Here is a 230,686-nt window from a genome sequence, read left to right as displayed (position 1 = left end):
TCACTTTGATATTTGTGCAAAAGAAATTACTACTGTTGGTTCCTGGGTATATACCTTAAGAGACTATGCCACTACCTTTGATTTCTTAAAGAGAGCAAAGGGAATCGGACTTCCAATGGAAAAATTAATTACCCACAAATATCCTTTAAGTCAGATTAATGAAGGTTTTGCCACTAATCTTAAGATGGAAGGCTTAAAAATAGCCATTGTAAATGAATAAGAAAGGCACGGTTTAATGTATGGCTAATGCTGTTGGAATGATAGAAGTGTTTGGACTTGTAGCGGCTTTCGTTGCAGGAGATGCCGGCTGTAAAGCCGCCAATGTCACGATTGAAACCTTCGATCGTAATAAGCCTGCTAATGCGGATAGTCTTCCCGTTCCTTTAATCGTCATGGTAAAGTTTCGCGGAGGCGTAGAAGATGTAAAAGCGGCAGTTGAGGCAGCAGAAGCTGCAGCAAACAAAGTATCCGGAGTTATAACAAAACATATTATTGCAAATCCGGAAGCAGATACGGAAAAATTACTTGCATTAAATGGACTGGATAAGAATTAACTTGAACAATGCAAGGTAATGTAAATAAATACTATATTTATGTAATATAAATGCTATATTAATTTATTATTTAGAAGCTATTACAAAAAGATATAACAATTAGGAGGATATTAAAATGGCACAAGAAGCTTTAGGTATGGTAGAAACCAGAGGATTAACAGCAGCAATTGAAGCAGCGGATGCAATGGTAAAAGCAGCAGAGGTTGTATTGGTGGGAACAGAAAAAATCGGTTCAGGACTTGTAACTGTGTTAGTACGCGGTGACGTAGGCGCAGTAAAAGCAGCTACTGAAGTAGGTGCGGCAGCAGCAACAAGACTTGGTGAATTAGTAGCGGTACATGTAATCCCTAGACCACATACAGATGTAGAAAAAATTCTTCCAAAAATCTGATCTGAAATGATTTAAATGCGTGCCATGCACGCAGACGGGAGCAACAAATGAAATCTTATGGATTTATTGAAATACCCAGTGTAACAGCAGCGATTGAAGCACTTGATACCATGTGCAAGACAGCAGATGTGGAATTTGTAACCTGGGAACGTAAATTAGGCGGACGACTTGTTACTATTATCGTTCAAGGGGATGTGTCTGCGGTAACACAGGCGATTGAAAGTGCAGCTAGTAAAGCTATGAAACCCTGTGTCCATGCGGTAATTCCTAACCCTCATGAAGAAACCATCAGGATGGTTAATATAAGCGCAAGCAGAATAAGTACACAGTAACCGAAGCCAAAGGGCAGAAGGAGCTAATATGGCAGAAGCAAAGAAGCCTGATGTGACATCAATCAAAAAAGAAGCAGCTAATAATGAAAAAACGGCTATGAATGCAAAAGATTCCGCGACTGTAAAAACAGTACCTGAAAAGGAAACTGTGCCCGCAAAGAAACAGGAATCTGCAGACATAACAGTACCGGCAGAAGAGACAACAGCGGTCAAAGCAGAAGCAGCAGTAAAAACAGAAAAAACCGGAGCAAAGGCTGCTAAAAAAGAAAAAGTGAAAGAACAAGTAAAAGAATTAGTAAAAGAAACTATAAAACCAATTCAAAAAGAAACAGTACAAACAACTGTTAAGGAGGAAAAAAGAATGGCACAGGAAGCATTAGGAATGGTAGAAACAAGAGGGTTAGTAGCAGCAATTGAAGCAGCAGATGCAATGTTAAAAGCAGCAAACGTAACTTTAGTAGGCACAGAAAAAATCGGTTCCGGACTTGTAAGTGTTATGGTAAGAGGTGATGTAGGAGCTGTTAAGGCAGCAGTTGAATCAGGAGCAAGCTCAGCTTCCAAACTTGGTGAATTAGTTGCTACCCACGTAATTCCCAGACCTCATACAGATGTTGAAAAGATTCTTCCATCTTTAAAATAATTGCTACACTCCCAAGGTTTACAGCTCTTTGTAATGGAAAAGTTCCAGGGGGCTGTAAACCTAAATCAAAATTAAATAATTCCGGGGATGATTACGTTGCCCCCGAAAGTAGTATAACAGTCTAAACGAATAGTTTTATCAGCAAGAACATATCAGTTAATTATTTTAGTGAAATATCTAACTACGAATTTTTATAAGAAAAGAGCAGGTGAATTTCTTGGAAGAAAAAACAATTGAAATGATTACGAAACTGGTAATGGAAGCAATGAATCAAAATAATGCGGAACAAGGATTTGTTGTTCCTATAGGCGTATCAGCAAGACATGTCCATTTAACTCAGGCAGATGTGGAAACTCTGTTTGGAAGCGGATATGAATTAACCAAGAAAAAAGAATTAATGGGTGGTCAGTTTGCCTCAAACGAAGTAGTTACCATAGTAGGTTTAAAATTAAGAGCAATGGAAAATGTTAGAATCTTAGGACCGGTAAGAAAAGCCTCCCAGGTTGAAATATCTGCAACCGATGCAATAAAACTGGGAATCAAGACACCAATCAGAGAGTCCGGCGATATTAAAGGTTCCGCCCCCATAGCTATTGTTGGTCCCAAAGGCGTTGTTTATTTACAGGAAGGCTGCATTATTGCCAAAAGACATATCCATATGTCACCGGAGGATGCCCTGACCGCAGGTGTAAATAATGGCGACACGGTATCCATTAAGGTAGAAAATGAAAGAGGTACCACCTTTAATCACGTACAAATCCGTGTAGATAAGACCTACACACTGGAAATGCATATCGATACCGATGAAGCTAATGCAGCCAAAATCAGTACAGGAGATACGGCAATCATAATAAAATAGAATACAAGGACATATTAAGTCTTTATTAAAGCTTAAAGTCTAAGAAATATATCAATTTCATATCAAGAATGATTTGGATAATTAATAAGATTTAATGAAAATTAGTACTTAAAGGCAGTTATGACTGGCTTATCAGAAACCAAGAATACAGTGATCTGATGCATAGGCAGCAATTCATATGTAAAACAATATAAACAAGGTTTAATCACATAAAAATAAGCAGGTGAGATTATGATCGTAGGAAAAGTTGTAGGAAGCGTTGTAGCAACAAGAAAAAATGATAATCTGGTAGGCAGTAAATTCTTAATCGTTGAACCCTTTGAAACCATGGAACAGGGAAAAGGAAGAATTGTTGCAATAGACAATGTCGGCGCTGGTATCGGTGAAATTGTTCTGGTGGCAAAAGGCAGTGCCGCACGAATTGGCTGTAATTTAAAGGATGCACCTATTGACGCTGCGATTGTTGGAATCGTTGATGACGGAATCGGACTGGAGTAGATTTAATATATGGATATAAAGGAACTGATAAGTACCGTTAAGGAATATGGAGTTGCCGGTGCCGGCGGCGCCGGATTTCCTACTTATGCAAAACTAGATAAAAGAGCGGAAACAATTATCTTAAATTGTGCAGAATGCGAGCCTTTATTAAAAGTCCACAGACAAGTATTACAAAAGTATGCTTATGAGATTATGAGCACTCTTGGGCTGATGGCGGAAGCTTTGGAAGCAAAACAAGTAATCCTTGCAGTAAAAGCAGCTTACCAAAAAACCGTAGAGGCGGTAAAGGCAAACCTTTATTCCTTTCCAAAGCTAGAGATAAAGCTTTTAAAGGAAGTTTATCCCATGGGGGATGAAGTGGTGCTGATTTATGAAACTACCGGAAAAAAAGTGGCTCCGGGCAGTATCCCTATTGAAACAGGTGTTGCTGTATTTAATGTAGAAACCGTATTTAATATATATAAAGCCATAAGTAATAAGGAAGCTGTTTATACGAAGTACCTTACCATAGCAGGAGAAGTTAAAAATCCTGTCACTATTAAAGCACCTATTGGTATGTCTGTGGAAGAAGCGGTTGGTATAGCCGGTGGACCAAAAATCAAGGATTTTGTATATTTTATGGGAGGTCCCATGACCGGAAGCATTATAAATGGTTATGACACCATATCAAAAACCACCAATGCAATTCTGGTATTACCTGCTGACCATACTGTGATTCATAAAAAATCAGGTAATTCCTCCATTGATATGAAACGGGCTATGGCTACTTGCTGTCAATGTGAGATGTGTACGGATTTATGCCCCAGGCATTTACTGGGACAGCCCATTACCCCCCATATGTTTATGAGGGCGGCAACCAGTGGAGTAACACAGGATTTATCTCCATTTTTAGATACCATGTTCTGCTGTTCCTGCGGAATCTGCGAAATGTATGCCTGTCCCCAGGATTTAGCCCCAAGAAAATTAATTACAGAATATAAAACCAGATTAAGAAGTAAAGGAATACCAATACCAAAAGGAATAGCGTCAAAAGAAACCGACGCTATGAGAGAGTACCGTATGGTGCCTATGGACCGGTTAACCAAGAGGCTGGGTTTAAAACAGTATGATGTTAATGCACCTCTTGACGATAAAGACTTAATGGTAAATCAAGTAAAAATCAATTTAAATCAGCATATCGGTGCGAAAGCAGTACCATTGGTTCATAAAAATGATTTTGTAAGTAAAGGGGATGTCATCGCCCAGGCTGAAAAAGATAAGCTTTCCCTGCCGGTACATGCTTCTATAACCGGTGAAATCATAGAAGTTAACGACAAATTTGTAATCATTAAAGCCAGATAAATGTTAATGCAGAGAGGATGTACACTTTATGAGTAAGGCAATTGGAATGGTTGAATATAAAACAGTTTCGGCCGGATTATTAGCGGCTGATACGATGCTAAAAACTGCCCAGGTAGAAATAATTGAAGCACAGACAGTATGTCCCGGCAAGTATATTGTATTACTAAGAGGGGATTTAAGTGCCATAAACGCCTGCATCGAAGCAGCCAGGACAAGATACAGTGAACATCTAATAGACAGTTTTATCCTTGGTAATCCCCATGAATCCATATTTGCTGCGATTTACGGTACAACACAGATAGAAAAAATCAATGCCCTTGGAATTTTAGAAACTTTCTCTGCCGCCTCCATTATCGTTGCAGCAGATGAAGCTGCCAAAACTGCCCAAGTGGAACTGATTGAACTAAGAATTGCAAGAGGAATGTGTGGTAAATCTTACTTACTTTTAACAGGAGAAGTAGCTGCGGTTGAAGCAGCTATCACAAAAGCAAAAGCAGCGGTAGGTGAAAATGCTATGCTATTAGATTCTGCCGTAATTGCAAATCCGGATAGTAAACTTTGCAAGAGCATCTTATAGATAGAGTAGGTATCATCTAATAAACTGTGAATCAAACAAAAGGTTATTAACCGAAAAAGCATGTTCTGTAATCAGAAATTGGTTTCCATTTTCTGAATAGATATATTATAATATTATTCAGGTTACATAAAATTAAGTGGGTTACCATGTAGGAAAGTAGGATGGATCTATGCTTGCAATTGAAAGAAGAAACAAAATACTGGCTATGTTACAAAGAGACAGCAGGGTTGTTGTTAGTGATTTAAGTGCCAGTTTTAATGTGACAGAAGAGACAATCAGACGTGATTTAGATAAGCTTGAAAAAGAAGGTTTTGCTAAAAAAACTTATGGTGGTGCCATTATTAATGAAAGTCTGAATGTGGATCTGCCTTATACGGTAAGAAAAAAAGCCAATGTGACGAATAAGCAGTATATAGCTGAAATAATCAGTTCCGTGATTGAAGACGGCGATCATATTATGATGGATGCCAGTTCTACGGCAGTTTATGTGGCAAAACATTTAAAGAATAAAAAAAATATTACCATTATTACCAATTCCATCGAAATACTTTTGGAATTATCTGAAGTAGCTGGCTGGAAGGTATTATCTACCGGCGGAACCTTAAGAGAAGGCTCACTGTCCTTAGTAGGTTACCAGGCGGAAAAGATGATTACCAACTATCATGTGGATAAAGCAATTATTTCCTGTAAAGGCATTGATTTGGAAAAAGGTATAACGGATTCCAATGAGATGGATGCACATATTAAGAAATTAATGTTTGAGTCCGCTAATACTAAGATATTGGCTGCAGACAATTCTAAATTTAACAAAATATCCTTTACTAAAATAGGAGATTTGTCTGATATTGATATTATGATTACGGATTCTGAACCTGAGGAAAACTGGAAACAGGTTTTTAATACAATGAAAGTGGAAACCCGCTATTGATTTCCTAGATAAAACAGATAAAGTTTTTCACTGATTAAAACGTGCAGAGCACAGACGGGAGCACAGTATGAAGAAATATTATGATATGGAAATTACGAAAAGTCCTAGAATCGGAAAATTAGTGGAGGATTTATATGCAGCTATGCCTGAAATTGAAGCAGACCGCGCATATTTGCTTACGGAGAGCTATAAACAGACGGAGCAGGACCCAATTATTACCCGCCGTGCCAAGGCTTTTGAACATATACTGAAATATATTCCAATTACGATCAGAGAAAATGAGTTGATTGTAGGCAGTGCGACTAAAGCCCCCAGGGGCTGTCAGGTGTTCCCGGAATTCTCCTATGCCTGGCTGGAAGCAGAATTTGACACCATCAGTACCCGCACCGCAGACCCTTTCTTTATATCAGAAGAAACCAAGAACATACTTCATAAAGTGTATCAATACTGGAAGGGTAAAACCACCAGTGAACTGGCATTGTCTTATATGGCACCAGAGACAAAGCTTGCCATTGACCACAATATCTTTACGCCTGGTAATTATTTTTTTAATGGGGTAGGGCATGTGACCGTTTCCTATGACGAAATTCTTTCTATCGGTTATGAAGGGATTATTGCAAAAGCAAAAGCGGCCCTGAATCAGTTACAGGTTTCAGATATGGACTATGTAAAACGCCGCTGCTTTTTAGAAGCTGTAATCACAAGCTGTCAGGGAGCGATTGACTATGCTCACCGTTATGCAGCCCTTGCTTTGGAAGAAGCAGAGTGCTGCCAGGATATGACCCGTAAGTCAGAACTATTACGTATTGCTGAGAATTGCGCTAAAGTACCGGGAAAAGGAGCAGAATCTTTTTATGAAGCCTGCCAGTCCTTCTGGTTCATCCAGATGCTTTTACAGGTAGAATCCAGCGGACACTCTATATCACCGGGACGTTTTGACCAGTATATGTATCCTTATTATGAAGCAGATTTAAAAGCTGGTAAAATTACAAGAGAATTTGCCCAGGAATTAATGGATTGTATCTGGGTAAAATTAAATGACTTAAATAAAGCCCGTGATGCGGCTTCTGCAGAAGGATTTGCAGGATACAGCTTATTCCAGAACCTTATTGCAGGGGGACAAAATAAAGAAGGGGTTGACGTTACTAATGATTTATCCTTCATGTGTATTGAAGCTTCCATGCACGTAGCCCTTCCCCAGCCCTCCCTTTCCGTTCGTGTCTGGAATGGGACACCTCAGGAATTCCTGATGAAAGCTGCCAAGCTTACTCGTACCGGAATCGGTCTTCCGGCTTATTATAACGATGAAGTTGTCATTCCTGCGCTGCTAAACCGTGGTCTGACCCTGGCCGATGCCAGGGATTATAATATTATTGGATGTGTGGAACCCCAAAAAGCCGGAAAAACCGATGGCTGGCATGATGCGGCTTTCTTTAATATGTGCAGACCTCTGGAACTGGTATTTAGTAATGGCAGGGATAAGGGAGAACAAATTAGTATTCAGACCGGTGAAGTAGAAAGGTTTACAACCTTTGAAGAATTCTTTAACGCTTACCAAAAGCAGATGAAGTATATGATTGGTCTTATGGTCAATGCTGATAATGCAATTGATGTAGCCCATGCCGAAAGATGCCCGCTGCCCTTTTTATCTGGTATGATTGAGGACTGCATCGGACGGGGTAAGAGTGTGCAGGAAGGCGGAGCAGTGTATAACTTTACCGGACCCCAGGGTTTTGGTATCGCCAACATGACAGATTCCCTATATGCAATTAAGAAATTAGTATTTGAAGATAAGAAAATAACACTTTCTGAATATAAAAAGGCTCTTGAAGTAAATTATGGCAAGGGACTTGATAAAGCTACAGCGGAGCAGGCTACGATAGAAATCGTCCAGAAATTAATTTCTGAAGGACAGAAAATCACTGAAAAAGAAATTGCTGAAATTTTAACCCTTGCCTTAAACGGAGGTGTATCAAAGGAAGAGCAGCTATATTATAATAATTTACTGGAAATGATAGCAGAGATTCCAAAGTACGGCAATGATATTTCCGAAGTAGATGAATTTGCCCGTGAAGTTGCCTACACCTATACAAAACCCTTGGAAACTTATAAAAATCCCAGAGGGGGACAGTACCAGGCTGGCTTATATCCGGTATCGGCTAATGTACCTTTAGGTGCTCAGACTGGAGCAACACCAGATGGAAGACTTGCATTTACACCTGTTGCAGATGGTGTTTCACCTTCCTCCGGTAAAGATACCCACGGACCTACAGCAGCAGCTAACTCTGTCGCAAAACTGGATCATTTTATTGCTTCCAACGGAACTTTATTCAATCAAAAATTCCATCCCTCAGCTCTTAGTGGTGTTCGAGGACTTGAGAATTTCATATCATTAATCCGTGCATATTTTGACCAGAAGGGAAGCCATATGCAGTTTAATGTAGTAAGCAGGGATACTTTAGTGGAGGCACAGAATCATCCCGAGAACTACAAAAATCTGGTGGTTCGTGTTGCAGGGTACAGCGCATTATTTACCTCTCTGTCAAGATCCTTACAGGATGACATTATTGCAAGGACGGAACAAGGTTTTTAATTTTATTACCGGTATCTATGAAAATACGACAACAGTAAAAAACATACAGACGAATGGAGGAAACAGATGTTATGGATATAATGCAGGTAAAAGGACGGGTTTTTGATATCCAGAGATTCTCCATTCATGACGGACCGGGTATCCGTACCATTATCTTCTTAAAGGGCTGTGTGCTCCGGTGTCTATGGTGCTGTAATCCCGAATCCCAGGAATATGACGTACAGACCATGGTGGTACAGGGAAAACCCAAAATAATTGGAAAAGATGTAACCGTTGAAGAAGTTATGGATGAAATTAAAAAAGATATGCCTTATTACAGACGTTCCGGTGGTGGGGTAACTTTATCCGGCGGAGAAGCTTTGTGCCAGCCGGAATTCGCCGTAAGTTTATTAAAAGCCTGTAAGGAATTCGGGATACATACAGCAATGGAAAGTACGGGTTACGCAGATTTTGAAGTAATTAAGGAATATCTGCCTTACCTGGATGTCTATTTAATGGATATTAAACATAGGAATAATGCAAAACATAAAGAATTCACCACCAGATCCAATGAACTTATATTAGAAAATGCTATAAAGATCGCACAAGCCGGTACCAATCTGGTAATCCGAGTGCCGGTGATTCCGACCTTTAATGACACAGAAGAAGAAATAAGAGAAATTGCTGCCTTTGCAAAGAATCTCCCCGGAGTAAAAGAACTTCATTTACTTCCCTATCACCGGTTAGGACAGGATAAATATGAAGGTCTTGGCAGGGAATATAACCTGGCACATTTAGAGCCTTTAAGCAAGGAGCGTATGGAAGAATTACTGGAGGCAGCTAAAAGTTCCGGATTAATCTGCCAGATTGGCGGCTGAACGTTTTGGATAGGAGTAAAAGGAGGCAGCGTTGAATATTCAGGATATATTGACCAATGATAATAAAATGAGAATCATACAGGAGATAGTACCGGGTAAACAAATTACAATTGCCCATGTCATTGCAAACCCGGATACGGTTCTTTACAAAAAACTGGGACTAAATCCAGAAGTGGATTATTCTAAATCCGCTATCGGTATCGTCACCATGACCCCCAGTGAAACTGCAATAATAGCCAGTGACATAGCAATCAAAACTTCCGGAGTGGAACTGGGTTTTGTTGACCGCTTCAGCGGAACGTTAATTGTTACTGGTTCAGTTTCGGAAGTTGAGACCTCCTTGAATGCCATTGTTGTATACGCACAGGAAAAGCTGCATTTTACCGTGTGTGAAATTACAAGAACATGAAAAAAATAATGTTAGTGGGCAGAAGTGAATGCGGTAAAACGACCCTGACACAGGCGTTACGTGGGGAACAGCTTAATTACCAGAAAACCCAATCCATGAATTATTATGATTTAATAATCGATACGCCAGGGGAATACGCTGAGAATAAGATACTGGCAGGCGCCTTGGCGTTATATGCTTATGAGGCAGATGTAGTGGGACTGCTCCTTAGTGCTACGGAGCAATACTCCCTTTATAGCCCCAATATAACCAGTCTGGTTAACCGGGAAGTCATTGGAATAGTGACCCAGATAGATAAAGAGGATGCGAGGCCGATAAGGGCTGGTGGGTGGCTTAATTTAACGGGCTGCGAAAAACTCTTTTTTGTCAGTGCGGTTACCGGTGAGGGGATTGACACTTTATTGGATTACTTAACTCAAGCTTAGAAATGCTTTATTAAATTAGCTATTCATATAAAAGAAAAACACTAATACAGGTGGTGGTGAACGCATGAATGCAGACTTGCTGCATAGGTTGGAAAAAATAACAAAAGAAGAAGAGCTTATTCTATCGGGGAGAAATTCTGTTGTTAAAAATCTTTATACCACCACGAAAGACTTTGTTGTGGATAGTAAAAAGATGCTTGAGAAAGGTAAATTAATTGATGTCAGAACCCATACCCGGTTTACCCATTTTCCCAAGCATAAGCACAATTATGTTGAAATCATCTATATGTGTCAGGGCAGGACAACTCACATTATTAATGATTTGAGCCAGGTTGTTTTAGAAGAAGGGGATTTGCTATTCTTAAATCAAAATGCCTATCAGGAGATACTGCCTGCCGGTGAAAAGGATATCGCTATAAATTTTATTGTACTTCCTGAATTTTTTGATGTTGCTTTTGGTATGCTGCAAGGGGAAAACATGCTAAAGGATTTTATTGTGGATTCCTTAAGGCAGGATACTGGAAAGGCCAGTTATTTATATTTTAAAGTGGCGGATATTTTACCAATACAAAATCTGATAGAAAATATGATCTGGTCCCTGGTTAATAAGCAGCCAAATAATCATAAAATTAACCAAACCACCATGGGGCTCTTATTTTTACAGCTTCTTAATTATACGGATAAAATAGAACAGGCAGATAATGATACTTATGATAATTACATTACCTTGTCTGTACTTCGTTATATAGAGGAAAATTACCGGGAGGCAAGCCTTACGAAACTTGCTGAGGATTTAAACCAGTCGGTTTATTCCCTAAGTAAATTAATCAAACGCAACACCGGGCATACTTATAAGGAACTGCTGCAGATGAAACGGTTTAATAAAGCTGTGGAATTATTAAGTAATACCAAATTAACAGTAGCAGATATCATTGCGGTGGTAGGTTATGATAATACAAGTTATTTTCACCGGGTTTTTAAAGAAAAGTATCATATGACACCAAAACAATACAGAAATTAAGAAACAAAATCTCACATAATTAGGAAATAAAATTTAAATCCCTCATTGTCCTTTCTGGAAGTATTTGTTATAATAAAAAAGGTTTATTATATGGCACTTTAAGAAGGATTTATAGACAGAAGAGCGTTACTTTACGCAGATTGGAGTTTCTTATGAAGGAATTATTTAAAAAAGGACAGGTTGTGCTGTTTCAGGGAGACAGTATAACAGATTGCGGCAGAGACAGAGATGATATTACCTCCTTATCAGAAGGATATCCCGGTGTGGTCGCCAAATTGTATAATACTTTATTTCCCGAGAATGGGGTTACTTTTATTAATAAAGGGATTTCAGGCAACCGGGTTATTGATTTACTAGACCGCTATGAAACAGATTTTAAGGCGGTTAAACCGGATTTTTTATCAATCTTAATCGGTATTAATGATACCTGGCGCAGGTATGATTCCAACGAACCAACGACCACCGAGGAATATGAAGAGAATTACAGAACCCTGTTAACCAGAATTAAAAAGGATTTTCCTGATTGTAAAATCATGATAATAGAACCCTTTGTACTTTATTCCCTGCCGGACAGAAAAGCCTGGAGAGAAGACCTTGACCCCAAAATCCATGTGGCAAGGGCCTTAGCAAAGGAATTTGCAGACTATTATCTGCCCCTTGATGGTATCTTTGCAAAGGCAGAAGTGGAACAATATACTTGTACCCAGATTGCAGAAGATGGAGTTCATCCTACAGCTATCGGTCACAGCATTATTGCTGAGGAGTACTTAAAGGCACTGTCAAAAGGCTGAACTCAAAAAATATAAATTCAAAAGATATGGCTTAAAAGGCATACACTCAAAAAGGAATGGAATTAAAAAGTAACAGATTTAGAATGGAAAAGGCTTAAAAAGTTATAGACTTAGAAAAGCTCTGAGTTGAAATAAACAAATTATAAATAACCTATAAGACTGTCTATCAGGAAAGTTTTATGGGTTATGTCTATTAAAGCTCTGTTAGATAAACTAAAATTGTAATAACAACTTCAATACTGATAATTGCATTACGTAAAAAAGGAGGAATGATAGTTGAAAATAAGCAATAAATGGCATCTATGGGTTATTGCATTATTTATGATGTTTATTTATATTATGGGGATTTATGATTTTGTTATGATGTTATCCCATAATAAATCTTATTATGCTTCTCATGGATATGGGGAAGCAGTAATTAAATACTTCACTAATTATCCATTTTATTTTATGATATTTTGGATTGTTAATTTGTTAACAGGATTTTTATCTCCAATATTATTAATACTCAGAAATTTGCACTCTAAAAATTTAGCATTTATATCTGTTATAGCAGATTTAATACTGTTAATATTGACATTCACTCTCAGAGACAGATGGCATGTATTAGGAAGTGGCGTGGCAATGTTTGACTTTTTTATTCTGGCATTTACTTTTGGATTATATTTATATTGTAGATATTTTTTTAAGAAAACTAGCTAAAATTCAAGTTTGTCGATGGTATGATAAATAAAAATAAGAACCGTTTAAAATTCTGTATTTTGGAACTTTTGAGCCTTAATTATTTAATAAAATCCATGAACCACAGTAAAGGCTGAACCCCTTGCCTTGACAGCGTTTCATGGATTTTGTGTATTATTATTAAAATCAAAATAGAATATTTTGTAAAATGAAAAGTTCTGTCATTCAATCAGATCAGGAAGAGCTGAAACTTAATTTACGATTGAGTAAAAAAATCTGCCCAGTCAGATATCAATTATTGAGTAATGAATTTATCGATATTCTATCTGTGATTGGTATTGCACACAGTTTACCCCGCGATTTCAGCCAACCTTTCAATAATAGGCAGATGCTGAGTACATAAAGTCTCACACTTACCGCAGCTGATACATTCTGCTGCCATAGAAGCCGGGATCTGCCAGTGATATTTAAGGCGGTCATGTAGATTGTTACCCAATAATTTTTCGTTATACGCATCCATGAATTTTGGAATATCAATATCTTTTGGACAGTGCTTGCAGTAGGCGCAGCCGGTACAAAGGTTATTAAGAGCAACTCCTTTATTTTCATATTCCTTATAAATCTCACTGGCTGGACGTTCCGCCAGATTTTCCACTGCTTTACAGGCATCATCGATGTGCGCTTTTGTAGTACAGCCGGCTAAGGTAATAGTAATCTCCTTATGGGAAGCTACGAAATTAAGGGCAGCCTGGGGAACAGTTAAGTCAGTTCCTTCTGCTAAATAACGGAAAGTATCCGGATTACTTGGGATAAGACCGCCGCCTAAAGGATTCATAACTACTACGCCCATACCTTTTTTGTATGCTGCTTCAATGCCGGTCTGGCGGAAACGGTAATTAAGAGCATTATAACCGATGAGCATACCTTTGAATAAATCAGAGTTTACCGCATCTTCCAGCTCATTTCCCTGCATATGGGAGGAGAATACAATGTTGCGGATCAGACCGTCAGCCTTTGCTTTTTCAAAGAAACCATATAAGGCATCACACTGTTTTGAAAAGGAATCCAGACTTAATACACACCATAAGTGATAAAAATCAAGATAATCAACCTTTAATCTGGTCAAAGTAGTTTCCAGTCTTTTGCGGTAATCGCCTTCCGTAGCCTTGCCGCCTACGGTTCCCATATTGGTTTTAGAAGACACATAGTAACTGTCTCTTGGTAATTGGGATAAGGCAATACCAGTTATAATTTCACTTTTATCATCACAATAAAAAGGAGCAGTATCAAAATAATTAATACCTTTTTCATGAGCATATAAAGTTACTTCTGCACATTTTTCAAAATTTCCTGCTTTCACGTCAGCATCATCATAGCGCATACAGCCCATGCCGATTGCGGATACCTTCATATCGGTATCTCCATATTGTTTGTAATACATAGTAAACCTCCAAGATTCGCCGGATTATTCTTACGATAAGATAGACAAGAAGCTTCAATAAATTGAAAAGAACCTGATCTATGCAATTTTCATTCGTACCCAGAATATTCCCTGTTGTTATTTGGTTATGATATCCAACTTGGATATAACTATTAGTATACCACATTAATAGAGACCCGTACATCTAAAATTTTGGTTGGTAAAACATAAGTAAGGTATAAAGTCCCAGTACTATACCTTACTTCATACTTTTCCAGGTATTCTTAAGCCGGAGTATTTCACTTTTGGCAGGAATATAGTATAATAAAGTGGTTAGTATAAAACATGGATGGAAATTTTATGTAAGTTTGATGTCCCCTTGGTTCTTGGGCTAGGGGCGGGCATACTGTTATGAAAAAAGCTAACTGAGAAGTACACTAAGGTCACGGAGGGATAATTAGTTGGAAAAGCATAATAAATTTCAAAATAAACATAATACACAAAATAAGCAAAACACGCAAAATAAACAAACGAAAAAAGTCGGGTTAAATACTAATACTACAAAGGAAAAAAAATCAGAAAAGCCTATTACGGACTGGTTTTTCATGACTGCCGATAGCGTGGATGCCAGAATGATTTCTGAACTCCTTAAATCAAAAGGATTTGGACAAATCGAATTGTGGGAAGCTATGAATATATTGCAGATTGAATTAGCGGGTAAAACCATAGATTTCGAGTTGGTGGAGTATGAGTTTAAATCTCCTTCGGACGCAGCATTTATAAAGAACCGCAATATTAAAACAATATTTGCAGTTACAGTAGAAGAAGGAGCCTTTGATGCTTTTAAACCTGCACTTAAGACTATCCTGGAGATATGGAGTGGTTTTCTTTGTGCTGACAGCGAGGATTTCAAACCGATTTTTGAGCTTAAAGATTTGCCTGAGTGATTAGATGCCTGGTCAGGTTATGAAGGAATACTAGGAAATTATTGCTATTTGGGCTAAAATAAGGTATGATAAATATATAATTAATAAGGGGAGAATATAGGGTACAGATTACAACCTTTTTGTTAAAGGTTTAACACTATATAAGAGCCTAATTAATTCATTTTTGGAAGGAAATTAAATTATGAAATCAGAACCGGATATTTTAAAAGCAAAAAGAAATCTTAGATTATCCTTATATGTTATATATATATTGTTTTGTGAAATTTTGTCCGTAATAGCAATCAGCCAGCTTTGGGACAGGCTTACAGCATGGATGATAAAGAAAAACAAAAGGAGCACCATATGACGGAAGAAAAACGGTTTGCTGTTTTAATCGATGCCGATAATGTATCTGCCAAGTATATCAAAAATATTCTAGATGAAATATCAAATTACGGTATCGCTACCTATAAAAGAATCTATGGTGACTGGACAAAACCTTCCGCTGGCTCCTGGAAAGATGTCCTCCTTGAGAATTCGGTAACGCCGGTTCAGCAATATGGTTATACGGTTGGAAAGAATGCTACAGATTCAGCCATGATTATAGACGCTATGGATATTTTATATTCGGGAAATGTAGAAGGTTTTTGTATTGTTTCCAGTGACAGTGATTTTACTAAACTGTCTTCAAGACTCAGAGAATCGGGTATGTTAGTAGTGGGTATGGGAGAGAAGAAGACACCGAAACCCTTTATTGCTGCCTGTAACCAGTTTAAATATTTAGATGTACTTGCTGAGACCGAGAAAAAGGGTATTGAAATAGAAGAGCACCAGATGGCACCTCTGATTAAGAATGGGGAAAAAGTTACAGATAGTAAAAAACCAGAAGATCAAAACCCAAATAATAAGGATTCGAAAACAGCACCAGGTCAGGACAATGCCGATTCGGTTAAAAACATGACGGATATCAGTGTTATCAAGTCTGCCATTATCAAGATGATGAACGAAGTGGATTCCGAGGAGCAAAACATGAATATGGGCGAACTTGGAAGCCGTCTGGTTAAGCGTTATCCTGATTTTGATGTAAGAAATTATGGAGATACCAAGCTGTCTAAATTCTTAAGGAAATTCGACTTTCTGGAGATTAAAGCAATGGGTAAAGAAGGTTCCTCCATGTGGGTTTCCTTAAAATCAGAAAATAATGAAATAGTTAATGAAAAACCGGCTGAAAATAAGAAGACAGCCAGTAATGCTCCTAAAAGAAGAAAAAGAATATATAAAAAGAAATAAAATAAATAAAGAAATAAAATAATACAGAAAAAATAGAATTCCATATACACAAAGATTAAAATACATCTATCTGTCTATACAAAAACATTAAAAAAAGTCTATTGACAAATAGCTTCATTAAAGCTATACTTAATTCAATTTAATGACGAAACCGATGAGCAAGAGAAGTAGCTAAAGGAAATCTTTCAGAGAGTCGCCGAAGGGTGTGAAGGCGGTAAGAATAGAATTTAGTGAATGGACTTGTGAGGGTGGCTTGAAACCGAAAGGAAGTAGATGTCAACGGGGACCCTGACCGTTATCAGCGGGGTGTATATGATAGTATACAAACAGAGTGGATGTCAATTGACATCAATATGGGTGGTATCGCAGAAGTTATAAAGCTTTTGTCCCTTAGATTAGGGGATGAAGGCTTTTTTTTATTTCATCGAAGGTGTCTGCACTCTGGAAGGATAATTTTAAGTAACCGGTGGAAGCTCTAAAAGCATAAAGTTATGAATGGGAACAGCACCTTGCATAATCAAGTTAAAAAAAGGAGGATATGAGATGTCAGTAAGCTATGAGGCTATGAAGGAATACGAGAGGGATTATAATTTAATCCCGGTGTGTAAAGAGATATTTTCGGATGTAATCACACCGATTCTGCTGCTAAGAAAGTTAGCTCAGGTAGATAAAAATTATTACCTGTTAGAGAGTGTAGAAGGCGGAGAGCGATGGGGCAGATATTCATTCCTTGGATTTAACCCGTTACTTCATGTGACCTGTAAAGATGGTGAAGTAACCATAAAAAGCGGTGAAATCGTAACTAAAATGTCCGGTGCACCGATGGATGCCCTAAGGGAACTGTTAAATAAATATAAAACTCCCCGTATGGATGGCTTGCCGCCTTTTACCGGAGGATTTGTCGGGTATTTTTCTTATGAGATGATTGGATATGCAGAACCGAAGTTAAAAATTAAGAAAAATGATTTTAAAGATTATGATTTAATGTTGTTTGACAAAGTCATCGCCTTTGATCATTTAAGACAGAAAATCAGTATTGTAGCCAACTATAAGGCGCAAGACAAGGAGCAGGGATTTCACGCAGCATTACTTGAAATTGATAAAATCATACATCTTATTAATGACAGAGCGCCCTTACAGGTACTACAAGCTGATGAAAACCCTGAATTTACCTGTAATACTACAAAAGAACGATATTGTGAGATGGTAGAACAAACCAAGAAATATATTCGGGAAGGTGATATCTTCCAGGCAGTTATTTCCAGAAGATTTGAAGCGGAATATCAAAACAGCCTTTTAAATACGTATAGAGTACTTCGGACTACCAATCCTTCTCCCTATATGTATTTTATCCAAAGTGAAGATGTACAGATTGCCGGAGCTTCGCCGGAGACTATGATAAAACTCATGGACGGAAAGCTTACTACGTTTCCGGTAGCCGGAACCAGACCAAGGGGGAAGACAACCAAAGAGGATACAGCACTGGAAATAGAACTTTTAGCAGATGAAAAGGAATTATCAGAGCATAATATGCTGGTGGACTTAGCAAGGAATGATGTGGGACGCATTGCAAAATACGGAAGTGTAAAGGTAGAAGATTATATGAAAATCCACCGTTTTTCCAAAGTAATGCATATTGCTTCGGTAGTAACCGGAGAGCTAGATCAGAGTAAGGATGGATGTGATACCGTAGCAGCTTTATTACCGGCTGGAACCTTATCAGGTGCCCCAAAATTCAGAGCCTGTGAGATTATTGATGAATTGGAACCCGTTGCAAGAGGCGTATACGGCGGAGCCATAGGTTATCTGGATTTCTCCGGTAATCTGGATGTATGTATAGCAATCAGGACAGCGGTAAAGAAAGATAATAAAGTGTATGTCCAGGCAGGTGCCGGTATAGTAGCTGACAGCGTACCGGAACGGGAATATGAGGAATGTGCCAATAAAGCAGGAGCAATTATGGAAGCAATTAAGAAAGCCAGCGAGGTAGATTTATGATACTGTTAATCGATAATTATGACAGCTTTTCTTATAATTTAGTACAATTAATCGGAAGTATTTGTGAAGAGAAGAAAGATTTAACAGGTAAGGGTTCAGAAATTAGAGTGATACGCAATGATGAGCTTTCGGTAAAGGAAATCAAAGCCTTACAACCCTCCCATATTATACTTTCACCGGGTCCCGGGCGTCCAATAGATGCCGGTATATGTGAAGAAGTAGTAAAAGAGATGAAAGAAACAACGCCGATTTTAGGAGTGTGTTTAGGGCATCAGGGAATTTGTGAGGTATTCGGGGCTGTCATAACTTATGCAAGTACGTTAATGCACGGTAAGCAAAGCATCGTAAAATTGGATACCCAAAGTCCCATATTTAAGGGGCTGCCAGAGGAGGTTCCAGTTGGAAGATACCATTCCCTGGCTGCAAAGCCGGATACTATTCCAGCCGAATTAGAAGTTATCGGTGTTGCTGATGACGGTGATATTATGGCTGTTAAGCATAAGGAATATGAGGTCTTCGGTCTGCAATTCCATCCAGAATCCGTTCTTACCCCAAGCGGCAGAACAATGATGGAGAATTTTCTGAATAATTACTAGATTGGTGATTCTTATAGAAAAAGCATATAGATAAAAAATATATAGATAACAAGGATATTAGTATTAAGATAGAAACCCAAATAATAACTGAGGTAGAACCCCAAATTATAGCTGAGGTAGAAACCAAAATTATAGTTGATAATGAAATCATACTACAATATAAGCGGTATATTTTAAAAATGAAATGGAATTAATCTGATACTAAAAATTATGTATAGTTTGATGGAGCATAGTCTTTTAAAAATATATAAGGAGGATATTTCAATGATTAAAGAAGCAATCTATAAGATAACGAATAAGGAAAATCTGTCGTATGAAATGGCAGAAAGTGTTATGGATGAAATCATGAGCGGGGAAGCGTCCGGTATACACATGGGGGCCTATCTGACCGGACTTCGCATGAAAGGTGAAACTATTGAAGAGATAACCGCCAGTGCGGCAGGTATGCGCAAGCACTGTACCAGACTGCTCCATAACATGGATGTGCTTGAAATTGTTGGAACCGGCGGCGATGAAGCCTATACCTTTAATATTTCCACTACTGCCTCTTTGGTGGTGTCTGCTGCCGGAATACCGGTAGCAAAACACGGTAACCGCAGTGTTTCCAGTAAATGCGGTGCGGCAGATGTATTAGAGGCGTTAGGTGTTAACATTATGATTAGTCCTGCCGAAAGTGCAGAAGTATTAAAGGAAATCGGCTTATGCTTTATGTTTGCCCAAAGCTATCATACAGCTATGAAATACGTTGCTCCTGTAAGACGGGAACTTGGAATCCGTACCATATTTAATATCTTAGGACCGCTTGCTAATCCGGCAGGAGCAAATATGCAGCTTCTTGGTGTTTATGATGAAGCCTTGGTTGAGCCTTTGGCTAAAGTTCTGGCTAATTTGGGAGTTAAGCGTGCCATCGTTGCTTATGGAAATGATGGAATAGATGAAATATCTTTAAGTGCCCCAACTACCTGCTGTGAAATCAGGGACGGTATTGTTACCTCTTATAAGCTGGAACCGGAACAATTCGGTCTGACAAAGTGCAGAAAAGAAGATTTAACAGGTGGCGGACCTAAAGAAAATGCAGACTTTACACTAGCTATCTTAAATGGAGAAAAAGGTCCTAAACGGGATGCGGTCTTAATGAATGCGGCTGCCTGTATTTATATGGTAAAAGACAATATAACCTTAAAAGAGGCAGTTATAGAGGCAGCAGAGGTCATTGACAGCGGCAAAGCTGTAAAACAGCTTAATCGGTTTATTACACTTACAAATAAGTAAGTAGTATCTGGGATGACAGATGGATAATACCAGAGTTTGGTGAGTCAGATACTTTCCTATGGTATAAATTGCATACTGTTATATTAGAATACACCGCCAGGATGCCTTTCATGGAGAGAAAGTTACAAACTTAGGAAGTTTCTTGCAGAGTGAACGTGTCGGTAATCTGACACCTTCCTCTTGAATGGAAAATTCGTTTAAATCGATAAAAGGCTAGTAAAAAGCAGATAAGGCTAGTACAAAGCAGGAAAAGGCTAGTACAAAGCAGGAAAAGGAAAGGTCATAATAATTATGATATTAGATAAAATTGCAGCAGCTGCAAAAGTAAGGATTGAACAGGATAAGAATAATATTACCTTCGATACTATGAAACATCTAGCCCAGGCGATTAATCAAAATACCGGCTTTCCATTTGAAAAAGCTATAACAGAAAAGGGTATCCATTTTATCTGCGAAGTAAAAAAAGCATCACCCTCGAAAGGAATTATTGCAGAGGATTTCCCTTATACAGAAATCGCAAGGGATTATGAAGAAGCAGGTGCAAGCTGTATATCTGTATTGACGGAGCCCGACTTTTTTAAAGGCAGCGATGTTTATCTGACGGAGATTAAACAGCTGGTAAGTATTCCGGTACTTCGTAAGGATTTTATATTAGATCCTTATCAAATCTATCAGGCCAAGGTTATCGGAGCCGACTGTATTTTGCTTATCGCTTCCCTTTTACCAGAGGATACGATAAGGGAATATATTAAACTTTGTGATAGTTTAGGACTTTCTGCCTTAGTTGAAGCACATGATGAAAGGGAAATTGCTTCGGCAGTCCTTGCAGGGGCAAGGATGATAGGGGTTAATAACAGGAATCTTAAAACCTTTGAGGTGGATATCAGCAACAGTGAACGACTCAGGAAACTGGTTCCGGAGCATATTTTATTTGTAGCAGAAAGCGGGATAAAGTCCTGCAGCGATATTGAGCAGTTAAGAAATGCAAAAGTGAATGCTGTTCTAATCGGTGAAACCTTAATGAAAAGCCCGGATAAAAAGAAAATGTTACAGGAATTAAGAGGCGGTTATGACAAAAATTAAGCTATGCGGATTAAAAAGGATAGAGGATATTGAATATGTCAATCAATATCAGCCGGATTATATCGGGTTTGTCTTTGCCAGGAGCAGCCGTTTTATTGACGATACGGTAGCTTTACAGCTTAAGCACAAGCTGGATGAACGAATCCAGGCAGTGGGTGTATTTGTAAATGAACCGATGGGGCATATTGTTTCATTGTGCAGGAATAAGGTAATCGACGTGGTACAGTTACATGGTGATGAAGATGAAGCTTATATTAGCAAGTTAAAAGAGTTCATTTCCAACCCAATAATAAAAGCAATCCGGGTTCAAAGCAGAGAACAGATTAAAGCAGCCCAAAGTCTTCCTGTTGATTACCTTCTTCTCGATACGTATCAGAAAGCACAGTATGGCGGCAGTGGTATAGCATTTGACCATCGTATTATACCAAAATGCAGTAAGCCCTTTTTTCTGGCAGGGGGACTTAATAAAGAGAATATCGTAACGGCTATAAAAGACAGCAATCCCTATTGTATAGATGTCAGCAGCGGAGTTGAAACGGATGGGGTTAAGGATGAGGAAAAGATAAAAGAAATAATTGGAATGGTAAGGTATATGAAATAGTAAAGAATATGAAATGGTAAGAAATATGAAATGGTAAGGAATAAGAAATAGTAAGGAATATGAAATAGTAAAGAATATGAAATAGTAAAGAATATGAAATGGTAAGGAATATGAAATAGTAAGGAATATGAATTGTAAAGAATATGGAATGGTAAGCGATATAGATATAGTAATATTAATATTTGGTAGTAGTACCAGAAAAGAGGTATGAAATGAAAAAAGGAAGATTTGGTGAATATGGAGGTCAGTATATTCCGGAAACCTTGATGAATGCTGTCCAGGAAGTAGAAAAGGCATATGAATTCTATAAAAATGATCCGCAGTTCGTTAAGGAACTGGATGATCTTTATAAAAATTATGCAGGACGCCCTTCCCTCTTATATTATGCGGAAAAAATGACCAAGGATTTAGGCGGTGCTAGAATATATCTGAAAAGGGAAGATTTAAACCACACCGGTTCCCATAAAATCAATAATGTATTAGGTCAGGTATTACTGGCAAAGAAAATGGGTAAAACCAGAGTTATCGCAGAAACCGGAGCAGGTCAGCATGGAGTGGCAACAGCAACAGCAGCAGCCCTTATGGGTATGGAATGTGATGTATTTATGGGTAAGGAAGATACGGACCGTCAGGCTTTAAATGTATTCCGTATGGAGCTTCTAGGCGCGAAAGTACATCCCGTAACCAGCGGCACTATGACCTTAAAGGATGCCGTTAATGAAACGATGAGAGAGTGGACAAAGCGGGTGGAGGATACATTATATGTCCTTGGCTCTGTTATGGGTCCCCATCCCTTTCCGACTATAGTAAGGGATTTTCAGAAAATAATCGGTAAGGAAATCAAAGAGCAGTTAAAAGAAAAGGAAGGAAAACTCCCGGATGCAGTAATCGCCTGTGTTGGGGGCGGCAGTAATGCTATGGGTGCCTTCTATGAATTTATAGAGGATAAATCGGTAGAATTAATTGGCTGTGAAGCAGCCGGACTTGGGGTGGATAATCCTAAAAATGCTGCAACCATTGCAAACGGCAGCGAAGGAATTTTTCATGGTATGAAGTCTATTTTCTGTCAGGATGAATATGGACAGATTGCGCCGGTTTATTCTATTTCCGCTGGACTTGATTACCCGGGAATCGGACCGGAACACGCTATGCTTCATGATATAGGCAGGGCTAAGTATGTGCCTATTACCGATGAAGAAGCAGTAAAAGCCTTTGAATATCTAGCTCGTACCGAAGGCATTATACCTGCGGTGGAAAGCGCTCATGCGGTTGCATATGCTTTAAAAGCCGCACCTGCTTATGATAAGGATAAGATTATTGTAATTAATATATCCGGCCGGGGAGATAAGGATGTGGCTGCAATTGCAAGATACAGGGGGGTAACTATTTATGAGTAGAATAAAACAGGCATTTGAAAACGGCAAGGCATTTATTGCTTTTGTAACTGGTGGTGACCCTGATCTTGAAACTACGGAAAAACTTATTTACACGATGGAAGCTGCCGGTGCGGATTTAATTGAAATCGGAATACCCTTTTCAGATCCCATAGCGGAGGGAATCGTGATTCAGGAAGCCAATGAAAGGGCTTTGGCAGCGGGCTGTACTACAGACAAACTCTTTGACCTGGTGGCAAACGTACGCAAAAAGGTACAGGTACCATTGGTGTTCCTAACTTATATCAATCCCATTTATACCTATGGGAAAGACAGATTTATGTCCAAATGCAAGGAAACCGGCGTTGATGGGATTATCGTACCGGATCTGCCTTTTGAAGAAAAGGAAGAACTGGAACCGGATTGCAATAAATATGGTATTGATTTAATATCCCTCATTGCACCTACATCAAAGGAACGTATTAAAATGATAGCCGAGAATGCAAAAGGATTTATATACTGTGTATCCTCCCTGGGTGTTACCGGTGTACGTACCGAGATTAAGACCGATATCAATGCTATGATTAAACTGGTGAGAGAAGCAAGCAAGGTTCCCTGTGCAGTTGGATTTGGTATATCCACCACAGAACAGGCAGCCAGATATGCAGATCTTGCAGATGGAGCTATCGTTGGAAGTGCCATTGTAAAGCTGGTAGCCCAGTATGGCAGAGAGAGCGAAGCGTCGGTATACGAGTATGTAAAAGCTATGAAAGAAGCTGTTAGTAAGGTCAGGGGAGAAGAGTCGCCTCATTAAAAATATTCAGAAAGGAAATACCATTATCATATGTTGTCAATTCTTAAAACTATTTATTGTAAAACTAATTGTAATAAAACCATGGATATTGTATAATCAGAAACGAGTCATAATTATACATAATGGTCAAATCGAATTAAGAAAGGTTACTGCGATGAAATTATTACAAGAAAGAATAGTAAAAGACGGAAACGTAAAAAATGGTAATGTCCTTAAGGTTGATAACTTTTTAAACCATCAGATGGACATCGGATTATTCAATGAAATTGGACAAGAGTTTAAAAGAATATTCAGTGATTTAAAAATTAATAAGATATTAACCATCGAAGCCTCGGGAATCGGAATTGCCTGTATTACAGCCCAGTATTTCAATGTACCGGTGGTATTTGCAAAAAAGGCTCAAAGTATAAATATAGACGGTGATGTATATTCTACAAAGATAGAATCCTTTACTCATAAAAAGACTTATGATGTTATTGTTTCCAGAAAGTTTTTAAGCAAAGAGGACAGGGTTTTAATTATTGATGATTTTTTAGCCAACGGATGTGCCCTGGCAGGACTGATTGATTTAGTAAGGAGTGCAGGAGCTAAAGTGGAAGGAATCGGTATTGTAATTGAGAAAGGCTTCCAAAGCGGCGGGGATATGATTCGTTCCATGGGTGTACGTTTAGAATCGTTAGCAATTATTGATAGTATGAATGCAGAAGATGGAAGCGTAGTATTCCGTAATTAAGCCGATACTTTGTTCTATAGAAATCCGGTCAGACAGTTTATCATCTTGTCAGACCGGATTTTAATTTAGGAAAGTTCTTAGAACTTACCTACATATTAAAAAGTCTTCCAGGCAGGATGGACATGACGCGCTCCAATTCTTTATTTCAATGTGTTTACTTTTCTTCCAAGGAAGATGTCACTGTAGTGACAGCGCGTCAGAGCTAAAGTCTGGCAAGCCAGACTCTTTCTTTATATTCATTATTAGATGAAATATTAGCTGTAATTGGGGCAAAATGAGAAAGAAATCAGAAAGAATTTTTATTTTTCTCTTGCTTATTTTGCTATTTCTTAGTAAAATAGATGTGCTGCCTGAAAAGTATAAGTTTAAAAGCTTGAACAGTCACAGATGGGAGTAAGAATGAAGAATATTAAGGAGCATATCAAACAGAATCAGTTTAAACCGGTGTATTTATTATATGGCACGGAAAGTTATCTTAAGAAGTTATATAGGGATAAGTTAAAGACTGCAATTCTTTCTGATAGCGACGATATGAATTATTCCTATTTTGAAGGCAAAGGGACAGACGTATCAAAGGTCATTGCAGCAGCGGATACATTACCATTTTTCAGTGAACGAAGACTGATTATCATAGAGAACAGCGGGTTATTTAAAAGTCAGAATAATCTGGCGGATTATATAAAATCCATACCCGAAACGACTCATATCATTTTTGTTGAAAATGAAATAGATAAAAGAAACCGGTTATATAAGGCAGTTAAGGACTTTGGAACCATATCCGAGATGAATGGTATGGACGAAGCAAACTTAAAACTCTGGATTGCCTCCCTGCTTGACAAGGATAAGAAAAAAATTACTGGGGACACCATATTATATTTGATTAGTAAGACCGGTACGGATATGGAGAATATCCTGAATGAAGTGGAAAAGTTGACCTGTTATGCCATGGACAGAGAGGTTATTTCCATAGAAGATATTGAAGCAGTCTGTACAGTCCAAATCAGTGGCAAAATTTTTGCCATGATTGACGCCATTGGCAGCAGACGGCAGCAGCAGGCTTTGGATTTGTATTATGATTTATTAGCCTTAAAAGAAAAACCGATGTCCATATTATTTTTGATTGCCAGGCAGTTTAATATTCTTATACAGGTTAAGGATTTAGCCGCCTTAGGATATAATAATACGGTTATCAGCCAAAAAACCGGACTTATGCCCTTTACCATCGGTAAATATATAAGTCAGGGCAGGAATTTTACTACAGCTACTTTAAAGGAAGCACTGCAAAACTGTGCAGAAATTGAGGAATTAATTAAAACCGGCAGACTGATTGATATAATTGGAGTAGAGCTTCTGATTGTAAAATATAGTGCCGCATAACTCATGGTGTTTAGGATTATAGGAAGTTGTATTCTGATATTATTTATGAAAGAATATGGCCTTTCCTTAATTATATAGTTGGAGAAGTACCCAAGTGGTTGAAGGGTCCGCACTCGAAATGCGGTAGGTCGGCAAAACCGGCGCATGGGTTCAAATCCCATCTTCTCCGTTGCAAGACTGTCAATTTATACATTGATGGTCTTTTTTATTTTCAGAAAAATTCTCTGTAACTATCCTCTTTATATAAATTAATTTTCTTATTATCCACTTGCTTGTAGGAGTGTCTCATTTATATTCTAGCTTAGATCCAGTCACAATTTACACTTATTTTAAGGAGTGAGAAGGGTACTACTTACATTGTGTCATATTATGGCACATTAAATCGTAATGTGTATATTATAATAATGTAATTATTATCGGAAGGACTGTGTGGATCTATTACTGTTGGTAAAACCAAACTTATAGGGATAAATGATATTGATTATTAAGTAATCTTGGTTTAGTCGACTATCCAGGAGTCAGAGCAATAATTATGCTTTATTAAACGGGTGTTTGCAATAAGTCTGATCTTAGTTTGGCACTGAAAGACCCTCTATCCCAAAAGCAAGCGGAGTATACCTGTTTGAATAAACAGTTTACCGGTCAAAGGATGCCAGATATGCATACCTAAAAGCCAAGTTCCCTAATTAAACAGATATCGGATTTTGTTTAAGAATTTAATTACCAGTAATGAATCCAGTTTATTAATAGTTAAGGAGGAATTTTTCATGCCGGTATCCATTATATTGCCAAGTGATGATACTTTTATAGCATCGGGTTATCCGACTACAGTCTTTGGCAGTTATCCCTTTTTATATATTGGTGTATTCATAGCACCGGGAGATAATTACAGAACGTTGTTAAAATTTGACCTGTCTGCTATTCCTCAAGGAAACACCATCACACAAGCGGAATTAAATCTTTATATTTATAGAAAAGACGTCCCTGGTCCAGAATTGTTAAGTATATATTTAAATCAGAGTGACTTTAATGAGAATACAGTGACGTATTTAAATGCACCAGCAATTACACCGACCGGTATTACTGCAACCGTAACCGACGCAGATGTCAATACCTTTTTTGGTATTGACATAACTCCGCTGGTCCAGCAATGGTATCAAAATCCCGCCACCAATAACGGTATAACCATAATCGGTCCGGAAAATACTTATTCATTAATCGGCAGTTACAGTACGAATGTTTCTGACAGCAGTTTTTATCCCTTCCTTCAGGTAACCTATGAATCCAGCTGTAATTGTACCAGTGATTTTATAAGTGATGTAACCCAGTCCGGTGATTATACCATCTATGAGTCAAATACTCTTTTGTTAAACCAAAGAGTACTTGGTACCTTCAGTGTTGTAAACAATGGATTTACCGATGGACTTGCCGTACTTCAGATTTTAAACGGCAGCAGTATCTGGGTAGATGAAAAGTCCGCACAGGTAAGGCCCGGTCAGACAAAAGTGTTAACCACCACCGCCTCAAGGCTGGATGAAAGAATATCAATTGTAAGTATTATTTCTCCTATTATTTCAGGAACCCCGGGTGGTACCCTGAATGCAAATGATAATCTTTTCAATCCGAATAATGTAGCCCTAACCTTTAGCTCAGACAATCCGGATTTTATAGTAGACCCGAATACGGGTATTATTACAATTAATAATTCCGGTTCTGCCACAATAACAGTTACCACTAAAAATATTGACGGTCCCAGCATATCCTTTACGGTTATTGCGGTAGGAAATAATTCAGTATACAATCAAACCCAGGGTATTTTCTATGCTACCATCCAACAGGCTATTAATGCTGCCAATCCGGGAGATGTTATTCAGGTTGGACCTGGTAATTATCCTGAAAATGTGACAATTGACAAGCGGATTACCTTAAATGGATCCGGAAGCGGTGTTGGCGGCACCATAATTAATCCTGCTTCCGGAGTCGGTATTGCAGTTTCCATGGGAGGTTTAAACTCAGCCCAAAGGCTGGTAATATCCAATCTGCAGGTAACCGGTGCTTCACAGGGGATTTCAACCATTGGCAGTAACCAGCCAAGTCATATTACGATTTCCAATGTAGCACTGCTTAATAATTCAAATAACGGATTTAATATTAACGTAGAGCCCGCATTCCCGGTTATGACCGATTTGATTGTAACAGATAGCAATTTTTCCAATAACGTAATTGCAGGCTTCAGAGTTCCGACCTATGCGCAGGTGTCGGAGGTAACAATCCAAAACAGCATGTTTAACGGAAATGCCAATGGAATTTTAGTATTTTCAGGAACAGCAACCTTTAACAATATTAACATTACCAATTCCCAGTTTAATAATAACACCTCAAAAGGAATGTATTATGAAGCCCTGAATAATGCGTTCCTGACAAATAATACAATTAATAACAGCGGCACTGCAGGGAGTTTTGCCGCCGGTATCGACATTAACCTGAAAAACGGCAACTATCAGAACGTCAACCTGATTAATAATACAGTAACCAACAGCGGTAACGGTGACCCTGTCAATGGTGCGGCTGCAGTAATTAAGGGCAGGAATGACGGGACTAACAACGGTACCCTTACCGATGTGACCGTATCCGGCGGCACATATTCGAATGCCCCGGTGGGAATACGGTTTGGTGAGACCGGACAGAACAACAGTTATCCAACGAATACGGTTGTAACTGGTGCAACCATTGCAAATAATGGAATTGGTCTGCAAAATGTTACAACAGTCACAATTACCCAAAATAATAATACCTTCATTAATAATGGTATTAATCTGGTTGGCAGTTTCAATTAGCGAAATCATAATAGTAGAACATCTAGATGGATGTGCCGCGGAATAGACTTTTCTACGATGCGGCATATCTTTTGTTAATGCGCTGTTCGGTGTGGTATTTTCAAAATGAAAGAGAATTTGAGATATTGATGGCATGAATGAATCGTTTATGATATAGTAAATACAAAGATTTAATTATCTATGCAGCTGGAAAAGGATTTAAAAAGAAAATATGGATAAAAGAATAGAAAAAACAATTACGAATTTAAAGCAGAATAATATGGAAGGATATTTCGTAAAAGATAAAGAAGAATTACTTTTATTGTTAAAATCATTGATGAAACAGGGAGATACAATTGGCTGCGGGGATTCTGGTACCTTAGAGGAAACAGGGGTATTTGCTTATATACGAAACAGCGGTCATACTTTTTATGATAAGCATCAGGAAGGTTTGACAGCAGAAGAGAAGCGTAAAATATATTTGCATAATTTTGATGCAGACATCTTTTTGACTGGAACGAATGCGATAACAGTAGATGGAAAATTGTTTAATATCGATGGAAATGGAAGCCGTGTGGCACCCATGCTTTATGGTCCCAGGCAGGTTATCGTGGTTGCAGGTATTAATAAGCTGACTGATACGGTAGAAGAAGCAATCAACCGAACCAGACAAATCGCTGCACCAATGGATGCCATGAGGCTTAAGAAAAATACGCCCTGTACCAAACTGGGGAAATGTATTGATTGCGGACATGAGCAGAGAATCTGCAACGATTTTGTCTTAATTGCAAGACAGTTCATTAAGGATAGGATAAAAGTGATACTGATTAATCAGAAGTATGGTTTTTAGCAGATTATATTTGAAACGCTAAATCCGTATGAAAAATGTATTGAATTGAAGGTATATACGCCCATATTCATAAAATACAAGTTAAAAACCTTTTGACACTTGAATCAAGCATTTGACTTAATCCCAACTTTTATAGTAAAATGCGATTACCTAACATGAGTTAATATTTAAAGGAGGTTTTGCATATGGATTATACCTTTGGCTTTTCAATAAAAGGACTTATTATTTTTCTGCTGCCTATGATACCAAATCTCTTTTTCTTCCTGTTTCCTAAAAATGGGAATGCCTTTGGGAATGCAGATAATAAACATGTCATATTGGATATACTAGAACATGGCAGTCAAGCGGTTTTTGTTTTCCTGCTGATTTTTCTGATTAACAGACAAACCTCGCTGGTTTTGGGTCCATATACATTTAGTTTTGGGATTGCCTTAATTATGTATTTTATTTTATGGGGCTTTTATTTTTCAGGGAATAATACTCTTTTCATACTCCTTGGATTAGCCATAATACCGGTGGTTTATTTTATCCTGTCGGAAATATGGCTTCATAACTTACCAGCTATAATACCAACAATGATTTTTGGAATAGTACATACTATTATAACTTATATAGATTGGAAAAAGATTCAATGACATACAAAGGATTGGTAGTATTACAAGAAAATTTTTGATAGATAAAGGATACAGGAGAAGTCTGAAATAAATTCTGTGAATCCAAAGATTTAAACGATATTGTGAATCATCATGAATAACCATCAGGAGGAGATAGTATGATTACGAACCCAATTGTAGAGAATATACTTGCTAGAAGAAGTACGAGACTCTTTCAGGAACAGCAAATTGAAGAAGAGCAGTTAGAAACACTGTTAGAAGTGGCCAGATGGGCACCCAGCGGAGGCAATAATCAGACTTGGCTTTTTACGGCTGTTCAGAATAAAGATATCCTATTAAAAATCAATGAATTGGTGCGGGAAGGCTTTCGTCATTGGATTCCGGACGACGATTATCCGGGTAAACTTGGGGCCAAAGCCAGTTCAGCAAAGGAAAACTATAATTTTTACTATCATGCCCCAACCGTTATTATAGCATCTAACCGCCCAAACTATGAAAATGCCATGGCAGACTGTTCCCTTGCCCTTGAAAACATCTTCCTGACAGCTCATTCTATGGGGCTTGGAAGTTGTTATCTAAACCAGCTGCATTGGCTGCGAAATGATGAAAAGTTACGTGAGTATCTTTTTGAATTGGGCATCCCAAGAGAAAATACAATCTGTTCCACCGCTGCAATCGGGTATGCAGTAAGGGAATCAAAACCTCCGGTGCGCAAAGAGGGTACAATCCAAATAATAAAATAAAGTGCAAGGATGCAGGTATGGAAAAGAAGCCAAAATGTTAAGAATAGTTGGCTTCTTTTTTTCGTTACTGATATAATAGAGGTAATTTATACCAGGGAGGAATAGGCATGATAAATTATAGGAAAGCATCAGCTGAAGATATTGAGGTTTTGGTCAGTCTTCGTATTTTAATGTTGAAGGAAGGTACGGAATTATCCGCAGAATTTGAAAAGAAACTTGCAGAAAATACCAGACAATATATATTAGAGGGATTTAACAACCAGACCTATCAAGTACTGGTCGCTGAATTAAATGGTGAGATTGTTGCCATGAGTGGATTAACCTATTATACCTTGCCTCCGAATGATCATTGTCCAAATGGAAAAACTGCGTATATCGGCAGTGTCTATACTAAGCCAAACTACCGCAGACAAGGTATTGTTTCAAAACTGCTGGACATTACGGTGGAGGAAGCGAAAAAATCCGGATGTGAAAGGCTTCAATTACATACGACAGATATGGGAAAAACGATTTATGAAAGTTATGGTTTTGAGTATTCTGCCATTTCCATGGCATATTATCCTTTTAGATAACATGAGAAATCCGTTAGTTTCTGTATGGGAACTAACGGGCAGAAACAGAAGTAACGCATTATAATTAAAGTCAGGAGGTGAACAGATGGAGTGGGTCGATAGAATGAATCAGGCTATTGATTATGTTGAAAATAATCTAAATACAGAGATAGATTATGAAGAAATCAGTAAGATAATGGGATGTCCCTTTAGTGTATTTCAGCGGTCATTTACCCTGATCTGCGGGATACCCTTATCGGAATATATCCGTAACCGGAAATTAACCGGTGCGGCCTATGAGCTGCAGAATACGGATTCGAAAATAATTGATATTGCCTTAAAGTATGGATATGAATCTTCGGATGCATTCAGCGTGGCCTTTAAGCGGATGCACGGTGTCATGCCGGCTATGGCAAGAAAAACCGGTGTAAAGTTAGCCTTTTACTGCCGGCTGAGCTTTGCACTTACCATTAAGGGGGTCTATAAGATGGATTATAAAAAAGTGGAACGGGAATCGTTTAAAGTAATTGGGAAGAGAAGGACTACTCCATATGGAGGAGGTACCTGGGCTATAGTCAAAAGCGATGGAAGCGGAAAAACCATTGAGGATCTATGCGGACATTTTTATGATTTAGGTCTTTGTTTTGGATTTTTTGAAGATGGAAGCAATGACTATATGTGTGGTGTTGAATGGGAGAAGGAGGAGGTTGACGGGTTTGAAAGCTATACGTATCCAGCAGCAACCTGGCTGATATTTGAAGCCAGAGGCGGTATCACGGAAAATGTACTTTTCAATACCTGGCAGCGGATTAACCAGGATTTTCTCCCCCAAAGCAAATACAGAAAATCTGAGCTGCCTACCATAGAAAAATATGTGGAATGGGATGAGGCATCAGATATCTGCAAGGTTGAGATTTTAATACCGGTTGTAGTAAAAGATACTTTAAATTAAACGGATTGTAATAAGGTAAGGTACTTTAGATTTTATTTCTGGTTTCTTAGCCAAGACTTGAGTAGTAATGATAAAAAAGACATAGTGTTTAGTTGGTATAAATAACCGACAGCTATGTCTTTTTAATGCAATAGAAAATACTTCCTATTACATAAAAAAGCCCTCCTTTATGGATGCGCACCTCGCCAAGAGGAAGTGGTTTGCGCATGACGCGCTATTGGAAGTTGTCACTAAAGAGACAGCGCGTCAGCGCTATTATCATTCTAGGAATTAGGTTCCAATCTGTTTCAGCCATTGAAGTATTTCGTCAATTGCTAATTTGTGATTTCCTGTCTGGCAATGCTGTTCACCTCCCTCTGCTTCCGTAAACATTCTTTTAGTAAGACTTTTTGCATGTTTAATTTTACCACTCAGATGGTAAAACTGATTTCTTGGTATATAATGATCTTTTTCTCCGGCAAGCAGTAACACATGGCAGGTAAGCCGGTCACACACATTTTGAGGTAGATGGTGTTTTAATAATTCCCGGTAAAAATCATACGGGGTTTTTGTTCCGGTTATATACATTCCCTGCATCATAGCCCAGTCAGCGATTAAACTTTTTTTTCTGAGAAATTCAAGAATTGTATTTGCCGACTTTTTTCTCTGGTGCAGAACTAAGAATCGTACCATATATTTTAAAAGCGGAGGAAACATATCAGTCATACAAAAAAATCCATTTTCAAGAACATCATAGGCTGCTGCCGCTTTGATTCTTGGTTCAAATGCAGCAGCTCTGAGTGCAAGATAACCGCCCCAGGAGATTCCAATCATAGTACAGGATTCTACCTTATAATAATCCAGTACACAAGAAGTTGGTTTTTCCCAGTCAGCCATAAAGGTGAGTCCATTTTTTAAGGTTTTCCCTTGTCCCCCGCCTTCAAACAGGATTATGGTATACCCATAATTCGTAAATTGGATTAATGCAGGTACAAATTCTTCAATAAAAGAATCGTAACCCCCGCAAATTAACAGAATACCTTTTTCGTTTTCACTTTTTAAATAGAGACTATGCATTTTTAAACCCATAAAAGGTATTTCATTTATTACATAGTTTAGCCCCATTTGATTAAAAGCCGAATGAAAGCATTGATAAGATTCTTCATACATATGGTTTTTCTCCGGATGGTCTTCCTTTAGAAAAAATTCAGCCATTCTGTAGGCATAAGCCCCACGCATATACTCGGATGCCATCTTATACTGATTGCCAAGAGAAGACCATACTTCAAACCAGGTTGACAAGTCCTTTATTCCCTGTGTTTTTTCAAGAATTATTTTCTTATCCCCCGCTTTTTCTCCATAAGTTAATACTCTGTTGATCTGAAAATCAAGCTGTTGTATTCCGGTTATATTTTTTATATAAGCCATTATGAATTTCCTCCTGATTTAATGTGTTACAATTGACGCATTTTTCGAAATTCATTATAATGATATCGTATGAAATTTACAATAGAAGGCTTTATTGTGCTGCATTTTGATATGACATGTGACACTTTAGCAGGAGTATTGTTTAATTGCGGCAGTACCTTTAGTTATACTTGCCATATGCAAGGGGGGTAAATATGAATAAGATGAATTACAGGATTGCACTGCAATCCCAAAAAATGCTGACAGAGGGATTAATTAAGCTGATGGAAACCAATGATTACTCCATGATTACAGTGACTCAAATTTGTCAGGAGGCTCAGTTGTCACGCCGGACGTTCTATCGTTTGTATGAAACAAAAGAAGAGGTATTACAAGAATATATGAATTTTCTTGCAAAGGAATTTATTGATATGGTATCAAAAGAAGCTCCAGGACATTACACCGAGGTTGCAATGATTTATTTTGAATTTTGGAAACAGCATGTGGATTTTCTAAATCTGCTTAAGAAAAGCAAAATGCTTGATCTAATTCATAGCACGGCCGGAGAAATTGCTCCTGTAATTTTTCAAATAGTTAAACCAGATGTCCAGGTTGATGCAGTAGTTCTCACTTTTTCATTATCCTATAGTCTTGGAGGATTGAATGGAATACTAATCAAATGGATAGAGGAAGGAATGATGGTGTCACCCGAACAAATCAAAACTATTCTGGAAGGCGCACTTCGTATTGCTAAGATATAAATGTGGCAGAACAATAAATAGTAAAGTATATAAAAACTTGATTGACAAATAATAACATTATAAATATAATGATATTATACTCCACATGGATGGTAAGGAGATTCTGATCGGATGATTCATCGATCTGACATGGATGGTATACAGCAGTAAACTAATCATGAATAGTAAATAACGAACGGAGTATCTGAAGAATTTTAAATAACAAAAAAGGGGTAGAAAAATGGAAACAGAAAAAATTACAATTAATGTAGGCGCTATAGACTTAGGTCAGATAGATCTTTTGGTAGAACAGGGGTTTTACTCCAACAGAACTGATTTTATCCGTACTGCTATTCGTAATCAGGCTAATGTACACGCTATAGAAATCAGCAGAATAAAAGAATCCAATTCCTTTGGTATTGATCTGCTTGATAGAGAATTAAAAAAAATAGATGTAATAGCAGATGCAGCATTAAAAAATATATGCAGCAATGAAGCAAGATTTGCTGGAACTGGTGTATTTGTATTTAGTAAAAAGAACCTGGAGGAAATTAAAACAACTGGTAATAAAATTGAAATCAAGATGATTGGAATGTTAATTATCGAAAAAGAAGTTACACCAGAACTGGCTGCGGAGACATTTCAGAGTGTTAAAGTTTTTGGTATCATTAAGGCTTCGGATGCAGTTAAGCAAGTATTACTGAATCTTAAATAAGTTTTTCAAAGGGCAGGCAGATCACAGTTTTTTTAGGAAAAGACTTGATCAGGCCTGCTTTCGATTATTTATTAACTCTATATAAAAATCATAAAATTTTCATTAGATATAGATTGACCCATTGACAAATTTAAAAAGATTGCTTAAAATTAAATTGAGAACAATATAAAGATAAAAGAATTCTTTTTTACAATAAATCAAAAGGAGCGTGATACTATGAGTTTATATGAATTAACAGTAAAGGATAGAAAAGGCAGTGAAGTTTCCCTGGGTGATTACAAAGGACAGGTATTGCTTATTATGAACAGTGCTACTATGTGTGGATTTACACCTCAGTATGAAAGCTTGGAAAAATTATACGAAACGTATAAAGAACAAGGTTTTGCAATATTAGATTTCCCTTGTGACCAGTTCGGACATCAGGCTCCAGGCTCCAATGATGAAATTGCAGAGTTTTGTGAAAGCAAATACGGGGTATCTTTCCCCATTTTTTCAAAAATTGAAGTAAACGGAGAAAATGCAGACCCACTATATAAGTTTTTAGTGAATGAAAAAGGATTCACAGGATTTAATCCCGAACATGAACTCTCTGCCCGTCTGGACGCCAAATTATCAAAGGAAGACCCGGATTATAAAGATAAACCAAGCATCAAATGGAATTTTACGAAGTTTTTAATCGATAGACAAGGTAATGTAATAAAGCGTTTTGAACCAACTGAGGATTTAGCTAAGATTGAAAATAAAATAAAGGAGTTACTATAATGGCAGCCACTAAAAAAGTAGAAGTCAGATATTATTCAAAAACCGGCAATACCGCAAAGCTTGCCGAGGCTATCGGAGATGAACTTTTAGTAAAGGCGAAATCCGTTGAAGTGCCCATCGAAGGGGATGTGGATATTCTATTCCTTGGCAGCAGTGTATATGGAGCAGGGGTTGATAATAAAGTCAAAACGTTCATTAATTCCCTGGATTCCCGTGTAAAAACAGTAGTTAATTTCAGTACTGCCGCAATTCTTCCCTCCACCTACGGACAGATTAAAAAACTTCTCGGCGAAAAAGGTATAGCGCTGGAGGTAAGGGAATTTCATTGCAGAGGTGAATTTAAATTTATGCACAAAGGAAAACCTGATGCTCAGGATATTAAGAATGTCAGGGAATTTGCCAGAAAGATAGTATCGTAATTATAGTAATAAATTTATTATTATATAGATTTAAATAAACGGTTGTCGAGTTATTAATACAACCGTTTATTTTTTTTGGAAAAGTTCGTTTAATTGAAAGAAACCATCGTGGGATGCACGACACGCCAAGTATTTTAGTCATTGTAGCGGCAGGCTTTTGCAAAGTAAGAAAGGAATAGGCACATCAAGGGAGAAATAGTTTAAAATCAACAAAAGTAATATTTCCAGCTCTTGCGCTTATATGAAACCCTTTTTCACATTGGTTGTTCCTGTATTCTGTTGTTCTCTGAAAAGGTTGATCATAAAACCTTTTGAGGCATCCTTATTTTCTTCATTCAGTCTGTTGTAGTAATTGAGTATTTTCTTTTCCTCTTCTGTTACCTTAGATTCTGCCAATGGTTCTTTTATAGTAAGACCTAACAGGTAATCAGAGGATACCTTATAAAAACTGCAGAGTAGTATTAAAGTCTGTAGATCCGGAGTACTGATATTATTCTCATAATTAGACAAAACTTTATTGCTGATGCCTATTTTTTTTGACACTGTAATCTGCATGAATCCAAGATTTTCTCTAAGCTCTCTTAAGCGGTCACCAATCGTCATAACGATACCTCCTCTTTTTTCAACATTATAATATAATAATCACAAAAATCTAAATTATCCCTAAAAGATAGAAAATCAAATTGACATTTACGACTAAAAGGAATATAATCCTATTTAAAGTAATTACATTCCTGAAATATACGAAAATTTTCGTTCTGAGATTCATCCATACAGATTTGCATTCTATTAAGAATCAGGGTATAGAAGGCAAATATGTACTGTGTATTTAACATATGACAGCAGGTGTAACCCGGTATTCTTATTTAGCCAGGCGGCAAAGGGAAGTGGAGAATCCATTTCGCCGTAAATATAAAAGGTTAACAGAAAGACAATCTGTTAACAAGAATCGGAGGATGTATTTTATGCAAAAGTTGAAGAAACTAATCACAATGGGACTTGTGGTGCTTATGGCGGCAGCCGCAGCGGCATGTTCCAAAACTGCTACTACGAATGAGGCGCTGTCCCCAGGAGGAAAGCAGGAGTCGAATGGGGAAAAGGTTTATGTAAGACAGGGAGGCCTTCCGGACCCGGCATTATTTATTGCCAACCAGAACTCTGAAACCGGCACGAATTCTTTCGGGGATTTTGCTTTTGAAGGCTTGGTACGTTACCAGCGTGGTTCCGATGATATTGAACTGCAGCTAGCGGAGAGTTATACGAACGAAGGAAATAAAACCATATTTAAATTACGCCCAAATATCAAATGGAGTGACGGGGAAGCTTTTACCAGCAAAGATATCTGGGCTTTTTATCAGATATGCTTTAATTCACCGGTAAACTATCTTACCTCCATCGAAACACCGGATGATCTGACGGTTGAATTTGTATGGCAGGAACCGGCACCTTTTGATGACCTTCGTATCATGCTCATTGCACAGGAAGTTCATCACGGACGTATCCCATATCATATTTACAAGAAATTCGCAGATGAGAGGTCACAACTGGTGCAGCAGCTTCCTCTGCTTACAAAGGAGCAAAAAGCTAAGGGACTCCAGGGACCTTACGGCAGGGATACCTTTAATAATCCGGAGATCGTGTCAAAACTTGATGATGTGTGGAAAGAATATATCGTAACACCACCCAATAAGGATCACATAATTGTTGGCACAGGTCCTTATATTAACGATAAAGGGCACACCCTGAATGAAGGAAGTATGAGCAAAAATCCGTATTATTGGAATCCGTCGAAACAGACCTATGACAAGATTATTATTAAATCCACTACGGATGCCACAAAAGCCTCTATGATGAAATCAGAAGAAATTCAGAATATGGATGGTACGCTGCCTAAGGATTTAACAGATTCTATTCTGGATTCCAATAAAAATCTTATCTATTACCCCATGGAAGATATGGGCAGCCACGGCTTGTATTTTAATCAGGGCTCAAAAACTTCGCCCATGTCTAAAAAGGAATTCAGGCAGGCACTAAACTACATAGCCGACAGAGGAGCCATGCGTGATATCGGTTCCTACCAGTCGGAATTACACCCCTGGTCCTCTTTAGGTTTGCCGCCGTCCATGCTTACCAAGTATGTTGACCAGGAAGTTATTGATAAGATGAGAAAATATGACCATAACGAGCAAAAAGCGGCAGAACTCCTTGAGAGCATCGGATGTACTAAAGTAAACGGTAAATGGCTGAATCCTGATAAAACACCCATTAAACTCACCATTGGTCTTGATAAGGGGTGGTATGTAGCCACTTTGGTGACACCAATTTATGCAAATCAGCTGAAACAATTTGGTATTGATTGTGAAGTAATGGCAGTAGACGGTACGGTTTACGGCAGCCAGTCTGAGGTAGAACATGCTTTTGATATGAGCTGGGAGTGGATGGATATTGCCTGGTCTTTTTCATATCCATATTTTCCGCTAAAAAATTATTACGAACATGTTAGCGGACCGGCCAAAAAGATGAATTTCCCATTCGATGAAAAAACAAATGTAACGACCCTTGAAGTAACCGATTGGGACGGCAATACAATCAATATCTGGAATTGGCTGTCAGACATGCAGAACGAACCGGATGAAAAGGTGCGTAAAGATCATTGGGAACGCATTATTTGGGCTACTAATGAGAATGCCTTTTCCATTAATTTTTATCAGAATGTAACGGCAGCCTGGGAAAATCTGGCCACCACAGGGGGACTGCCGATGCTTGATAAAGTTCCGGATACCCGTTGGATGCCTTTCCCGGAAACCGAAGAAGAAAAAATTGCTACCTATAATTTAAATTGGGGCTTTTCCGGCGGCGTACGTAAAATGTGGATGCTTTCTCCAAAATAAAGTCAGGATTTAACTACGTAGCAATCGTGTTATAGTTTGGAAACCGGCAGCAGTATGAAGTGAAACAAATATTTATGACTAATAAGTTGTGAATATGGAAAAACATGCTGTCGGTATCCGGACATAGTTAGTATGCTACTAGTCTGATAAATAGGTAATACCGCCTGACAAAAAATAAAAGGAGAGACATATGAACTCAAATTACTATTTGAAGAAAACCGGCATGGCAGTCTTAACAATTATAATTTGTTCCCTGCTTACCTTTATACTGTTCCGTATGATGCCTGGGGATGTTTTTGATGTAAAGGCCCGTGATCTGGCAGTAGCAAGAGGAATTGATTATAAGGAAGCCAAAATACTGGTTACACAGATGTACAATTATGATCCCAGCGAACCTATATTACATCAGATGGGCCGTTATTATAAAGCGTTACTGGAAGGAAATCTGGGAACCTCCATGACAAACAGTTCCATTACGGTAAATGAGATTATTGCCTATTATATGCCCTGGACGCTTTTCCTGGTTTCCATTGCTTTAACCTTAAGTTATATTCTTGGAACATGGCTTGGCAGTATTATGGCCTGGAGAAGAAAATCCATTCTCAGTTCCCTCATCGCAGGCTATGCAACAGTGGTTAACGCAATCCCTCCGGCACTGGTTCCTACCTTTGTTTTATCCATTTTTGCATTCGGACTTCATTGGTTTCCCATTCAGGGAGCTTATTCCATACAGGTTACCCCTGGCTTTAACTGGCTGTTTATAAAAGATGTGCTCTGGCATGCCGCACTACCGGTTTTTGCCTATACCTGTACTCAGATCAATGCCTGGGTCATGAACATGAAAGGCAGCTGTATTGGTGTTATGGCAGAGGATTATGTTACGGCTGCTTATGCCAGAGGGCTGTCTGACCAGGTCATACGAAGCAAATATGTAAAGCAGAATGCTTTGCTGCCCTTGTATACAGCTCTTGCCATAAGCTTTGGTACCATGCTTGGAGGGGCAACTTATATGGAAGGTCCCTTTGTGTATCCGGGCATTGGTTCCCAATTGGCAAAGGCACTGGGCAACCGGGACTTTACTGTGTGTCAGGGACTTTTGCTCATCACCACGGGAGCTACGGTTTTAGCCAGCCTTTTGGTGGATTTCCTGATGCCGAAGCTGGATCCAAGGATAAAGAGGGAGGAATAAAATTGGAGAATGTAAAATCTTTTTTTCGGGTTCTATATAATAATAAACAGGCCTTTGCCGGAATGATCATACTGACTTTGTTTTTGGTGATGGCAATTTTTGGACCTCTGATAGTACCGTTGGATCTGGGTACGGATTTTTTGCATCGTTACCAGTGGCCATCATTTAGACATCCCTTTGGTACGGATTATGTGGGGAACGATTTGTTTCAGCAGATCGTCCACGGCTCCAGATCCGTATTATTTATTGGTCTTTTAGCTTCCTTATTTACGGTTGCATTAGGGTTTGCACTGGGTGCTCTGGCAGGATTTGCAGGTGGTATTGCAGATAAAATAATCTCCATGCTGATTCAGATCTTAATCAGTATTCCCATATTCCCGGTCCAATTAATTATTGCAGTGGTATTTCCGGTCCAAAATGTAATTATGCTTGCGATTGTATTGGCGGTACTAAGCTGGGCCTGGCTTGCCAGGAATGTCAGAGCGGCTATTCTTTCACTAAAGCAGAGGGAATTTGTACTGGTATGCCGCATTATGGGGCTGCCCAAAATCCATATCATATTTAAAGAAATTCTGCCCAACGTAACCTCCTATCTGGCATCTACCTTTGTGCTAAACACCAATTCAGCCATAGCTGCAAGCGTAGGACTTATGCTCCTTGGCATGGCACCTTATGATGCGACCCACTGGTCCATTATGCTGTCAAATGCATCTACCCAGGCAAACAGCGGCATGAATACGGCAGGAATATTTAATATGATGGTACCCACAGCCGCATTTATATTATTGCAGATGTCACTGATATTTTTTGCCAACGGTCTTGACGAAGCGCTTAATCCAAGACTTCGTACTACCAATAAAGTGAGAAAAGTCAAAAAGGAAGGACAAGTATAATGTTTACACAAGAGGAATTAATTGAAGCGAATACGGGGGAGGATATCCCTTCTATTCTTAAAGTAAAAGATTTATGTGTGGATTTTTTTCTTCCCGGAGGTGTGCTGCGGGCGGTAAATCACTTGGATTTCAATCTGCCGGCCAAGCGGATAACCGGGCTGGTAGGAGAAAGTGGCAGCGGGAAGACTACATTGACCAGCGCTATTTTGCGAACCGTTTCCAATCCGGGTAAAATTACACAGGGGAGTATTTTATTTGAGGATAAAGATATCTTAAAATTAACGGATAAAGAGCTTAGGGAGTTTCGGTGGCGGGATACCGCCATGGTATTTCAGGCAGCGCAGAACTGCCTGAACCCTTCCATGACAATTAAAGAACAGTTTATAGAAACATATCTGGCTCATAAAAAAGACCTGAGAGTGGATGAAATTGCAGCTCTGTCCTCTAAGCTGTTAAAGGAGGTAAGACTGGAGCCGGAACGGGTTTTAAAATCCTTTCCTCATGAAATGTCCGGTGGGATGAAACAACGGGTCATGATCGCATTTGCTAGAATATTAAACCCTTCCATATTGTTGTTGGATGAACCGACAACGGCACTGGATGTAATTACTCAGGATTATATATTTAACATATTACTGGGAATACATGAGTCTACCAAGATGACCATGCTCCTTTCCACCCATGATATTGCCGTTGTGGCAAAAACCTGCGATTATATGGCAGTAATGTATGGCGGAACGATAGTAGAAATGGGTGATATTTATGAAATGTTTGAATTCCCGGAGCATCCATATACTAAATTACTAATTCAGGCAGCTCCGTCCCTGACCGGGGATTTAAAAGCACGGACAGCAATACCTGGAAACCCGCCTAATCTGATGGAAGCGCGTAAAGGGTGCATATTTGCTAACCGGTGTCCTTATTGTGAGGAGAAATGCAGACAGATTGAACCGGAAGCAGTAACGGTGTCACAAGGACATACTGTTTCCTGCCATAGGGTTAAGAAGGTAGAATAAACATAAAAACTGAAAGGATGCCACGAAATGATTCAAAGTAAAGATATCCCTATCGTAAAGCTTGATAACATCAATGTGGATTTTTATAAAGGAAAAGGACTGCTTTCAAAGCCACGGACCTTTAATGCCTTACATAAAGTTGATTTTTCGATCAATCAGGGGGAAATTGTGGTAGTAGTCGGGGAGAGCGGCAGCGGCAAGACTACCATGTCTAATGTGATTGCCGGACTGGTTAAGCCTACGGATGGAACCTATGAGTTTAATGGTCATAAGAGTAACTCACTAACAAAGGAGCAGGCACTGGAATACCGTAACAGCATCCAGATTATACAACAGGATTCCTATGCTGCCCTAAATCCCATGAGGACCATGATTAAATCTCTGGGGGATCCAATGCTAATCAAAAAATTAGCAGACAAAATTAATCTTTCTGAAAAAGTAAGGGAGGTACTTACTACCGTAGAACTTACCCCCCCGGATCATTATATTAATAAATACCCCCATCAGCTTTCGGGTGGTCAGAGACAGCGGATCCTGATTGCCAGGGCACTGGCTATGAACCCCCAGTTGATTTTAGCGGATGAGCCGGTTTCCATGATTGATGTATCCCTTCGGGTTGCCATACTCAATTTGCTGGCACGTCTCAATGAAGATAGGGGAATAGCAATTCTCTATATTACTCATGATCTTGCTACTGCCCGCTATGTAGGAAAGAATGGACGAATTGCCGTCATGTATCTGGGAAGTATTGTGGAAACAGGTAATGTGATAGAGGTACTTGCCGATCCGAAGCACCCGTATTTACAAGCGCTGCTATCTGCGGTGCCCATACCGGATCCCCGCTTATCCAGAAGCAGGAATAGGCAGCTTATAACGGAAGAGGACTTACCGTCTGTATCTGGCATGCCTACCGGGTGCAGATATCATACCAGATGCCTCTACTGTAAAGAAATCTGTAAAACGAAACAGCCGATAGCCAGGCAGTTCGGCTCGTCTATGGTAGCCTGTCATCTGGCGGAGGAACTGCCTAAATTTGAACTGTATGAGAGTAAAGCAGGAAATGAATAGGAGGCAGAGTTATGTTCAGAATGAAAGAAACACAGCAGAAAGGGCTAACAGACCTTGAGGAAACCATACTGTATTTAAGTGGACCTTATATGAAAATTACAGGAGTATGCTGGCTTTTATCCTTGTATTGTATTATGAATGCAGGTGGTGAGTATAGGTCCGTCTCGTTTATTCTGGGGGTGATTACCGGTCTCATTGACAGTATTCTATTTCTGACCCTTTTTCTTCGGGCAAGAAGAATCCGGCGCAAGAAAAAAACAGAAGGTGTATAAAGTTAATTGTAATACACGATATTGTTAGTCAAAGGGGATTGTAGAAGAAGATTGTAGAAGATAGTATTCGATGAACCTGAATCAATAACATCTTGTGTGAGAAGGTGTTTGGTATCAGTGTGGTAAAGAATATTGAATCCTATTGGATTGTTATAAGTAATATGATAAAATAATGAGAAAGTAATCTTGCTTTTTTTTGCAATAACTGCAAGGAAAACGATTTGCTAATTTGCTATACTCTAAAAGGAAGGGAGGAGATATCTGTGGAATGGCTGGATAACATGAATCATGCAATAGACTATATTGAAGGGCACCTGACAGAGAAGATGGATTATGAAAAAGTGGCACAGGCGGCCTGCTGTTCGGTATATCATTTTCAGCGTATGTTTACATTTATAACCAATGTCGCGCTGTCTGAATATGTAAGACGAAGAAAGATGACCCTGGCGGCGTTTGAGCTGCAAAACAGTAATATTAAAATCCTAGACCTGGCCCTAAAATATGGATATGATTCCCCGGAATCCTTTACCCGTGCGTTTCAATTATTGCATGGCATTACACCAACGGCCGCACGTAAATTAGGAGCCGACATCAAAGCCTATCCCCGTATTTCCTTTCAAATAACCATTAAAGGAGATAGTGAAATGAACTACAAAATTGTACAAAAAGAAACGTTTACTGTGTATGGCATTGAGAGGATATTTGACACGAAAGATGGAGGCCACCTAAAAAGTATACCGGACTTTTGGACTGAGCTTATGGAAAACGGGGACTATGTAAAACTGTTAAAATCGGCCAATTATCCCATAGGATTAAATTCCATATGTGGATACCAGGAACTGGAAGGAACCAGCTTCCCATATATGATCTGCAGCTTAAAGACACCCTTAAGCGATAGTACCGGTTACAAAGCCATAGAGATACCTGCTGCTACCTGGGCAGTTTTTGTTAATGAACCCCATGACCTTGCTGAGACTTCCAAAGCCATGCAGACCTTGAATGCAAGAGTTTATACAGATTGGCTTCCCACCTCCAATTATGAAATTATACCAGGGTATGAATTTGAAATCTATTATGGAATACCAGGGCAAAAATTCTATGAGGAATCCTGGATTAGAGTAGTTCCCAAAAGTAATAACTAATATCCGAAATGGAATGTAAGACATTAAAATCAAGGCAGTCTAGTACTGACCTTGATTTTTTATTATTTTACAGACGGAAAGTTCTTTGAACCATTCCGTAAAATAAAAGACCCTTCGTGCAGGAGGCGCACCTCGCGGATAGGAAGTAGTTGCATGGCAATCCACTCGGGCGTAGTTCTTCAGGAGTGCTCTTTTACTGTATTGTAAGAAAAACGTTCCGTGGAGGATGCGCATGAAGTTTAAGGGAAAGGTATTACTGAGGTAACTCGTCAATGCAGATTCTGGTGTACCAGACTCTTTGTATAAAGGTAGTCGGTTGTGCGTATATGCTAGGGAGTGATAATCAGCCTGAAAATATGCCCCATTCATCAGCTAGAAAACCATTAAATACACGAAAGTTAAATTATAACATATGATAGTATAGCTAGTAAGAATGCATTTAAGTAATCCTGCCATTTAAGCAGGAGTCCAAACATGACGGATATGCGTGGTGTTAGGCGGCAAAGATGAATGGAAATATTTAACATAGTATAATAGTAAATTCTATGGGAAAGGGTGATAAGATGGATAATTTAAAACCGATACCTGAACAGGTTGCAGAGAAAATGAAACGGTCCTTACGGATCATGGAGCCGGAACCGGTAGTGGGGATTGGACTTGGAACAGATTATAGTCTGGTTACAAGGACGGCCGTTAATCATGCTGGAGGCTTAAAAGGCATCATAAAGGAAAATGATACGGTAATAATTAAGCCAAACCTGGTAAAACCCGCCCTGCCAAACGAAGCCGTAACTACCGATTACAGAGTAGTTCAGGAAGTGGTTAATTTAGTAAAAGAGTGCGGTGCCGGGAAGATCATAATTGCAGAGGCTACCCCTTACGGCAATGTATTTGAGTCCGCGAACTATAATAAGATATCCGGTGCAGAATTATTTAATATGGAGGAATGCCAGGCGGAGGATTGTTATTGTCTAAGACCCGATAAGAGTCTGACGGGGCATGATATCATGATACCAAAAGTTTACATGGATGCGGATGTCGTTATAGGAGTTGCAAAATTAAAAACTCATTCGGAATATGATGCCGGTGTTACCTTAAGCATTAAAAATTCCTTTGGCGTACCTCCGACCAGGTTTTATGGTGACACCTATAAAGAACAGCTTCATCTATGGGGTTTAAAAGAAGCAATTGTAGATATTAACAAGATCAGAAAACCGGATTTTGTAATTATCGATGGTATTGTCGGCGGAGAAGGAGATGGACCTTTATGGGTACGTCCGGTCCAATCCAATATAGTACTTGCAGGTGCAGACCCGGTGGCGGTAGATATGGTAACCTTAGATTTTATGGGATTTACCATAGATGAAGTCCGGCACGTTAAACTTGCTGCAGAAGAAGGACTTGGTATAGCAGATTTAAACAGGATAAAAATTGTCGGAGCAGACTTAGGACCGCTAAAAATGAAGTTCCAAAGATACTAGACGCTGTATACAAGGGGAGCCGGTGTGACAGATACTGCCTTAAAATCATTGACTTAATTAGAAAGCAATCTTTAGGGCAGTTTCTTTTTGTTTTGACACTAGAAGCTTATTAGGTAAAAATATACAAATATGGAAAATAATGTTGACGTGTCTGCGTTTATTAGTATAATATATATTACGTTGATATATATTAGAGTGATATATATAGAGATATATATTTTGGCGGCTTAGATGTTTTGTAAATCCAAAAGGTTCTCGAATTTACTACACCTGGTCTTTGTATTGTAACGGGCTTGCTTAAACATGGGTATAGAATTATTTTATAAAGGTGGTGTTTCTATATGGGGATGGTATCCATAGTAAAATGTGAGGATTATGAAATAACAAGAGTAAGAGAGGCTGTAGGGGAGGCTTTGAAGCCTCTTGGCGGAATGGGAGCCTTTGTTAAACCGGGGGACAAGGTTTTGCTGAAAGTGAACCTGTTAATGAAGAGAAAACCGGAACGGGTTACCACGACCCATCCAGCAATCGCACGGGTACTTGCAGAACTCGTCATTGATGCAGGCGGGGTGCCAATCATTGGAGACAGTCCGGGCTCATCCTATTTATACACGGAAAAAGTACTGGACAGTATATACGAAACCTGTGGTATGAAAGAAGCTGCAAGTCAATGCGGAGCAGAACTTAATTATAATACGGAAATGGTTGAAGTGCCTTATCATGAAGGAAAGTTGATGAAAGCCATCAGAACCATAAAACCAGTTCTGGAGGTTGATAAAATCATTAATATTCCCAAAATCAAGACCCATATGATGACAGTCTACAGTGGTGCGGTGAAGAATCTGTTTGGTATCATACCGGGCAGAGTAAAGGCCGAATATCATTTAAGGTTTGAAGATAAAAATGATTTTGCGGATTTTTTAATTGATCTTTGTAGTTTCGCAAAACCAGTACTTACCGTAATGGACGCAGTGGTTGGAATGGAGGGTTATGGTCCTACTGCCGGAAGTCCGAAACAGGTAGGTCTTATACTGGCAGGAGCCAGTCCCTATGAACTGGACTCTGTGGCAGCAAGGATTATAGGATTAAAGCCCACTGAGGTACCAACGATTTGCAAATCCACCGAACGAGGACTATTAGCGGAAGAGATCGTTTTAGCGGGGCATACAATAGAAGAGGTCATGGTTAAGGATTATAAAAAACCCACCAGACAACTTTCGTTTAGTTTCTACAGCCTGATCCTGCCCAAATTCGTTAAGAAACGGGTGGACGGTTATATCCGTCCCAAACCGGCATTTAAACTAGATCAATGTAAAAGCTGCGGTGCCTGTGCCAGAAGCTGTCCGCCGGAAGCGCTGACAATGGTGGAGGGCAAACCGGTTTTGGACCTGAATAAATGTATCCGGTGTTTCTGCTGTCACGAATTATGCACCTATGAAGCAGTTGAGGTTATAAAACCCTGGTTTTTAAAGCTGCTGGTGCATTCATGAATTCTATAGTTAAGCGATATACTGGCAGGGGTGAGAACCGTTACTTCATAGGATGATGTCAAAGCGTAATACATAAGTTTCTATAGATATGCAGCAGGAATTCTGATATACTTTAAATAGAAAAATCTGCATAGCATACACATCATTATTTCCAAAGTTCCACAACAATTGAATAACAGTTTAAGGAGTGCAAATTATGAGGTACAGAAAATTCGGCAAATTAGATGTTATGGTATCCGCCTTAGGCTTTGGGGCTATGAGGCTTCCTACAGATGGAAATCCCCATAATATTCTGGAAGAAGAAGCAATCAAAATGATCCGCACTGCAATTGATGAAGGCGTGAATTATGTGGATACGGCTTACCCGTACCATGGCGGAAACAGTGAAATCCTAACCGGTAAAGCCTTAAAGGACGGCTACCGGGAAAAGGTATACTTAGCTACCAAGTCCCCTACCTGGCTGATTCATAATCCAGAGGATTTTGACCGGCTGTTGGAGGAACAATTAAACAAACTACAGACAGATTATATTGATTTTTATCTCTTGCACAGTCTGTCACAGGAAACCTGGGAAAATGTGATTTTAAAACATAAGATACTTGAACGGGCGGAAGCTGCTAAAAGTTCCGGCAAAATAAAATATCTGGGCTTTTCCTTTCATGATCAGGCAGAAGCATTTACAACTATCCTGGACGGCTATGATAAATGGGATTTCTGTCAAATCCAGTACAATTATATGGATATTGAAAACCAGGCTGGTATGAAGGGGCTAAAGCATGCTGCCGCAAAGGGTATCGGAGTAGTAATTATGGAGCCTTTATTAGGGGGAAGATTAGCAAATCCGCCAGCAGATATTAAAGAAATCCTGAATGAAAATCCCGTAAAATATGCACCGTCTGAATGGGCGCTGCAATGGTTATGGAACCAGACAGAAGTCTCTCTTGTCTTAAGCGGTATGAGCAATATGGAACAGGTGCAGGAGAATATTACTGCTGCCAGTCGTTCCGGTGTGGGACTTTTAGGAGATGAAGATCTTAAAATGATTGACCGGATCAGAGACCGCTACAATGAAAGGGTAGCCATACCCTGTACCGGCTGCAGCTATTGTATGCCATGTCCGAATCATGTTGAGATTCCAAGAAACTTTGAATTATACAACGGAAGCGTCATCCATGATGATATAAAGGGGGCCCGCCACGTATATCATAACTTTTTTGAGGAAGCAAATCGTGCGGCTGCCTGCATACAGTGCAGGATCTGTGAAGATAAATGTCCTCAGAGCATACCAATCAGTGAATGGATGCCCAAAGTACACCAGATGCTAGGATAACGAAATACATTTTATGAAACAATATCCTTTGACAGTCATTGTTAACCTATATTGTTTTGTATAAAAACTATTACAAAAGAATTAATGTATTATTTCGTTTATAGAGAATTTTACCAAGATTTAATACCAATACCAATCAAAATCGTAAAAGAGCTTATATTTGACTTTTGGATTACCTGCCTGCAGAAATCCAGAGTTTGGATATAAGCTTTTTTTGTTGGGTGATTTAAGTGTGAAGGGGCAACCGGTTGATAAGTGGCAACATTACAAGGAAACTTAAGCGATTATCATGGGTTTGAACAGGAAAAGTAATATACCGTTACACTAGTTTTTGTTTTAAATGAGATATAAACAAGAAAATTACGTAATTACCATTATATCCCTAGTGCAATCTGTCCGATTTTATTTTACAATAAGTTTGTAACAAATTTAATAGATTTGTAATAAATTAGCCATGGAGGTTCAAATGAAAAAAGCAGGGAAGATTATTACATATTGTATGATAGGGACAATCGCATTTGCCAGCCAGACCGTAGTTACAAAAGCTGCTGAGTTGCCAATTGCAGGGATAGATTTATTACTTAATGATTTTTATCAGAAGGATGCAAATGAAAATAAAGATATTAAGGATTATTTATCCTCCAGTTCCTTTAAGGAGCTTGCCAACATTTCTTTTGCACAGGTAACCGATTATGTCAATATAAGAAAAAAACCCAGTGAAGACGGTAAAATTCTTGGTAAGCTTTATAATAATTCGGCGGCAACCATAATTTCCAAAAAGAACGGTTGGTATAAAGTTAAATCCGGCTCCGTAACTGGATACATAAAAGCAGAATATCTTGCAACTGGAACAAAAGCGGCGGAACTAGCAAGTAAAGCAGGTACCAGAATTGCTACTGTAAATACGGCTACCTTAAAGGTAAGAAAAAATGCCAGTACGGATGCTCCTGTAGTAACATTAGTCCCTGTTGGTGAAGAACTGAAAGTAAAAAAAGAAACCGACGGCTGGATTAAAGTAACGGTTGATAATAAAGATAAGGGTTATGTATCCTCTGATTATGTAGATCTGTCAACTGTTTATAAAAAAGCAATATCTATTGAAGAAGAACAAAAGAAAATAAAAGCAGAGGAAGCTGCCAGTCAGGAACAAAGCAGCGGCACATCAGGAAGCAGCAGTACATCAGGAAGCAGCAGATCCTATCAGACTAAGAGTGCATCTAATTCGGATACATCAAGTTCAGACTCATCTGTATCCTCTGGTACTTCATCTTCTCTCCGCAATAAGATAGTAAATTATGCGTTGAAATTTGAAGGGAATCCCTATGTATGGGGTGGAACAAGTTTAACAAACGGAGCAGACTGTTCCGGATTTACACAGTCTGTATTTAGTGATTTAGGTGTCAACATTCCAAGAGATTCCAGATCACAGGCTTCCAGCGGAAAAAGCAAGTCCATATCCAATATCCAGCCGGGAGATTTAATATTCTACGCAAAAGGCGGACGGATTAATCATGTAGCTCTTTATATAGGCAATGGTAAAGTTATCAGTGCAAAAAGCCCTGAATACGGAATCAAAGTAGCAAATTATGATTACAGACAACCTGTAAAAGTTGTAAGTTATCTTAACTAAAGTGAAGGCTTGGCTGTATAATCGACAGCAAAATAAGGAACAGAAATGAGGAAGATATATTAAATGAAGCACCTGAAAAAATATTTGGCTGCCGCAGGCACTGGCTGTATCCTTCTGGTATTGATTATAGCAGTGAATAACAATTCCAGTAAAAAAGAGGTAACAGTCGGACAGACCAATACCCTGGTAAAAGAAAGTATTCAGACGGAAGAAGGTAATAATACCCGTCAGGAAGATAAGATATTGTTACCTGAAAATGATGAAACAACGGAAGCAGAGTCTGATTTAGCAAAAGCAAAAGTTTATTCGAAAGAGGACATAGAAGCTGAGATTAATCAACTCATAAATACATACTATAATGTATCTGACATAACGGACCCTGGGACCAATAAAAAGGATACTGCATCCCCCAAACTTGAGGCAGAGAGTTCAGAAAAAGATAATTCTGAGAAGACAGGACAGACAGAGGATAAAGTAACATCTGAAAAGAACACTACGGATACCCAGACAGCAGAAAAAGCAAATACGGAAAAAGAAACATCAAAAAAAGAGACTACTAATAAAGAAACTACTAATAAAGAGACTACTACAAAAGAGACTACGGATAAACAAACAGACAAAAAAACCACCGCAGATGAAAAAACCGACAACACGGATAAAAAAAGTGACATCGTCGAGGGTTACAAGAATATTAAAAATTATGTGAAACCTGGTTTAGACAAGGATTCCTATATAGTATTTACAACATATGATATCAAGTTGTACAACATTGATACTTTGGTGCCGGGAATGAGTTCCCTCTCAGTGATCAGAGATGAAAACGGAGCGCTAGTGATTAACAAGGATATCAATAATGATACAGTAAAGAAACATATCGAAAAACTAACCAAAGAAAAGGATATTCAAACAGTAATCAGTAAAGTAAATGCAAAGTTAACTGCGGCAGTAAAAAAGGATACCGCTTTAAAAGGATTTATAGATTATCTTGAATAAGAGTTTTAGTACAGGCTTTCTGAGAGTAATTTCAGGAGGTCTGTTTTTTTGATAAAGTTTTTTCGCAATAGGCTTAAGAATATTGTAAGAAACTTAAGAATTTATAGTATTGACATTTTGATTCGCCAAATGTAGAATATGGAAGTAATCTAAATTCGTCAAATGTAGAAGGAAGTGAAAGCGTGAAAGAAATTTATTATAAGAAAGGTTGCCACACGGAGCATCTTTCACACATTCTTATTTGTGGCAGTATCCCAGACAAACCTGGGATATGCAATGGGTGTAAATCATGAATAAACAAATAAAAAGGTTACCAGACTCAGAACTTGAAATTATGATGATTATCTGGGGGGCCAGGGAACCGGTAACCTCGGCCTATGTCAGTGAACAACTAAAAAATAAAAAAGAATGGAAGATTACGTCCGTACTTACTTTTCTGGCAAGACTGGTAGAGAAAGGATTCTTAACAAGCACCAGAGAAGGCAAGGTCAATATCTATTCTCCGGTTATAGGTGAATCTGAATATTTGGAAAGTGAAAGCAAGTCCATTCTGGAAAAATTATATGGGAATTCACTTACCACCTTTGTTTCGGCACTCTATAAAAGCAAGGCAATCAATGAGGACGATATTTCTGAATTACGGGAATTTATCGATAAATCGGCTAAGGAGGATTAAGAAATGCTTGAGGCTGTTTTTGGGAATGTAATTCAGGTAACCCTGACAACGACGGTGATCCTGGCGGTACTCATAGTTCTGCTTCCGGGTTTTCAAAAAAAGTATTCCGCCAAATGGAGGTATCTGATGTGGTTTGTCATTGCGGTAAGGCTTTTAATTCCCTTTAGTCCATCACTGCCCGCAAGACCCATTGAGATAAAGCCTCCGTCACAGAAAATACAAATATCCATACCGGTGCAAAATCATGTAAAGCCACATAATACAGGTACTCCGGCAATTGTACCCCCCAGGTCAGTAACCGAAATAACCCAGATCCATACCCTGTCTCTGAGTGAGATTTTAGCTTTGGTATGGCTGGCAGGAATTGTACTATGTATACTTTATTATCTTTTGGGATACTACCTGTTTGGGAAGTCAATAAAACGTTACTTACGGCCGATAGAAGAGACGGATTTAAAGGTCCTTTGGCAGGAAGTAAGAGATGAAATGAAGGTTACCCGGGATATACCTATGTACTCCTGTAAAAAGACTGTCAGCCCAATGATGACCGGTTTCTTTAAGCCTGTGCTAATTTTACCGGATTTTAGATTAGAGCTTACTGATTTAAGACTGATTCTAAAACATGAATTAATCCATTATAAAAGGAAAGATATCTGGTTTAAATTGCTTTTGGTATGTGCAAAAAGTTTACACTGGTTTAACCCCTTCATATACATAATGACAGACCTGGCCGATAAAGATATGGAAATGGTGTGTGATTCCGAAGTAATTAAGAACACAGACCTTCTCTATAAAAAGAAATACAGCGAAACCATACTTTCGGTCATTCATAAAGGAAATGTACATAATACAGCATTTTCCACTTATTTCAATGGAGGTAAAAAGACAATGAAAAAACGATTTTTAAATATATTTGATAAAGGCAGCAAAAAGAAAGGCATAGCAGCATTAGGAGTAATACTGATTACAGTATGCCTGGTTGGAGGACTTGTCGCATGGGGTAATCAGGAGAATACTAACTTAGTCATCTTAGATAAAGCCGCTCAGACAACGGTGAAGAATAATCAGGATACAGTAAATACCACCCAAACCCCAGACACTACTGAAACTACCACCGAACCTAAGACAACGAACGCACAAGCTGGCGACAGCAATACTGCCGCCGACAATACAACATCTACCGGAGAAAATGACGCTGCCGCCGGTGAAACACCATCACTTACAGCTGATAATACTACCGCCGGTGAAGCGCCGTCACTTATAGCTGATAATACTGCCGCCGGTGAAGCGCAGTCACTTATAGCTGATAATACTGCCGCCAGTGAAACACCATCACTTACAGCTGATAATACTACTGCCGGTGAAGCACCGTCACTAATAGCTGATAATAACTCCACCGTTGCAGCGCCGTCATTTACATCCAATAAAAATTCCAACGAATTGGCATCACTTCCAGCCGAGGTCAGAGCCGGTGATACTGCCAACAATAACCCTGCACCTCAGGCAGTCCAAGAAAGTACTGCGAATGCGGCCCCGTCACTTGTTAAAGCAAGTACCGGCACGGCAGTTAAAAGTGATGGCGGTAAGGCAGCACCTGTTTTACTACCTGACAAAGCCTCAGAAACAGACGGAAAGACCGATTCCATAATCTACAAAAATAAGGATTACGGTTTCTCATTCACACTTCCCTCAAGCTGGACAAATTACACAATTATAGCAGATAAATGGTCAGCAAATTACTTAGATAAAGAAAATAAACATGAAACCGGACCAATGCTATCGATCCGTCATCCAAAGTGGACCAAAAAAACACCACGACAAGACATCCCGATTCTTATATTTACCCTCAGTCAATGGAAGGATATACAAAATGATATAATCCATATTGGAGCAGCACCTGTTAATCCCAGTGAACTAGGACGCAATTCCAAATATGTATTTGCTCTGCCTGCCCGCTATAACTTTGCATTTCCGAAGGGATATGAAGAAGTTCAAGACATAATAGATGGCAATCCACTACAGCCAACCGAAAAAATAGCAAAATAATAATTTATCAATACCCAGAAAAATGGAATGTATCAATCTAGATTAATAGACATTCCATTTTTAAATTTCTTTAGCAATCGATGACACAAATCAGATAACACAAATCAGATAACATAAATCAATACGATACATTAACCCAAATAAGAGACAGCCAGAAAACAGGATAGAATCCTTGATAAAATCAGCTCACAGCATAAACTTAAAAGCAGTGATGGTGATATAGTTCTTATGCGCCTTATACTCCTGCTGTCAATTCACTTATGGATCATTCATCTGGTAAAGAGGGAACAGGCACACTGTCTGACGAGCAAAGCGAGGAGTTTGTGCCTGTTCCCTCTCGCCTTACCAGATGAATGATCCATTAGTGAATTCAGCCGGAGAATCGAAGCATAAGAACTATATCACCACCACTGCTTTCAATACCTTCCCTGCTGATTTTATCAAGGATTCTATCCCCCCTTTCTAACAATCTTTCTATCTTATCACTTAATATCATGACTCAAAGTTCCATAAAAATCCTTAAAATCCGTAGGCGTACACTTCTTAATAGATTTAAACACCCGGTTAAAAGTCGAAATACTAGAAAAACCGGACTGGAGTGCAACGTCAATAATAGCCAGGTCCGGATTAAGCAAAAGACTTTCCGCTGCCTTAATTCTCCTTAACGTCAAATAATCATAAAAGGAAGAAGAGGTCATCTGCTTAAAAAGCCTGGAAAAATGGTATTTAGAAAACCCGGCGATTTTAGCGGCCTTATCCAAAGAAAGATTCTCCATATAATTCCGGTCGATGTAATCATAAATCAGGTTGATCTTCTCAATGTATTCCTTTTGCTTATGAATACCGGCAAAGGGAAAAATATGGCTGGTATCCATGTGACTGCGTCCAATCAAAACAAATAAGCGTATAATTAGGGTATATATGGAAACTTCCCATAAAGGAAACCCATTAAAATATTCCTCCTTTGTCTTTATTAGCAGCTCATAAGCTTCTTTATAAATATCGGGGGAGTTTTTCTGTGTAATGAGGTTTGGCTGGGTCATAAGGGGGAGAAGACATGAAAACCCCTTTTGTTTGCTCATTAACATAAAGTCAAAAAGTAAGATGATTCTTGAGCCACTAATTGGAGCGTACAGCTCATGGAGATCTCCGGGAGGAATGATAAGTATATCCCCAGGTTCCAATTCAAAGCCGGTTTTATTAATAAAGACGGAATAGGAATTGGATAAGGGCATAATAATTTCGATTGCGGAATGCCAGTGGAGCGGGTAATTGGTATTGGTCTGATTCACGTAAAAAAGTACGGAGGAGTCTTCGGAATACCCGACTTTTTCAAAGGTACCAGTAACCTCCCGTTTAAATTTTGCCCTATCTGAATTATCATTTTTTTTCTTTATATCAGTCATAAGTTACCTCATAAGTCGGTTTCTGTAAAAGTAGATAAATACCATCACATATTGCTAAAATTTAACGGATAAATAAAGGCAATATGTCTGTCTGTTCCGATATTTATATATAAGTTTATCAGAAACAGGAGTCAGGCAGTTATTCCTTTATTTTAGTATAGGTTTAAAAGAAAGTAAAGAGAGAATACTATTAAAACCGAATAGCGGCAAAAGCGGTAGATTTGCAAAAAACTTAGCAATTACTGAAAAATTTTTAGCAATATCTGATAAGAGCTTACTAGTCAAGTATACTATAATGTTAGTATAAGCAACAGGATTAGACCCATAAAGCATAAGGAGGATATTATTTAACATGGAATACAAGAAGTATTTGGACGAATCTTTATCATTTGAAGACAGAGCTGCAGCTTTGGTATCCGAAATGACCCTGGAGGAAAAAGTGTACCAGACTTTGCACGGTTCCGCCGAAATCAAGCGTCTGGGGGTTAAGGCATATAATTATTGGAACGAAGCTCTCCATGGTGTTGCAAGAGCTGGTGTAGCCACCGTATTTCCACAGGCAATCGGACTGGCTGCAACCTTTGATGAAGATTTCCTTGAGAAGGTAGCAGACTGCATTTCCACTGAGGGACGTGCGAAATTTAATATGCAGCAGAAGTTTGGAGATACAGATATTTATAAAGGACTGACCTTCTGGTCCCCTAATGTTAATATCTTTCGTGATCCAAGATGGGGAAGAGGCCATGAAACTTATGGTGAGGATCCATACCTTACTTCCCGTCTGGGCGTACGCTTTATAGAAGGTTTACAGGGACATGATAAGAAGTATATGAAAGCGGCAGCTTGCGCCAAGCATTTTGCAGTACACTCAGGACCGGAGGATCTCCGCCACAGCTTTGATGCCCAGGTATCGGAAAAGGATTTGAATGAAACGTACTTACCGGCATTTAAAGCCTGCGTACAGGAAGGACAGGTTGAGGCTGTTATGGGTGCCTATAACCGTACCAACGGGGAACCTTGCTGTGGAAGTAAGACCTTATTAAAAGATACCCTTCGTGACAAATGGGGCTTTAAAGGTCATGTAACTTCAGACTGCTGGGCTATTAAAGACTTCCATGAATTCCACATGGTTACGTCTACCCCTGTAGAATCAGTTGCCCTTGCTATGAATAATGGCTGTGATTTAAACTGCGGCAATATGTTTGTTCATTTATTACAGGCAGTAAGAGATGGATTGGTGAAAGAAGAAACCATATCCCAGGCAGTAACCAGATTATTTACGACCAGAATGAAGCTGGGCTTATTTGATGCACCGGAGAAAGTGCCTTATAATACCATATCTTATGACATGGTAGATACCAGGGAACATAAAGCGCTGAATATAGAAGCAGCTAAAAAGAGCATTGTATTATTAAAGAATGAAAAGGGACTTCTTCCTTTAGACAAGTCAAAATTAAAGACCGTTGGGGTTATCGGTCCTAATGCGGATAACCGTAAGGCACTTATCGGTAATTACGAAGGAACCGCTTCTGAATATGTAACGGTTCTGGAAGGTATCCGCGAGTATCTTGGTGAGGAGGTAACCATCCGTTATTCCGAAGGCTGTCATCTGTTCAAAGAAAAAGTATCGGGTCTCTCCAGAGCCAATGACCGTTTGGCCGAAGTAAAAGCTATAGCTGAATCTTCGGATGTCATTATTGCCTGCATGGGTCTTGATGGGGGACTTGAAGGAGAAGAGGGCGATGAAGGTAATGAATTTGCCAGCGGTGATAAGCCGAATTTAAAGCTTCCCGGACTTCAGGAAGAAATCCTGAAAGTACTTACCGAAAGCGGAAAGCCGGTGGTGCTGGTATTATTATCCGGTAGTGCCTTAGCCGTAACCTGGGCAGATGAGCATATACCCGCAGTTTTACAGGCCTGGTACCCGGGAGCACAGGGCGGAAGAGGGGTAGCCCAGATATTATTCGGTGATTTTTCACCGGAAGGCAAATTACCGGTTACATTTTACCGTACTACGGAAGAACTTCCAGCGTTTACGGACTATAACATGGCTGGACGTACCTACCGCTATATGAATCAGGAAGCATTATATCCTTTTGGTTTTGGTTTGAGTTATACGGATTTTACGGCAAAAGCCGCTATCAGCAAAACAGTTATCTCACCAGAGGAAAGCATAGAATGTCAGGTTACTATAAAGAATACCGGCAAAAAAGACGGAGCAGAAACGGTACAGATCTATGTAAAAGCTCTGGATGTAGAGGAAGCTCCAAAGCATCAGTTAAAAGGCATCAAAAAGGTATTCTTGAAAGCAGGAGAAGAAACGAAGGTATCAATTACTCTGCCGGCAAAAGCCTTTGCATTATATGATGAGGAAGGAAAACTGGTATTAAATGCAGGAAACTATGAAGTGTTCGCAGGAACCTCCCAGCCGGATCAAAGAAGTATCTTATTAACTGGCAAAACACCGGAATCCTTTAAAGTAACGGTTTCGGAAACCGTAGTTCTTGATTAATTAAGTTTTTGTATTATATTCAATATGAGGTGTATCTGCTTTATTTTGCAGGATACACCTTATTTCAATCTTGCACCTATTGTCACTAAGGTTCAAACCCAGAAGCTACGAGACAAAGGAATATAGGTATAAGCTTGAAGCAGACTAGAACAGACCAGAAAGTCCGAAACAAGGTAAGGATCCGCTAAATTTGAAAACAGACAAAGAAAGACCGACCAAAGGTTAAGATCCACTAAGATTGAAGACAGACTCAGAAAGACCGACGAAAGGCTTAAGGATCCACTAAGCTTTAAACAGACCTAGAAAGACCGAAGCAAGGTTAAGTCCTAAGCATGAAAACAGATCTAGAAAGAACTAAGTAAGGCTTTAAGATCCAGTAAGCTTGAAAACAGACTCAGAAGACTTGAAAAGTTACAACATGTATATATATACACAGAAATGATAAAAAATAACAAAACCTAAACATTAATATCATACCGTCTAGTATAAATAGCTTAGTTACAATCCTATAATTCCATGTTATACTAAAATTATATTATTACATTTTGCTGATAAAACTCAGATAGAGGGGAATAGAAAGAGGTTAATATGGAAAAATATCATAATGTCATGGAGACGTTGGTTGTAAATAAGCTGGACGAAATATGGGACACATTGGATTGCTGCAAATGCGATAAGTGCCGCAATGACATTATTGCCTGTACCCTAAATCAAATGGTACCCAAATATGTTGTAAGCCATGAAGGCGAGTTATATGCACGTCTGTACCTATTATCAGCCGAACACGAATTTGAAATTGTAAAAGCAATTGCAAATGCCATTAAGATGGTATCAGAACATCCAAAACATTACGTATAAATGAATCTAGGAAAGGGAAAGAGGAGGAGATACAATGTGCGGCCGTTATTATGTCGATGATGAAACTTCAAGAGAAATAAGAAAAATACTGGAGCAGCTTGATGCGAAATATGAAAATAACCACCGAAAGACCGGTGAAATATTTCCAACGGAAACGGTGCCGGTGCTGGCAGCTTTTCATGACCGTATTGAACCGGAGTTATCCGCCTGGGGCTTCCCCAATTTCTATAATAAAGGTGTTATCATAAATGCAAGGGCTGAGACGGTTCTTGATAAAAAATCTTTCCGGGAAAGTGTTATGAGCAGGAGATGTGTAATTCCCTCCAATGGTTTTTATGAGTGGGATGGCAGCAAGAAAAAATTCCTGTTTAAACAGGAGGATTCGGATATTCTTTATATGGCAGGAATTTATAACTTCTATAAAGAGGAATGCCGTTTTGTCATATTGACAACAGAAGCCAATGAATCCATGTCAGAAGTCCATAACCGGATGCCGGTAGTCCTAAAGGAAGATGATGTAAAAAAGTGGATACTTGACAACAATAGTACCAGCAGGATATTAAGCCAGGTTCCGCCCTTACTGATAAAGACCGCCTGATATCTATTAGAATGACCAATGTAACAAGGATTCCATAGGAAACTTAAAGAATTTAGAGATTATGTATACGGATAGATAGTACCAGGCTCACAGGGATAAAGTGCTTGGACATAGAAAAAAGACGCTCTTATAAGCGTCTTTTTTCTATGAATTTAAAATTCAGGTATACAGGAGGGAGAGGGTTGGTTTCCTTCCTGATATATAATAATTAAGCAATAGTATTAACAGCTTTGCTTAAACGGGAAACTTTTCTGGATGCAGTATTCTTATGATAAACTCCCTTAGAAGTAGCTTTATCAATTTCAGATATTGCAGTAAGTAAGCTTGTCTTAGCAAGGTCTTTGTCACCGGCAGCCACGGCAGCATCAACTTTCTTTATAACAGTCTTAACTTTAGATTTAATTGCCTTATTTCTTAAAGCCTTAGTTTCATTAACTAAGATTCTCTTTTTAGCAGATTTAATGTTAGCCAAATCGTACACCTCCAAAATGTTCTATAATTTTATTTGAATTATTTTGTTTTCATTAAATCCGGACACGGACGTTCTAATGTAAACATACTATTATATAGTAGTATAAAGCTATTATTATGTCAATACATAATTTGAAAAAATTTGAAGAAAATATAAAGGAATAACTTTAACTTTAGAAAGGTATGAACTCAGAGAATGGATAGAAAAGATAACAGTAATATAGTGGGAGTACCAAGAACGGACCTTGCTTTAGAGGTAAGGGAAACATTTAAAGAAGACAATGTTGAGATACAGGGTGTAGTTTTAAAAGAAGATTATGATAAGAAAAAAGATATTCGGGTAACAACAGTTACCATTAAAGACCAGAAAGGTGCAGATGCCATGGGTAAGCCCATTGGTACTTATATAACGATTGAAGCTTCGAAGCTTGAGCAGGAGGATGAGAGCTTTCATGAACCTATTACAAAGGAAATTGCAAAATACATCAGACTGCTGGCGGGAGATATCGAGAATCGTGAGATATTAGTTGCCGGGCTTGGTAACAGGGAAGTTACGCCTGATGCCTTAGGACCCCAGGTAGTGGATAATTTATTTATAACAAGACATCTTGGGAAAGAATTTGGCAGCGAATATCTGGAGGAGAACAAACTGGGTAATATCAGTGCAATCTCCCCGGGGGTAATGGCACAGACAGGAATGGAGACCAGTGAAGTATTAAGAGGTATCATTAGAGAGACCATGCCAAAACTCGTAATTGTAATCGATGCCCTGGCGGCCAGAAGCATTCACCGGTTAAACAAAACAGTACAGATCACGGATACCGGTATCAGTCCCGGTTCCGGTGTGGGTAATAACCGGAAGGCATTAAACAAGGAAAGTCTAGGAGTAGATGTCATTGCTCTTGGAGTTCCAACGGTTGTAGATGCAGCTACCATTGTTAGTGATACCATGGAGCAGTTTATGACAAAACAGGGCTTTGATGAACACGAAATCCACCAGTTCATGGGTGAGCTAAAGGAAGAAACCATGGGTAATATGTTTGTTACCCCTAAGAATATAGACGAATCAATTAAACGTATCAGTTATACCATTTCAGAAGCATTGAACAAGTGTTTTGCTTAAACTAGTGTAAATTACTGATTTTTGTAAAAGGAGGAGGCATCGCATTATAGCTGAAATTTAGCTATGAAGTGCGAACCTCCTTAAAGTTACTCCTCATTCTTATAAAGAACTTTTCAGTTCAAAAGGGGACAGGCACAGCATGTCTAAAAATTTTATTAATTTAGTACCAGAAACGTTATCATAAAGCGAAGTAAAGCATATGATAGAATAAGGTAAGAGGGTTTTATACATAACTCAGGGTAAGAAGAAGTTAATGATGATTAACCTGGAAGTACGCCTTACTCCATTCTCCTGGATTTAAAAAGCAGTATCATAACGGGGAAGCTTGAAAGAAATTATTACCTTGAAAGAAATTATTACATAGAAAGGATGCCATATAAAAGATGCCGTATGAAGATTCTTTCAGTCTATTTATTGTGGCAGTGCAGCGGAGATAATTATGCGAAGATATAAGTACAGGGTTACCAGACTGTTTCATATAGCACTATGGGGTATTATTTTATTACTGAGTCTTAATGTATTGATTAAATGTATCCGTATAATCGGTCCAGAGGCGGAAAGTACATTAACAGATACCATCGGACAAAAGATTGTTACAGCAGCCTGTAATTATATGCTTGAGACCAATATACCCATACTGGGTTATGTATCCGGCAGGGATGAAAACAAAAATAAGAGTTTTATACTTAACACGATGTTGGGATCTTTCCCAATTAACCGTTACATAGCCCAGGCAAGTGATGAACCGGGCAGCAATTACATAGAGAATGAGATGGATACGCTTAAGCTGGCAGATGAAGACAGCCTGCTGTTTAATAATGATTTATATGTGCAGCGGATTATAGAAGGAATCGAACATGCTAATTCGCTGACAAAAGCAGCCAAGGGGAATGGTGTGCAAAACAATTCCTCCGGGAAAGATGCCGTCCCTGCCTCCAGTTCAGGTGGTATCATGCCAATTGATATCATTAACGGAGAGGTTTATTTGGAAAGTGAGGAAACCACGATTGCGGATGATGCAGTTTCACAAACCCTCGGAACCATTAACGGGGTGCGTTTTGATATGAAACAGCTTCTGAATCACCAGTTCTTATATAACAATTTTTATATTGTAGATCCGGCAACGGTTGTAAATGACCAATTGTTTGATGTCAAGAAATTTATTGGTGAAGATATGACCATGAAAACGACTTCCGACAAACCACAGATCTTAATTTACCATACTCATTCCCAGGAAACTTACAGTGACAGTAAAGGAACGGAGGAATCGGAAACGGTAGTAGGGGTAGGAACCTACCTGACAAAACTATTGGAGGATAACTACGGTTACAATGTAATTCATGACAAGTCAAAATACGATATAATGGGCGGGGAGTTAGACCGGAATCTAGCCTATAATTATGCCGGTGACGGGATTGAGAAAATTCTGAAAGAATACCCCAGTATAGAGGTAGTCATTGACCTGCATAGGGACGGAGCAAATGGGAAACGGGTTGCTAAGATAAAAGGGGAAGATACAGCCCAGGTCATGCTGTTTAATGGACTGAGCAGAACACCAAAAGGTGATATAGCCCGATTAAGTAATCCTTATCTACAGGATAATCTGGCGTTTAGCTTACAGCTTCAGCTTAAGGGAAGAGAAATATTCCCCGGACTGATGTATAAGAATTATCTTATGGCATACCGGTATAACATGCATTTAAGGAAGAAATCCATCCTAGCAGAGGTGGGTACTGATAAAAACACCCTGGAAGAGGCGATGAATGCAATGAAATATCTGTCAGAAGTCATATATGAGGTATTATCAGGAGAAGGGAAAGAAGGATAAAAACAGAAGTCTAACTATGATTTATGCAGTTATAAACAGCACCTATCATTCCGGCATCATTGCCAAGGGCTGCTGCCTTAAGATCAAGGTCCTTTCCAAATGCAGGCATAATCCTTTTTAATACTTTCTCCCTGAGAGGAAGAATAAATAGCTTATCCTGTATACTGATACCTCCGCCTATTAGAATGAGCTGGGGATTAAAAATATGTACCAGATTTACCAGGCCAGTCGCTACATAATCCAGCCATTTTTCAAAAAGTTCTTCTGCCATAGGGTTACGATCTGCCAAAAGCCCAAATATGGTTTTGCCATTAATGGGGCAGCCCTTAAAGTCAGTTGCCCCAAAGAGCCCTTTGTTAAGAGCCTCCGAAAAACTCCTTACCAGCGCAGCAGTGGATGCATATTGTTCGTAGCAGCCGGTATTGCCGCAGGTACAGGAGGTTCCATGACAGTCAATGGTAAAATGTCCAAGTTCTCCGGCTAGTCCGTTTACTCCATTTAGTATTTTAGAATTGATAAGGATTCCTCCTCCGACGCCGGTCCCTATGGTGACAACAATAGCATCGGAAACCTCTTTGGCAGCTCCAATCCATTTTTCTGCTAAAGCCGCACAGTTTGCATCATTCATAACAGTTACGGGAAGTTGGAATTTAAGGGTAAGAACTTCTTTGATTCTGCTTCCTATCCAATTTTTAATGTGACCGGCAGTACCTATAATAATTCCACTATAAGAGTCTACCTGTCCGGTTGCAGATACGCCGATTCCTTTTATCCGATCCAGGTTTATTGAAAAATCCTCTAAAAATGTCTCAAGGCTTTTTTGTACAGTCTCTAGTATGGGAGTTTCATACCCGTCAAAATCTACGCTGTATTGGTTATATTTAAGTACAGTTCCGTTTTCATCTATCAATCCGATCTTAACGGCAGTTCCGCCAATGTCTATTCCGATATAATCCATCATAATCACTTTTGCTCCCTTTGTATTTCATGCAGTGCGGTTAAGGTTTCCCTGTGTTTTTTTGCCTTAAAGTAGGAATCGTTTTCAAAATAATAGGTATAAAAAATATCAATCATGACCAGAACCGGAAACTGGGGGGAAATCATAGTTCCCCCGTCTAAATTCTTCATCATGGATACATAGAGTACCTCATCGCAGTATTCTTTTTCCTTTACATTTTTATTTGCTGTAATTAATACAACTTTGGCACTGTTTTCCTTAGCCAGACGTATCCCGGTTAGAATTTCTTTCGTTTTTCCGCTTAAGGAGATGGCAATAACCAGGTTTTCTTCATTCACCAGGGCAGAATTCATCTGCATGATTTGGGAATCGGTTATCGCCTCCACATATAATCCGGTACGCATAAAACGAAGTTTAAATTCATTAGCAGCAAATCCGGAGCTGCCCATGCCGTAGACACTGACCCGGTGGCATTTATTCACCAGATTGGCCAGACGTTTCATTTGTGCTTCATCCAGTAATTCATAGCTTTCCTCCAGAAGATTTAAATAGGTATTACGGACCTTAGCGGACAAGGTGCTGATATCTTTTTCCTTTACAGAACCGGCTAAATCCTTTAAATATACATAAATCAACTCCCGGTAACCTTTAAAACCGCATTTCTTTGCAAATCTTGATAAGGTGGCTTCTGAAACATATAAAAGCTTGGATACGTTTTTAGAATTAAAATCCATCTGCTTTGTATTGTTTAAGAAAAAGTCGGCTGTGCTTTTCTCCACCGGTGTAAGGTCATCATATACTTTCCGTATTTTCTGTTTTACTTCTCCGTCTGCATAATTCATAGGATACATGGCTGCCTTTCATTTTATCCAATTATACACACATGATTTTATGAATGCAATAACTTTCCCTGAAAAGACAGTATTATCCCTTAATTGTGAATCTACTTTCATAAAATCCAATACTTAAGACGAATTGTGTAACTACTTTCTGAATGGGGCTAAATTGTTGTAAAACGAAAAAGCAGTTGCTATAATGCAAAGTGTCTGAAGCGAAAGGCAGTGAATGGACAACATTGCATGGCAAAGGGGCCTGCTTGTTTATAAAAAAATTTTTATATTTTAAGGAGGAAATCTTAATGAAAAAAGTAATCAGTCTCTTACTTATTTTAACACTTGCTCTGGGAATGCTATCTGGCTGCGGCAGCAGTAAGACAACAAAAGACGCTTTATCCGGTGGTGGGGACAGCACTTCTACTGCGAAAGAAACACAAAATGTGGATAATGAGGATACAGCAAAGTCATCCGATGGGACTCAGCCAACGGAATCCACCGAACCTGTAAACATTGAGTTTTGGACCATATCTCTTCAGCCAACATTTACTGACTTCTTCAATAAACGAATAGCAGATTATGAAGCAGCCAATCCTGGTGTAACGGTAAAATGGACCGATTTACCTTATGAATCCATTCAGGAAAAGCTGGTTACAGCAGTTGCCGGAGGAAAATCACCGGATGTGGTTAATTTAAATACACAGATGGCACTTACTCTTGCGGGAAAAAATGCCTTGGTTGATTTAAACGCAGAAGCAACAGACGATCAAAAGGGGATCTATGTAGAGAGTCTATATGAGTCTACCAAAATTGGTGATTCGGTATATGCTTTTCCCTGGTATGCTTCTCCCAATATTATGATGTACAATAAAGAACTTTTTGAAAAGGCCGGTATCACCGAGATTCCAACCAGTTATCAATCTGCCTTTGATATGGCTAAAACCATGAAGGAGAAAACCGGAGCTTATCTTTACAATCCGCCAGAATTCTTTAACCTGCTGGTAGAAGAGGGTATACCGATTCTGAATGAGGATAATACGGCAGCAGCATTTAACACTTCTGATACCTTGAACCTGTTAAACGCTTTTAAGACTATGACAGATGCCGATTATCTTCCTAAGACCAACTGGGGCAAATGGGATAATGAGTTAAAATTATTTGAAACAGGTAAGCTTGCAATTATTAGTTCTTCCGGTTCTTCCCTTTCAAGAATTAAGGATGAAGCCCCAGATGTATATGAAAAAATCGGTCTTGCGAAACCACTGACCGGAAATATAGGTTTAAGCCGAAACGCTCTTATGAATGTCGTGGTACCCGAGGCAAGTAAAAATCACGAGGCTGCAATTAATTTTGCTTCCTACATAACCAATGACGAAAGTCAGCTGGCTTTCTGCAAAGAAGTTGCTATATTCCCCTCCACGACAAAAGCCGGTGCAGATTCTTATTTTGTTTCCGATCAGACCTCCCTGGAAGGTCAGGCAAGAGCCATGTCGGCACAGGTCAGCGTAACCTCTAAGGATTATTCGTTAGGAGTCGAAGGTCAGGGAGATATCCAGGCGGAAGTAAATAAAGTCTATGAAGCGGCCATAACCAGCAATAAGGATATCCAGGCAGCACTGGATAAAGAAGAGGCTGCCGTTAATAATATTTTGAAAAAATAATAGAATAAGGTACTGTATTTAGAGGGGCTGTTGTAAAATGGCAGGTTACTGGGTGTGTCATAGAATTTGAATGTTGTCAATGAATTATGTTTTTAAGTTTTTGCCCCGCAAAACCTGTATTTTGCATTTTTCAGCAGCTCCACAGAATTAAGCCTGCGTACCTTGATTAAGGAGTAATCTATGAAAGTAAAAACCAGGCAGACCATAAAGGCATATCTGTTTATGGCTCCGGCTATTATTATGATTGTCGTGTTTGTGTTTGTTCCCATTCTCGACAGTCTTCCCCTTATGTTTTTTGATTATTCGGTACTAGGTAAAACAAAATTTATTGGTTTTAATAATTTTATACAAGCCTTTTGTGACAGCGAATTTCGAATTTCCATACTGAATTCAGTCTTATTTGTGGCGGTAGTACCTGTAATCCAGATTTTATCTATCTTATTAGCCATACTAGTTAATAAAAAGCTCCGTGGCATTGCCATATTCCGTACCTTATTCTATATCCCGGTAATAACCTCTATGGTAGCAGTATCTATTATGTGGGGGTTCCTCTTTGACCCAAGCGGCCTGATTAATACGGCCCTTTTGGATGCTGGTCTAATTAAAACCCCGATTGGTTTTTTAAGTGACGGAAAAACTGCTATGCTCAGTATCATGTTTATAACAATCTGGCAGGGACTTGGATATTATATGATGCTTTATCTGGCCGGACTCCAGTCGGTGCCAAAAGAACTGGAAGAGGCTTCTATTGTAGACGGTGCTAATTCCTGGCAGACTCTAACTAAGATTAAGATGCCTTTGTTAAAGCCATATATCTGGTTTTGCTCCCTGAATTCCATCATATCTGCGGTAGGTGTTTTTGATGTGGTATATGTACTGACCAAGGGCGGTCCAGATGATGCTACTTTAGTAATTAATTATTATTCCTATGTAAAAGCCTTTTCTGATTTTGAATTCGGTTATTCCGCCGCTATTGGTGCTGTCCAGGCAGTTATTACCTCTATTTTAAGTATTGTAATATTTGCATACGGCAAAAGGGGAGGAGGTATGACTTACAGTGAGTAAGGTAAATAACATAAATACGGTAAAAGTGCGTAAAAAAGTCATTTCTAAATTGGGAAATTATCTGATATTAAGTTTCATAGCGGTAATTTGTGCAGGACCATTTTTATGGATGGTTTCTACATCCTTTAAAACCGGTACTAATATTTATGATTTAAGGTTTTTTAATTTCAGACCAACCTTTGACAATTATATTGGAGTAATGGAATTTCTTTCTGTACCTAAGTATATCGCCAATACACTTATAATAACTTTAAGTTCCATTGCATTGGACGTCATCTTTTCTGCTATGTGTGCCTATCCTCTGGCTTGCATGGAATTTAAAGGAAAAAAGATAATCATGGGAGCCTTACTATCCTCCATGATTATACCTGCGGCAGCCGGTATGATTATTAATTATCTGATTATTTCCAAGATGCATCTGTTAAACAATCTGGTGGGCGTTATCCTGCCGGGTTCTGTAAAGGTGTTTAGTATTATCCTGTTACGGCAGTCTTATCTTGGGATACCCAAAGAACTGGTGGAGGCAGCAAGAATTGATGGTGCCGGCGAGGGTAGGATCTGGTGGAAGATTATGATGCCCGGAATCCTTCCCTCCGTCAGCACTGTTATTATTTTTGATTTTATCAGCAGATGGAACGAATTCCTATGGCCCATCATTGTTTTACAGGACCCGGAAAAATATCCGCTGGCAACTGCTTTGCAGTTTTTAAACGGTTCCTTTAATTATAAGTTTGGATATATTGCAGCCGGAACGGTAATATCCATCGTACCTATTATTATTGTGTTCCTGCTTTGCCAGAAGAATTATATCGAAGCGGTCAGCGGTGCAGTAAAAGGCTAAGTACGTCCAGAAAAGGGCGGCTGGTTTAGTAGATGGAAATCCCGCCTGCCCGGCAAGGTATAGCAAACCACTGCTAGTACCTTGGGTGTTGTCTGGTAACAGACAGACTAAGCGTAGACAGTAAAGAAGCAGGCAGGTTATATCGATGCTGTAAGTAGAATTGTATGCAGATAGGAGTTTTGGGTATGGATAAAAATTATTATATATGGATTGAGATACAGGCGAATAAAAAGACCATTGCAGATGCTGATAAATTTCTCATCCAAATGGAAAACTGTATAAAAGCCGGCATCGGAGCTGTGATATTAAGCGTTAAAGACACCTCTGGTTTTGCTATTTATGACAGTGAAATTGCGCCTCATTACTGGGAATATGATGATACCTTTAAAGAGCAGGATTATCTTTTGCAATGCCTAAACATAGTCCATGGTCTGGGCATGCTGCTGTTTGCCTCTATTGATGTATTTGCAGAAGGGAATAAAAGAAAACCCCATCCTAAAATGCCTGGTATCAGGAAGGAAGAATGGCAGACTTATGTATATGGACTGGATAAGTCGGGGGAGGCGGTGATCTCGCCGGTGACCTCACCAGAAACTTTAAAGACCGCCGGCAGTATTGATGATTTTGGTGAAATATTTGTTAACCCCGCCAATGAAGAGGTCTGCGCCTATGAATTATCACTGCTTGAAGAAATTATAACAAAATATCCCGTTGATGGTATTGTATTAGACAGAGTCCGTTATGTAGGGTTAAGCTCTGACTTTGGTTCCATAACAAAAGAAAAATGGGAGCAGTTTGCAGGTACAACCTGTAATTGGCCGGAGGATATCTATAAACTGGTGGATCGGGGAGAAAAAGAGCCGTTGATACAGTACGGCAGATATTTTGGCGAATTTCTTACCTTTCGCGCAGGCAGGATAAAATATTTTATTGAAAAAGTCCGGGAACTGTTGGAGCGTATTAAAAAGCCGGTTCAATTTCTTGATTATACCGGTTCCTGGTATCCCTTATACTATCAGGTGGGAGCTAATTGGGCTTCTAAGCAGTATCAGGCAGTCCAGTATCCCAGGATAAATCCGGAGACCTACAAGGAAACTGGTTATGCAGAAAGTCTGGATGGCTTACTGTCGGGGTTTTATTATCCTTATGTGACAGAAGCAGAGGCAAAAGCGGCGGATCAGCCTGCATACTGGTACAGTGTGGAGGGATCAGCAAACATTGCATACCAGGTTACAGAGAACACAGTACCGGTAATTGGCAGTCTGTTTCTGGATCAATATAGGGAGAATCCTTCTTCCATGAAAAAAGCGGTTGCTATGTGTTTTCAGAAGTCGGAAGGCTGTATGCTTTTTGATTTATCCTATCTGGCAGATAATGACTGGTGGAGCTATATCACTGTGGAGGAGGCAGAAACCGTGGTTATGGATCAGTTAAAAGAAAGTGACTTCGGTGAGCTGGCAGGCTTATGGAAGGAATGCTTTCATGAAAATTTCTGGGTATCTGGTAAAAAACTACTGGAAAGCACCTTTGAGAATGAAAGTTTTTTTACTGAAGCAGCATTTGGTCTAAGAAGTAAAAAGGATAACCAGTTGATTGGGGCTGTGATAGCAAAAAAATCAAGGGAAACCTCTGAACTTTACCCGGATTGTGCCTGGCTGTCAGCCTTACTTATTAAACCGGAATACCAGGGAAAGGGTCATGGAACAAGACTTTACCGGGCAATGTACCGGGTTTTGAAAAATCACACAGTTCGAAAGCTCTTTGTAGGTCAGGACATAAAAAATCTATTTTCCGGAATACCTGATCCGGTTAAAAATGCAGATTTTTTTACGAAACAAGGCTTTATTCTGAATTCAGATGAACATTATGATCTGGTGGCAGATATCCTTAACAATGAGAAGCTTGATCATTTTGATACGATAGATTTTTTAGAAAACTTTATGGCAGAACCGGTAAAAGAAAGGGAAACACCGGAATTATTACGGTTTCTTTTAAATGAATTCCCCGGCAGGTGGTATGTTACGGTAAAAGAATACTTAGAGCAGGCCAAAAATCTGGAAAACCTGGTGATTTTAAAGAATACGAAGGATGAAATCCAGGGTTTTTGCATGGTGGCTGTCAAAGAGGACGGTTTTGGAGGACTTGGACCCATTGGAATAGCAAAGTCAATCAGGGGACACAAAAACGGTGATTTCCTGCTACACCAGTCCCTGCTTCACTTAAGGAGACTTGGCGCTTCCTTTGTCTGTATTGATTGGACAATATTAAAAGATTTTTATGGGAAATTTAATTTTAAACCGGTGAGGATTTACAGAGGAGCCTATAAGGAAATAAATAATTAGGATAAAGGTAAAAGACATGAAAAAGAAAATAGTTTTACTTCCATTAGATGAGAGACCATGTAATTATAATTTTCCCCGCAGATTATTTGCTCATGAGGATATCGAAATTGTAAGACCAGAAAAGCTGGGTAATAAAAAACAACCGGCAGAAGTAGCAAAAGTAGCTGATTTTCTGAAAAAAGAATGCAAAGATGCATATGGACTGGTACTGTCGGTGGATATGATGCTTTACGGCGGACTGGTACCGTCAAGAATTCACAATACCGGTGCTGATAAATTAAAAGAACTGGCGGTAGTAGTAAAAAACGTAAAAGAAGAAAATCCAGAATTAATTATCTACGCCTTCCAGGTAATCATGCGCTGCCCAGATTACTCCAGTGACGATGAGGAACCGGATTATTATGAAGAATATGGTGAACTAATTCACAAAGCCGGAGAAGCAGTTCACAAGAGCCGTCTTGGTATCAGCGACGGTACGGAGCTGGATTATTTGCTAAGGCAGATTGACTGTGATAAATTAAATGATTATGTTGCCAGGAGAGAATGCAATAGAGAACTCAACTATACCATGATTAATTATGTAAAACAAGGTTATATTGACGCACTTGTTATTCCCCAGGATGATTCCGCACCATACGGTTATGCTGCCATGGATCAGGAAGAGGTAAGGATAAAGATTGCGAAGGAAGGCTTATCTGACCGGATTTTAATGTATCCTGGCGCAGATGAAGTCGGACTTACCCTGGTATCCAGAATGATTAATAAAATGAAAGGGAAGAAACCCAAGATTTATGTGAAGTATGCAAGTGAAGGTTCAAAATCTGTTTTTCCCATCTACGAAGGAAATACCTTAGAAACCACAATCCGTTACCAGATACTTTCTGCCGGCTGTCAGCTCACAGCTTCCTATGAACATGCAGATATTATTCTTGCAATTACAGCGCCGGCTGAAAAAATAGTTGAGTCAGCAGAACAACCTTATATCTCAAAAGGCTATTGTGTGGAACGTAATCTGCCGGAGCTGGTGGATTTTATAAAGCTAAGGATTCAGGATAATAAAGTCCTCACCATAGGAGATAATGCCTATGGAAACGGCGGAGAACTTTTATTTATTCAGCTGTTAAACCAGAATCAATTACTGGATAAAGTAGCGGGTTATGCCGGCTGGAATACCTCCGCCAATACACTTGGCACCTCCATTGCAGAGGGTATTGACTATTATCATTACGGCAGGACCCAAAGTCATATGAACTTTTTGGTGGAACGCTATATAGAAGATGCCGGTTATTGCTCTGTAGTAAGGAAGAATATTACCAAGGATTTAAGTAAATATGGCATGAATTATTTTAATATTGAAGAACAGGACGGAATGATATGCAAAAGGGTAAGGAAAGAACTTCAGCAATTTGTAGAGAGTTATCTTTCTTCCATATTAAATGCTGTCTCAATAGACAAAGTATGGATGCCCTGGTGCAGGATGTTTGAAGTGGGATTAATGGCTTCTTATAAAGGTGATAAAACGGCTGATAAAAATGCCGGTAATAATAAGTATAAGATAAGTGAGGCAGCAGCAACGAGCAAAAATGAAAGTGTGTTAAAACAGATAAAGGGTGGTCTAATCGTATCCTGCCAGGCTTTAGAGGAGGAGCCGCTGCACAGCTCTTATATAATGGCTAAAATGGCAGTGGCAGCAAAAGAAGGCGGTGCAGTGGGAATCCGGGCAAATACCCCAAAGGATATAGAAGAAATCAAACGGTATGTAGAGCTCCCAATCATAGCATTATACAAACAGGATTACGAAGATTCCAGTGTATACATTACGCCCACAGAGAGAGAAATTGAACTGCTAATAGACAAAAAACCAGAAATCATTGCCCTGGATGCCACCAACCGGTTAAGACCCGGCGGTCAGACCTTAGAAGAGTTTTTTAAAAAGCTACGGCTTAAGTATCCGGACCAATTATTTATGGCAGACTGTGCAACTTATGAGGAAGCCCTCCATGCCCAGGAAATCGGTTTTGATATGGTAGGAACAACTTTGTGCGGATATACGAAGGATACCCAGGGGACCCCCCTGCCAAACCATGAGTTAATAAAACGCCTGGCAGAGGACTTAACAGTACCCCTCATAGCCGAAGGCGGCATCTGGGAATTATCTGACTTACAGCAGATTATGAAAGAAAAAGTACACGCCGCAGTAATCGGTTCATCCATCACGAGACCCAGGGAAATTACAAGAAGGTATGTAAATGGTATAAAAGGTAATTGATATTGGCATAGAAATTTATTTACCCCTATCTATCTTAGCAAACGCATAAAAAAAGATAAAATCCAAAGACTAAGGCAGTATCCTGGTATGCTTGTAATATTTTTGTATTGGAAAGGACCCCATGACACTTAAACTTGGAGAATTGCGCCAAGGATGAAAAGAGTAATTGTTTGAGCGAAGCGAGTTTTACTCTTTTCATCCTGTTTTCAGCAGTTCTCCAAGTTTATAGTGACATGAGGGTTCTTTCCCTACAAAAATATTACAAGCATACCAGGATACTGCCACCCCCATTTATTCCATCATGCGTTTGTATCTTGTAACTAAGTGTGGTCTATGCTATAATACAACAGAAATTACTCACCTATGCAGGAGGAATAATAATGATTAACCAAAGCAAAATTCGTAATTTTTGCATAATAGCCCATATAGATCACGGAAAATCAACCCTGGCCGACCGAATCATAGAAAAGACCGGCTTATTAACCAGCAGGGAAATGCAGGCTCAGGTACTTGATAATATGGATTTGGAACGTGAAAGAGGCATTACCATAAAGGCTCAGGCAGTACGTACGGTTTATAAAGCAAAGGATGGGGAAGAGTATATATTTAATCTCATAGATACCCCCGGACACGTAGATTTTAATTATGAAGTATCCAGAAGCCTTGCTGCCTGTGAAGGTGCAATCCTTGTAGTAGATGCGGCCCAGGGAATCGAAGCCCAGACCCTGGCTAACGTGTACTTAGCCCTTGACCATAATCTGGACATTATGCCGGTAATTAATAAAATTGATCTTCCAAGTGCGGAACCGGAACGGGTAAAAGCTGAGATTGAAGATGTAATTGGTTTGGAAGCAGGAGATGCGCCATTAATCTCTGCAAAAGTCGGCATTAATATAGAAGAAGTATTAGAGCAGATCGTAACGAAGATATCTCCGCCCAAAGGTGATGCAGAGGCTCCCCTGCAGGCTCTTATTTTTGATTCCAAATATGACTCTTATAAAGGAGTTATTATCTTCTGCCGTATTATGGAAGGAAGAGTAAAAAAGGGAACCGAAATAAAAATGATGGCTACCGGAGCAACCGCAGAAGTAGTGGAACTTGGTATCTTTGGAGCCGGGCAGTTCATTCCTGCCGAGGAGCTTACTGCTGGAATGGTTGGTTATATCACTGCTAGTCTTAAGAATGTACAAGATACCAGAGTAGGTGATACGGTAACCGATGCCCAGAATCCCTGTAAACAGCCTTTGCCTGGATATAAAAAGGTAAATCCCATGGTATACTGCGGTATGTATCCCGCAGATGGATCAAAATACCCGGATTTAAGGGATGCTCTTGAAAAATTACAGCTAAATGATGCGGCTCTCCAATTTGAACCGGAAACCTCCATTGCCTTGGGCTTTGGATACCGCTGCGGTTTTTTAGGACTTTTGCATCTGGAAATAATTCAGGAACGGCTTGAGAGAGAGTATAATTTAGATATTGTGACTACCGCTCCTGGTGTTGTATATAAGGTTCATAAAACCGATGGACAAGTGATAGAAATCACCAACCCCTCCAATCTGCCGGACCCTTCTGAAATCGAATATATGGAGGAACCAATGGTAAGTGCCGAGATTATGGTAACTACGGAGTTTGTCGGTGCGATCATGAGTCTGTGTCAGGAAAGACGCGGAATTTATCTGGGGATGGAATATATGGAAGCCACCAGGGCTTTGCTTAAATATGAACTTCCGTTAAATGAAATTATATATGACTTTTTCGATGCCCTAAAATCCAGATCCAGAGGGTATGCATCTTTTGATTATGAAATCAAAGGTTATGTACAGTCCGAACTTGTAAAACTGGATATACTGATTAATAAGGAAGAGGTGGATGCCTTATCCTTTATCGTACACGGAGAATCTGCCTACGAACGGGGCAGAAAGATGTGTGAAAAGCTGAAAGAAGAGATTCCAAGACAGCTCTTTGAAGTGCCTATTCAGGCTGCCATTGGAAGTAAGATTATTGCCAGGGAAACCGTAAAGGCCATGCGTAAGGACGTTCTCGCCAAATGTTACGGCGGTGATATCAGCCGTAAGAGAAAGCTCCTTGAGAAGCAGAAGGAAGGTAAGAAGCGTATGCGCCAGGTAGGTAATGTAGAGATACCACAGAAGGCTTTTATGAGCGTTTTAAAACTGGATGATAAATAAAAGGAGAAATAATGCTGTACGGACAAAAAAAGGATTTAGGTTTGTATATTCATATTCCCTTTTGCGTCAGGAAGTGTGATTATTGTGATTTTCTCTCTGCACCGGCAGATGAGGACACAAAATTTAACTATGTTAGGGCTTTAATAAAGGAAATTAAGAGTTACAGCCAAATCAGTACGGAGTACCTTGTGAAGACGATTTTTATCGGAGGGGGTACTCCCTCTTCTTTGAACGGGGAATTTATTGCAGAGATCTTAAAGGCGGTAAGAGAAGTTTTTTGTATAACAGAGGGTGAAGAGGGATATCCTGAAATTACCATAGAAGTAAATCCCGGAACCGTAACGAAAGAGAAATTAGATGCTTATAAACTTGCTGGCATCAACCGGTTAAGTTTTGGGCTTCAGTCGACCGATAACAGCGAACTTAAGCTGCTAGGACGGATTCATACCTTTGAAACCTTTAAAGAAAATTACCTGTTGGCCAGAAAAATAGGATTTGATAACATTAATATTGATCTGATGTCTGCTTTGCCGGGTCAGACCATGAATAAGTGGCTTGATACTCTATATAAAGTAATCGCTTTAAACCCAGAACATATATCTGCCTACAGCCTGATTCTGGAGGAAGGAACACCGTTTTTTACCCGCTATAAAGAAGAAGATCAAAATGAGGAATTAGACCGGCAAATCTATGCAAAAACGAAAGAAGTACTAGCTCAGGCAGGTTATTACCGGTATGAAATTTCTAACTATGCCAAGTCTGGCTATGAATCCAGACATAATATCTCTTACTGGATAGGGACAGACTACCTGGGTCTTGGTTTAGGCGCCTCGTCTCTTATTAATAAGACAAGATTTCAGAATGAAGATGTATTAACAGAATATATGGAGTTGTCGTCAGATCATAACAAAATCAGAAGAAATGAGGAACTTCTTACTACCAGTAAACAGATGGAAGAATACATGTTTTTGGGACTGCGGATGAGTGACGGAGTAAGTAGTAAGAAATTTGAGAAGCAGTTTGGGGTAAGCCTTGAGACAATATATGATGAAGTGGTAAATAAATCTCTAAAAGAGGAATTAATTCAGAGAAAAGGTGAGAGAATATACCTGACAGAGAAAGGAATTGATTTAAGCAACCTGGTTATGTCACGTTTTCTACTGGATTAAATAGATAAATACTTTTTGTGGAAATTTTATCCAATATGCCAATGCTAGCTTCTATGCTGAGCTTCTATGCTGAATTTACCAAATATACCAATATAACCTTCTATGCTGATTTTATTCAATATACCAATATAAAATAGCTGGGAAGTATGAATTAGTTATTCGAACTATCAATACAAGCTATCTATTCAGACCCTATATAAAATATGACCATGGCGTAAAAAAACAGTAAAAAGGAATAAAAAAATTCGTAAATAGCACTTGACAAAGTAAATGGTAAGTGCTATTTTATGTATAAAGATATTAGCACTCTATTCAAGTGAGTGCTAACAATCAGAAAGCAGGAGGGATTAGATGGAATTGGATGATAGAAAATTGAAGATATTACAGGCAATTATCCGTAATTATCTGGAAACCGGTGAGCCGGTCGGGTCACGGACAATTTCAAAATACACCGATTTGAATCTAAGCTCCGCTACAATAAGAAATGAAATGGCAGATCTAGAGGAACTTGGTTACATTATACAGCCCCATACCTCTGCAGGCCGTATACCATCCGACAAAGGCTACCGCCTTTATGTAGATACCATGCTGGAAGATAAAGTTCATGAAGTTGAAAATATGAAGGAACTTTTAATCGAGAAGGCAGACAAAATCGATTTACTTTTAAAGCAGGTTGCTAAGCTGCTGGCAGTCAATACCAATTATGCCACCTTAGTAACAAAGCCCCAGTACCGAAGTAAAAAAGTTAAATTTATACAGCTGACAGAAGTAGATGCAGCTCAGCTGCTTGCCATAATCGTACTGGAAGGCAATGTGGTAAAGAATAAAATGATCGCTATCGATGAATTGGTCGATAAAGATATTTTATTGAAGTTAAATATCGTTTTTAATACATTCCTTCAAGGGTTGGATTTAACTGAAATCAATATGCCGATAATACAAAAAATCAAAGAACAGGCTGGTAATTACAGTAATCTGGTTAGCGATATACTTGATACCATCGCACAGGCAATCAGTGAAGAGGAAGAAGTAGAGGTTTATACCAGCGGCGCTACCAACATATTAAAATATCCGGAACTAAATGATACGGATAAAATAGCCGAATTAATGGGAACCTTTGAAGAGCAGAAGCAGCTTACGGAGCTCATTAATAAGTCAGAAAACGCCGATAACGGAATTCAGGTATATATCGGAAGTGAGACACCGGTCGAAGCCATGAAGGATTGTTCCGTAGTTACAGCAACCTATGAAATTGAAGAGGGTGTTTATGGTAAAATCGGTATTATCGGTCCCAAAAGGATGGATTATGAAAAAGTAGTCGGGACACTGCATACGCTAATGGTACAGTTGGATGACATATTTAAGAAAAAGACCTAACATAAGGAAAGGTGGTTACAAGAGTGGCAGATAAGAATTCCATGGAAGAAAAGATAGAAGACGGTGTCAACCAGGAGCCGGAATCAGAAAAAGAAGGAACTGCAAATTCAGAACAGGAAGCGGAGAGTGTTGAAGCTGAGGTTGCTGAAGATGTACAAGAGGAAGATATGGATGATGTTACAGAAGAAACAAACGAAGATGTAAAAACTGGAAAGTCTTTCTTCCGAAAAGATAAAAAGGATAAAAAGGATAAAAAAGATTTAAAAATTGAAGAGTTAAATGATAAGTTAATAAGAACTATGGCTGAGTTTGATAATTTCCGTAAGCGTTCTGATAAAGAAAAAGCCCAGATGTTTGAAATCGGTGCCAGAGATATCATTGAAAAGGTCCTTCCGGTTATTGATAATTTTGAACGCGGTTTAGGTGCTATCACCGAAGAAGAGAAAGAAGGCGCATTTGCCCAGGGTATTGAAAAAATTTATAAACAGTTGGTAACCTCACTAACCGAGGCCGGTTTAAAACCAATTGAAGCGGTTGGAAAACCTTTTGATCCTAATTTCCATAATGCGGTAATGCATGCGGAGGATCCAGAACAGGAAGAAAATCTGGTGGCAGAAGAATTCCAAAAGGGATATATGTATAAAGATACCGTGGTACGTCACAGTATGGTGAAAGTAGTTAATTAAGAGTAGCTAATAAAGAGCAGGGAATTAAAGTAATGTAACAATTCAAAGTGAAGATTAATCAGATATGTAAGAATATTCACTTTTCAATATAAACTAATATATAATTTGAATTAATTATAGGAGGAATCTATTATGGGTAAAATCATAGGAATTGACTTAGGTACAACAAATTCATGTGTTGCAGTTATGGAAGGCGGAAAGCCGGTAGTTATAGCGAATACGGAAGGTGCCAGAACTACTCCATCCGTTGTTGCCTTTACAAAGACAGGAGAAAGATTAGTTGGTGAATCTGCAAAACGTCAGGCAGTTACCAATTCAGATAAAACCATATCATCTATTAAAAGACATATGGGAACTGATTACAGGGTAGCTATTGACGATAAGAAGTATACACCACAGGAAATTTCCGCAATGGTACTTCAAAAATTAAAAGCAGATGCAGAAAGTTATTTAGGAGAAAAGGTGACAGAAGCTGTTATTACCGTTCCTGCATACTTTAACGATGCTCAGAGACAGTCAACCAAAGATGCCGGTAAAATTGCAGGTCTTGATGTAAAGAGAATTATCAACGAGCCTACCGCAGCAGCATTAGCATATGGTCTTGATAATGAACATGAACAAAAAATCATGGTATACGATTTAGGCGGCGGTACTTTCGACGTATCTATTATTGAAATCGGTGACGGCGTTATTGAAGTTTTAGCTACTTCCGGGGATAACAGACTCGGTGGTGATGACTTTGATGAACGAGTTACCAGATATATGATTGATGAATTCAAGAGAACCGAAGGAGTTGACTTATCCTTAGATAAGATGGCACTTCAAAGATTAAAAGAAGCAGCAGAAAAAGCGAAAAAAGAATTATCTTCTGCTACTACTACTAACATTAACCTTCCTTTCATTACTGCAACTGCAGAAGGACCGAAACATTTTGATTTAAACTTAACCAGAGCAAAATTCGATGAATTAACTCATGATTTAGTAGAAAGAACTGCTACTCCGGTTCAGAATGCCTTAAGAGATGCCGGCATTACATCTTCTGAATTAAAGAAAGTATTATTAGTAGGTGGTTCTACCCGTATTCCTGCCGTTCAGGATAAAGTAAAACAGTTAACCGGTCATGAACCTTCCAAATCCTTAAATCCAGACGAATGTGTTGCAATCGGTGCTTCGATCCAGGGTGGTAAGTTAGCTGGTGATGCAGGCGCAGGAGATATCTTACTCCTTGACGTTACACCATTATCCTTAAGCATTGAAACGATGGGTGGTGTTGCAACCAGATTAATTGAAAGAAACACAACCATTCCTACCAAGAAGAGTCAGGTTTTCTCAACCGCTGCCGATAACCAGAGTGCAGTTGATATTAACGTAGTACAGGGTGAAAGACAGTTTGCAAAGGATAACAAGAGTCTTGGACAATTCAGACTGGATGGAATTCCGCCGGCAAGAAGAGGTATTCCTCAGATCGAAGTAACCTTTGATATTGATGCCAACGGTATCGTTAATGTATCGGCTAAAGACTTAGGAACTGGCAGAGAACAGCACATAACCATTACAGCAGGTTCTAATTTGTCCGATGCAGATATTGATAAAGCAGTAAAAGAAGCAGCAGAATATGAAGCACAGGATAAGAAACGTAAAGAAGCAATTGAAACCAGAAATGATGCGGATTCCATGGTATTCCAGACAGAAAAGGCATTAGGCGAAGTTGGGGATAAGATCGATGCAGCTGATAAATCCAAAGTGGAAGCTGATTTACAACGCTTAAAAGAATTAGTTGAAAAGTCCAATCCGGAAGTTATGTCCGAAGGTGAAGTAGCTGATATCAAAGCAGCAAAAGAAACTTTAATGGAAAGCGCACAAGCTTTATTTGCTAAAGTTTACGAACAGGCACAGGCTGCTGGAGCAGGTCCTGCTCCTGATATGGCAGGAAGCCAGGGAAATGCTGGTCCCGCTGAGGATGTTGTAGACGGAGATTACAGAGAAGTTTAATACAGGTAAAACTTCGCAGGAAGTTTTAGCTTGACGATTTTAATATAATTCATTACAATATGATTTGACTTGTCGAATCGAAGAATCAGTATAAAGGTTATGGGTCGTCCCGTAACAGTAATAAATAGGCGGTCTAACGACTGCCTATTTGTCGATATAAATGAAAAGGTGGAGGAGCAGCACAATTCCCTTTCGCATTCATAAGGAGGATGGATTAGAGCATGGCAGATAAACGTGATTATTACGAGGTCTTGGGGGTATCCAGATCAGCCACAGACGATGACATAAAAAAGGCTTACAGACAACTGGCTAAAAAATATCATCCGGATGCAAATCCCGGTGACCAAACTGCAGAGGCAAAATTTAAGGAAGCCTCAGAAGCATATGCAATTTTAAGTGATGCAGATAAGAGAAGACAATATGATCAGTTCGGACATTCCGCATTTGAAGGCGGTGCAGGTGGTGCCGGCGGATTTGATTTCAATAATATGGATATGGGTGATATCTTCGGAGATATTTTCGGAGATTTATTCGGCGGCGGAAGAGCCAGAAGAACCAGTAATGGTCCTATGAAAGGTCCTAATGTCCGTACCGGTGTAAGAATAACGTTCCAGGAAGCGGTAACCGGTGTTGATAAAGAACTGGAACTGAATTTAAAAGATGAATGCTCTACTTGTCACGGATCCGGTGCAAAACCCGGCACCAGTGCAGAAACCTGCAGCAAGTGCGGCGGTAAAGGTCAGGTTGTGTATACCCAGCAGTCCCTGTTTGGCATGGTGCGTAATGTACAGACTTGTCCGGATTGTAATGGAACCGGTAAAGTTGTTAAAGATAAATGTATGGATTGCTATGGTACCGGTTATGTAAGCAGAAAGAAAAAGATACAGGTATCTATTCCGGCAGGTATTGATAACGGGCAGAGCATCCGTATCCGTGAAAAAGGTGAGCCTGGAACCAATGGTGGTGAGAGAGGCGATCTTTTAGTTGAAGTAACCGTAAGCAGACATCCTATTTTCCAGAGACAGGATTATGATATATACTCTACAGCGCCTATATCCTTTGTACAGGCGGCTCTTGGCGGTGATGTCAGAATCAGTACGGTAGATGGTGATGTACTCTATACGGTAAAACCAGGAACCCAAACCGATACCAAAGTAAGATTAAAAGGTAAAGGTGTGCCTACTCTGCGTAATAAACAGGTAAGAGGTGACCATTATGTTACACTGGTGGTTCAGGTACCGACCAAGTTATCAGGCGATCAAAAAGAACTGCTGGAAAAATTTGATGCAGCGATGAATAATAAAAGTGATTCCGATACGGTAGAACAAGAAAGTGTAAAAGAGAAAGAAAAAGGAAAGAAAAAATTCTGGAAGTAATTTAGAAAGGTATATGGCAGTATGGCAGGATGTCCTGCCATATGCAATGGTATTAATATGAAATGGACAAAATTAACCTTATCAACCATGGCGGAAGCCGTAGATTTGGTAAGTGATATGCTGAATGGATTAGGGATAGAGGGAATTGAAATCATCGATAATGTTCCCATAACGGAACAGGAAAAAAAGGCGATGTTCATTGACATCCTTCCTGAATTAAATACAGAAGATAAAACTGCACTTGTCAGTTTTTATCTGGAAGAAGATGCAAACCTGCAGGAGACTCTTGATGCAATTAAAGAGGGGCTTAAGGATTTATCGGAATTTACAGATATAGGCTCCGGTCTTATCGAACTATCAGAAACGGAGGATGTCGATTGGATTAATAACTGGAAAGCATATTTTAAGCCATTTCGTATTGATGAAACCATTGTAATTAAACCTACCTGGGAAAAACTTGATGAGGTAAAAGCAACAGACTTAGTCATCGAAATAGATCCAGGTACTGCTTTTGGCACCGGTTCTCATGAAACAACAAAGCTTTGTATCCTGGGGATTAAAAAATATATAAAGACTGGTATCCGGTTGCTGGATGTAGGCTGTGGAAGCGGAATTTTATCCATTATCGGAGCTAAATTAGGAGCAAGGGAAGTAGTTGGTACCGATATCGATCCCAACGCGGTAAAGGCAGCTTATGAGAATTCAGAAGTCAATCAGATTGGTACTGAGACGATAACCATTGCAAGCGGTGATATTATTACAGATACCACTTTACAGGAACAGGTGGGCTTTGAAGGCTTTGACATGGCAGTAGCCAATATTCTGGCAGATATTATTATACCGTTGTCAGGAGAAATCGGTCAGCATATTAAACCAGGCGGTATTTTTATCAGTTCCGGCATTATTAATACCAAAAAAGAACAGGTGAAAACAGCAATATTAAATAACGGATTTCAAATCCTTGAGATAAATGAAATGGGTGACTGGGTATCCATCGTGGCACAGAAATAATAAACCAGTTAGATGGAGCTTGTAAGCGAAATAGAGAATTAACATAATTACTATAAGAGAAATAGAGAATTATCATAAATTCTATAAACGAAATTGAGTATTGATATAAAATCAGTATAATGAAGTTTAAGAATTCAAGCTATTTTAGAAAGGCTTGGTGCCGTTATGTACCGCTTCTACGTGGAACCGGAGCAGATTCAGGATAAAGAGATCAGGATTACCGGGTCAGATGTCAATCATATAAAAAATGTGCTTAGAATGAAGCCTGGTGAGAAAATTATTATTTGCAATGGACAGGGAAAAGATTTCTATTGTATAATAAAAGAGGAAGAAGGCGGTCAAATCACCGCAGAAATCCTAAGTATCCGTGATACGGATACGGAACTTTCCGGTAAGATTTATCTTTTTCAGGGTGTTCCCAAAAAAGATAAGATGGAATTGATTATTCAAAAAGCAGTGGAATTAGGGGTTTATGAGATTATTCCCGTAATGACAAAACGAACGGTTGTCAAACTGGAAGATAAGAAAAAAGAACAGAAAAAAATTGAGCGGTGGCAGGCCATATCCGCCAGTGCCGCAAAACAGTCCGGTCGCGGTATTATACCTAACGTTTCTGATACCATGACCTTTAAGGAAGCACTTAAAACTGCAAAAAGTATGGACTTAAAGGTAATACCCTATGAAAATGCCGAGGATATTAAGAAAACCAGGGATATTATAAAATCCATTCACAGCGGTCAGGTTATAGGTATCTTTATCGGTCCGGAGGGTGGATTTGAAGAGAATGAGATAAAAGAGGCAGTGGAAGCTGGTATTTTACCGATTACCCTTGGCAGAAGGATATTACGTACGGAAACTGCTGGTCTGGCAGTGTTATCCATGATTATGCTGCAGATGGAAAGCGTATAGAAAGAGGATAAAATGGAAGCATATTTGGACAATGCCGCTACTACCAGGGCATTTGATTCAGTTAAGGATATAATGACGCAAACACTATGCATGGATTACGGAAACCCCTCATCCATGCATAAAAAAGGCGTAGATGCTGAAACGTATATTAAAGACGCCAAAGAGATAATTGCCAAAAGTTTAAAAGCCGACCCCAAAGAGATTATATTTACCTCTGGAGGCACGGAATCCAACAATTTGGCAGTAATCGGAGCGGCATATGCGAATAAGCGAAGCGGAAACCACATAATAACCACCAGGATTGAACATCCTTCCATACATAATCCCTTATTGTTTCTGGAGGAGAATGGATTTCGGGTATCCTATATTCCGGTAGATAGAAGCGGTAAGGTTCTGATGGAGGAACTTTTAGCCGAAGTAGGTGAGGATACCATTTTGGTGTCTGTCATGTATGTGAATAACGAAATTGGCTCTGTACAAAATATTAGTGAAATCTCAAAACTTATCAAAGAGAAAAATCCCAAGGTCCTGTTACATGTGGATGGAATACAGGCTTTTGGTAAGTACCGGATCTGCCCGAAACGGGAAGGGATTGATTTATTATCAATAAGCGGACATAAAATTCACGGTCCTAAGGGCAGTGGGTGTTTATATGTCCGGGATAAAGTAAAGCTTAAGCCCATTTTATTTGGGGGAGGACAGCAAAAAGGAATGCGCTCCGGTACGGAAAATGTGCCGGCTATAGCAGGTCTTGGACAGGCTGTTAAGGATATTTATGAGAATCATGAGGAAAAAAGAGCAGGTCTCTATCAGTTAAAAGAAGCATTTATTGCAGAAATGAATCAAATTCAAGATACTACAGTGAATGGAGTTTCAGGTTCCATTAATGAAACTGCACCTCATATTGTCAGTGTTAGTTTTGCAGGTATAAGAAGTGAGGTTTTACTTCATGCTCTTGAGGAAAAACAGGTTTTTGTATCCTCCGGTTCAGCCTGTGCTTCGAATCATCCCCAGTTAAGCGGGACACTAAAGGCAATCGGAGTCAGAGAAGATTTACTGGATTCCACTTTACGGTTCAGTTTTTCTGTTTTTACGACTATGGAAGAAATTCAATATGCTATCAGTATGCTAAAGGAACTGGTGCCGGTATTAAGAAAATACAGCAGGCATTAAAAGCGGAAAACTGATCAAAAAGAAAGGATAAACCATGTACAAAGCTTTTTTAATTAAGTATGCAGAAATCGGAATCAAAGGTAAAAACAGATATATCTTTGAGAACGCCTTAAGAGACCAGATAAAAAATTCACTTCGCGACCTGGGTGATTATTTAGTAACCAAGGAACAGGGAAGAATCTATATAGAATGCCCCGACGGATATGATTATGAGGAAACCGTAGAAGCCCTTAAGAGGGTATTTGGTATTGCTCAGATCTGTCCGGTTGCAATTATCGACACCATTGACTGGGAACCTTTAACCCAGGCAGTTGGAGATTATGTGGAAGCCAGGTATGCGGATAAGAAGTTTACCTTTAAGATGGAAGCAAAACGCAGCGACAAAAAATACCCGATGACCTCTCCCGAAATCTGTATTGAAATGGGAGCTTATTTGCTGCGTCGTTTTCCGGAGATGAAGGTGGATGTCCATACTCCCTCAGTCCGGATTATGGTGGAAGTTAGAAATCGTTCTTATGTTTATTCTGAGGTCATTCCGGGACTGGGTGGTATGCCCGTGGGCACCAATGGTAAAGCTATGTTATTATTATCCGGCGGTATCGATAGTCCGGTAGCAGGCTACATGGTAGCAAAAAGAGGTGTTACTATCGATGCGGTTTATTTTCATGCACCGCCTTATACCAGTGAAAGAGCTAAACAAAAAGTAGTGGATCTTGCTAAACTTATATCAAAATATACCGGACCCATTAAACTTCATGTAGTGAATTTTACAGATATCCAGCTCTATATCTACGAAAAATGCCCTCATGAGGAATTGACCATAATTATGAGAAGATATATGATGCGGATTGCTGAAAAGCTGGCAGAAGAAAGCGGCAGCTTAGGACTGATTACCGGAGAAAGCATCGGACAGGTGGCTAGTCAGACCCTTCACAGTCTGGCTGCAACCAATGAAGTATGTAAACTGCCGGTTTACCGTCCGTTAATTGCTTTTGACAAACAGGATATCGTTGATATTGCTGAAAAGATTAATACCTATGAAACTTCGATATTGCCGTTTGAAGACTGCTGTACCATCTTTGTAGCAAAACATCCTGTTACAAAACCGAGCTTAAAAGTAATTCGTTATTCGGAAAGAAATCTGGAAGAGAAGATCGAAGAACTGGTGGGAACGGCTATGGATACTATAGAGACTATATTCATACAGTGATAGTAGAGATTAATTAGGTAACTCTAGGGAGCAAGGTGCCAGTCTGCTGACACTTTCGAACCCTTGCAGATTACTCCGTATTAACCCACGGAGTGATTTCTGTTTTAAAGAAGATAATGCAGAGACCTTTTCTGTAAATGAACAAAGAGTCTGGCTCGCCAGACTCTAGCGCTGACGCGCTGTCACGACAGTGACAATCTTCCTTAAGTGCGTCATGCGCATCCTGCCTGGAAGGCTTTTTAATTTATAAGAAAGTTCTAAGAACTTACCTATAAATTAAAAAAGAGGATACCTTAAGTATCCCCTGATAAGTAATTTACAAACCGATTATTCAACGATATAAGGTTTTAAAATACTAAGGATTTTATCAACACTATCTTCACTATGGATATTTAAATCAATAGGTTTAGATAAATCCAAGCTGAAAATACCCATTATTGATTTTGCATCAATAACATATCTTCCAGAAACTAAATCAAAATCGGAATCGAATTTAGTTACGTCATTTACAAAGGATTTAACCTTATCAATTGAATTGAGAGAGATTTTTACTGTTTTCATTGAAACTCCTCCTTTTATATAGATTTTTATAGGATAGTAAGTACTATCTTTACTACAAGTATATACTACATTTTAGCAATTTAAAAGTCAATATACAAAGTAAATAAAAAATGCCCGGAACTAGGACAGATTTCACTAAAATATAGGCTTTAGCGTGTTTTATACTTCATTTTAGTATGGCTTTCCTAATAGGAATATATACTTTTTGTGTAAATTTATCTTGAAGTATATGTAAATTAATGGTTAACCTAAAGGCGATAACAATAGTAGAAAGGACACAGATGAACATAGATAAGAACCAGGAAATAAATTATAAGACAGTTGCGTTCCTTACTTTGGGCTGCAAGGTTAATTCCTATGAAACAGAAGCAATGCAGAAAATATTTGAAGATGCAGGCTTTCTTGTTGTTGACTTTACAAAACCGTCGGATGTATATGTCGTAAACACCTGTACCGTAACTAATATTGCAGACCGTAAATCCAGGCAGATGCTTCATAAAGCAAGAAAAATGAATACGGCTGCAGTGGTGGTGGCTGTAGGCTGTTATGTCCAGACAGCAGGTGAAGTACTAGAGCAGGATGATGCTGTAGATATTGTTATAGGCAATAATAAAAAGAAGGATATTATCCGTATCTTGAACGAATATTATGAAGCCAGGTCAAAGGGTAATATAAATAGAGAAGAATACCAGGAAATGGATCCAGAAGTATCAAATTCACCTGTATTGAATGCACATCCGATAACGTTAGAAGAAGTTAAGGCTGACAATTTTTTAGACCATAATACTATAGGCAAAGGCAATATTATCGATATCAGTACAGAAACAGAATACGAAGAACTAAACATTGAATCAGTTGCTGAAAAAACCAGAGCATATATTAAAATTCAAGATGGCTGTAATCAATTCTGTTCCTATTGTATCATACCTTATGCCAGAGGAAGAGTCAGAAGCAGGGCAGAAGCATCCATTCTTTCAGAAGTAAGTAAATTGGTTCAAAAAGGCTATAAAGAGATCGTATTAACAGGAATACATCTGTCTTCCTACGGCGTTGATTTTGATAAAAAAGAATCGGAAAAACATCATTTACTTGAACTGATTATGAAGTTAAGCGTAACAGAAGGTTTGGAAAGAATTCGATTAGGTTCTTTAGAACCAAGAATAATTACAGAAGAATTTGCCCAAACTCTATCTGGTAATACTAAACTCTGCCCTCATTTTCACCTGTCATTACAAAGCGGCTGCAATGAAACCCTAAAGCGTATGAACCGCAAGTATTCAGCAGAAGAATATTATGAAAAATGCAATTTGCTTCGAAAATACTTTGTCAATCCTGCCATTACCACAGATGTTATTGTGGGATTTCCGGGTGAAACCAATGAGGAATTTGAAGAAACAAAACGCTTTTTAAGAAAAATCTCCTTTGCACAGATGCACATTTTTAAATATTCCGTAAGAAAAGGCACCAGAGCGGAGCATATGCCTGACCAGGTCAGAGAAGAGATTAAGAACGTAAGAAGCAATACATTAATAGAACTGGAAGAAACAATGGAGACGGAATACAAGTCTGCCTTTTTAGATAAGGCAGAAAATATTCTGATCGAAGAAACTATGGTTATTGACGGACAAGCGTACCAGATTGGACATAATGAAAGGTATTTAAAACTGGCTGTGAAATCGGATAAAGACCTGAACAATCGTATTATAAAAGGTAAAGTTACCGGGTTTTTGAATAAAGAAATGATGTTCTGTGAAATAATGGATTGATATTTCTGAGAATTTATATTAATATATATATAATATACTGTTTCGATTCGGATTCATTCTTTAAGAAATGGTTAATTTTTCATAAAGACTGAGATAGAAGATAAAAAAAAGGACGTGATGTTATGCAGGATTTTAACAATACACAATATTTCAAAGTACAAAAAGAAAATGAAATTTCAGTTAAAGAGATTATTTCTGCTGTTTTTACTGCGATGACGGAAAAAGGGTATAATCCGGTCAATCAAATCGTTGGATACGTCATGTCAGGAGATCCCACCTACATAACCAACCATAAAGGTGCCAGAAGTATGATTATGAAGGTTGAAAGAGACGAGATATTGGAAGAATTATTAAATAATTACATCAGTAACAACTTGCTGTAATTAATTACCTGCTGTAATTAACGAGTTTAAGAAACAATAATCAAAGATTTATTAACTAGTCAAATGAATAGATGTAATATATCGGAAAGAGAATAATCCAGTGTTTCATTATTGTCAATTCAGGTATATGAGGAGGAAACATGAGGATTATGGGACTGGATTACGGTTCAGTCACTGTTGGTGTAGCAATAAGTGATGAATTATTAATTACTGCGCAGGGAATTGAGACAATACGCAGAAAACATGAGACAAAATTACGACAGACCCTTGCCAGGATTGATGAACTTATTAAAGAATATGCAGTGGAACGGATTGTATTGGGATACCCTAAGAATATGAATAATACCATTGGCGAGCGTGCTGTGAAATCAGAAGAATTTGCAGAGTCTTTAAGGAATCGGACCGGACTAGAAGTAATTTTATGGGATGAACGGCTTACTACCGTAGCGGCTCATCAGACTTTAATACTAGGAGATGTCCGGCGTGAAGAGAGAAGTCAGGTTGTGGATAAACTGGCAGCAGTCCTAATTTTACAGGGGTATCTGGATTTTCTGTGTAATCAGAAAAAAATGCTGGACGATAGCGGTGAAGCGAAAGAACTATGATTACCGAAGGTCAGTGATACCAGTGGACTGTGGTAAGGAAGAGTATAGATGCCAAAGGTCAGTAATACCAGTGGACTGTGGTAAGGAAGATCGCAGATGTAAAGGTCAGTAATGCCAGAGGACTGTGATAGGGATGACTCAGATACGAAGGTCATTGATACTAAATAACAGTGATACTAAAGATTGGTGATGTTGATGACAAAGATAGTTACACAGATGTCAGATGACAATAATACAGATAGCAGTAATGTTAATAACATGGAGCTTTGAGACATTCATGTTATGGGAGAAAGTAATGGATGAAATGAAAAACAAAGTAATATTTACGACCGATGATAACGAACAGGTGGAGTTCTATGTATTAGAGCAAACCAAATTAAACGGATATACGTATCTCCTGGTTACAGACTCGCAAGAGGAGGATGAGGAAGGTATGGCGTATATTTTAAAAGACGTATCTCAGGATACCGATGAAGCTGCCCTTTATGATATGGTAGAGGATGAGGGTGAACTCGAATTAATCGGAAAAATTTTTGAAGAATTGTTAGAGGATATTGACCTTGAGACATAAAACCCTGTTACGAGGGTATTTAACAGAGGAAATAAACGATACAAACAGATAGATGATAAAATTAATATATAAATATATAAAGTTGATATAAAAGTGCGAATTATTTAATTAGACTTAAACATTTCATGAATTTTGTAATTTAGTTATTAAATCGGGAAGGTGATATGCTATGCCTGACAAACAGGAACGATTCAAAACGTTATTAAAACAAAATGGACTAAAGGTAACAACACAGAGAATAGATATTCTTGAAGCTTTGGAAGACAGACCAGATAAGCATTTAACTGCTGAAGAAATATATGAATGTGTAAGAGTAAAAAACCCGGATATCGGATTGGCTACTGTTTATAGGACGATTCAATTATTAGCAGAGTTAAACCTTATAGATAAGTTAAATTTAGGTGACGGATTTGTGCGTTATGAAATTGGCAGCAAAGGATGTGAGGATACAGCTCACCATCACCATCATTTAATATGCTTAAATTGCGGAAATGTATATACATTTCAAGGTGATTTATTGGAAACACTGGAACATAGAATTCAAGAAGCTATGGAATTTGAAGTGGTAGACCACGAAGTGAAAATGTTCGGATATTGCAGGAATTGCCGCATTGAGATGCAGGAAAAGCGGAATAAAAACTGAAATGAAGTCTAATTAAATATGGAGTGCACTTTAAATATAATGGTCATATTACATAAAAATTATTGGAGGTGCATTATTTGAAAGAAAATAATACAGAGGTTAAGGGTGTAAAGATAATACCCTTAGGAGGCTTAGAACAAATCGGTATGAATATTACCGCATTTGAGTATGAAGACAGTATCATCGTCGTAGACTGCGGATTATCATTTCCGGAAGACGATATGTTAGGAATTGATCTGGTTATACCGGATGTGACTTATTTAAAAGAGAATATAAGTAAAGTTAAAGGATTTGTAATTACCCATGGGCATGAAGATCATATCGGCGCCCTGCCTTATATCTTAAGAGATATTAACGTACCGATTTATGCGACTAAGCTGACAATCGGCATTATAGAGAATAAATTAAAAGAGCATAATTTATTAAAGAATACCAAAAGAAAAGTGATAAAATATGGACAGTCCATCAATTTAGGATGTTTTCGTATTGAATTTATCCGCTCTAACCACAGTATAGCAGATGCGGCAGCGTTAGCAATATTTACTCCTGCCGGAATTATTGTCCATACCGGGGACTTTAAAGTGGATTATACGCCGGTATTTGGAAGCACCATAGATTTACAGCGTTTTGGAGAACTTGGCAAAAAAGGCGTATTAGCTTTAATGTGCGACAGTACCAATGTAGAACGTCCCGGTTACACACCTTCGGAAAGAACAGTAGGTAAAACCTTTGATAATATATTTGCGGAAAGTGTCCGCAGCAGAATTATAGTTGCAACCTTTGCTTCTAATGTGGATCGTGTTCAACAGATTATTAATTCTGCAGAGAAGTATGGAAGAAAAGTAATCATTGAAGGCAGAAGCATGGTTAATATCATTACTACCGCCTCCGAACTCGGATATATCAACATGCCAAATAACATTATGATTGATATTGAGCAGATGAAAAATTATCCTGATGAAAAAATTGTTCTTATTACTACCGGCAGTCAGGGAGAAGCAATGGCGGCATTGCCTAGGATGGCAGCTTCCATCCATAAGAAGTTATCCATTAAGCCGGGAGACACGGTTATATTTAGTTCCACTCCGATACCCGGTAATGAAAAACCGGTATTTAAAGTAATCAATGATCTATCCATGAAAGGTGCAAAAGTTATTTTCCAGGATACCCACGTATCCGGTCATGCCTGCCAGGAAGAGATTAAGCTGATTTATGCTTTGACAAAACCGAAGTATGCCATTCCCGTTCACGGTGAATACAGACATCTTATGAAACATGCGGAATTAGCCCAGTCCATGGGAATTCCTAAGGAGAATACATTTATCATATCCTCCGGTGATGTTATGGAAGTATCAGATCAACGTGCAGGAGTAGTAGGTAAAGTACAGGCACAGGGAATATTTGTAGATGGATTAGGCGTTGGAGATGTAGGTAATATTGTACTTCGCGACAGACAGCATCTATCGGAGAATGGATTACTGATTGTAGTTGTAACCTTAGAAAAATACACGAATCAGATTTTATCCGGACCGGATATCGTATCCCGAGGTTTTGTATATGTTAGAGAATCTGAAAACCTGATGGATGAAGCAAGACTCGTTGTAAGTGACGCCCTGGAAAAATGCCTTAGCAAAAACAATACGGATTGGGGTAAGATGAAAAACGAAATTAAGGATTCCTTAAGTGACTACCTCTGGAAAAAGACCAAGAGAAATCCTATGATACTGCCTATTATCATGGAAGTAAATTGATTTTAAAGGAGATTGCAAGTATGACTTCTAAGCCTACTTCTGCACAACTAGTTTTAAAAATAACCAGCTTTATATTACGTCTTTTATTAAATATACTGTTTTATACCATTGTTGTAATCCTGATAGTACGAGCCAGTAAACTGACTTATGATTTCAGCTATCAGATCTTTGGACAAGTAACAGCTTCCGAAGAACCCGGACGTGATATAGAGATTCAAATTAGTAAAGGTGAATCGACTATGAATGTAGCCAGTAAGCTGGAGTTAACTAAAATAATTGTTAATAAGTACTCATTTTATGTAAAAGCTAAGCTTCAGAAACAGAATATAATGCCTGGTACTTACACTCTGAATACCTCTATGACTTACGATGAAATATTTACGGTTATAACGGTACCTTCTGCCGAGGAAACTAATACCGCGCCGGAAGGCTCAGGTTCATCCGGCAAACCTGATATTAAAGAGGATCAGAACTCGGCAGATACCGGAGCAGAAACTACTGAGTCTGATGTAACAAAAGATACGGACGCAGCAGGTGATAATTAGTATAATAGGGCGAACCGAGGCGATACTGCCAAAGGTTCGCCTTTTATCAAGAGGAGATCAGTTAGGATACGATGATATGATAGTAAACGAGAGAATAACAGCATATATTAACACCTTGGAACGAGAGCTGCCAACCCACCTTTATGAATTGGAGCAGACTGCTTTATCAGAAGGTGTTCCCATAATAAAAAAAGACACCCAAACCTTCCTGCGGTTTTTATTAGCATCGGGAAAACCCCGCCGTATTTTGGAGGTCGGTGCCGCAGTTGGCTTTTCGGCAATCTTCATGAGTGAATATATGCCGGAGAACTGCCGTATCACCACCATAGAAAAGGTAGAGATGCGTCTTGTAAAAGCCAGAAAAAATATAGCTGACGCCTCAAAAGGTGATAAAATAACCCTCCTGGAAGGCGATGCACTGGTGCTGTTAAAACAGTTAGCTGCAATGGAAGAGAATTCCTTTGACTTTATCTTCTTAGATGCAGCCAAAGCCCAGTATATGAATTTTCTTCCTGAACTTATGAAACTGTTAAGTAAAGGCGGACTTTTAGTAACGGATAATGTATTACAGGACGGAACCGTTGCAGAATCCCGTTATGGAATTACCAGAAGGGACCGCACCATTCACAGCAGAATGAGGGAATACTTATACACCATAACCCACATGGAACAACTAGAAACAGCAGTGATTCCAGTAGGGGATGGGGTAACCGTCAGTACGAAACTATACTGAGACAGTACTATTATTTGAGATGATAGGACGAATGCCAGATAAGAAGAAACATTGTATATATAATTAAACCAAAATTAAGTATGGATTTAATGATTGATAGAAAGGCATGGAATACGTATGAAGGAAAACAATGCTGTCTGCCCAGATCAGACAACGAATAGTAACGGTATTAATCTGGAACAGGTGCATTACCAGTATCAAAAGCCGGAGTTACTAATCCCGGCAAGCAATTTAGAGGTTCTAAAAACAGCAGTTATATATGGTGCAGATGCTGTATATATCGGCGGAGAAATGTATGGTCTTAGAGCGAAAGCAAAAAACTTCAGTTTAGAAGATATGGCGGCAGGCATCCGGTTTGCCCATTCCCATGGTAAAAAAGTATATGTAACCGCTAATATAACCGCTCATAATGAAGATTTATCCGGAGTAACCCGTTACTTTAAAGAACTTAAGGAAATGAAACCCGATGCAATCATCATATCAGACCCCGGTGTATTTGAAATAGCTCAGGAAGTCCTTCCTGAAATCGATATCCACATCAGCACCCAGGCCAATAATGTAAATTACGGCACCTACCGTTTCTGGCACAGAATGGGAGCCAAAAGAGTGGTGTCTGCCAGAGAATTATCTTTAGAAGAAATCAAAGGAATCCGGGTAAACATACCGGAGGATTTAGAGATAGAAACCTTTGTGCATGGAGCTATGTGCATCGCCTATTCCGGCAGGTGCTTACTCAGTAACTATTTTACCGGCCGTGATGCCAACCGGGGAGCCTGTACCCATCCCTGCCGCTGGAAATACTATCTGACCGAGGAAACCAGACCCGGCGAATATCTGCCAGTAGAGGAAAATGAACGCGGAACCTTCATCTTTAACTCCAAAGACCTGTGCATGATAGAATATATCCCAGAATTAATCCATTCCGGAATTAATAGCTTTAAAGTAGAAGGCAGAATGAAAACCGCCCTTTACGTAGCCTCCGTAGCCAGAACTTACCGAAAAGCCATAGATGATTACTTTGAATCACCAGCCCGTTACCAGGAAAACTTACCCTACTACAAAGAAGAAATCTCCAAATGCACCTACAGGCAATTTACCACCGGCTTCTTCTTTGGCAAACCAAACGAAGAAGCCCAGATCTATGATAATAACACCTATATCAAAGAATACACCTACTTAGGTATCATAAACGGTAAAAACGAAGCAGGACTATATGAACTGGAACAGCGTAATAAATTTTCAGTCGGTGAAGAAATCGAAATAATGAAACCCGACGGCAGAAACTTAAAAGTAACCGTAAAAAAAATAACCGACGAAGAAGGCACCGAACTGGAAAGCTGTCCGCATCCAAAACAAAAAATATATGCTGATTTTGGAACAGACTTAGACCTTAATGACATATTAAGAAGAAAAGAAGACTAAAAAAATTTTAAATAAAACGAAAGAATGAGTTAAAGAATTATATTAAGTATAGTATGTAGTAAAATTTAAAGAGTAGTATATAAAATATTATGTAGAATATTATATAGAATAAAAAAATGATACCAGACAAAAGGTAATATGAAGAATACGTATCTCAAAAATCCTCAAAATAATAGTGTTAAAATCCTTAAAAAGGTTTCAGAGACAATTTTATTGTGAAGTTTTACATTGAGTCAATACTAAAATTCCCTTTTGACCCCTACATCATAACTATATAATTTACATGCTATAAATAATCCGCAAATAAAACAATAATATTGCTAAGCTACAATTAACGAATAACCATCTAATGAAACATTTGGTCACCCAAACAGGATTTACAGCCAAAGACTAACGGGCCCTGGCTATAAATTTCAAAGACTACAAGACATAAGGGGATGCAGGTATATGGGGAATACGAATTTTTCATCTGCGGCGACAAAATTTCATAACTGTATGTGACAGAAAGACCACTTGTTGTCTTACTGTCACATACAGTTATGGAATTTTGCTCAGAGCACTGAAAAATTCATTCCCCATATACCTGCATCCCCTTATGTACAATAACCAGAAATTTATAGACAGAGCCTCAATCCCCCTCAAAACAAAGGCTATACTCCCCATTAAAAATCAATGTTACAAAAACAAAATATACATTGATTTTTAAGGTCAAACGTGCTACAATGTAACCCGATTATAATTAGAAAGGTTGTGATGTTAGGGTTGGAAAAAAAGCTGACTTTGTATGGCTTTAACAACCTCACAAAAACACTTAGCTTCAACATCTATGATGTTTGCTATGCAAAAAGTGAGAGAGAACAAAAGGACTATATTGCATATATAGACGAGCAGTATAATTCTGAAAGATTAACGAAAATCTTATGCGATGTAACGCAGTTGATTGGAGCACATGTACTGAATATTTCAAAACAGGATTATGATCCTCAAGGAGCTTCTGTTAATATCTTAATAGCAGAAGGAGATTTATCCTCGGAGCATATTGACGAATCCTGTAATCAAGGAAAATATTCTAACCAGTTAAGGGATACGGTACATGCCCATTTGGATAAAAGCCACGTTACGGTGCATACATTTCCGGAGTATCATCCTGATAACTCCATTTCCACTTTTCGTGTAGATATTGATGTATCTACCTGCGGTGAAATATCACCGCTTAACGCGCTGGATTATCTAATCGGTAGTTTTGATTCTGATATCATTACAATTGATTATAGGGTCAGAGGTTTTACCAGAGATGTTGAGGGCAAAAAATATTATATTGACCACGATATAACCTCCATACAGGATTATATCGATGATGTTACATTAACGAAATATGATGCGATTGATGTGAATGTCTATCAGTCCAATATTTTTCACACCAAGATGCTGATAAAAGAAATTGAACTGCAGAATTATCTCTTTAATCTTGACGTATATGAATTACCGCCCAAGCAAAGGCTTGATATAACGAGTAATCTTCGTAAAGAAATGATAGAGATATTCAGCGGCATGAATATATATTAATGCGGAGGTAGCACAATGAACATACTTCTGCAGCAGAAAGCGCCCATTCACGAAGCGCTCTTAAGACACAAATCAAACCGGGTTGTTCCATTTGATGTACCGGGACATAAAGGCGGACGGGGAAATAAAGAATTAACGGAATTCTTAGGTGAAAACTGTATGAAGGTTGATGTTAATTCCATGAAACCCTTAGATAATCTTTGTCATCCTACCTCTGTCATTCGTGAAGCAGAGATGATTGCAGCCGATGCTTTTGGGGCAAAAGCAGCCTTTTTCATAGTGAATGGAACAACTGCCTCGGTACAGGGGATGATAATGTCCGTCTGTAAATCCGGGGATAAAATCATAATGCCCAGGAACGTGCACCGGAGCGCTATTAATTCCTTAGTAGTCTGCGGTGCCATTCCTGTGTATGTAAATCCGGGGGTTAACAAGGACCTTGGTATTCCACTTGGTATGTCTTTAACCGATGTAAAGGAGGCCATTCTTAGTAACCCGGATGCGAAAGCGATTTTAGTGAATAATCCAACCTATTATGGTATATGCTCTGATTTAAGAGGAATCGTAGAATTTGCCCATGAACACGGGGTGAAGGTTTTGGTAGATGAAGCGCATGGAACCCATTTTTATTTCGGTGAGGATATGCCGGTCTCTGCTATGGCAGCTGGAGCGGATATGGCAGCCGTTAGTATGCATAAAACCGGTGGTTCCCTTACCCAGAGTTCTTTTTTACTCTGCGGGGAAGGAGTCAACCCTCATCATGTAAGGCAGGTCATTAACCTGACCCAGACTACCAGCGGTTCATATCTGTTACTGGTTTCCTTGGATATAGCCAGAAAGAATTTAAGTCTAAACGGCAAGGAACTATTTAAAAAGACAGTAGATATCGCAGAGTATGCCAGAGGAGAAATTAACAAACTGGGCGGTTATTATGCTTTTGGAAATGAATTGGTGGATGGGGAAGCTGTATATACGTTTGATCCGACTAAATTATCGGTTCATACCAGAAATATGGGACTGGCTGGAATTGAAGTCTATGACTTGTTAAGAGATGAATATGGCATTCAGATTGAATTCGGTGATATCAGTAATTTCCTGGCTATCCTATCTGCCGGAGACAGAAATTTAGAGATTGAGCGTTTGATCGCTTCACTTTCTGAAATCCGACGTTTATACGGCAAAGAAGATAAATCGGACATGTTTGACCATGAATATATTAATCCAGATGTAGTATTTGCCCCACAGCAGGCTTTTTACAGTGAAAAAAAATCTCTGCCAATCAGAAAAACAATAGATAAAATCTGCGGTGAATTCGTTATGTGTTATCCTCCTGGAATACCCATACTTGCACCAGGTGAGAGAGTAACGGAGGAAGTTGTTAATTATATCCTCTATGCCAAGGAAAAGGGCTGTCTGCTAACCGGAACAGAGGATATGGCAGTGAATCATATTAATGTGGTGGAGGTAGAATAATGGATTTATGGTATACGGAAAACCATACGGAAGAAGCGAGATTCTCCATTAAAATTGATAAGCAGCTCGTTAGCCTGCAAAGTGATTTTCAACGGATTGACATTTTTGAATCCAAGGAATTCGGAAGAATTCTGACCCTTGACGGTTATCTGATGGTTACCGAGAAAGACGAGTTCATATATCATGATATGATTACCCATGTACCCATGGCTACCAACCCTGGTATTAAGAAAGTACTCGTTATTGGAGCAGGTGATGGCGGTACGGTAAGGGAACTGCTTCGTTATAAAACCATTGAGGATATCGATATGGTGGAGATTGACGAAGAAGTCGTTAAGGTCTGCAAGGAATATCTTCCGGTTACGGCCTGCGGTTTAACCGATGAAAGAGTACACCTGTATTTTGAAGACGGTTTAAAATATGTCAGAAGGTATGAAAATAAGTATGACCTGATAATCGTAGACTCTACGGACCCTTTTGGACCGGGAGAGGGGCTGTTTACCAAGGAGTTTTATGGTAACTGTTACAGAGCCCTGAGAGAGGACGGTATTTTAGTGAATCAGCATGAAAGCATGTATTATTCCTCTTATGCAGCCTCTATGAAGAGAGCTCACCAGAGAATAAAGGATTCCTTCCCTATCGCCAAGATTTATCAGGCTCATATACCAACGTATCCCTCCGGTCACTGGCTGTTTGGGTTTGCTTCCAAAAAGTTTGACCCGGTTAAAGATTTGGATGAAGATAGATGGAATCAGCTGGGCTTAAAGACCAGATATTATAATACAGACCTGCATGTGGGTTCCTTTGCGATTCCAAACTATGTCAAAGAACAGTTAGAAAGCGAATAGGCTTTTTTAAAAATATACGAATTTAGGAGGAAATTAAATGGGAAAAGCGTTAATAATCGGAGCTGGCGGCGTTGCCAGTGTTGTTGTTCACAAATGTTGTCAGAATCCTGATGTATTCGAGGAAATTTTAATAGCCAGCAGAACAGTGTCAAAATGTGATGCCTTAAAAGATAAGTTACAGGGTGGCAGAACTAAAATCTCTACTGCTCAGTTAGATGCAGATAATACCGAGGAAATCATTGCTTTAATTAATCAGTTTAAACCGGATCTTGTAATTAATGTTGCCCTGCCATATCAGGATTTAGCAATTATGGATGCCTGCCTTGCCACAAAGGTTGATTATCTGGATACCGCCAACTATGAACCTCTGGATACCGCAAAATTTGAATACAGCTGGCAGTGGGCTTACCGTGAGAAATTTAAAGAGGCCGGCATTACAGCAGTACTTGGCTGCGGTTTTGACCCGGGAGTTACCGGAGTATTCTCAGCATATGCTATGAAGCACTATTTTGATGAGGTTCACCAGATTGATATTCTGGATGCCAACGCAGGGGATCATGGCTATCCCTTTGCTACTAACTTTAATCCAGAAATCAATATTCGTGAAGTCACTGCCAATGGCAGCTATTTTGAAAATGGTAAATTCATCGAAACAGAACCCATATCCATAAAAAGAGTTTATAATTTCCCTGAAATCGGTGATAAGGATATGTATTTATTACACCATGAAGAAATGGAATCCTTAGCATTAAATATAAAAGGCATTAAAAAAATCCGTTTCTGGATGACTTTTTCTGAACGGTATTTAACACACTTAAAAGTACTTGAGAATGTAGGTATGACTTCCATTGAACCAATCGAATTTGAAGGCAGGCAGATCGTTCCTCTCCAGTTCTTAAAAGCGGTTCTTCCAGACCCTGCTTCCTTAGGACCCAGAACCAAAGGGAAAACCAACATCGGATGTATCTATCAAGGTGTAAAAGATGGTCAGCCAAAAAACTATTATGTATATAATGTATGCGATCATGAAGAGTGCTACAAAGAAGTCGGTTCCCAGGCAATATCCTATACAACCGGTGTGCCGGCAATGATTGGCGCGATGATGATATTGACCGGTAAATGGAAGAAACCAGGTGTATTTAACGTAGAAGAATTTGATCCCGATCCTTTTATGGAACAGTTAAATAAGCAGGGTCTGCCTTGGGTAGAAGATTTTAATCCTGCCTTAGTGGATTAATTACTGTTGCTATTAACAGAACGGTTCAGGACTGCTGCAAAATCAATGTTTATATATTTTTGCAGCAGTCCATCTTCATATTTAGCGTAAATAAAAACGCAGAGAGGAGTTAACATGAATTTTGATGTAAAGAACCTTCCTACACCAACTTATGTTGTTGATGAATCCTTACTTAAAAAAAATCTGGAACTATTAAAAACGGTATCTGACCGGACAGGCTGTAAAATTCTGCTGGCCCAAAAAGCATTTTCCATGTTCTATGAATATCCTCTTATTGGAGAATACCTGCAGGGTACTACAGCCAGCAGTCTTTATGAAGCCAGGCTTGGCAGGGAGGAGTTAAAAGGTGAAGTCCACATATTTTCCCCTGCTTACCGTGAAGATGAAATTGAAGAAATTATCTCGATTTGTGATCATATGGTATTTAACTCCATAAGCCAATGGAACAAGTACAAAGAGACAGTAAAAGCCTCAAAAAAAACAATCGGGTGCGGTCTTAGAATTAATCCGGAATACTCAGAGATTGAAACAGACCTTTACAACCCCTGCATTCCGGGTTCCAGATTCGGAATAACCCTGGCACAGCTTGAGAAAGTTAATGCAGCTGATTTAGAAGGCATAGAAGGACTTCACTTTCATACAATGTGTGAACAGAATTCCGATGTACTGGAACGTACTGTTCAGATTGTTGATGAGGAATTCGGAAGTTTTATCAGCAAAATGAAATGGATTAATTTTGGCGGCGGTCACCATATTACAAGACCGGATTATGATATAGAAACCTTGATACGCTCCATATTATTTATCAAAGAAAAATATGGTGTGGAGGTATACTTAGAACCCGGTGAGGCCGTAGTCTTAAATACTGGATTTTTAGTATCAAAAGTTCTGGATACCCTGGAAAATGGTATGGATATCGCTATCCTTGATACCTCTGCAGCCTGTCACATGCCGGATGTCCTTGAGATGCCTTATAGACCGGAGATTATCGGTGCTGGGAAACCTGGTGAGTTTGCCTTTACTTACAGACTTGGCGGTCCAACCTGCTTAGCGGGGGATGTCATCGGGGATTATTCCTTTCGTGAACCGTTAAAGCCAGGGGATACACTTATCTTCTGCGATATGGCCCACTATTCCATGGTTAAGAATAATACCTTTAATGGAATTGGTCTGCCCTGCATAGCGGCCTATAGCACAGAAAAAGGAATTCAGATCATTAAAACCTTTGGTTATGAGGATTTTAAGACGAGGTTGTCCTAGAGAAATAGTAATTAGCAATCATTTATATTCTTAGTTTTATCAATTATATACTTTGACCAGAAGGTCCGGTCATAATGAACATATCCCAAGTTAGATATTTAGGTCTAGCATACAGGAGCTCATTATGATCGGATTTTTTCTTTAACCAGGTGACGAAATATGACCTAGTATTAGCCAGGATATCTGTCTATATCGGCTTGTAGGTACATCAGTTTTTAAATGTGGGACAGACTGAAAGAAAAATATCAGGAATCTACTTAAAAATTGTCACCTATGGTGAGGAATTTTCATAATAGTATAATGAAATATATAATCCAGCAGGTTGAATACTTGATTAAAATAATTATAACTCTTATTATTGTAGCAGCGTTACTTTTATGTTTACTTGTATCAAAAGTGAAAAAACAGCCGATTCAAAAAACTAGCCGTACGAGGAAAAATAACGCAGAAGGGGAGGGAGATCTTACGATGAACTTGCCTGGTAATACGAAAGAAGAATCAGGAACTATGGCTACCTGGTTCCATAAATCTAAGGGCAAGAACGGAAGGAAGGCAGATATAACAGCTTATTCTTCTGACAAATTAACCAATGCTTCCATTCCTGCCAAACAGGAAATTGAAGGTATCTCAAAGGAGCTTAATGATTGTACAGATGGACTAGAGAATAATGCAGATAATCTTGAGTTAGCTGCAGCCAGCATACAGGAATTAGCGGGTGGTGCCATAATGGAAACAGAAGAGTTTGAAGAAGTCAAAAGCAGTAATACAGTACAGGATGCCACAGAAAATGAAACGGAAACTTTAAAGGAAATGGTAAATGTTATGGAAAATGCACAACAGTCATATGACGACTATACGTTTGGCACGATGGAAAGTTTATATGAGTCTTCGGATCAAACCAGCAAGTTTGTAGAAGAAATATCAAAAATCGCCGAACAGGCTAGTCTTTCGGCATTAAATGCAGTAATCGAGGCGTTCGGGTCGGAAGACACATTAAACAGTTTTGCTTTAATTGCCAAAGAGTTCAGTTATCTTTCACAGAACAATATAGCGCCAACAGAGGATATAACGGAACGAATTGAACAAGTGGAGGATAAAGCAGATACTACCGACAGCATTATAAAACCGGAACCGGAATTAGTTCATGTTGAAAAAGACAGCGTGGCAGATTCCAGTTATCAGAATATAATTGACTCTATCGATGAGATGGTTAATACTATCATAAATATGTGCGAATCCACTAAAATACAAACGGTTGTTGATGAAATATCACAGGCTATGGAGGAAGTATCTTCCTCAGCTAAGACAGTAACCTCTTCGACGGAGGTAATAACACCCTTAAGCGAAGATGTAACATCTTTAAACAAGGAAGTATCATCCCAGACGGACAACGCATCATCTGCAACGAGGGAAGTATCATCCACAGCGGAAAATGCATCATCTGCAACGAAGGAAATATCATCCACAGCGGAGAATGCATCTTCTACAACGAAGGAAGTATCATCCCAGACGGAGAAAGTACCATCTTCAACCAAGAAAGTAACAGCCTCAACTCAGAAAGTAACAACCTCAGCCCCGGAAAAATCGGCCTCATCCAAAAAAAAATCAGCCCCTGATCAGGAAATTTCAGTCACTGCTCAGGAACGTGCAGTTTCTTCACAGCCGATAGATTCTAATATTACAAAACCGATAAGTACCTTTGAAGATATTAATATCAGTATCATGGATTTAAGTAAAACCCACGAATCGAAAAAATCAAAAAAACCGGTTATTGTCAGAAAAAATTTATTTAAAAAATAATTATTTAATTAAAATAGGAAAGGCACTTAATCAATTATCTCATCATAGATTAGTAATAAACCCTAATCGTTGAGGTGCTTTTTCAGTGAAATCCTTTCCCAAACCACTGAGCGCCAAGGAAGAAACGGAAATCTTAAACCAATGCATGGAAGGTAGTAAGGAAGCCAGAGATATCCTGATTGAAAGAAATCTCCGTCTGGTTGCACATATTGTAAAAAAGTATAATACGGCGGATAAAGAGATAGATGACCTTATATCCATTGGCACAATCGGCTTAATTAAGGCGATAGACACCTTTGATACTGAAAAGGGTATCAGGCTTGCGACATATGCATCCAGGTGTATTGATAATGAATTGTTAATGATGTTACGCAGCGGAAAACGCCAGGCTAAGGAAGTATACCTTTATGAGCCAATCGGTTCGGATAAGGAAGGTCATGAGATCAATCTATTGGATATCATTGAAAGTTCAGACACGGATATCGTTGATGAACTGGAATTACAGGGCAATGTCAAGAAATTATATGAATTGGTTAACAAAGTACTGACTAAAAGGGAAAAGCAGATAATTGAAATGCGTTATGGACTTAATATGCAGGAAGAAATTACTCAAAGAGAAATTGCTAATAAGATTGGAATCTCCAGATCCTATGTATCCAGAATCGAAAAAAAAGCACTTAAGAAACTCAGAGAAAGTTTTGAGAAGGAAAATGGAGATAACAAAAAGAATTAAAGCATAATTGAAGGATTTCATCCTTTATAGGCAGAAACAGACTTTAGCAAAAACAAGTTTCTACAAAAACAGGCGGTTGCATCAATAATAAAAGGATGCAACCGCCTGTAGGTTTTTTAAATAACAAATAATCGCAGGTGAAACGAAAGCGTTTAATAAGGGGTCTCTCCAATAAGCAACTGCAAATGTTATCTGGTAATGGTTCCAGTTGTTATTATTTATAGTATTTTGCAGATAGTTTGAGAAAAATATACTGGATTGGAAGACTTTTTTCGCTGTTAACCAGAAATTATTACAATTTATCAAACTTTTACTATAATATAAAAAATAAATTACAACAAATATGGATTAAATTAACATAATATGTTATAATAAGTAAATAGAAGAAAGCATTAATAAGCTGACCTGTTATTGTGAAAGATCAAATTTTGGATTTACTACATTGAAAAATTACCTTGAATTCTGTGATTACCACTTAAAAGGTTGGAAGACAATTCTATAGAAAGATTTGACTTTGACTTTAATTTTTCAACTCAGTATAATAACCCTACAAGCAGTTATAGTGTAATATATTCAGGAAAAATAGGATAAGGGAGCCGTGAATATGAAAAATATTTTATATATTGTAATACCCTGTTATAATGAACAGGCTGTTTTACAGGAAACGGCAGCTCGGCTAAAACTAAAGCTTGAATATTTGATGAATTCAGGGAAAATCAGTGAGAAAAGCCGAATCGTGTTTGTGAATGACGGTTCTTATGATAATACCTGGATTATGATCAAAGAGTTGCACGAAAGAGATAGCATATTTACAGGAATCAATTTAAGCACAAATAAAGGACATCAAAATGCACTCTTAGCCGGTTTGCTGACAGTGAAAGGATTGGCTGATGCAGTGATTTCCATGGACGCGGATCTGCAGGATGATATTGATGCGATAGAGAAGATGATTGATAAGTATCACGAAGGGTGTGATATCGTGTATGGAGTCAGAAGCAGCAGAGTGAAAGATTCCTTTTTTAAGCGTTTTACGGCAGAGTCATTCTACAAACTAATGAGTTATATGGGAGCGAATACTGTCTATAATCACGCGGACTACCGATTAATGAGCAGACGGGCAATTGAAGACTTAAGTGAATTCAAGGAGGTTAATCTGTTTCTTAGGGGTATCGTCCCTCTGATTGGTTACCGGAGCGGAATCGTTACCTACGAAAGAAATAAGCGGTATGCCGGTGAGAGTAAGTATCCCCTTAATAAAATGATTGCCTTTGCCTGGGACGGTATTACCTCTTTTAGCATAAAACCAATCCGCATGATTTCTACCCTTGGTATATTTGTTTTCAGTTTCAGCATTTTGATGCTTATCTACATTCTGGCACGGTACTTTACGGGACAAACAGTTGTTGGCTGGGCGAGTTTAACAGTTTCTTTGTGGGCAATCGGTGGATTGATTTTGCTTTCCTTGGGAATAATTGGTGAATATATAGGAAAGATATTTTTAGAAGCAAAACAGCGGCCACGCTTTTTTGTGGAAAGTTTTCTGGATGATGAGTTTTGCTCTGGAAAAAATGAGAATTAATCTTTAGCAGGAGCGCGTATGCAGGAGCAGCTATGAAATTAAAGAAGCGATTACTTTATATATTCGGCAGATTCGTATCAGGTCTTAAGTTTTTACTTGGTAAGAGAAAATTGCTGAATTTTAGAATGAAGGATAAGTATACTCCGCATAGAATGGCAGTTGCTGCTATTATTGTGATTAGCCTCATTTGGATTTATGCCTTGATCCTTCCTCCATACTTAGGTGTTTCGGATGACGGAACCTTTCGTAAAACGATGGAGGGGGCTGGGCTGTCTTATATACAAGAAGACAGTTCGGATATGTATAATAATTATTATGTAAGGATTTATAAACAAGAGGGCAGCAGTTTAGCGGGATTTAAGAATTCTCAGGAGTTTTTTATAAAAACCGCTGTTTTTTTAGATAACCTGGTAACAAAAGATAAGTTTTTTGATATCCGCTTTCTGGCCGCCATCTACGGAATTCTTTTTTTACCGGCCGTATATTTAATTGTAAAGCAGGCCTGCATGCGGGTCACTAATTTTTCGGAAGCTACGGCAATTACCGCTCTGGGTGTGTTTATATTTGGAGACATAACTTATATCACTTACTTTGCTTCTCTATATCCGGAAGCTTTATGGTTTATCTGTCTTGTCTATATTGCCGGAATAATAAGTAGCCTTACCGGTAAATACACTACCACCAAGGTGCTTTTCCTAACACTTTTCGGTATTATATTAAGTTTATCAAGACAGCAGTGCTGGATTATAGGAATAATTCTTGCAGGATTTTTTATCCGTGGGGTCTTTTTAAACAGGAGCTTTCTTTGGAGAGCGGGATGCATTTTTCTTGCATTTGTATTAAGTATATCCGGGCTTATATCGTTCTACCTTCTGGAATCGGATTTTACAATTACAAGTAAATATCACTCCATGACCAGGGGAGTTTTGTTTCAGGCAAAGAATCCGGAAAAAGCCCTGGAGGAATTTGGGATTGACAGTTCTTACTCAGTCCTTGCCAATACCTCTGCATATGACTATTATCCTCAGGTTCTGCCGGAGGCTGAGGTTTTGCAAAAAGGATTTTTTGATAAATACCAACCATATGATATTGCTGTTTATTATATCAAACATCCTGGAAGTTTTGCCGGGATGATGGATATTGCAGTCAAAAGCGTTACCAATCTAAGACGCAGCTTTTGCGGCAACTATGAAAAATCAGCAGGTATGCCGGTAATGGCCAAGAGTCTGTTCTGGTCTGGATGGAGTAACTTTAAAGAAAGATCCATGCCAAAAACCATCGGTTATTTAATTTTACTGCTTGTTTTTATCTTTTTATTATATGGTCCAAGATACAGCTACAGAATGAATATAGGGAAGCAAAGATCTTCTAACCTTATGTTAGAGATGGCAGTTATTACAGCGGGAATTGGTCTATCACAGGCAGTCATAACCATTATAATGAGCGGGGATGTGCTGCTTAACCAGCAGGGGTTTTTGCTGGGGGCTTCCATGGATGTCATATTATTCTTTATAACGGCGGAATTACTGAGCAGACTTAATATTCTTGAAGATCGGAGGTAAATAAAAGTGGCAAATAAAATAACTGATAAGAAAATAACCGGTTATGTTCTGGAAGACTTAGGGATGCTGCTTTTATTAATCTGTTTATTCTCCGGTACGGTAATTTTGTCTTTATCTCCTGTACAGCAGAAGATGGAATTCACCCTGATGCTTTTGGTTACCTTTATGGCAGTCATGCTGGCGGCATACCGGTTAATTATACCCAGTATAGTATGTGCAGGGTTTCAGGTAGTTGTCTATACGGCCTATAAGATATTTATGAATTATACCTTTACTGAAACCATAGAACCAATTAATTATATATGGCTCATTTACCCGTTAATAACAGTAGGGGCAATGATACTTTTTATTCAAAGAAGCATTAAGATTGAAACAGAAATCGGAATATTAAGAGAACAGGTAGAGGATCTGGTTTTGATTGATTCTTTAACCGGTTTATACAATTTGAAAAGCTTATACCTGGACCTGGGTTCTTCCATTGCCTTAGCCACCAGGAAAAAGACAGAAATCACTCTGATGATTGTAAGGCTTAGATATGAGCCTGAACTTAAGAAAATACTGGGTAGAAATTATTATAACACGTTAAAACAGAAACTGGCAGTTGTGGTACAGGAAACATTACGGGTTGAAGATAAAGTATATGCAATCGATGATAAGGGCACTTTGGCCATGATTCTGCTATGCGATGCAGGCGGTGCAAAAATAGTAAAGGACCGTTTGAAACACAACTTAAATTCAAAAGATGCAGCCCTTGAAATTATTGAAAATAAAACGATAAGACTGGATTTTCAATTCGCTTATCTGCAGTATCAGGCAGAGGTATATGGAAAAGATGTGATTGGATATAAGCAGAAGGTAGAAAGTGAGCTGCAGTATGATGTATAAGAAATTATGTCTGCTCTGCTGTATTATCCTATTTGCTGCAATTGGTAATCCATTTACCGAACCCCGAGTGGTCAGAGGGGAAGAAAACCCGCTTAAGCCTGCCGAAATGCTTATTATATATAATAATAATCCTACCAAAGAAGAACTCTCCGGTGTTCAGTCCATTGTTGAAGTATTGACCTATTTGCAGCACAGTGTAGTGTTTGCCTCAGTGGATGAGTGTCTGCCGGTATTAAATAATTATGATTCTATTATATGCTATAATCTAACAGGGGTAACTAATTCTTTTATTAATGCCCTGGCTGATTCTGACAAAGCAGTTTTTGTTGCCGGCGGGGATATGGTTAAGGCCTATGTTGACAAAAAGGGATATCCCATCACCAGTACGGAATTTAGGGATGTAACGGCTTCCGTTACTTATGAGTTCTCTGAAAAGCGAAAATTTAATACCCTGACGAATTTAGACCGCGGATATTTATTAAAAGGTAACTTTCGTTATACTGCTGGTATGATATCAGTAGCCGGCGAATCTTCCGGTTTATATTCCGTATATGGTTCCTTTTTATATACACCGGTTACAGATTTTAACGATTCCCTGCTATTAGCATCATTTACAGATGAAGTGGCCCAGTGGCTCTGGCCCTATAACGGAAAGCCTCATACCTACGCCCAGTATATTGTACTGAATGAGGTTTATCCTTATACCAATGCCAATACCCTAATGAAGGTTATTGAGTATTTAACTGATAACAAACTTCCATTTATCATATCTGTTATGCCGGTTTACCAGAATGGGCAGTATCCTGCCATGGAGCGTTTTTGTGAAATATTACGATATGCCCAGGCAGGCGGAGGGGCTGTAATCATGCACGCTCCCATAACATTAAGAGAAGATAAGAATGTAGATTTGATATGGCAGTATTTAACCACTGCCACGGAGGCCTATACCAACTACGGTGTCTATCCTTTAGGAATACAGGTGCCGGAACGATTTATGTTTACAGAAACCAGCAGGGAAATCATCAGACGGTATTCCACCATATTCTGGTATAAGGAGGAAGGGGAGGCTTCGGTGGATTTATCGGAGCATTTTAATTCTATATACAGTGACGGACACAATATGATTGGATCCTCCATTTATCTGGACGATCTTTTAAGCAATCAGATTATGGTTCATTCCACAGCAACTTATATTGATATGAATGAAAGTTTTGATATGATAAAGGAACAGTTAGAGGAAAAAAAGACTTCCGGTATCCCATTTAAAAATCTATGGGAAATTGACAACAGTGTATATGCTAATAACTTATACCTTCATACCTCTGGCGGACAGGTGTATTTTAATAATGAAAAAAAGTCACTGGATTATATTCCCTTTGCATATGATAAAAATTTTGATTATAATAAAGGGTTATTCCACTGGATAGCCATGGATCTTGCCGGACTGAATGAAATCCTTGTAGTTGTTGTAATAATTTCTTCTGTCTTATTTACCTTTTTCATTATCCGGGCAAGGCAGTTTAACAGAAAGAAGTTCCTTTATACGAAAGAAAGAGAGCAGAAAAAATGACGTGGGCTGATATTTTATCAATGTATTCCATCTATGTAATATGGATATTGATGACAATTAATATTGTATTGTCCATCGGCGGTTATATCTATTATTCCAGGGTCAAAAAGACGGATGGACATATTGAGACGGCGGTATACCCCATGGTATCCGTTTTAGTACCTGCTCATAACGAAAGTATTGTAATACAGAAAACGGTAAGAGCTCTCTTAAATTTTGATTACCCCAGTGATAAATATGAAATCATAGTAATTAATGATAATTCCAGTGATGATTCTGCTAACGTATTAGCAGAGATTCAAAAGGCAAATCCAGACCGGCAGTTATTAGTCATCAATACAGATAATGAAGCCGGCGGAAAAGGAAAATCCAATGCTTTAAATATTGGTTTTTCTGTTGCAAGGGGGAGTGTGATCGCCATATATGATGCGGACAACACTCCGGAACCAAAGGCACTTACCCTTTTGGTTGAGAACCTCATTAACGATGAGAAAGCCGGTGCCGTCATAGGAAAGTTCAGGACAAGAAACCGGAATGCCAGTATACTCACCAGGTTTGTCAATATTGAGACATTAGCCTATCAATGCATGAATCAAGCCGGTCGGTTTTTATTTTTTAAATTATGTACAATCCCCGGCACCAATTTTGTTATCCGAAGAAGTATTATTGAGGAGATGGGGGGATGGGACCCCAAGGCATTATCGGAGGATACAGAGATTAGTTTCCGGATTTACCGCATGGGATATTATATAAAGATGATGCCTTTAGCCGTGACCTGGGAGCAAGAGCCCCATCTGCTGCCCATATGGTTTAAACAAAGAACTAGATGGGCAAAAGGAAATATCTATGTGCTGCTTAAAAATTTTAAATATGTATTTGACAAAGATGCGGGTAAAATGAGGCTGGATGTTTTGTATTACTTACTGGTATATCTGCTGATGCTATCCTCCCTGATTTTTTCCGATCTTATATTTTTTGCCGGTGTACTAGGTTTTGTACATGTCTCCATCAGCGGATTTTCCACGGTTTTATGGGGTATGGCTATCCTGGTTTTTGTTTTGAATATGCTGATTACAATGGCAGTAGAAGAAAATGAGTTTAATTTTGAATCAGCAGTTTTGATATTGATTATGCTTTTTTCCTATTCCAAACTGTGGGTTTTCGTGGTACTCAATTCCATTCTGCAATCCATCGGTGATACAATCTATAAAAGGGAAGTTAAATGGGAAAAAACAGTGCGTTATGCAGAGTCGTCAGAGGATACCAGTAAGATTAGGAAGGGTAAATAGATGCAGAAGTTATGGAATAAGAAAATCTGGTTTATAATACTTGCTTTGGTTTTGGTCATTACAGGGGAAACTCAGGCATATGGGGCTAATCCAAATAAGAACCAAAAGGAAACAGTCAGGGATAAAGAGGCCAATAAGGATAGAGCGGCAAACAAGTCTGGAGTAAATAAGACTGGAGCAGCCGATAGCAAAGCAGAAAAAGATACTGCCAATGGTCAGGCATATCAGGAGGCGGTAAATAACATTATTGATTCCAATCCCGCGGATGCCCTTGAACCGGATGTGAAAAAACCGCAGGTGCCAAAAACAGCCTATCAAAAATATTTTTCCTTTGACTATGACCGTATTTTAAAAGGTGTCATTTCAACGGAAGGACTGTATTTCTACATTCCAAATTATTGGGATACCAAATATGTATATGCTGAAATCGAGTTTAGCGTAAGTCAGATGGTTAATGATAAATTACCCGCTTCCTTAACGTTTATGCTCAATAATGAACCCTTTTCTTCCTGCAAAATTACTTCCAAAGACGGTGAAAACCAGCTTTTGTATGTAGAAATTCCAACCGCTGCCCTCAAAGCCGGTTATAACCAGTTAAGTGTGACTTCTTATGTCAGACTTTATGATTATGAAGGCTGTGAAGAAGATAATTCCTGGGCAAACTGGGTTAATATTAGTAAGAATTCCTACATCTATGCCGGTTATGAATTAAAAGAAACGAATAATCAGATTAACTATTTCCCGTATCCCTTTATATCTACTGCCAATCCTACCGGACTAGGAACCGGCATATTTGTTTCTGATACAGTGAATAACGGTGAAATCGCAGCGGCGCTGTATTTAATGGCTGACATAAGTTCACAGGTTGAAAAAGAAAATGAGATAACTCTTGGCTTTCTAAAAGATGCAGACAGTTCAGGAACAGACCGAAAAATAATCATAGCCTTAAGGGACAACCTGCCCCAGGAGTATAAGCAATATCTGCAAAGCGGGTCTGGCGGCAGCAGCATAGGGTTAAATGGTCTTGGAATGGTGGAACTTACAAAAGACCGGGATGGCAAGCCCTTAATGGTAATTACAGCAGATAAAGAGGAAAACCTCATGGAAGCCGTTAATATGCTTTTAGATGAAAACCGGTTATCCCAGGAAAAGGTGTCTGCCGCCTATGTAAGGGAAGGAAGTGCTAAGACCGCGTATGAATCCGGTCTGTTAAGCCAGTTGGTTGCCGATAATTATACTCTTAACGATATTATGGGAAGCGGGCTTACCTTTGTGGGACCTTTCCATAAAGAATCCACTTTGTATTTACCTTTTCAGAATGACTATATTTTAGCTTCCTCAGGTAAAATTACATTAAAGTTTAGATACAGTGACAACCTGGATTTTACCCGTTCGCTGATTAGTGTATTTTGGGGGGATATACCCATAGCAAGCAAAAAATTATCCAGAGAAAATGCCGGCGGTGACGAACTTACCTTTACCATTCCGGCAGATATTGTTGGCAGTGCCGCCAATAGTATTAAAATAGCATTTGATCTTGAATTGCAGGATTTGTTCTGCAGTCTGAGACAGGATGAGATGCCCTGGGCCTATGTGAACGGGGATTCTGTTCTTTATCTTCCGGCAGAAGCAAGTACCAAGGTATCCTTTAATTATAAGCCGGCACCATATCAAAGCAACGGCAGATTTAATTCTATCCTGGTTGTTACAAGCAATAATCCGGGCAGCAGGGAATTAAACCTGCTGGGAAAAACCCTAGCATTGTATGGCGAGAATGTAGGAGCTTACGGGGAAATAAAAGTTCAAAAAGCCAATGAATTTTCCGAGCAGGACAGCGATTACAACATCATAACTGCCGGAACGTTTCAGGAAAATGAGTTCCTGCAGAAGATAAGCAAGCATTTATTTTTTCCTTACAGCACGGGAGGGGATGCCTTTTTAAACAGCAGTCAGCTTGTTCTTTCGGATAATTATGCTAAAAGCATAGCGGCATTTCAATTGTTCAAGTCACCCTATTCCGATGGCAGGGCAATCCTGGCAGTATGCGGTACGAATGACAATACCATAAGCATTGCAATGGACTTCTTAAACTCTGTGGAGAACCGTGGGAAATTAAAAGGTGACTGTAATCTGATTGACACTACGATGGATATAAAGAGTTTTCAATTTATGAAAGATACGGACTTAAAAACAAAGCCTACGGTAAAAGAGTTTGTAAAAGAAAATAAGCAGCCGATCATGTTTACAATAGTTGCAGCCTCAGCTCTGTTTATGCTTCTCTTTGCAGCAATCATTATATTAGTAAGAGCCAGAAAGCACAGAAGAAATAATGAGAAAGACTGACCCTGAAAGAAGCAGCTTACGGTAAGAGTTGGATAACTAAATTAATTTTTATGAGCTGTATTGATTGTTATACTAATGGAAAAAAGGGGCAAAAAGTGGCCGGATGGAATAAGGTATAAAAAAAGTAAAAGGAAGCTTGGTAAGTATGAAAAAGATTATGGTAGTATTCGGTACAAGACCAGAAGCGATAAAGATGTGCCCACTGGTAAAGGAGTTGTATAAAATAAAAGAATTTCAGACCCTGGTCTTAATTACCGGTCAGCATAGGGAAATGCTGAAACAGGTTCTTGACAGCTTTTTTGTTACTCCGGATTATGATCTTAATATAATGAAAGAAGGACAGGACCTTTTTGATATTACCATATCCATTCTCACTGGTATGAAAAAGGTGCTGGAAACAGAAAAACCGGATCTTGTGCTGGTGCATGGCGATACTACCACAGCTTTTGCGGCTTCTCTGGCGGCTTTTTATATGAATATTCCTTATGGGCATGTGGAAGCGGGGCTTAGAACCTATGACTTAACAGCACCATACCCGGAAGAATATAACCGGCAGGCAATCGGGATCGGTGCTAAATTTCATTTTGCGCCAACCAAAACGGCAAAAATGAATCTGGTAAAAGAAGGTAAACCGGAGTCAAGTATTTTTGTAACCGGGAATACCATAATGGATGCCCTGAACTTAAGTATCAATGATAACTATACCCATCCGGTTTTAGAATGGGCATCGGGGAGCAGACTTGTATTGCTGACGGCCCATCGCAGGGAGAATTTAGGACCTCCCCTCTATGATATCTTTCATGGAATAAAACGGGTTCTGAATGAAGTTAATGACGTGAAGGTACTTTATCCAATACATCTAAATCCGGCAATCAGAAAAATTGCGGCGGAGGTTTTTAAAGAGGATTCCAAGATAAAGATCATTGAACCGCTGAATGTAATCGATTTTCACAATATTATGTACCGGTCCGAGTTTATCCTTACTGACAGCGGCGGTATTCAAGAGGAAGCCTCGGGGCTTAAAAAACCGGTATTGGTACTTCGGGATACCACAGAACGACCGGAAGGGATACAAACTGGTACCTTAAAGTTAATCGGTACCGGAGAGGAAACTATTTACCGGGAATTTAAACGTCTATTAACTGATAAAGAGGAATACGATGCCATGAGTAAGGCTTCTAATCCTTATGGTGACGGTACTGCCTGTAAACAGATAATAGATATTTTAACTAGCAGATTGTAGAGAAAGAAAAGGGGTAGCTATGAGTTTTCGCAGGAATTGGTTTTCGTACCTGGCAATGTATTTGTATCTGGCGGCGGGGCTTTTGATACTTATATTTGGAGTAACACAATTTAAAGAGGGAAAAGAATACCCACTGCTGTCACAAGTATTGCTTATTCTTGGAATCTTTGGGGCAATTGCAGTGATTCATGCTCTCTTTTATTTAATGACCAGGCCTTCTATGGTTATGGCAGGTGAATTTATGAAAAGAAAATGTCCATGGCTTGAAGGGCTGTTTGTAGTACTTGTCCTGGCTGGGGGGATTGTACTCCGGATATGGTATATAAAAGCCTATACGGTAAGTATGGAGTCCGATTATAAGTTTTACTACGATGTAGCTAAGATGATAATGGATCATACTTTGCTTACTCAGGCAAATAATGAATATATCGCGCTGTTCCCCAATACGTTTGGATATTCTTATGTATTGTCTTGGGTTATGAGAATTTTTGGGACAGCTTATGCAGTACCTTTATATTTTAATGTGGCAATGTCAGCGCTTACTGCCTTCTTCTGTTACCGGATTGGTAAGAACTTAACCGGAACCATCGGCGGCATAGCAGCATTTTTAATAAGCTGGTTCTGGCCCTCTCAGATTATATTCAGTAATATTAACGGTTCGGAAGCTACGTTTACCTGTATCTTATTTGGTGCGGTCTTATTAACCGTCCATCTAATGAAAAAATATGGTGATAATACTAAGGTTTCCGTATCACCCATTGCACTACATTTTTTACTTGGTATTCTAATTGCAGCAGCCTCGGCAATCAGACCCATGGCCCTTGTTTATTTTATCGCGGTAGTATTATGTCTCTTTACTGTTCGCAAAAAACTTGTGTATAAGAATATTAATGAATTGCCCCTGGGAAAGATTTTTATTTCAAAGGGATGGTTACGGGCAGTTGTAGTTATTGCTGGTTATTTAATCTGCACCCAGATAATTAACGGTGGAATCTCCAATGCGATACAAAAGGATGCAGCCGGTTCCGGAGCTATGGGTTACAGTTTAATGGTGGGTGTAAACATTCCCAGTGACGGCGGCTACAGTGAAGAGTTAATGAATATCTTAAATGATTCCTATAAAGAGACCGGTTCGGCAACCCAGGCCCATAAGCTCTGCCTTGAAATTGCAAAACAGTCGGTTATGAAGGATCCGGTTGGTACCCTTGAACTTTTTGCTAAAAAGTTTTATCTGGTATGGTCCAATGATGATTATGCTACAACTACCAATATTGTTACAATGAATAATCAGAAACTTCTAACCCCTGACAAAGAAAATTTCATGTATCGTATGGCTGTGTGGAATAATGTTTATTATCTGGCCGTTGTATTCTTCTCTTTGTTCGGAGTCGTGTATTTGTTCAGACGGGATAATAACGGATTGATTTTACCGGTGTTTTTTGTAGGTGCTTTTGCCCTTCATATATTAGTAGAAATGCAGAACCGCTATCATTATTATCTCCTTACGAATTTTGCTCTGCTGGCAGCGGTGGGAATTGGCTTTTTATATCAGGAATATTTACAGCGCATTAAAAGTAAAATACCTGAGCTTCAATATGCTTTTGAAGCGGTACCCGCAGCGGTGGCATTAGAAGCAGCACAGGATACGGTTGAAGATTATATAAATGAATCTAAGGCTTTAGAAAATGAACAAAATGAGCATGCTCTTCCTCAGATTGATGTTCTGAAAGCAATAGAAGAGGGTCACATTATTATAACGGCTACCGAAGCTTACAAAGATATTAAGGGACCTGACAAACTGATAGGGAAATCGAATGAGACAGTTTATGAAACAGAGAAATTAGAAAATGATTCGATACCTGTTACATCTTCTCAGCTTGAAGCAAAACAAACCCAGGAAGAACAAAGGAAGCAGAATTCGTCAGCTTTGCAGGAACAAAGCCAGAAAGCAGTTAAAACAGATCCAATTAACAGTAATAAATCCTCACAGCATAAGATTAACAGGTCTTTACAACCCCAGATTGAGAAATCTGCTGCAAGGATAACTGTTACAAGCCATAAAAAAGCGGAAGCATTCGTATCTGGTAAAAAAAGAACCGGTTTGACGAAGAAAAAAAACCTGGTATCTTTGATAAAACGAAGAATTTCATATAACAAAAAAAGACGTAATATTAAAAAAATAAATTGTTATCCACAAGGTTATAGTAAGAAAGTTCAAAGCGAAAAGTAAAATTAGAGTGTTGCAGCACAAATATAAAAGGTAAATTCATCCGACACTCATAAAAATATCAGGAAGGAATCTTACGATGCATTTTCTTGGTGAAACGAAGCTGGAAAAAATAAGCAGACTTGGCTTTATAATTGCCTTTTTTATTTTTATTGCGGCAGGGGGCTTACTGCTTGATTCTTATTTTTCACAAAAAGGTGAGGATAAGACTGTAATCGGTGAGAGTCCGCCGGAGGAACTAGCCGATGCTATGTCGAATTATCCGGATAATATAGTTCTGAATAAAAGCCTGGAGGATATTACGATTTATGATGACCAGGATAAACCTGTTACATTAAGAGAATTCAAAGGTAAGAATGTGCTGCTGATATTTTGGGCCAGCTGGTGTAAATATTGTAAGGAAGAATTAAGCGGTCTTAAGGATTACCAAAGAATAGCAGGTCAAAACGGAGATACCATAATAATCCTGGTTAATAAGCTGGATGGAGAAAAAGAAACCAAACAGCAGGCAATGGATTATTTAAAGGATAATAATATACCTTATAAGACTTACTTTGATAAAGATCTTAAGGTGTACAAGGAACTTGGTGTTAAGATTGTACCTACCACATTGGGGCTTAATGGTAATGGAATTTTAAAGTTTTGCAGTCCTGGAATGATAACGGAAAGTAATAAATTAGAAGCTTATATGGATTATCTAAGAAACGGAGCCTCCTATGCAACTAGCAGGTTTATAACCAATAGCTTAACCAATGCAGAAGGCGGAGTCCGTGTTAACTATAAAGATAAGGAGGGAACAGAAAGTCCCTCCGGAAGTGATGTTTTAAGCGAATCCCAGGGGATTATGATGGAATATGCACTCTTAAAAAAGGATAAAGCTCTCTTTGACCGGTCTTTCGGGTTTGTAAAAGAATATATGCTAAGCCGTACAAAATTGGCAAGCTGGGTCATAGCCAAGGGAGAGCCGTCAGATTCTAACTCTCTGGTTGATGATCTGCGTATCTATAAAAATCTTTGTAAGGCGAATGAACTCTGGGGCGGTTACGGGGACCTGGTTAAAGGCTGGGAAGGGAATCTATATCGATATAACACGAAAAATCAACGGTTAGTAGACAATTATGATTTTAAGAATAAAGCGAAAGCGAACCGGTTAACACTTTGTTTTGCTGATATGGAAAGTCTGAAACTTTTGTCGGACAGAGATCGTAATTATCAGCCTGTTTATAATAATGCGCTGGAGGTTGTTAGCGGCGGTTATTTAGGCGATGATTTTCCTTTTTATTACAGCTGGTATAATTATAAAACGAAAGACTATGAAGACACAGAACTTAATATGGCAGAAGCGGTTTATACTATTTTGAATCTGGCAGCCATAGGAGAGCAAAAGTCTGCTACAATTAACTGGTTAAGAGATAAAGTAGCTGACGGAGGCATAAAAGCCCGTTACACTACACAGGGTGAGGTTGTGAAAGGTTATAATTATGAGTCCACAGCAATCTATGCTATCGTTGCCATGATTGGTCAAAAAATAGGTGATGATAAAATGGCTTCCGATGCTCTGGCACGTATGGAGCTGCTTCGCGTAAATGATACGAGTTCAATCTTTAACGGTTCTTTTGGTACAAATAATGGTGAGGATATTTATTCCTTCGATCAATGTATGGCACTTCTGGCCTATGGTTGGTCCAAAGAATAATGCAGGTAAAAGTTTATGATTAAAAAGTTAATTAACCGGGAGACAATATTTTATGCTATTTCCGGTGTGCTGACCACCCTCGTTAATTTAGCGGTTTTTTATATCTTCTGTTATTTTATCGGGGTTAACAACTTAATTTCCAATATAATTGCCTGGTTCATCGCAGTTACCTTTGCCTATTTTATGAATGCACGGATTGTATTTCTGGATTCGGGTAACAGCCGAAAGGATGAATCAATCAAGATAATAAAATTTTTTCTTGCAAGAGGTCTTTCTCTGATTGTGGAAGAAGCCGGATTATTAATCTTCGCCAATTTATTCGGTTTTAACGATATGGTTGTTAAAGCTATTTTGGCGGTTGTGGTTATCATCATGAATTATGTTTTAAGTAAGGTCTTTATTTTTAATCAAAAAGAATAAAAGGAAAATGCGAGAGATAAGCGTAGCAACATTTTAATAATTGTTATTACAATAGATCCGGCATATAATAAAATCCATGAAACACAGTCAAGGTAAGTTTTGAACCTGAACGGTACTTCATGGATTTTTAATTTTATAGCACTTAAATAATCTATTAAATAGCAATTAATAATTAGTTAAAATTTCGTACTCCAGTTGGAGCAATCCCATACTTTTGTCGCAAAATCCTCATAAAAATCCGGTTCATGGCAGATTAAGAGGATACTGCCTTTATATTCGGTCAGTGCCCGCTTTAATTCGGTTTTAGCATCCACGTCCAGATGGTTGGTAGGCTCGTCCAGAAGTAATACATTGGTTTCCTGGTTAATTAATTTACATAAACGTACCTTGGCCTGTTCGCCGCCGCTTAACACCCTTACCATACTTTCAATATGCTTGGTGGTAAGTCCGCATTTTGCCAGGGCGGAACGTACTTCATACTGGGTCAGGGACGGGAATTCCCGCCAGATTTCTTCAATACAGGTATTATTTTTAGCACCGCTCATTTCCTGTTCGAAATATCCCTGGTATAAATAATCCCCAAGAGTTACCTTGCCTTCCATAGGAGGAGTAAGACCGATAATGCTTTTTAGTAAAGTGGTTTTACCAATACCATTGGCTCCCTTTAATACAATTTTATCGCCCCGTTCCATTGTTAAAGTCAAAGGTTTTGAGAGGGGAGAGTCATAACCGATAACTAAATGTTCCGTCTGGAAGATGTATCTTCCGGCAGCCCTAGCTTCTTTAAAATAAAATTCTGGCTTTGGTTTTTCTTTGGCAAGTTCAATCACATCCATTTTGTCCAGTTTCTTTTGTCTGGACATGGCCATATTTCTGGTAGAAACCCGGGCTTTATTCCTGGCAACAAAATCCTGTAATTCGTTAATTTCCTGCTGTTGTTTCTTATATGCGGATTCCAGCTGGGATTTTTTAACCTCATAAACTTCCAAAAATTTATCATAGTCCCCTACATACCGGTTTAATTCTGCATTTTCCATATGGTAAATGATATTAATTACACTGTTGATAAAAGGTATGTCATGGGAGATTAATATAAATGCATTCTCATAGTCCTGCAAGTAACGCTTCAACCATTCAATGTGTACAGTATCCAAATAATTGGTAGGCTCGTCCAGTAATAGGATATCAGGTTTTTCCAGTAATAATTTACCTAAGAGTACTTTAGTTCTTTGACCGCCGCTTAGTTCTGTTACATCCTGGTCAAGACCGATGGCATCCAGACCCAGTGCCCGGCCGATTTCTTCCACTTTTGTATCAATAACGTAGAAATTATTATTATCAAGAGTATCCTGAATCGTACCAAACTCCTCCATGATCGTTATGAGCATGTCCGGTTCTGCATCCGCCATCTGATTGCAAAGTGAATTCATTTTTGTTTCCAGGTCATATAGATAGGAAAAGGCTGATTTTAATACCTGACGGATTGTCATGCCTTTTTCTAATACAGAGTGCTGGTCAAGATAACCGACTCTGACATTCTTAGCCCATTCAATATTACCTTCATCCGGCATTAATTTACCGGTAACAATGTTTAAAAAGGTAGATTTACCTTCTCCGTTGGCGCCAACCAGTCCGATGTGTTCTCCTTTTAACAGACGGAAAGAAACATTATTAAAGATTGCTCTGTCTCCAAAACCATGAGTGAGATTAGTTACATTTAAGATGCTCATACATGCTCCTTGCGTGAAATATAGTGCGTAACTTGAGGGTTACCTTATAGATTATACATACTTTTTGTATAAATTCAAGTGAAAAATTTTATGAAATAGTTACAAAATAAAAATGTCTGACTTTAACGTAAGAATTGCTGGGGTGTGGATAAAATCAGCTCTGAGATTGTGAAGAAAGCATTGCTTCTGATATCGTGCATAAGCTAAGGATTTTTCCTATATACAGTAATGATCAGAAGACTCAGAATGATATGCTTATGCATGTTATCAGAAGCAATGCGTTTCGTTTAATTTATGAGCTGATTTTATCAATTCTTGATATGAAAATAAATATCCCACACTTTGTTTTGATTTATGTTGTCTCATAAAATTTACGAGCTTTATCATTAGCTTATAAAAGTAAAGTTTAACAGTATAATGAAGTGTTTTCAATAAATTGTCTTACTTCCATATTAAATTTAGCATACTGTTCTATAAAGAGGGCATGGCCGCTGTCCTCAAAGGGAATTAGTTTGGAATTTTTAATGAGTTGGTTTTGCGCTACTCCCAGCGGGAAATAGCATACTTCATCATGTATCCCGTGAAGAATCAGGGTTGGAACTTTGATAGTGCCAAGGTCGTAAAATAAACCTTCTTCATCCAGCCAGGTGTTGGCGACTTTAGCGGTGGCCCAGGAGGCTGCCATTAGACCTAACTGGAATAACCAGTCTTTCATCGGATCACCTACATCCTGATAAAAGAAGAGATTGCCAAAATCCCGGAGCATTTGCGGACGGTTATGGTAAGTGCCGCGGATAATATCAATGACAGCTTCTTTTGTCTGACCATAAGGGAAATAGGGTCTTCTGATCAGACTGGGAGCTGCAGCAGCGCAGAGCACCAGTCTGGATACACCATAAGCACAGTGTCTTGCCATATACCTTACGGCGATGGCACCGCCGGTGGAATGTCCTAATAGTGTTACATTTGATAAGCCGAGAGCTTCTATGACACATCTGACATCGTCGGATAACCTGTCATAGTTGTAGCCTTCAAAGGGTTTATCGGACAGACCAAAACCTCTCTGGTCAAGCCCGATACAGCGGTAGCCTAACTTAGGCAGCTGATTGAATTGATACTCGAATAAATCATGGCTGCCCGGCCACCCGTGTAAGAATACAATTGTTTTCTGACCTCTGGGATTTAAGTCCTCGCAGTAGATGTTAACGCCTGGTTCTACATTTATATAGTATCCCAAAAGAATACCTCCAATAATTACTTTTATTTATTATTTTATTCCGTGGGTAAAAATGTGTTAATGGAAGATAATCTTTTCAGGAACTTAACATAAGGTTAATAGGAATACTGTAAAGTTAATACACTGTCGTTATGATGTCTGACTGGTGTCTGTGGTTATCGGGTTGGAATCTAAGCATTCTGAGAATATTTGATGTGAATTCAGAATAACAAGGGTTGATAGAATATTTGATGTGAATTCAGAATAACAAGAGTTGATAGAATATTTGATGTGATTCCAGAATTACATGAGTTAATAGAATATTTATTGTGAACCAGAATAACAAGAGTTCATAGAATATTTATTGTGATTCCCGAAATACAAGTGTATAATAATAAAATATGTAATATTGGTAATAACTTCATATAAAGTTATGTCCCTGATATTGAATCCGGAATGGGATAGCGATATACAAAAAACCTGTCTGAGATAAGAATAGAAAAAACTAACATAAGGAGTCTTTTATATGATAACCTATAAAGAAATTAAGAAGAACCCGCAGATTAAAACCTATATACAAAAGGCAGATGAATCATTAAATGCGTTAGGATATACGGAACACAGCTTTGCCCATGTTGGAATTGTTGCAGAAGTGGCAAGATATATATTAACCACTATGGGTTATCCCCAAAGAACCATAGAACTGGCTCAGATAGCCGGATATATGCATGATATCGGCAATGTAATCAACCGGGTAGACCATGCCCAAAGCGGCGCGGTTATGGCATTCCGTATTCTTGACAAAATCGGTGTGGATGCCGAAGAAATAGCTATAATCATATCAGCGATTGGAAATCATGACGAAAGTACGGCGGTGCCGGTCAATGAAGTAGCAGCAGCTCTTATTTTAGCAGATAAAACCGATGTACGTTATACCCGAGTAAGAAACCGGGATCTTGCTAGCTTTGATATCCATGACAGGGTTAATTATGCCGTAAAGGAATCAAAAACCATTATAAATGAAGAAAAAACGAAAATATCCCTAAACCTTACCATAGATACTGAGTTTTCCTCTGTTATGGACTATTTTGAGATATTTCTGGAACGTATGATATTATGCAAGAAGGCGGCGGAGAAGTTGACTTTAAGATTTCAGCTCATTATTAACGGGCAGAAAGTTTTATAGTTAGTCTGAATACAGCGTTCCTATAGAGTTAAAAAGAATAGAACGGAGGATTATTATGGAGATTGAACGGAAATTTTTGATAAAAAAAATGCCTGAAAAGCTGAACCAATATGAGAAAAAAGAAATAGAACAGGGATACCTTTGCGCTAATCCGGTAGTAAGGATACGTAAAAGCAGCGAAGAATATTACTTAACCTATAAATCCCGTTTAAACATGATAGAAAAGGAAACTGATATAGCCCTGACCTGTGAAGAAGTGGAACTCCCTCTTAGTGAAGAGGCATATCTTCATTTACGAAATAAAACCGACGGACATCTGATTACCAAAACCAGGTATCTGATTCCCCTTGAAGGCGGTTTAACGGCTGAACTTGATGAGTTCCACGGGTGCCTTGAGGGGCTGATCTTTGTGGAAGTGGAATTTCCGGATGAAGCAGCCGCAGCCCAATTTGCTTCACCTGATTGGTTTGGAGAGGATGTCTCCTTTGATAAAAGATACAAAAACAATTATTTGGCAGAAATAAATACTCTGACGGAATTCTAACCCGATAGGATTAACCTTCCGTCAGAGTATCTTAAACATAAACCCGCTTAAATCTTAGGACAGCTTTAAATAAGTCGCCATCCAGTTCAATATCAAAGACCGCGTCTTCAAGGGCTGCAAGGCTTTTGGCGATGGATAGACCAAGACCGCTGCCTTCTGTATTACGGGATAAATCACCTCTTACAAAACGCTCCATTAATTCATCCGAATTAATATTTAATTTATTGGCAGATATATTTTTAACAGAAACCGTAACGGTTTCTTCCTCTGTTAAGATGTCCACGTATATCCTGGTTCCACTTAGGGCATATTTATTGGCATTAGAAAAAATATTTTCAATAATACGATAGGTACTTCGTCCGTCAGCCAGAATGTAAATCGGTTCCTCCTTCATATTAAGGACGGCCTCCAGATTATGGCTGATAAAACGGTCTTCAAATTCACCGATGGATTGTCTAACCAGTTCTACCAGGTTTAGATATTCCAGATTCAAAGAAATCGCACCGGAGGAGGCCTTAGAAGCTTCCATCAGATCCTCAATCAATGTCTTAAGGCGCCAGGTTTTCGAGGATAGGACATCTAAATAACCGGCAGCTGTTTCATTAGCCAGATTTTCCTTCTTTAATAAATCCACATAATTGATGATGGAGGTAAGAGGAGTTTTAATATCGTGGGACACATTGGCAATCAATTCGGTTTTAAGGCGCTCACTTTTTAATTTTTCCTCAACGGCCACCGAAAGGCCGTCACCGATGTTGTTAACATAAGCTGCCAGGGTAAGTGCCGGTTCCTGCATGGTAGTAACCGGGATTTTGTGATTTAAGTCACCTTCTGCAATTTCTTTGGTCTCTTTTGTGATAATGTTATAATCAATTGCTGCTTTTAAAAGGACATATGCTAAAAAACAGTAATCCGGTATGGCAACTACTAAAAACTCCACTCTTCGGTTAAAGAGTATGGGTCTGTTATAGAGATAAAAAGCCAGGAACTGTATGGCTGCAAATAAACCAATTAGTGCAAATACCCGGTAGGTTATACTCTGTTGTGCAAAGAAATCCCGGATAAACTGCTGCAGATGCTTTAGTAAGCGCAGGATTAATGAGTTTTTAAATAATAAATTAGCTTTTATCCGTCTGATCAGGCTTAAGAAGCCAAATAAACAAAAGGGGTAGATAATGGCATAAGCCAATATAAGCAAATAATAAGTATCCAGATAAAATCTCCACTTTAGCAATCTGCAGGCATAATAGGCAGCGAAACATAAACCAATAATGCCGGTAACTACGAATATAAATCCGACTTCGGTATAGCAGCGGTCGAAGCTGTTTGTGACAATTTTTTCCTGTCCTTTTTTATGACCGGAGAACGAGATGACAATACCTATAAACAATAACAGGACAATAAAGGAAGCCGGAACGGGATAAATGGAATTCTTATAATTATCGTGTAATTTTTGAAATTCTTTAAACATAAAACCAAATTCATCTTTTTGGTTTGGAAAGCCGCTTACTATGGTGGTGCATATGATATATTCCCCCCGTTTGATATCCGGGTTATCAAGCTGGCTTATAAAGTTTCCATTAATATAATCAATTACCCAGCTTAAATTCTCATCATTTAAGTACTGGTAATTTCGATTGGCATTGGTTGCATACCGTTCCGTTTTCGTGTTGATGATCAGATAGGCATCATTGCTTTTTGCGCTTTCCAGGTAAGCATTCATGGATTTCTTACCATATTTTTTATCAAGGGCCGCCACCTTATCATTTAATTCGGAAGAACAGTATACCGTACCAGTCTTTAAGTTCCTGACATAGTATTGGAAGTTGCTGTGGGGCTGGTTTAGTATGGCGTTGTAATAATCAAAATCTTCTCGCTGTTTATTGGTATCCGAATAGAGTGGCTTTTCTTTATCCGTTTCAAATAAAGCAGACAAATCCAGGGAAGAGGAATCATACCCAAGACTGCCGGAATACCCTTTTTCCCGGTAGTCGGCATAGACGGCTACCCGTTCCACATATTTTAAATATTTGCTTTGAAATTCAGAGGTTTCCTTAAAGTCAGTGGTATTAGCAGAATAGGAATCCAGATAAGTCAGAATATGGTAGGATCCAACTACAAGATTAAGTCCGCACAGAAAGAGGGCTATATGTATCAATGCCTTCATAATAAAGGACCCTTTCACTTTATTCATTGTACAGCTCCTTTCAGTATTTTTCCACCTTATAACCAATACCCCAGGCAACTTTCAGATATTTCGGCTCTTTGGGGTTAATTTCAATTTTTTCACGGATATGACGGATGTGGACTGCAACAATATTATCAGCGCCATAAGAAGGCTCATTCCAGATCAGTTCATAAATTTCATTAATGGAGAACACCCGGCCTTTATTTTTAACTAAAAGTTTGAGTAGATTATATTCAATTGGTGTAAGTTTGATTAATTCATCGTCTACATAGACCTCTTTTCGGTCATCATTAACGACTAACCCGCCGGACGAGTAGATATTTTGTTCCTCTGTCGCGATACTGCCAAGTTTGGTATAACGGCGCAGGGCTGATTTTACCCTGGCAACTAGCTCCAGGGGATTAAAAGGTTTTGTTATATAGTCATCTGCTCCTACATTTAAACCCAGTACCTTATCACTGTCTTCAGATTTGGCAGTAAGCAAAAGAATGGGAAGGGTGCTGTTATTTTCCCTTAATTTCATCGTGGTACGAATGCCATCCATCAGAGGCATCATAATATCTAACAGGGCAAGGTGTATTTCATTGGAATTAATGATATCTATGGCTTCTTTGCCGTTGTAAGCTTTTATCACCTGATAGCCCTCGGCATTCAAATAGATCTGTATGGCTTCCACGATATCTTTATCATCATCACATACCAATATGTTGTACATATTTTTTATCCTCCATGGCTTCCCTTATGTAATATAATTAATAATTATATATTATTTTGGAGAAAACTTCTATAATTAATATTTATTCTATCATCCTATAACCTTAATAAGTTACTGTTCGCAAAAAATACACAGGGTGTTCAGGTAGAGAACAATAACTTCTAATACACCTGGAAATTCTCACGATTTATAGCATAACATGTAAAAATAAATTATAAAGATAAAAAATCTTAAGAATTTATGAACTCAATAATATTACAATGAAATATTACTATCCAATTAATGAAATCTTTAATATTATGCACTATTCCCACATAAAAATACTGGATTTTTTATATGGAATATTCTATAATGTAGAAAGTTGTTAGAAAAGCAAAGGATATGAAGCTAGTTTGGGAAACGGAGGGAATTAAGCATGTACGAGATTGTAAAAAAAGAAGCATTGGCGCCGAATATTTATTTGATGGATATTAAAGCACCAAGAGTGGCAAAGTCCTGTTATCCGGGGCAGTTTGTTATTGTAAAGATGGATGAAAAAGGGGAAAGAATTCCCTTGACTATATGCGATTATGACAGTGAAGCAGGTACCGTTACCATAGTGTTTCAGGCACTTGGAACTTCAACAAAACGAATGGCTTCCTATGAAGCAGGAGAAAGTTTCAGAGATTTTACCGGACCCCTTGGATGTAAATCAGAGCTGGTGGAGGAAACCAAAGCAGAATTAGAACAGAAGAGCATTCTTTTTGTAGCAGGAGGCGTTGGAACCGCGCCGGTTTACCCCCAGGTAAAATGGATGAAAAATCATGGCATAGATGTTGACTGTATTATAGGTGCCAGAAATAAAGAACTGATAATTTTGGAAGAGGAAATGAAGCAGGTAGCTAAAAATGTATATGTGGCTACCGATGATGGTTCCTATGGCTTTAAAGGAAATGTGAATGACTGTATCAAAGACCTGGTTAATACCCAGGGAAAACACTATGATCTTGTTATTGCCATCGGACCGATTATTATGATGAAGTTTGTATGCATTCTAACAAAAGAGCTGGGAATCCATACAATCGTTAGTATGAATCCGATTATGGTAGACGGAACCGGAATGTGCGGTGCCTGTCGTTTAACTGTTGGCGGGCAGGTTAAATTTGCATGTGTGGACGGACCGGAGTTTGACGGACATCTTGTAGATTTTGATGAGTCCATGAAACGGCAGCAGATGTATAAAACGTCGGAAGGAAGAGCTGTTCTAAGAGAACGGGAAGGTAGTACCCACAAAGGCGGCGGCTGCGGCTGCAGTGATAATTAACCGGTAAACAAGGCATGGCAGATAGGAGTAAAAGCATGGATGTATTAAAAAGAATACCTGTGAAAGAACAGGACCCTCAGATAAGAGCACATAACTTTTTAGAAGTATGTTTAGGATATGATGAAGAAGAAGCAAGGCTGGAGGCCAGCCGCTGCTTAAAATGTAAAAATGCGAAATGCATTACCGGCTGTCCCGTATCCATTGATATCCCTGGATTCATTAAAGAAGTAGAATCCGGCAATATCGAAGCCGCCTCCAGGGTAATTGCTGGATATTCTGCACTACCGGCAGTCTGTGGAAGAGTATGTCCTCAGGAGTCCCAGTGTGAAGAAAGATGTATCCGCGGATTAAAAGGAGATCCGGTATCCATAGGTAAGCTGGAACGTTTTGTTGCAGACTGGTCCAGAGAACATAATATTAAACCGGAAGTTCCGACAGTCAAGAAGGGCAGGAAAGTAGCAGTAATCGGTTCCGGACCTGCAGGGCTTACCTGTGCCGGAGATTTGGCTAAGCTTGGTTATGACGTAACTATATTTGAAGCCCTCCATGAACCTGGCGGGGTATTGGTATACGGGATTCCAGAATTCCGTCTGCCAAAAGACACAGTAGTTAAAACGGAGATCGATAACGTAAAAGCGCTGGGTGTAAAAATTGAAACTAACGTGGTAATCGGTAAATCTACTACCATTGATGAATTAATGGAAGAGGAAGGCTTTGATGCGGTATTTGTAGGCTCAGGAGCCGGATTACCTAAATTCATGGGAATACCGGGAGAGAATGCCAACGGTGTATTTTCAGCAAATGAATATCTGACCAGAAGTAATCTTATGAAAGCTTTTGATGAGAATTATGATACTCCCATTGCGGCTGGTAAAAGAGTTGCCGTAGTCGGTGGCGGCAATGTGGCCATGGATGCGGCAAGAACTGCATTAAGGCTTGGTGCCCAAGTTTATATTGTATACCGAAGAAGTGAAGAAGAACTTCCGGCCAGAGTAGAAGAAGTCCATCATGCCAAGGAAGAAGGGATTATATTCAAGTTACTGTCTAATCCCACTAAAATTCTGGTAGATGATAACGGATGGGTCAGAGGTATGACCTGTGTTGAAATGGAACTGGGTGAACCGGATGCCTCGGGTAGAAGAAGACCGGTAGAAAAACCGGATTCTGAATTCGAACTTGAAGTGGATACGGTTATCATGTCCCTGGGTACAAGCCCCAATCCTCTTATTTCTGCAACTACAAAAGGGCTTGATATCAACAAATACAGGTGTATCATAGCGGATGAAGCGACAGGACGAACTACGAAAGATGGCGTATTTGCCGGCGGTGATGCCGTAACCGGTGCAGCTACCGTAATACTTGCCATGGGGGCAGGAAAAGCTGCTGCAAAGGGTATTGATGAATATTTAACAAATAAGAATGACAAGTAAAAATAACAGCCACCCAAAGGGTAACTGACCCTTTGCGGTGGCTTTCTAATACTGAAAAAAAGATTGCCTAATGCCCTGTTTATTGGTATAATGGATAATAAACAGAGCTTTTTTAGTACTGGTAAAGCGGAAGGACTAAATTATTTGAGGTGCAATGAATGCAAAATAATAAGATAGAACTGGAAACACTGGCAGATGGCGGGAAAGCTTATATAGTAAATTGGATTATTGGTGATTTAATTATTATAGCTGCACTTGTATTAGTTATACTTTTGGTTATCCTTCTGATAAATGTCAAAAGAAAAACAAAGGGTGAAAGAGCTGCATTACTGGAAAAACAGAAATGGAATGAAAATTATAACGAATTGCAGACAGCCTATGAAGAAATATCTACCTCTAAGAATGAACTTAGTGTAAAATATGAGGAACTAAAACGAACCAAGGATAAGCTTTCGAAGCTGGCATATTCGGATTATCTGACAGAATTACCGAACCGGCTGTCCTTTACGGAGATGTTAGACAGTGTTATGTTAACGCTGCGTAATGAAGAAGTCATTGCCTTAATGAATATAGACATTGATAATTTTAAAATCATTAATGATACCTTAGGACATTCCTATGGAGACGAATTATTAATTGATGTGACCCACCGATTAAAACAGGCGATGGATGATAATGATTATCTTGCACGATCCGGAGGGGATGAATATATTGTTCTTTCCCAGAATCTGACCGATATCGGTGAATATGAAGCGAAGATTAAAAAGATACAGAAAATATTTGATTACCCTTTTGTCCTGTCTATGAAAGAATATTTTATTACCGTGAGTATTGGAATAGCCATGGCACCAAAGGATGGTAAAACCACCCAGGTATTAATTAAAAACGCAGACTCTGCCATGTATGCGGCAAAAGCTAACGGTAAGAATACCTTTGTCTATTTCGATGCTTCCATTAATGAAAAATTAATGGATAAGATTCAGAGTCAGTCTGAACTTAGAAAAGCAATTGAGAATAAGGAATTTATGATTTATTATCAGCCCCAGGTGGATCTTAATCAGGATAGAATTGTGGGATTTGAAGCTTTGATTCGTTGGAATCATCCGGAGAAGGGTGTTCTTTTACCCGGTGATTTCATACCTTTGACGGAAGAAACTGGATTAATTGTACCGATTGGCAGATGGATATTAAAGCATGCCTGTGAACAATTAAAGGTATGGGAAGAGAAAGGATTTAAGGATTTGATAATGGCTGTGAATATCTCGGCCCGCCAGTTTAAAGATCAGGAATTTGTTAATATGGTTCGGGAGATTATCCATGAAGTTGGTATTAATCCGAATTACTTACAACTGGAAATAACAGAATCCATAGCATTACAGGATATTGATTATTCTATAGCCGTTATTCAGAAATTAAAAGAATTAGGTGTATTATTTGCCTTGGATAATTTTGGCACCGATTATTCCTCCATGAATTATTTAAAGAGACTTCCGGTGAATAACCTAAAGATAGACAAGAGCTTTCTACGCACTGTACTGGATAGCCAAAGTAACCAAAACATGGTGCAGACCATAATTTCTTTAGCACAGAACTTGAATTTGAACGTAATTGCTGAGGGTGTTGAGAGAAATGAACAGGCGGAATTTTTAAAGCGCATTAAATGCAATATGGCCCAGGGTTATTTTTATAGTGAACCCCTGCCGGATTCTATGGCGGAGCAATTATTGTTAAAGATGTAGAATATAAAATAAAACGAAGGGGGCTGCCGTGAAATTCATATGGATTTTGCATCAGTCCCTTTATCATATGCAATCATATGTCTTCAATCACATAGAAAGCTGAGATTCATAATAATCTTTCAATTGAAGAGACATTAGTGGAAGAAAAGAGAAATCAGTAAAGAGAAATCAGTAAAGAGAAATCAGTAAAGAGAAATCAGTAAAGAGAAATCAGTAAAGAGAAATCAGTGAAGAGAAATCAGTAAAGAGAAATTAGTAAAGAAAAATCAGTAAAAAAAATCAGAAAAGAGTAATCAGTGAAGAGAAATCAACAGTACAGATAAACTTTGGTATACATGGGAGCTGTATGAAATTTATGAACAGAAGAATAGTTATATATATATTTATCATAGCAGAGCTAATGCTTTATACTGGTTTTATGTATATTGATATTACGGGGATGGCTTCTTATGTGTTTTCCGGATGGTTAAAGTTTACCGGGATAATTTTGTGCTTTTTATATGCCCTGCTAATCAGGAATCAGAAAGAGGATAAAACAGATATCTTTATACTAAGAATCGCACTGCTTTTTACGGTCATATCTGATTTATTCATATTGATGCTTGATATTTATCTGATTGGTCTGTTTACCTTTTGTATTGTACAGGCGTTGTATTTGGTACGGATTAGGCGGTGGAGAAACCAGTCAGACTTGGTGACTGGGTCAGGGATTATAATTAAAGCCTTCGGAAGGAATATTGCCGTTACTCTGGGTATCCTGGTTGTTTTGCTGGTATTTAAAGTTAAAATTGAAGCATTGGTAGTGGTTTCCTGTTTTTACTTTATAAGTATACTATTTAATGTGATAGATGCCGTAAGTATCGCTTTCAAATCGAAAATAAAAAGAAGAATACTATTCGCAGCAGGAATGGTTTTATTTCTGTTATGTGATATAAATGTGGGAATATTTAATGTATCGGGGTTTATTGATATTAACGGTGGCTGGTTTACCACCGTGTATCAATTTGCAGCAATTGCCATGTGGATGTTCTATCTGCCTGCCCAGACTATAATTGCAATAAGCGGTTTATCTGAAAGTATGTAATTATATACAAATTTTGGACAAAAAAATCTCCATTATTTTACTGATAAATAGCTTGCTTATATAATTATAATTTGTTAAGATATTTTCAAGGCAGTCAGGGCTGGTTTAATTCAGAAAGATATTCCCTTGGTGAAGGATATTTAGGGGAGGGGTGATCTTTTCTGATTAATCGATTGATTCAATATATTTTAAAACCAATCATTCATATTTAATTCTATTTATGTTTAATTAAGCAATCTACTAATAAGCAGTTAACCTACAAGTAACTAACAATTCTATAATCAAAATCCCAAAATCACGTTTAAACATTGATATAATGCCAGGTCAAAAGACCAAATTAGAATTCTTCTTACCGCTTGTCTTTTTGCCCTTGGCATTATTACCTTATAGTAAGACGATAAATACTCAATCAACAATTTACTAATGATTGTTAAATTTACTAATGATTGTTAATTCTAATAATGATCATTGAATCTAGTAATATCATGAAATCTATTAATGACCGTTAAATCTAGTAATATCATTAAATCTAATAATATTTATTAATCTCATAATATCATTAAAGCTAATAATGACCGCTAAATCTAGTAATATCATTAAATCTCATAATATTCATTAAATCTCATAATATCATGAAAGCTAATAATATCATTAAATCCATTAAAGTTCGCTAATTAATAATGATAATTCTGACCATCCGGTAATTACCACGATTTATCATATCAAATTAAATTAAAAATAAAGGAGAAAAATATGGCAAAGAAAAAGGAATATCAATTAATGGGATATGGAGAATTCCTAAGATGTATGCAGCAATCGGTAAAAGATGTCATAGGAGGAGGCTATAATGTAGAAATTAACCATGTGATAAAAAATAATTCCCTTGAACTGGACGGGTTAGTAATTTTAAAAGATAGAGAGCGGCTAACCCCTAATATATATATAAATCCTTATTATGAAAAATATCTTACCGGTAAAACAGTGAAAGAATTGGCTGATGATGTCATACGGATCTATCGGACATTAAAAGAAAGTGGAGATAAAGAAGCCTTACATATTAGGTACGAGTTGGATCTAATGAAACCCTGCATCATATACCGCCTTATTAACTATGACAGAAACCGCAAATTACTAATGGAGGTACCTCATATTCATTTTTTAGATTTGGCAATTACATTTCACTGCCTTGTAAAGAATAGTGAAAATGGAATTGGGACCATACGCATAACCAATGAACATATTAATAATTGGTTGATCGGGTTGGAAGACTTAAAAGAAATAGCGAAGGTAAATACACCGGAACTTTTTCCCTCCGTAGTTAAAAATATGAATGATATTATTATTGATATTCTACAGAATGACAAGGATACTATCTATGGTGACCAGAGCGAGACAGATTTAAAAACGGAAAGACCAAATAACGAGGGAAAGCAGAAGGCTGAGGGAAAGTTAAAGACTGAGGAGGGAGTGTTATCTGCTATATTGGAAGATATGAGGTGCCAAAAGGACAGCAATATGTATGTAATTACCAATACAAAGGGCATCAATGGTGCAAGCTGTCTGCTATATCCTGATTTGATAAAAAAGCTGGCGGACGAACTGGATTCCGATTTATATATATTACCTAGCAGCATACATGAGGTTATAGCTGTTAAGGCGAATAATGGCATGAATAAAAGCTCATTCCGGGAGATGGTATTTGATGTAAACCGTACTCAAGTACCGGAGGAAGATATACTGTCTGATACTGTTTATTTTTATTCAAGAGAACGTGGCGCCATTACGATGTAATACTGTTCTAAATTAACATAATTACGAAGTGTTATAAATATTTTTCTTGCTTTGGCATATCCTATCTTTCAGAGAATTTATTTATTAACGATAGGAGGAAATTATAATGGAGCTGTTAAAAATCGTCATCGTGTCCCTTGGATCTATTGTTGCGCTTTTTGTCTTAACAAAGTTAATGGGCGATCGGGAAATGTCTGAACTAAGTATGTTTGACTATATTAACAGTATTACAATAGGTTCCATAGCTGCTGAAATGGCAACTTCGCTGGAGGGTGATTACTTAAAGCCATTGACAGCAATGATAGTTTATGCTGTAATATCTTTTCTTATATCATATTCCACCTGTAAATCTATAAAACTACGAAGATTTTTTGAAGGGCATACCCTGTTGTTATATCAGAAGGGTCAATTATATGAAAAAAACTTAATGAGGGCTAAGATTGATATTAATGAATTCCAGTCTATGTGCAGAGCCAGCGGTTATTTTGATCTGGAAGAAATACACACGGCAATTCTTGAAACCAATGGGAAATTAAGTATTATCCCTGCTGTAATGCATCGTCCGGTTACACCCTCCGATCTTAATTTAAATCCACAGCAAAATGATATTCTGGCGAACATAATCATAGACGGTAAAATCCTAAAGGATAATTTAAAAGCTTCCGGAAAGGATGAAAAATGGCTGGAAAGGCAGCTGAGTGCACAAGGTGCAAAGGATATTAAGGAAATAATACTGGCTAATTATGATATGAGCAGTGATAAATTGAATATCTATATTAAATTGCACCAGAAAACTTCCGGTGATTTGTTTGCATAAGGTCTGTAAAGTGTATATAATCAGACGGAATGCCCTGGCTAAACGTATTATGGCGTCAACTTAAAACACAGAAATGGTATTTGTCTAAACTGGATGTGCACTTGAGGGTAAAGCTTTTGTCAACTTAGCTTACTGCGTTGGGGGCACATTCTTTTTAGGAAGAACTAATATTTTAAAACTAATATTTTATAACTAGTATTAATAGCAGATACACGATAAGTATTACTACATTAGTCTAAATTGTGATTTAGAGGAGAGTAGTAATTCATTTTACACCAATAGAACGGGTTATTAAGAAATAATCTCATTGGATTATAGTTTGAATTCAGCGAAATCAGTTTAAATAGAAACATAACTATTCTCAAGTCAAGAGTTAAACCATGTAAAAGTAGATAGAATTTTATTAATAAGCAGACATCAAAAAGTCTTAAAAAGGTGGTAATGTTACCGCTTCGAGGTAAGTAAAATCAAGGACTTTAAGATATCTGCTACTAGTTTATGGCAACAAAAAATGCACCTAAAGGGACTCGAACCCCCGACACGAAGCTTCGGAAGCTTCTGCTCTATCCACTGAGCTACAGATGCATAGACATATTGTACCTGAAAAATTGCAAATGAGCAAGAAGTTTTTTTAATTTTTAAAAAAAAGTTTTTAAGACATAATCTGCCATAAATTGTTACATAATTATTAAATTTATTACGGTAAGAAATAATAAATGTATTGCAATTTTTTCAAAAATTTGTTATTATAGGAAAAGGATATGAAATGTTGGCTGTTGTTTAAATAAAGGAGAATACAATGAAACTTAAATATAAAAAATTGGTTGTAATGGTTACTATGTGTACAATGGGGATTGGTTTAGTTACATTTTCTATCTCCAGACCACAGGAAAAGAACACTACACCAGTAGAAAATTCAAGCATGAAAAGAGTAGCATCAAAGGCAGAAGCTAAGCAGAATATTAGTAATGCGGACGTTCAATCCGCATCCATATTACCATCAGCGACTCCAACCCCCACAGTAGAACCTCAAACCCAGGAAGATACGGCCTTAGCTGTTCCCACGGATGCATTAGAAAAGAATGCCAACAAAGAAATCAATAAATTAATCAAAAGTTATCTGAATGCGAAATTAGGCAAGAAAATTGATAAGTTTAAACCCTTAGTGAATAATGTTGATTTTATTGATTTAAAAGATATTGAAAGAAAAACCAAATATATCGAAGGATACAAGAATATCACTTGTTATACCCAAAAAGGTCCGGAAGAAGGTTCCTATATTGTATATGCTTATCATGAAGTTAAATTTACCAGCATAGATACACTTGCCCCGGCTATGAACGAATTCTATGTTAAAACCGATGAAAAAGGTGAACCGTATATTTACCTTGGTGAAATCGATCAAAACACAGAAAAGTACCTGGATGAAGTCAGAGATTCCGAACAGGTTATGAATTTGATTTATGATGTTAATAGTAAACTTGAGAAAGCTGTTAAGAACGACAATGCTTTATCAGAATTCTATTCAAAGCTTGAAGAATCAGCTAAGAAACTTACAATGAATAACTAAATTAATAATAAAAATTAATATTACGGAATATGTATACATGAATAAAGTCAGTGATAGGTCTATCCAGTATTTGGATAGACCTATTTTTATTGCATAGGAAACTTCTTCGAACTTACCTATGCAATAAAAAAGCCTTCCAGGCAGGATGCGCATGACGCACTTAAGGAAGATTGTCACTGTCGTGACAGTGCGTCAGCGCTAGAGTCTGGCGAGCCAGACTCTTTGTTCTGATTTATAGGTAAGTTCGGAGTCTTAGGGTATTTGGAGTGAGAATATTATCGAGATAAGGCGATAAATGTCGAAAACAGGTTTACATAAATTTGGTATAATAGTATAATAATGGAGGTAATATAAAATAACTAGTTGAGATGAGGAGTAAAATGCAAATGAAAAAACTAAAAAATGTAAAAATTGGCACTAAAGTATTATTAATTATTGGACTTGTATTTACAATTTCAATGCTTTCCCTTGTAGTAGCATGGATTAATCAAAACAATACCTATCAAAAATCTAACGGTATCATTACTGGTACGATGGAAGACATATTAGCATTTGATAATACCTATCAATATATGCTGGCTGTAGATAGTATGGCGCTTAAGCAGTTTGCAGCAGATGATAAGGATACCAAAGAACTTTTTGATGGTTACATTACTTCCAGTTGTAAGGTTATAAAAACATCACTGGATGATATCTTAGAACGATATAAGGACTCTGAGTACGAGAGCCAGATTTCGGAGCTAAGAGATAAGTTTAGTGAATATAATAAATATATGGAACAGGCACTGCCTCTTTCCAATCAGTATGATAATGACGGTGCAAACCAAATATTTAATAACAATATGTCACCCATTTCAACTGTTATGTTTAATTCTTTAAGGAAATTAAGTTCAGCACTGAAAGAAAGTGTTGCGGTTCAGGTAAAGAGCTTGGAGGAATCAAAACAGTTTTCTGATTACTTTACATTGGCATTAGCTTGTGTCAATGTTATAATACTGATATTTTCCTGGTTTATTATACATATTTCTTTGGTAAAACCATTGAAAAAGACAGAGCGATCGCTACTAGATATAACTAAAACCATAGAAAATGGGGAAGGCGATTTAACCAAACGGGTTTATTTTAAGAATCAGGATGAAATCGGTCAATTAGCACAGGGTATGAATGATTTTATTGGTACATTACAAAATATCATATTGGATATTAATAAGGTATCTGCTTCTATGGATTCTAATTTCCAGGTCTTCGAATCCGGTTTAAATCATGTCATTGATAATATTGCAGATAACTCTGCTTCTATGGAGGAAATGTCAGCAGGTATGGAAGAAACCACTGCCAATAATGAGTCGGTGAACAACTCTACCTCAGAAATTGGAAACATGTTAGACAATATGACTGTTAAGACTGATAAAGGAGTTGTTTTAGCAGAAGAAATCAGTGCCCGTGCCATGTCCTTAAAGGAGTCCTCAAAAACCGCCCAAAGTACAACTAAAACTATTTTGCAGGAAATTTCAGAAAACTTTAAAGTCACCATAGAGAAATCTAAAGAAGTGGAGCAAATCAATCTGTTAACAAACACAATCCTTGACATTACCACCCAGACGAACCTCCTTGCTTTAAATGCCTCGATAGAAGCAGCAAGAGCAGGGGAACATGGAAAAGGTTTTGCAGTAGTAGCAGGAGAAATCGGTCATCTGGCCCGCAGATCCCAGGAAACTGCTAATCAGATACAAGACATCAGCACTTCTGTGGTGGAATCGGTACAACACATGGCAACAGATTCCAACCGCATATTGGAATTCATCGATAATCAGGTAATGACAGATTATATTAAAATGGTAGACACCGGTGAACAATATGATTTAGATGCCAGAACCATACAAGATATTATGAAGGAATTCAGACAAACGGCGGCGGTTCTTTCACAAACCATATCAAATATTGTAAATACCATTAATGGTGTAACGGAAATCATCAGTGAAAGTTCAAAGAATACACAATCCGTTGCAGAAAATAGTGAAAATTTAATGAAGGAAACCGAAGTACTAAGAACTGCGCTGGAGGAAAGTACCAGGTCGGTATATAACCTAAGTCAGGCAATCCTTAAGTTTAAACACATTTAATGGGTTGGCATTGATAGGTGACAGAGATCCATATTACAGCGGATATTCTGATACTTGATAATAAAATTAATACGAGTAAATAACAAGCATGAAAAACGTTATAAACGAATTTTCATGCTTGTTTTTAAGAATTAACCAACAACGATACAGCAACGTTTTTACTTGTACTTTTTTAGTGAGACTGATATAATACTTAAATAGCGCACAGACTATGTTTTAAAGGTCTGTATAGTTGAACGGAGAAGAGAAGGAGCCACGATGGCAAAAAGGACGAAAAAGTTATTAGAGAGTAATGAAATCTCAGAAGAAGTAAGATTAAATAAGTATCTCAGTGATGCAGGTGTATGTTCTAGAAGAGAAGCTGATAAATATATAGCCGAAGGTAAAGTTACAATCGATGGCATTACAGCCGTTATGGGGTCGAAGGTAAAATCCGGACAGAAGGTTATGTTAGCGGGAAAGCCGGTAGACAAAGATGAGACCCTGGTTTTGATTGCTTTTAATAAGCCCAGAGGGATTGTTTGTACAACGGATAAAAGGGAAAAAGATAATATTATAGATTTTATACAGTATGGCAAAAGAATCTATCCCATAGGAAGGCTGGATAAAGAATCAGAAGGATTAATCTTACTTACCAACGATGGTAATATCGTAAATAAAATATTACGTGCCGGTAATAATCATGAAAAAGAGTATATCGTAACGGTTAATAAAGCCATTACTTCAGAATTCTTAAAAGGAATGGCTGCCGGAGTACCAATCCTTGATACGGTAACAAGACCCTGTGAGATAAAAGCTTTGGATAAAGTGACCTTCCAAATCGTACTTACTCAGGGATTAAACAGGCAGATCAGGCGAATGTGTGAATATTTCGGCTATAAAGTACTGACATTAAAAAGAACCAGAATCATGAATATAAATCTTGGATACATGCAGGTAGGCGGTTACCGCAATGTAACGGAAAAAGAAATTGGCGGCTTAAATGAGTTAATCAGTAATTCCGTTAATACCCCGGATACTTTATGGAATTCTATGGAGGATGCTTCGGATGAGGAGCAGGAACAGAAAAGTAAAAGAACCTATAAATCTATAAAAGCACCGAATAAGAATCCAGTTAATAAAAAAACAGATTATGTAAAATCGGATTACAAAACTTTGAAAAATAAAAAGTCTGATAGTAAAAAAATAGATAGTAATAAAGCAGAATACAAAAGCACGAATAGTAAAAGCACGAATAGTAAAAGCACAAATAGTAGAAGCACAAATAGTAAAAGCACGATTAGTAAAAACTTGAATTACAAAAGTTCGAATAATAAAAACACTATTAGTGAAAGTTTGAATAATAAAAACTCCAATAATAAAAACTCCAATAACAAAAACTCAGACTACAAAAACTCGGATTACAAAGCCTTGGGTAATAAGAAATCGGATACCCGTACTGAGTTAAAGAGTAAACCGGTTGTTAAAAGCACGACAGGTGACAATAAAAATACTGAAAACAGAAAAGGTCAGTCAAAATCAGGCAATATGCGGACCAGGACCTCTGACAAATCATATAAAAAATTTGAGAAAAGTCCGTCACGAGGAAGAAGATGATACTTTACACCCCATCTTTTCCTTAGGACAAAGAATGGGAGAATGTAATGGGAAATAACTTGGACAGAATAAAAGAACTGGTTAGTCTGTTAAATGAAGCTGGTAAAGCATACTATCAGGAAAATCGGGAAATTATGAGTAATTTTGAGTATGATGCCCTCTATGATGAATTGCAGGCATTGGAGAAAGAGACAGGTATCATCTTATCCGATAGTCCATCCATCCATGTTGGATATGAAATCTTAAGCGAACTTCCTAAGGTAAGACATGATGCACCAATGCTGTCCCTGGATAAGACTAAGGAAGTAGAGACTTTAAAGGACTGGCTTATAAATCAATCCGGTCTGTTATCCTGGAAATTAGACGGACTCACCATTGTTCTAACGTATAAAGCAGGTAAATTATTCAGTGCCGTTACCAGAGGTAATGGAGAATATGGTGAAGTAATAACCAATAATGCCAGGGTATTTAAAAATATACCCCTGAATATAACCTATACCGGAGATTTAGTGCTGCGGGGAGAAGCTGTTATCAAATATTCCGATTTTGAGAAAATAAATGCTGAAATTGAAGATGTAGATGCCAAATATAAGAATCCCCGAAATCTCTGCAGCGGTAGCGTAAGACAGCTGAACAATGAAATAACCGCGAAAAGAAAAGTTCACTTTTTTGCCTTTCATTTAGTAAGTACGGGCGGAGAGGTTGACTTTAAAAACTCCAGAAACGAACAGTTATTGTGGTTGAAAAATTTAGGCTTTGATACAGTAGAAAGCAAAATGGTGACGAAAGAGAATCTGGAAGCTACGGTCATGTGGTTTTCTGAGCAGGTTGCCAATAATGATTTCCCTTCGGATGGTCTGGTACTAATTTATGAGGATATTGCATACGGAAGATCCCTTGGCACAACTGCCAAGTTCCCAAGAGACTCCATTGCCTTTAAATGGGTGGATGAAATAAGGGAAACAAAACTAACGGAAATCGAGTGGAGTGCTTCCAGAACAGGACTTATCAACCCCATTGCAGTTTTTGAGCCCGTTGAGCTGGAAGGTACTACCGTTAGCCGTGCAAGCATCCACAATATTAGTATAATGGAAGCTCTGGAGCTTGGGTTAGGGGATACCCTCCAGGTATATAAGGCAAACATGATAATTCCACAGATAGCGGAGAATTTAACAAGAAGCGGTCATGTAGAGATTCCAATGAACTGTCCGGTTTGCAATCATCCAACCCAGATTAAACAGGAAAATGATGTAAAATCCTTGTATTGTACCAATCCGGACTGTCTGGCAAAAAAAATAAAATCATTTACCCACTTTGTCAGCCGGGATGCCATGAATATGGAGGGATTGTCAGAAGCAACCATTGAAAAATTCATTGCTAAAGGTATGATTCACGAACTGGCGGACCTGTTTCATTTAACACAGTATAAAGAGGAAATTGTAACAATGGAAGGTTTTGGTGATAAATCTTATCAAAATCTGATTGCTTCTATAGAGAAAGCCAGAGATACGACAACTGCAAAATTTTTATACAGTTTAGGAATACAGAATATCGGTCTTTCCAACGCAAAACTAATCTGTAAAGAATTCCACAATAATTTTGAAGCAGTTAGAAACGCCGAAAAAGAGAATCTGCTTACTATACCAGGAGTCGGCGGTGTAATTGCTGATACTTTCCTGGAATTCTTCCAAAAGGAAGAGAATCAGCTTATCGTAGATGACCTGTTAAAAGAAATCAGGTTTGAACAGACGGAAAAAACAGAGGAGAATCTTATTTTAACCGGTAAGACTTTTGTAATCACCGGTTCCGTAGAGCATTTTACCAATCGGAATGAATTAAAAGAAGTCATTGAACAAAAGGGCGGTAAAGTGACTGGATCTGTAACTGCGAAAACGGATTATTTGATTAACAATGATAACTTATCAAACTCCTCAAAGAATAAAAAAGCAAAAGAATTAGGTATTCCAGTTATAACAGAAGTAGAATTTCTTGAGTTAATAAAGTAAACCAAATAGGAACTGGTATGCCTTATATCCGCATTGTCTTATAAGTTTAATTATGACAAGCACTACTGTTAAGATAAATAAAATATAAAAGAAAAGATGGTGATGATATGCCTATAAAAGTACAAAGCGATTTGCCGGCAAAAAAGATATTGGAAGATGAGAATATATTCATGATGGATGAGAAAAGAGCCATGCATCAGGATATACGTCCTCTTAAGATTGCAATATTAAATCTCATGCCTCTTAAGGAGGACACAGAGGTTCAGTTGCTGCGTAGTTTGTCCAATACCCCTTTGCAGGTTGATGTAACTTTTTTAACAACAGGTTCCTATGTTGGAAAAAATACGGCTGCCAGCCATCTGGATCAGTTTTATCAAACGTATGAAGAGGTCAAAAATCTGAGATTTGACGGACTGATAATTACAGGGGCTCCGGTGGAACAGATGGAATTTGAAGAAGTAAACTACTGGGAGGAGCTAGTTGAGATCATGAAGTGGTCAAAAACTAACGTCACCTCCACCCTTCATATCTGCTGGGGAGCACAGGCAGGACTATATTATCATTATGGTATCCGCAAAGTTCCCTTAGAGGAAAAAATGTTCGGTGTATTTCTTCACAAGGTATTAAATCGTAAAGAACCATTTGTAAGAGGGTTTGACGATATTTTTTATGCCCCTCACTCCAGACATACTACCGTATCCAGAGAGGATATCGAAAGTAATCCGAACCTGACCATACTAGCTGAATCGGAAGAAGCAGGAGTATTTATCGTGATAGCTGATGAAGGCAGGCAGATATTCGTAATGGGACATCCGGAATATGACCGGATAACCCTGGATAAAGAGTATAAGCGGGACAAGGGAAAAGGTCTTGACATACAGTTGCCGGTGAATTATTATCCGAATGATATAGATGATAATAAGCCCAGCTTAACCTGGCGGGCGCATGCGAATGCGATGTATACGAATTGGTTGAATTATTATGTATATCAGGTGACGCCATATGAGCTATAGGCAATCTTAGGGAGAATTGCGTATTTACAGGGGTTGTGAGTCTTTAGTGAGAAAAACAAGGTGTCGCAAGCTGCCGTAAAATATCGTAATTATACTCAAAATTGGTGTACGATTGGTGTACAGAAGATTATTTTGATGGTGTACACTTTATGGTAGTGAAGTTGGATTTGAAAGGTTGTTTTTGCGTGAAAATTCATTTGGTGGAATGAATTAGAACTGAATCTTCTACATCGAGCAAAAGATAATTGAAACTAATAACAATTTATAAAGAAAAATGCGTCGATCGGATGAGAGCATCGTCATGTAAAATTGGCGGTGCTTTTGTTATGCAAGGAAATAATCCAGATATGAATTATTAATGTGTGGAGACAATTTACTTTTTACTTATCCGTTATTTAAGGAAGTGAAAAAGACTTATAAAAATTTCGAGGGGAGCATGGCAAGATACGCATCTGAGATATCTCTAGTCTCTGATGTCTTGTTAGAGGGGAATCCCCTAAAAGAGTGCACAAAACACTATTGCAGGGGGATTTTGATAGCATTTTAGGATATTACATTGAAAACAGATTTTAAAATATAAAATTTAGCTGTATAATAAATTTATTATATAACCAATTTGTAAAAAAGCAATGAGATTAAATTATTTTTATTTTAAGATGAATTAAGGGTATCTTAAAATATTATTGCGATGTTGATTTCAAGGCTATATAATATAGAGTTTTAATAGAAAAATATTAGAAAAAGCATAAAGTAATTGATAAGAAAATGTGCTCAAATAAATGTTTGTATAAGATAGATAAGCAGAAATTAAATTAGCTAAGAAATATTTGTGACATTAGACTTATAAGCATAGGAAAGGGAAACTCAATCATGAACTATCGGAACGAAAGTTTATACAAAATTGAAAGCGAATATTATTTGATTTTTGATGAATTTTATGGCTCATTTTATCAAGAATACAAGAAAAGTGGAAAGGAAAAAGTGGTATTTATAAAGAAATATTTGGATAATCAAAAATCTATAATTTTATGTAGTGATGAAAATAATTTATCTTATAGAAGAAATGAATTTAGATCAAGAGTAAAAAAATTTTGGGATGATCGGAAAAAAATAATAAATGAAGGATTAAATTCTTATTCAAATATTGGATTATTTGGGGCTTGTGATGATAAATATGTTTCATACTATGAAACAGAAATTAAGCAAAACGCATTGTATTACGACCTGCTTATACTAAATGATCCTTTTTACACGCCCTATGCAAATAAAAGAGATAATTTAAATTATTCATTTATAAATACATTCTATAAAAATGTATTAGAACTGATGGATTTGAAGTCTTATGTACTTACTACAAATAAAGAGATATTTGCTATCATTTATCCGACAAATATAATGACGGAATCAAATGAGGAAGAGGTGTTGTATCAGAGTTGTAGGAAAAATGCAGTTGATATATCAAAAAATTTGTTTGGAGTTGATTATAGTGGTGAAACTGAATTATGGAAGAATATAGAAATACTTAAGAGCTTGTCTGATTTGCAAATTGAGAAGAAAATGGCAGAATGTGAAATATATATCAATATGGCAGAAGCTCAACAATATGAGTGGGATACAATGGAGAAAGATACAATTCAACAATATATTCAATTTATGAATGAATCGTGGGGATGTTTTAATAAAGACTTTATGCGATGTGTATTGAATTATGCGATAATAAACAATATCATAACAACTAATCATTATACATACAAAATGCATTGTAAAGAATCCATTAATTTTAAAGCTAACCCTATATTTAATAAAGATGAATGGGAACCGTTTTTGTATGAAGTGGCGGGTAATGCTTTTCCGGCTTCTGATGAGTTTAAATATATGTGTGCTATTCACAGGAATGATAAATTAGCAGAAATAGTAGAACTTTCATCTGATGAAATATTAGACCATCGTGAATACAAGAATGTTACACAGTATAGAGATTTTTTGGGTAAAGCAGTTGCTTCAATTCATAATACACCTGATCAGTTTGAAGAAATCGCCATAGAAGTGTTTTCAAAGATAGATGAGTTATTAGATGATGAATGTAAAAAAATTGCAAAAACTAGAAAGATGACTAGTAAAAAAGCTATATGGGGATTAGGAAAAGCTATTGCCGGGTATATCCCATATATATCTTATATTCCAACAACACTTGATGTAGGTTTAGGAATAAAAAGTTATGCTAACACTCTTAAGGATAAAGAATCAATACTTGAGACAATAAATAAAAGAAATAAAAATAGATAAAAATCAATTAAATAAATCTAATATTTTAGGCTTTGATAATATTGCTTGAATGTCAATGGATTGGAATGCTTCTAGTAAGTGAGCTTGATGGTTAATTGATGATCTATTTGTTGATACGTTTACCAACTCCCTACACGTGGAGATAGATAATAAAAGTAGCATTAATTTATATCATATTAGTGCAAAGTGTGTTATACTATTTAAAAATAGAAAGATATCAAGGAGTGTTAGAATGTCTCAAATCCATGATAAAAAAGATTTTAAATATAATATATTAAATATGATTATACTTCGCGCTGATTATGATGGAATCTTTTCAGTGAGTGGTTTAATTGACAATTTGCAGGGAAAAATAAAAGATAAAGGATTCACTGATTTTATAAGTGAAAGAAATTTAAATCTTTATGAAAAAGATTCTGAAGATGAAAAAAATAGTGGTGTTCGAGTGTTTGTGTTTAAAACGAAAGATGGACTGATTGAACTTAAAATTTCAGAAATTTTTATGGAAGTTAGGGTTAGAGTAGAAAAATATGTAAATTTTCAAAAATATAAGAATATATTTTGTGATTTGCTAGAAGAAATAAATAAATTGCAAGAATTTCTTGCATGTAGTAAAATTAGTATAAGAAAAATAAACAGATGCTTTCCCTATACAATCGATGATTTATTTAAAGGATTTAAATCTGAAGCATTTAATACGGTTTATTTACATGATGATATAAAAAATTATCAAAATATTCTAGATTTGAAGATTAATGATACTGATTATCAAATAGTTCAATTCATTGCTCCAGTTATTGTTACTGATGAAAAGAATCAAGAAATCAATATTTTGCAGTTTATATTTGATATAGTTGGGACTGTAAAATCAATGGACATCAGTACATTAAGAGATAGAATGACGACCATTAATGATGAAATATTTCATGAAATTTTTACCTGTATTATGAATGATAGTTTTATTAAATGCTTGAAAGAAGGTAAGTGCTCTGAATTAAACATAGAAGGAGTGAAGTCAAATGATTAAAACCGTGAAGTCAAATGATAATTATACAAAACTACTTAGTGAAATTAAATTTGAAAAACCTCAGAAGCCTACATTAAGTAAAATGAATGAGATAGAATTACCTCAATATAGGAAAATTACAGGAGCTAAACCTGTAAGAGAACTAAATAACTGGGCAATAAGATGATTGATGATGTAAGATATGCTATTAGTAACAGAATTCAGTTTGTTGACATCCATGTAATTGGTTATCCCGTCGAAGGTGAATCAATTATTCTATTTTTAAGAGATGATAAAGAGAACATTGTATATACAATGGTAATTGATAGTTTTAAAAAGGGAAAAACAAATAGGACTATTGATATTCTTAAAAGTCATAAAGTTGATAAGGTTAATCTATTAATATGGTCCCACACCGATTATGATCATAGTTTTGGTTTGCTAGAAATCTTGGATCATTATATAAAAGAAAATTCTGTTGTGCTAATACCTCATTCTATATTTGACAGAAAAGGAGCATTAACCAAATATTCAAAGTCGGTGGTGGATAAATTAAAAGATTTATTGGCAAGTGATGTACAGATAGAAATGGTGGCAGAGCAAAAATTCAGTGTATTTTTTAATAACGCAGTGTCTGAGGAGCAGATTGAACTGAGTGTAACAACATTATTGCCAAACTCAAAACATTTGTTAATGAAGTCCACAAAAAATAGTACGTATTGTAATGACTATTCTATTGCGTGTAATGTTCAAATTAATTCTACGTTTAATTACTTTTTTGCGGGGGATATTATTGATGAAGCAATTTTAAGAATACAAAAGAATATATTTCCTAAATCCCTATCATTTTTAAAAATTCCGCACCATGGCTCTATTACATCGACAGAATTGATTGATTTGTTTGATAAAAAAATAAAAATACCTATTTCATGTTCTACAAATTATACAAAACAACGCTTACCTATGAATGAAGTATTGGAGCAGTATTCTACAATATCGAAAAAAGTTCATATAACCGGTAAGAATGATAAAGATCTAAACACTGATTCATATGGTGAATGGTATTATAGATACAATTTGGTTGATATGGAACCAATTAAAGCCCAGAAACAGGGAAATGCATTAGAGTTTGTAGTCTAAAAGTAATATAATGATATAAGGTAATTCCTTTGAGTATTTACATATTATAGATAAATCAAGCCCCGCATCGCGGGGCTAATCCTTTACCCAAAATTCAATACCAGGAGGTACACCATGCAACAATATGATTATAACAAAGCCCTGCTCAATCTAGACGAATTCTGTGCTTACCTTGGTATTAATAAGAGCAAAGCACGGGAAATATTAGATGATAGCAGGAACAAATTTACTGTCCGCATTGGCAATCGTCTATACGCTCATAAGAAGAAACTAGATGAGTGGTTGGAAATGCAGACAGAGTTTAGATAAAAAAATATTTGATTTAGGTTGAGAGAATGCGTCGACTAAAGTATAAAAACTTTAGATTCGACGTTTTTTTCGTCATTCAGGCAAAAGAGAAAGTGTATGAGAACAAAGTTGTGAGTTTCAATGGTGTACGAGTGGTGTAAATTATGACATTGTGGTGTACAACAGTCTTGAAACCCTAATAAAAAAAGGAATTCCAACTATGAGTACATTGTTAGAAGTTGTGCTTATTATGTATATCAAGTAACTCTTTATGAACTCTAAAATGACTTTAAATACTAGAATCAGAGGTACTTTTTGAAAAAATAAAAGTAACATAAATTATCACTATTTTACACCAATTATCATATCATTGGTGTCAGGTTTTTTTAAGAAACAGAATAATAAAATTGATGTGAAGTATAGTAAACAATTGACCTTTTAAATACCTATTTAATCATAAATAATGCATTTTATCATTAACGATTGAGTATTTTATTTTTTTTGTAAAAAATAAAAGGATAATAAAAAATATTGGACATAAACGACTGCAGTAAAGACTATGTAAGATGTAGGATCCATGGGAAGTACTTGATTGCGTTGATAAATAAAGAAGATATAGAGGGGTACTATAAGAAATGAAGTCTTGTAGTGCCTCTTTTTATGGGAAAGGGGTATTATTCATCTTCATGAGGTATAATGCCCGGTCTGATATTTATGAGCTTTTTACCTATATAACCTATAGTAACCGGAGTATTAAGTTTGTACATATCGAATAAGGTTTTTCCAACTTTTACAGAAATAATCTTTGCTCCATCATTAACTCTAAATAAATAATTACCCCAAATAGTTCTGTCCTTCTTTTCTAAAATTCCTCTATGTTCTTTATATTCTGTTATCATACCAACTCCTAATAGAATAAACTGCCTAATAAAGTATTATAATCTAAGCTTTTCGCAGCTTATTTATTTTTAGTGTGGACAGTTAAATAAAAAGTCATACAGTTTTCATAGCGGAAAAAGCTATATAAAGTGAGAAATCTATATGGGAACTTTGTTTCACTAGTGGTAGCCACCAAAACAAGAATCCATGTTAAGATTATTTTTGTATAAAACCGGAATAAAAGCGCGTAGCTTTTCAATAGTGAAAATAGATGCTTGGAGCAAAGGTATTAATTTTGTCAAAAAAAATCCATATCCTTATAAAATCCTTAAAAACTACTGCTATACTATCAGTAAAGGAAAGGAGTTTTAGATATGGATCAAACGATAGAACAAACAATGAATCAAACAAGGAAACAAAAAGGACTTACCGGTTTTCAGCTAAAGTATATTGCAATGGCTTTGATGGTACTGGATCACATTCACTATTTCTTTGAATTTACAGGGAAAATACCAATTTGGTTTTCCATGCTTGGCAGACTGTCAGCGCCACTATTTTTATTTTGTCTCATAGAAGGGTTTACCCATACCCATAATCGAAAGAAGTATTTTATACAGATTTATTCCATAGCCATAATAATGGGACTTATCCAGTTTCTTATTCTTAATTTTGGTTTAAGGCGGCCGGATGGATTTTATCCCCAGAATCAAATGCTTGCAACATTTTCAATTTTAATCGTTATCCTTCAGGGTATTGATTGGTGTGCTAAGAAGCAGTGGGCAAAAGGTCTTTTAGCAATTATTATACCGTCGATTTTACCATATTTAGCAATAAAGTTTGGCGGTATGATACCTGGTGGATGGATTACAGTTAATATCTTGCATTTTACGATACTTCCTTTACATGCATGGATTATGGATGGTGGTACCTATTTTATTTTACAGGGTATTCTGATGTACCTGCTTCGCAGACATCGTAAATGGCAGGTATCTGTTTTTGTCATTACCAATGTTATACTCTATGCTATCATTCCAATGGTAACCATACCGGATATTACAATTACACTATTATTTACGAAAGCTTTTGAATGGATGGGGTCATTGGCAGCAATTTTAATGTTACTGTATAATGGGGAAAGAGGGAAAGGCAATAAGAAGTTATGTTATTGGTTTTATCCGGTACATATTTATGTTTTATGCGGGTTATCGTATTTGTTATACTTCCTTATTAGATAATGAGCTATAAAAGAATATATTGTTAAATTATTAACCTAACTCTGGTCAACCAGTCCATAGTCTGATACAATATTCTTAAAGACAGCCAAAACACCCTGATTGTCTATCACATAGATATAGAATGGGCATTTGAAAGGAAAATGACTAATGGAAATCAGACAACTTCGTTACTTTATTCTAGCAGCCAAACACTTGAATTTTACGGCTGCAGCTCAGGAAAGTTTTATTGTTCAGTCTGCAATGTCACAACAGATTGCTCTCTTGGAAAAAGAACTTCAGGTTCGGCTTTTCGAGCGGCATAGCAGATCTCTTACTCTTACCCCCGCGGGAGAGGTATTGTATAGTGAAGCACGACGTATTCTGCAGCAAATCGATGCCTCTGTGGCGCTGGTCAAGAATGTTTCAAATGGATACCTGAAAACCCTTCATATCGGATGCCATGGTGATCTTATCAGAAAGCAATTTCCGGAAATCCTTAGCCGATTTCATCAGGAGGTGCCCCATGTCAAGGTATCCTTAATGCATGATGTGGCAGAAAACCTGCTGAAACGGTTAAAGGAGGGAAAAGTAGATTGTATCATATGCGTTTATGCACCGGATATCAAGCAAAAAAACTGGCTGGATTACCGGGTTTTTCGAAAAGACAGAGTTATGCTGATGCTTTCCCGCAACCATACACATGCACATTATACCACGATTCGAATGAATGCGATTCCCAAGGACCCGGTTGTACTTTTACGAGGCGGGAATAGAAAAGACAGGCTGGTTGATTGGGAGAAGATGGGCAGGGCAATCAATGAGCATTGTTATGCCGATGATCACGATAGCATAGAAACCCTGGTAGCAGCCGGTTATGCAATCTCTTTTTGCTTAAAGAGTGCCTGTCGTCCTCACCCACTGCTTAGTTATGTAGAGATAGTGGATCATCCTGAAGAAAAGCTATGTCTATGCTGGAATAATAAAGCAGATACCGATCTGGTGGAAAATCAACTGCTACCACTTTTATTGATGGAACCAGCAAAATAACTAATTTGCCATATACCTGTTTCTCTATTATACTTTAGATTGACAAAAAAATGTCAAAGTTATTGATGCCTCATCAGGTATCAATAACAGAAAGAGAAACAGGAGGATGAAATTTTGAAAAGGAAATTTATGCTATGGATTGTGCTTGCTATGGTTACATTAGGTTTATGTGCCTGCACCCCAAAACCCAAGGAAGTGACACAGGAAACGGATGCTTCGGTAAATCTGTATACACCCGGCGAGTACGAGGCGACTGCCAAAGGCTTTGGTGGAGATATTACAGTGACTATGACCTTTGATGAAAAAAGCATTACTAACGTGACCATCAAAGGGGATAAGGAGACCGATGGTGTAGGAAGCAGAGCGGTAGAGAGTCTTCCAGCTGTGATTTTAGAGAAACAGAATGCGGATGTAGATATGGTCTCCGGTGCTACGAACAGCAGTAAAGCAATACTTGCAGCAGCGAAAGATTGTATTGCACAGGCTACAGGAACCAGCGTTGAGACAGAAGTGGCAGCCAAAATGGCACCGGGAACCTATACTGGAGAGGGTACAGGATTTCGTGTCAGCGAGCCAATATCAGTATCAGTAACCGTAGATGAAGGAAAGATTCTTGATATTAAGGTAGATCAGGAAAATACTTCGGAAACCCAAGGAATATTGCAGTCAGTTGTAGATAAACTTCTTCCACGTATGTTAGAGTCCCAGTCAGTAAGTGTGGATGCTGTTACAGGAGCAACTGCTTCCAGTAATGGTGTAAAACAGGCAGTGGAAGGTGCCCTTGTGCAAGCGCTTGTTGCTGGTGGCAGCGAGGAATCTGCAATAAAAGCTTTTTATAAAGAGACAAAGAAAAACAGTGAAGTTGTTACTATGGATACCGATGTTTTAGTAGTTGGTATGGGCGGTTCCGGTACAGCGGCTGCACTTAGTGCTGCCGAGAACGGAGCCTCTGTGCTGGCAATTGATAAGGCTGGTAAGTGGGGCGGTACCTCAGCCATTACCAGTGGACCAATGGCTATTAATGTTCCAAGCCAGGTAAAAGCAGAAATTAAAGATTGGACAGATCCCATTACAAAGGAAGTTATTACAAAGCCTGCCGGTCAGAAATTAATAGATGCAGAAGCACTTTATAAAGACTGGATAGCATATACAACAGTAGACGGGGTACAGACAGCAAAACCGGAGATGATCCGCCTCTTGATAGACGAAAGTGGTTATACGATTGACTGGCTGACTAAATTTGGTTTTTCCTTTGACCCTGCAAGCGGCTTTGCCGGGAATTCCTGGGCAGCCTTTACACCATACACTGGCGCTAAGAAATTGACAGAAAGTTTCTATGCGTCTGCTTATGACAAATTCACCAATGAATTAGCTGGTAAATATCTTCTGGAAACAGAAGCTTATGACTTGATTGTAACCGATGGAAAGGTAACCGGAGTTTTGGCCCGCAATGTAGTTGATGGAACGGAATACAAAATTAATGCGAAAGCGGTTATTCTTGCTACCGGTGGTTTTGCAGGAAGCGGCGAAATGGAAGAAACTTATCTGTCAAATAACTATTATCCTCTTAAGGGAAGCTGGAGACAGTTTGGCATGAAACAGAATAACGGTCTAATGCTTCAGGCTGCCCTCGATGATGGAGCAGGAACTTTTAATATCAGCGTTCCTCCTATGGTACATGTAGGCGGTTCAGATGGGTTCCTTTCCGGATATCCTTCCAATAAAATTGAAGGTGCAGTCAGCCGTGCAACCGGAAGACAGGCAGTTTGGTCTATTGCAGATATTCCGTTAAATATGGCAGTCGCAACCAACACTTTAGCTGTTGATTCAAACTCAAAGCGTTTTACCAACGAGAATGCACTTTCCATGTTTAATCCATGGATTTCCGGATCTCATTTCTATAGTATCTGGGGCAACGAACAGATTAAAACACTTATTGAAAAAGGATTTTTTGAAGAACCTTATGGTGTCTCCACCACGTATTTAGGTTATGGCAGCAGCATCCCGGCAGGAGTTCCTATGCCTGAAACGGAAGAAATTTTAGAAGCGGCAATTAAAGCCGGTTATGTATTTAAAGCAGATACCCTTGAAGAATTAGCGGATAAAATGGGACTGGATGGCGGCGTTCTGGCGCAGACAGTTGACCAATACAATACTTATTGCTCAAAAGGCAAGGATGCTGATTTTAATAAAGATTCTAAATATTTAGCTCCGGTAGAGGGTGCTCCTTACTATGGCATCGTTGGTTCCTCTTACTGTTATTCTACCTGCGGCGGTCTGGATATCAACAAAAACTTCCAGGTACTCTTAGCGGATGGCAAGACACCAATTGATGGTCTGTATTCCGTTGGTACCGACAGTATGGGCGTTTTATTCTCCGAGGCGAAAGCTTATGTAACATATGGTGGTGCGGCCCAGGGCTGGGCCTTTACCTCCGGTCGCTTAGCCGGTAAGGAAGCGGCAGAGACGACTAAATAGATGTCTGATATTTACTGAAAATATTTATTTAAGTGATTAATAATTTAATCAAGAGACTGCATTTCTTTCGATACAAGAAGTGCAGTCTTTTTGTTTAACATACGGGGAAAGTTCTCTGACAGCGGGTCAAATTATCTTACATTAAAAAACGGATGATTTATATAGGAAATAATAGACTCAACAAAGAAAATGCAGCCTATTACCAAGGCTGCATGACAGATATATGTTAATCATTTTAGAAGTAGAGTATTTCTAGGATGTTTTTGTTGCCTGTGAACAGCAACCTAATAAAAGTAATTATTATTAATATATACTTGCAGAATACAAATGCTTCTTTTATAATATTACATATTAAGTATACAAAGGAGCCGGGGCATAACCCAGATTAACTTACATGAATAATAGCAACCTCGATAAAGTTCATAACAATGATATTAATGATGACGATATACCCATGAATGAATTCCATAAGAAGGAAGTCTATAGCAATCAATTCCAAAGTAATGAGATCCATATTGATGAAATCCGAAAAGAATATAAAAGAATAGATAATGATTGGCTTCAGTTTCAGTACAAAATTTCCGTAGGATTAGTTGTATTTGCTTTTCTGGTGGAGTGTTTTATGGCTCTTATATTAACCAATTCAGAAATGCTGACAACAACGGTAAGACGCTTTATTCTAAAATTCATAGTTGCGCCGACTACCGTTAATTTTACTTGTATTATTTGTGATACCCTCATAATGCGTGGAAAGAAATTAACACAGGATCAGAAAATTTGTGCAGTATCCATTAATTTAGTAGTGATATCCTTTATATTGTTTACTGCACATAGTGCTTTTACTTCAACCTATTTTCTATTTATTTTTGCTATTATTTTAACTACTATTTATGCAAATTACCGTGTAACCGGCATTACGGTCTTACTAAGTGTTATAGCACTGATTACCTCAGAATTATTTATTAAATGGGATGTGGATAAACCCAGTGTATATGCAAGTACCCAGAGACTGTCTGAATTCCTGATTTCGTTATCCATCATTTGCGCAACATCAATTGTATGCCTTATTAAGATAGCTTATATACGAAAGAAGAATGAAGCGAGTATCCAAAAGGAATTAGAGCGAGTGCTTCTCGAACATAAGCTTAAGATAGATGAATTAACAGGAGCATACAACCGCAAGGCCTTACATGATGCCCTGCGGGATTTGGAGATAAACAAAACCCCCAGTTATATTTTTGTAATCACAGACATTGATAATTTTAAAAGTGTGAATGATCAATTGGGTCATCATGTGGGTGATGATTGTTTAATCAATTTTACGAAAGTATTAAAAAAGCATAGTGAGGGTGCGTCTGTCTTTCGTTATGGCGGGGATGAGTTTTGTCTGATTTTTGAAAATACGCGCATGAATCAGGTAGTATCAACCTGTGAAAGGCTTAAAACCATAATAAATGAATTGTATGCGGTTAATTATCCGACACTTAATTTAACGGCGAGTTTCGGAATTGCGCCATATACAGCGGATTGTAACGCGGCAAGGCTGTTTATCCATGCCGATCAGGCACTATATGAAGCAAAAGTGAGTAAAAATGCAATTCGTGTATATGGATAACGATTAATTTTTATTAGATGATTTATCTTATTACTTTGCGGCAGTCCTATTTATTAACCTGAAACTGCTGTAATAATAATCAACAATATCTTTTGAAAAGTTTTGAAAAATGGTGACTTTCGCAGTCGCATTTAAACTGGCCAGAATTGAAATAAGATTCTGACCAGTTTTTTTTGACCTTTCATTATTCTATAGAAATGGGAGAAAATGGGTGTTATAATGAAGATGCCAGGTGTGAGATTATATCTGGTCTCAGTTTATGCCAACTTTTTACAAATATTCAGGAGGAGAGGTATGATAAAAGTTTTTTTGGTTGAGGATGAAATTGTAATCCGAGAAGGATTACAGCGTATGATACCATGGGGGGAATATGGGTTTGAACTGGTAGGAGAAGCAGGAGATGGGGAAATTGCACTGCCGGTTATCCGGGAAAAAAAGCCGGATATCCTTATTACAGATATTAAGATGCCCTTTATGGACGGACTGGATTTGTGTAAAATCGTTAAGAAGGAATTACCGTCTACCAAAATCATTATTGTAAGTGGTTATGATGATTTTGATTATGCCCAGCAGGCGATTTCTCTGGGGGTGGAAAGTTATCTGTTAAAGCCTATCAGTAAGCTTAAGTTTATTGAAGTCCTTCAGGAAATCAGAACAAAGTGTGAAAATGAGAATCTGAAAAGAACCTATTATAACAAGTTCAAAAATGAAATCCAGGAATACGAACAGCTTTCCAGAAGGGATTTTTTTGATACGCTAGTCTCTGGTCAGGTGAATCTTCGTACTCTATATGAAAAAGCAGAAAAGCTTCAACTTGACATAACGGCACAGGCTTATAATATTGTACTGTTTTCCATGAATTCCATTGGTAAGGATAATGTTATACAAGATGGCTATACCCAGGAAACGGCCTGGCTGCAGAATCATCTGGATCAGTTGTTTTCGCAGAGAAAGGAATATCTTTTGTTCCGTAATCAGATATTCAGCTATGCAGTCCTGATAAAGGGAGAAAAGAACAGGATACATGCCTTGACGCTAGAATGTGCAGAGACACTAAAAACCTTCTTTCATGAGGGCGGAGATCAGATTGAATGGTTCATCTGTGATGGTACCGTGGTGGAACGGCTTAGCATGCTTTCAGAAAGCTATCAGGAGGCTATGCATAAGTTTGCAGCCCGTTATCTAAGTAAATACCGGAGGGGAGTATACTCTGCGGACACACCGGAGACAGATATAGCAGGTGATGAAATGAAGCTTAAGAATATTGATACCAATATGCTAAATCCTGAAATAATACATAATTTCTTAAGCAAAGCCCTGCCAGACGAGGTAAATGATTTTGCAAAAAATTATTTAAATATGATTGGGGAAGAAGCATTAAAGTCCAAAATCTTCCGTCAATATATATTGCTTAATGTACATTTTAGCACAGTCTCTTTTATACAGAAGTTAGGTTATGATAAAAGTGAGCTGGACCAGTTCCTTGCAGGTATTGTAACAGATCCGTCAGCCACCTCTGATTATGGAGAGAATCAGATTAAAAAGATTCTAAAAAAAGGAATACAGGTAAGAGATGAAAGTACCAAGGGGCGTTACAAAAGTGTACTTGAGTCAGCGATTACCTTTATTGAAAAAAATTATACGGATGATTCCATATCCCTTAATAAGGTAGCCTGTGCGGCCAATGTCAGTGCCAATCATTTCAGTGCCTTATTCAGTCAGGAGATGAAAAAGACCTTTATTGAATATCTTACGGAACTGAGAATGGATAAGGCAAAGCAGTTGCTTCGGTGTACGGATAAAAGGTCTGGTGAAATCGCCATGGAGGTAGGGTATAAGGATTCCCATTATTTTAGTTTTCTGTTTAAAAAAACCCAGGGTATAACTCCAAGTGATTATCGAAGTAAAAAGGGAGGGGTATTATGTGCAGGCGAAGTTTTGGTGAACCGGACATAAGTCTTAACCGGAAATTAAGACTCATTACCATGAATATGCTGCTACCGCTGCTGTTCTGGGTAGTATTAGTAGTACTGGTATTTGGGCTGTACGAGCTTAAATACTCAAAGATAACCCATAATGTTAACCTAAGCAGTAAATTCAATATGGATTTTAAAGAGACCATTGATTTAAAGATGTATTATTACTCCGTGGAAAGCAAACAGCAGACCACACTTCCGGTAGCTGATGTAGATGACGCCATCGCCCTTGCCAGTTCCCTTATAAAAAGCACCTATCGTAAGGAAAGCAAAAGAACACTTAAAAATATTCTGGATTATTGTGAAAATCTAAAAAATAAAATGTACATGATAGAACAAACCAGAGATTATGATAGCAGAATGGTCCAGCTGGATAATAATATCTATGTATTAACCAAGCTAATCCAGGGGAAGATGATTAATTATATCTACTATGAAGCGGGTTATATGGCGGATTTGGAACAAAAGATGAAAAATGATATACGCATTGTTGTGACCCTGGCCTTGTTATTTGTATTTGGAACAGTTATTTACCTGCTTTATTATGGGTTGAGATTCTCTAAAAGTGTCACGGTTCCCATCAGTAAATTGTGTAATAATGTAAACGCAGTCGGCAACGGTGAATTTGCAATTACCCTTACCCGTACAAAGTATAAAGAAATAGCACAGCTGGATACTGGAATTGAGCAGATGGCAGAACGTATTAAGCTGCTGCTAGACAGTGTGAAGGAGGAAGAAAAAATGCAGCACAAAATGCAGCTTAAACTACTCCAGGCACAAATCAATCCCCACTTTTTATATAATACCCTGGATACCATCGTATGGCTGGTGGAAGCGGGCAAGCATGGAGAAGCGGTTGTTATGTTAGGTAATTTATCCGTATTCTTCCGGACCATTCTGTCAAAAGGGCAGGATGTCATACCCCTGAGGGAAGAAGTAAAGCACACGAAAAGCTACCTGGATATCCAGCAGGTAAGATATCAGGATATTTTAGAGTTCACCCTTGACATACCGGAGAAATTCAGTGAAGTAAAGCTGCCAAAGTTAACCTTGCAGCCTCTGGCAGAAAATGCTTTATACCATGGAGTAAAGGAAAAAAGGGGAAAGAGCACCATTGCAATCACCTGTCGGGAGATAGGAGAGGATGATATCCTTCTTAGTGTCGCCGATAACGGAATCGGTATACGTCCAGAAAAGCTGGAAAGCTTAAAGCATGCCCTTGAAAATTCAGAAAAGGTAGGGTTTGGTCTTTCCGCGGTCCATGAGAGAATAAAGCTATATTTTGGAGAAGAATATGGTATTGATATTATGTCGGAATATGGAAGCGGAACTACGGTGAATATAAGAATACCTAAAAATTTTGAACCAAAATCATAAAATAATTACCAGAAATTTAGGAATCATAAATTATCCAACCTAATTCGTAAGATACTTCATGGAGGTTTTTATGGAAATATTTATAATTATAGTCAGCAATAATAATGGGTAATTATGAAACTATGAAGTACTGGAATATACCCGTCAGATAATACATATTTCTAACTTTTTTCTTCCTTCCGGGTAAGATTTAACTTGGAAATAGGATTTATTTTATGGTAGATCGGTACAATACTTGAGTTTCACAGTCCCTGCAGCTACAAAAATATAGAAGGAGGATTTTTTAATGAAAAAACGTATTTTAGCTTTGGTGATGACAGCTCTGATGGTGTTATCACTGGCAGCTTGCGGATCAAATACGAAGCAGACCAGTAATGATACCGCATCCACAAAGGGGGGCAAGGACGTAATAACCGTCGGCTTTTCACAGGTAGGCGCAGAATCCGATTGGCGTACTGCTAATACGGAGTCCATGAAATCAACGTTTAGTGAAGCAAATGGCTACGAGCTGATATTTGACGATGCACAGCAAAAGCAGGAAAATCAGATTGCGGCAATCCGTAACTTTATCCAGCAGGAAGTAGATTACATAGTACTTGCACCGGTTACGGAAACCGGCTGGGACACCGTATTAAAGGAAGCAAAGGATGCAGGTATTCCTGTAATTATTGTTGACCGTATGGTGGATGTATCCGATGACAGCTTATATACCGCCTGGGTAGGTTCAAACTTTGAACTAGAAGGCAAGAAATCCGCTGCGTGGCTGGATGCTTATTTAAAGGCAGCCGGAAAAGATAAGGATGAAGTTAATATTGTTGATATCCAGGGAACCATTGGTGCCTCTGCTCAGATTGGCCGTACCAAAGGACTAGAAGATGCGGTAGCAGCCCACAGTAACTGGAAGCTCCTTTCCAAAACCTCCGGAGAATTTACACAGGCAAAAGGTCAGGAAGTAATGGAATCCATGCTAAAACAGTTTGGTGATAAAATTGATGTGGTTTATTGCGAAAATGACAATGAAGCCTTTGGTGCCATTGATGCAATCGAAGCCGCAGGCTACAAAGTAGGCTTAGACGGGGATATGATTGTTATGTCCTTTGACTGCACCAAAGCAGGTTTGACCGATACCTTAAGCGGTAAGATTTCCCAAAATACGGAATGTAATCCTCTCCACGGACCAAGAGTGGAAGAAATTATTAAGTCTCTTGAAAGTGGTCAAACCGTTGATAAAAAGAAATATGTAGATGAAGTTATATTCTCCTTTGATGATTCGGTTAAATCACTTAGTATAGACGGAACAGATTATCCGGTTACGAAGCTTACACAGGAAATTCTTGATAAGAGAGCTTATTAATCGACTTATTTCAGCCTGAAAGCGTAACGGCGCGATATGGAAAATTCAGACGGATTAACTGTATCGCGCTATCTTTATAATGTTGTGGCCCATGGAAAGCAGGTGTATTAGATAGTATGGATGAGAGTATGGTATTATCAATGAAAGACATAAGTAAGACCTTCCCGGGGGTAAGAGCTCTATCCCATCTGGATTTTTATTTAAGAAAAGGAGAAATTCATGCCCTGATGGGAGAGAATGGTGCTGGAAAATCCACCCTGATTAAAGTTTTAACCGGTGTCTATGAGTTTGAAAGCGGAGAAATACATATTGAAGGAACCGAGAAAGCAATCATAAACCGTTCGCCTATGGAAGCTCAGGCTAATGGAATCAGTACTGTGTATCAGGAGATAAATCTATGTCCGAATCTGACGGTTGCGGAGAATTTATTTATTGGCAGAGAGCCAAAGAAATTTGGTCTGATTGATTGGAAAACCATGAAGCAAAAGTCAGAGGAAGTATTAAAAAACTTAAAGATTGAAGTAAGTCCCACTAAGATGTTAGAAGAGTGCTCCCTGGCAATCCAGCAGATGATTGCAATAGCCCGGGCAGTGGATATGAAGTGTAAAGTGTTGATTTTGGATGAGCCGACCTCATCCCTTGATGAAGAGGAAGTGGAAAAATTATTTGGTCTCATGAGGCGTTTACGGAGTGAAGGCGTTGGCATAATTTTTGTTACACATTTTTTGGAACAGGTCTATGCAGTCAGTGACCGGATTACGGTACTTCGAAACGGAGAACTGGTGGGGGAATATGAAACCGATAAACTGCCCCGCATACAATTAGTAGCGAAAATGATGGGTAAAGATTTTGATGACCTTGCAGATATTAAGAAGGAACATGTGGAGCAGGAATATAAAGGCACTCCCCTTATCGAAGCAAAAGGCTTGGGACATCAGGGAACCATTAAGCCTTTTGATCTTGTAATCAGAAAAGGAGAAGTTATTGGTCTTACCGGATTATTAGGTTCTGGAAGGTCAGAACTGGTCCGTACCATTTACGGAGCGGATAAGGCTGACAGCGGAGTCCTTAAGATAGACGGTAAAGAGGTTAAAATAAACACTCCCCTAGAAGCCATGAAGCATGGCATGGGGTATCTGCCGGAGGACAGAAAGCGGGATGGTATTATAGCAGAGCTTTCCGTAAAGGAAAATATTATTCTGGCGATGCAGGCAAAACGGGGGATGCTAAAACCCATGAGCAGAAAAGAGATGGAAGAGGCAGCGGATCAGTTCATTGATTTATTAAGCATTAAGACTTCTAGCCGGGAAACTCCGGTAAAGAGTTTATCCGGCGGCAATCAGCAGAAGGTTATAATCGGAAGATGGCTCTTAACCAATCCGGACTATTTAATCCTGGATGAACCCACAAGAGGTATTGATATCGGCACTAAGACAGAAATCCAAAAGTTGGTCCTAAAGCTTTCAGGTGAAGGAAAAACAGTTACTTTTATCTCATCAGAAATTGAAGAGATGCTAAGAACCTGTTCCCGGATGATCGTTTTAAGAGACGGAAAAAAAGTCGGTGAAATAAATGCAGATAAACTGACACAGGAAACAATCATGAAGACAATAGCCGGAGGTGAAAGAGCCGATGAATAAAAAGTCTGAGAAAAAATTTAATTTTAAGAAATTAATCGAACACCGCTTATTTCTGCCAATTGTATGTCTTGTTATTGTTTTATTGATTAATGTTATAAAGACCCCGAATTTCTTTGAAATCTCCATAAAGAATAATGTACTTTACGGTTACTTGGTGGATATATTAAACCGCGGTTCGGAGCTGGTAATTTTAGCAATCGGCATGACTTTAGTTACTGCTGCTTCCGGTGGTCAGGATATCAGCGTAGGTGCGGTAATGGCAGTAGCCGGAGCCGTATGCTGTGAGATTTTATCCGGAGGACGGGTGTCAACGGATACCTTTCAGAATCCACTTATCATAGGGATTTTTGCAGCACTGTTGGCCTCTGCCCTATGTGGGGCATTTAACGGTTTTTTAGTTGCAAAACTTAATATCCAGCCAATGGTTGCGACATTGATTCTATTTACCGCCGGCAGGGGAATCGCACAGCTTATTACAAAGGGACAGATTACTTATATCCGTGTGGAAAGCTATAAAGTCATGGGAGGGTATATCGGACCGGTTCCGACACCGATTTTTTTTGCAATAGCCATGGTTATTCTTGCCTCCCTGGTGCTTAAAAAGACTGCCCTTGGTTTATATATCGAAAGTGTGGGTATCAATGGTTCGGCTTCCAGACTGGTGGGGCTTAATTCCACCATGATTAAATTCCTGACCTATGTAATCTGCGGCCTGTTGGCAGGAGTGGCAGGCATTGTTAATTCCAGCAGGATTTATTCCGCAGATGCCAATAACATCGGCTTGTATATGGAGATGGATGCAATTCTCTCAGTTGCTCTTGGCGGCAATCTATTAGGCGGCGGTAAGTTCAGCCTGATGGGTTCGGTAATTGGAGCTTATACGATCCAGGCTTTAACCACCACCTTGTATGCGATGAATGTATCCTCAGACCAGCTTCCGGTTTATAAGGCTGTTGCAGTTATCATTATCGTTGTAATCCAAAGCCCTGTATTTAAAAAATATATGTCAGGTCTTACTTCTAAAAAAGCAGTGAAGGAAGGTGGGCATTGATATGGCAAACTATAGGAATAAGCTTAAATTAAACAGTAACTCCTTCCTGCTTATGATTACAATCGTACTGTTCTTAGTTATGTACGCAGCAGGAATGATAATTTTTAACGACAAAGGTTTTGCTAAGCCCCAGATGTTCCTCAATTTATTTATATCCAATGCCGGGCTTATTGTAATCGGCTGCGGTATGACTCTGGTTATGATTACCGGAGGTATTGATATTTCAGTAGGTTCCGTAACTGCCCTGGTCTGTATGTCGGCGGCGTATGGGATGGAGAAGCAGGGTTATAGTGCATATGCGGCTGTTGGAATCTCTCTATTAATCGGTTTGCTGTTCGGTCTGGTACAGGGTTATCTGGTCGCCTATTTAGAAATCCAGCCCTTTATCGTTACGTTAGCCGGTATGTTTTTTGGCAGGGGGCTTACAGCCGTAATCAGTACTGAAATGATATCTATCAAGAATGAGTTGTTTTTGAAATGGGCGAACTATAAGATTTATATGCCCTTTGGCTCCTTTAATAAAAAAGGGATTTATCAGCCAGCATACATATATCCCACCGTAATCATAGCGTTGCTGGTTGTTCTGATTATATCAATCGTGTTAAAATATTCGAAGTTCGGCCGTAAATTATATGCCATCGGCGGCAGCCAGCAGAGTGCCCTGATGATGGGACTTAATATACGGAGTACCAAACTAAAAGCATATATACTGGCCGGACTGATTGCAGGTCTTGGAGGTTTTTTGTTTAGTCTGAACAGCTGTGCAGGCTTTGTAGAACAGGCTAAGGGAATGGAGATGGATGCCATTGCCGCCGCAGTCATCGGCGGTACTTTATTAAGCGGCGGGGTGGGAACGGTGATTGGTACCTTATTTGGGGTATTAATTAAGGGAACGATTACCAGTCTTATTACGACCCAGGGAACCTTGTCAAGCTGGTGGGTAAGAATTACGTTGTCCTTGCTGCTATGTTTCTTTATTGTTTTGCAGTCTGTTATTATTTCCTCAAAGAAAAAGAAAAAATAGGGGAATTTATAGCGGAAACATATGAAATAACTGGAAATAAGGGTGAAATTATGTGTATTTAATCAATAAAAAGTATTGCAAGTTATGGGAATATGTAGTACAATATTCCTATATTTGGTAAGGGCAAACTTGTCGAAAGACAAGGACGCAAAGCTTAGGGTCTAAATCTGATTACAACAGATACGACAGCCGGTTGCACAAAGGTAATTTAGATTACTGTTTATATGCAATTTTAAGCTCTGTGTAGTTACACAGAGCTTTTTTAACATTATGAAGGCTTTTTTCACCGTCAGAATTGTTAAATGACGCAGGTTTTAGACGTCTGGTTGCATAAAACTTTCGCCTTGGCATACAGCGTTATATAGTTTGGCGCTCACCTTGTGGGCGTCGTTATTTATGCTGACGGAATGTTTTCAACATTTTATATTACATAGGATAAACAGTGATGAAAAAATATTAATGTGATTTAAAGAAGGTGAAAAACAGGTGAAAGTACGAACTATTTGTTGTATTTTTCACAAAGCTTATGCGTGCAAAATTGTCTCTGTCTTAATTATCAATATGTTACTGGTTCTGTTTTTTCCATTTAATACAGTGTATGCGAAAGATAAACTGCCGGAAGATACGTTTTTGTATTCTCAAGCCGTTTATTTTATTATATTTTGCATTGCTTTAATTATGATCTGCATCTTTAGCGTTGCTTTTATATTAAGGCTTAAGAACAGCAGTGAAAAGAAAATGAGAGAAGCATCACTTGAACTCAAACATATAACAAACAGCATTCATGCCGGGTTTGTTAATTTTGATTTAACACATAATTATGGGATTATCTATGCAAGCAACGGATACTATGATATTATAGGTTACAGCAAAGAAGAAATACAACAGCAATTTTGCAACAGTGTTTCAGCCTTGGTACTTGAGGAAGATTTGGACAAGTTTAGTGCCTTAAAAGCTGGCTTTGGCAATGGTGAATATATCCAAAAAGAAGTCAGGATGCTGACTAAGAGCGGCTGTATAATCTGGATTTTAATTAACGGCAACTATATAGAGGATAAAGACGGAAATCAGACTTTGTCTGCGGTACTGATTGATATAACGGAATCCAAGCAGATGCAGGAAAGGCTGTTGCTGGAAGAAGAACGGTACCGGGTGGCGGCAGAGATATCCAATGATATTTTATTTGAATATGAGATTAATAGTGATTTGATGACCTTTGCCGATAAATACAAGGAATTATACGGCAGAGTGCCTGTCATACCAAACTTTTCTGATATCAATTCTCATGCGGAAACCATGATTCATACGGAAGACATTGGTGTGTTTTCCGAGTATTGCAGAGCACTGCGAAGCGGCAAGGAAATGATTGAATCGGAATTCCGTATTAAGGATATTAAGAATGAATATGTTTGGTGCCATACCCGCGGCAAGACAATTTATGATGATAATAAACATGCGGCACGGGTAATTGGCAAAATCGTTAATATCGATCTGCATAAGAAGGAGCTGCAGACCCTGGAATTCAAAGCGAAACGGGACCCTTTAACGGGAGTATATAATAAAAGTACAACAAAGGATTTAATTGATCATTACATACAAAAACACAGTGATGCAAAGCATATCTTTATGATTGTGGATATCGATGATTTTAAAAGTATCAATGACCGGTACGGACATCTGCAGGGGGACAAGATTTTATCTTTTGTAATTAATCAGGTAAAGATGATTTTTACATCAGGTGAGATTGTAGGACGGATCGGCGGAGATGAGTTTGCCGTATTCATTGGTGATTTTAACAGCAAAGAAACGGTATTCATGAAAGCAGATTTACTGCGGCGCGCTTTGCGTTCTGTTTATCGGGAGGAAGATTATGAAATTTCTGTCTCTGGAAGTATTGGGGTTTCCATTTATCCAAGAGACGGAAAAAACTATAACCAGTTGCTAAATTGCGCGGACAAAGCCTTATATGCCGTAAAGGATCAGGGCAAGGATGGGTATAAGCTGTTTACTTAAAATCTTTTAAGGAAACAGCTTTTGTTATGCCTAATAACATAATATAGACCACACATACGAAAAAGATACAGCCTAGTATAACCGGAAGACCTCCCAGTTTCGGAGATATGTATTCATACAATCTGTAAAAAATATAACCGGACAGGGCTGCAATCAATCCCGGTTTTAACAATAAATCGGATGCTTCAAAAGGCGGTTTGGTTTTCCTTATGACGATAAAACCGTCAAAGGTAGTAATGACTAACTGGCTGATTAACAGGCTTATTAAATATCCGTTCATACCCTGTCTGGGTACCAGAAACAGGATTAAGAGTATGCGGACCGACAGACCGACTACAGAATTGGCAAAGGTTAGATGAGCCAATCCCAAACCATTGATTATGCTGCTTAAGGTTGTTGTTATGTAGAGAAAGGGACAAAGCCAGGCTAAGGTTGCAAGAAGGCTCCCGGCTAATTCATTGTGAAAAATCGTATTCCCCAATTCCTGTCCGAAGCTGACAAATATACCTGTACTTAAGATACCGATCAGCACACTGTATTTAATGGAAACAGCCGTGGTTTTTCGGATCATTTCTTCATTACGGGAGGACTGGGCTTCTGATATGGTAGGCAGTAATAAGACCGACAGGGAATTAGTAATAGCGGAAGGAAACATAATAAAGGGTATAGACATACCATTTAATATACCGTATATACTTAAGGCTTCGGAAGTGCTTAAACCGTATTTTTTCAGCATACTTGGAATCAGAATTGCTTCTACGCTGTGAAGGATACTGATTAACAGCCGGTTTGCCGTTAAAGGCAGCGTCATTTTAAATAATCTGCCGGTTATCGGTTCTTCCATTTGATAAGAGGAATTCCCGGTCGATTTTGCAAGTCTTTTAATTTCTCTGGGAGTACGGGAGCAATAAAGGGAAACAATATTATAAAGATTTGATGCAATTTCTCCTATTACAATGCCTAATACGGCCAATTCACTGGTTACCTTGATATTACCGCTGCCTGCATAGGAGGCAATTATGTATACAATTATTACACGTATGATCTGTTCCAAAAGCTGGGTTGCTGCAGGAACCCCGGCTTTTTTAAGTCCATAATAATAACCGTTAATACAAGCGGTGACTCCGCAGAAAGGAAAAGCAAAAGCAAGCATCTGCACCGAGGAAGCGCAGTCTGGTTCTTTCAAGATACTAACGGCAATAACTGCAGAATAGCGGTATACAAGCAGGGCTAACAAAAGGGCTGCACTCAGGGACATAAGAATACCAATCCTTAGTACCTTCGATATATTTTTGTAATGCTGCTTACCTAATTCATTGGCAACCAGTGTTGAAATAGCGGTCTGAATGCCAGAGGCAAATATGGTAAAACAAATCATGTAAATTGGAAATACCAGCTGGTATATGCCAAGGAGTTCGGCACCCATTACATTGGATAAAAATATACGATAGAAGAAACCAATAAAACGGGTGGCCAGACCGGCTAATGTTAACACCACCGTACCCTTGATTAAATTGCTTTTGTTTTTTGTCATAAATTACTCCAAACGCTTGATATTAGGACTTAATTAAATATATTCGGAGTCCATAAAACAATTCCAGAATCATGTTGACAAATTGAGAATGGAATGATAATATGTATCAATAAAGTGCACTGTTTTAGTAGGAAATGAAATAGTAGGAATTAAACACCCGAAATGGAAAAAAGAGAGGTGGTACAATGAAACTATCTACAAAAGGTAGATATGGTTTACGTGCGGTACTTGACCTGGCTATGAATGGCAAGAAGGAAGCGGTCGCGTTAAGCGGAATAGCAGAACGCCAGGATATCTCAATCAGTTATCTGGAACAATTAATCGCAAAATTAAAAAAAGCAGGTATAGTTAATAGTATCAGAGGAGCCCAGGGAGGATATATTCTGGCAAAGAAGCCGGAGGAAATATCCGTTGGAGATATATTAAGAGCGCTGGAAGGGGATTTAAACCCTGTAGATTGTGCTGAAATCCTTGGTAAAGGGACATCCTGTACCGGAGCTGATTTGTGTGTAACAAAATACGTCTGGATGCGTATTAGTGATAGTATAAATAATACGGTAGATACCATGCTTCTTTCTGAATTAATAGAAGAAAGCGAAAAAATTCGTATTGAACATGGGATTTTAGAAGCGGATAGCCGTAAAAAACCGACCTGCGGGCAATAGGAATATAAAAATAGGAGATGACTCAGATGGAAAAAAAGATATATTTAGATAATGCAGCTACAACAAAAACACGTCCGGCAGTTGTGGAAGCTATGCTCCCATATTTCACAGAGAGCTTTGGCAATCCCTCCAGTGTGTATGAACTGGCAACACAGAACAAAAAGGCAGTAGATGAAGCCAGAGGAATCATTGCTAAAGCACTTGGAGCAGAAATTTCCGATATCTATTTTACCGCAGGCGGAACAGAGTCTGATAATTGGGCTTTAAAAGCTACCGCAGAAGCTTATGCGTCAAAGGGTAATCATATCATTACCTCAAAGATCGAACATCATGCGGTTCTTCATACCTGTGAATATCTAGAAAAACATGGCTTTGAAGTTTCGTATATCGATGTAGATGAAAACGGCATTCTTAAATTGGAGGAATTGCAAAAAGCCATTCGTCCTACTACAATCTTAATCTCTGTGATGTTTGCCAATAATGAAATTGGAACCGTCCAGCCAATTAAGGAAATTGGTGAAATAGCAAAAGCCAATAATATATTATTCCATACCGATGCGGTTCAGGCATTTGGGCAGCTTGCTATGGATGTGAATGATTTAAAAATTGATATGTTAAGTGCCAGCGGACATAAATTAAATGGTCCCAAGGGCATTGGTTTTCTATATATCCGTAAAGGTTTGAAACTTAAATCCTTTATTCATGGCGGCGCTCAGGAAAGACACAGAAGAGCTGGTACCGAGAATGTTCCAGCTATTGTCGGGTTTGGAAAAGCTGTTGAAATCGCAATGGAAACCTTAAACGCCAGACAGGAAAAGGAAATTACATTAAGGGATAGACTGATAAAGAGAATATTAAGCGAGGTTCCTTATGTACGGTTAAACGGACATAAAACCAACCGTCTTCCCAATAATGCCAATTTCAGCTTCCAATTCATTGAAGGGGAATCCTTGCTGATTATGCTGGATATGCAGAATATATGCGCCTCCAGTGGTTCCGCATGTACCTCCGGTTCCTTAGATCCCTCCCATGTATTACTGGCAATTGGACTTCCTCACGAAATTGCACATGGTTCTCTTCGTCTGACTTTATGCGAAGACAATACAGAGGAAGAACTTGATTATGTAGTGGAAAAAATTAAGGAAATCGTAGATAAACTGCGTTCCATGTCACCATTATATGAAGATTTTATAAAGGGCAGTCAGAATTAATTCGGTGGATTTTATGTAAGGAATTTCGATATCAAAAGCAGAATGCAAGTAAAATAGTATCTGTGCGAAGTGCAATTTCATTAAGTATTATTAATTTGAAAAAACCTTATGTTATTGGAGTTCTAAACAAGAATTTATCGACTGATGGATTTTTATAACAGAGTTATTTCATATATATGATTATAAAGTATTTTATATATGATAATGTTAAGTAATTATTATGTGATAAGATTTGGTATTATATATTTTGGCTAGTTTAAAATTTAACAGAATAGAATTTTCATCCCTGTGGTGATGTTTAGTGATAAAGGAGGAATTAAAATGTACAGTGAGAAAGTTATGGATCATTTCAGTAACCCAAGAAATGTAGGCGAGATAGAAAATGCCAGTGGTGTCGGTACAGTAGGCAATGCAAAATGCGGTGATATCATGAGGATTTATTTAGACATTAATGACAATGGTATTATTCAGGATGTTAAGTTTAAAACCTTTGGCTGCGGTGCTGCCGTTGCTACTAGCAGTATGGCTACCGAACTTGTTAAAGGTAAAAACATTCAGGAAGCTTTAGAAGTAACCAATAAAGCGGTAATGGATGCTTTAGACGGACTTCCCGCCGTGAAAGTACACTGTTCCTTATTAGCAGAAGAAGCAATTCATGCTGCTCTTTGGGACTATGCTACCAAGAACAATATCGTTATTAACGGTTTGGAAAAGCCAAAGACCGATATCAGTGAAGGGGAAGAAGAAGAAATCTACTAGGAGGCATGTACTTGGAAAGAAAAAAAGTAGTGGTAGGCATGTCCGGAGGCGTGGATTCTTCCGTAGCTGCTTATTTACTTAAAAATGCCGGATATGATGTAATTGGGGTAACCATGCAGATATGGCAGGATGAAGACACGGCTGCCCAGGAAGAAAGCGGAGGCTGCTGCGGCTTAAGTGCAGTGGATGATGCCAGGCGGGTTGCCTATGCACTGGACATACCTTATTATGTTATGAACTTTAAGAATGAATTTAAGGATGCAGTTATTGATTATTTTGCTAAGGAGTATATAAAAGGAAATACACCGAATCCATGTATTGCCTGCAACCGTTATGTTAAATGGGAGTCCCTGCTAAAGCGGTCCCTGGATATCGGAGCTGATTATATAGCAACGGGTCATTACGCCAGAGTCATTCAGCTTGAAAACGGAAGATATACCTTAAAAAAGTCAGCTACTGACAGCAAAGATCAGACCTATGCATTATATAACTTAACCCAGGATCAATTAGCACATACCCTGATGCCGGTAGGGGAATATACCAAGGATGAAATCCGCAGTATGGCAGCTAATATAAATTTAAGAGTAGCCAATAAACCAGACAGCCAGGAAATCTGCTTTATTCCGGATAATGACTATGCCAAGTTTATCACAGAATACTCCGGCAATGAACCAAAAGAAGGGAACTATGTAACTTCAGATGGAAAAGTTATCGGAAAACATAAGGGCATTATCCATTATACCGTCGGACAACGAAAAGGCCTGAATCTTGCCATGGGGCATCCGGTCTTTGTACTTGCGATACGACCGGAAACCAATGAGGTGGTAATTGGAAACGGTGATGAAGTTTATAGCAATACTCTTTATGCAGATAATCTGAATTTCATGTCAATAAATGACTTAGAAGGCGAGATGGAAGTAACAGCTAAAATCCGTTACAGCCATAAGGGTTCTAAGTGTGTTATCCGCAAAGTTGATATGGATAAAATCGAATGTATCTTTAAAGAACCCCAAAGAGCAGTTACGCCTGGACAGGCAGTTGTTTTTTATGATGGAGATTACGTAGTGGGCGGCGGAACAATTCTTAGGGTATAATAGCCAGGAAGAATAAATCATTAATCCTTTTATAAAGTGAAAATAACTATAAGGCGATGTAACAAATATCGTTATGAAGCCTCCTCCCATTTGATGTACTTATACTAAGTAAATCAGATGGGAGGTTTTTTACGTGAAATTTACGTAAGAAGAGATAGCAACATTTCACGAAAGTTGGCTGTTACTCGACAGTTTCTATGGATTTTACGATGCTCATACGTGCAATCCTTTTAAGAGGGATACACGTTGCTATCAAACATGCCAGGATGGAAATAAGGGCTGCTTCTAAAATTGGCACAATAGGTATTGCTACCAGTCCAAGCTTATCCGTAGTAGCAGCCATAACAAAAACTGTGCAGATGTAACCTGTTCCCGCACCGATGACAGCAGCAATGATGCCGTAATAGGCTCCCTCCCACAAGAATGTCTTATAGAGGCTCTCAGCGCTCATCCCGATTGCCCGTTGAATACCTATTTCAGTAATGCGGGTATGAATGTTTGTGTAAACCGTATTGATGATGTTTAGAACACCGATCAAGCCAATAAATAATATGAGACCCCATGCAAGCAGTTTGATTTGCTGATAGCTTTCTTTCAACTGCTGGTCGGTATTTTTATAGGAAAGCCAATGACCACCTGCCGGTGTGCATATCTGGTCAAGTTCTGCTTCGATAGTTTCCCGGTCAGCGTCAGCTGTTAATGTTGGATAAAGCTCAGAATAGGTGTCTTTGCCAGTCAGCTGATCGTAAATAGTATCAAATACTATTATTTGAACTCCATTTACGAAGCCTTCGTTTTCAAGGGTAATCGCATTATTACAGAGGTCGATTACATTTAACTCAATATTTGAAACAGAAATTGTGTCACCTGCTGAAAGAGAGGTAGCTTCTATTGCTTTGTCTCCATAGGTCATCACATAAGGATTTTTGATAAGACAAGCTTTTCCATCTTTCATTTCTTGAATTTGCTGATTTGTAATTGCTGGGACAAGGATTTTCATGCGTTCTTCATCTACACCAACGATATGGAGTGCTTCGCTGGGCTGCAGTGTAATAGAGGTGTCTATTCCCAAATTTCCATTGTTGTCTTGCATATAAAGACTGTATTTTAATGTGGACACGGTGGAAATACCTTTTTGTGTTTTCAGTGCGGCTACCGTTGCAGGAGAAAAACCTATAGTTTCACTGGTAATAGAATAATCACCTAAATGCATTTTCTGTACGCTGCTTGCGGTATCAAGTAAGCCAGAAAAACTTTGCAGCGTTACAAAAACCGTAATACTCATAACCAAAGAAAGTATGGTGATTGCTGTTCGTCCAGTATTACGCTTCATGTTCATTTTAGCATAAAAGGCTTCAATGTGCCGGATGTTGCCGGTTATACGGTTTCGGCGCGTTACCTTAACCATAGTGTCTGACATTGCAAGCGTCGGGGAAACCTTTGCGGCATAAAGAGCAGCTGGCATGGCAGCCATAAACGCAAAAAGTAAAGTGATTGCTGCACTAACTGTGAGGGGAAAAAGTTTCCCCCCGCCACTTCCTGTAATTAGAGTTGCAAGTTCTTTTTGTGAGCTTGCCAAAAAGGTGTTCGGGGATAATACACTAGTGGCAGCTATGGTGATACCTTTTGAGGATAGAACACCAAACACAGCTCCCATGGGAATACCAATACCACAGAGAATAGCAAGCTGTATGGCGACAAGTGTGCAGAGCGTTCCTCTTTCTGCACCAATGGCCCGTAATATACCGTATTCCTTAATACGTTTTGCAACAGAAATTTTCAAGATGTTATAGATAACAAGTCCAGCAGCAAAGAGTGCCAAGGCACCAGTTAAGATGCCTGCAACTATCATAAATGATACCCCCGAAGCACTGTCTGTAGCTTCATCCTCCTTGGCATAATCTATCCCTAATGCTGTTAAAAGAGTATCATTATACTGAATACAGTATTCAGGGATGAGAATTGTGCTTGCTAAATCGTTGACTATTCGCTGAAAATTACTTTTATTATGCAAACGAATATCCGTAGAAAAAAGCTGATACTTTGTTGGTAAAAGTTCTTTTGCGGTTCCTTGCCCGGCAATACCACTGACAGTGCCGGATACATAGCCCAAATAGTTGCTTTTTAAAATGCCGGTCAAAATAAAATCAGCAGTATACTCATATGGTACTTCATCGTCATGCTGTAGAGAAATTTCAATCGGTAGTGTAACAGTATCCCCCAATCCACCTGAAAATCCAATTAAATCAAGAACATCTTGCGGCAGAGCTATTTCCTTGGATCGTGTTGGAAAACGACCACGATTAAGCTGCAAGGAAGAATATGCCGATAAAGCGTCGCCTTCGTATTCTCTTAATAAGAGTGAAAGACCACTATTCTCTATTTTCCAGGTGCCAAGGGTAATAATGGTGCCTGCAAAGGATACACGATCATCTGCGGCAACCGCTTCTGATTGCTCTTTTGTGAGCTGATGAAAAGTTACATATCGATTGCCGTTTAAGGAAGCCGCCTGCTGCTCACGCATGGCGGTAAGGATTCCAATGGATTGGCCAACCACTGTAGTCATCATGGTGGAAAGGAGTATGGCAATTAAGATAAGAACAGAAGTCACCTTTTGTGCCCATAGTTCTTTAAATGCAAGAGATTGATAGCGTTTCATTTTGCCGTCACCTCCGAAAGAACACCGTCTGCAATCACAAACTGGCGGTCTGCCATATGTGCAATGCGGCTGTCGTGTGTGATGAGGATAAGCGTTTTGCCCAGCTTGTGCCAAATATCATGGAGCAGTCCCATGACTTCGCCACCACTTTTGCTGTCAAGATTACCTGTTGGCTCGTCAGCAAAGATAATATCAGGCTTTGCTATTAAAGCACGGGCAATAGCAACACGCTGTTGCTGACCGCCGGAAAGCTCGCTGGGTAGATGGCTTAACCGCCCATCAATTTCAAGCAGTTCCGTAATCTGCTTGAAATAAGCTTGATCCGGTTGCTTTTTGTCGAGCAGCAGAGGCATAATGATATTTTCTTTTGCTGTCAACACCGGTAAAAGATTGAACTGTTGGAAAATAAAACCGATTTTCTGGCGTCTGAAAGCCGAAAGTTCTCTGTCATTGGTGTGGTAAATATCTTTGCCGTCATAGGTGACACTGCCGGTTGTCGGTTGATCTAAACCGCTTAACAGATGTAGTAAGGTGCTTTTTCCGCTTCCGGACGGTCCCATGATAGAAAGACAATCGCCGGATGCAATTCCTAAATTCACCTTATCTAATGCTATAACTTTACTTTCGCCGCTGCCATAAACTTTTGACAGGTTTTTTACTTCAATATTCATAAAAAAACACTCTCCTTATTTTTAATATAAGGAGAGTGTAATACATAAATCTCAAAAATCCCTCAAGGTTTTGAGATTGAAAAGGTGGCTGTTGCGATAGCACCTTTTTCAGTATTTTTCAACGTAAGTAGACCACTGTGTTTTTCACAGAGCAGGCGGCACACATATAGACCCATGCCGAAATGCTCCGTCTGTTCCAAAGTATCTTCATCACGCAAAAATGGTTCTGCACCTTTACTCAATACCTTTTGTGAAAAACCGGGACCATCATCCGTCACAGATACAATCAGCTGATCATGTTCGCAGGTTAAGTCGACCCGTATCAGTTTATCCGCATAACGCATTGCGTTGGATACTAAATTTTCAACAACATTATACACAGTGTCTTTGCTTATCCAAACACGTTTCTTCGCGGCACTGTTATGAAACTCAATAGCAAAACCAGCACTTTTACCCAAGATAGAAATACTTTCACATAGTTCCAAGGAAAAGACGTCCCATTCTAAGGGTATGGGGTTACATCGGATTTCCTCAAGCTTTTGTGCGCCTGTCATTGCCTCCACATAAGTTTCAATGCGTCGTACATATTGCCCGATCAAAGAAACGGTATCACGTTCTCTTGCTGCTGTCAGATTACCATTTTCAAGACCCATCTGTAGTATTTGTGCTGAGCCTTTTAGAACAGTGACCGGGTTGCGCAAATCGTGAGCAAAAGCAGCGTTCAATCGTTTCCGTTCTTCCATCTGCCGCCACAACTCCCGATTATTGCGTAGAAGTTCAAGGCGCATAGATTCAAAGGCAGTACAGAGGTTACCGAGTTCGTCATTGGATTCAGCAGTTATTGTAAAGTCCAGATTGTTTTGTATAATACGTTCTGCGCTACTTTGCAAAATGGCAAGCGGACTTTTTAATTTGATACGATAAAAAACAACAGCCGCAAGAAAGAGTGAAAGTATTACAAATAGAACCGGTAATACCATTTGCAATACAGTAAGGACTATTATGCGCCAATCACCCCCCGTTTGTTCCGCATACTGTGCTTCATAGCGGTCCAAATTCTTTCCGATCTCTATAGAAACATAATTAGGCTTTTCAATCGTATTGACAAGTACGGCACATGCCCAAAACAAAAATATACTTAGTAAAAGCGCAGCCAGCAGAAATAACAGCGAGATGGTGAAAAAGGATTTTTTTAGGCTCATTGCTTTTAGCCGTTCCATTTATAGCCCACCCCCCAAACTGTTTCAATGTAGTTATGCAAGGAATAGGTGGCAAACTTGGCACGGATTTTTCTGACATGCTCCATGATGGTATCACTGTTTCCGTCACCCTCTAATCCCCAAACCTGTTCATAAATCCGTTCCCTGTCGAAAACCTGTCCGGTATTCATGGAAAGAAGCTCCAATATATCAAATTCTTTTTTGGAAAGCGTCACTGGATTTTGACTGATTGTGATTTCACGTTTGGAGTAATCCACCGACATTTCACCAAAAAAGCGTAGAGTGGATTGATTCTGTTTTCTTGCCTCACGGCGCAAATGGGCTTTTACCCGCGCACCTAATTCATCCAAGTCAAAGGGCTTTACAATATAGTCATCGGCCCCCACACTAAAGCCTTTGATTTTATCGCTTGTTTCAATCCGAGCTGTAAGAAAAAGGATAGGACAAGTAATATGTGCGCGGATATGTTGACAGATTGTGAGACCATCCATTCCCGGCATATTTATATCCAACAAAATTATATCTGGCTGACAAGCAATCTTATCTAAGGCTTCCTTGCCGTCGTAAGCAACATACACCTGATAGTTCGCCATTTCAAAGTAATTTTTCATCATGGAGATGATACCTTTTTCATCGTCAACCAATAAGATTTTTTTGTTCACGGTTCCAACCACCTTTCATAAGTTTCCTTTTATCATTACATACAAATCTCAAGATTTTCTCAACTTTTTTTATTTGATGGTTGCTTTTTTAAATCTGCCGTCCTTTTATCACAAACTTATATTATCTAAAATCAAAATTCTATCTCGCTAAAGTTTCATAAACAGGCTTTTTGTTTTCGAAGGTTACATAATATTTAAAACCAAGGGAACGTAAAAGCTCCTCTGCTTTGGGAAAATCATAACCTAAATGTTCCGGTTTATGCCCGTCTGAACCGATGGTAAGTATTTCACCGCCTAATTCTTTATATCTTTTTAATACATCCGTTTGGGGATGGGCGTAGCCAAGACCGTATTTATAACCGGCGGTATTTACTTCAATTCCTAAACCGTGACTGATTATGGTTTTCAGCATTTCATCAATAATACCGGCGTATTTTTCGTAGGTATAGGATGTGTTTTTCTCCGGTGCATAGCGGACTACATAATCCAGATGACCATACACCTGGTATTCAGAGAAAGCGTTCACGTTGTCGATAATACTTTGAAAATAAAGTTCCATAGCTTCTTCGGTGGTTTTGCCAGCCCAGAACTCGGGATAATAGGGGTCAATTCCATTCACCAGGTGGGAGGAACCGATAGCAAAATCAAAATCATACTGAGCTAAAAGTGCCTGATATCTGGGTGCCAGATAGGGCTGTAAGCCTAATTCGATACCTTTTAAAATCTTGATTTTTGTTTTATATAGGTCTGTAATTCGTTCCAGTTCTCTAAAATATTCTTCAGGATCAAATAGAAAAGTTAAATAGCCTTCCGGAAAATCATAATCCATATGGTCTGTAAAACAAATTTTGTTCATCCCAAGGGATATGGCTTTTTCAACCATATCTTCCATCGGTGCAGTTGAATCACTGGAAAAGCGGGAATGAACGTGGTAATCCGCTATAATCATAGATGCCTCCTTACATACAAGGACCTTATTGTGCAAATACCTCCCATGGAAATATAACTAATAAACATTTGCCTTGTAATAATATAACATTTAATAGATACGATTCAAAATGCTGCTGCTTTTAATGCCTGATTAAGAAATCTGAACAATTCCAGTAATATCCGGCGATACCAGCATGGAATAATTCGTATAATATACAACAAATCCGGGCTTTCCGCCGCCTGGTTTTTTTACATTTTTCTTTTCTGTATAATCTATTTCCACCTTATCGGCATCTCTTCCTTTGGAATAATAGGCAGCCAGTCTGGCGGCTTCTTCAAAGGTCCTGTCAGGAAGTTCGCTGCCTCCTGCCTGTACTACGACATGGGAACCTGGTATCTTTTTGGCATGGAACCACCAGTCTCCGCCTGTGGCGAATTTAAAGGTAAGTTCATCGTTCTGATAATTGTTTTTGCCGATGTAAATATGATAACCATCGGAGGAAATATAGTGGAAGGGCTTACTGGTTATTTTTTGTTTCTTATTCTTAGCACCATTTTTTAAAGGTGTAAACCGGCGTCTAATATATCCATACTCCATTAATTCTTCTTTTAATTCCACAAGATCTTCCTCAGCTAAAGCAATATCCAATGAAGTACGGATAGAATCCAGATGAACTAAATCCATCTTGGTTTCTTCGATAAAATTAGACAGGGCTTCAAAGGTACGTTTTAATTTGTTGTATTTGTCAAAATAAACCTTGGCATTTTCGCCCGGGGTCAGAGTAGGGTCAAGTGGAATGGTGATTTCCTCATTCGTATAATAATTCAGGGCAGTTAAGGATTTTGCGCCTGGCTCCAAATTATAACCATAAGTATTAATCAGTTCCCCGTATACTTTATATTTATCTCTTTTTTCCGTATCTTTTAACTGCTTTAACTGTAGTTCGTATTTTTTTGTATTCCGTTCAATGGCATTGGAAACTACTTTACGCAGATCCACTGATTTCTGACGGATGCGGGATACCGTATTTTTAACAGCATAAAAGGATTCCAGAACCTCAGAGATGGAAGCAGTTTCTGTTTTGGTAAGACCAGAATAGCAGGTTAACGGAAAACAGGAAAACTCCACCGGAGTCGTGCCTTCAAATACAATATTGGGAGAATAATTATGCTCTTTAATATCCCCTATCAGGCGTTCCAGATTTTTGTATAAATGCAGTCCTTCTTCTTCGGTCAGGGCACTGGTGGAAATTTCGGAATCAATAGAAGCCCGGTGACAGATTTCATTGGCCATTAATGGGCTAAAGCCTGTAAGAGAAGTATAAACTGCTTTGCCAACAGGCAGAGGTTTCTTTAAAACACTTTCACCAAACTCCTCATAAGTTAAGCTCAGGGGGTCTTTTTTATCTCCGGCCGGTGGCAGAAAATATTCTCTGCCGGGAAGAACTTCCCTGACAGAACTGACTAAATGGGAGATATGCTTGATGCTATCAATAATCGTGTTATCTTCGTCGATGAAGATAATATTGCTATGCTTTCCCATGACCTCTAAGATCAGATATTTTACACATAAGTCACCCATTTCATTTAGATGCTCAATTTTAAACTTAAGAATTCGCTCCAGTCCCGGCTGTGTGATATCTAAAATTCTTGCACTGTTTAAATGCTTTCTAAGCAGCATGCAAAAACCTGGGGCAGTCATTGGGTTTTGTTTGCTTTCCTCTGTTAGATATACCAGAGGGAGACTTGCGTTGGCAGATAAAAATAATTTATAATTATCACGGTTATTTTTAATGGTTAGTACCAGCTCGTCTTTCTCGGGCTGGGATATTTTACTGATTCTGCCGTCTAAGAGTTTTTCTTTTAACTCGTAAACTACATTGGATATTACTAATCCGTCAAGTGCCATAATAGTTCTCCTTTATCGTTCAATCGGACAAAATATCACTTTATTCTGCCTTCATAGGTTATCTTAATTGATTGCTGTAATTGTTTATCAATACCAATTAGTATAACATCAGACTGTGATAGAAGCAATAATTTTTCTGACATATTTTATAAGCTGGCTTGACTTGTAGAGGTATATCAATTATAATTAATTCAAATGCCTGCTAAAGACTTCGAGGTGTGTCGAATAAAATAATTCTGGCATTATAAAACTATATATTGAAAGAACGTGTGAATATGTTAAAGAGTATGACTGGCTTCGGTAGGTGTGAAGAAGTAGGAGAAGAACGAAAGATTATTGTCGAAATGAAGGCAGTGAACCACAGATATTGTGACATTTCCATTAAGATGCCAAAGAAATTAAGCTTTTTTGAAGCCGGTATAAGAAATGTACTAAAGCAGTATATAGGACGTGGTAAAGTTGATGTATTTATCACGTACGAAGATTTTACCGAGAATAATGTTTGCGTTAAGTATAATGAAGATATTGCAAAAGAATATTTAAAATATCTTACAAAGATGAGTGAATCCTTCCAGATAGAGAATGATATCCGGGTATCAAACCTTTCCAGATTTCCGGATGTATTTACCTTAGAGGAACAGACGATTGATGAGCAGGAATTGTGGAAGATAGTCGAGAAAGCAGTAAAGACGGCTGCGGAACAGTTAGTAGAGACCAGAATAGCAGAGGGGCAGAATCTGAAACAGGATCTTTGTGCAAAACTGGATGGTATGGTTGATTTTATCAATTATATTGAAGAAAGATCACCTCAGATTGTTAGTGAATACAGGCAGAAACTTACGGCAAAGGTCAATGAGCTGTTAGGTGATACAAAGCTGGATGAAAGTATTTTAGCCACCGAAGTAACGGTTTTTGCAGATAAAATCTGTGTGGATGAAGAAACCGTAAGGCTTAGAAGCCATATACTTAATATGAAAAATACCCTGGAAGATGGTGAAGAAATCGGAAGAAAGTTAGATTTCATAGCTCAGGAGATGAACAGAGAAGCCAACACCATATTATCAAAAGCCAGTGATATTAATATAACCAATAAAGCAATAGACTTAAAAACAGAAATTGAAAAGATCAGAGAACAGATACAAAATATTGAATAACGTATAAAAATCGAAGCGAGGTACAGAAATTGAATCGATTAATTAATATTGGATTTGGTAATGTAGTCAATTCGAATAAAATAATCGGCATCATAAGCCCTGAAGCAGCCCCGATAAAAAGGATGGTACAAAGTGCCAAGGATGCAGGTACTGCAATTGATGCGACCTGCGGCAGAAAAACAAAAGCTGTAATCGTAACGGACAGCGGACATCTGGTTTTATCCGCTTTACTTCCGGAAACCATTGCAAACCGTGTAAATGTCAGGGAAGAATCCGATGCAGCTGTATATTACAACGAATAAAGCCAAGAATAGATAAGAGAAGCAATTTTGCTTAAAGGAAGGAGATTCATTATGTTACATCCATCATATACAGATTTAATGAAAGTCGTAAACAGCGAGGTAGAACCAGGAGAACAACCTGTAGTTAACAGTAGATACTCCATCGTATTAGCAACAGCCAAAAGAGCAAGACAACTGATTAACGGCGTTGAACCTACGGTAAGAGCAACCTCAGCAAAGCCTCTTTCCATTGCAGTTGAAGAATTATATCAGTCAAAAGTTAAAATCGTTAACGATGATGAAACCAAAGAATCATAATACAGGATTCTTGCTAAAAAGATAAAATGAGCTCTAATGAGCACTTTCGTGTGATCTATAATTAATATGGAAATCTTTAACGGAACCTGAGAATTTTCATATTAATTACAAGTATCCTGCGGGAGTGCTTTATCATATATTGTGTTATGGTCAAAAATAGCACAGATTGGAGATCTTTATGGAAGACAACAATGACAGACCTGAATTAAGTGAATCAGAAGATAAACCTACCGATCAGGTTATAGAGGTCAAAGAAAAAGAAACAAATTACGGAAAAGAAATCATGCATATGCTGATATATTTTGTGATTGTAATAATTTCCGTTTTATTAATCCATCAATTTGTCGGTCAGCAGATTGAGGTTAGCGGCAGTTCTATGGAAAGTACGCTACATAATGAAGATCATTTAATACTTGAGAAAGTGTCCTATGAAATAGGCAGTCCTAAACGATATGACATCGTGGTATTCCGCCCTTACAGTGATGAAAAAGATACCTATTATATTAAAAGGGTAATTGGTCTACCAGGGGAAACGATTCAAATTGTCGGGAGTGATATCTATATAGACGGAAAGTTATTGAATGAAGATTATGGCAATAATCCGATTGCAGATGGCGGTATAGCAAAAGACCCCATTATTCTAGGCAGGGATGAATATTTTCTTTTAGGCGATAATAGAAATAACAGTAAAGATAGCAGAGACTTTAGTATCGGTTCTGTGAAAAGAGGCGCAATCATAGGTCGTGCCTGGGTCAGAGTCTGGCCTTTTGATAAATTTGGTGTATTAAAACATCAATAAGAGATACAAAACTAATGGGAGATAATAATAATGAGCGGAGAGAATAAAACCGAAAAATATCAGGAGAATACCGAATCTGAGAATCAGGAAAGCCTGGAAGTACAAAACGGAGCAGAGAAGGTCATAGAAACCGAAAAAAAGCGTAAACCTTACGCTTTGCTGTTGGATATTGTTGTCTATGCGTTAATTATATATACCTGTTTATATCTGATACCAACTTATGTAATCCAAAGGACCATTGTTGATGGACCTTCCATGGAGGACACCCTTCATAACGGGGATCACCTTATGGTGGAGAAAATAAGTTACCATTTAGACCAGTTGAAACGATTTGATATTATCGTGTTTTATCCCCATGGTCGGGATAATAAAGAGTATTATGTCAAGAGAATTATCGGTATGCCTGGTGAAACCATTCAAATTAAAGGCAAAGATATATATATTAACGGAGAGGTACTGAAAGAAGATTATGGAAAAGAGCCCATTACCTTTGCCGGTATCGCAGAAGAACCCTTGTCGTTAGGCAAGGATGAATATTTTGTTATGGGAGATAACCGGGAAGTCAGCTTAGACAGCCGCTATGAGGAAGTAGGAGTTGTTCCCAGAAAAAATATTGGAGGACGTGCTATTCTTAGAATATGGCCTCTCAAAAAGTTTGGACTGATAAAGAACTAAAGCTTTAATCCCGGGTATAAACAGTTTTTTAACTGCGCACATACCCGGGTTTTTTATGCATCATGAGTAGCATGAGTAACTGCAATATTCTTAGTACTTTTTATAATCTGGTTCCACATTTCGGGCAATACAGGAAATCTGAAGTAACGTAAGAACCGCAGGCCGGACAAACCTGTTGCGCTGAATCATTGCTGTAATTATATAACTGTAAATCTGCTTCGTTGATTGTAACCTCTTCACCCTTAAGAATCCGTTTCCCTAGATCCTTATCAATGGAATAGGTGGTATTACAGCAGGAAGTTTTAACAAAGAATTCCCGGTTCCACCGGAATATTGGAATGAAAAACAAACTAAAATAAGTATAAGTCATAAAAACTTCATATCGGCCAAATTGCTGGCACTTAAGACATATCATTGTCTGGAGGAAATTTAATTTTTTCTGACCTGAGGAAATTCCCATTATAAAAAACATTACATACACCTCTTTAAAGTATTGTTAAAGTGAGTATACCATAGGCAGGACGATTTATAAAGAATTAGTATATAAAAACACCGAGGAGAAATACATCCCTAAAAATCATAGACTCTTAAATTTAGTCTGGATTATACAAAAAAATATATTATCTATTCCAAGTAATCCCATAATATGATATTATTATAGAAAATATAAAAACATCACATCGTGACGTTTCCAATAATAAAGGATCCACTAATTCAGACTGCTGATAGAGGGTTTAGATTTTTGAAATAGCTCCAAAAGAGAGAGAGGAAAATATAATGTTAAAAGTTAATTTTTATGAAGAGATAGAGGATAAATTACTTAAGTTTGCCGTTATTGTGTCCAGATATCAGGATAAATGGGTTTTCTGCAAACACAAAGACAGAACCACTTATGAAGTGCCGGGAGGACATAGAGAAGAGGGCGAGGATATTCGTGAAACCGCAGTTAGAGAATTAGTTGAGGAAACCGGTGCTGTTTCTTATGAATTACATAAAGTTTGTGTTTACTCCGTAGATCGGGAGGAGGAAGCAGATTATGAGGTTAAGGAATCTTATGGAATGCTTTTTTATGCGGAGATAAAGGAATTTGGTAAATTACCGGATATGGAGATGGAATATATCGATTTTTTTGAGGATATCCCAAAGAATCTGACCTACCCTCTGATTCAGCCTGCACTTGTGGAAAGAATCAGCAAATTCAGACAAAATATAAAGTAAATACAAGTTGGAATAAGACCCATATAATTTTAGATACTCCTGACATAACCCTGATATAACTAATTGAAAACCATATGTTAAGCGGAAAAGAAACGATTTTTTTACAGGAAAAGAAATTTGACAAGCCATATTTCGTGTTATATAATTAACGGAGAAATATACGAGGCCAGAACAAGCTGTGGAAACGATACTTTTTATTTGGCATATTGTAGTTATTGTCATGAATAATTCCCATCCAGAGTAATATTTTGGATGGGAATTTGTAATATAATATAAATACGTAACAATTTTGGAGGGTTCTTATGAATTTAAAATATTTGCTGGAACGAGCAGAATATTCCTGTTTGTCAGGCGAGGCTGACAAAGAAGTTACCACCTTGGTTTATGATTCCAGAAAAGTAATTGAAGGTTCTGTTTTTGTATGTATTTCCGGGGCTGTAAAGGATGGTCATGATTTTATACCGGAAGTCATTGAAAAAGGTGCAGCAGCAATTATTGTGGAAAAAGAGATTGTTTTGCAAAAAGATGTTACGGTAATTCGCGTCGCAGATACAAGACTGGCTTTAGCCCAGATGTCTGCGGCTTATTTTGGTTACCCAGCCGAAAAACTTAAGACCATAGGGATAACCGGTACCAAGGGGAAAACTACCACAACTTATATGGTACGCTCTATATTGGAAGGTGCAGGTATTAAAACCGGTCTGATTGGTACCATTGAGGCAATTATAGGTGACGAAGTGATACCGGCTGACAATACCACGCCAGAATCTTATATAGTTCAGGAATATTTTAATAAAATGGTGGAGGCCGGCTGTATCAGTGTAGTTATGGAGGTATCCTCACAGGGGTTAATGCTTCACCGTGTTGCCGGCTTTACCTTTGATATCGGTATTTTTACCAATATTGAGCCGGATCATATCAGTCCCACCGAACATAAGGATTTTGAGGAATATATGGCTTGTAAAGGGCTTTTATTTAAGAATTGCAGAACGGGTATTGCCAATATCGATGATAGCCATGTTTGGAACGTACTAAAAGATCATACCTGTGAACTGGAAACCTATGGACTTTCAGAAAAAGCGGATTTACGTGCTGTTAATGTGGATTTACACAGCAAAGATGGTAATCTGGGTGTAAAATACCAGGCAGTAGGACTTATGGATTTTGAGGTGGAAATCAATGTACCGGGTAAATTCAGTGTATATAATTCCCTTACGGCAATTGCAATCTGCAGGCATTTTAATATTCCTGCGGGCATTATTCAAAGTGCATTAAAGGTTGTTAAAGTAAAGGGAAGAGTCGAACCGGTAGAAATATCAGATAAGTTTACCTTAATGATTGATTATGCTCATAATGCCATGAGCTTGGAAAGTCTTCTCACAACCTTAAAGGAATACCACCCAAAACGATTAGTCTGTTTATTTGGCTGCGGCGGCAACCGTTCCAAACTCAGAAGATTTGAAATGGGTGAAATCTCCTCAAAGCTTGCCGACCTTACCGTAGTAACCTCGGATAATCCAAGAAATGAAGAACCTCAGGATATATTAAATGATATAATTACCGGTGTAAAAAAAGCAAATGGTGAGTATATTGCCATAATTGACCGGAAAGAAGCCATTCGTTACTGTATTGAGAATGCCAGGGAAGGTGATGTTATTATCTTAGCCGGAAAAGGTCATGAAGATTATCAGGAAATAAAAGGCGTAAAATATAAAATGGATGAACGGGATTTAATCAAAGAGGTTTTGGCTGAACTAAAGGAAGAGGGGATTCAGGTATTATAATACCAAAAATTAATGTGATTGATCAAATATACTGAAACCGGCATCGTTAGAAGCCAAGTAATTCATTATTTGTAATTTGATATAAAGCAGAAAGCAGGAAGTAATATGGAAGCACTTAGTGTCAAAGAAATAGCCTGTGCCGTAGGCGGAAGGATTTTGTGCGGTGATGAAAATACACTGATTACCTCGGTAGGGACCAATTCAAAGAATATGGAACCGGATTCTCTTTTTGTTCCTATAGTAGGAGAACGGGTAGATGCCCATGATTTTATAGAAGATGCCTTTCGAAGTGGCGCGGCGGCTTGCTTTACCAGCAGAGAAGGAACGGAGAATAAGTATAAGGTATATATTAAAGTTACAGATACCCTTAAAGCGCTTCAGGCTTTGGGGACTTATTACAGAAACAGGTACACCCTTCCGGTTGTCGGAATTACCGGAAGCGTAGGTAAAACTACAACGAAAGAAATGATAGCAGCAGCACTTAGTACTAAGTATAACGTTCTTAAGACAGAGGGAAATATGAACAGCCAGGTGGGGCTGCCCCTGATGATGCTGCGTATGGAACCAAGACATGAAATCGCAGTAATCGAAATGGGTATGAGTGAAGAAGGAGAAATGGCAAAACTGGCAGATATAGCAAAACCGGAGACTGCGGTTATGACCAATATTGGCGTATCCCACATTGCCCAGTTAAAAACCAGAGAAAATATCAGAAAAGAAAAACTTAATATCATCAATTCTTTTGGTAAAGATTCTGTATTATTTATTAATGGAGATGACGATTTGCTGGGGGAACTTAATACTTTAGATAGAAATTCTGATACTCTGGATCTTGGTGATAAGACCAGGGATAAATATGCAGAGACCTCCGTAATCTCCTTTGGCATCAGTGAGTTCTGCAATTACCGCGCGGAGGATATTAAAACCATTGATGGTGAGACTCATTTTATCTTACAGAAGAACTCTGGTATAAATACCAATGGAAATGAAGGCACTGAATCGGAAGAAATCGTATTAAAAGTACTTGGTATGCATAATGTCCTGAATGCCTTATCTGCCCTGGCAGTTGCCGAGCATTATGATATTCCGGTAAGGGTTGCCAAGAAAGGTCTGTATGAATACCGGCCCATAGCTATGCGAGGACAGATTAAAGAAGTTAATCAGATAAAACTTATTGATGACTCCTACAATGCAAGCCCTGACTCCATGAAAAGTGGAATTCAGGTATTGCTTGAATTGGCAGGTGTGAAAAGAAGAATTGCAGTTCTGGCGGATGTACTTGAATTAGGGGAACTATCTGCTCAGTGCCATTATGAGGTGGGTCTTTATATTTCTGACCAAAAAATCGATGAAGTTCTAACTGTTGGCAGTGAGGCTTTTCATATTGCCAAAGCAATTCAGGACAAAAAGGCCCCTGTTTTAACCCGTTCCTTTATGAATAATCAGGAAGCCATTGAATATCTCCTTAATCATATAAAACCAGGAGATGGTATTCTTGTAAAAGGTTCCAGAGGTATGAAAACAGATGAAATTGTAAAGGCAGTCTGCGAGGCTTGAGGATACAAAAATCAAAGGGGGTGAATTGGTATGCCAAACTATGCAGATATCATCGTAGATATTTCCCATGAAAATTTAGATAAATCATACCAGTACTCCATACCGGAGGAATATAAAGAGAAAGCGTTAATTGGCGCCCTTGTCATCGTGCCCTTTGGTAAAGGAAACCGTTTTATTAACGGCTATATTGTAGGAATCTCAACCGAACCCAAATGGAAGGTAGACTTAATAAAACCCATTCATCAGGTGGTCAGTGATGCACCGGTTATTGAAAGCCAGCTAATCAGCCTGGCTTACTGGATTAAGGAAACCTTTGGCGCTACCATGAACGATGCCCTTAAAACAGTAATTCCAGTTAAGAAGTCGGTAAAATCCAAAGAAAAGAAAACCCTCCGGTTAGCCATACCATTAGAAGAAGCAAGAGAGCAGTTAGAACTCTTCCGTCGAAAAAATAATCGTGGCAGAGTCCGTTTATTAGAAGTTTTAATAGACCAGAGCACAGACCTTAAGGATGCCAGTGTTGACAATGCGGATGGAGTGAATACTGGTGTGGATGTCAATGGAGGGGATGGAAAACGACATTCTGGTAATGAAGAGGAAAGTACCGGGGATTTCCCGTTAGAAATAGATTATGAACTTGCAGTCAACAAATTAAACATAGCGAGAACTACGATTCAGGATTTAGAAAACCTGGGAATCATTACGACAGACGTAGAAAAACTATACCGAAATCCTTTAAATAGCACTGTATCGGAAAAAGATCGTATTGTATTATCCGCAGAACAGCAATGCATATCGGAAGAGATCATAACGGCTTATAATGCCGGACTCCGGGAAACCTACCTGATTCATGGAGTTACCGGCAGTGGAAAAACAGAGGTATATCTTGAAATCATTGATGCGGTAATAAAGCAGGGGAAAAAGGTGATTATGCTGATTCCTGAAATTGCTTTGACCTATCAGACCGTAATGCGGTTTTACAGGCGCTTTGGAAACCGTATTTCCATTATGAATTCCAAGCTGTCCCAAGGGGAGCGCTATGATCAGTTCCTTCGGGCAAAAAATGGTGATATTGATATTATGATTGGTCCTAGGTCAGCATTATTTACTCCGTTTGAGGATTTGGGGCTGATTATCATGGATGAAGAACATGAAGGCAGTTATAAAAGCGAAAATCCACCCAAGTACCATGCCAGAGAAGTTGCCATTAAGCGGGCTGAGATTTCAGGTGCAAGCGTACTGCTAGGCTCGGCAACACCTTCCCTTGAGTCTTACACAAAAGCCCTTAAGGGTGAGTATAAACTATATACCCTGCCATCCCGTGGCGGTGAGGCAATATTGCCTAAGATTTGGATAGAGGATTTAAGGGAAGAATTAAAGAAAAAAAATAAGTCTATTTTCAGTATACATTTACGGGAATTAATGGAAGACAGGTTAAGTAAGAAAGAACAGATTATACTGTTTATAAACCGGAGAGGCTATGCTGGGTTTGTATCCTGCAGGAGCTGTGGGCATGTTATGAAATGTCCCCATTGCGATGTTTCTTTAACTGCCCATAATAACGGAACCCTTGTCTGTCACTACTGCGGTCATGAAGAAAGGACTCCGGACAAATGCCCTGCTTGTGGTTCCAGATATATCGCCGCCTTTGGCACCGGTACCCAGAAGGTGGAGGAGTTGGTACGAAAGGAATTCCCCGGTGCCAGGGTTTTACGAATGGATACGGATACCACCAAAACTAAGGACGGACACGAAAAGATATTATCTGCCTTTGCTAATTTGGAGGCGGATATTCTGGTAGGTACCCAGATGATTGTAAAAGGTCATGATTTTCCGATGGTCACTTTGGTGGGAATAATCGCCGCTGATTTATCCCTTTATGCATCTGATTACCGTGCGTCAGAGCGAACCTATCAGCTCTTAGCCCAGGCCGCTGGAAGAGCAGGCAGAGGTAAACTCCCCGGGGAAGTTATTATCCAGACTTATCAGCCGGAACATTACAGTATAGATGCTGCAAGCAAAAATGATTATATCTCTTTTTACAAGCAGGAGATGAATTACCGGAATCTGTTAAAATATCCGCCGGCAGCACATATTTTAGCCATCCTGACGGCAGCCAGAGACGAGAATAAAGCTGCTTTTGCGGCGAAGCTACTTGGCGGTGCTGCGAAAGAATGGATGAAAGAAAGAGAGTCCACGGAGGATACGGTAATCATAGGACCGGCAGCAGCAGTGCTATCCAAGGCAAATGACATATACCGCTATATGATATATATTAAACAGGCTGATTACGACTGCCTGATACAATTAAAAGATTATCTGGAAGGGTATATTAATTATTCGGAACACTTTAACAGTTGTAATATTCAATTTGATTTTGACCCGATGAACAGCTACTAATCCAATAAACAGCTACTAAACCGATGAACAGCCACTAATCCGATAAACAGGTTTCGAATCAAGGAAAAAATTTAAAACCTGAAAACCTAAATGCTATGAAACAACAACCAGATTAAATTAATACATCCAACAAAGGCTGTTATCATTGACAGAATACCGGAAACAGTATATTATAATTTGTCCGGTACGTTATCATGGAGGGAAGGTAATTGGAGATAATCTACACAGAAAATATAGTATTTATATCAAATAAAATGAATTTTTGGGAAGGGATGAATGTATGGCGATTAGAAATATTCGATTAATAGGAGATAAGATATTAACCAAACGTGCAAAGGAAATTACTGAGGTAACCCCTAAGCTGAAAGTCCTGATCGGAGATATGCTTGATACCATGCACGAGGCGGAAGGAGTAGGGCTTGCAGCTCCTCAGATTGGGATATTAAAGCGTCTTATTGTAATTGATGTATCACCAGAGGGTGACAGCCCCCTTGTATTAATAAATCCGGAGATTTTAGAGGCGGACGGAGAACAGACCGGCGAAGAGGGCTGTTTAAGCGTACCTGGAAAATCCGGTGTGGTAACAAGACCAAATCACGTTAAGGTAAAAGCCTTAAATGAGAAGCTTGAAGAAATCGAAGTGGAGGGTACAGAACTCTTAGCAAGAGCACTTTGCCACGAAATCGATCATCTGAACGGGGTTTTATATGTAGACAAAGTAATTGGCGGTTTGCATTCCACTTCTGATGAGGAAGTAGAATAAATTAAAAAAATCTTAAAGATTATAAAGTCTTTCTTAATCTATAGATTTTACCTTTTTATTCTTATATAATGGAGATAATCCATTTGTACTATCTGGTTACATTACCGTATTACGGAAGAATCAGTTAATAGGAGGCGTATGAGATGAATATAGTATTTATGGGGACACCGGATTTAGCAGCGGTGGTACTTGATAAATTAGTCCATTCCGAACACAAGGTACTTGCTGTGGTTACACAGCCTGATAAACCCAAAGGAAGAGGCAATCAGGTTTTAAGTACTCCCGTTAAAGAAATGGCTGCTCGCTATGATATACCCGTATTACAGCCAAACAGAGTCAGAGCGGAAGAGTTTTTCCCTGTTCTAAAAGATATCAATCCGGATGCAATTGTGGTGGCTGCTTTTGGTCAGATCATACCGAAAACAATACTTGAATTGCCAAAATATGGGTGCATCAATGTACATGCGTCCTTACTTCCGAAATACCGCGGAGCTGCACCAATCCAATGGTCAATCATTAACGGGGAAGAGAAAACCGGAATTACAATTATGCATATGGATGCCGGAATCGATACCGGAGATATGATTATAAAAGAGGAAGTAACAATTGATGCCAAGGAAACCGGTGGAAGTCTTCACGATAAACTGGCAGTTTGCGGTGGGGATCTTTTATTAAAAGCTCTTACCTTAATTGAAAATGGTACTGCACCAAGAGAAAAGCAGAAGGACGAAGAATCCAGTTATGTTAAGATTTTGGATAAATCCATGGGACTTATTGATTTTAACCGAACGGCAGTTGAAATTGAACGGTTCATCAGAGGTTTAAATCCCTGGCCTAGTGCATATACCTATTTAGATGGAAAGACCCTAAAAATATGGGATGCCGATGTAACAGACACGAAAGCAGAGGGAAAGCCCGGTGAGATTATTGCTGTTACAAAGGATTCTCTTCTTATTAAAACTGCCAGTGGAGAGTTAGCAGTGAAAGAACTTCAGTTAGAAGGCAAGAAACGTATGAGTGCAGATGCCTTTTTAAGGGGTTATCCGGTAGCTCCTGGAGTTGTATTAAATAATGGAAGCAACTAATTTTTATAATGTCTGAAACACAAGTTACAATTCATAATATTTAGAATAATCGAAACACTAGTAATAAAGCACTTAATTGTGCGGATAGGAGGATATTATGTATTTGCCTTATTTTGATTCAACCTATTTTTTAATTATCATTGGTGCAGTACTTTCACTGGCGGCATCTGCCAGGGTAAAGACCACCTTTGCAAAGTACAGCAAGGTTAGAAGCTTATCCGGTATGACCGGAGCACAGGCTGCTGAAAGAATTCTGTATTCAGCCGGTATCTATGATGTGGCAGTTATGCATGTAAGCGGGAGTTTAACCGATCATTATGATCCCAGGGATAAAACTTTAAAATTGTCTGACAATGTATATGGGCAGAGTTCTGTAGCTGCCATTGGAGTGGCAGCCCATGAATGCGGTCATGCCATTCAACATGATAAAGGATATGTGCCCCTGCGCTTAAGAACAGCCATAGTACCGGTCGCTAATATTGGTGCAACCGTATCCTGGCCTTTAATTATTATCGGTTTATTTCTGGGATATTCCCAGACTTTAATAAACCTTGGAATCATATTATTTTCCTGTGCGGTATTGTTTCAGTTGGTTACTCTTCCGGTGGAATTCAATGCTTCTGCCAGAGCAGTAAGAATATTGGACGAAACGGGAATCTTATACGGCGAAGAAGTTACCGGCACAAAGAAAGTACTCGGTGCTGCGGCCTTAACATATGTGGCTGCGGCAGCTGCATCAATTCTTCAGCTTTTAAGACTTGTGATTTTATTCGGAGGTCGTAATCGTGACTGATAAAAAGGACCACATGAGTGCCAGAGAAATTACACTTGGGATATTAACAGATATCTCGGAGAACAGTAATTTCAGCCATACGGTAATAAATCGGACCCTGAATCAGTATCAGTACCTTGAGAAGCAGGACAGAGCTTTTATTACAAGACTTTGTGAGGGTACCGTTGAGCGGATGTTTACTTTGGATTATATTATAAACTGTTATTCCAGTGTCAAGGTAAATAAAATGAAGCCGTTTATCAGAAACCTCTTAAGAATGAGTGTATACCAGATAAAATATATGGATCAGGTTCCTGAATCCGCTGCCTGCAACGAAGCAGTTAAGCTGGCAAAGAAAAGAGGGTTTGGGAATCTGTCCGGGTTTGTAAACGGTGTGCTGCGTAATATTATAAGAAATCCGGAAAAAGTTGTGTATCCGGAGGAAAAAAAAGACGGAAAACGCTATTTAAGTGTAACTTATTCTGCTCCGGATTGGCTGGTGGAGCAATTAATAAACCAATATGGATATGTTGCTGCGAAGCAGTATTTTGAGGCAGCACTACAAAATAATAAGACTACCATTCGATGTAATACGGAAAAAATAACTGTTAATGAACTAAAGGTGATGTTAGAACAGGAAAAGGTTTTGGTCTCAGAGGGGACTTATCTTTTAGAAGCCCTTAAAATTGGAGGCTATAACTATTTAAGCGAACTTAACAGCTTTAAGAATGGATATTTTCAGGTTCAGGATGAGAGTTCCATGTTAGTTGGTACGGTTTCTGGAATAAAAGATGGTGATTATATCATAGATGTCTGCGCTGCTCCGGGAGGGAAATCCCTCCATGCAGCGGAACTTTTAAGAAAAAGCGGACAGGTTGATTCGAGAGATTTATCAGAGACAAAGGTTAATTTAATCCGTGAGAATATAAACCGTTTAGGGTATGTGAATATAAAAGCAAAAGAAGCAGATGCCCTTGTTCTTGATCAGGACAGTATTGAAAAAGCTGACATACTAATTGCGGATCTGCCCTGCTCGGGTCTTGGGGTAATTGGCAAGAAACCAGATATTAAATACAATATGACCAGGGAAAAGCAGAAGGATCTGGCTGCTTTACAGCGGGAAATCCTATCGGTAGTCCATCAATATGTGAAAAAGGGCGGTGTGTTGTTGTACAGTACCTGTACGATAAATGAGGAAGAGAATCTTGCCAATGTCCGATGGTTTTTGGAACATCATGATTTTAAATTAGAAAGTATAGAGGATTTACTTCCGCCAGCCCTGTTAAGTGATACAACGAAGGAAGGTTATATTCAATTACTGCCTGGAGTTCATGATACGGATGGCTTTTTTATTGCTAAATTAAGAAGAAATTAAAGGAAATAATATGTCAAAAACGGATATAAAATCATTAAACCTGGCAGAATTAAAAGAACTGTTGCAAGACCTTGGGGATAAACCTTTCCGCGCAAAGCAGATTTATGAATGGCTGCATGTTAAACTTGCAGTTGATTTTGATGATATGACAAATCTGTCCAGGCAGTTAAGAGAACAGTTAAAGTCATCTTGTGAGATAACGAATCTTAAGATGGTGGATAAACTTGTGTCTAAAGAAGGAGAAACTACAAAGTTTTTATTCCGGCTGCAGGATGGAAGGGTACTGGAAAGTGTATTGATGAAATACCATCACGGAAATTCTGTATGTATTTCCTCTCAGGTCGGCTGTAAGATGGGCTGCAAATTCTGTGCATCGACCATTGGCGGATTTGAACGGAATTTAACTGTTTCAGAAATGCTGGATCAAATATACCGTATCCAGAGTATATCTGGTGAGAGGGTTTCTAATGTTGTGGTTATGGGTACAGGTGAACCCCTTGATAATTATGATAATCTCGTAAAGTTTGTCCGTATCCTGACAGATGAAAACGGCTTAAATATCAGCCAGAGGAATATAACGGTTTCCACCTGCGGTCTGATTGACAAAATCAAAGCCCTGGCAGAGGAAGAGTTACAGATAACCTTGGCTTTGTCCCTTCATGCACCTAATGATGAGGTAAGAAAACAGCTTATGCCTATTGCGGAACGTTTTGATATAGAGTCAGCGATAAAGGCCTGCGTTTATTATTATGAAAAGACCGGACGCAGAATTACTTTTGAGTATAGCCTGGTGGAAGGTGTGAATGATTTACCTGCCCATGCCATAGAACTTGCAGGACGGATTAAGGGGTTAAACTGCCATATAAACCTGATTCCGGTCAATCCGATTAAAGAGCGCAGTTACAGACAGTCAGAAGGTAAAAATATTCAAAATTTCAAAAATATACTTGAAAAATACAGAATTAATGTTACTATTAGAAGAGAAATGGGTACAGATATTGATGCTGCCTGTGGTCAATTGAGAAAGAGTTATATGGATAAAGCTTCTGAATAAGTAATATTTGTATAGGAGGTGTAAGCATGAGATCATTTTCAATAACGGATATTGGAGAAATGCGGCAGATTAACCAAGATTTTGTTTTTTGCGAAGAAAACGAAATCGGGGGACTGCCGAATCTGTTTATTGTAGCGGATGGAATGGGTGGTCATAATGCGGGTGATTATGCGTCGAGATTCTGTGTGGAGGTCTTCACAGAAAGAATCCGGGCAAATCAGCAAAAAACTCCAATCGGAATGATATCGGATGCATTACAATATACCAATGATTTATTGTTGGAGGAAGCCAACGCTAAAAATGATTTACAAGGTATGGGTACTACGTTCGTTGCTGCGACTATTATAGATTCCATTCTTTATGTAGCGAATGTTGGTGACAGCAGGCTTTATGTCATCCGGGACGGAATAAAACAGATTACCGAGGATCATTCTTTGGTGGAGGAAATGGTTAAAACCGGTGAAATTGAGCGGAAGGATGTCCGCTTTCATCCTAATAAGAACATAATAACGAGAGCATTAGGGGCAAATTCGACAGTAATACCGGATTATTTTGAGGTAGAGCTGGAGAGTGCGGATACTGTTCTGCTGTGTTCCGATGGTCTGACTAACATGATGGATGACAGAGAAATACTGGATATTGTTAGACAAAATCCTGATGATTTGGAATTAACGGCTAAAACATTAGTAGTTAAGGCGAATGAGAACGGCGGTAAAGATAATATATCGATCGTGATTGTTAAACTGTAGAAAGAGGTGAGTAATAATGTTAAAACCGGGAATGTTTATTAGTGACCGATACGAAATAATTGATAAAGTAGGCTCTGGAGGCATGGCAGATGTCTATAAAGCCAGATGCCACAGGTTAAATCGTTTCGTTGCCATTAAGGTGCTGAAACCAGAATACAGCGACGATAAAAATTTTGTTAAAAAATTCAGGGGTGAAGCACAATCGGCGGCAGGATTATCCCACCCGAATATAGTTAACGTCTATGATGTTGGTGATGATAACGGACTTCATTATATTGTAATGGAGTTGGTAGAAGGTATAACTTTAAAGAATTTTATTGAGAGAAAAGGCAAATTAGAGGTTAAAGAAGCGGTTGGTATTGCAATTCAGATAGCTATGGGTATGGAAGCAGCTCATATGAATCATATTATCCACAGGGATATTAAACCTCAGAACATAATTATATCCAGAGAAGGAAAAGTTAAAGTAACGGATTTTGGTATTGCAAAAGCAACCAATTCCAATACAATTACATCCAATGCCATGGGGTCCGTACATTATCTGTCACCGGAACAGGCCAGAGGCGGTTACAGTGATGAAAAAAGCGATATCTATTCCTTGGGTGTAACTTTATACGAAATGCTGTCCGGACAAGTACCTTTTGCAGGTGATAACACGGTTTCTGTTGCTTTATTGCACATTCAGGGAGAAGCGATACCGCTTAGGGAACTTGATCCAAGTATCCCCCTTAGTGTTGACAGGATTGTTCAAAAATGTATGCAGAAAAAGCCTGAGAGGAGATATCTTACCGCTTCGGATTTAATAGCAGATTTAAAACGTTCCATCTCCAATCCAAATGGTGATTTTGTAGTGATTCCTGCCGGTGGTGCCATGGATTCTCCTACTATTACGATTTCAGAAGATGAAGTGAATCATATTAAAAACGCTACAAAGATGTCAAGCGCAGGCTATGATACCTCCAGGAATATATTCCAGAATACGGATGCAAGACGTACCGATGCTGGAATAAAGCAGGAGGAGAATGAAGAGGAAGAGGAACTTGACAGTGTTGATCCGAGAGTTGAAAAGATCATAATGGTGGGTTCGATAGCTGCCGGAGTCATTTTAACCATACTTATTATTTTCTTTGTGGTGCATTTCTTTAAATTGTTCCCGGGTTCTAAGAATAATAATACCCCGGTCAATACCATTGAAACCACAACAGAAGATGAGAACACTTCTACACCAACCCCGGCAACCACTGAAACCGTAGTACTTCCTCCGGTTGTTGGATTGTTATTAAAGGATGCACAGGATACGCTATATTCCAAGTCCGAAACATTAAATGTGACTTTTGATGAAGAGTATTCGGATACTTATGAAAAGGGAATGGTAGTTAGTCAGTATCCGGCTGCAGGCGCAGAGGTTGCCTCAGATGCTGACATAAAATTAGTCACCAGTTTAGGACCTAAACCCTTCCAGGTTCCCAATGTATATAATTTAACCGACAGCCAGGCAGTAACAATGCTTCAAGAAGCTGGTCTGGTGGTACAGCATGAATACGATTACAGTGATGAAATTGAGGAAGGCAGAGTAATTAAAACTACTCCTACCAGAGAAGAACAGGTAATAAAAGGCGATACGGTTACGGTTATTATAAGTAACGGTCCAGAGGTTAAATCCGTAAAAGTACCAAACTTGTTAGGGTTAACTCAGGCAAAAGCAATTAAAAAGTTAGAAGAGGCAGGCTTAAAACAAGGTGAAATAGTAAGCGATTACTCCGATACGTATGCCAAAGGTCAGGTAATGTCCCAAAGCGTTAAAGAGGGAACTGAAGTTGACAATGGAACGAAGGTAGATTTTGTGATTAGTTTAGGTTCCGGTGTTGTGGATCCTCCGGAAGATAACAGTCCCCAGTCCTATGAAGCAAGCGGTGTGGTACTTGATGAAAATCCTTTTGAATATCCTGGTGACAGCGGAATTGTTAAGGTTGTGCTTATACAGGATAATAAGACTACTACAATCTTAAAGCAAAATCTGGACTATGACAGTTTCCCGCTTCCTTTGGATACAATAGTAAGCAACAGTGGTTCCCAGGGTACGATTACGATGTTTATCGGAAGGGAAGCCGAAGGTGACAGTGAAGGCGTTGTTAAGGAAAACGGTAAGTATATAAGATATGAAGAATATGGTACTTCTTGGCCAGCAGATTTTACACCGGTGGGTGAATAATGGAAGGTAAGATTATTAAAGGAATTTCAGGTTTTTACTATGTATATGTAAAAACATTCGGTTTGTATGAGTGCAAGGCGAAGGGAATCTTTCGTAATCAAAAGATAAAACCTTTAGTTGGTGATAATGTTACAATTGACATTCTGGATGATGCAGAAAAGAAGGGTAATATAACAGATATTTTGGAACGTAAGAACGAATTGATACGGCCAGCGGTTGCTAATGTGGATCAGGCACTGATTATCTTTGCAGCCGCAGATCCTTACCCGAACCTTAATCTTTTGGACCGGTTTTTAATACTGATGCTAAAACAACAGGTTGATACGATTATCTGCTTTAATAAGAAAGATGTTGTAACGGAAAAAGAATTACAGCTTTTAGAAGAAGCTTATTTAAAATGCGGTTATAAAGTAATCTTTACCAGTACGTATACAGAAGAGGGCTTTGGAGTCCTGCATGAACTGTTAGAGAATAAAACGACAGTTTTAGCGGGACCGTCCGGTGTCGGTAAATCCTCTATCATCAACCGGATACACCCTGAGGCTAATATGGAAACTGGTGTAATCAGTGAAAAAATAAAAAGAGGAAAACACACTACCAGGCATTCGGAGCTGTTTTATATAGACGATAATTCTTTTATTATGGACACTCCCGGGTTTAGTTCTTTATACATTACTGAGATGGAAAAGGAAGAATTAAAAGATTATTTTGCTGAATTTCTTGAATATGAGGAAAACTGTAGATTTAATGGCTGCGTTCATCTAAATGAACCCGGCTGTGCGGTAAAGCAGGCCCTTAACGAAGGGAAAATCAGTAAAGTGCGATACAATAATTATATTGAGATTTATGAGGAATTAAAGCATCAGAAGAAATATTAAGGAGAGCGACTATGCTAAAGCTGGCACCATCAATACTTGCCGCAGATTTTACTCATCTTGGAGAAGATGTTATAAAAGCAGAAGAGGCAGGTGCAGATTATCTTCATATTGATGTTATGGACGGAGCCTTTGTACCAAGTATATCTTTTGGTGTCCCCGTAATTCAGGCTATACGTCCTATAACAAAACTCTTTTTTGACGTGCATTTAATGGTGGAGGAACCAATCCGCTATATCGAAGATTTTGCCAATGCGGGAGCTGATTTAATCACGGTTCATGCAGAAGCCTGCAAACACTTAAACCGTACCATATCAAGAATTAAAGAAAGTGGTATGAAGGTCTGCGTATCTTTAAATCCTGCAACCTCCCTTACCACTCTTGAATATGTACTTAAGGATATTGATATGGTACTGCTGATGAGTGTTAATCCGGGATTTGGAGGACAGACCTTTATTCCTGAAACTTTAAGAAAAATTACAGAGTTGAAAAATATGGCTCAAAAAAAACAATGTAATATTGATATTGAAGTAGATGGCGGAATATCTGTTTCAAATGTGAAAGAGGTCATTAAAGCGGGGGCGAATGTCATGGTTGCCGGTACGGCTGTATTTCGCGGGGATATCAAGAGAAATATTACGGAGTTTAAAGAGATATTCCATACCTTTGAATAAGTTTCAGCAATGGTATACAAACTTGTATATAAACTGATTCAATAGAAATAGTATTATTGATTTTACATCGTTTTAAAACAGAAAAATAATAAAGCCAATAAAATAGGAAATAATTGCTGATCAGCAAATCGGAGCAGAGGATGAAAGTAAACCGAATACTAATTATAACCGGTGGTGCCATATCACCGGATTTTGTTAAGGAATACCTTGACGGGCAGGAATTTAATATAGTAATTGCAGTTGACAGCGGTTTGGTAACTGCCAGGGAGCTTTTAATACCGATTCATTATATTGTAGGTGATTTTGATTCCGTACCCCGTGAGCTGATTGAATATTACCGCGCACAGGAAACTGCCGTTGTCATAAAAGAATATAATCCCATGAAAGATTTAACGGATACCCATATAGCAATTGATCTAAGCATGGAACTTAAGTGTGATGAACTTGTAATATTAGGAGCAACCGGTTCGCGGATGGATCATATGCTAGCTAATATACATTTATTATATTTACCTCTGAATAAGAATATAAAAGCTTTTATTATAGATGAACATAATAAAATATATCTGATAAATCAAAATATGACGATTGAAAAAAGCAAACTCCATGGACCTTATATCTCTCTTTTACCATTTACGGAGGAAGTAACAGAAGTTACCTTAAAAGGGTTTAAATATCCATTAGTGAAGCACACGATGCACATTGGTGACAGTTTGGGAGTCAGTAACGAAGTAGTCAGTGAGCGGGCAGATATAGAATTAAAACAGGGAACACTTGTAGTAATAGAAGCGAAAGATTGAAAGGAAGACACATATGAAGTTAGGTATAGTAGGTTTACCCAATGTAGGAAAGAGCACATTATTTAATTCGCTGACAAAGGCCGGAGCAGAATCTGCCAATTATCCATTTTGTACCATTGATCCCAATATTGGAATCGTTCCGGTACCGGATGAAAGGCTTAAGGTTTTAGGAGATTTATATAATACGGAAAAGATAGTGCCTGCAGCAATTGAATTTGTAGATATAGCCGGTTTAGTAAAAGGTGCTTCCAAAGGAGAAGGACTTGGTAACCAGTTTTTATCCAATATCAGAGAGGTAGATGCAATTGTTCATGTTGTCAGATGTTTTGAGGACAGCAATATTATCCATGTAGACGGTTCTGTTAACCCTTTAAGGGATATTGAAACAATCAATTTGGAATTAATTTTTTCTGATCTTGAAATAATTGAAAGAAGAATCGCCCGTACTTCAAAGGGTTCTAAGAATGATAAAGCTCTGGCAAAAGAATTGGAATTGCTGGGACAGTTAAAAGATCATCTGGAAGCCGGTAATATGGCTAAAAGCTTTAAAACTGAGGATGAAGAAGAGATTACTTTAATAAACAGTTATAATCTGCTGACCTATAAACCGGTCATCTATGCCGCTAATGTGAAAGAAGAGGATTTATCAGATGACGGAGCAGGTAATGAACAGGTTATGCAGGTAAGAGAGTTTGCTGGTAACGAACAGTCGGAAGTATTTGTAATCTGTGCCCAGATCGAGCAGGAAATAGCGGAACTTGACGAGGATGAGAAAAAGATGTTCCTTGAGGATATGGGATTAAAAGAATCCGGTCTTGAAAAATTAATCCGCGCAAGCTATAACATACTTGGATTAATCAGTTATTTAACTGCCGGACCCAAAGAAACAAAAGCCTGGACAATCGTAAAAGGTACCAAGGCTCCCCAGGCTGCCGGTAAGATTCATACTGATTTTGAACGAGGTTTTATCCGTGCGGAAATCGTAAATTATTCAAACCTTGTGGAAAGCGGCAGCTTTAATGCTGCAAAAGAGAAAGGGCTGGTACGTTCAGAAGGTAAGGAATATGTAGTACAGGATGGCGATGTTGTTTTATTCCGTTTCAATGTATAAGAAAGTGGTGGATTCGTATGGTAATGAGTGCTGCAACTAGTATATGGTTTCCAAATTTGGGTATTGAATTAAAAAATGTTGGTTCCTCCATTCAGGTATTTGGATTTCAGATTGCTTTTTATGGTATCGTAATCGCCTGTGGGATGGCGCTTGGTTATCTGGTTGCGGAATGGCAGGCTAAAAGAACCGGACAGGATAAAGATTTATATCTGGACTTTGCTTTATATGCAATCTTATTATCGGTAATCGGTGCCAGGATTTATTATGTTATTTTTGCCTGGGATGAATTTAAGGATAATCCCATACAGGTCTTTAACATTAGAAACGGCGGACTAGCCATATATGGTGGAGTAATTACAGCGATAGTAACTGCTTTGGTATATAGTAAAATTAAAAAGGTTTCATTTGCTCTTTTAGCCGATACGGCCTGTCTTGGATTAATAACTGGTCAGATTATCGGAAGATGGGGGAATTTTTTTAACAGGGAAGCCTTTGGAAAATATACCAATAATCCCTTTGCAATGCTTCTGGATCTTAGAGATGTTAGTTATGACTATACTGCTCCGGTTTCCTATCTTACTCAAAAATATGCCGGACGTCCGGATGCGTTAAAGCGCATTATGGAAATCAGGGATAATCCAGTTGTAATAAATGGAATTACGTATATTCAGGTTCATCCCACTTTCCTTTATGAGTCTGTGTGGAATTTATGTATCCTGATCTTATTGATTATGTATTCTAAGCACAAGAAATTCCATGGGGAAGTATTCCTTTTATATCTTGTGGGTTATGGTCTTGGAAGAGTATGGATTGAAGGTCTGAGAACAGATCAGCTGTTTTTGTGGAATACACCCTTTGCGGTATCTCAGTTGTTATCAGCGCTGTTAGTAATAGTAGCGGCTGCCTTTATTGTTTTCAAGCGTATTTCAATTACTAAGCGCAAAAAAGCTTAAATAAATGGTGTTTTTATTAAAATGCAAAAAGAATATTTAATAAAGAAGAATATAATATATAATAATAAATTTGATTCAAAAAATAAATTTGCGATAAAAAAATAGATGTTTGAAAAAAATAAATATGTAATAAAAAATTGAATATGTAATAAAAAATTGAATATGTAATAAAAATATGTAATAGTAAATGAATATGCAAGAATATTAAAAAGAATAAAAATGAAGAAAAAAGAATATGTAATGAATTTTTTGATGGAGGAATAGGACCAAAAGCCTATTCCTCCTATTTTTGTCTATATATTGATGAATTGTGATTGATTTTTGCCTTTAACACAATATATTGTATAAAGCCTGAATAATGTTACAAATCGTCGAAGGAAACCTGAATGGCTTGTCTATTTTTTATGCAGAAATACTTGATAAATTCCCACAAGTGGTATAAAATAATCGTAGAAGTGGAGCAAAGTGGAGAGAAGTGGTGGCAAGTGGTGAAAAAGTGGTAGACAGGTGGTGAAATCCATGTTCATGGGAGAATACAATCATACGATTGATACCAAGGGTAGAATAATAATACCATCTAAGTTCAGAGATGCTTTAGGTGATGAATTTGTTGTTACCCAAGGTTTAGACGGCTGCTTATTTGTATATCCTAATGAGGAATGGATGAACTTCGTCACGCAGCTTAAAAATCTCCCCGGAAGTAAAGAAGCCAGACAATTACAGCGTTATTTTATGGCCGGTGCTGCAACGTGTGAAGTGGACAAGCAGGGTAGAATCTTAATTCCAAACAAATTACGGGAACAAGCCGGTTTGGAGAAGGATATTGTGTTTGTCGGAGTCTTAAGTAAAATAGAAATCTGGAGCAAAGACAAATGGGAAAGCAATAATGATTACGATGATATGGATCAGATTGCAGAACATATGTCAGAGTTTGGACTAAGCTTTTAGGGGGCAGTGAATTGGACACTTTAACAGAAAATTTTAATTTTAAACACAAATCAGTACTATTAGATGAAACAATTGAAATGCTTGACATAAAACCGGAGGGTATCTATGTGGACGGTACCCTTGGAGGCGGCGGTCATTCTTATGAAATCTGCAAGCGATTGTCACCAAAGGGCAGACTGATTGGGATTGACCAGGATGAAGCAGCCATACGCGCCGGCGGCGGAAGGCTTTTGGAATTCAAAGATAAGGTAACCATTGTACGCAGCAACTATTCCGATATGAAGAAGGTTGTAACCGACCTTGGTATAAGTCAGGTCGATGGAATTATGCTGGACTTGGGAGTCTCATCCTACCAGCTTGATACCCCGGAGAGAGGGTTCTCTTATAAAGAGAACGCACCTCTTGATATGCGGATGGATACCAGATTTGATAAAACAGCAAAAGATATTGTGAATGGATACAGTGAATTTGATTTATATCGGATCATAAGGGATTATGGGGAAGATAAGTTTGCAAAAAACATTGCCAAGCATATTGTGCGGGTAAGAGAAGAAAAGCCAATTGAAACAACAGACGAACTGACGGATGCGATTAAAGCTGCAATTCCAATGAAAATCAGAATGAATACAGGACATCCTGCCAAAAAGACATTTCAGGCTATTCGGATTGAACTTAACAGGGAATTAGAAGTATTGAATAAATCTCTGGATGATATGATAGGAATGTTAACCAATAACGGCAGGTTATGTATCATAACCTTCCATTCGCTGGAAGACAGAATTGTTAAGAGCAGTTTTCGGAATAATGAAGATCCGTGTACCTGTCCGCCAAGTTTTCCGGTGTGTGTATGTGGCAAAATATCAAAGGGTAAGGTTATTACCAGAAAGCCAATTCTTCCGACAGAACAGGAAATAACGGAAAATAAGAGATCAAAAAGCGCAAAGTTAAGAGTATTTGAAAGACATTTATAGGAATCGAGGGGAAATTGCATGGAGGCAAAGAAACAACATTATCAGTATAATGATTACTCAACCTATGGGAATACCGCAAGAAAATTGCAGGTACTTCCCGGGTATGAAGAATCTGAGGAGTCAGCACCGATACGGCGGCCGCAGCGGGAGAAAAGGAATAGACCCAGACGCAGCCCGGGAATCGATTTATTTTCTGTGTTTTTTCTTACCCTAGCAATCTCTGTAACAGTTTATACCTGCATTTCTTATCTAAAGGTACAATCAGAAATTACAGAGCAAAATAAAGAAATTGCATCTTTAGAACACAGTCTGGTAAAGTTACAGAATCAGAATAAAGATGCATTAGCTAAAATCAATACCTCACTTGACTTGAATTATATTTATGAGATTGCAACGAAAGAACTTGGCATGGTCTATCCGGATAAGAACCAGGTTATAACTTATAAAAGTAACTTAAGTGATTATGTAAGGCAGTACAAGGAGATACCGGAAGTAACTGATTCGACAATTTTAGATAAAATTTTGAATTAAACAGCCGATATATATATTGTTGCCGATGACTAAATTTAAAAGTGCAGGTTGATAAAACTTAATCTGTATTTGCTGCCGCTAAACTGGCATATGGGAGTTAATATGAGAAATACAGTAAGAAATAAAAAAAGTAGAAAATTTACCCACAAAATGCAAGCAAAATTATTGCTTGTTTTTTGCGTTGTTTTAATAGCTATGTTAGGCTTAATTGTAAGGTTGGTTTATCTGAATCACGTAGATGGTGAGAGGTATGCAAAGAGAGTTTTATCCCAGCAAACCTATACCAGTACGGTAATCCCTTATCAGCGGGGAAGCATACTGGATCGGAAGGGAACCGTTTTAGCAGCCAGTGAAAAAGTATATAACATTATTCTGGATATTAAGTTAATGCTGGGAGAAGATGAGTATTTAAACCCGACAGTAAAAGCATTAACAGAGACATTTGAAGGTGTTAAAAAAGACACAATTATGGATTTAGTGGAGAAAAAGCCGGACAGCCAGTATATCATTCTAAAAAAGGGGATTAGCTACGAAGAAGTCTCGGCTTTTAAGAAAAAAGAAGAAAAAGATAAAAATATTTATGGAGTCTGGTTTGAAGAGGATTATGTAAGAAAATATCCTTATAAAACCCTGGGAAGCGATGTAATCGGATTTACCTCCAGCGGAAATGTAGGAAACTGGGGAATCGAACAATATTATAACGACCAGTTAAATGGTATTAACGGTATTGAATACGGTTACATAGATTCCGGGTTAAAACTGGAACAGACTACGAAACCTGCTGTTAATGGAAATACGATTATCTCTACCATCGATGCCAATGTTCAGGGAATTATCCAGGAACATATAAAGAAATATAATACGGAAAATGGAAGCAAGAATATAGGCGTTATTATAATGGATCCGAATAACGGTGAAATCTTAGCCATGGCTTCCAATGCAGAATATGATTTGAATAATCCAATGGATCTGACACCTTTTTATACAAAGGCAGAAATCGATAAAATGAGTGAAAAGGATAGGCTGGACGCTTTAAATGCTATTTGGAGAAATTATACTATTAGTGACACCTACGAACCAGGTTCAACTTTTAAACCATTTACTGTCTCAGCTGGTTTAGAGGAGAATATTATACATGCGAATGATACTTATGTTTGCGATGGAGGACAAAAAATCGGAGGGTATTATATCAGGTGTACCCACGTTCATGGGACAGTAACCCTGGCCCAGGCTCTAATGTTATCCTGCAATGATGCTCTTATGCAGATTGGAGCAAAGGAAGGGAAAAAATTGTTCTATGATTATCAGAATTTTTTTGGCATCGGTCACAAGACCGGAATCGACCTTCCTGGTGAAGCATCGGGTATATTAGTTCCGGAAAGTGGGTTGGGTCCCACGGAACTGGCAACCAGCAGTTTCGGACAGACATTTACAGTTTCCATGATTCAGATGGCAAGCGGGTTTTCCTCTTTAGTGAACGGTGGGTATTATTATCAGCCCCATATAATGAAGCAAATTATAAATCCAGCGGGTGCTACACTACAGAACTTTGATAAAGTTCTGGTAAAGGAATCAGTTTCCGCTGAAACCTCGAAATTTATCAGGAATGCAATGTATCTGACTGTCGAAGAAGGAACTGCGACAGGCGCAAAGGTTCCTGGCTATAAAGTAGGTGGAAAGACCGGAACAGCCCAGAAACTTCCAAGAGCAGATAGAAGACATCTGGTATCCTTTATCGGTGCAGTCCCTGCCGATAAACCTCAGATGGTTATTTATGTGGTTATTGATGATCCTCAGAATGTTGAACCATCAGCCCAATCCAGCAGTATCGCAACTAAATTTGCCGGTGAAATCCTAAAGGATATACTGCCATTTTTGGGTATTTACTCTTCTGATCCATCAGTTTCCTCTGATCTGGATGCGGTTTCAGACTTACTGCCAAGTAATGTAGATTCAAAATCAGCTAATAACAATACCCAAGAGACAGATACCTCTGAGCCGCAAAATACCCTGGATGATCCAGGCAATAAAGGCAAAAACAAGGAAGATAATACGACCGATGACGTAAATTCAGAGGATGATTCAAGCGATACCAGCAATACGATTGATGATCCTGACGGTAACACCGTGGATAATTTGGATTTTTTGCCAGAATCCATGGATGACTTGCCTCAATCGGATACGCAATCTGACAATAGCGATTAGTTTATAAATATATAATCATAACCTCTTATCTTGTGTAATAAAATAAAACGATAAGATAAATGAGGTTACCCTATGGCACGTAATAAAACCTTCAACCGCCGGAATGTGCTTGTCATTGTAGCAGTTATTTTGATAGCAGCAGTCGGTTTATCCGTAAGACTTGGTTATTTGATGATTGTTAAATCGGCTGAATATGCGGCCCGTGCAGAAGATCTTCATGAAAGAGAGCGGTCAATAAAGGCAGAGAGAGGAACCATCTACGATAGAAATGGAATAGCTATCGCCACAAATAAACCGGTCAGTACAATTTCAGTTATACATAGTCAGATTAAAGATCCGGAACGGGTAATTCAGGTTTTATCGGATTTACTCGGACTCAGTAAAGAATCGGTACGAAAAAGAGTCGAAAAGAACTCCTCCATTGAACGGATTAAATCCAATGTAGACAAAAAGATTGCCGATAAAATCAGAGAATCTGATTTAGACGGAGTCATGGTGGATGAAGATTACAAACGATTTTACCCTTACGCCAGTTTAGCCTCCAAAGTCATTGGCTTTACCGGTAGTGATAACCAGGGTATTATTGGCTTGGAAGTAGCATATGATAAATATTTAAAAGGAACGGATGGAACCATACTCACGCTTACAACTGCGTATGGTGTTGAAATAGATAATGCTGCAGAGGACAGGATAGAGCCAAGACCAGGGAATGATTTATATACCAGTCTGGATGTCAATATCCAAAAATATGCGGAACAGGCTGCAAAAAAGATTATGGAAGCTAAAAATGCCCATAATGTTAAAATGATCCTGATGAATCCACAGAATGGTGAATTATATGCCATGGTAAATGTTCCGGAGTTTGATTTAAATGATCCTTATAAGTTAACGGATAATATGTTAAATGGTATAGATTCCTCCTCATTAACCAGCAAACAGACCAACGATCTGCTGAATAATATGTGGAGGAATGCATGTATCAGTGATACTTATGAACCAGGTTCGGCCTTTAAGATTGTAACTGCTACCGCAGCGCTGGAAGAAAAGGTAGTAAAACTGGATGACAAATTTTTTTGTCCAGGTTACAAAATTGTAGAAGACCGCAGAATACGCTGCCATAAAGTCGGCGGACACGGAAGTGAAACATTTGTAGAAGGAATTAAGAATTCCTGCAATCCGGTATTCATGGAACTTGGCGCCAGGCTTGGTGTGACCAATATGTACAAATATTTTGGAAAACTTGGACTATTTAGTAAAACCGGGATTGATCTGCCAGGAGAAGCAAGATCCATTATGCATAAACCGGAAAATGTAGGTGCAGTAGAATTGGCAACGATCTCCTTTGGCCAGTCCTTTCAGATTACTCCACTCCAGCTTTTAGTTGCGGCCAGTGCTGTTGTCAATGGCGGCAATATTGTAACTCCTCATTTTGGTGTACAGGTTAAGAAACCGGAAGGCACTGTAGTAAAGACCTTTCAACATGAAGGTGCTAAAGGGGTTGTTTCAAAGGAAACTTCTGAAACCATGAAGTCACTATTGGAAGCTGTAGTATCAGAAGGTACCGGAAAAAGAGCCTATTTGCCAGGTTTTAAAATCGGCGGAAAAACAGCTACTTCCGAAAAACTGCCGAGAAGCAGTAATAAATATATATCCTCTTTTATTGGTTTTGCGCCTGCTGACAATCCCCAGGTGATTGCAGTGGTATTAATCGATGAACCCACCGGAATCTATTACGGCGGAACCATAGCAGCTCCCGTAGTTGCCGAAGTATTTAACAATGTACTACCATATCTGGGGGTTGAACCTCATTATACCGAAGCAGAGACCAAGGAATTTAATGTAGGCACCATTAAGATGCCGGATTTGGTAGGATTAAAGAAAGATGCCTTAAAGGATGCCTTAAAAGATATCGATTACGGAGACATCTATTATGAAGGTGATGGAGAAACTGTAATGGAACAATTTCCCTTAGCCGGGGAGATGATTAATCGAAATAGTGACTTGATTCTGTACTTAGAATAGCATATAATTAGAGAGTTGATTTTACGAATGAAATAACAAGAGGATTCACTTGGGAGGAAAGAAAGATGGATTTTAAAATATTAATGCCGGTAATTATATCATTTGTCATAAGCGTAATCTTATGTCCGATTTTAATACCATTCTTGAAACGGTTAAAATTTGGTCAGTTTGTACGTGATGACGGTCCGGAAAGCCACTTAAAGAAATCGGGGACCCCTACTATGGGCGGGATTATTATTTTGCTCAGTGTGACCCTTACCTCTTTACTATATATAGGCAAATATCCGGAGATGATACCGGTCTTATTCACTACCGTCGGCTTTGGTATTATTGGATTATTGGATGACTATATCAAGATTGTTATGAAGCGTTCTATGGGACTTAGGGCCTGGCAGAAATTAGTCGGTCAGATTCTGGTTACTTCCATTTTCGGATATTACCTGGTTAATTATACTGATGTCGGTACGTCTATGCTGATTCCATTTACAGGCGGTTTTATGGATGGTAAATATTTAAATACTTCATTTTTATTTATTCCGCTGCTGTTTGTGGCTGTCCTGGGGACAGTGAATGGAGCCAATTTTACTGACGGGTTGGATGGTTTGGCTACCAGTGTGACTCTTTTAATAGCTACGTTCTTTTCTGTAGTAGCGATTGGAATCCATAGCGGTATATCGCCGATTACCTGTGCGGTTGCCGGTAGTTTACTGGGATTTTTGGTATTTAACATATATCCGGCAAGGGTTTTTATGGGAGACACCGGATCCTTAGCTTTAGGCGGCTTTGTTGCAGCGTCCGCATATATGCTTCGTATGCCGCTTTTTATACTGATAGTAGGATTAATATATCTGGTTGAAGTCATTTCAGTTATGCTGCAGATAGGATACTTTAAACTGTCTGGCGGCAAGAGAATCTTTAAGATGGCACCGATCCATCACCACTTTGAATTGTGCGGCTGGGCGGAAACCAGGGTAGTAGCAGTCTTCTCAATCATAACGGCAATTCTTTGTTTAATTGCACTAATGGGAATATAACTCCTGGGAGGAAATTAAGATGAAACTTGAAAATAAACGGGTTTTTGTATTTGGAACCGGCATCAGCGGTATTTCTGCCGCCAAGCTATTACACAATATTGCTTCTGAAATAATTGTCTATGACGGCAATGATAAATTGGATATAGAAGAAATCAAAGCAAAACTGCCGGAAGATTTTAAAGGCAGGATTCTTCTAAAGGATGTACCTGAAGGGCTCATAGATTCTATTGATCTGCTTGTAGTAAGTCCAGGGGTACCGACAGATTTAGATTTGGTTAATCAGTTCAGGCAAAAGCAGATACCGATTTGGGGAGAAATTGAGCTGGCTTATTATTTTTCAAAAGGTAAAATTGTAGGTATTACCGGCACCAACGGCAAAACCACGACTACGACTTTGGTCGGGGAAATTATGAAAACATATTATGAAAGTGTTTTTGTAGTTGGTAATATCGGAGTTCCTTATACGGAGAATGTATTGCAGACTACCGAGGATTCTATTACCGTTGCTGAAATGAGCAGCTTCCAGTTGGAAACAATTGATACCTTTAAACCAAATGTCAGTGCAATTTTAAACATAACCCCGGATCATTTAAACCGACATCATACTATGGAGAATTATATTGCTGCGAAAAAGAATATTACTTTAAATCAGGACAGTAGCGATGTCTGTGTGTTAAATTATGAAGATGAAACTCTAAGAAAAATTGGCAGTGAATTAAAAACTAATGTATTCTACTTTAGTAGTCTGCATAATCTGGAACAGGGGATTTATCTGGAAGAAGATAACATCATATATAATGACGGAAATAAAAAGACTTTGGTCTGTAACATCCATGAACTAAACATCTTCGGACGCCACAGTTATGAAAATGTAATGGCTGCCGTAGCCTGTGGTATATCTTTATCCGTACCTATGGATAAAATTAAAGAGGCAATAACCAAATTTGTTGCGGTTGAACATAGGATTGAATTTGTTACAACAAAACACGGTGTTAAATATTACAACGATTCCAAAGGAACCAACCCCGATGCTTCTATGAAAGCAATTGAATCCATGCAGACTCCTACCTTATTAATCGCTGGGGGCTATGATAAAGGTTCTGAATACGATGAGTGGTTAGAGACCTTTGGAGATAAAATAAGGTATCTGGTTTTATTAGGTCAGACCAGGGATAAAATAGCAGAAACTGCCAGACGTCATGGGTATGAGAACATTATTATGACGGAAAGTTTAAAAGAAGCAGTTCAGGTATGTGCAGAAAAGGCCAATCAAGGAGATTCTGTGCTGTTATCCCCCGCCTGTGCAAGCTGGGGAATGTTTAAAAACTATGAAGAGCGGGGACATCTATTTAAAGAATATGTTAAAAACCTGCTCTAAGCCAAAGTCTATAAAATCAACACCGGATAAAGAGATTATGGATTGTTTCATCAGACATTAATACGTACATTTCGTACAGATAGGAGCAATAATGACAAGAGCAGAAAGGGAACAGGGAAAGCTAAAAAAATTCCATAGTTATTACGATTACAGTCTTCTGTTCTTAACCCTGTTTTTAGTTTGTTTTGGACTGGTCATGATTTACAGTACCAGTTCCTATAATGCAAGCAGGGATTATGGGAATCCAGCCTTTTATCTGGAAAAACAAAGTGCTTTTGCAGTACTTGGTGTTGTAATTATGTTAATCGTTTCAAAAATCGATTATCGGATATATATAACTAAATTACCTATCATAAGAGTCAAACCAGTTACTTTGCTTTTTATGTTATGTATCTTATTACAGACCTATGTCTTGATTTTCGGTGAGAAAATAAACGGTGCAAAGCGCTGGATTGATATGGGACCCTTAGGTCGGTTCCAGCCTTCGGAGTTATCAAAAATTGCAGTAATATTATTTACTGCCTACATAGTTAATTTATCGCCGGTAAAGCTGGATAAATTTAAAGGTTTTTTGAGAGTTGCCGCGTATATAGCACCTCTGATTCTATTGGTTTTGATTCCTAACTTCAGTACTGCCTTAGTAATGTCCTGTATTATGATTGCAATCTGTTTTGTGGCCAGCAGGAAGAAGTTATATTTTATCATAACCGGAATCCTGGGTGTGGGAATCGGTTCCATCTTTGTTTTTTTTGTAAGTTACCGCAGTACCCGTATTGATGTATGGCGGAATGTAGAAACCCATCCAAAAGGATATCAGATTTTGCAAGGGCTTTATGCAATAGCCTCCGGTGGTATCTTTGGCAAGGGACTTGGTGAAAGTATGCAAAAGCTGGGATTTATACCGGAATCCCACAATGATATGATTTTCTCGGTAATCTGTGAAGAATTAGGGCTTTTTGGTGCAGTAGCTGTAATTATGCTGTTTGTTTTAATGGTATGGCGGTTATTTGTAATCGCAATTAATGCAGCTGACCTTTACGGCGGACTAATTGCTACCGGGGTACTTACTCATATAGCAGTACAGGTTCTTCTTAACATAGCAGTTGTTACCAATACGATTCCTTCCACTGGTATTCCGCTTCCCTTTGTCAGTTACGGAGGCAGTTCCTTAATGGTTTTGCTATTTGAAATGGGAATCGCCTTAAGTGTTTCAAATCAGATTAAATATGAAAGATAGGTATTTACTATTACCCTTTGGCTACAAGCACAAAACAAAGAATATATCATATAGTAATTATATATTCTAGTTTGATGAGGTGCACCATGGCATTTATTGAGATCAATGGAGGAAAGCAGCTAAGTGGTGAAGTTAACATACAAGGTTCTAAAAATGCAGTATTACCGATTTTGGCAGCTACTGTACTAATAAATGGAATTATAAAGCTTAATCATTGTCCCAAAATATTAGATGTATTTCATATGATTAAAATATTGGAGGCAATCGGTTGTAACGCAAGCTGGGAGAAACACACCTTGATTATCGATACAACGAAGCTTAATACATCAACAGTTCCGGAGGAATATGTAAGACTCATGCGGTCATCTATTATTATGATGGGAGCTTTGCTGGGTCGTACCCATTCCGTTACCATAACCTATCCAGGTGGTTGTACCATAGGTGCCAGACCGATTGATTTCCATTTAAGTGCTTTTCAGGATATGAATGTCTCATTGGAAGAAGAGGACGGGCTGATTAAATGTACCACTACCGGTATCGTAGGCAATGAAATATCTCTTAAGTTCCCTAGTGTTGGAGCGACGGAAAATATTATTCTTGCTGCCGTATTAGCTACAGGTAAAACTAGTATCATCAATGCTGCGAAAGAACCTGAAATAACAGAATTATGTAAATTTTTAAACACTGCAGGAGCCGAAATTACCGGTGCTGGTACGGAAAAGATTGAAATCAATGGTGTGGAATATTTACACCCAATTGAATATACCGCTTGTTCCGACCGAATCGTAGCAGGAACGTATCTTGCTGCTGTAGCAGGTGCCGGAGGGGAAGCGGTTTTAACGGGAATTGGAGCCGGAAGTCTTCAGATGGTGGTTACCTTATTAAGGGAGATGGGCTGCAATATAATAAGTGGGGAAGAGTATATCATTATTTCTTCTTTGGGAAGGCTTAAACCCATATCACTAATCCGTACAATGCCGTATCCTGGATTTCCAACTGATATGCAGTCCCAGATTATGTCGGTACTTATGACAGCAACAGGAACCAGCAGAATAATTGAAGAAATCTTTGAGGGAAGATATCAAAACGTAAAAGAACAGATCAAATTTGGAGCAGATATTCAGATCGAAGGCAGGACAGCTGTTATTAATGGTGTGTCTAACCTGACAGGATGTGAAGTATTTGCCAGTGAACTAAGGGGTGGTGCAGCACTGGTTATTGCTGGACTTATGGCAAGAGGAAAAACAACTCTGCATAATCCGTACTTTATAGAACGCGGGTATGAGGATATATGCAGGGATTTGAGAAAATTGGGAGCAGACATTAAACTGGTAACCTGATTTTAGTTAAATGTAAAAGAACACATGAAAAGATTACGGGAAATCCTGAGGAAAAAGCTATAATCATATGCTTGATGATTTATGCAGTGGGAGAAGATATGAAAGAACAGAGGGAAAAACATCATAACAGCGCATTTTTACTTGGTTTGATGAAATTATTGATTCTTTGCCTTGTTATAATCATCCCTGCATTCATATTATTTATAACCTGCAGGCTTGACACGGTTATCGTGGAAGGCAGCAATCATTATACGAAGGAAGAACTACAGGATAAGGTTATTACCAAAAAGACAGATAGGAATACAATCTTACTTTATCTTAGATATAAATACGGCAAGGTAGATAGTATTCCGTTTGTCGAGGATATTGATATCAAACTGGTTAATAAAAATACAGTCAAAATACAGGTATATGAAAAAGTTATAACAGGCTGCATTGAATTAATGGGTGAATATATGTATTTTGATAAAGACGGAATTGTTGTGGAAAGTTCCGATGAAAAACTGCCGGATGTCCCCTTTGTAACAGGATTAAGTTTTGATCGTATTATATTATACGAAAAGCTTAAAGTTCAGCAGAAATCCCTGTTTACTGTCATTTTGAATTTAACTCAGCTGATTAAGAAATTTGATATCAAAGTAGAAAAAATTCAATTTGATTCCAGTCAGGAGGTTACTTTATACAGCGGTAATATTAAAATCCTGCTGGGAAAAAGGGACACCTATGATGAACAGATATCCGAGTTGATGAACCTTCTGCCAAAAACAAAGGGACAAAAAATAACCCTGGATATGAGGGATTTTAAAGAAGGGCAAAATGAAATAATTGCCAAGCCCCAGGAATAAAAAAATATAAATTTAGGGTTGATTATTTTAGTAATTAAAGATATTATATACTATAGGATTAAAAGAATATACTTGACTTTATTATACATGAATGCAGGACAAGCATATTTGTATAAATATTAAAGATTTTTCATAATTAATACGATAATGTTATTAATAATAGTTATTAAATATAGTGTAGAACGATATGTATTGTGAAGGAGGAAGTACCTTGCTTGAGATAAGAACAAATGAAGCTGATTCAACTGCAAAAATACTTGTAATCGGAGTTGGGGGTGCAGGGAATAACGCTGTTAATAGAATGATTGAAGAGAATATCGTCGGTGTTGATTTTATATGTGTGAATACGGATAAGCAGCACTTAAAAAATTGTAAAGCGCCGCAGTGTGTTCAGATCGGCGAAAAGTTAACGAAAGGGCTAGGAGCAGGTGCTCAGCCTGAAATCGGCGCCCAGGCTGCAGAAGAAAGCAGAGAAGAGTTAACAGACATAATCAAAGGCTCAGACATGGTATTTGTTACATGCGGTATGGGCGGTGGCACCGGTACGGGAGCTGCTCCTGTTGTTGCCCAGATAGCCAAAGAGATGGGAATCTTAACGGTTGGCATTGTTACAAAACCCTTTAAATTTGAAGCAAAAGCACGTATGAATAATGCGTTAAGCGGTATAGAGAAACTGAAAGAACATGTAGATACCTTAATCGTAATCCCCAATGATAAATTGTTAGAAATTGTTGACAGAAGAACCACTATGCCTGATGCACTCCGTAAGGCAGATGAAGTGTTACAGCAGGGTGTTCAGGGAATTACCGATTTAATTAATGTACCCGGCTTAATCAATTTGGATTTTGCGGATGTTCAGACAGTTATGAAAGATAAAGGAGTAGCGCATATCGGTATAGGTGTGGGTAAAGGTGATGACAAATGTGTCAATGCCGTTAACCAGGCTATTACGAGTCCATTGCTTGAGACTACGATTCAGGGGGCTTCCCATGTAATAATTAACATATCCGGGGATATCAGCTTAATTGAAGCCAATGAGGCAGCTACCATGGTTCAGGAATTAGCAGGGGATGCCGCGAATATCATATTTGGTGCTATGTATGACGAGACTACTCCGGATGAAGCAACAATTACTGTTATTGCAACCGGTTTAGACAGCAAGTCTGCTAACGCCAGAGAAGATGTAAAAGGACCAAGCTTTTTAAAACAACCATCACCAAGACCGGAATATAAGTTTAACAGTAGCGTTAATCCGTCAACTTCTTATTCCAAAGCCCAATCCCAAATAGCAGCAGCTTCTGGCAATAATAACATGAACAGAACTCCTTCACAAAATTTCGGCAGCCCGATTTCTTCAGCAAACGCTCCGATCGGCGGTAACAATGAATCTGGAGGAATTAAGATACCTGAATTCCTGCAAAAAAATAGAAATCATAAGTAAAGCGGAAATCATAGATAAAGTGTAAATCATAGATTAAGCGTAAATCATAGATAGAGCGGAAATCATAGATAAAGCATAAATCATAGATTAAGCGGAAATCATAGATAAAGCATAAATCATAGATTAAGCGGAAATCATAGATAAATAGAAATCACAATTAAACAGAAATCACAATAAAACAATAATTATTAATAAAACAGAAATTGTTTCTAAAACAGAATTAAGATGAACAGAATTATCAATAGATCTTAGTTAGAACAGAATTTTAATAGGAATATAATATATAATCAAGAAAGCCTGTCCGTACTTTTGTTAACAAAAGCCGGACAGGCTTTTTTTGTAATGCCTGCCTTTCTAGAATAAGTCTTCCAAACCAATACAAAGAAATTTCTTTTTTCTGTAAAATTCCTCGAATATTCATATGGAATAATATGTAAAAACAATACATGTTTAGGTATCTTACTGATGGTTTTACTATTATTTTGTAAGTATGAGTAAATGAAAAAGACAAATCAATATCCAGAAAATGACAAAATATATAACCTAAAGAAGCTATAATAGGTAAAGTAAATACAAGTTATGGAAGCGGGGGTGAATTTGTACGTTGAGGTTTATGTTGATGTAATATTTAGTATTAATTTTATAATGGATATCCTGTTACTTTTGATAGTGAAGAAAATTTTAAAATGCAGGAGCAGCATTCTGCGTATGATTGGCGGAGCAGGAACGGGAGCCCTTGGAGCTTGTATACTGGCTGTTAATCCAAAGCTGAATGGATTCCTGCAGTTCCTTACTTCTTATGTTGTAATTTGTACCGCTATGATACTCATTGCATTTGGTTTTACAAGTCTGGCGGCAGGCATAAAAGCAGTTATTATACTATATATTACTACATTTTTTCTGGGCGGTGTAATTAATTCTCTTTATTATCACTCTATGATAGGATATTATTTCGAAGAACTAATTCAGGGAAGATTATTTCAGAATCGAAATATGGCATTTTTTATTCTGTCAGCAGTGGCAGGAGGAGCAGCAGCGGTTATATTTGTTATTACCTTAAAAAACCTGCGCAGTGGAGAACTTAAGACTTATGAGACAGAATTGTCATATGGAGGAAAGAATATTCAGATAATCGGATTGTTAGATACAGGTAATAATTTGTATGATCCGATTTATGGAAAGCCGGTCATAATTGCGGAATTTTCTTCATTAGAACCGCTACTTTCAGTAAATCAAAGGGATCTGCTTTGCAGAGTACTTGATTCCTTGGAAGGAAAGCATACCACATTACAAGAAATTGATCATTCACCGGAAAACGGCGGTATCTCACAAAATGAAGCAGAAGAACATTTTAATATAATGATGATACCTTATCACTCAATAGGTAAAAAAAACGGTATGATGCCGGCAATCATAATGAATCGGGTTAAAATAGTAAGCGGTAAGGAAAAAATGTACAGTGAGAATGTATATACAGCTGTCACCAGGGGAAATTTATCTAAGGAAAAAAAGTACCAGGTAATTTTACATAGGGGAATTATGTAACAATTCAAAATAGGGATCAATACAATTAGTTACTATACTATTATGTAATAAAATACCCTGATGAGAATAGGCTTAAACACGCAGATTGGAAGTTTGGCAGACAATTTCACTATATATTGTTTTGCATTGGGTGAAACTGTAAAGGGAGGAAAAGTAAAAAATGCTATTGAAAATTACAATACCAAATAAAATTCAATTTAGGGTTATTCCTGACTTTAGAAGTATCTTATTTAGTGGTCATGGAGATATACATTATATTGGTGGAGCAGAAGTTCTTCCCGCACCGCTTGATGCAGTCAGGGAAGCGGAGGAAATAGCTAAATTAGGAACGGAGTATGATACAGAGGCAAAATCCATATTGGTTGAACATAATTTACGACTGGTGGTTTATATAGCAAAAAAATTCGACAATACCGGAGTTGGTGTCGAAGACCTGATTTCAATTGGAACCATAGGCTTGATTAAAGCTATTAATACATATAATCCGGACAAAAACATTAAACTTGCTACCTACGCTTCAAGATGTATTGAAAATGAAATATTAATGTATTTAAGAAGAAATAATAAGACGAAACTGGAAGTTTCCATTGACGAACCGTTAAATGTGGATTGGGATGGTAATGAGTTATTATTATCTGACATTTTGGGAACGGAAGAAGATGTTATTTATAAAAATATTGAAGAAGAAGTGGACAGAAAGCTTTTAGGAAAAGCTTTATCAAAACTCAGTGAACGGGAAAGAATTATAGTTCAGCTTCGGTTTGGCTTAAATACTGAAGATGGGAATGAGCGGACCCAGAAGGAAGTTGCAGATCTTTTAGGTATTTCCCAGTCCTATATTTCCAGATTGGAAAAGAAAATTATTAAAAGGTTAAAGAAAGAAATGTTGAGATTAGAATAGGTAACAGGATTTAAAAAAAGGAAATTATTACATCTGGTTTTACCGTATAAAGAGAACCCAAATAGTGAATCATTTATTTAGTAAATATGATTTGGGAGGTTTCAATATGGCTCTTTATAAGGTAGAAATATGTGGTGTAAATACATCAAAATTACCATTACTGAACAATAGTGAGAAGGAAGAACTATTCAAGCGTATTTTAAAGGGGGACAAAGAAGCCAGAGAATTATATATAAAGGGTAATCTTCGGCTGGTGCTTAGCATTATACAGCGTTTTTCCAACAGCAATGAAAATGTCGATGACCTATTTCAAATTGGTTGTATCGGACTTATGAAGGCAATTGATAATTTTGACATTACTCAGAATGTAAAATTTTCAACCTATGCAGTTCCCATGATTATCGGTGAAATCAGACGTTATTTAAGAGATAATAACAGCATCCGGGTCAGCCGTTCCTTAAGGGATACCGCTTACAAAGCTATTTATGCAAAAGAAGCTTTATTAAAAAAGAACGATAAAGAACCTACCGTATGTGAAATTGCTGAAGAAATTGGTATGAGCAAGGAAGATATTGTATTTGCCCTGGATGCAATACAAAGTCCCGTATCCCTTTATGAGCCAGTATATTCCGAAGGCGGAGACACACTATATATTATGGATCAGGTTAGTGATAAAAAAAATAAAGAAGAAAACTGGGTAGAAGAGATTTCCTTAAAAGAAGCCCTGTCTAAGTTATCGGAACGGGAAAGAAATATTATTGAGCTTCGTTTCTATGAAGGCAAGACACAGATGGAAGTTGCCAAAGAAATCTGTATCTCCCAGGCACAGGTATCCAGATTGGAAAAATCAGCTTTAAAAAGTATGAAAAATTATCTGGTTCAATAAGTAAAAAAATAACAATTGCGTGAGTTTATTACAAAATAATGATCAATTGTAAAAATAACAGGTTTGATATTTTGAACATGTCTTAAAGTCAAGATATCAAACCTGTAAATATGTATCAAAAGAAAATTATATAAAAGCAGATTTAATTAATGCTTTCTCTGCATCGATATCCACTAGAATAACATCAGCTCCGATTTGCTTTATACAGGTATAATCAATTACATATTCTTGATCCCTGCCAAGAATTCCCCATATTTTACAAGGACCCGGCACAATCAGCCTTACAACGATACCGGTATGAATGTCAATCTCTATGTCACAGATATATCCAAGTCTTTCACCGTCTCTGCAGTTAATGACTTCTTTTTCTTTTAATTCGCAAAATCTCATATTGCAAACACCTCACTTGTTCGGTTTAGTATCGCATTTATTTATAAATATATGTTCAGGAATATGGATATATGTAGAAAATGACTTGACCAAACAGCAAAACTTCAATATAATCGAGCTATAATTATTAATTGAGAAACTTTTTCTGATGGTTATAAAACATAGTTCTTATAATATGAACAAGCTCGTAATCTGCAATATTGTTCTGAAATATGGTATTAAGATGTAAGGTATGTATTAAGACGTAAGTATGTATTAAGCTGTAATATATATTAAGAAGTAATGCATGTATTATGATGTAAAGTACGTATTAAGCTGTAATATGGTATTATGATGTAAAGTATGTATTAAGCTAAAATATGGTATTAAGATGTAAAGTATGTATTAAGATGTAAGTATTATGTTGTAAAGCATGCATTAAGTTGTAATATAAGTATTAAGATGCAATGTATCAAGATGTCATGTATATTTAGGATGATCTGTATTCCAAGATATAATGGGTGTGTTAAGCTGTAATATGTGTATTATGATACAATATATATAAAATAACGAATATATCCGGTATAAAAGTGATATAAAGAAAAGAGGTAGCACAATGAAGTGTCCATTTTGCGGTAAAGAAAATACTAGGGTAATAGATTCAAGACCTGCCGATGATAACAGTTCCATCAGAAGAAGACGGCAATGTGACGAATGTTCCAAACGGTTTACAACCTATGAAAAAGTAGAAGCAATCCCCTTAGTAGTCATTAAGAAAGACAATAACAGAGAACCTTATGACCGATCAAAAATAGAAGCAGGAGTATTTCGTTCCTGCCATAAGCGACCGATTTCGGTAGATCAGATTAATGCTCTGGTTGATGAGGTGGAAAATGCTATTTTTAATCTGGAAGAAAAAGAAGTCCCAAGCTCCATTATCGGTGAAATACTTATGGACAAATTAAAGGATCTTGATCCGGTAGCCTATGTAAGATTTGCCTCTGTTTACCGTGAATTTAAAGATGTTAATACATTTATGAATGAACTAAAAAAGATTCTGGATAATTAAGCTATAAAGCAGGTGGTTTAGAGGAGGAAGTATGGAGACATTGGAAACGGAAAGGTTATTATTGAGAAAATGGCAGGAATCGGATTTAGCTGATTTTTATGAATATGCGAAAAATCCTAATGTAGGTCCGAAAGCAGGTTGGAAACCCCATGAGAGTCTCTTGGAGTCAAGGGAAATACTTCATTCTTTCATAGAGAATGAGGAGGTTTGGGCAGTTGTATATAAGGAAAACAGTAAAGTGATCGGTTCCGTGGGGTTACATAACGACAGTAAAAGAATGCTTCCTAATATAAAAATGATAGGTTATGTCCTTTCAGAGGATTACTGGGGACTGGGGCTGATTCCGGAAGCAGTTTTTGCGGTAATGCGTTATGCATTTGAGGGATTGGCAATAGACTTATTAACGATTTATCATTATCCATATAATTATCAGTCCAGGCGGGTTATAGAGAAATGTGGATTTCGGTATGAAGGCATTCTACGTATGGGAAGCCAGATTTATAACGGGCAGATTTATGATGATGTATGTTATTCCCTTTTAAAAGAGGAATGGTTTCAGGATTTCGGGGCAGCTGCTGATATTTTTCATGAAATTGATCCAATGTAAAAACCCTGGAAGCTCTTTCTTCCTATTATAACGTAAGTTTAATCTAAAGATAGTAGGATATAGTTTATTGCTTGCACTTGGGTTTTATACAATTGGGTTCAAAATAAATATTATAGAATCTTGTAAGATACAAATATCTTTGTTATAATTTTAAGTGGATGATGTTCCTTCATTGCAGAGAGACAATGAAAGGAGCAATTATGTTCAGTAAAGCACTTAGTGCTGCCGTTAATGGTATTGATGGTTATATCGTGTCTGTAGAAGCTGATGTCAGCGATGGATTGCCGGTTTTTGACCTTGTGGGTTATTTAGGATCGGAAGTCCGGGAGGCAAGGGAAAGAGTACGGATATCACTAAAAAATTCCGGTTATTTGCTGCCAGCGAAAAGAATTACAGTTAATTTATCCCCGGCGGACCTTCGTAAGGAAGGGACTGCCTTTGATCTTCCTATTGCAATCGCAATTTTGACTGCCTTCGGTCATATTCCCCAAGAAAATCTTTTGAAAACCCTGTTTGTTGGTGAGATGAGTTTAAACGGAGAAATTAATAAAGTAAACGGTGTACTTCCCGTTGTTTACACGGCATATAAGCTCGGGTTTACCAGATGCCTTGTCCCTATGGACAATGTGAAAGAAGGTGCAGTGGTTTCCGGCATTGATGTCTATGGTGTAAAGAATCTTCGTGATGCTGTTAAGTTTTTAAATAACGATTTAATTTTAGAACCCTGTTATGTCAGAAAAGAAGATATAGCAACCTATGAAGAAGAAACAGATCAGCTTGATTTTTCTGATGTAACCGGACAGGAGCTTGCGAAAAGGGCAATGGAGATTGCTGCTTGCGGAATGCATAATATACTTATGGTTGGTCCTCCGGGGGCTGGTAAAACCATGCTTGCCAAACGGATACCTACCATAATGCCGGAACTGTCTTTTGAAGAAAGCCTGGAGATTTCAAAAATCTACAGTGTTACCGGAATGCTAAATAATAATCTGTCCTTAATACAAAAAAGACCTTTTCGAGCCCCACATCATACTATAACCTCCGCGGCCCTTGCCGGCGGAGGAAGAATCCCTGTGCCGGGTGAAATCAGCCTTGCCCATCTTGGCGTCCTGTTTCTGGACGAATTACCCGAATTTAACCGCAATACAATTGAAATACTCAGACAGCCTTTAGAAGAAAATGAAGTTACCATTGCAAGATTACAAGGTACTTACCGTTATCCTGCTGATTTTATGCTGGTTGCAGCTATGAATCCCTGTTCCTGCGGTCATTATCCTGACAGGAATAAATGTAACTGCTCACCGAATCAGGTAAAACGATATCTGGGAAAAATAAGCAGACCTTTACTTGACCGTATCGATATCTGTATTGAAACCTTACAGGTAAATTATAAAGAGCTTAATACTCATAAACCGGAAGAAACATCCGAATCCATAAGGACCAGGGTAAAAAAGGCACAGGACATACAGTTTAATCGTTATAAGGAGGAGAACTTTTATTTTAATTCCCAGCTAACCCCTAAGACAATAAATAAGTACTGCCGTCTGGGAAGTAAAGAACAAAAACTCCTGGAAAAAGCTTTTATAAAAATGAATCTGAGCGCAAGGGCATATCACCGGATTCTTAAGGTATCCAGGTCAATTGCAGATCTGGAGGGCTCTGATGATATTAAAGAAAATCACTTAAGCGAGGCAATCTGCTATCGAAGTCTGGACAAGAAGTATTGGGATGAAGCTTAAATCTCTTAAACCACGTTGTGTTGATTGGTGGAGTACACAAAAAGGTGTTTAGGTTGATACGAGAAAGGTTTTTTAACCGGTAAAAGTACAGAAGGTGTTTTTTCACACAGTATTTGATTGCCGTTTTGCGGCAGATGGAGGATAGTATGACACAGAAGGAATATTGGTTTTGGCTATGCAATATAGACCAGATTGGATTAAAGAAGACCCAAGCTCTGTTAGAATTCTTTGGAACTCCGGAACAGATCTATCTGGATAATGGAAAAGGCTTGGAGCAAATAACGGTATTATCAAAGGCAGATACCGAAGCCATTTTAAAAAGCAAAGAGTCAGGAAGAATACAAGAAAATTATGCTAAACTTTTAAGTAAAGGCATATATTTTGTAACGAAAGAGGAGGACCAGTATCCGGAGAAGCTGCATAATATATATAATCCGCCTTATGCCCTCTATGTTAAGGGAAGATTGCCCCAGAAGGAGAAAATCAGTATAGCCGTTGTCGGAGCCAGAAATTGCTCTGATTATGGAAGGGAGACGGCAAAATACTTGGCAGGTGAACTGGCAGAGGCAGGCGTCGGAATCATAAGCGGGCTGGCAAGAGGTATCGATGGTTATGCCCATGAGGGAGCAATAACCGCAGGAGGAAGTACCTATGCGGTGGAAGGATGCGGTGTCGATATCTGTTATCCGAAAGAAAATTTCAACTTATATATGAATATGCAGGAAAAAGGAGGAATCATATCGGAATATGGACCGGGAATTTTTCCGAAACCTTATAATTTTCCTATGCGTAACCGTTTAATTAGTGGCATGTCCGATGGAATCCTTGTAATAGAAGCGAAAGAAAAGAGCGGATCGTTAATAACAGCGGATATGGGACTTGAGCAGGGTAAAAATGTATATGCCGTACCAGGACGCATAAAGGATCAGTTAAGTTCCGGGTGTAATAACTTGATTAAAATGGGTGCAAAACCGGTCACTGGCACCGAGGATATTCTGGAAGATTACGGATTAAATTATAAAAATTGTAAAAACCCAAAGAAAAAAATTGATAAATTACTTGAAACCAATGAAAAAATAGTGTATGCTTGTCTAAGTTTCTTACCAAAGCATATGAATGAAATTGCTGGGGAAACTAATTTAAGTATAATGGAATTATCAGAAATCCTGATGAATTTGGAATTAAAAAATTATATCAAACAAATAAGAAAGAATTACTATGCATATATATCATAAACAAAAAAGCAGCAAAACCAGATAAGGGGAGTGGGTATATGTCTAAAAATCTAGTGATAGTAGAATCACCGGCAAAGGCTAAGACAATTAAAAAATTTTTAGGAAGTAACTATGAAGTAATCGCATCCAACGGACATGTAAGGGATTTGCCGAAAAGCCAGATGGGAATTGACGTTAACAATGATTTTGAACCCAAATATATAACAATCCGGGGAAAAGGAGATTTACTGGCTAAAATCAGAAAAGAAGTTAAAAAGGCCGATAAAGTTTATCTTGCAACTGACCCTGACCGTGAAGGTGAGGCGATTTCCTGGCATTTGTCAAAAACTTTAAAATTAGAAGAAAACAATACCAGCAGGATTACTTTTAACGAAATTACAAAGAATGCTGTTAAATCCTCAATTAAACAGGCCAGGGATATTGATATGAATTTAGTGGATTCCCAGCAGACCAGAAGAATGCTTGATAGAATGGTAGGCTACCGAATCAGCCCCTTATTATGGGCTAAGGTAAAAAGAGGTTTAAGTGCGGGTCGTGTCCAGTCAGTTGCACTGCGCATAATCTGTGACAGGGAAGAAGAAATCAATGCATTTGTTCCAGAAGAATACTGGAATTTGGAAGGCGAATTTGATATTAAAGGAGATAAAAGCCCTTTAACGGCTAAGTTTGCAGGAATCGGCAGTGAAAGAACAGTCATTCATTCCGAAGCAGAATTAAATGAAATATTAAAGAACTTAGAAAATGCTGAATTTAACATTACAGAAATCAAACGTGGAGAACGTCAGAAAAAATCACCACTACCGTTTACAACCAGTACCTTACAACAGGAAGCTGCCAAGAATTTAAATTTTTCTACCTCAAAAACTATGCGGCTTGCGCAGCAGCTGTATGAAGGTGTTGATATAGAAAACCATGGGACCGTCGGTTTAATTACGTATCTGCGTACCGACTCGGTAAGGATATCAGAAGAAGCGGATACTGCAGCAAGAGAATTTATTCAATCAAGTTATGGTGCAGAATTTGTTGCGGATAAGGAGAAGACGAAGGAAAACGGTAAAAAAATTCAAGATGCCCATGAGGCAATTAGACCTACCTATGTGGACTTAACGCCGGTGGTGGTTAAAGAGTCTTTAAGCCGTGACCAGTTTAGATTATACCAGCTGATTTGGAAGAGATTTATTGCAAGCAGGATGCAGGCTGCCAAATATGAAACCATTGCTGTTAAGATTGATGGAAACGGATACCGTTTCACTACCTCGGGTTCTAAATTGATTTTTGATGGTTATATGTCTGTTTATACCACAGTAGACGATGAAAAGCAAAACAATATCATGTTAAAAAATCTAACGGAGGATGCAAAACTTACTCTGACAAGGTTAAACCATTCCCAGCATTTTACCCAGCCGCCGGCTCATTATACAGAAGCCTCCCTGGTCAAGACATTAGAAGAACTGGGTATTGGAAGACCAAGTACGTATGCACCTACGATTACAACGATAATGGCTAGAAGATATGTGGTGAAAGAAAATAAAAATTTATATATTACTGAACTTGGAGAAGTAGTAAATAAAATAATGAAGCAGGCATTTCCAAGTATAGTGGATGTTAACTTCACCGCCAATTTAGAGTCTCTTCTGGATGGCGTCGAAGATGGATCTATTCCCTGGAAAACCGTTGTCCGTAATTTTTACCCGGATTTGGAAGCGGCAGTATCCCAGGCAGAAGAAAGTCTGGAAGAGATTAAGATTGAAGACGAAAAGACCGATATAATATGTGAGGAGTGCGGGCGTAATATGGTTATAAAATATGGTCCCCACGGTAAATTCCTGGCCTGCCCGGGATTTCCTGACTGTCGCAATACGAAACCATATCTGGAAAAGATCGGTGTTGCTTGTCCGTTATGTGGTAAAGATGTCGTAATCCGTAAAACCAAAAAAGGCAGAAAATATTATGGCTGCGAAAATAATCCGGAATGTGAGTTTATGACCTGGCAGAAGCCTTCTGAGCAAAGATGCCCAAAATGTAATGGAATCATGGTAGAAAAAGGAACGAGTTTAGTATGCAATGACGAAAAATGTGGTTGTATTGTAGCGAAAAAATGATAAATACGCTAAAAACAGTATTTTTTTTGGTAAATGTGTTTCAAAATCGGTGAATAACTATTGTTTTTATGAAAAATCTATGGTAAGATTTATCTGATAACACAATTATTATGCGTATGCGTTTATATTATGTGAATTAGTACAGCTGGATACTAAGAGAAAGATAAGTATCAATCGGTGGGGGTACTGGGAGGATGTTTCATGAGCGTACAGTTGCTAGACAAGACAAGAAAGATTAACAAACTATTACACAATAATAATTCCCATAAGGTTGTCTTTAATGATATTTGTGAAGTATTGAGTGAAATTTTGGAATCCAATATTCTTGTGATAAGTAAAAAGGGAAAAGTATTAGGAATTAAAAACAGGGATGACATCACAGAAATTAAAGAGTTAATTAAAGACAATGTTGGAGGATATATCGATCAATTATTGAATGAAAGATTGTTAAACATTTTATCCACCAAAGAGAATGTTAATTTGTTGACATTAGGTTTTGAATTTGAACAAGAGAATAACTATCAGGCGATTATTAATCCCATCGATATAGCTGGGGAGAGACTGGGTACTTTGTTCTTATACAAAAGCAGCAAACAATATGATCTGGATGACATTATTTTAAGTGAGTATGGTACTACTGTTGTCGGTCTTGAGATGATGCGCTCCGTGAACGAAGAGAATGCAGAGGAGAACAGAAAGGTTCAAATCGTTAAGTCAGCGATTAGTACGTTATCTTTTTCAGAATTAGAAGCTATCATTCATATATTTGAAGAGCTAGAAGGCAATGAAGGAATACTGGTTGCAAGTAAAATAGCAGATCGAGTCGGCATAACCAGATCCGTAATCGTCAATGCACTAAGAAAGTTCGAAAGTGCCGGAGTGATCGAATCCAGATCCTCAGGTATGAAAGGCACCTACATTAAGGTTTTGAATGATGTAGTATTTGATGAATTAAAAAAATTGAATAAATAATTAAAATAATGTATTTTATGAATAATTAGATAAATTGTAATATTTATATTAAAATACGACAAAATATATGTTAAGGGTATTAGAATAAAGTATTAATTAATGGAATAGATTATAATGAAAAAAGGATTTATGAGGAATTTCGACTCATAAATCCTTTTTTGCGATATAATATTACAAAATTCGCGTTATATTTTTACATTTTATGATATAATAGTACTAGTTGAATAAAAATTGCTTGTTTTTTTGTCATAAAATAATTATAATTATACCAGATACGAAAGGAGTGTAAATATGATAGGTTCGAATGCGTTTAATTATATCAATATTTTGGACAAAGCTGCAGATGCCAGCTGGACAAGAAATGAATTAATAACTAATAATATAGCAAACGTAAGTACACCTAATTATAAGCGAAAGGATATTGAATTTCAGACTTATTTGGCAAGAGAGCTTCAAGGCAAGGGAACCTTGAATCAAAAAGTTGCTAATGCGGATTTAAATTCTTTAGAGGCTTCCGTCTATACAGATCATTCTAATTTAAGCTACCGGCTGGATGGTAATAATGTAGATATTGATACGGAATCGGCTATGGAAGCTGAGAATCAGATAAGGTATTATACTTTGTTAGATTCCATGACTCAGGAATTCAGCAGAATTAAGTCGGTATTAACCAATAATTAGGAGGGTGTTATATGTCTTTAATGGATGGATTGAATATCAGCGCAAGCGGAATGACAGCACAAAGACTCAGAATGGATATTATATCACAAAATATAGCCAATGTAAAAACAACCAGAGATGAAAACGGTCAGGTTTACAGACGTAAGATGGTTGTATTTGCAGAAAAAGGCACAGAACCATTTGCAGCTGTATTAAATAGTAAGACTGGTACCAGAGCTGGTAACGGGGTTAAGGTAACTGAGATTACGGAAGATAAGAAGACACCTCTTAACATGGTGTACGATCCGTCTCATCCGGATGCTGATAAAGATGGATATGTAGCCTATCCAAATATTAATACGGTGACCGAAATGACGAATTTAATTGATGCCAGCCGGTCATATGAAGCAAACATAACGGCATTTAATGCCACTAAAAATATGGCTTTAAAGGGATTAGAAGTGGGAAAATAATTAATAGGGGGTAACTTATGGACATAGCATTACTGAATGGTATATCAAATCTTAGTACGTTTAACACAGATTCTACTGCAGTTAATAAAGCGAATAAAAATGAAACATTTGAAAATCTGTTTCAATCAGCCCTTTCTATGATAAAAGAAACGGGTAATTTAACAGATGCTGCAGAGAAAGCGGAAATGTCATATGCGTTAGGTTTTACTGACAATACCCATGATCTGCAGGTTGCACAGCAGAAAGCCAACCTTTCACTCCAATATACGGTGGCTGTAAGAAATAAGGTATTAGAATCTTATAAAGAGATTATGAATCTCCAATTCTAACTCGATGACTAGAGGAGCAGTAACATGGTTGACAAACTAAAACAGATACCGGTTCAGCTATTAAATCAATGGAATAAATATTCAAGTAAGCAGAAGACAATTATTATTAGTGTAATTGCGACTGTTTTCTTGGCATTGATTATATTAGTTACATTTATGAACAGGACAGAGTATAAAACGTTAATTGTGAATGAAACAACAAAAGACGCGAGTGCTGTAGCTAAAATATTGGAAGATAAGGGTATTGCATATAAACTTGATAGCGATAAAGTTACAATATCAGTAGATAAAAAGAAATATTCGGATGCTCTTCTTTTAGTATACAGCAGTGATGTCCCTACTTCGGGTTTATCAATGGATCAATTGATGAACAATAGTTTAAGTACTACCAACAGCGACCGAAATTTAAAGAATCATTTATATATACAATCAGAAATCAGAAAATATTTAATTACGATGACTGGAATCAAGGATGCCCAGGTCACCTACGTACCACAGGAAAATTCCTTCAGTGTCTTATCTGAAAAGCAGAACTATCCGGCCAGCGTAGCCTTAACCATTACAGATGATTTTAACATCTCAACTGCTCAGGCAGTCGCAGAATATGTTGCTGCCGCCATTGGCAATGAATCTACGGATAAGATTAAAGTTATTGATCAAAATGGTAATCTGTTATTTGGCGGAAAAGATGATTTGTACTCAGGGAGTGCCAACTCTGTCTTGGAATATCGTGAAAAACTTCAGAATACTTATAACAACAATATATATATGCTCATGATGAAGTTGGGTTACACAGATGTCCAGCCTATGTTTAACTGGTCTCTTAATATGGACAAGGTAACGGAACTCTTTACCGAGCAGATCCCGGCGGAAGGACAGGACCAGGGTCTATATAAGAATTATTATTCTTATGAGGCTAAGAATACCAGCAGCAGTGCCGGTGGCCCCCCTGGTACGGACTCTAATGATGAAACTACATATCAAGGACAGACGGACGGTGCACAGGGTTCGTCATCTAGTACAGTCCAAATTGAATATCTCCCCAGCGAGAGGGTCACGAATACAGAACGTGAAATCGGTGCTGTAATACCGGATCAGTCTTCGGGAAGTATAGTATGTACAAAGGTTATTACCATTAAAGAAGATGAATTAAAAGATAAGGGTGAATTAGCAGACCAGACATTCGATCAATATATAGCGAATTATCAAACACCTGCTCCACAGGCTGCAAGTGCTGATGTATATAATATGGTATCACTGGCAACTGGTATTTCAGCAGACAGGTTGTCAATTCTGGTATATGAGCAGCCATTATTTGTTCCAAAAGTAACGAATACAAGAGGTTTTGCGTTCTACCTCCAGATTATTCTTGCGGTATTAATCGTAGCATTGCTGATCTTTGTAGTATTTAAGGGAACTTCACCAGTTGAAGTAACCGAACTGGAACCGGAATTATCAGTAGAACAGCTTCTGGCTACTACGAAGGAGAACCAGTCCTTAGATGATATTGAATTCAGTGAGAAATCAGAGACCAAGAAGATGATTGAGAAATTTGTGGATGAAAATCCGGATGCAGTAGCTCAGTTACTACGGAACTGGTTAAACGATGAATGGGGTTAATAGTAAGAAATTTTAAGGAGGATGCCAAATGGCTAAGAATACTGAAATTACGGGGGTTCAAAAAGCTGCGGTACTCTTAATCGCACTTGGACCGGAAAAATCAGCCAGCATATTTAAACACTTAAAAGAAGATGAAATAGAACAGCTGACGCTGGAGATTGCCAATACCCGCAGTGTTTCACCGGCCACCAAAGAACAGGTTTTGGATGAGTTTTATGAAATCTGTCTGGCACAGCAGTATATTGCTGAAGG

At 38.3% G+C, this 230,686-nt stretch carries 200 protein-coding genes, 2 tRNA genes, 2 pseudogenes, 1 riboswitch and 1 other annotated feature (2 of these 206 cut by a window edge); of the genes and pseudogenes, 180 read left to right on the top strand and 24 right to left on the bottom strand.

Features of this window, described 5'->3' with window-relative positions:
• The 17 genes from QA584_RS16325 to QA584_RS16245 form a co-directional block, all read left to right on the top strand.
• Positions 1–220 carry the end of a zinc-dependent alcohol dehydrogenase gene (locus QA584_RS16325; protein WP_278270121.1) on the top strand. 986 nt of this gene lie to the left of the window's left edge, so 220 of the gene's 1,206 nt are visible here — the last part of the coding sequence; its start codon lies off the left edge, out of view; its stop codon occupies positions 218–220.
• Positions 221–239: 19 nt separating this feature from the next.
• Complete coding sequence (locus QA584_RS16320; protein WP_278270120.1) at positions 240–554, top strand: BMC domain-containing protein; 315 nt, start codon at positions 240–242, stop codon at positions 552–554.
• 115 nt (positions 555–669) lie between these two features.
• Complete coding sequence (gene pduA / locus QA584_RS16315; protein ID WP_161838678.1) at positions 670–945, top strand: propanediol utilization microcompartment protein PduA; 276 nt, start codon at positions 670–672, stop codon at positions 943–945.
• Between the two features lie 47 nt (positions 946–992).
• Entirely contained in the window at positions 993–1,277 is a 285-nt protein-coding gene (locus tag QA584_RS16310; RefSeq protein ID WP_278270119.1) for a BMC domain-containing protein, read from the top strand.
• A gap of 361 nt (positions 1,278–1,638) precedes the next feature.
• Complete coding sequence (locus QA584_RS16305) at positions 1,639–1,917, top strand: BMC domain-containing protein (protein ID WP_278275193.1); 279 nt, start codon at positions 1,639–1,641, stop codon at positions 1,915–1,917.
• Between the two features lie 238 nt (positions 1,918–2,155).
• On the top strand, positions 2,156–2,776 hold the full coding sequence (locus QA584_RS16300; protein WP_442870362.1) for a phosphate propanoyltransferase: 621 nt from the start codon (positions 2,156–2,158) through the stop codon (positions 2,774–2,776).
• A 231-nt stretch (positions 2,777–3,007) separates the two neighbouring features.
• The gene (locus tag QA584_RS16295) at positions 3,008–3,274 is read left to right on the top strand and encodes a EutN/CcmL family microcompartment protein (protein ID WP_278270117.1); all 267 of its coding nucleotides are present in this window, start codon (positions 3,008–3,010) and stop codon (positions 3,272–3,274) included.
• Between the two features lie 9 nt (positions 3,275–3,283).
• Positions 3,284–4,615, top strand: coding sequence for a 4Fe-4S dicluster domain-containing protein (locus QA584_RS16290; protein WP_278270116.1), 1,332 nt, complete (start codon positions 3,284–3,286; stop codon positions 4,613–4,615).
• A gap of 28 nt (positions 4,616–4,643) precedes the next feature.
• Positions 4,644–5,192: a BMC domain-containing protein gene (locus tag QA584_RS16285; RefSeq protein WP_278270115.1), complete on the top strand. Its 549-nt coding sequence runs from the start codon at positions 4,644–4,646 to the stop codon at positions 5,190–5,192.
• A 169-nt stretch (positions 5,193–5,361) separates the two neighbouring features.
• Positions 5,362–6,120, top strand: a complete 759-nt coding sequence (locus QA584_RS16280; protein ID WP_278270114.1) for a DeoR/GlpR family DNA-binding transcription regulator — start codon at positions 5,362–5,364, stop codon at positions 6,118–6,120.
• 67 nt (positions 6,121–6,187) lie between these two features.
• The gene (locus tag QA584_RS16275) at positions 6,188–8,713 is read left to right on the top strand and encodes a glycyl radical protein (protein WP_278270113.1); all 2,526 of its coding nucleotides are present in this window, start codon (positions 6,188–6,190) and stop codon (positions 8,711–8,713) included.
• A gap of 71 nt (positions 8,714–8,784) precedes the next feature.
• A complete protein-coding gene (locus QA584_RS16270; RefSeq protein WP_278270112.1) occupies positions 8,785–9,570 on the top strand; it encodes a glycyl-radical enzyme activating protein in 786 nt (261 codons plus the stop codon).
• 67 nt (positions 9,571–9,637) lie between these two features.
• Entirely contained in the window at positions 9,638–9,979 is a 342-nt protein-coding gene (locus QA584_RS16265; protein ID WP_334306029.1) for a BMC domain-containing protein, read from the top strand.
• Complete coding sequence (locus QA584_RS16260) at positions 9,976–10,404, top strand: EutP/PduV family microcompartment system protein (RefSeq protein WP_278270110.1); 429 nt, start codon at positions 9,976–9,978, stop codon at positions 10,402–10,404. The genes QA584_RS16265 and QA584_RS16260 overlap by 4 nt, the downstream gene beginning before the upstream one ends.
• Before the next feature lie 64 nt (positions 10,405–10,468).
• Positions 10,469–11,425 (top strand): AraC family transcriptional regulator, encoded by a 957-nt coding sequence (locus QA584_RS16255; protein WP_278270109.1) that lies wholly within the window; start codon positions 10,469–10,471, stop codon positions 11,423–11,425.
• Between the two features lie 152 nt (positions 11,426–11,577).
• Positions 11,578–12,216, top strand: coding sequence for an SGNH/GDSL hydrolase family protein (locus tag QA584_RS16250; RefSeq protein WP_278270108.1), 639 nt, complete (start codon positions 11,578–11,580; stop codon positions 12,214–12,216).
• Between the two features lie 276 nt (positions 12,217–12,492).
• Positions 12,493–12,918 (top strand): hypothetical protein, encoded by a 426-nt coding sequence (locus tag QA584_RS16245; RefSeq protein ID WP_278270106.1) that lies wholly within the window; start codon positions 12,493–12,495, stop codon positions 12,916–12,918.
• Between the two features lie 328 nt (positions 12,919–13,246).
• Here QA584_RS16245 and QA584_RS16240 read toward each other — a convergent pair whose 3' ends face one another.
• Entirely contained in the window at positions 13,247–14,338 is a 1,092-nt protein-coding gene (locus tag QA584_RS16240; protein WP_278270104.1) for an aldo/keto reductase, read from the bottom strand.
• Between the two features lie 440 nt (positions 14,339–14,778).
• Here QA584_RS16240 and QA584_RS16235 point away from each other — a divergent pair, with 440 nt between their 5' ends.
• From QA584_RS16235 to QA584_RS16145, 19 genes are all read left to right on the top strand, one after another.
• On the top strand, positions 14,779–15,264 hold the full coding sequence (locus tag QA584_RS16235) for a hypothetical protein (RefSeq protein WP_278270103.1): 486 nt from the start codon (positions 14,779–14,781) through the stop codon (positions 15,262–15,264).
• A gap of 181 nt (positions 15,265–15,445) precedes the next feature.
• Positions 15,446–15,610, top strand: coding sequence for a hypothetical protein (locus QA584_RS16230; protein ID WP_278270102.1), 165 nt, complete (start codon positions 15,446–15,448; stop codon positions 15,608–15,610).
• Positions 15,607–16,533: an NYN domain-containing protein gene (locus tag QA584_RS16225; RefSeq protein ID WP_278270101.1), complete on the top strand. Its 927-nt coding sequence runs from the start codon at positions 15,607–15,609 to the stop codon at positions 16,531–16,533. The genes QA584_RS16230 and QA584_RS16225 overlap by 4 nt, the downstream gene beginning before the upstream one ends.
• 145 nt (positions 16,534–16,678) lie before the next feature.
• Positions 16,679–16,927 (top strand) — a binding site (T-box leader).
• A gap of 149 nt (positions 16,928–17,076) precedes the next feature.
• A complete protein-coding gene (gene trpE, locus QA584_RS16220; RefSeq protein WP_278270100.1) occupies positions 17,077–18,531 on the top strand; it encodes an anthranilate synthase component I in 1,455 nt (484 codons plus the stop codon).
• Positions 18,528–19,127, top strand: coding sequence for an anthranilate synthase component II (locus tag QA584_RS16215; protein WP_278270099.1), 600 nt, complete (start codon positions 18,528–18,530; stop codon positions 19,125–19,127). Before trpE ends, QA584_RS16215 begins: the two co-directional genes overlap by 4 nt.
• Positions 19,128–19,391: 264 nt before the next feature.
• The gene (trpD, locus tag QA584_RS16210; RefSeq protein WP_278270098.1) at positions 19,392–20,399 is read left to right on the top strand and encodes an anthranilate phosphoribosyltransferase; all 1,008 of its coding nucleotides are present in this window, start codon (positions 19,392–19,394) and stop codon (positions 20,397–20,399) included.
• Positions 20,400–20,690: 291 nt separating this feature from the next.
• Complete coding sequence (trpC, locus tag QA584_RS16205; protein ID WP_278270097.1) at positions 20,691–21,482, top strand: indole-3-glycerol phosphate synthase TrpC; 792 nt, start codon at positions 20,691–20,693, stop codon at positions 21,480–21,482.
• Positions 21,469–22,083 (top strand): phosphoribosylanthranilate isomerase, encoded by a 615-nt coding sequence (locus QA584_RS16200; RefSeq protein WP_278270096.1) that lies wholly within the window; start codon positions 21,469–21,471, stop codon positions 22,081–22,083. The genes trpC and QA584_RS16200 overlap by 14 nt, the downstream gene beginning before the upstream one ends.
• 212 nt (positions 22,084–22,295) lie before the next feature.
• Complete coding sequence (gene trpB / locus QA584_RS16195; RefSeq protein WP_278270095.1) at positions 22,296–23,480, top strand: tryptophan synthase subunit beta; 1,185 nt, start codon at positions 22,296–22,298, stop codon at positions 23,478–23,480.
• Complete coding sequence (trpA, locus tag QA584_RS16190) at positions 23,473–24,270, top strand: tryptophan synthase subunit alpha (RefSeq protein WP_278270094.1); 798 nt, start codon at positions 23,473–23,475, stop codon at positions 24,268–24,270. Before trpB ends, trpA begins: the two co-directional genes overlap by 8 nt.
• 154 nt (positions 24,271–24,424) lie before the next feature.
• Positions 24,425–25,003: a xanthine phosphoribosyltransferase gene (locus QA584_RS16185; RefSeq protein ID WP_278270093.1), complete on the top strand. Its 579-nt coding sequence runs from the start codon at positions 24,425–24,427 to the stop codon at positions 25,001–25,003.
• Between the two features lie 399 nt (positions 25,004–25,402).
• A complete protein-coding gene (gene holA, locus QA584_RS16180; protein WP_278270092.1) occupies positions 25,403–26,380 on the top strand; it encodes a DNA polymerase III subunit delta in 978 nt (325 codons plus the stop codon).
• 80 nt (positions 26,381–26,460) lie between these two features.
• A tRNA-Ser gene (locus tag QA584_RS16175) sits at positions 26,461–26,549 on the top strand.
• Positions 26,550–27,147: 598 nt separating this feature from the next.
• On the top strand, positions 27,148–29,217 hold the full coding sequence (locus tag QA584_RS16170; RefSeq protein WP_278270091.1) for a DNRLRE domain-containing protein: 2,070 nt from the start codon (positions 27,148–27,150) through the stop codon (positions 29,215–29,217).
• A gap of 211 nt (positions 29,218–29,428) precedes the next feature.
• The gene (locus QA584_RS16165; RefSeq protein ID WP_278270090.1) at positions 29,429–30,046 is read left to right on the top strand and encodes a lactate utilization protein; all 618 of its coding nucleotides are present in this window, start codon (positions 29,429–29,431) and stop codon (positions 30,044–30,046) included.
• A 185-nt stretch (positions 30,047–30,231) separates the two neighbouring features.
• The gene (locus QA584_RS16160) at positions 30,232–30,681 is read left to right on the top strand and encodes a hypothetical protein (RefSeq protein ID WP_278270089.1); all 450 of its coding nucleotides are present in this window, start codon (positions 30,232–30,234) and stop codon (positions 30,679–30,681) included.
• Positions 30,682–30,818: 137 nt separating this feature from the next.
• Positions 30,819–31,403 (top strand): nitroreductase family protein, encoded by a 585-nt coding sequence (locus QA584_RS16155; protein WP_278270088.1) that lies wholly within the window; start codon positions 30,819–30,821, stop codon positions 31,401–31,403.
• A gap of 107 nt (positions 31,404–31,510) precedes the next feature.
• Positions 31,511–31,975, top strand: coding sequence for a GNAT family N-acetyltransferase (locus tag QA584_RS16150; protein ID WP_278270087.1), 465 nt, complete (start codon positions 31,511–31,513; stop codon positions 31,973–31,975).
• Between the two features lie 85 nt (positions 31,976–32,060).
• A complete protein-coding gene (locus QA584_RS16145; protein ID WP_278270086.1) occupies positions 32,061–32,906 on the top strand; it encodes an AraC family transcriptional regulator in 846 nt (281 codons plus the stop codon).
• Between the two features lie 270 nt (positions 32,907–33,176).
• Here the strand turns inward: QA584_RS16145 and QA584_RS16140 are convergent, their stop codons facing one another.
• The gene (locus tag QA584_RS16140; RefSeq protein ID WP_278270085.1) at positions 33,177–34,313 is read right to left on the bottom strand and encodes an alpha/beta hydrolase family protein; all 1,137 of its coding nucleotides are present in this window, start codon (positions 34,311–34,313) and stop codon (positions 33,177–33,179) included.
• Between the two features lie 194 nt (positions 34,314–34,507).
• Between QA584_RS16140 and QA584_RS16135 the strand changes: the two genes are divergently transcribed.
• From QA584_RS16135 to QA584_RS16120, 4 genes are all read left to right on the top strand, one after another.
• Positions 34,508–35,053, top strand: a complete 546-nt coding sequence (locus QA584_RS16135) for a TetR/AcrR family transcriptional regulator (protein WP_278270084.1) — start codon at positions 34,508–34,510, stop codon at positions 35,051–35,053.
• A 220-nt stretch (positions 35,054–35,273) separates the two neighbouring features.
• Entirely contained in the window at positions 35,274–35,747 is a 474-nt protein-coding gene (locus QA584_RS16130; RefSeq protein WP_278270083.1) for a hypothetical protein, read from the top strand.
• 216 nt (positions 35,748–35,963) lie between these two features.
• Positions 35,964–36,509, top strand: coding sequence for a glutathione peroxidase (locus QA584_RS16125; RefSeq protein ID WP_278270081.1), 546 nt, complete (start codon positions 35,964–35,966; stop codon positions 36,507–36,509).
• Positions 36,509–36,928, top strand: coding sequence for a flavodoxin family protein (locus tag QA584_RS16120; RefSeq protein WP_278270080.1), 420 nt, complete (start codon positions 36,509–36,511; stop codon positions 36,926–36,928). The genes QA584_RS16125 and QA584_RS16120 overlap by 1 nt, the downstream gene beginning before the upstream one ends.
• A 237-nt stretch (positions 36,929–37,165) precedes the next feature.
• Here QA584_RS16120 and QA584_RS16115 read toward each other — a convergent pair whose 3' ends face one another.
• Entirely contained in the window at positions 37,166–37,531 is a 366-nt protein-coding gene (locus QA584_RS16115; protein WP_278270079.1) for a helix-turn-helix domain-containing protein, read from the bottom strand.
• A 362-nt stretch (positions 37,532–37,893) separates the two neighbouring features.
• Between QA584_RS16115 and QA584_RS16110 the strand changes: the two genes are divergently transcribed.
• The 14 genes from QA584_RS16110 to QA584_RS16045 all read left to right on the top strand — a co-directional run bounded on the left by QA584_RS16110 (position 37,894) and on the right by QA584_RS16045 (position 55,045).
• Positions 37,894–39,819 carry an ABC transporter substrate-binding protein gene (locus tag QA584_RS16110; RefSeq protein ID WP_278270078.1) on the top strand — a complete coding sequence of 642 codons (1,926 nt, stop codon included), beginning with the start codon at positions 37,894–37,896 and terminating at the stop codon, positions 39,817–39,819.
• Positions 39,820–40,009: 190 nt separating this feature from the next.
• The gene (locus tag QA584_RS16105; protein WP_278270076.1) at positions 40,010–41,008 is read left to right on the top strand and encodes an ABC transporter permease; all 999 of its coding nucleotides are present in this window, start codon (positions 40,010–40,012) and stop codon (positions 41,006–41,008) included.
• Positions 41,009–41,010: 2 nt separating this feature from the next.
• Complete coding sequence (locus QA584_RS16100; protein ID WP_278270075.1) at positions 41,011–41,901, top strand: ABC transporter permease; 891 nt, start codon at positions 41,011–41,013, stop codon at positions 41,899–41,901.
• Positions 41,901–42,917 (top strand): ABC transporter ATP-binding protein, encoded by a 1,017-nt coding sequence (locus tag QA584_RS16095; protein WP_278270074.1) that lies wholly within the window; start codon positions 41,901–41,903, stop codon positions 42,915–42,917. Before QA584_RS16100 ends, QA584_RS16095 begins: the two co-directional genes overlap by 1 nt.
• A 27-nt stretch (positions 42,918–42,944) precedes the next feature.
• Positions 42,945–43,985: an oligopeptide/dipeptide ABC transporter ATP-binding protein gene (locus QA584_RS16090; RefSeq protein ID WP_278270073.1), complete on the top strand. Its 1,041-nt coding sequence runs from the start codon at positions 42,945–42,947 to the stop codon at positions 43,983–43,985.
• A gap of 11 nt (positions 43,986–43,996) precedes the next feature.
• On the top strand, positions 43,997–44,257 hold the full coding sequence (locus QA584_RS16085) for a hypothetical protein (protein ID WP_278270072.1): 261 nt from the start codon (positions 43,997–43,999) through the stop codon (positions 44,255–44,257).
• A gap of 263 nt (positions 44,258–44,520) precedes the next feature.
• Entirely contained in the window at positions 44,521–45,399 is an 879-nt protein-coding gene (locus QA584_RS16080) for an AraC family transcriptional regulator (RefSeq protein WP_278270071.1), read from the top strand.
• Between the two features lie 563 nt (positions 45,400–45,962).
• On the top strand, positions 45,963–46,880 hold the full coding sequence (locus QA584_RS16075; RefSeq protein WP_278270070.1) for a DUF362 domain-containing protein: 918 nt from the start codon (positions 45,963–45,965) through the stop codon (positions 46,878–46,880).
• Between the two features lie 341 nt (positions 46,881–47,221).
• Positions 47,222–48,370 (top strand): DUF362 domain-containing protein, encoded by a 1,149-nt coding sequence (locus QA584_RS16070; protein ID WP_278270069.1) that lies wholly within the window; start codon positions 47,222–47,224, stop codon positions 48,368–48,370.
• Positions 48,371–48,566: 196 nt separating this feature from the next.
• Complete coding sequence (locus QA584_RS16065; RefSeq protein ID WP_278270068.1) at positions 48,567–49,700, top strand: aldo/keto reductase; 1,134 nt, start codon at positions 48,567–48,569, stop codon at positions 49,698–49,700.
• Positions 49,701–50,166: 466 nt separating this feature from the next.
• Positions 50,167–51,330: a C40 family peptidase gene (locus tag QA584_RS16060; RefSeq protein WP_278270067.1), complete on the top strand. Its 1,164-nt coding sequence runs from the start codon at positions 50,167–50,169 to the stop codon at positions 51,328–51,330.
• 63 nt (positions 51,331–51,393) lie between these two features.
• Positions 51,394–52,323 (top strand): hypothetical protein, encoded by a 930-nt coding sequence (locus tag QA584_RS16055; RefSeq protein WP_278270066.1) that lies wholly within the window; start codon positions 51,394–51,396, stop codon positions 52,321–52,323.
• Between the two features lie 289 nt (positions 52,324–52,612).
• Positions 52,613–52,999 carry a BlaI/MecI/CopY family transcriptional regulator gene (locus tag QA584_RS16050; protein WP_278270065.1) on the top strand — a complete coding sequence of 129 codons (387 nt, stop codon included), beginning with the start codon at positions 52,613–52,615 and terminating at the stop codon, positions 52,997–52,999.
• A gap of 3 nt (positions 53,000–53,002) precedes the next feature.
• On the top strand, positions 53,003–55,045 hold the full coding sequence (locus QA584_RS16045) for a M56 family metallopeptidase (RefSeq protein ID WP_278270064.1): 2,043 nt from the start codon (positions 53,003–53,005) through the stop codon (positions 55,043–55,045).
• A 370-nt stretch (positions 55,046–55,415) separates the two neighbouring features.
• Here QA584_RS16045 and QA584_RS16040 read toward each other — a convergent pair whose 3' ends face one another.
• Positions 55,416–55,541, bottom strand: a complete 126-nt coding sequence (locus QA584_RS16040; RefSeq protein WP_278270062.1) for a hypothetical protein — start codon at positions 55,539–55,541, stop codon at positions 55,416–55,418.
• On the bottom strand, positions 55,528–56,451 hold the full coding sequence (locus QA584_RS16035) for a helix-turn-helix domain-containing protein (protein ID WP_278270061.1): 924 nt from the start codon (positions 56,449–56,451) through the stop codon (positions 55,528–55,530). Before QA584_RS16035 ends, QA584_RS16040 begins: the two co-directional genes overlap by 14 nt.
• Positions 56,452–56,803: 352 nt before the next feature.
• Between QA584_RS16035 and QA584_RS16030 the strand changes: the two genes are divergently transcribed.
• From QA584_RS16030 to QA584_RS16020, 3 genes are all read left to right on the top strand, one after another.
• Positions 56,804–58,963: a glycoside hydrolase family 3 C-terminal domain-containing protein gene (locus QA584_RS16030; protein WP_278270060.1), complete on the top strand. Its 2,160-nt coding sequence runs from the start codon at positions 56,804–56,806 to the stop codon at positions 58,961–58,963.
• Between the two features lie 588 nt (positions 58,964–59,551).
• Positions 59,552–59,821: a late competence development ComFB family protein gene (locus QA584_RS16025; RefSeq protein ID WP_278270059.1), complete on the top strand. Its 270-nt coding sequence runs from the start codon at positions 59,552–59,554 to the stop codon at positions 59,819–59,821.
• A 34-nt stretch (positions 59,822–59,855) separates the two neighbouring features.
• The gene (locus QA584_RS16020) at positions 59,856–60,419 is read left to right on the top strand and encodes an SOS response-associated peptidase (RefSeq protein ID WP_278270058.1); all 564 of its coding nucleotides are present in this window, start codon (positions 59,856–59,858) and stop codon (positions 60,417–60,419) included.
• Positions 60,420–60,627: 208 nt separating this feature from the next.
• Here QA584_RS16020 and rpsT read toward each other — a convergent pair whose 3' ends face one another.
• The gene (gene rpsT, locus QA584_RS16015; protein ID WP_278270057.1) at positions 60,628–60,891 is read right to left on the bottom strand and encodes a 30S ribosomal protein S20; all 264 of its coding nucleotides are present in this window, start codon (positions 60,889–60,891) and stop codon (positions 60,628–60,630) included.
• Positions 60,892–61,086: 195 nt separating this feature from the next.
• On the opposite strand from rpsT, the gene gpr reads away from it, so the two are divergent.
• On the top strand, positions 61,087–62,013 hold the full coding sequence (gene gpr / locus QA584_RS16010) for a GPR endopeptidase (RefSeq protein WP_278270056.1): 927 nt from the start codon (positions 61,087–61,089) through the stop codon (positions 62,011–62,013).
• 439 nt (positions 62,014–62,452) lie between these two features.
• Positions 62,453–63,841: a stage II sporulation protein P gene (spoIIP, locus tag QA584_RS16005; protein ID WP_278270055.1), complete on the top strand. Its 1,389-nt coding sequence runs from the start codon at positions 62,453–62,455 to the stop codon at positions 63,839–63,841.
• Between the two features lie 10 nt (positions 63,842–63,851).
• On the opposite strand, the gene QA584_RS16000 is transcribed toward spoIIP, so the two are convergent.
• Both QA584_RS16000 and QA584_RS15995 read right to left on the bottom strand, forming a co-directional pair.
• The gene (locus QA584_RS16000) at positions 63,852–64,802 is read right to left on the bottom strand and encodes an ROK family protein (protein WP_278270054.1); all 951 of its coding nucleotides are present in this window, start codon (positions 64,800–64,802) and stop codon (positions 63,852–63,854) included.
• A gap of 2 nt (positions 64,803–64,804) precedes the next feature.
• Entirely contained in the window at positions 64,805–65,641 is an 837-nt protein-coding gene (locus QA584_RS15995; protein WP_278270053.1) for a MurR/RpiR family transcriptional regulator, read from the bottom strand.
• Between the two features lie 296 nt (positions 65,642–65,937).
• Here QA584_RS15995 and QA584_RS15990 point away from each other — a divergent pair, with 296 nt between their 5' ends.
• The 16 genes and pseudogenes from QA584_RS15990 (at position 65,938) to thiI (ending at position 86,902) form a co-directional block, all read left to right on the top strand.
• A complete protein-coding gene (locus QA584_RS15990) occupies positions 65,938–67,293 on the top strand; it encodes an ABC transporter substrate-binding protein (RefSeq protein ID WP_278270052.1) in 1,356 nt (451 codons plus the stop codon).
• Between the two features lie 180 nt (positions 67,294–67,473).
• Complete coding sequence (locus tag QA584_RS15985) at positions 67,474–68,358, top strand: carbohydrate ABC transporter permease (protein WP_278270051.1); 885 nt, start codon at positions 67,474–67,476, stop codon at positions 68,356–68,358.
• Positions 68,351–69,199 (top strand): carbohydrate ABC transporter permease, encoded by an 849-nt coding sequence (locus tag QA584_RS15980; protein WP_278270050.1) that lies wholly within the window; start codon positions 68,351–68,353, stop codon positions 69,197–69,199. The genes QA584_RS15985 and QA584_RS15980 overlap by 8 nt, the downstream gene beginning before the upstream one ends.
• 185 nt (positions 69,200–69,384) lie before the next feature.
• A complete protein-coding gene (locus QA584_RS15975; protein ID WP_278270049.1) occupies positions 69,385–71,541 on the top strand; it encodes a GNAT family N-acetyltransferase in 2,157 nt (718 codons plus the stop codon).
• 16 nt (positions 71,542–71,557) lie between these two features.
• Positions 71,558–72,976, top strand: a pseudogene (locus tag QA584_RS28730) (DUF4127 family protein); the annotation flags it as partial.
• Between the two features lie 120 nt (positions 72,977–73,096).
• Positions 73,097–73,810 (top strand): N-acetylmannosamine-6-phosphate 2-epimerase, encoded by a 714-nt coding sequence (locus QA584_RS28725; RefSeq protein ID WP_278275192.1) that lies wholly within the window; start codon positions 73,097–73,099, stop codon positions 73,808–73,810.
• A 380-nt stretch (positions 73,811–74,190) separates the two neighbouring features.
• Complete coding sequence (gene lepA / locus QA584_RS15960) at positions 74,191–75,999, top strand: translation elongation factor 4 (protein WP_331487639.1); 1,809 nt, start codon at positions 74,191–74,193, stop codon at positions 75,997–75,999.
• Between the two features lie 11 nt (positions 76,000–76,010).
• The gene (hemW, locus tag QA584_RS15955; RefSeq protein ID WP_278270048.1) at positions 76,011–77,168 is read left to right on the top strand and encodes a radical SAM family heme chaperone HemW; all 1,158 of its coding nucleotides are present in this window, start codon (positions 76,011–76,013) and stop codon (positions 77,166–77,168) included.
• A gap of 351 nt (positions 77,169–77,519) precedes the next feature.
• A complete protein-coding gene (gene hrcA, locus QA584_RS15950) occupies positions 77,520–78,545 on the top strand; it encodes a heat-inducible transcriptional repressor HrcA (RefSeq protein ID WP_278270047.1) in 1,026 nt (341 codons plus the stop codon).
• A 41-nt stretch (positions 78,546–78,586) separates the two neighbouring features.
• Positions 78,587–79,231 carry a nucleotide exchange factor GrpE gene (gene grpE / locus QA584_RS15945; protein ID WP_278275190.1) on the top strand — a complete coding sequence of 215 codons (645 nt, stop codon included), beginning with the start codon at positions 78,587–78,589 and terminating at the stop codon, positions 79,229–79,231.
• 132 nt (positions 79,232–79,363) lie between these two features.
• The gene (gene dnaK, locus QA584_RS15940; RefSeq protein WP_278270046.1) at positions 79,364–81,223 is read left to right on the top strand and encodes a molecular chaperone DnaK; all 1,860 of its coding nucleotides are present in this window, start codon (positions 79,364–79,366) and stop codon (positions 81,221–81,223) included.
• A gap of 221 nt (positions 81,224–81,444) precedes the next feature.
• Positions 81,445–82,599 carry a molecular chaperone DnaJ gene (dnaJ, locus tag QA584_RS15935; protein ID WP_278270045.1) on the top strand — a complete coding sequence of 385 codons (1,155 nt, stop codon included), beginning with the start codon at positions 81,445–81,447 and terminating at the stop codon, positions 82,597–82,599.
• Between the two features lie 57 nt (positions 82,600–82,656).
• Positions 82,657–83,610 carry a 50S ribosomal protein L11 methyltransferase gene (gene prmA, locus QA584_RS15930; protein WP_278270044.1) on the top strand — a complete coding sequence of 318 codons (954 nt, stop codon included), beginning with the start codon at positions 82,657–82,659 and terminating at the stop codon, positions 83,608–83,610.
• Between the two features lie 165 nt (positions 83,611–83,775).
• Positions 83,776–84,519: a 16S rRNA (uracil(1498)-N(3))-methyltransferase gene (locus QA584_RS15925; protein ID WP_278270043.1), complete on the top strand. Its 744-nt coding sequence runs from the start codon at positions 83,776–83,778 to the stop codon at positions 84,517–84,519.
• A gap of 12 nt (positions 84,520–84,531) precedes the next feature.
• Positions 84,532–85,692, top strand: a complete 1,161-nt coding sequence (locus QA584_RS15920; RefSeq protein ID WP_278270042.1) for a cysteine desulfurase family protein — start codon at positions 84,532–84,534, stop codon at positions 85,690–85,692.
• A gap of 34 nt (positions 85,693–85,726) precedes the next feature.
• On the top strand, positions 85,727–86,902 hold the full coding sequence (gene thiI, locus QA584_RS15915; RefSeq protein WP_278270041.1) for a tRNA uracil 4-sulfurtransferase ThiI: 1,176 nt from the start codon (positions 85,727–85,729) through the stop codon (positions 86,900–86,902).
• Between the two features lie 327 nt (positions 86,903–87,229).
• Here thiI and QA584_RS15910 read toward each other — a convergent pair whose 3' ends face one another.
• Complete coding sequence (locus QA584_RS15910) at positions 87,230–87,463, bottom strand: HPr family phosphocarrier protein (RefSeq protein WP_278270040.1); 234 nt, start codon at positions 87,461–87,463, stop codon at positions 87,230–87,232.
• A 281-nt stretch (positions 87,464–87,744) separates the two neighbouring features.
• Here QA584_RS15910 and mtaB point away from each other — a divergent pair, with 281 nt between their 5' ends.
• The 26 genes from mtaB to QA584_RS15780 all read left to right on the top strand — a co-directional run bounded on the left by mtaB (position 87,745) and on the right by QA584_RS15780 (position 119,613).
• Positions 87,745–89,229 carry a tRNA (N(6)-L-threonylcarbamoyladenosine(37)-C(2))-methylthiotransferase MtaB gene (gene mtaB / locus QA584_RS15905; RefSeq protein ID WP_278270039.1) on the top strand — a complete coding sequence of 495 codons (1,485 nt, stop codon included), beginning with the start codon at positions 87,745–87,747 and terminating at the stop codon, positions 89,227–89,229.
• Between the two features lie 122 nt (positions 89,230–89,351).
• Positions 89,352–89,612, top strand: coding sequence for an IreB family regulatory phosphoprotein (locus tag QA584_RS15900; RefSeq protein WP_278270038.1), 261 nt, complete (start codon positions 89,352–89,354; stop codon positions 89,610–89,612).
• Positions 89,613–89,752: 140 nt separating this feature from the next.
• The gene (gene ruvX / locus QA584_RS15895) at positions 89,753–90,217 is read left to right on the top strand and encodes a Holliday junction resolvase RuvX (protein WP_278270037.1); all 465 of its coding nucleotides are present in this window, start codon (positions 89,753–89,755) and stop codon (positions 90,215–90,217) included.
• Positions 90,218–90,512: 295 nt separating this feature from the next.
• Positions 90,513–90,788 (top strand): DUF1292 domain-containing protein, encoded by a 276-nt coding sequence (locus QA584_RS15890; RefSeq protein ID WP_278270035.1) that lies wholly within the window; start codon positions 90,513–90,515, stop codon positions 90,786–90,788.
• A gap of 169 nt (positions 90,789–90,957) precedes the next feature.
• A complete protein-coding gene (locus QA584_RS15885; protein ID WP_278270034.1) occupies positions 90,958–91,431 on the top strand; it encodes a Fur family transcriptional regulator in 474 nt (157 codons plus the stop codon).
• Between the two features lie 77 nt (positions 91,432–91,508).
• The gene (locus QA584_RS15880; protein ID WP_278270033.1) at positions 91,509–93,182 is read left to right on the top strand and encodes a ribonuclease J; all 1,674 of its coding nucleotides are present in this window, start codon (positions 91,509–91,511) and stop codon (positions 93,180–93,182) included.
• A gap of 20 nt (positions 93,183–93,202) precedes the next feature.
• Positions 93,203–93,727 carry an endolytic transglycosylase MltG gene (locus QA584_RS15875; RefSeq protein ID WP_278270032.1) on the top strand — a complete coding sequence of 175 codons (525 nt, stop codon included), beginning with the start codon at positions 93,203–93,205 and terminating at the stop codon, positions 93,725–93,727.
• A 76-nt stretch (positions 93,728–93,803) separates the two neighbouring features.
• Positions 93,804–94,460 carry an O-methyltransferase gene (locus QA584_RS15870; protein ID WP_278275189.1) on the top strand — a complete coding sequence of 219 codons (657 nt, stop codon included), beginning with the start codon at positions 93,804–93,806 and terminating at the stop codon, positions 94,458–94,460.
• A gap of 117 nt (positions 94,461–94,577) precedes the next feature.
• Positions 94,578–95,882, top strand: a complete 1,305-nt coding sequence (locus QA584_RS15865; protein ID WP_278270031.1) for a peptidase U32 family protein — start codon at positions 94,578–94,580, stop codon at positions 95,880–95,882.
• Positions 95,883–96,644: 762 nt separating this feature from the next.
• Positions 96,645–97,448 carry an adenosylmethionine decarboxylase gene (gene speD, locus QA584_RS15860; RefSeq protein WP_334306028.1) on the top strand — a complete coding sequence of 268 codons (804 nt, stop codon included), beginning with the start codon at positions 96,645–96,647 and terminating at the stop codon, positions 97,446–97,448.
• Positions 97,449–97,463: 15 nt separating this feature from the next.
• The gene (locus QA584_RS15855; RefSeq protein ID WP_278270029.1) at positions 97,464–98,921 is read left to right on the top strand and encodes an aminotransferase class I/II-fold pyridoxal phosphate-dependent enzyme; all 1,458 of its coding nucleotides are present in this window, start codon (positions 97,464–97,466) and stop codon (positions 98,919–98,921) included.
• Positions 98,921–99,769, top strand: coding sequence for a polyamine aminopropyltransferase (gene speE / locus QA584_RS15850; protein ID WP_278270028.1), 849 nt, complete (start codon positions 98,921–98,923; stop codon positions 99,767–99,769). The genes QA584_RS15855 and speE overlap by 1 nt, the downstream gene beginning before the upstream one ends.
• A 37-nt stretch (positions 99,770–99,806) precedes the next feature.
• Positions 99,807–101,006: a saccharopine dehydrogenase family protein gene (locus QA584_RS15845; RefSeq protein WP_278270027.1), complete on the top strand. Its 1,200-nt coding sequence runs from the start codon at positions 99,807–99,809 to the stop codon at positions 101,004–101,006.
• Between the two features lie 114 nt (positions 101,007–101,120).
• Positions 101,121–102,266 (top strand): carboxynorspermidine decarboxylase, encoded by a 1,146-nt coding sequence (gene nspC, locus QA584_RS15840; protein WP_278270026.1) that lies wholly within the window; start codon positions 101,121–101,123, stop codon positions 102,264–102,266.
• Between the two features lie 330 nt (positions 102,267–102,596).
• Positions 102,597–104,066, top strand: a complete 1,470-nt coding sequence (locus QA584_RS15835; RefSeq protein ID WP_278270025.1) for a methyl-accepting chemotaxis protein — start codon at positions 102,597–102,599, stop codon at positions 104,064–104,066.
• An 85-nt stretch (positions 104,067–104,151) separates the two neighbouring features.
• Positions 104,152–104,799 carry an RNA polymerase sporulation sigma factor SigK gene (gene sigK, locus QA584_RS15830; RefSeq protein WP_278270024.1) on the top strand — a complete coding sequence of 216 codons (648 nt, stop codon included), beginning with the start codon at positions 104,152–104,154 and terminating at the stop codon, positions 104,797–104,799.
• 604 nt (positions 104,800–105,403) lie between these two features.
• On the top strand, positions 105,404–106,378 hold the full coding sequence (locus tag QA584_RS15825; protein WP_278270023.1) for a glycosyltransferase family 2 protein: 975 nt from the start codon (positions 105,404–105,406) through the stop codon (positions 106,376–106,378).
• A gap of 32 nt (positions 106,379–106,410) precedes the next feature.
• A complete protein-coding gene (gene wsfD, locus QA584_RS15820) occupies positions 106,411–107,940 on the top strand; it encodes a glycan biosynthesis hexose transferase WsfD (protein WP_278270022.1) in 1,530 nt (509 codons plus the stop codon).
• Between the two features lie 6 nt (positions 107,941–107,946).
• A complete protein-coding gene (locus tag QA584_RS15815; RefSeq protein ID WP_278270021.1) occupies positions 107,947–108,825 on the top strand; it encodes a GGDEF domain-containing protein in 879 nt (292 codons plus the stop codon).
• Positions 108,815–110,395, top strand: coding sequence for a DUF2334 domain-containing protein (locus tag QA584_RS15810; RefSeq protein ID WP_278270019.1), 1,581 nt, complete (start codon positions 108,815–108,817; stop codon positions 110,393–110,395). The genes QA584_RS15815 and QA584_RS15810 overlap by 11 nt, the downstream gene beginning before the upstream one ends.
• The gene (locus QA584_RS15805) at positions 110,392–111,684 is read left to right on the top strand and encodes a glycosyltransferase (RefSeq protein WP_278270018.1); all 1,293 of its coding nucleotides are present in this window, start codon (positions 110,392–110,394) and stop codon (positions 111,682–111,684) included. The genes QA584_RS15810 and QA584_RS15805 overlap by 4 nt, the downstream gene beginning before the upstream one ends.
• Entirely contained in the window at positions 111,685–114,027 is a 2,343-nt protein-coding gene (locus tag QA584_RS15800) for a cellulose biosynthesis cyclic di-GMP-binding regulatory protein BcsB (protein ID WP_278270017.1), read from the top strand.
• A gap of 145 nt (positions 114,028–114,172) precedes the next feature.
• The gene (wecB, locus tag QA584_RS15795) at positions 114,173–115,270 is read left to right on the top strand and encodes a non-hydrolyzing UDP-N-acetylglucosamine 2-epimerase (protein ID WP_278270015.1); all 1,098 of its coding nucleotides are present in this window, start codon (positions 114,173–114,175) and stop codon (positions 115,268–115,270) included.
• Positions 115,271–115,289: 19 nt separating this feature from the next.
• Positions 115,290–117,500, top strand: coding sequence for a hypothetical protein (locus tag QA584_RS15790; RefSeq protein WP_278270014.1), 2,211 nt, complete (start codon positions 115,290–115,292; stop codon positions 117,498–117,500).
• Between the two features lie 76 nt (positions 117,501–117,576).
• The gene (locus QA584_RS15785) at positions 117,577–119,193 is read left to right on the top strand and encodes a TlpA family protein disulfide reductase (protein WP_278270013.1); all 1,617 of its coding nucleotides are present in this window, start codon (positions 117,577–117,579) and stop codon (positions 119,191–119,193) included.
• Positions 119,194–119,208: 15 nt separating this feature from the next.
• Positions 119,209–119,613 carry a GtrA family protein gene (locus tag QA584_RS15780; RefSeq protein ID WP_278270012.1) on the top strand — a complete coding sequence of 135 codons (405 nt, stop codon included), beginning with the start codon at positions 119,209–119,211 and terminating at the stop codon, positions 119,611–119,613.
• Positions 119,614–119,789: 176 nt separating this feature from the next.
• Here QA584_RS15780 and QA584_RS15775 read toward each other — a convergent pair whose 3' ends face one another.
• Positions 119,790–121,343 (bottom strand): ABC-F family ATP-binding cassette domain-containing protein, encoded by a 1,554-nt coding sequence (locus tag QA584_RS15775; protein ID WP_278270011.1) that lies wholly within the window; start codon positions 121,341–121,343, stop codon positions 119,790–119,792.
• Between the two features lie 406 nt (positions 121,344–121,749).
• Positions 121,750–122,580, bottom strand: a complete 831-nt coding sequence (locus QA584_RS15770) for an alpha/beta fold hydrolase (RefSeq protein ID WP_278270010.1) — start codon at positions 122,578–122,580, stop codon at positions 121,750–121,752.
• Between the two features lie 505 nt (positions 122,581–123,085).
• Between QA584_RS15770 and QA584_RS15765 the strand changes: the two genes are divergently transcribed.
• Together QA584_RS15765 and QA584_RS15760 are read left to right on the top strand one after the other, a co-directional pair.
• On the top strand, positions 123,086–123,745 hold the full coding sequence (locus tag QA584_RS15765) for an HD domain-containing protein (RefSeq protein ID WP_278270009.1): 660 nt from the start codon (positions 123,086–123,088) through the stop codon (positions 123,743–123,745).
• Positions 123,746–123,800: 55 nt separating this feature from the next.
• On the top strand, positions 123,801–124,289 hold the full coding sequence (locus QA584_RS15760) for a CYTH domain-containing protein (protein WP_278270008.1): 489 nt from the start codon (positions 123,801–123,803) through the stop codon (positions 124,287–124,289).
• 31 nt (positions 124,290–124,320) lie between these two features.
• Here the strand turns inward: QA584_RS15760 and QA584_RS15755 are convergent, their stop codons facing one another.
• Together QA584_RS15755 and QA584_RS15750 are read right to left on the bottom strand one after the other, a co-directional pair.
• Positions 124,321–126,483, bottom strand: coding sequence for a sensor histidine kinase (locus QA584_RS15755; RefSeq protein WP_278270007.1), 2,163 nt, complete (start codon positions 126,481–126,483; stop codon positions 124,321–124,323).
• A 13-nt stretch (positions 126,484–126,496) separates the two neighbouring features.
• The gene (locus tag QA584_RS15750; protein WP_278270006.1) at positions 126,497–127,192 is read right to left on the bottom strand and encodes a response regulator transcription factor; all 696 of its coding nucleotides are present in this window, start codon (positions 127,190–127,192) and stop codon (positions 126,497–126,499) included.
• Between the two features lie 415 nt (positions 127,193–127,607).
• Between QA584_RS15750 and QA584_RS15745 the strand changes: the two genes are divergently transcribed.
• From QA584_RS15745 to QA584_RS15720, 6 genes are all read left to right on the top strand, one after another.
• Complete coding sequence (locus QA584_RS15745; RefSeq protein ID WP_278270005.1) at positions 127,608–128,495, top strand: sulfide/dihydroorotate dehydrogenase-like FAD/NAD-binding protein; 888 nt, start codon at positions 127,608–127,610, stop codon at positions 128,493–128,495.
• 35 nt (positions 128,496–128,530) lie between these two features.
• A complete protein-coding gene (gene gltA, locus QA584_RS15740; RefSeq protein WP_278270004.1) occupies positions 128,531–129,925 on the top strand; it encodes an NADPH-dependent glutamate synthase in 1,395 nt (464 codons plus the stop codon).
• Positions 129,926–130,083: 158 nt separating this feature from the next.
• The gene (locus QA584_RS15735) at positions 130,084–131,664 is read left to right on the top strand and encodes a putative bifunctional diguanylate cyclase/phosphodiesterase (RefSeq protein WP_278270003.1); all 1,581 of its coding nucleotides are present in this window, start codon (positions 130,084–130,086) and stop codon (positions 131,662–131,664) included.
• Positions 131,665–132,019: 355 nt separating this feature from the next.
• Positions 132,020–132,748, top strand: coding sequence for a lysoplasmalogenase family protein (locus QA584_RS15730; protein WP_278270002.1), 729 nt, complete (start codon positions 132,020–132,022; stop codon positions 132,746–132,748).
• A gap of 753 nt (positions 132,749–133,501) precedes the next feature.
• Positions 133,502–134,539 (top strand): DUF5688 family protein, encoded by a 1,038-nt coding sequence (locus tag QA584_RS15725; RefSeq protein ID WP_278270001.1) that lies wholly within the window; start codon positions 133,502–133,504, stop codon positions 134,537–134,539.
• 106 nt (positions 134,540–134,645) lie between these two features.
• Positions 134,646–135,356: a DUF421 domain-containing protein gene (locus tag QA584_RS15720; protein WP_278270000.1), complete on the top strand. Its 711-nt coding sequence runs from the start codon at positions 134,646–134,648 to the stop codon at positions 135,354–135,356.
• Between the two features lie 512 nt (positions 135,357–135,868).
• Here QA584_RS15720 and QA584_RS15715 read toward each other — a convergent pair.
• Positions 135,869–135,941 (bottom strand) — tRNA-Arg (locus QA584_RS15715).
• Between the two features lie 214 nt (positions 135,942–136,155).
• Between QA584_RS15715 and QA584_RS15710 the strand changes: the two genes are divergently transcribed.
• From QA584_RS15710 to QA584_RS15665, 10 genes and pseudogenes are all read left to right on the top strand, one after another.
• The gene (locus QA584_RS15710; RefSeq protein WP_278269998.1) at positions 136,156–136,926 is read left to right on the top strand and encodes a hypothetical protein; all 771 of its coding nucleotides are present in this window, start codon (positions 136,156–136,158) and stop codon (positions 136,924–136,926) included.
• Positions 136,927–137,312: 386 nt separating this feature from the next.
• Positions 137,313–139,049 carry a methyl-accepting chemotaxis protein gene (locus QA584_RS15705; RefSeq protein ID WP_278269997.1) on the top strand — a complete coding sequence of 579 codons (1,737 nt, stop codon included), beginning with the start codon at positions 137,313–137,315 and terminating at the stop codon, positions 139,047–139,049.
• A gap of 258 nt (positions 139,050–139,307) precedes the next feature.
• Positions 139,308–140,057: pseudogene (gene rluF, locus QA584_RS28720) on the top strand (23S rRNA pseudouridine(2604) synthase RluF); the annotation flags it as partial.
• A 635-nt stretch (positions 140,058–140,692) separates the two neighbouring features.
• The gene (gene ligA / locus QA584_RS15695; protein ID WP_278269996.1) at positions 140,693–142,651 is read left to right on the top strand and encodes an NAD-dependent DNA ligase LigA; all 1,959 of its coding nucleotides are present in this window, start codon (positions 140,693–140,695) and stop codon (positions 142,649–142,651) included.
• 107 nt (positions 142,652–142,758) lie between these two features.
• Positions 142,759–143,664 (top strand): homoserine O-acetyltransferase MetA, encoded by a 906-nt coding sequence (gene metA, locus QA584_RS15690; RefSeq protein WP_278269995.1) that lies wholly within the window; start codon positions 142,759–142,761, stop codon positions 143,662–143,664.
• A gap of 870 nt (positions 143,665–144,534) precedes the next feature.
• Positions 144,535–145,950 carry a hypothetical protein gene (locus QA584_RS15685; RefSeq protein WP_278269994.1) on the top strand — a complete coding sequence of 472 codons (1,416 nt, stop codon included), beginning with the start codon at positions 144,535–144,537 and terminating at the stop codon, positions 145,948–145,950.
• 232 nt (positions 145,951–146,182) lie between these two features.
• Positions 146,183–146,977 carry a TIGR04255 family protein gene (locus tag QA584_RS15680; RefSeq protein WP_278269993.1) on the top strand — a complete coding sequence of 265 codons (795 nt, stop codon included), beginning with the start codon at positions 146,183–146,185 and terminating at the stop codon, positions 146,975–146,977.
• Entirely contained in the window at positions 146,970–147,143 is a 174-nt protein-coding gene (locus QA584_RS15675) for a hypothetical protein (protein WP_278269992.1), read from the top strand. Before QA584_RS15680 ends, QA584_RS15675 begins: the two co-directional genes overlap by 8 nt.
• Positions 147,140–148,096, top strand: coding sequence for a hypothetical protein (locus QA584_RS15670; RefSeq protein ID WP_278269991.1), 957 nt, complete (start codon positions 147,140–147,142; stop codon positions 148,094–148,096). The genes QA584_RS15675 and QA584_RS15670 overlap by 4 nt, the downstream gene beginning before the upstream one ends.
• Positions 148,097–148,210: 114 nt before the next feature.
• Positions 148,211–148,405, top strand: a complete 195-nt coding sequence (locus tag QA584_RS15665; protein ID WP_278269990.1) for a helix-turn-helix domain-containing protein — start codon at positions 148,211–148,213, stop codon at positions 148,403–148,405.
• A gap of 653 nt (positions 148,406–149,058) precedes the next feature.
• On the opposite strand, the gene QA584_RS15660 is transcribed toward QA584_RS15665, so the two are convergent.
• Positions 149,059–149,283, bottom strand: coding sequence for a hypothetical protein (locus QA584_RS15660; protein ID WP_278269989.1), 225 nt, complete (start codon positions 149,281–149,283; stop codon positions 149,059–149,061).
• A 354-nt stretch (positions 149,284–149,637) separates the two neighbouring features.
• Between QA584_RS15660 and QA584_RS15655 the strand changes: the two genes are divergently transcribed.
• The 11 genes from QA584_RS15655 (at position 149,638) to QA584_RS15605 (ending at position 166,052) form a co-directional block, all read left to right on the top strand.
• Positions 149,638–150,498, top strand: a complete 861-nt coding sequence (locus tag QA584_RS15655; RefSeq protein ID WP_278269988.1) for a TraX family protein — start codon at positions 149,638–149,640, stop codon at positions 150,496–150,498.
• Positions 150,499–150,645: 147 nt separating this feature from the next.
• On the top strand, positions 150,646–151,524 hold the full coding sequence (locus tag QA584_RS15650; protein ID WP_278269987.1) for a LysR family transcriptional regulator: 879 nt from the start codon (positions 150,646–150,648) through the stop codon (positions 151,522–151,524).
• A gap of 114 nt (positions 151,525–151,638) precedes the next feature.
• Complete coding sequence (locus QA584_RS15645; protein WP_278269986.1) at positions 151,639–154,002, top strand: FAD-dependent oxidoreductase; 2,364 nt, start codon at positions 151,639–151,641, stop codon at positions 154,000–154,002.
• A gap of 394 nt (positions 154,003–154,396) precedes the next feature.
• Positions 154,397–155,617 (top strand): GGDEF domain-containing protein, encoded by a 1,221-nt coding sequence (locus QA584_RS15640; RefSeq protein ID WP_278269985.1) that lies wholly within the window; start codon positions 154,397–154,399, stop codon positions 155,615–155,617.
• Positions 155,618–155,911: 294 nt separating this feature from the next.
• The gene (locus QA584_RS15635) at positions 155,912–157,573 is read left to right on the top strand and encodes a response regulator (RefSeq protein ID WP_278269984.1); all 1,662 of its coding nucleotides are present in this window, start codon (positions 155,912–155,914) and stop codon (positions 157,571–157,573) included.
• Positions 157,540–158,970 (top strand): sensor histidine kinase, encoded by a 1,431-nt coding sequence (locus QA584_RS15630; RefSeq protein WP_278269983.1) that lies wholly within the window; start codon positions 157,540–157,542, stop codon positions 158,968–158,970. The genes QA584_RS15635 and QA584_RS15630 overlap by 34 nt, the downstream gene beginning before the upstream one ends.
• 286 nt (positions 158,971–159,256) lie before the next feature.
• The gene (locus tag QA584_RS15625; protein ID WP_278269982.1) at positions 159,257–160,324 is read left to right on the top strand and encodes an ABC transporter substrate-binding protein; all 1,068 of its coding nucleotides are present in this window, start codon (positions 159,257–159,259) and stop codon (positions 160,322–160,324) included.
• A 116-nt stretch (positions 160,325–160,440) separates the two neighbouring features.
• Positions 160,441–161,964 (top strand): sugar ABC transporter ATP-binding protein, encoded by a 1,524-nt coding sequence (locus QA584_RS15620; protein WP_278269981.1) that lies wholly within the window; start codon positions 160,441–160,443, stop codon positions 161,962–161,964.
• Positions 161,957–163,015 (top strand): ABC transporter permease, encoded by a 1,059-nt coding sequence (locus tag QA584_RS15615; RefSeq protein WP_278269980.1) that lies wholly within the window; start codon positions 161,957–161,959, stop codon positions 163,013–163,015. Before QA584_RS15620 ends, QA584_RS15615 begins: the two co-directional genes overlap by 8 nt.
• Before the next feature lies 1 nt (position 163,016).
• On the top strand, positions 163,017–164,039 hold the full coding sequence (locus tag QA584_RS15610; protein ID WP_278269979.1) for an ABC transporter permease subunit: 1,023 nt from the start codon (positions 163,017–163,019) through the stop codon (positions 164,037–164,039).
• Between the two features lie 112 nt (positions 164,040–164,151).
• A riboswitch (cyclic di-GMP riboswitch) is annotated at positions 164,152–164,240 on the top strand.
• 285 nt (positions 164,241–164,525) lie between these two features.
• Positions 164,526–166,052 carry a sensor domain-containing diguanylate cyclase gene (locus tag QA584_RS15605; RefSeq protein WP_278269978.1) on the top strand — a complete coding sequence of 509 codons (1,527 nt, stop codon included), beginning with the start codon at positions 164,526–164,528 and terminating at the stop codon, positions 166,050–166,052.
• Here QA584_RS15605 and QA584_RS15600 read toward each other — a convergent pair.
• Positions 166,045–167,586: a putative polysaccharide biosynthesis protein gene (locus QA584_RS15600; RefSeq protein ID WP_278269977.1), complete on the bottom strand. Its 1,542-nt coding sequence runs from the start codon at positions 167,584–167,586 to the stop codon at positions 166,045–166,047. The genes QA584_RS15605 and QA584_RS15600 overlap by 8 nt on opposite strands.
• A gap of 185 nt (positions 167,587–167,771) precedes the next feature.
• Between QA584_RS15600 and QA584_RS15595 the strand changes: the two genes are divergently transcribed.
• From QA584_RS15595 to mnmA, 4 genes are all read left to right on the top strand, one after another.
• On the top strand, positions 167,772–168,251 hold the full coding sequence (locus tag QA584_RS15595; RefSeq protein ID WP_278269976.1) for an RrF2 family transcriptional regulator: 480 nt from the start codon (positions 167,772–167,774) through the stop codon (positions 168,249–168,251).
• A gap of 26 nt (positions 168,252–168,277) precedes the next feature.
• Complete coding sequence (nifS, locus tag QA584_RS15590) at positions 168,278–169,462, top strand: cysteine desulfurase NifS (RefSeq protein WP_278269975.1); 1,185 nt, start codon at positions 168,278–168,280, stop codon at positions 169,460–169,462.
• A gap of 321 nt (positions 169,463–169,783) precedes the next feature.
• Positions 169,784–170,221: a Fe-S cluster assembly scaffold protein NifU gene (nifU, locus tag QA584_RS15585; RefSeq protein ID WP_278269974.1), complete on the top strand. Its 438-nt coding sequence runs from the start codon at positions 169,784–169,786 to the stop codon at positions 170,219–170,221.
• 38 nt (positions 170,222–170,259) lie between these two features.
• Positions 170,260–171,315 carry a tRNA 2-thiouridine(34) synthase MnmA gene (mnmA, locus tag QA584_RS15580; protein WP_278275188.1) on the top strand — a complete coding sequence of 352 codons (1,056 nt, stop codon included), beginning with the start codon at positions 170,260–170,262 and terminating at the stop codon, positions 171,313–171,315.
• Between the two features lie 181 nt (positions 171,316–171,496).
• On the opposite strand, the gene QA584_RS15575 is transcribed toward mnmA, so the two are convergent.
• From QA584_RS15575 to QA584_RS15550, 6 genes are all read right to left on the bottom strand, one after another.
• Positions 171,497–173,974, bottom strand: a complete 2,478-nt coding sequence (locus tag QA584_RS15575; protein WP_278269973.1) for an ABC transporter permease — start codon at positions 173,972–173,974, stop codon at positions 171,497–171,499.
• Positions 173,971–174,645: an ABC transporter ATP-binding protein gene (locus QA584_RS15570; protein WP_278269972.1), complete on the bottom strand. Its 675-nt coding sequence runs from the start codon at positions 174,643–174,645 to the stop codon at positions 173,971–173,973. The genes QA584_RS15575 and QA584_RS15570 overlap by 4 nt, the downstream gene beginning before the upstream one ends.
• 62 nt (positions 174,646–174,707) lie before the next feature.
• Entirely contained in the window at positions 174,708–175,865 is a 1,158-nt protein-coding gene (locus QA584_RS15565) for a HAMP domain-containing sensor histidine kinase (RefSeq protein WP_278269971.1), read from the bottom strand.
• Positions 175,853–176,527 (bottom strand): response regulator transcription factor, encoded by a 675-nt coding sequence (locus tag QA584_RS15560; protein WP_278269970.1) that lies wholly within the window; start codon positions 176,525–176,527, stop codon positions 175,853–175,855. Before QA584_RS15560 ends, QA584_RS15565 begins: the two co-directional genes overlap by 13 nt.
• A 139-nt stretch (positions 176,528–176,666) precedes the next feature.
• Positions 176,667–177,476 (bottom strand): histidinol-phosphatase HisJ family protein, encoded by an 810-nt coding sequence (locus QA584_RS15555; protein ID WP_278269969.1) that lies wholly within the window; start codon positions 177,474–177,476, stop codon positions 176,667–176,669.
• A 132-nt stretch (positions 177,477–177,608) separates the two neighbouring features.
• The gene (locus tag QA584_RS15550; protein WP_278269968.1) at positions 177,609–179,366 is read right to left on the bottom strand and encodes an Rqc2 family fibronectin-binding protein; all 1,758 of its coding nucleotides are present in this window, start codon (positions 179,364–179,366) and stop codon (positions 177,609–177,611) included.
• A gap of 275 nt (positions 179,367–179,641) precedes the next feature.
• Here QA584_RS15550 and QA584_RS15545 point away from each other — a divergent pair, with 275 nt between their 5' ends.
• The 5 genes from QA584_RS15545 (at position 179,642) to lepB (QA584_RS15525) (ending at position 182,593) form a co-directional block, all read left to right on the top strand.
• Positions 179,642–180,520, top strand: coding sequence for a YicC/YloC family endoribonuclease (locus QA584_RS15545; RefSeq protein WP_278269967.1), 879 nt, complete (start codon positions 179,642–179,644; stop codon positions 180,518–180,520).
• A 29-nt stretch (positions 180,521–180,549) separates the two neighbouring features.
• Positions 180,550–180,822: a DUF370 domain-containing protein gene (locus QA584_RS15540; RefSeq protein ID WP_278269966.1), complete on the top strand. Its 273-nt coding sequence runs from the start codon at positions 180,550–180,552 to the stop codon at positions 180,820–180,822.
• A gap of 51 nt (positions 180,823–180,873) precedes the next feature.
• Positions 180,874–181,119, top strand: coding sequence for a DNA-directed RNA polymerase subunit omega (rpoZ, locus tag QA584_RS15535; RefSeq protein ID WP_278269965.1), 246 nt, complete (start codon positions 180,874–180,876; stop codon positions 181,117–181,119).
• 178 nt (positions 181,120–181,297) lie between these two features.
• Entirely contained in the window at positions 181,298–181,918 is a 621-nt protein-coding gene (gene lepB, locus QA584_RS15530) for a signal peptidase I (RefSeq protein ID WP_331487626.1), read from the top strand.
• A gap of 30 nt (positions 181,919–181,948) precedes the next feature.
• Complete coding sequence (gene lepB / locus QA584_RS15525) at positions 181,949–182,593, top strand: signal peptidase I (RefSeq protein ID WP_278269964.1); 645 nt, start codon at positions 181,949–181,951, stop codon at positions 182,591–182,593.
• A 100-nt stretch (positions 182,594–182,693) separates the two neighbouring features.
• On the opposite strand, the gene QA584_RS15520 is transcribed toward lepB (QA584_RS15525), so the two are convergent.
• Positions 182,694–183,065, bottom strand: coding sequence for a zinc ribbon domain-containing protein (locus tag QA584_RS15520; protein WP_278269962.1), 372 nt, complete (start codon positions 183,063–183,065; stop codon positions 182,694–182,696).
• Between the two features lie 305 nt (positions 183,066–183,370).
• Here QA584_RS15520 and QA584_RS15515 point away from each other — a divergent pair, with 305 nt between their 5' ends.
• The 30 genes from QA584_RS15515 (at position 183,371) to sigG (ending at position 219,259) form a co-directional block, all read left to right on the top strand.
• The gene (locus tag QA584_RS15515; protein WP_278269960.1) at positions 183,371–183,811 is read left to right on the top strand and encodes an NUDIX hydrolase; all 441 of its coding nucleotides are present in this window, start codon (positions 183,371–183,373) and stop codon (positions 183,809–183,811) included.
• Positions 183,812–184,113: 302 nt separating this feature from the next.
• Positions 184,114–185,595 (top strand): UDP-N-acetylmuramoyl-L-alanyl-D-glutamate--2,6-diaminopimelate ligase, encoded by a 1,482-nt coding sequence (locus QA584_RS15510; protein WP_278269959.1) that lies wholly within the window; start codon positions 184,114–184,116, stop codon positions 185,593–185,595.
• A 105-nt stretch (positions 185,596–185,700) separates the two neighbouring features.
• Positions 185,701–187,152 carry a UDP-N-acetylmuramoyl-tripeptide--D-alanyl-D-alanine ligase gene (locus QA584_RS15505; RefSeq protein WP_278269958.1) on the top strand — a complete coding sequence of 484 codons (1,452 nt, stop codon included), beginning with the start codon at positions 185,701–185,703 and terminating at the stop codon, positions 187,150–187,152.
• 30 nt (positions 187,153–187,182) lie between these two features.
• The gene (priA, locus tag QA584_RS15500) at positions 187,183–189,552 is read left to right on the top strand and encodes a primosomal protein N' (protein ID WP_278269957.1); all 2,370 of its coding nucleotides are present in this window, start codon (positions 187,183–187,185) and stop codon (positions 189,550–189,552) included.
• A 280-nt stretch (positions 189,553–189,832) separates the two neighbouring features.
• Positions 189,833–190,315 (top strand): peptide deformylase, encoded by a 483-nt coding sequence (gene def / locus QA584_RS15495; protein WP_278269956.1) that lies wholly within the window; start codon positions 189,833–189,835, stop codon positions 190,313–190,315.
• A 143-nt stretch (positions 190,316–190,458) separates the two neighbouring features.
• Complete coding sequence (gene fmt, locus QA584_RS15490) at positions 190,459–191,400, top strand: methionyl-tRNA formyltransferase (protein WP_278269955.1); 942 nt, start codon at positions 190,459–190,461, stop codon at positions 191,398–191,400.
• Positions 191,401–191,497: 97 nt separating this feature from the next.
• Entirely contained in the window at positions 191,498–192,193 is a 696-nt protein-coding gene (locus QA584_RS15485; RefSeq protein ID WP_278269954.1) for a zinc metallopeptidase, read from the top strand.
• A gap of 13 nt (positions 192,194–192,206) precedes the next feature.
• Entirely contained in the window at positions 192,207–193,547 is a 1,341-nt protein-coding gene (rsmB, locus tag QA584_RS15480) for a 16S rRNA (cytosine(967)-C(5))-methyltransferase RsmB (RefSeq protein WP_278275186.1), read from the top strand.
• A 10-nt stretch (positions 193,548–193,557) separates the two neighbouring features.
• Complete coding sequence (gene rlmN, locus QA584_RS15475) at positions 193,558–194,601, top strand: 23S rRNA (adenine(2503)-C(2))-methyltransferase RlmN (protein WP_278269953.1); 1,044 nt, start codon at positions 193,558–193,560, stop codon at positions 194,599–194,601.
• Between the two features lie 26 nt (positions 194,602–194,627).
• Positions 194,628–195,350 (top strand): Stp1/IreP family PP2C-type Ser/Thr phosphatase, encoded by a 723-nt coding sequence (locus QA584_RS15470; RefSeq protein WP_278269951.1) that lies wholly within the window; start codon positions 194,628–194,630, stop codon positions 195,348–195,350.
• A gap of 16 nt (positions 195,351–195,366) precedes the next feature.
• The gene (pknB, locus tag QA584_RS15465; protein WP_278269950.1) at positions 195,367–197,562 is read left to right on the top strand and encodes a Stk1 family PASTA domain-containing Ser/Thr kinase; all 2,196 of its coding nucleotides are present in this window, start codon (positions 195,367–195,369) and stop codon (positions 197,560–197,562) included.
• Positions 197,562–198,440, top strand: a complete 879-nt coding sequence (gene rsgA / locus QA584_RS15460; RefSeq protein WP_278269949.1) for a ribosome small subunit-dependent GTPase A — start codon at positions 197,562–197,564, stop codon at positions 198,438–198,440. Before pknB ends, rsgA begins: the two co-directional genes overlap by 1 nt.
• 11 nt (positions 198,441–198,451) lie before the next feature.
• Positions 198,452–199,111, top strand: a complete 660-nt coding sequence (rpe, locus tag QA584_RS15455; RefSeq protein ID WP_278269947.1) for a ribulose-phosphate 3-epimerase — start codon at positions 198,452–198,454, stop codon at positions 199,109–199,111.
• Between the two features lie 140 nt (positions 199,112–199,251).
• Positions 199,252–199,911 carry a thiamine diphosphokinase gene (locus QA584_RS15450; protein WP_278269945.1) on the top strand — a complete coding sequence of 220 codons (660 nt, stop codon included), beginning with the start codon at positions 199,252–199,254 and terminating at the stop codon, positions 199,909–199,911.
• Between the two features lie 13 nt (positions 199,912–199,924).
• The gene (ychF, locus tag QA584_RS15445; RefSeq protein WP_278269944.1) at positions 199,925–201,022 is read left to right on the top strand and encodes a redox-regulated ATPase YchF; all 1,098 of its coding nucleotides are present in this window, start codon (positions 199,925–199,927) and stop codon (positions 201,020–201,022) included.
• Between the two features lie 23 nt (positions 201,023–201,045).
• Complete coding sequence (gene lgt, locus QA584_RS15440) at positions 201,046–201,975, top strand: prolipoprotein diacylglyceryl transferase (protein WP_278275185.1); 930 nt, start codon at positions 201,046–201,048, stop codon at positions 201,973–201,975.
• Positions 201,976–202,494: 519 nt separating this feature from the next.
• Complete coding sequence (gene mraZ / locus QA584_RS15435; RefSeq protein ID WP_278269943.1) at positions 202,495–202,923, top strand: division/cell wall cluster transcriptional repressor MraZ; 429 nt, start codon at positions 202,495–202,497, stop codon at positions 202,921–202,923.
• Positions 202,924–203,000: 77 nt separating this feature from the next.
• Positions 203,001–203,894, top strand: coding sequence for a 16S rRNA (cytosine(1402)-N(4))-methyltransferase RsmH (rsmH, locus tag QA584_RS15430; RefSeq protein ID WP_278275184.1), 894 nt, complete (start codon positions 203,001–203,003; stop codon positions 203,892–203,894).
• Between the two features lie 18 nt (positions 203,895–203,912).
• On the top strand, positions 203,913–204,425 hold the full coding sequence (locus QA584_RS15425) for a septum formation initiator family protein (protein ID WP_278269941.1): 513 nt from the start codon (positions 203,913–203,915) through the stop codon (positions 204,423–204,425).
• A gap of 102 nt (positions 204,426–204,527) precedes the next feature.
• Positions 204,528–206,630: a peptidoglycan D,D-transpeptidase FtsI family protein gene (locus tag QA584_RS15420; protein ID WP_278269940.1), complete on the top strand. Its 2,103-nt coding sequence runs from the start codon at positions 204,528–204,530 to the stop codon at positions 206,628–206,630.
• Between the two features lie 72 nt (positions 206,631–206,702).
• Positions 206,703–208,652 carry a penicillin-binding transpeptidase domain-containing protein gene (locus QA584_RS15415; RefSeq protein ID WP_278269939.1) on the top strand — a complete coding sequence of 650 codons (1,950 nt, stop codon included), beginning with the start codon at positions 206,703–206,705 and terminating at the stop codon, positions 208,650–208,652.
• Positions 208,653–208,717: 65 nt separating this feature from the next.
• Complete coding sequence (mraY, locus tag QA584_RS15410; protein ID WP_278269938.1) at positions 208,718–209,686, top strand: phospho-N-acetylmuramoyl-pentapeptide-transferase; 969 nt, start codon at positions 208,718–208,720, stop codon at positions 209,684–209,686.
• Between the two features lie 19 nt (positions 209,687–209,705).
• Positions 209,706–211,064, top strand: a complete 1,359-nt coding sequence (gene murD / locus QA584_RS15405; protein ID WP_278269937.1) for a UDP-N-acetylmuramoyl-L-alanine--D-glutamate ligase — start codon at positions 209,706–209,708, stop codon at positions 211,062–211,064.
• A 91-nt stretch (positions 211,065–211,155) separates the two neighbouring features.
• Positions 211,156–212,301 (top strand): FtsW/RodA/SpoVE family cell cycle protein, encoded by a 1,146-nt coding sequence (locus QA584_RS15400; protein ID WP_278269936.1) that lies wholly within the window; start codon positions 211,156–211,158, stop codon positions 212,299–212,301.
• A gap of 86 nt (positions 212,302–212,387) precedes the next feature.
• Entirely contained in the window at positions 212,388–213,641 is a 1,254-nt protein-coding gene (gene murA / locus QA584_RS15395) for a UDP-N-acetylglucosamine 1-carboxyvinyltransferase (protein WP_278269935.1), read from the top strand.
• Positions 213,642–213,739: 98 nt separating this feature from the next.
• Positions 213,740–214,486: a cell division protein FtsQ/DivIB gene (locus QA584_RS15390; RefSeq protein ID WP_278269934.1), complete on the top strand. Its 747-nt coding sequence runs from the start codon at positions 213,740–213,742 to the stop codon at positions 214,484–214,486.
• A 211-nt stretch (positions 214,487–214,697) separates the two neighbouring features.
• Entirely contained in the window at positions 214,698–215,927 is a 1,230-nt protein-coding gene (ftsZ, locus tag QA584_RS15385; RefSeq protein WP_278269933.1) for a cell division protein FtsZ, read from the top strand.
• A gap of 591 nt (positions 215,928–216,518) precedes the next feature.
• On the top strand, positions 216,519–217,472 hold the full coding sequence (locus tag QA584_RS15380; protein ID WP_278269932.1) for a sigma-E processing peptidase SpoIIGA: 954 nt from the start codon (positions 216,519–216,521) through the stop codon (positions 217,470–217,472).
• 160 nt (positions 217,473–217,632) lie between these two features.
• The gene (sigE, locus tag QA584_RS15375) at positions 217,633–218,373 is read left to right on the top strand and encodes an RNA polymerase sporulation sigma factor SigE (protein ID WP_278269931.1); all 741 of its coding nucleotides are present in this window, start codon (positions 217,633–217,635) and stop codon (positions 218,371–218,373) included.
• Between the two features lie 106 nt (positions 218,374–218,479).
• Entirely contained in the window at positions 218,480–219,259 is a 780-nt protein-coding gene (sigG, locus tag QA584_RS15370) for an RNA polymerase sporulation sigma factor SigG (protein ID WP_278269930.1), read from the top strand.
• Positions 219,260–219,385: 126 nt separating this feature from the next.
• Here sigG and QA584_RS15365 read toward each other — a convergent pair whose 3' ends face one another.
• A complete protein-coding gene (locus QA584_RS15365; RefSeq protein WP_278269929.1) occupies positions 219,386–219,649 on the bottom strand; it encodes a YlmC/YmxH family sporulation protein in 264 nt (87 codons plus the stop codon).
• Positions 219,650–220,244: 595 nt separating this feature from the next.
• Here QA584_RS15365 and nrdR point away from each other — a divergent pair.
• The 11 genes from nrdR to fliG form a co-directional block, all read left to right on the top strand.
• Positions 220,245–220,697 (top strand): transcriptional regulator NrdR, encoded by a 453-nt coding sequence (nrdR, locus tag QA584_RS15360; RefSeq protein WP_278269928.1) that lies wholly within the window; start codon positions 220,245–220,247, stop codon positions 220,695–220,697.
• Between the two features lie 31 nt (positions 220,698–220,728).
• Positions 220,729–221,304 carry a GNAT family N-acetyltransferase gene (locus QA584_RS15355; protein ID WP_278269927.1) on the top strand — a complete coding sequence of 192 codons (576 nt, stop codon included), beginning with the start codon at positions 220,729–220,731 and terminating at the stop codon, positions 221,302–221,304.
• Between the two features lie 200 nt (positions 221,305–221,504).
• The gene (locus tag QA584_RS15350) at positions 221,505–223,043 is read left to right on the top strand and encodes a YifB family Mg chelatase-like AAA ATPase (protein WP_278269925.1); all 1,539 of its coding nucleotides are present in this window, start codon (positions 221,505–221,507) and stop codon (positions 223,041–223,043) included.
• Positions 223,044–223,189: 146 nt separating this feature from the next.
• On the top strand, positions 223,190–224,278 hold the full coding sequence (gene dprA, locus QA584_RS15345; RefSeq protein ID WP_278269923.1) for a DNA-processing protein DprA: 1,089 nt from the start codon (positions 223,190–223,192) through the stop codon (positions 224,276–224,278).
• Between the two features lie 38 nt (positions 224,279–224,316).
• Positions 224,317–226,380, top strand: a complete 2,064-nt coding sequence (gene topA / locus QA584_RS15340) for a type I DNA topoisomerase (RefSeq protein ID WP_278269922.1) — start codon at positions 224,317–224,319, stop codon at positions 226,378–226,380.
• A 201-nt stretch (positions 226,381–226,581) separates the two neighbouring features.
• Entirely contained in the window at positions 226,582–227,352 is a 771-nt protein-coding gene (gene codY / locus QA584_RS15335) for a GTP-sensing pleiotropic transcriptional regulator CodY (RefSeq protein WP_278269921.1), read from the top strand.
• A gap of 291 nt (positions 227,353–227,643) precedes the next feature.
• Positions 227,644–228,033: a flagellar basal body rod protein FlgB gene (gene flgB / locus QA584_RS15330; RefSeq protein ID WP_278269920.1), complete on the top strand. Its 390-nt coding sequence runs from the start codon at positions 227,644–227,646 to the stop codon at positions 228,031–228,033.
• Between the two features lie 11 nt (positions 228,034–228,044).
• Entirely contained in the window at positions 228,045–228,485 is a 441-nt protein-coding gene (gene flgC, locus QA584_RS15325) for a flagellar basal body rod protein FlgC (RefSeq protein WP_278269919.1), read from the top strand.
• Between the two features lie 17 nt (positions 228,486–228,502).
• Positions 228,503–228,814: a flagellar hook-basal body complex protein FliE gene (fliE, locus tag QA584_RS15320; protein WP_278269918.1), complete on the top strand. Its 312-nt coding sequence runs from the start codon at positions 228,503–228,505 to the stop codon at positions 228,812–228,814.
• 24 nt (positions 228,815–228,838) lie between these two features.
• Positions 228,839–230,434: a flagellar M-ring protein FliF C-terminal domain-containing protein gene (locus QA584_RS15315; RefSeq protein ID WP_278269917.1), complete on the top strand. Its 1,596-nt coding sequence runs from the start codon at positions 228,839–228,841 to the stop codon at positions 230,432–230,434.
• 28 nt (positions 230,435–230,462) lie between these two features.
• Positions 230,463–230,686 carry the beginning of a flagellar motor switch protein FliG gene (fliG, locus tag QA584_RS15310; RefSeq protein WP_278269916.1) on the top strand. 787 nt of this gene lie beyond the right edge of the window, so 224 of the gene's 1,011 nt are visible here — the first part of the coding sequence; its start codon is at positions 230,463–230,465; its stop codon lies off the right edge, out of view.

The sequence above is a fragment of the Anaerocolumna sp. AGMB13025 genome, from assembly GCF_029689925.1.
Classification (GTDB): Bacteria; Bacillota; Clostridia; order Lachnospirales; family Lachnospiraceae; genus Anaerocolumna.
The sequence above is the reverse complement of the archived record's forward strand: the minus strand, read 5'-3'. Positions and strand labels throughout refer to the sequence as shown.

Bases quoted from the DNA above. Each gene is read 5' to 3' on its own strand.
- QA584_RS16320 (WP_278270120.1), top strand. From the start codon at position 240: ATGGCTAATGCTGTTGGAATGATAGAAGTGTTTGGACTTGTAGCGGCT.
- pduA (WP_161838678.1), top strand. From the start codon at position 670: ATGGCACAAGAAGCTTTAGGTATGGTAGAAACCAGAGGATTAACAGCA.
- QA584_RS16310 (WP_278270119.1), top strand. From the start codon at position 993: ATGAAATCTTATGGATTTATTGAAATACCCAGTGTAACAGCAGCGATT.
- QA584_RS16305 (WP_278275193.1), top strand. From the start codon at position 1,639: ATGGCACAGGAAGCATTAGGAATGGTAGAAACAAGAGGGTTAGTAGCA.
- QA584_RS16300 (WP_442870362.1), top strand. From the start codon at position 2,156: ATGATTACGAAACTGGTAATGGAAGCAATGAATCAAAATAATGCGGAA.
- QA584_RS16295 (WP_278270117.1), top strand. From the start codon at position 3,008: ATGATCGTAGGAAAAGTTGTAGGAAGCGTTGTAGCAACAAGAAAAAAT.
- QA584_RS16290 (WP_278270116.1), top strand. From the start codon at position 3,284: ATGGATATAAAGGAACTGATAAGTACCGTTAAGGAATATGGAGTTGCC.
- QA584_RS16285 (WP_278270115.1), top strand. From the start codon at position 4,644: ATGAGTAAGGCAATTGGAATGGTTGAATATAAAACAGTTTCGGCCGGA.
- QA584_RS16280 (WP_278270114.1), top strand. From the start codon at position 5,362: ATGCTTGCAATTGAAAGAAGAAACAAAATACTGGCTATGTTACAAAGA.
- QA584_RS16275 (WP_278270113.1), top strand. From the start codon at position 6,188: ATGAAGAAATATTATGATATGGAAATTACGAAAAGTCCTAGAATCGGA.
- QA584_RS16270 (WP_278270112.1), top strand. From the start codon at position 8,785: ATGGATATAATGCAGGTAAAAGGACGGGTTTTTGATATCCAGAGATTC.
- QA584_RS16265 (WP_334306029.1), top strand. From the start codon at position 9,638: ATGAGAATCATACAGGAGATAGTACCGGGTAAACAAATTACAATTGCC.
- QA584_RS16260 (WP_278270110.1), top strand. From the start codon at position 9,976: ATGAAAAAAATAATGTTAGTGGGCAGAAGTGAATGCGGTAAAACGACC.
- QA584_RS16255 (WP_278270109.1), top strand. From the start codon at position 10,469: ATGAATGCAGACTTGCTGCATAGGTTGGAAAAAATAACAAAAGAAGAA.
- QA584_RS16250 (WP_278270108.1), top strand. From the start codon at position 11,578: ATGAAGGAATTATTTAAAAAAGGACAGGTTGTGCTGTTTCAGGGAGAC.
- QA584_RS16240 (WP_278270104.1), bottom strand. From the start codon at position 14,338: ATGTATTACAAACAATATGGAGATACCGATATGAAGGTATCCGCAATC.
- QA584_RS16230 (WP_278270102.1), top strand. From the start codon at position 15,446: ATGAAATCAGAACCGGATATTTTAAAAGCAAAAAGAAATCTTAGATTA.
- QA584_RS16225 (WP_278270101.1), top strand. From the start codon at position 15,607: ATGACGGAAGAAAAACGGTTTGCTGTTTTAATCGATGCCGATAATGTA.
- trpE (WP_278270100.1), top strand. From the start codon at position 17,077: ATGTCAGTAAGCTATGAGGCTATGAAGGAATACGAGAGGGATTATAAT.
- QA584_RS16215 (WP_278270099.1), top strand. From the start codon at position 18,528: ATGATACTGTTAATCGATAATTATGACAGCTTTTCTTATAATTTAGTA.
- trpD (WP_278270098.1), top strand. From the start codon at position 19,392: ATGATTAAAGAAGCAATCTATAAGATAACGAATAAGGAAAATCTGTCG.
- trpC (WP_278270097.1), top strand. From the start codon at position 20,691: ATGATATTAGATAAAATTGCAGCAGCTGCAAAAGTAAGGATTGAACAG.
- QA584_RS16200 (WP_278270096.1), top strand. From the start codon at position 21,469: ATGACAAAAATTAAGCTATGCGGATTAAAAAGGATAGAGGATATTGAA.
- trpB (WP_278270095.1), top strand. From the start codon at position 22,296: ATGAAAAAAGGAAGATTTGGTGAATATGGAGGTCAGTATATTCCGGAA.
- trpA (WP_278270094.1), top strand. From the start codon at position 23,473: ATGAGTAGAATAAAACAGGCATTTGAAAACGGCAAGGCATTTATTGCT.
- QA584_RS16185 (WP_278270093.1), top strand. From the start codon at position 24,425: ATGAAATTATTACAAGAAAGAATAGTAAAAGACGGAAACGTAAAAAAT.
- holA (WP_278270092.1), top strand. From the start codon at position 25,403: ATGAAGAATATTAAGGAGCATATCAAACAGAATCAGTTTAAACCGGTG.
- QA584_RS16170 (WP_278270091.1), top strand. From the start codon at position 27,148: ATGCCGGTATCCATTATATTGCCAAGTGATGATACTTTTATAGCATCG.
- QA584_RS16165 (WP_278270090.1), top strand. From the start codon at position 29,429: ATGGATAAAAGAATAGAAAAAACAATTACGAATTTAAAGCAGAATAAT.
- QA584_RS16160 (WP_278270089.1), top strand. From the start codon at position 30,232: ATGGATTATACCTTTGGCTTTTCAATAAAAGGACTTATTATTTTTCTG.
- QA584_RS16155 (WP_278270088.1), top strand. From the start codon at position 30,819: ATGATTACGAACCCAATTGTAGAGAATATACTTGCTAGAAGAAGTACG.
- QA584_RS16150 (WP_278270087.1), top strand. From the start codon at position 31,511: ATGATAAATTATAGGAAAGCATCAGCTGAAGATATTGAGGTTTTGGTC.
- QA584_RS16145 (WP_278270086.1), top strand. From the start codon at position 32,061: ATGGAGTGGGTCGATAGAATGAATCAGGCTATTGATTATGTTGAAAAT.
- QA584_RS16140 (WP_278270085.1), bottom strand. From the start codon at position 34,313: ATGGCTTATATAAAAAATATAACCGGAATACAACAGCTTGATTTTCAG.
- QA584_RS16135 (WP_278270084.1), top strand. From the start codon at position 34,508: ATGAATAAGATGAATTACAGGATTGCACTGCAATCCCAAAAAATGCTG.
- QA584_RS16130 (WP_278270083.1), top strand. From the start codon at position 35,274: ATGGAAACAGAAAAAATTACAATTAATGTAGGCGCTATAGACTTAGGT.
- QA584_RS16125 (WP_278270081.1), top strand. From the start codon at position 35,964: ATGAGTTTATATGAATTAACAGTAAAGGATAGAAAAGGCAGTGAAGTT.
- QA584_RS16120 (WP_278270080.1), top strand. From the start codon at position 36,509: ATGGCAGCCACTAAAAAAGTAGAAGTCAGATATTATTCAAAAACCGGC.
- QA584_RS16115 (WP_278270079.1), bottom strand. From the start codon at position 37,531: ATGACGATTGGTGACCGCTTAAGAGAGCTTAGAGAAAATCTTGGATTC.
- QA584_RS16110 (WP_278270078.1), top strand. From the start codon at position 37,894: ATGCAAAAGTTGAAGAAACTAATCACAATGGGACTTGTGGTGCTTATG.
- QA584_RS16105 (WP_278270076.1), top strand. From the start codon at position 40,010: ATGAACTCAAATTACTATTTGAAGAAAACCGGCATGGCAGTCTTAACA.
- QA584_RS16095 (WP_278270074.1), top strand. From the start codon at position 41,901: ATGTTTACACAAGAGGAATTAATTGAAGCGAATACGGGGGAGGATATC.
- QA584_RS16090 (WP_278270073.1), top strand. From the start codon at position 42,945: ATGATTCAAAGTAAAGATATCCCTATCGTAAAGCTTGATAACATCAAT.
- QA584_RS16085 (WP_278270072.1), top strand. From the start codon at position 43,997: ATGTTCAGAATGAAAGAAACACAGCAGAAAGGGCTAACAGACCTTGAG.
- QA584_RS16075 (WP_278270070.1), top strand. From the start codon at position 45,963: ATGGATAATTTAAAACCGATACCTGAACAGGTTGCAGAGAAAATGAAA.
- QA584_RS16070 (WP_278270069.1), top strand. From the start codon at position 47,222: ATGGGGATGGTATCCATAGTAAAATGTGAGGATTATGAAATAACAAGA.
- QA584_RS16065 (WP_278270068.1), top strand. From the start codon at position 48,567: ATGAGGTACAGAAAATTCGGCAAATTAGATGTTATGGTATCCGCCTTA.
- QA584_RS16060 (WP_278270067.1), top strand. From the start codon at position 50,167: ATGAAAAAAGCAGGGAAGATTATTACATATTGTATGATAGGGACAATC.
- QA584_RS16055 (WP_278270066.1), top strand. From the start codon at position 51,394: ATGAAGCACCTGAAAAAATATTTGGCTGCCGCAGGCACTGGCTGTATC.
- QA584_RS16050 (WP_278270065.1), top strand. From the start codon at position 52,613: ATGAATAAACAAATAAAAAGGTTACCAGACTCAGAACTTGAAATTATG.
- QA584_RS16045 (WP_278270064.1), top strand. From the start codon at position 53,003: ATGCTTGAGGCTGTTTTTGGGAATGTAATTCAGGTAACCCTGACAACG.
- QA584_RS16040 (WP_278270062.1), bottom strand. From the start codon at position 55,541: ATGATATTAAGTGATAAGATAGAAAGATTGTTAGAAAGGGGGGATAGA.
- QA584_RS16035 (WP_278270061.1), bottom strand. From the start codon at position 56,451: ATGACTGATATAAAGAAAAAAAATGATAATTCAGATAGGGCAAAATTT.
- QA584_RS16030 (WP_278270060.1), top strand. From the start codon at position 56,804: ATGGAATACAAGAAGTATTTGGACGAATCTTTATCATTTGAAGACAGA.
- QA584_RS16025 (WP_278270059.1), top strand. From the start codon at position 59,552: ATGGAAAAATATCATAATGTCATGGAGACGTTGGTTGTAAATAAGCTG.
- QA584_RS16020 (WP_278270058.1), top strand. From the start codon at position 59,856: ATGTGCGGCCGTTATTATGTCGATGATGAAACTTCAAGAGAAATAAGA.
- gpr (WP_278270056.1), top strand. From the start codon at position 61,087: ATGGATAGAAAAGATAACAGTAATATAGTGGGAGTACCAAGAACGGAC.
- spoIIP (WP_278270055.1), top strand. From the start codon at position 62,453: ATGCGAAGATATAAGTACAGGGTTACCAGACTGTTTCATATAGCACTA.
- QA584_RS16000 (WP_278270054.1), bottom strand. From the start codon at position 64,802: ATGATGGATTATATCGGAATAGACATTGGCGGAACTGCCGTTAAGATC.
- QA584_RS15995 (WP_278270053.1), bottom strand. From the start codon at position 65,641: ATGAATTATGCAGACGGAGAAGTAAAACAGAAAATACGGAAAGTATAT.
- QA584_RS15990 (WP_278270052.1), top strand. From the start codon at position 65,938: ATGAAAAAAGTAATCAGTCTCTTACTTATTTTAACACTTGCTCTGGGA.
- QA584_RS15985 (WP_278270051.1), top strand. From the start codon at position 67,474: ATGAAAGTAAAAACCAGGCAGACCATAAAGGCATATCTGTTTATGGCT.
- QA584_RS15975 (WP_278270049.1), top strand. From the start codon at position 69,385: ATGGATAAAAATTATTATATATGGATTGAGATACAGGCGAATAAAAAG.
- lepA (WP_331487639.1), top strand. From the start codon at position 74,191: ATGATTAACCAAAGCAAAATTCGTAATTTTTGCATAATAGCCCATATA.
- hemW (WP_278270048.1), top strand. From the start codon at position 76,011: ATGCTGTACGGACAAAAAAAGGATTTAGGTTTGTATATTCATATTCCC.
- hrcA (WP_278270047.1), top strand. From the start codon at position 77,520: ATGGAATTGGATGATAGAAAATTGAAGATATTACAGGCAATTATCCGT.
- grpE (WP_278275190.1), top strand. From the start codon at position 78,587: ATGGAAGAAAAGATAGAAGACGGTGTCAACCAGGAGCCGGAATCAGAA.
- dnaK (WP_278270046.1), top strand. From the start codon at position 79,364: ATGGGTAAAATCATAGGAATTGACTTAGGTACAACAAATTCATGTGTT.
- dnaJ (WP_278270045.1), top strand. From the start codon at position 81,445: ATGGCAGATAAACGTGATTATTACGAGGTCTTGGGGGTATCCAGATCA.
- prmA (WP_278270044.1), top strand. From the start codon at position 82,657: ATGAAATGGACAAAATTAACCTTATCAACCATGGCGGAAGCCGTAGAT.
- QA584_RS15925 (WP_278270043.1), top strand. From the start codon at position 83,776: ATGTACCGCTTCTACGTGGAACCGGAGCAGATTCAGGATAAAGAGATC.
- QA584_RS15920 (WP_278270042.1), top strand. From the start codon at position 84,532: ATGGAAGCATATTTGGACAATGCCGCTACTACCAGGGCATTTGATTCA.
- thiI (WP_278270041.1), top strand. From the start codon at position 85,727: ATGTACAAAGCTTTTTTAATTAAGTATGCAGAAATCGGAATCAAAGGT.
- QA584_RS15910 (WP_278270040.1), bottom strand. From the start codon at position 87,463: ATGAAAACAGTAAAAATCTCTCTCAATTCAATTGATAAGGTTAAATCC.
- mtaB (WP_278270039.1), top strand. From the start codon at position 87,745: ATGAACATAGATAAGAACCAGGAAATAAATTATAAGACAGTTGCGTTC.
- QA584_RS15900 (WP_278270038.1), top strand. From the start codon at position 89,352: ATGCAGGATTTTAACAATACACAATATTTCAAAGTACAAAAAGAAAAT.
- ruvX (WP_278270037.1), top strand. From the start codon at position 89,753: ATGAGGATTATGGGACTGGATTACGGTTCAGTCACTGTTGGTGTAGCA.
- QA584_RS15890 (WP_278270035.1), top strand. From the start codon at position 90,513: ATGGATGAAATGAAAAACAAAGTAATATTTACGACCGATGATAACGAA.
- QA584_RS15885 (WP_278270034.1), top strand. From the start codon at position 90,958: ATGCCTGACAAACAGGAACGATTCAAAACGTTATTAAAACAAAATGGA.
- QA584_RS15875 (WP_278270032.1), top strand. From the start codon at position 93,203: ATGACTTCTAAGCCTACTTCTGCACAACTAGTTTTAAAAATAACCAGC.
- QA584_RS15870 (WP_278275189.1), top strand. From the start codon at position 93,804: ATGATAGTAAACGAGAGAATAACAGCATATATTAACACCTTGGAACGA.
- QA584_RS15865 (WP_278270031.1), top strand. From the start codon at position 94,578: ATGAAGGAAAACAATGCTGTCTGCCCAGATCAGACAACGAATAGTAAC.
- QA584_RS15855 (WP_278270029.1), top strand. From the start codon at position 97,464: ATGAACATACTTCTGCAGCAGAAAGCGCCCATTCACGAAGCGCTCTTA.
- speE (WP_278270028.1), top strand. From the start codon at position 98,921: ATGGATTTATGGTATACGGAAAACCATACGGAAGAAGCGAGATTCTCC.
- QA584_RS15845 (WP_278270027.1), top strand. From the start codon at position 99,807: ATGGGAAAAGCGTTAATAATCGGAGCTGGCGGCGTTGCCAGTGTTGTT.
- nspC (WP_278270026.1), top strand. From the start codon at position 101,121: ATGAATTTTGATGTAAAGAACCTTCCTACACCAACTTATGTTGTTGAT.
- QA584_RS15825 (WP_278270023.1), top strand. From the start codon at position 105,404: ATGAAAAATATTTTATATATTGTAATACCCTGTTATAATGAACAGGCT.
- wsfD (WP_278270022.1), top strand. From the start codon at position 106,411: ATGAAATTAAAGAAGCGATTACTTTATATATTCGGCAGATTCGTATCA.
- QA584_RS15810 (WP_278270019.1), top strand. From the start codon at position 108,815: ATGATGTATAAGAAATTATGTCTGCTCTGCTGTATTATCCTATTTGCT.
- QA584_RS15805 (WP_278270018.1), top strand. From the start codon at position 110,392: ATGACGTGGGCTGATATTTTATCAATGTATTCCATCTATGTAATATGG.
- QA584_RS15800 (WP_278270017.1), top strand. From the start codon at position 111,685: ATGCAGAAGTTATGGAATAAGAAAATCTGGTTTATAATACTTGCTTTG.
- wecB (WP_278270015.1), top strand. From the start codon at position 114,173: ATGAAAAAGATTATGGTAGTATTCGGTACAAGACCAGAAGCGATAAAG.
- QA584_RS15790 (WP_278270014.1), top strand. From the start codon at position 115,290: ATGAGTTTTCGCAGGAATTGGTTTTCGTACCTGGCAATGTATTTGTAT.
- QA584_RS15785 (WP_278270013.1), top strand. From the start codon at position 117,577: ATGCATTTTCTTGGTGAAACGAAGCTGGAAAAAATAAGCAGACTTGGC.
- QA584_RS15780 (WP_278270012.1), top strand. From the start codon at position 119,209: ATGATTAAAAAGTTAATTAACCGGGAGACAATATTTTATGCTATTTCC.
- QA584_RS15775 (WP_278270011.1), bottom strand. From the start codon at position 121,343: ATGAGCATCTTAAATGTAACTAATCTCACTCATGGTTTTGGAGACAGA.
- QA584_RS15765 (WP_278270009.1), top strand. From the start codon at position 123,086: ATGATAACCTATAAAGAAATTAAGAAGAACCCGCAGATTAAAACCTAT.
- QA584_RS15760 (WP_278270008.1), top strand. From the start codon at position 123,801: ATGGAGATTGAACGGAAATTTTTGATAAAAAAAATGCCTGAAAAGCTG.
- QA584_RS15755 (WP_278270007.1), bottom strand. From the start codon at position 126,483: ATGAATAAAGTGAAAGGGTCCTTTATTATGAAGGCATTGATACATATA.
- QA584_RS15750 (WP_278270006.1), bottom strand. From the start codon at position 127,192: ATGTACAACATATTGGTATGTGATGATGATAAAGATATCGTGGAAGCC.
- QA584_RS15745 (WP_278270005.1), top strand. From the start codon at position 127,608: ATGTACGAGATTGTAAAAAAAGAAGCATTGGCGCCGAATATTTATTTG.
- gltA (WP_278270004.1), top strand. From the start codon at position 128,531: ATGGATGTATTAAAAAGAATACCTGTGAAAGAACAGGACCCTCAGATA.
- QA584_RS15735 (WP_278270003.1), top strand. From the start codon at position 130,084: ATGCAAAATAATAAGATAGAACTGGAAACACTGGCAGATGGCGGGAAA.
- QA584_RS15730 (WP_278270002.1), top strand. From the start codon at position 132,020: ATGAACAGAAGAATAGTTATATATATATTTATCATAGCAGAGCTAATG.
- QA584_RS15725 (WP_278270001.1), top strand. From the start codon at position 133,502: ATGGCAAAGAAAAAGGAATATCAATTAATGGGATATGGAGAATTCCTA.
- QA584_RS15720 (WP_278270000.1), top strand. From the start codon at position 134,646: ATGGAGCTGTTAAAAATCGTCATCGTGTCCCTTGGATCTATTGTTGCG.
- QA584_RS15710 (WP_278269998.1), top strand. From the start codon at position 136,156: ATGAAACTTAAATATAAAAAATTGGTTGTAATGGTTACTATGTGTACA.
- QA584_RS15705 (WP_278269997.1), top strand. From the start codon at position 137,313: ATGAAAAAACTAAAAAATGTAAAAATTGGCACTAAAGTATTATTAATT.
- ligA (WP_278269996.1), top strand. From the start codon at position 140,693: ATGGGAAATAACTTGGACAGAATAAAAGAACTGGTTAGTCTGTTAAAT.
- metA (WP_278269995.1), top strand. From the start codon at position 142,759: ATGCCTATAAAAGTACAAAGCGATTTGCCGGCAAAAAAGATATTGGAA.
- QA584_RS15685 (WP_278269994.1), top strand. From the start codon at position 144,535: ATGAACTATCGGAACGAAAGTTTATACAAAATTGAAAGCGAATATTAT.
- QA584_RS15680 (WP_278269993.1), top strand. From the start codon at position 146,183: ATGTCTCAAATCCATGATAAAAAAGATTTTAAATATAATATATTAAAT.
- QA584_RS15675 (WP_278269992.1), top strand. From the start codon at position 146,970: ATGATTAAAACCGTGAAGTCAAATGATAATTATACAAAACTACTTAGT.
- QA584_RS15670 (WP_278269991.1), top strand. From the start codon at position 147,140: ATGATTGATGATGTAAGATATGCTATTAGTAACAGAATTCAGTTTGTT.
- QA584_RS15665 (WP_278269990.1), top strand. From the start codon at position 148,211: ATGCAACAATATGATTATAACAAAGCCCTGCTCAATCTAGACGAATTC.
- QA584_RS15660 (WP_278269989.1), bottom strand. From the start codon at position 149,283: ATGATAACAGAATATAAAGAACATAGAGGAATTTTAGAAAAGAAGGAC.
- QA584_RS15655 (WP_278269988.1), top strand. From the start codon at position 149,638: ATGGATCAAACGATAGAACAAACAATGAATCAAACAAGGAAACAAAAA.
- QA584_RS15650 (WP_278269987.1), top strand. From the start codon at position 150,646: ATGGAAATCAGACAACTTCGTTACTTTATTCTAGCAGCCAAACACTTG.
- QA584_RS15640 (WP_278269985.1), top strand. From the start codon at position 154,397: ATGAATAATAGCAACCTCGATAAAGTTCATAACAATGATATTAATGAT.
- QA584_RS15635 (WP_278269984.1), top strand. From the start codon at position 155,912: ATGATAAAAGTTTTTTTGGTTGAGGATGAAATTGTAATCCGAGAAGGA.
- QA584_RS15630 (WP_278269983.1), top strand. From the start codon at position 157,540: ATGTGCAGGCGAAGTTTTGGTGAACCGGACATAAGTCTTAACCGGAAA.
- QA584_RS15625 (WP_278269982.1), top strand. From the start codon at position 159,257: ATGAAAAAACGTATTTTAGCTTTGGTGATGACAGCTCTGATGGTGTTA.
- QA584_RS15620 (WP_278269981.1), top strand. From the start codon at position 160,441: ATGGATGAGAGTATGGTATTATCAATGAAAGACATAAGTAAGACCTTC.
- QA584_RS15615 (WP_278269980.1), top strand. From the start codon at position 161,957: ATGAATAAAAAGTCTGAGAAAAAATTTAATTTTAAGAAATTAATCGAA.
- QA584_RS15610 (WP_278269979.1), top strand. From the start codon at position 163,017: ATGGCAAACTATAGGAATAAGCTTAAATTAAACAGTAACTCCTTCCTG.
- QA584_RS15600 (WP_278269977.1), bottom strand. From the start codon at position 167,586: ATGACAAAAAACAAAAGCAATTTAATCAAGGGTACGGTGGTGTTAACA.
- QA584_RS15595 (WP_278269976.1), top strand. From the start codon at position 167,772: ATGAAACTATCTACAAAAGGTAGATATGGTTTACGTGCGGTACTTGAC.
- nifS (WP_278269975.1), top strand. From the start codon at position 168,278: ATGGAAAAAAAGATATATTTAGATAATGCAGCTACAACAAAAACACGT.
- nifU (WP_278269974.1), top strand. From the start codon at position 169,784: ATGTACAGTGAGAAAGTTATGGATCATTTCAGTAACCCAAGAAATGTA.
- mnmA (WP_278275188.1), top strand. From the start codon at position 170,260: ATGTCCGGAGGCGTGGATTCTTCCGTAGCTGCTTATTTACTTAAAAAT.
- QA584_RS15575 (WP_278269973.1), bottom strand. From the start codon at position 173,974: ATGAAACGCTATCAATCTCTTGCATTTAAAGAACTATGGGCACAAAAG.
- QA584_RS15570 (WP_278269972.1), bottom strand. From the start codon at position 174,645: ATGAATATTGAAGTAAAAAACCTGTCAAAAGTTTATGGCAGCGGCGAA.
- QA584_RS15565 (WP_278269971.1), bottom strand. From the start codon at position 175,865: ATGGAACGGCTAAAAGCAATGAGCCTAAAAAAATCCTTTTTCACCATC.
- QA584_RS15555 (WP_278269969.1), bottom strand. From the start codon at position 177,476: ATGATTATAGCGGATTACCACGTTCATTCCCGCTTTTCCAGTGATTCA.
- QA584_RS15550 (WP_278269968.1), bottom strand. From the start codon at position 179,366: ATGGCACTTGACGGATTAGTAATATCCAATGTAGTTTACGAGTTAAAA.
- QA584_RS15545 (WP_278269967.1), top strand. From the start codon at position 179,642: ATGTTAAAGAGTATGACTGGCTTCGGTAGGTGTGAAGAAGTAGGAGAA.
- rpoZ (WP_278269965.1), top strand. From the start codon at position 180,874: ATGTTACATCCATCATATACAGATTTAATGAAAGTCGTAAACAGCGAG.
- lepB (WP_331487626.1), top strand. From the start codon at position 181,298: ATGGAAGACAACAATGACAGACCTGAATTAAGTGAATCAGAAGATAAA.
- lepB (WP_278269964.1), top strand. From the start codon at position 181,949: ATGAGCGGAGAGAATAAAACCGAAAAATATCAGGAGAATACCGAATCT.
- QA584_RS15520 (WP_278269962.1), bottom strand. From the start codon at position 183,065: ATGTTTTTTATAATGGGAATTTCCTCAGGTCAGAAAAAATTAAATTTC.
- QA584_RS15515 (WP_278269960.1), top strand. From the start codon at position 183,371: ATGTTAAAAGTTAATTTTTATGAAGAGATAGAGGATAAATTACTTAAG.
- QA584_RS15510 (WP_278269959.1), top strand. From the start codon at position 184,114: ATGAATTTAAAATATTTGCTGGAACGAGCAGAATATTCCTGTTTGTCA.
- QA584_RS15505 (WP_278269958.1), top strand. From the start codon at position 185,701: ATGGAAGCACTTAGTGTCAAAGAAATAGCCTGTGCCGTAGGCGGAAGG.
- priA (WP_278269957.1), top strand. From the start codon at position 187,183: ATGCCAAACTATGCAGATATCATCGTAGATATTTCCCATGAAAATTTA.
- def (WP_278269956.1), top strand. From the start codon at position 189,833: ATGGCGATTAGAAATATTCGATTAATAGGAGATAAGATATTAACCAAA.
- fmt (WP_278269955.1), top strand. From the start codon at position 190,459: ATGAATATAGTATTTATGGGGACACCGGATTTAGCAGCGGTGGTACTT.
- QA584_RS15485 (WP_278269954.1), top strand. From the start codon at position 191,498: ATGTATTTGCCTTATTTTGATTCAACCTATTTTTTAATTATCATTGGT.
- rsmB (WP_278275186.1), top strand. From the start codon at position 192,207: ATGAGTGCCAGAGAAATTACACTTGGGATATTAACAGATATCTCGGAG.
- rlmN (WP_278269953.1), top strand. From the start codon at position 193,558: ATGTCAAAAACGGATATAAAATCATTAAACCTGGCAGAATTAAAAGAA.
- QA584_RS15470 (WP_278269951.1), top strand. From the start codon at position 194,628: ATGAGATCATTTTCAATAACGGATATTGGAGAAATGCGGCAGATTAAC.
- pknB (WP_278269950.1), top strand. From the start codon at position 195,367: ATGTTAAAACCGGGAATGTTTATTAGTGACCGATACGAAATAATTGAT.
- rsgA (WP_278269949.1), top strand. From the start codon at position 197,562: ATGGAAGGTAAGATTATTAAAGGAATTTCAGGTTTTTACTATGTATAT.
- rpe (WP_278269947.1), top strand. From the start codon at position 198,452: ATGCTAAAGCTGGCACCATCAATACTTGCCGCAGATTTTACTCATCTT.
- QA584_RS15450 (WP_278269945.1), top strand. From the start codon at position 199,252: ATGAAAGTAAACCGAATACTAATTATAACCGGTGGTGCCATATCACCG.
- ychF (WP_278269944.1), top strand. From the start codon at position 199,925: ATGAAGTTAGGTATAGTAGGTTTACCCAATGTAGGAAAGAGCACATTA.
- lgt (WP_278275185.1), top strand. From the start codon at position 201,046: ATGAGTGCTGCAACTAGTATATGGTTTCCAAATTTGGGTATTGAATTA.
- mraZ (WP_278269943.1), top strand. From the start codon at position 202,495: ATGTTCATGGGAGAATACAATCATACGATTGATACCAAGGGTAGAATA.
- rsmH (WP_278275184.1), top strand. From the start codon at position 203,001: ATGCTTGACATAAAACCGGAGGGTATCTATGTGGACGGTACCCTTGGA.
- QA584_RS15425 (WP_278269941.1), top strand. From the start codon at position 203,913: ATGGAGGCAAAGAAACAACATTATCAGTATAATGATTACTCAACCTAT.
- QA584_RS15420 (WP_278269940.1), top strand. From the start codon at position 204,528: ATGAGAAATACAGTAAGAAATAAAAAAAGTAGAAAATTTACCCACAAA.
- QA584_RS15415 (WP_278269939.1), top strand. From the start codon at position 206,703: ATGGCACGTAATAAAACCTTCAACCGCCGGAATGTGCTTGTCATTGTA.
- mraY (WP_278269938.1), top strand. From the start codon at position 208,718: ATGGATTTTAAAATATTAATGCCGGTAATTATATCATTTGTCATAAGC.
- murD (WP_278269937.1), top strand. From the start codon at position 209,706: ATGAAACTTGAAAATAAACGGGTTTTTGTATTTGGAACCGGCATCAGC.
- QA584_RS15400 (WP_278269936.1), top strand. From the start codon at position 211,156: ATGACAAGAGCAGAAAGGGAACAGGGAAAGCTAAAAAAATTCCATAGT.
- murA (WP_278269935.1), top strand. From the start codon at position 212,388: ATGGCATTTATTGAGATCAATGGAGGAAAGCAGCTAAGTGGTGAAGTT.
- QA584_RS15390 (WP_278269934.1), top strand. From the start codon at position 213,740: ATGAAAGAACAGAGGGAAAAACATCATAACAGCGCATTTTTACTTGGT.
- sigE (WP_278269931.1), top strand. From the start codon at position 217,633: ATGCTATTGAAAATTACAATACCAAATAAAATTCAATTTAGGGTTATT.
- sigG (WP_278269930.1), top strand. From the start codon at position 218,480: ATGGCTCTTTATAAGGTAGAAATATGTGGTGTAAATACATCAAAATTA.
- QA584_RS15365 (WP_278269929.1), bottom strand. From the start codon at position 219,649: ATGAGATTTTGCGAATTAAAAGAAAAAGAAGTCATTAACTGCAGAGAC.
- nrdR (WP_278269928.1), top strand. From the start codon at position 220,245: ATGAAGTGTCCATTTTGCGGTAAAGAAAATACTAGGGTAATAGATTCA.
- QA584_RS15355 (WP_278269927.1), top strand. From the start codon at position 220,729: ATGGAGACATTGGAAACGGAAAGGTTATTATTGAGAAAATGGCAGGAA.
- QA584_RS15350 (WP_278269925.1), top strand. From the start codon at position 221,505: ATGTTCAGTAAAGCACTTAGTGCTGCCGTTAATGGTATTGATGGTTAT.
- dprA (WP_278269923.1), top strand. From the start codon at position 223,190: ATGACACAGAAGGAATATTGGTTTTGGCTATGCAATATAGACCAGATT.
- topA (WP_278269922.1), top strand. From the start codon at position 224,317: ATGTCTAAAAATCTAGTGATAGTAGAATCACCGGCAAAGGCTAAGACA.
- codY (WP_278269921.1), top strand. From the start codon at position 226,582: ATGAGCGTACAGTTGCTAGACAAGACAAGAAAGATTAACAAACTATTA.
- flgB (WP_278269920.1), top strand. From the start codon at position 227,644: ATGATAGGTTCGAATGCGTTTAATTATATCAATATTTTGGACAAAGCT.
- flgC (WP_278269919.1), top strand. From the start codon at position 228,045: ATGTCTTTAATGGATGGATTGAATATCAGCGCAAGCGGAATGACAGCA.
- fliE (WP_278269918.1), top strand. From the start codon at position 228,503: ATGGACATAGCATTACTGAATGGTATATCAAATCTTAGTACGTTTAAC.
- QA584_RS15315 (WP_278269917.1), top strand. From the start codon at position 228,839: ATGGTTGACAAACTAAAACAGATACCGGTTCAGCTATTAAATCAATGG.